This window comes from Bacillus sp. FSL K6-2865, assembly GCF_040311405.1.
Classification (GTDB): domain Bacteria; phylum Bacillota; class Bacilli; order Bacillales; family Bacillaceae; genus Bacillus; species Bacillus velezensis.
The window spans coordinates 2,663,656-2,894,341 of record NZ_CP152036.1; the positions used below are offsets into that span (position 1 = coordinate 2,663,656).

The 230,686-nt window shown below is 45.8% G+C and carries 223 protein-coding genes, 2 tRNA genes, 1 other RNA gene, 14 pseudogenes, 1 riboswitch and 6 other annotated features (2 of these 247 running past the window's edge); of the genes and pseudogenes, 36 read left to right on the plus strand and 204 right to left on the minus strand.

What is annotated here, in order from left to right; translation table 11 throughout:
- The 16 genes from glyQ to rpsU form a co-directional block, all read right to left on the minus strand.
- A protein-coding gene (glyQ, locus tag NYE42_RS13035; protein ID WP_003152984.1) for a glycine--tRNA ligase subunit alpha crosses the window boundary here: on the minus strand, nucleotides 1-818 show its 5' portion. The gene continues 70 nt to the left of window position 1, outside the view; 818 of the gene's 888 nt are visible here — the first part of the coding sequence; the start codon lies at nucleotides 816-818; its stop codon lies off the left edge, out of view.
- A 301-nt stretch (nucleotides 819-1,119) separates the two neighbouring features.
- On the minus strand, nucleotides 1,120-1,887 hold the full coding sequence (recO, locus tag NYE42_RS13040; protein WP_007408287.1) for a DNA repair protein RecO: 768 nt from the start codon (nucleotides 1,885-1,887) through the stop codon (nucleotides 1,120-1,122).
- 36 nt (nucleotides 1,888-1,923) lie between these two features.
- Entirely contained in the window at nucleotides 1,924-2,067 is a 144-nt protein-coding gene (locus tag NYE42_RS13045; protein ID WP_007408286.1) for a YqzL family protein, read from the minus strand.
- A 155-nt stretch (nucleotides 2,068-2,222) separates the two neighbouring features.
- Nucleotides 2,223-3,128 (minus strand): GTPase Era, encoded by a 906-nt coding sequence (gene era, locus NYE42_RS13050; RefSeq protein WP_007408285.1) that lies wholly within the window; start codon nucleotides 3,126-3,128, stop codon nucleotides 2,223-2,225.
- Nucleotides 3,109-3,519, minus strand: coding sequence for a cytidine deaminase (locus NYE42_RS13055; protein WP_003152976.1), 411 nt, complete (start codon nucleotides 3,517-3,519; stop codon nucleotides 3,109-3,111). Before NYE42_RS13055 ends, era begins: the two co-directional genes overlap by 20 nt.
- Nucleotides 3,520-3,642: 123 nt before the next feature.
- Complete coding sequence (locus NYE42_RS13060) at nucleotides 3,643-4,017, minus strand: diacylglycerol kinase family protein (protein ID WP_015240233.1); 375 nt, start codon at nucleotides 4,015-4,017, stop codon at nucleotides 3,643-3,645.
- Nucleotides 3,998-4,471: an rRNA maturation RNase YbeY gene (ybeY, locus tag NYE42_RS13065; protein ID WP_012118016.1), complete on the minus strand. Its 474-nt coding sequence runs from the start codon at nucleotides 4,469-4,471 to the stop codon at nucleotides 3,998-4,000. Before ybeY ends, NYE42_RS13060 begins: the two co-directional genes overlap by 20 nt.
- Nucleotides 4,472-6,604, minus strand: coding sequence for an HD family phosphohydrolase (locus NYE42_RS13070; protein ID WP_007408284.1), 2,133 nt, complete (start codon nucleotides 6,602-6,604; stop codon nucleotides 4,472-4,474). It lies immediately after the preceding gene.
- Nucleotides 6,605-6,684: 80 nt separating this feature from the next.
- Nucleotides 6,685-7,644 carry a PhoH family protein gene (locus NYE42_RS13075; RefSeq protein WP_007408283.1) on the minus strand — a complete coding sequence of 320 codons (960 nt, stop codon included), beginning with the start codon at nucleotides 7,642-7,644 and terminating at the stop codon, nucleotides 6,685-6,687.
- A gap of 3 nt (nucleotides 7,645-7,647) precedes the next feature.
- Nucleotides 7,648-8,832, minus strand: coding sequence for a sporulation protein YqfD (gene yqfD, locus NYE42_RS13080; RefSeq protein ID WP_352426506.1), 1,185 nt, complete (start codon nucleotides 8,830-8,832; stop codon nucleotides 7,648-7,650).
- 17 nt (nucleotides 8,833-8,849) lie between these two features.
- Nucleotides 8,850-9,131 (minus strand): sporulation protein YqfC, encoded by a 282-nt coding sequence (gene yqfC, locus NYE42_RS13085; RefSeq protein ID WP_003152966.1) that lies wholly within the window; start codon nucleotides 9,129-9,131, stop codon nucleotides 8,850-8,852.
- A 56-nt stretch (nucleotides 9,132-9,187) separates the two neighbouring features.
- The gene (locus NYE42_RS13090; protein ID WP_015417844.1) at nucleotides 9,188-9,622 is read right to left on the minus strand and encodes a hypothetical protein; all 435 of its coding nucleotides are present in this window, start codon (nucleotides 9,620-9,622) and stop codon (nucleotides 9,188-9,190) included.
- Between the two features lie 27 nt (nucleotides 9,623-9,649).
- Complete coding sequence (gene floA / locus NYE42_RS13095) at nucleotides 9,650-10,642, minus strand: flotillin-like protein FloA (RefSeq protein ID WP_007408280.1); 993 nt, start codon at nucleotides 10,640-10,642, stop codon at nucleotides 9,650-9,652.
- A gap of 24 nt (nucleotides 10,643-10,666) precedes the next feature.
- On the minus strand, nucleotides 10,667-11,983 hold the full coding sequence (locus tag NYE42_RS13100) for a nodulation protein NfeD (protein WP_352426507.1): 1,317 nt from the start codon (nucleotides 11,981-11,983) through the stop codon (nucleotides 10,667-10,669).
- A gap of 122 nt (nucleotides 11,984-12,105) precedes the next feature.
- Nucleotides 12,106-12,552 (minus strand): GatB/YqeY domain-containing protein, encoded by a 447-nt coding sequence (locus tag NYE42_RS13105; protein WP_007408278.1) that lies wholly within the window; start codon nucleotides 12,550-12,552, stop codon nucleotides 12,106-12,108.
- A gap of 14 nt (nucleotides 12,553-12,566) precedes the next feature.
- Nucleotides 12,567-12,740: a 30S ribosomal protein S21 gene (rpsU, locus tag NYE42_RS13110; protein ID WP_003152957.1), complete on the minus strand. Its 174-nt coding sequence runs from the start codon at nucleotides 12,738-12,740 to the stop codon at nucleotides 12,567-12,569.
- A 171-nt stretch (nucleotides 12,741-12,911) separates the two neighbouring features.
- On the opposite strand from rpsU, the gene NYE42_RS13115 reads away from it, so the two are divergent.
- Nucleotides 12,912-13,838 (plus strand): Na/Pi symporter, encoded by a 927-nt coding sequence (locus NYE42_RS13115; protein ID WP_007408277.1) that lies wholly within the window; start codon nucleotides 12,912-12,914, stop codon nucleotides 13,836-13,838.
- A 37-nt stretch (nucleotides 13,839-13,875) separates the two neighbouring features.
- Here NYE42_RS13115 and mtaB read toward each other — a convergent pair whose 3' ends face one another.
- From mtaB to gpr, 12 genes are all read right to left on the minus strand, one after another.
- On the minus strand, nucleotides 13,876-15,231 hold the full coding sequence (gene mtaB, locus NYE42_RS13120; protein ID WP_014305444.1) for a tRNA (N(6)-L-threonylcarbamoyladenosine(37)-C(2))-methylthiotransferase MtaB: 1,356 nt from the start codon (nucleotides 15,229-15,231) through the stop codon (nucleotides 13,876-13,878).
- Complete coding sequence (locus NYE42_RS13125) at nucleotides 15,231-16,001, minus strand: 16S rRNA (uracil(1498)-N(3))-methyltransferase (RefSeq protein ID WP_015417848.1); 771 nt, start codon at nucleotides 15,999-16,001, stop codon at nucleotides 15,231-15,233. The genes mtaB and NYE42_RS13125 overlap by 1 nt, the downstream gene beginning before the upstream one ends.
- Before the next feature lie 22 nt (nucleotides 16,002-16,023).
- Nucleotides 16,024-16,959 (minus strand): 50S ribosomal protein L11 methyltransferase, encoded by a 936-nt coding sequence (gene prmA / locus NYE42_RS13130; protein WP_012118021.1) that lies wholly within the window; start codon nucleotides 16,957-16,959, stop codon nucleotides 16,024-16,026.
- Between the two features lie 23 nt (nucleotides 16,960-16,982).
- Nucleotides 16,983-18,110, minus strand: coding sequence for a molecular chaperone DnaJ (dnaJ, locus tag NYE42_RS13135; protein WP_003152895.1), 1,128 nt, complete (start codon nucleotides 18,108-18,110; stop codon nucleotides 16,983-16,985).
- A 186-nt stretch (nucleotides 18,111-18,296) separates the two neighbouring features.
- On the minus strand, nucleotides 18,297-20,135 hold the full coding sequence (gene dnaK, locus NYE42_RS13140) for a molecular chaperone DnaK (RefSeq protein WP_007408273.1): 1,839 nt from the start codon (nucleotides 20,133-20,135) through the stop codon (nucleotides 18,297-18,299).
- Between the two features lie 24 nt (nucleotides 20,136-20,159).
- Nucleotides 20,160-20,735 carry a nucleotide exchange factor GrpE gene (gene grpE, locus NYE42_RS13145; protein WP_020956094.1) on the minus strand — a complete coding sequence of 192 codons (576 nt, stop codon included), beginning with the start codon at nucleotides 20,733-20,735 and terminating at the stop codon, nucleotides 20,160-20,162.
- A 59-nt stretch (nucleotides 20,736-20,794) separates the two neighbouring features.
- The gene (gene hrcA, locus NYE42_RS13150) at nucleotides 20,795-21,826 is read right to left on the minus strand and encodes a heat-inducible transcriptional repressor HrcA (protein ID WP_003152889.1); all 1,032 of its coding nucleotides are present in this window, start codon (nucleotides 21,824-21,826) and stop codon (nucleotides 20,795-20,797) included.
- 80 nt (nucleotides 21,827-21,906) lie between these two features.
- Nucleotides 21,907-23,046 (minus strand): radical SAM family heme chaperone HemW, encoded by a 1,140-nt coding sequence (hemW, locus tag NYE42_RS13155; RefSeq protein ID WP_015417851.1) that lies wholly within the window; start codon nucleotides 23,044-23,046, stop codon nucleotides 21,907-21,909.
- Between the two features lie 59 nt (nucleotides 23,047-23,105).
- Nucleotides 23,106-24,941 (minus strand): translation elongation factor 4, encoded by a 1,836-nt coding sequence (gene lepA / locus NYE42_RS13160; protein ID WP_014418416.1) that lies wholly within the window; start codon nucleotides 24,939-24,941, stop codon nucleotides 23,106-23,108.
- A gap of 132 nt (nucleotides 24,942-25,073) precedes the next feature.
- Nucleotides 25,074-25,412 (minus strand): YqxA family protein, encoded by a 339-nt coding sequence (locus NYE42_RS13165; RefSeq protein WP_095352939.1) that lies wholly within the window; start codon nucleotides 25,410-25,412, stop codon nucleotides 25,074-25,076.
- 16 nt (nucleotides 25,413-25,428) lie between these two features.
- On the minus strand, nucleotides 25,429-26,622 hold the full coding sequence (locus NYE42_RS13170) for a stage II sporulation protein P (RefSeq protein WP_007612673.1): 1,194 nt from the start codon (nucleotides 26,620-26,622) through the stop codon (nucleotides 25,429-25,431).
- Between the two features lie 67 nt (nucleotides 26,623-26,689).
- Nucleotides 26,690-27,796: a GPR endopeptidase gene (gene gpr / locus NYE42_RS13175; RefSeq protein WP_007408268.1), complete on the minus strand. Its 1,107-nt coding sequence runs from the start codon at nucleotides 27,794-27,796 to the stop codon at nucleotides 26,690-26,692.
- A gap of 202 nt (nucleotides 27,797-27,998) precedes the next feature.
- On the opposite strand from gpr, the gene rpsT reads away from it, so the two are divergent.
- Entirely contained in the window at nucleotides 27,999-28,265 is a 267-nt protein-coding gene (rpsT, locus tag NYE42_RS13180; RefSeq protein ID WP_003152876.1) for a 30S ribosomal protein S20, read from the plus strand.
- Nucleotides 28,266-28,281: 16 nt separating this feature from the next.
- Here the strand turns inward: rpsT and holA are convergent.
- Both holA and NYE42_RS13190 read right to left on the minus strand, forming a co-directional pair.
- A pseudogene (gene holA, locus NYE42_RS13185) lies at nucleotides 28,282-29,323 on the minus strand (DNA polymerase III subunit delta).
- A gap of 39 nt (nucleotides 29,324-29,362) precedes the next feature.
- Nucleotides 29,363-29,514, minus strand: a pseudogene (locus NYE42_RS13190) (hypothetical protein).
- A 40-nt stretch (nucleotides 29,515-29,554) separates the two neighbouring features.
- Between NYE42_RS13190 and NYE42_RS13195 the strand changes: the two are divergent.
- Nucleotides 29,555-29,689 carry a YqzM family protein gene (locus NYE42_RS13195; RefSeq protein WP_003152870.1) on the plus strand — a complete coding sequence of 45 codons (135 nt, stop codon included), beginning with the start codon at nucleotides 29,555-29,557 and terminating at the stop codon, nucleotides 29,687-29,689.
- Nucleotides 29,690-29,707: 18 nt separating this feature from the next.
- Here NYE42_RS13195 and NYE42_RS13200 read toward each other — a convergent pair whose 3' ends face one another.
- The 3 genes from NYE42_RS13200 to NYE42_RS13210 form a co-directional block, all read right to left on the minus strand.
- Complete coding sequence (locus NYE42_RS13200; protein WP_342496992.1) at nucleotides 29,708-32,059, minus strand: DNA internalization-related competence protein ComEC/Rec2; 2,352 nt, start codon at nucleotides 32,057-32,059, stop codon at nucleotides 29,708-29,710.
- A complete protein-coding gene (locus tag NYE42_RS13205) occupies nucleotides 32,060-32,629 on the minus strand; it encodes a ComE operon protein 2 (protein ID WP_007408264.1) in 570 nt (189 codons plus the stop codon).
- A gap of 66 nt (nucleotides 32,630-32,695) precedes the next feature.
- A complete protein-coding gene (locus tag NYE42_RS13210) occupies nucleotides 32,696-33,310 on the minus strand; it encodes a helix-hairpin-helix domain-containing protein (protein WP_020956097.1) in 615 nt (204 codons plus the stop codon).
- A gap of 58 nt (nucleotides 33,311-33,368) precedes the next feature.
- On the opposite strand from NYE42_RS13210, the gene comER reads away from it, so the two are divergent.
- Complete coding sequence (comER, locus tag NYE42_RS13215; protein WP_039254409.1) at nucleotides 33,369-34,190, plus strand: late competence protein ComER; 822 nt, start codon at nucleotides 33,369-33,371, stop codon at nucleotides 34,188-34,190.
- A gap of 68 nt (nucleotides 34,191-34,258) precedes the next feature.
- On the opposite strand, the gene NYE42_RS13220 is transcribed toward comER, so the two are convergent.
- From NYE42_RS13220 to NYE42_RS13255, 8 genes are read right to left on the minus strand one after another with little or no spacing between them, the layout of a single operon-like run.
- The gene (locus tag NYE42_RS13220) at nucleotides 34,259-34,996 is read right to left on the minus strand and encodes a class I SAM-dependent methyltransferase (protein WP_015417856.1); all 738 of its coding nucleotides are present in this window, start codon (nucleotides 34,994-34,996) and stop codon (nucleotides 34,259-34,261) included.
- A complete protein-coding gene (gene rsfS / locus NYE42_RS13225; RefSeq protein WP_007408260.1) occupies nucleotides 34,993-35,349 on the minus strand; it encodes a ribosome silencing factor in 357 nt (118 codons plus the stop codon). The genes NYE42_RS13220 and rsfS overlap by 4 nt, the downstream gene beginning before the upstream one ends.
- A gap of 17 nt (nucleotides 35,350-35,366) precedes the next feature.
- Entirely contained in the window at nucleotides 35,367-35,927 is a 561-nt protein-coding gene (yqeK, locus tag NYE42_RS13230) for a bis(5'-nucleosyl)-tetraphosphatase (symmetrical) YqeK (protein WP_014418422.1), read from the minus strand.
- The gene (locus NYE42_RS13235; RefSeq protein WP_007408258.1) at nucleotides 35,917-36,486 is read right to left on the minus strand and encodes a nicotinate-nucleotide adenylyltransferase; all 570 of its coding nucleotides are present in this window, start codon (nucleotides 36,484-36,486) and stop codon (nucleotides 35,917-35,919) included. Before NYE42_RS13235 ends, yqeK begins: the two co-directional genes overlap by 11 nt.
- Nucleotides 36,487-36,496: 10 nt before the next feature.
- On the minus strand, nucleotides 36,497-36,787 hold the full coding sequence (gene yhbY, locus NYE42_RS13240) for a ribosome assembly RNA-binding protein YhbY (RefSeq protein ID WP_003152858.1): 291 nt from the start codon (nucleotides 36,785-36,787) through the stop codon (nucleotides 36,497-36,499).
- A complete protein-coding gene (aroE, locus tag NYE42_RS13245; protein WP_352426508.1) occupies nucleotides 36,781-37,623 on the minus strand; it encodes a shikimate dehydrogenase in 843 nt (280 codons plus the stop codon). Before aroE ends, yhbY begins: the two co-directional genes overlap by 7 nt.
- Before the next feature lie 19 nt (nucleotides 37,624-37,642).
- A complete protein-coding gene (gene yqeH, locus NYE42_RS13250) occupies nucleotides 37,643-38,743 on the minus strand; it encodes a ribosome biogenesis GTPase YqeH (RefSeq protein ID WP_033574151.1) in 1,101 nt (366 codons plus the stop codon).
- Nucleotides 38,744-38,745: 2 nt separating this feature from the next.
- Nucleotides 38,746-39,264 carry a YqeG family HAD IIIA-type phosphatase gene (locus NYE42_RS13255; RefSeq protein WP_007408254.1) on the minus strand — a complete coding sequence of 173 codons (519 nt, stop codon included), beginning with the start codon at nucleotides 39,262-39,264 and terminating at the stop codon, nucleotides 38,746-38,748.
- A gap of 357 nt (nucleotides 39,265-39,621) precedes the next feature.
- Here NYE42_RS13255 and NYE42_RS13260 point away from each other — a divergent pair, with 357 nt between their 5' ends.
- The gene (locus tag NYE42_RS13260; RefSeq protein ID WP_003152850.1) at nucleotides 39,622-39,762 is read left to right on the plus strand and encodes a sporulation histidine kinase inhibitor Sda; all 141 of its coding nucleotides are present in this window, start codon (nucleotides 39,622-39,624) and stop codon (nucleotides 39,760-39,762) included.
- Nucleotides 39,763-39,894: 132 nt separating this feature from the next.
- Here NYE42_RS13260 and NYE42_RS13265 read toward each other — a convergent pair whose 3' ends face one another.
- The 3 genes from NYE42_RS13265 to NYE42_RS13275 all read right to left on the minus strand — a co-directional run bounded on the left by NYE42_RS13265 (nucleotide 39,895) and on the right by NYE42_RS13275 (nucleotide 41,639).
- Nucleotides 39,895-40,029, minus strand: coding sequence for a hypothetical protein (locus tag NYE42_RS13265; protein WP_003152848.1), 135 nt, complete (start codon nucleotides 40,027-40,029; stop codon nucleotides 39,895-39,897).
- A gap of 74 nt (nucleotides 40,030-40,103) precedes the next feature.
- Entirely contained in the window at nucleotides 40,104-40,835 is a 732-nt protein-coding gene (locus tag NYE42_RS13270; RefSeq protein ID WP_007408253.1) for an SGNH/GDSL hydrolase family protein, read from the minus strand.
- A gap of 69 nt (nucleotides 40,836-40,904) precedes the next feature.
- Complete coding sequence (locus NYE42_RS13275; protein ID WP_007612700.1) at nucleotides 40,905-41,639, minus strand: polysaccharide deacetylase family protein; 735 nt, start codon at nucleotides 41,637-41,639, stop codon at nucleotides 40,905-40,907.
- 235 nt (nucleotides 41,640-41,874) lie between these two features.
- On the opposite strand from NYE42_RS13275, the gene NYE42_RS13280 reads away from it, so the two are divergent.
- Complete coding sequence (locus NYE42_RS13280; RefSeq protein WP_007408251.1) at nucleotides 41,875-42,501, plus strand: TVP38/TMEM64 family protein; 627 nt, start codon at nucleotides 41,875-41,877, stop codon at nucleotides 42,499-42,501.
- Nucleotides 42,502-42,516: 15 nt separating this feature from the next.
- On the opposite strand, the gene NYE42_RS13285 is transcribed toward NYE42_RS13280, so the two are convergent.
- Together NYE42_RS13285 and NYE42_RS13290 are read right to left on the minus strand one after the other, a co-directional pair.
- Nucleotides 42,517-42,882, minus strand: a complete 366-nt coding sequence (locus NYE42_RS13285; protein ID WP_251257461.1) for a GNAT family N-acetyltransferase — start codon at nucleotides 42,880-42,882, stop codon at nucleotides 42,517-42,519.
- Between the two features lie 71 nt (nucleotides 42,883-42,953).
- Nucleotides 42,954-44,210, minus strand: a complete 1,257-nt coding sequence (locus tag NYE42_RS13290) for an MFS transporter (protein ID WP_144663965.1) — start codon at nucleotides 44,208-44,210, stop codon at nucleotides 42,954-42,956.
- A gap of 46 nt (nucleotides 44,211-44,256) precedes the next feature.
- Nucleotides 44,257-44,488: a binding site (T-box leader), on the minus strand.
- Between the two features lie 180 nt (nucleotides 44,489-44,668).
- On the opposite strand from NYE42_RS13290, the gene sigK reads away from it, so the two are divergent.
- Complete coding sequence (gene sigK / locus NYE42_RS13295) at nucleotides 44,669-45,391, plus strand: RNA polymerase sporulation sigma factor SigK (protein ID WP_007408248.1); 723 nt, start codon at nucleotides 44,669-44,671, stop codon at nucleotides 45,389-45,391.
- A 49-nt stretch (nucleotides 45,392-45,440) separates the two neighbouring features.
- On the opposite strand, the pseudogene NYE42_RS13300 reads toward sigK, so the two are convergent.
- The 3 genes and pseudogenes from NYE42_RS13300 to NYE42_RS13310 form a co-directional block, all read right to left on the minus strand.
- A pseudogene (locus NYE42_RS13300) lies at nucleotides 45,441-45,636 on the minus strand (DUF2634 domain-containing protein); the annotation flags it as partial.
- Nucleotides 45,637-45,736: 100 nt separating this feature from the next.
- Nucleotides 45,737-46,435 (minus strand): amino acid racemase, encoded by a 699-nt coding sequence (locus NYE42_RS13305; RefSeq protein WP_020955347.1) that lies wholly within the window; start codon nucleotides 46,433-46,435, stop codon nucleotides 45,737-45,739.
- 95 nt (nucleotides 46,436-46,530) lie between these two features.
- A pseudogene (locus NYE42_RS13310) lies at nucleotides 46,531-46,797 on the minus strand (phage portal protein); the annotation flags it as partial.
- Between the two features lie 152 nt (nucleotides 46,798-46,949).
- Here NYE42_RS13310 and NYE42_RS13315 point away from each other — a divergent pair.
- Nucleotides 46,950-47,126 (plus strand): annotated as a pseudogene (locus tag NYE42_RS13315) (MerR family transcriptional regulator); the annotation flags it as partial.
- Between the two features lie 229 nt (nucleotides 47,127-47,355).
- On the opposite strand, the pseudogene NYE42_RS13320 reads toward NYE42_RS13315, so the two are convergent.
- The 7 genes and pseudogenes from NYE42_RS13320 to NYE42_RS13350 form a co-directional block, all read right to left on the minus strand.
- Nucleotides 47,356-47,466, minus strand: a pseudogene (locus NYE42_RS13320) (phage terminase small subunit-related protein); the annotation flags it as partial.
- A 138-nt stretch (nucleotides 47,467-47,604) separates the two neighbouring features.
- On the minus strand, nucleotides 47,605-48,600 hold the full coding sequence (locus NYE42_RS13325) for a tyrosine-type recombinase/integrase (protein WP_168985065.1): 996 nt from the start codon (nucleotides 48,598-48,600) through the stop codon (nucleotides 47,605-47,607).
- 611 nt (nucleotides 48,601-49,211) lie between these two features.
- Nucleotides 49,212-49,643 (minus strand): annotated as a pseudogene (locus tag NYE42_RS13330) (sigma-70 family RNA polymerase sigma factor).
- A gap of 138 nt (nucleotides 49,644-49,781) precedes the next feature.
- Nucleotides 49,782-50,435, minus strand: coding sequence for a hypothetical protein (locus NYE42_RS13335; RefSeq protein WP_352426509.1), 654 nt, complete (start codon nucleotides 50,433-50,435; stop codon nucleotides 49,782-49,784).
- 29 nt (nucleotides 50,436-50,464) lie between these two features.
- Nucleotides 50,465-50,693 (minus strand): annotated as a pseudogene (locus tag NYE42_RS13340) (XtrA/YqaO family protein).
- Nucleotides 50,694-50,775: 82 nt separating this feature from the next.
- Nucleotides 50,776-50,931, minus strand: a pseudogene (locus NYE42_RS13345) (RusA family crossover junction endodeoxyribonuclease); the annotation flags it as partial.
- Nucleotides 50,904-51,437 (minus strand): annotated as a pseudogene (locus tag NYE42_RS13350) (recombinase RecT); the annotation flags it as partial. The pseudogenes NYE42_RS13350 and NYE42_RS13345, both read right to left, overlap by 28 nt.
- Nucleotides 51,438-51,549: 112 nt before the next feature.
- Between NYE42_RS13350 and NYE42_RS13355 the strand changes: the two are divergent.
- The 6 genes and pseudogenes from NYE42_RS13355 to NYE42_RS13380 all read left to right on the plus strand — a co-directional run bounded on the left by NYE42_RS13355 (nucleotide 51,550) and on the right by NYE42_RS13380 (nucleotide 57,612).
- Complete coding sequence (locus tag NYE42_RS13355) at nucleotides 51,550-52,392, plus strand: sialate O-acetylesterase (protein ID WP_352426510.1); 843 nt, start codon at nucleotides 51,550-51,552, stop codon at nucleotides 52,390-52,392.
- Nucleotides 52,389-52,916 carry a PadR family transcriptional regulator gene (locus NYE42_RS13360; RefSeq protein ID WP_352426511.1) on the plus strand — a complete coding sequence of 176 codons (528 nt, stop codon included), beginning with the start codon at nucleotides 52,389-52,391 and terminating at the stop codon, nucleotides 52,914-52,916. The genes NYE42_RS13355 and NYE42_RS13360 overlap by 4 nt, the downstream gene beginning before the upstream one ends.
- 356 nt (nucleotides 52,917-53,272) lie before the next feature.
- The gene (locus NYE42_RS13365) at nucleotides 53,273-54,847 is read left to right on the plus strand and encodes an HNH endonuclease (RefSeq protein ID WP_352427014.1); all 1,575 of its coding nucleotides are present in this window, start codon (nucleotides 53,273-53,275) and stop codon (nucleotides 54,845-54,847) included.
- An 11-nt stretch (nucleotides 54,848-54,858) separates the two neighbouring features.
- Nucleotides 54,859-55,314 (plus strand): SMI1/KNR4 family protein, encoded by a 456-nt coding sequence (locus NYE42_RS13370; RefSeq protein ID WP_352426512.1) that lies wholly within the window; start codon nucleotides 54,859-54,861, stop codon nucleotides 55,312-55,314.
- 1,073 nt (nucleotides 55,315-56,387) lie between these two features.
- A pseudogene (locus tag NYE42_RS13375) lies at nucleotides 56,388-56,504 on the plus strand (sigma factor-like helix-turn-helix DNA-binding protein); the annotation flags it as partial.
- Nucleotides 56,505-56,739: 235 nt separating this feature from the next.
- Nucleotides 56,740-57,612, plus strand: a complete 873-nt coding sequence (locus tag NYE42_RS13380; protein ID WP_144663961.1) for an AraC family transcriptional regulator — start codon at nucleotides 56,740-56,742, stop codon at nucleotides 57,610-57,612.
- A 211-nt stretch (nucleotides 57,613-57,823) separates the two neighbouring features.
- On the opposite strand, the pseudogene NYE42_RS13385 reads toward NYE42_RS13380, so the two are convergent.
- The 9 genes and pseudogenes from NYE42_RS13385 to NYE42_RS13425 all read right to left on the minus strand — a co-directional run.
- A pseudogene (locus NYE42_RS13385) lies at nucleotides 57,824-58,452 on the minus strand (isocitrate/isopropylmalate family dehydrogenase); the annotation flags it as partial.
- 254 nt (nucleotides 58,453-58,706) lie between these two features.
- Nucleotides 58,707-59,243: an AAA family ATPase gene (locus NYE42_RS13390; protein WP_352426513.1), complete on the minus strand. Its 537-nt coding sequence runs from the start codon at nucleotides 59,241-59,243 to the stop codon at nucleotides 58,707-58,709.
- A 163-nt stretch (nucleotides 59,244-59,406) separates the two neighbouring features.
- The gene (locus NYE42_RS13395) at nucleotides 59,407-59,625 is read right to left on the minus strand and encodes a hypothetical protein (RefSeq protein ID WP_031378922.1); all 219 of its coding nucleotides are present in this window, start codon (nucleotides 59,623-59,625) and stop codon (nucleotides 59,407-59,409) included.
- 98 nt (nucleotides 59,626-59,723) lie between these two features.
- Nucleotides 59,724-60,361: pseudogene (locus tag NYE42_RS13400) on the minus strand (MFS transporter); the annotation flags it as partial.
- Nucleotides 60,362-60,475: 114 nt separating this feature from the next.
- Nucleotides 60,476-60,997: a streptothricin N-acetyltransferase SatA gene (satA, locus tag NYE42_RS13405; RefSeq protein WP_080130358.1), complete on the minus strand. Its 522-nt coding sequence runs from the start codon at nucleotides 60,995-60,997 to the stop codon at nucleotides 60,476-60,478.
- Nucleotides 60,998-61,147: 150 nt separating this feature from the next.
- Nucleotides 61,148-61,648 (minus strand): DinB family protein, encoded by a 501-nt coding sequence (locus tag NYE42_RS13410; RefSeq protein WP_012118046.1) that lies wholly within the window; start codon nucleotides 61,646-61,648, stop codon nucleotides 61,148-61,150.
- A 217-nt stretch (nucleotides 61,649-61,865) separates the two neighbouring features.
- Nucleotides 61,866-62,144 (minus strand): DUF2651 family protein, encoded by a 279-nt coding sequence (locus NYE42_RS13415; protein WP_338422547.1) that lies wholly within the window; start codon nucleotides 62,142-62,144, stop codon nucleotides 61,866-61,868.
- 231 nt (nucleotides 62,145-62,375) lie between these two features.
- Nucleotides 62,376-63,179 (minus strand): HAD-IIB family hydrolase, encoded by an 804-nt coding sequence (locus NYE42_RS13420; protein WP_352426514.1) that lies wholly within the window; start codon nucleotides 63,177-63,179, stop codon nucleotides 62,376-62,378.
- Nucleotides 63,180-63,211: 32 nt separating this feature from the next.
- Entirely contained in the window at nucleotides 63,212-64,024 is an 813-nt protein-coding gene (locus NYE42_RS13425; RefSeq protein ID WP_061582049.1) for a Cof-type HAD-IIB family hydrolase, read from the minus strand.
- 236 nt (nucleotides 64,025-64,260) lie between these two features.
- Between NYE42_RS13425 and NYE42_RS13430 the strand changes: the two genes are divergently transcribed.
- A complete protein-coding gene (locus NYE42_RS13430) occupies nucleotides 64,261-64,986 on the plus strand; it encodes a MurR/RpiR family transcriptional regulator (RefSeq protein ID WP_015417885.1) in 726 nt (241 codons plus the stop codon).
- Nucleotides 64,987-65,070: 84 nt separating this feature from the next.
- On the opposite strand, the gene manA is transcribed toward NYE42_RS13430, so the two are convergent.
- The 6 genes from manA to NYE42_RS13460 form a co-directional block, all read right to left on the minus strand.
- Nucleotides 65,071-66,018 (minus strand): mannose-6-phosphate isomerase, class I, encoded by a 948-nt coding sequence (manA, locus tag NYE42_RS13435; RefSeq protein ID WP_352426515.1) that lies wholly within the window; start codon nucleotides 66,016-66,018, stop codon nucleotides 65,071-65,073.
- Between the two features lie 14 nt (nucleotides 66,019-66,032).
- The gene (locus NYE42_RS13440; protein WP_352426516.1) at nucleotides 66,033-67,991 is read right to left on the minus strand and encodes a fructose-specific PTS transporter subunit EIIC; all 1,959 of its coding nucleotides are present in this window, start codon (nucleotides 67,989-67,991) and stop codon (nucleotides 66,033-66,035) included.
- 152 nt (nucleotides 67,992-68,143) lie between these two features.
- Nucleotides 68,144-70,096, minus strand: a complete 1,953-nt coding sequence (locus NYE42_RS13445; RefSeq protein WP_144663954.1) for a BglG family transcription antiterminator — start codon at nucleotides 70,094-70,096, stop codon at nucleotides 68,144-68,146.
- A 229-nt stretch (nucleotides 70,097-70,325) separates the two neighbouring features.
- The gene (locus tag NYE42_RS13450; RefSeq protein WP_342497000.1) at nucleotides 70,326-71,243 is read right to left on the minus strand and encodes an MBL fold metallo-hydrolase; all 918 of its coding nucleotides are present in this window, start codon (nucleotides 71,241-71,243) and stop codon (nucleotides 70,326-70,328) included.
- A gap of 44 nt (nucleotides 71,244-71,287) precedes the next feature.
- On the minus strand, nucleotides 71,288-71,770 hold the full coding sequence (gene ybaK / locus NYE42_RS13455; protein ID WP_060674684.1) for a Cys-tRNA(Pro) deacylase: 483 nt from the start codon (nucleotides 71,768-71,770) through the stop codon (nucleotides 71,288-71,290).
- A 67-nt stretch (nucleotides 71,771-71,837) separates the two neighbouring features.
- On the minus strand, nucleotides 71,838-72,722 hold the full coding sequence (locus NYE42_RS13460) for a LysR family transcriptional regulator (RefSeq protein WP_015240269.1): 885 nt from the start codon (nucleotides 72,720-72,722) through the stop codon (nucleotides 71,838-71,840).
- A 124-nt stretch (nucleotides 72,723-72,846) separates the two neighbouring features.
- On the opposite strand from NYE42_RS13460, the gene NYE42_RS13465 reads away from it, so the two are divergent.
- A complete protein-coding gene (locus NYE42_RS13465; RefSeq protein ID WP_332275838.1) occupies nucleotides 72,847-74,055 on the plus strand; it encodes an MFS transporter in 1,209 nt (402 codons plus the stop codon).
- Nucleotides 74,056-74,204: 149 nt separating this feature from the next.
- On the opposite strand, the gene NYE42_RS13470 is transcribed toward NYE42_RS13465, so the two are convergent.
- The 7 genes from NYE42_RS13470 to NYE42_RS13500 all read right to left on the minus strand — a co-directional run bounded on the left by NYE42_RS13470 (nucleotide 74,205) and on the right by NYE42_RS13500 (nucleotide 81,174).
- Complete coding sequence (locus NYE42_RS13470; protein ID WP_241457570.1) at nucleotides 74,205-77,366, minus strand: bifunctional cytochrome P450/NADPH--P450 reductase; 3,162 nt, start codon at nucleotides 77,364-77,366, stop codon at nucleotides 74,205-74,207.
- Nucleotides 77,367-77,393: 27 nt separating this feature from the next.
- Nucleotides 77,394-77,960 carry a TetR/AcrR family transcriptional regulator gene (locus NYE42_RS13475; RefSeq protein WP_014418456.1) on the minus strand — a complete coding sequence of 189 codons (567 nt, stop codon included), beginning with the start codon at nucleotides 77,958-77,960 and terminating at the stop codon, nucleotides 77,394-77,396.
- A 209-nt stretch (nucleotides 77,961-78,169) separates the two neighbouring features.
- Nucleotides 78,170-78,709 (minus strand): methyltransferase domain-containing protein, encoded by a 540-nt coding sequence (locus tag NYE42_RS13480; protein ID WP_007408228.1) that lies wholly within the window; start codon nucleotides 78,707-78,709, stop codon nucleotides 78,170-78,172.
- A 172-nt stretch (nucleotides 78,710-78,881) separates the two neighbouring features.
- Complete coding sequence (locus NYE42_RS13485) at nucleotides 78,882-79,037, minus strand: hypothetical protein (RefSeq protein ID WP_007408227.1); 156 nt, start codon at nucleotides 79,035-79,037, stop codon at nucleotides 78,882-78,884.
- A 172-nt stretch (nucleotides 79,038-79,209) separates the two neighbouring features.
- Nucleotides 79,210-79,350: a YrzI family small protein gene (locus NYE42_RS13490; protein WP_003152787.1), complete on the minus strand. Its 141-nt coding sequence runs from the start codon at nucleotides 79,348-79,350 to the stop codon at nucleotides 79,210-79,212.
- Nucleotides 79,351-79,738: 388 nt separating this feature from the next.
- Complete coding sequence (locus tag NYE42_RS13495; protein WP_007408225.1) at nucleotides 79,739-80,539, minus strand: formate/nitrite transporter family protein; 801 nt, start codon at nucleotides 80,537-80,539, stop codon at nucleotides 79,739-79,741.
- 266 nt (nucleotides 80,540-80,805) lie between these two features.
- A complete protein-coding gene (locus NYE42_RS13500; RefSeq protein WP_007408224.1) occupies nucleotides 80,806-81,174 on the minus strand; it encodes a DUF2294 domain-containing protein in 369 nt (122 codons plus the stop codon).
- Between the two features lie 305 nt (nucleotides 81,175-81,479).
- Here NYE42_RS13500 and fdhF point away from each other — a divergent pair, with 305 nt between their 5' ends.
- A complete protein-coding gene (gene fdhF / locus NYE42_RS13505; protein ID WP_199022055.1) occupies nucleotides 81,480-84,422 on the plus strand; it encodes a formate dehydrogenase subunit alpha in 2,943 nt (980 codons plus the stop codon).
- Between the two features lie 17 nt (nucleotides 84,423-84,439).
- Nucleotides 84,440-84,931, plus strand: a complete 492-nt coding sequence (locus NYE42_RS13510) for a DUF1641 domain-containing protein (RefSeq protein WP_003152780.1) — start codon at nucleotides 84,440-84,442, stop codon at nucleotides 84,929-84,931.
- Nucleotides 84,932-84,970: 39 nt separating this feature from the next.
- On the opposite strand, the gene NYE42_RS13515 is transcribed toward NYE42_RS13510, so the two are convergent.
- The 5 genes from NYE42_RS13515 to NYE42_RS13535 all read right to left on the minus strand — a co-directional run bounded on the left by NYE42_RS13515 (nucleotide 84,971) and on the right by NYE42_RS13535 (nucleotide 88,757).
- Nucleotides 84,971-85,201 (minus strand): YrhC family protein, encoded by a 231-nt coding sequence (locus NYE42_RS13515; protein WP_352426517.1) that lies wholly within the window; start codon nucleotides 85,199-85,201, stop codon nucleotides 84,971-84,973.
- Nucleotides 85,202-85,284: 83 nt separating this feature from the next.
- Complete coding sequence (locus NYE42_RS13520; RefSeq protein WP_007612766.1) at nucleotides 85,285-86,427, minus strand: bifunctional cystathionine gamma-lyase/homocysteine desulfhydrase; 1,143 nt, start codon at nucleotides 86,425-86,427, stop codon at nucleotides 85,285-85,287.
- Between the two features lies 1 nt (nucleotide 86,428).
- Nucleotides 86,429-87,352: an O-acetylserine dependent cystathionine beta-synthase gene (locus NYE42_RS13525; RefSeq protein WP_144663947.1), complete on the minus strand. Its 924-nt coding sequence runs from the start codon at nucleotides 87,350-87,352 to the stop codon at nucleotides 86,429-86,431.
- Between the two features lie 47 nt (nucleotides 87,353-87,399).
- The gene (gene mtnN / locus NYE42_RS13530; protein WP_003152774.1) at nucleotides 87,400-88,095 is read right to left on the minus strand and encodes a 5'-methylthioadenosine/S-adenosylhomocysteine nucleosidase; all 696 of its coding nucleotides are present in this window, start codon (nucleotides 88,093-88,095) and stop codon (nucleotides 87,400-87,402) included.
- Between the two features lie 20 nt (nucleotides 88,096-88,115).
- Nucleotides 88,116-88,757 (minus strand): class I SAM-dependent methyltransferase, encoded by a 642-nt coding sequence (locus NYE42_RS13535; RefSeq protein ID WP_012118064.1) that lies wholly within the window; start codon nucleotides 88,755-88,757, stop codon nucleotides 88,116-88,118.
- Nucleotides 88,758-88,940: 183 nt separating this feature from the next.
- Here NYE42_RS13535 and NYE42_RS13540 point away from each other — a divergent pair, with 183 nt between their 5' ends.
- Nucleotides 88,941-89,144: a YrzA family protein gene (locus tag NYE42_RS13540; protein ID WP_003152771.1), complete on the plus strand. Its 204-nt coding sequence runs from the start codon at nucleotides 88,941-88,943 to the stop codon at nucleotides 89,142-89,144.
- Nucleotides 89,145-89,183: 39 nt separating this feature from the next.
- On the opposite strand, the gene NYE42_RS13545 is transcribed toward NYE42_RS13540, so the two are convergent.
- The 13 genes from NYE42_RS13545 to NYE42_RS13605 all read right to left on the minus strand — a co-directional run bounded on the left by NYE42_RS13545 (nucleotide 89,184) and on the right by NYE42_RS13605 (nucleotide 102,468).
- Entirely contained in the window at nucleotides 89,184-89,900 is a 717-nt protein-coding gene (locus NYE42_RS13545) for a YrrS family protein (RefSeq protein ID WP_007408217.1), read from the minus strand.
- Between the two features lie 63 nt (nucleotides 89,901-89,963).
- Nucleotides 89,964-91,718 (minus strand): penicillin-binding protein 2, encoded by a 1,755-nt coding sequence (locus NYE42_RS13550; protein WP_352426518.1) that lies wholly within the window; start codon nucleotides 91,716-91,718, stop codon nucleotides 89,964-89,966.
- A gap of 52 nt (nucleotides 91,719-91,770) precedes the next feature.
- Entirely contained in the window at nucleotides 91,771-92,244 is a 474-nt protein-coding gene (gene greA / locus NYE42_RS13555; protein ID WP_003152766.1) for a transcription elongation factor GreA, read from the minus strand.
- 253 nt (nucleotides 92,245-92,497) lie between these two features.
- Nucleotides 92,498-93,133, minus strand: coding sequence for a uridine kinase (gene udk / locus NYE42_RS13560; protein WP_003152763.1), 636 nt, complete (start codon nucleotides 93,131-93,133; stop codon nucleotides 92,498-92,500).
- A 6-nt stretch (nucleotides 93,134-93,139) separates the two neighbouring features.
- Nucleotides 93,140-94,408 carry a U32 family peptidase gene (locus NYE42_RS13565; RefSeq protein ID WP_241457580.1) on the minus strand — a complete coding sequence of 423 codons (1,269 nt, stop codon included), beginning with the start codon at nucleotides 94,406-94,408 and terminating at the stop codon, nucleotides 93,140-93,142.
- Nucleotides 94,409-94,425: 17 nt separating this feature from the next.
- Complete coding sequence (locus NYE42_RS13570; RefSeq protein WP_007408214.1) at nucleotides 94,426-95,355, minus strand: peptidase U32 family protein; 930 nt, start codon at nucleotides 95,353-95,355, stop codon at nucleotides 94,426-94,428.
- A gap of 6 nt (nucleotides 95,356-95,361) precedes the next feature.
- A complete protein-coding gene (locus NYE42_RS13575; protein WP_064107176.1) occupies nucleotides 95,362-96,015 on the minus strand; it encodes an O-methyltransferase in 654 nt (217 codons plus the stop codon).
- Between the two features lie 151 nt (nucleotides 96,016-96,166).
- Nucleotides 96,167-97,258: an endolytic transglycosylase MltG gene (mltG, locus tag NYE42_RS13580; RefSeq protein WP_053573165.1), complete on the minus strand. Its 1,092-nt coding sequence runs from the start codon at nucleotides 97,256-97,258 to the stop codon at nucleotides 96,167-96,169.
- A 110-nt stretch (nucleotides 97,259-97,368) separates the two neighbouring features.
- Complete coding sequence (locus NYE42_RS13585) at nucleotides 97,369-97,650, minus strand: DUF1292 domain-containing protein (RefSeq protein WP_003152751.1); 282 nt, start codon at nucleotides 97,648-97,650, stop codon at nucleotides 97,369-97,371.
- 12 nt (nucleotides 97,651-97,662) lie between these two features.
- On the minus strand, nucleotides 97,663-98,079 hold the full coding sequence (gene ruvX, locus NYE42_RS13590) for a Holliday junction resolvase RuvX (RefSeq protein ID WP_003152750.1): 417 nt from the start codon (nucleotides 98,077-98,079) through the stop codon (nucleotides 97,663-97,665).
- A gap of 8 nt (nucleotides 98,080-98,087) precedes the next feature.
- Nucleotides 98,088-98,354, minus strand: coding sequence for an IreB family regulatory phosphoprotein (locus tag NYE42_RS13595; protein WP_003152749.1), 267 nt, complete (start codon nucleotides 98,352-98,354; stop codon nucleotides 98,088-98,090).
- An 84-nt stretch (nucleotides 98,355-98,438) separates the two neighbouring features.
- Nucleotides 98,439-101,075: an alanine--tRNA ligase gene (gene alaS, locus NYE42_RS13600; RefSeq protein ID WP_007408211.1), complete on the minus strand. Its 2,637-nt coding sequence runs from the start codon at nucleotides 101,073-101,075 to the stop codon at nucleotides 98,439-98,441.
- An 80-nt stretch (nucleotides 101,076-101,155) separates the two neighbouring features.
- Nucleotides 101,156-101,363: a binding site (T-box leader), on the minus strand.
- A gap of 43 nt (nucleotides 101,364-101,406) precedes the next feature.
- Entirely contained in the window at nucleotides 101,407-102,468 is a 1,062-nt protein-coding gene (locus NYE42_RS13605; protein WP_007408210.1) for an AI-2E family transporter, read from the minus strand.
- 218 nt (nucleotides 102,469-102,686) lie between these two features.
- Here NYE42_RS13605 and NYE42_RS13610 point away from each other — a divergent pair, with 218 nt between their 5' ends.
- From NYE42_RS13610 to NYE42_RS13625, 4 genes are read left to right on the plus strand one after another with little or no spacing between them, the layout of a single operon-like run.
- The gene (locus tag NYE42_RS13610; RefSeq protein WP_007408209.1) at nucleotides 102,687-103,415 is read left to right on the plus strand and encodes an amino acid ABC transporter ATP-binding protein; all 729 of its coding nucleotides are present in this window, start codon (nucleotides 102,687-102,689) and stop codon (nucleotides 103,413-103,415) included.
- A 20-nt stretch (nucleotides 103,416-103,435) separates the two neighbouring features.
- Entirely contained in the window at nucleotides 103,436-104,263 is an 828-nt protein-coding gene (locus NYE42_RS13615) for a transporter substrate-binding domain-containing protein (protein ID WP_199022058.1), read from the plus strand.
- A gap of 56 nt (nucleotides 104,264-104,319) precedes the next feature.
- Complete coding sequence (locus NYE42_RS13620; protein WP_199022059.1) at nucleotides 104,320-104,970, plus strand: amino acid ABC transporter permease; 651 nt, start codon at nucleotides 104,320-104,322, stop codon at nucleotides 104,968-104,970.
- 18 nt (nucleotides 104,971-104,988) lie between these two features.
- Nucleotides 104,989-105,645: an amino acid ABC transporter permease gene (locus NYE42_RS13625; RefSeq protein ID WP_015417903.1), complete on the plus strand. Its 657-nt coding sequence runs from the start codon at nucleotides 104,989-104,991 to the stop codon at nucleotides 105,643-105,645.
- 35 nt (nucleotides 105,646-105,680) lie between these two features.
- Here NYE42_RS13625 and NYE42_RS13630 read toward each other — a convergent pair whose 3' ends face one another.
- The 8 genes from NYE42_RS13630 to cymR all read right to left on the minus strand — a co-directional run bounded on the left by NYE42_RS13630 (nucleotide 105,681) and on the right by cymR (nucleotide 112,446).
- On the minus strand, nucleotides 105,681-105,812 hold the full coding sequence (locus NYE42_RS13630) for a YrzQ family protein (protein ID WP_003152741.1): 132 nt from the start codon (nucleotides 105,810-105,812) through the stop codon (nucleotides 105,681-105,683).
- A 21-nt stretch (nucleotides 105,813-105,833) separates the two neighbouring features.
- A complete protein-coding gene (locus NYE42_RS13635; protein ID WP_352426519.1) occupies nucleotides 105,834-106,025 on the minus strand; it encodes a hypothetical protein in 192 nt (63 codons plus the stop codon).
- 12 nt (nucleotides 106,026-106,037) lie between these two features.
- Nucleotides 106,038-106,496, minus strand: coding sequence for a PRC-barrel domain-containing protein (locus NYE42_RS13640; RefSeq protein ID WP_072589404.1), 459 nt, complete (start codon nucleotides 106,494-106,496; stop codon nucleotides 106,038-106,040).
- 118 nt (nucleotides 106,497-106,614) lie between these two features.
- On the minus strand, nucleotides 106,615-108,993 hold the full coding sequence (locus NYE42_RS13645) for an ATP-dependent RecD-like DNA helicase (RefSeq protein WP_095352925.1): 2,379 nt from the start codon (nucleotides 108,991-108,993) through the stop codon (nucleotides 106,615-106,617).
- Nucleotides 108,994-109,011: 18 nt separating this feature from the next.
- Nucleotides 109,012-109,662: a tetratricopeptide repeat protein gene (locus NYE42_RS13650; protein WP_007408203.1), complete on the minus strand. Its 651-nt coding sequence runs from the start codon at nucleotides 109,660-109,662 to the stop codon at nucleotides 109,012-109,014.
- Between the two features lie 57 nt (nucleotides 109,663-109,719).
- Nucleotides 109,720-110,835, minus strand: coding sequence for a tRNA 2-thiouridine(34) synthase MnmA (gene mnmA, locus NYE42_RS13655; RefSeq protein ID WP_335390309.1), 1,116 nt, complete (start codon nucleotides 110,833-110,835; stop codon nucleotides 109,720-109,722).
- Between the two features lie 36 nt (nucleotides 110,836-110,871).
- Nucleotides 110,872-112,011 (minus strand): cysteine desulfurase family protein, encoded by a 1,140-nt coding sequence (locus tag NYE42_RS13660; RefSeq protein WP_352426520.1) that lies wholly within the window; start codon nucleotides 112,009-112,011, stop codon nucleotides 110,872-110,874.
- Nucleotides 112,012-112,029: 18 nt separating this feature from the next.
- Nucleotides 112,030-112,446, minus strand: a complete 417-nt coding sequence (gene cymR, locus NYE42_RS13665) for a cysteine metabolism transcriptional regulator CymR (RefSeq protein ID WP_003152730.1) — start codon at nucleotides 112,444-112,446, stop codon at nucleotides 112,030-112,032.
- A gap of 194 nt (nucleotides 112,447-112,640) precedes the next feature.
- On the opposite strand from cymR, the gene NYE42_RS13670 reads away from it, so the two are divergent.
- Nucleotides 112,641-113,909 carry a replication-associated recombination protein A gene (locus NYE42_RS13670; protein WP_003152729.1) on the plus strand — a complete coding sequence of 423 codons (1,269 nt, stop codon included), beginning with the start codon at nucleotides 112,641-112,643 and terminating at the stop codon, nucleotides 113,907-113,909.
- A gap of 115 nt (nucleotides 113,910-114,024) precedes the next feature.
- Here NYE42_RS13670 and NYE42_RS13675 read toward each other — a convergent pair whose 3' ends face one another.
- The 5 genes from NYE42_RS13675 to NYE42_RS13695 all read right to left on the minus strand — a co-directional run bounded on the left by NYE42_RS13675 (nucleotide 114,025) and on the right by NYE42_RS13695 (nucleotide 118,709).
- Nucleotides 114,025-114,789: a tRNA threonylcarbamoyladenosine dehydratase gene (locus NYE42_RS13675; protein ID WP_012118080.1), complete on the minus strand. Its 765-nt coding sequence runs from the start codon at nucleotides 114,787-114,789 to the stop codon at nucleotides 114,025-114,027.
- A 71-nt stretch (nucleotides 114,790-114,860) separates the two neighbouring features.
- Nucleotides 114,861-115,052: non-coding RNA, 6S RNA (ssrS, locus tag NYE42_RS13680), on the minus strand.
- A gap of 62 nt (nucleotides 115,053-115,114) precedes the next feature.
- Nucleotides 115,115-116,893, minus strand: coding sequence for an aspartate--tRNA ligase (gene aspS / locus NYE42_RS13685; protein WP_007408199.1), 1,779 nt, complete (start codon nucleotides 116,891-116,893; stop codon nucleotides 115,115-115,117).
- A 14-nt stretch (nucleotides 116,894-116,907) separates the two neighbouring features.
- Entirely contained in the window at nucleotides 116,908-118,182 is a 1,275-nt protein-coding gene (hisS, locus tag NYE42_RS13690) for a histidine--tRNA ligase (RefSeq protein WP_012118082.1), read from the minus strand.
- Between the two features lie 63 nt (nucleotides 118,183-118,245).
- Nucleotides 118,246-118,478: a binding site (T-box leader), on the minus strand.
- A 60-nt stretch (nucleotides 118,479-118,538) separates the two neighbouring features.
- Nucleotides 118,539-118,709, minus strand: a complete 171-nt coding sequence (locus NYE42_RS13695; protein WP_003152722.1) for a YrzK family protein — start codon at nucleotides 118,707-118,709, stop codon at nucleotides 118,539-118,541.
- Nucleotides 118,710-118,839: 130 nt separating this feature from the next.
- Here NYE42_RS13695 and NYE42_RS13700 point away from each other — a divergent pair, with 130 nt between their 5' ends.
- Complete coding sequence (locus NYE42_RS13700) at nucleotides 118,840-120,402, plus strand: SH3 domain-containing protein (RefSeq protein ID WP_352426521.1); 1,563 nt, start codon at nucleotides 118,840-118,842, stop codon at nucleotides 120,400-120,402.
- 26 nt (nucleotides 120,403-120,428) lie between these two features.
- Here NYE42_RS13700 and dtd read toward each other — a convergent pair whose 3' ends face one another.
- From dtd to NYE42_RS13740, 8 genes are all read right to left on the minus strand, one after another.
- A complete protein-coding gene (gene dtd, locus NYE42_RS13705; RefSeq protein WP_007408194.1) occupies nucleotides 120,429-120,872 on the minus strand; it encodes a D-aminoacyl-tRNA deacylase in 444 nt (147 codons plus the stop codon).
- 12 nt (nucleotides 120,873-120,884) lie between these two features.
- Nucleotides 120,885-123,089, minus strand: coding sequence for a GTP diphosphokinase (gene relA, locus NYE42_RS13710; protein WP_003152716.1), 2,205 nt, complete (start codon nucleotides 123,087-123,089; stop codon nucleotides 120,885-120,887).
- Between the two features lie 157 nt (nucleotides 123,090-123,246).
- Nucleotides 123,247-123,759: an adenine phosphoribosyltransferase gene (locus NYE42_RS13715; RefSeq protein ID WP_003152714.1), complete on the minus strand. Its 513-nt coding sequence runs from the start codon at nucleotides 123,757-123,759 to the stop codon at nucleotides 123,247-123,249.
- Between the two features lie 5 nt (nucleotides 123,760-123,764).
- Complete coding sequence (gene recJ, locus NYE42_RS13720; RefSeq protein ID WP_015240292.1) at nucleotides 123,765-126,125, minus strand: single-stranded-DNA-specific exonuclease RecJ; 2,361 nt, start codon at nucleotides 126,123-126,125, stop codon at nucleotides 123,765-123,767.
- 55 nt (nucleotides 126,126-126,180) lie between these two features.
- Nucleotides 126,181-126,507 (minus strand): lipopolysaccharide assembly LapA domain-containing protein, encoded by a 327-nt coding sequence (locus NYE42_RS13725; protein ID WP_352426522.1) that lies wholly within the window; start codon nucleotides 126,505-126,507, stop codon nucleotides 126,181-126,183.
- Between the two features lie 63 nt (nucleotides 126,508-126,570).
- A complete protein-coding gene (locus NYE42_RS13730; RefSeq protein ID WP_012118088.1) occupies nucleotides 126,571-127,068 on the minus strand; it encodes a cation:proton antiporter regulatory subunit in 498 nt (165 codons plus the stop codon).
- A gap of 131 nt (nucleotides 127,069-127,199) precedes the next feature.
- Nucleotides 127,200-129,419, minus strand: coding sequence for a protein translocase subunit SecDF (gene secDF, locus NYE42_RS13735; RefSeq protein WP_352426523.1), 2,220 nt, complete (start codon nucleotides 129,417-129,419; stop codon nucleotides 127,200-127,202).
- Between the two features lie 36 nt (nucleotides 129,420-129,455).
- A complete protein-coding gene (locus NYE42_RS13740) occupies nucleotides 129,456-129,752 on the minus strand; it encodes a post-transcriptional regulator (RefSeq protein ID WP_094032215.1) in 297 nt (98 codons plus the stop codon).
- A 115-nt stretch (nucleotides 129,753-129,867) separates the two neighbouring features.
- On the opposite strand from NYE42_RS13740, the gene spoVB reads away from it, so the two are divergent.
- The gene (gene spoVB, locus NYE42_RS13745; protein WP_352426524.1) at nucleotides 129,868-131,424 is read left to right on the plus strand and encodes a stage V sporulation protein B; all 1,557 of its coding nucleotides are present in this window, start codon (nucleotides 129,868-129,870) and stop codon (nucleotides 131,422-131,424) included.
- Between the two features lie 7 nt (nucleotides 131,425-131,431).
- Here the strand turns inward: spoVB and NYE42_RS13750 are convergent, their stop codons facing one another.
- Complete coding sequence (locus tag NYE42_RS13750) at nucleotides 131,432-132,088, minus strand: DUF421 domain-containing protein (RefSeq protein WP_003152699.1); 657 nt, start codon at nucleotides 132,086-132,088, stop codon at nucleotides 131,432-131,434.
- Nucleotides 132,089-132,254: 166 nt separating this feature from the next.
- On the opposite strand from NYE42_RS13750, the gene NYE42_RS13755 reads away from it, so the two are divergent.
- On the plus strand, nucleotides 132,255-132,641 hold the full coding sequence (locus NYE42_RS13755; RefSeq protein WP_003152697.1) for a TIGR04086 family membrane protein: 387 nt from the start codon (nucleotides 132,255-132,257) through the stop codon (nucleotides 132,639-132,641).
- Nucleotides 132,642-132,692: 51 nt separating this feature from the next.
- Here the strand turns inward: NYE42_RS13755 and yajC are convergent, their stop codons facing one another.
- From yajC to nadB, 12 genes are all read right to left on the minus strand, one after another.
- A complete protein-coding gene (gene yajC, locus NYE42_RS13760; protein WP_003152695.1) occupies nucleotides 132,693-132,953 on the minus strand; it encodes a preprotein translocase subunit YajC in 261 nt (86 codons plus the stop codon).
- Between the two features lie 30 nt (nucleotides 132,954-132,983).
- Entirely contained in the window at nucleotides 132,984-134,129 is a 1,146-nt protein-coding gene (gene tgt, locus NYE42_RS13765) for a tRNA guanosine(34) transglycosylase Tgt (RefSeq protein WP_007408186.1), read from the minus strand.
- 27 nt (nucleotides 134,130-134,156) lie between these two features.
- Nucleotides 134,157-135,185, minus strand: a complete 1,029-nt coding sequence (queA, locus tag NYE42_RS13770) for a tRNA preQ1(34) S-adenosylmethionine ribosyltransferase-isomerase QueA (RefSeq protein ID WP_003152692.1) — start codon at nucleotides 135,183-135,185, stop codon at nucleotides 134,157-134,159.
- Between the two features lie 25 nt (nucleotides 135,186-135,210).
- Nucleotides 135,211-135,411: a DUF2905 domain-containing protein gene (locus NYE42_RS13775; RefSeq protein WP_031378914.1), complete on the minus strand. Its 201-nt coding sequence runs from the start codon at nucleotides 135,409-135,411 to the stop codon at nucleotides 135,211-135,213.
- Nucleotides 135,404-136,408 (minus strand): Holliday junction branch migration DNA helicase RuvB, encoded by a 1,005-nt coding sequence (gene ruvB, locus NYE42_RS13780; RefSeq protein ID WP_007408185.1) that lies wholly within the window; start codon nucleotides 136,406-136,408, stop codon nucleotides 135,404-135,406. Before ruvB ends, NYE42_RS13775 begins: the two co-directional genes overlap by 8 nt.
- A gap of 10 nt (nucleotides 136,409-136,418) precedes the next feature.
- The gene (gene ruvA, locus NYE42_RS13785; RefSeq protein WP_003152683.1) at nucleotides 136,419-137,024 is read right to left on the minus strand and encodes a Holliday junction branch migration protein RuvA; all 606 of its coding nucleotides are present in this window, start codon (nucleotides 137,022-137,024) and stop codon (nucleotides 136,419-136,421) included.
- A 134-nt stretch (nucleotides 137,025-137,158) separates the two neighbouring features.
- Nucleotides 137,159-137,668, minus strand: coding sequence for an intercompartmental signaling factor BofC (locus tag NYE42_RS13790; RefSeq protein WP_015417917.1), 510 nt, complete (start codon nucleotides 137,666-137,668; stop codon nucleotides 137,159-137,161).
- Nucleotides 137,669-138,053: 385 nt separating this feature from the next.
- Nucleotides 138,054-138,647, minus strand: coding sequence for a YhcN/YlaJ family sporulation lipoprotein (locus NYE42_RS13795; RefSeq protein ID WP_352426525.1), 594 nt, complete (start codon nucleotides 138,645-138,647; stop codon nucleotides 138,054-138,056).
- A gap of 148 nt (nucleotides 138,648-138,795) precedes the next feature.
- Nucleotides 138,796-139,986, minus strand: a complete 1,191-nt coding sequence (gene safA, locus NYE42_RS13800; RefSeq protein WP_043021679.1) for a SafA/ExsA family spore coat assembly protein — start codon at nucleotides 139,984-139,986, stop codon at nucleotides 138,796-138,798.
- A gap of 127 nt (nucleotides 139,987-140,113) precedes the next feature.
- Nucleotides 140,114-141,217 carry a quinolinate synthase NadA gene (gene nadA / locus NYE42_RS13805; protein WP_352426526.1) on the minus strand — a complete coding sequence of 368 codons (1,104 nt, stop codon included), beginning with the start codon at nucleotides 141,215-141,217 and terminating at the stop codon, nucleotides 140,114-140,116.
- Between the two features lies 1 nt (nucleotide 141,218).
- Nucleotides 141,219-142,067, minus strand: a complete 849-nt coding sequence (gene nadC / locus NYE42_RS13810; RefSeq protein WP_265451140.1) for a carboxylating nicotinate-nucleotide diphosphorylase — start codon at nucleotides 142,065-142,067, stop codon at nucleotides 141,219-141,221.
- Nucleotides 142,049-143,614 (minus strand): L-aspartate oxidase, encoded by a 1,566-nt coding sequence (gene nadB, locus NYE42_RS13815; protein ID WP_352426527.1) that lies wholly within the window; start codon nucleotides 143,612-143,614, stop codon nucleotides 142,049-142,051. The genes nadC and nadB overlap by 19 nt, the downstream gene beginning before the upstream one ends.
- Nucleotides 143,615-143,719: 105 nt before the next feature.
- Between nadB and NYE42_RS13820 the strand changes: the two genes are divergently transcribed.
- Together NYE42_RS13820 and NYE42_RS13825 are read left to right on the plus strand one after the other, a co-directional pair.
- A complete protein-coding gene (locus NYE42_RS13820) occupies nucleotides 143,720-144,871 on the plus strand; it encodes an IscS subfamily cysteine desulfurase (RefSeq protein ID WP_352426528.1) in 1,152 nt (383 codons plus the stop codon).
- Nucleotides 144,868-145,410, plus strand: a complete 543-nt coding sequence (locus tag NYE42_RS13825; RefSeq protein WP_352426529.1) for a transcription repressor NadR — start codon at nucleotides 144,868-144,870, stop codon at nucleotides 145,408-145,410. The genes NYE42_RS13820 and NYE42_RS13825 overlap by 4 nt, the downstream gene beginning before the upstream one ends.
- 26 nt (nucleotides 145,411-145,436) lie before the next feature.
- Here the strand turns inward: NYE42_RS13825 and pheA are convergent, their stop codons facing one another.
- The 20 genes from pheA to NYE42_RS13925 form a co-directional block, all read right to left on the minus strand.
- Nucleotides 145,437-146,294, minus strand: coding sequence for a prephenate dehydratase (gene pheA / locus NYE42_RS13830; RefSeq protein WP_003152668.1), 858 nt, complete (start codon nucleotides 146,292-146,294; stop codon nucleotides 145,437-145,439).
- A 13-nt stretch (nucleotides 146,295-146,307) separates the two neighbouring features.
- Nucleotides 146,308-146,751, minus strand: a complete 444-nt coding sequence (gene thrR / locus NYE42_RS13835; protein WP_007408173.1) for a transcriptional regulator ThrR — start codon at nucleotides 146,749-146,751, stop codon at nucleotides 146,308-146,310.
- 53 nt (nucleotides 146,752-146,804) lie between these two features.
- Nucleotides 146,805-148,091 (minus strand): GTPase ObgE, encoded by a 1,287-nt coding sequence (obgE, locus tag NYE42_RS13840; protein ID WP_007408172.1) that lies wholly within the window; start codon nucleotides 148,089-148,091, stop codon nucleotides 146,805-146,807.
- Nucleotides 148,092-148,122: 31 nt separating this feature from the next.
- The gene (locus NYE42_RS13845; protein WP_015417923.1) at nucleotides 148,123-148,701 is read right to left on the minus strand and encodes a sporulation initiation phosphotransferase B; all 579 of its coding nucleotides are present in this window, start codon (nucleotides 148,699-148,701) and stop codon (nucleotides 148,123-148,125) included.
- 317 nt (nucleotides 148,702-149,018) lie between these two features.
- The gene (gene rpmA, locus NYE42_RS13850; protein WP_003152662.1) at nucleotides 149,019-149,303 is read right to left on the minus strand and encodes a 50S ribosomal protein L27; all 285 of its coding nucleotides are present in this window, start codon (nucleotides 149,301-149,303) and stop codon (nucleotides 149,019-149,021) included.
- Between the two features lie 12 nt (nucleotides 149,304-149,315).
- Complete coding sequence (locus NYE42_RS13855; RefSeq protein WP_259424334.1) at nucleotides 149,316-149,657, minus strand: ribosomal-processing cysteine protease Prp; 342 nt, start codon at nucleotides 149,655-149,657, stop codon at nucleotides 149,316-149,318.
- 2 nt (nucleotides 149,658-149,659) lie between these two features.
- Entirely contained in the window at nucleotides 149,660-149,968 is a 309-nt protein-coding gene (gene rplU / locus NYE42_RS13860) for a 50S ribosomal protein L21 (RefSeq protein ID WP_003152660.1), read from the minus strand.
- Between the two features lie 13 nt (nucleotides 149,969-149,981).
- Nucleotides 149,982-150,055: a sequence feature (ribosomal protein L21 leader region), on the minus strand.
- Between the two features lie 58 nt (nucleotides 150,056-150,113).
- Nucleotides 150,114-150,980: a M50 family metallopeptidase gene (locus NYE42_RS13865; protein WP_007408169.1), complete on the minus strand. Its 867-nt coding sequence runs from the start codon at nucleotides 150,978-150,980 to the stop codon at nucleotides 150,114-150,116.
- Nucleotides 150,973-151,776 carry a M23 family metallopeptidase gene (locus tag NYE42_RS13870; RefSeq protein WP_007408168.1) on the minus strand — a complete coding sequence of 268 codons (804 nt, stop codon included), beginning with the start codon at nucleotides 151,774-151,776 and terminating at the stop codon, nucleotides 150,973-150,975. The genes NYE42_RS13865 and NYE42_RS13870 overlap by 8 nt, the downstream gene beginning before the upstream one ends.
- A 127-nt stretch (nucleotides 151,777-151,903) precedes the next feature.
- Entirely contained in the window at nucleotides 151,904-152,707 is an 804-nt protein-coding gene (gene minD, locus NYE42_RS13875) for a septum site-determining protein MinD (RefSeq protein WP_016938784.1), read from the minus strand.
- A gap of 2 nt (nucleotides 152,708-152,709) precedes the next feature.
- The gene (minC, locus tag NYE42_RS13880; RefSeq protein WP_003152653.1) at nucleotides 152,710-153,390 is read right to left on the minus strand and encodes a septum site-determining protein MinC; all 681 of its coding nucleotides are present in this window, start codon (nucleotides 153,388-153,390) and stop codon (nucleotides 152,710-152,712) included.
- Between the two features lie 53 nt (nucleotides 153,391-153,443).
- On the minus strand, nucleotides 153,444-153,962 hold the full coding sequence (mreD, locus tag NYE42_RS13885; protein ID WP_007408167.1) for a rod shape-determining protein MreD: 519 nt from the start codon (nucleotides 153,960-153,962) through the stop codon (nucleotides 153,444-153,446).
- Nucleotides 153,959-154,822 (minus strand): rod shape-determining protein MreC, encoded by an 864-nt coding sequence (mreC, locus tag NYE42_RS13890; protein WP_007408166.1) that lies wholly within the window; start codon nucleotides 154,820-154,822, stop codon nucleotides 153,959-153,961. Before mreC ends, mreD begins: the two co-directional genes overlap by 4 nt.
- Before the next feature lie 30 nt (nucleotides 154,823-154,852).
- Nucleotides 154,853-155,866 (minus strand): cell shape-determining protein MreB, encoded by a 1,014-nt coding sequence (gene mreB, locus NYE42_RS13895; RefSeq protein WP_003152647.1) that lies wholly within the window; start codon nucleotides 155,864-155,866, stop codon nucleotides 154,853-154,855.
- 91 nt (nucleotides 155,867-155,957) lie between these two features.
- The gene (gene radC / locus NYE42_RS13900) at nucleotides 155,958-156,653 is read right to left on the minus strand and encodes a DNA repair protein RadC (RefSeq protein WP_007408165.1); all 696 of its coding nucleotides are present in this window, start codon (nucleotides 156,651-156,653) and stop codon (nucleotides 155,958-155,960) included.
- A 31-nt stretch (nucleotides 156,654-156,684) separates the two neighbouring features.
- Nucleotides 156,685-157,254, minus strand: a complete 570-nt coding sequence (locus NYE42_RS13905) for a Maf family protein (RefSeq protein WP_225045856.1) — start codon at nucleotides 157,252-157,254, stop codon at nucleotides 156,685-156,687.
- 140 nt (nucleotides 157,255-157,394) lie between these two features.
- Nucleotides 157,395-158,396 carry an SPOR domain-containing protein gene (locus NYE42_RS13910; RefSeq protein WP_352426530.1) on the minus strand — a complete coding sequence of 334 codons (1,002 nt, stop codon included), beginning with the start codon at nucleotides 158,394-158,396 and terminating at the stop codon, nucleotides 157,395-157,397.
- 126 nt (nucleotides 158,397-158,522) lie between these two features.
- On the minus strand, nucleotides 158,523-159,275 hold the full coding sequence (locus NYE42_RS13915) for an A24 family peptidase (protein ID WP_012118107.1): 753 nt from the start codon (nucleotides 159,273-159,275) through the stop codon (nucleotides 158,523-158,525).
- Between the two features lie 139 nt (nucleotides 159,276-159,414).
- Complete coding sequence (locus NYE42_RS13920) at nucleotides 159,415-160,707, minus strand: folylpolyglutamate synthase/dihydrofolate synthase family protein (protein ID WP_095352883.1); 1,293 nt, start codon at nucleotides 160,705-160,707, stop codon at nucleotides 159,415-159,417.
- A gap of 58 nt (nucleotides 160,708-160,765) precedes the next feature.
- The gene (locus NYE42_RS13925; protein WP_020956152.1) at nucleotides 160,766-163,408 is read right to left on the minus strand and encodes a valine--tRNA ligase; all 2,643 of its coding nucleotides are present in this window, start codon (nucleotides 163,406-163,408) and stop codon (nucleotides 160,766-160,768) included.
- Between the two features lie 58 nt (nucleotides 163,409-163,466).
- Nucleotides 163,467-163,688 (minus strand) — a binding site (T-box leader).
- 172 nt (nucleotides 163,689-163,860) lie between these two features.
- Here NYE42_RS13925 and NYE42_RS13930 point away from each other — a divergent pair.
- Entirely contained in the window at nucleotides 163,861-164,052 is a 192-nt protein-coding gene (locus NYE42_RS13930; RefSeq protein WP_003152639.1) for a hypothetical protein, read from the plus strand.
- A gap of 14 nt (nucleotides 164,053-164,066) precedes the next feature.
- On the opposite strand, the gene ysxE is transcribed toward NYE42_RS13930, so the two are convergent.
- The 8 genes from ysxE to hemA form a co-directional block, all read right to left on the minus strand.
- The gene (ysxE, locus tag NYE42_RS13935; protein ID WP_352426531.1) at nucleotides 164,067-165,089 is read right to left on the minus strand and encodes a spore coat protein YsxE; all 1,023 of its coding nucleotides are present in this window, start codon (nucleotides 165,087-165,089) and stop codon (nucleotides 164,067-164,069) included.
- A 33-nt stretch (nucleotides 165,090-165,122) separates the two neighbouring features.
- Nucleotides 165,123-166,886 carry a LysM peptidoglycan-binding domain-containing protein gene (locus tag NYE42_RS13940; RefSeq protein ID WP_352426532.1) on the minus strand — a complete coding sequence of 588 codons (1,764 nt, stop codon included), beginning with the start codon at nucleotides 166,884-166,886 and terminating at the stop codon, nucleotides 165,123-165,125.
- A gap of 132 nt (nucleotides 166,887-167,018) precedes the next feature.
- Nucleotides 167,019-168,308 carry a glutamate-1-semialdehyde 2,1-aminomutase gene (gene hemL, locus NYE42_RS13945; RefSeq protein WP_352426533.1) on the minus strand — a complete coding sequence of 430 codons (1,290 nt, stop codon included), beginning with the start codon at nucleotides 168,306-168,308 and terminating at the stop codon, nucleotides 167,019-167,021.
- 28 nt (nucleotides 168,309-168,336) lie between these two features.
- A complete protein-coding gene (gene hemB / locus NYE42_RS13950; protein WP_144664014.1) occupies nucleotides 168,337-169,311 on the minus strand; it encodes a porphobilinogen synthase in 975 nt (324 codons plus the stop codon).
- Nucleotides 169,312-169,316: 5 nt separating this feature from the next.
- The gene (locus NYE42_RS13955; RefSeq protein WP_342497009.1) at nucleotides 169,317-170,096 is read right to left on the minus strand and encodes a uroporphyrinogen-III synthase; all 780 of its coding nucleotides are present in this window, start codon (nucleotides 170,094-170,096) and stop codon (nucleotides 169,317-169,319) included.
- Nucleotides 170,086-171,027 (minus strand): hydroxymethylbilane synthase, encoded by a 942-nt coding sequence (gene hemC / locus NYE42_RS13960; RefSeq protein WP_342497010.1) that lies wholly within the window; start codon nucleotides 171,025-171,027, stop codon nucleotides 170,086-170,088. The genes NYE42_RS13955 and hemC overlap by 11 nt, the downstream gene beginning before the upstream one ends.
- Nucleotides 171,028-171,061: 34 nt before the next feature.
- A complete protein-coding gene (locus tag NYE42_RS13965) occupies nucleotides 171,062-171,892 on the minus strand; it encodes a cytochrome c biogenesis protein (RefSeq protein ID WP_007408154.1) in 831 nt (276 codons plus the stop codon).
- Nucleotides 171,893-171,899: 7 nt separating this feature from the next.
- Nucleotides 171,900-173,267 (minus strand): glutamyl-tRNA reductase, encoded by a 1,368-nt coding sequence (hemA, locus tag NYE42_RS13970; RefSeq protein WP_060562760.1) that lies wholly within the window; start codon nucleotides 173,265-173,267, stop codon nucleotides 171,900-171,902.
- Between the two features lie 194 nt (nucleotides 173,268-173,461).
- On the opposite strand from hemA, the gene NYE42_RS13975 reads away from it, so the two are divergent.
- The gene (locus NYE42_RS13975; RefSeq protein WP_007612894.1) at nucleotides 173,462-173,953 is read left to right on the plus strand and encodes a hypothetical protein; all 492 of its coding nucleotides are present in this window, start codon (nucleotides 173,462-173,464) and stop codon (nucleotides 173,951-173,953) included.
- A gap of 32 nt (nucleotides 173,954-173,985) precedes the next feature.
- Here NYE42_RS13975 and yihA read toward each other — a convergent pair whose 3' ends face one another.
- The 13 genes from yihA to ilvB all read right to left on the minus strand — a co-directional run bounded on the left by yihA (nucleotide 173,986) and on the right by ilvB (nucleotide 191,082).
- Nucleotides 173,986-174,573: a ribosome biogenesis GTP-binding protein YihA/YsxC gene (gene yihA, locus NYE42_RS13980; RefSeq protein ID WP_003152626.1), complete on the minus strand. Its 588-nt coding sequence runs from the start codon at nucleotides 174,571-174,573 to the stop codon at nucleotides 173,986-173,988.
- Nucleotides 174,570-176,894 (minus strand): endopeptidase La, encoded by a 2,325-nt coding sequence (lon, locus tag NYE42_RS13985; protein ID WP_352426534.1) that lies wholly within the window; start codon nucleotides 176,892-176,894, stop codon nucleotides 174,570-174,572. Before lon ends, yihA begins: the two co-directional genes overlap by 4 nt.
- Nucleotides 176,895-177,093: 199 nt before the next feature.
- Nucleotides 177,094-178,752, minus strand: coding sequence for an ATP-dependent protease LonB (gene lonB, locus NYE42_RS13990; RefSeq protein WP_012118116.1), 1,659 nt, complete (start codon nucleotides 178,750-178,752; stop codon nucleotides 177,094-177,096).
- Between the two features lie 149 nt (nucleotides 178,753-178,901).
- Entirely contained in the window at nucleotides 178,902-180,164 is a 1,263-nt protein-coding gene (gene clpX / locus NYE42_RS13995; RefSeq protein WP_007408149.1) for an ATP-dependent protease ATP-binding subunit ClpX, read from the minus strand.
- Nucleotides 180,165-180,435: 271 nt separating this feature from the next.
- Nucleotides 180,436-181,710 (minus strand): trigger factor, encoded by a 1,275-nt coding sequence (tig, locus tag NYE42_RS14000; RefSeq protein WP_003152618.1) that lies wholly within the window; start codon nucleotides 181,708-181,710, stop codon nucleotides 180,436-180,438.
- Nucleotides 181,711-181,926: 216 nt separating this feature from the next.
- Nucleotides 181,927-182,931 (minus strand): DNA damage checkpoint antagonist DdcA, encoded by a 1,005-nt coding sequence (ddcA, locus tag NYE42_RS14005; RefSeq protein ID WP_060674748.1) that lies wholly within the window; start codon nucleotides 182,929-182,931, stop codon nucleotides 181,927-181,929.
- 116 nt (nucleotides 182,932-183,047) lie between these two features.
- Nucleotides 183,048-183,647: a 3-isopropylmalate dehydratase small subunit gene (leuD, locus tag NYE42_RS14010; RefSeq protein WP_007408146.1), complete on the minus strand. Its 600-nt coding sequence runs from the start codon at nucleotides 183,645-183,647 to the stop codon at nucleotides 183,048-183,050.
- A 15-nt stretch (nucleotides 183,648-183,662) separates the two neighbouring features.
- Entirely contained in the window at nucleotides 183,663-185,081 is a 1,419-nt protein-coding gene (gene leuC, locus NYE42_RS14015; protein ID WP_352426535.1) for a 3-isopropylmalate dehydratase large subunit, read from the minus strand.
- 49 nt (nucleotides 185,082-185,130) lie between these two features.
- Nucleotides 185,131-186,228, minus strand: a complete 1,098-nt coding sequence (leuB, locus tag NYE42_RS14020; protein WP_094032207.1) for a 3-isopropylmalate dehydrogenase — start codon at nucleotides 186,226-186,228, stop codon at nucleotides 185,131-185,133.
- 20 nt (nucleotides 186,229-186,248) lie between these two features.
- On the minus strand, nucleotides 186,249-187,805 hold the full coding sequence (locus tag NYE42_RS14025) for a 2-isopropylmalate synthase (protein WP_094032206.1): 1,557 nt from the start codon (nucleotides 187,803-187,805) through the stop codon (nucleotides 186,249-186,251).
- A complete protein-coding gene (gene ilvC, locus NYE42_RS14030) occupies nucleotides 187,792-188,820 on the minus strand; it encodes a ketol-acid reductoisomerase (protein WP_003152600.1) in 1,029 nt (342 codons plus the stop codon). Before ilvC ends, NYE42_RS14025 begins: the two co-directional genes overlap by 14 nt.
- A 22-nt stretch (nucleotides 188,821-188,842) precedes the next feature.
- Nucleotides 188,843-189,361 carry an acetolactate synthase small subunit gene (ilvN, locus tag NYE42_RS14035; protein ID WP_003152598.1) on the minus strand — a complete coding sequence of 173 codons (519 nt, stop codon included), beginning with the start codon at nucleotides 189,359-189,361 and terminating at the stop codon, nucleotides 188,843-188,845.
- Nucleotides 189,358-191,082 (minus strand): acetolactate synthase large subunit, encoded by a 1,725-nt coding sequence (ilvB, locus tag NYE42_RS14040; RefSeq protein ID WP_032866714.1) that lies wholly within the window; start codon nucleotides 191,080-191,082, stop codon nucleotides 189,358-189,360. Before ilvB ends, ilvN begins: the two co-directional genes overlap by 4 nt.
- A 119-nt stretch (nucleotides 191,083-191,201) precedes the next feature.
- Nucleotides 191,202-191,453: a binding site (T-box leader), on the minus strand.
- Between the two features lie 422 nt (nucleotides 191,454-191,875).
- Between ilvB and NYE42_RS14045 the strand changes: the two genes are divergently transcribed.
- Entirely contained in the window at nucleotides 191,876-192,226 is a 351-nt protein-coding gene (locus NYE42_RS14045) for a hypothetical protein (protein WP_015417942.1), read from the plus strand.
- A gap of 39 nt (nucleotides 192,227-192,265) precedes the next feature.
- On the opposite strand, the gene NYE42_RS14050 is transcribed toward NYE42_RS14045, so the two are convergent.
- A complete protein-coding gene (locus tag NYE42_RS14050) occupies nucleotides 192,266-192,451 on the minus strand; it encodes a hypothetical protein (protein WP_060674750.1) in 186 nt (61 codons plus the stop codon).
- A 312-nt stretch (nucleotides 192,452-192,763) separates the two neighbouring features.
- Between NYE42_RS14050 and NYE42_RS14055 the strand changes: the two genes are divergently transcribed.
- A protein-coding gene (locus NYE42_RS14055; protein ID WP_352426536.1) for an IS3 family transposase occupies nucleotides 192,764-193,914 on the plus strand; the annotation gives its coding sequence in 2 pieces (ribosomal slippage) (nucleotides 192,764-193,037 and nucleotides 193,037-193,914; 1,152 coding nt in all).
- Nucleotides 193,915-194,286: 372 nt separating this feature from the next.
- Here the strand turns inward: NYE42_RS14055 and NYE42_RS14060 are convergent.
- From NYE42_RS14060 to sdhC, 17 genes and pseudogenes are all read right to left on the minus strand, one after another.
- Nucleotides 194,287-194,672: pseudogene (locus NYE42_RS14060) on the minus strand (recombinase family protein); the annotation flags it as partial.
- 271 nt (nucleotides 194,673-194,943) lie between these two features.
- Nucleotides 194,944-196,428 (minus strand): restriction endonuclease subunit S, encoded by a 1,485-nt coding sequence (locus tag NYE42_RS14065; protein ID WP_352426537.1) that lies wholly within the window; start codon nucleotides 196,426-196,428, stop codon nucleotides 194,944-194,946.
- On the minus strand, nucleotides 196,425-197,855 hold the full coding sequence (locus NYE42_RS14070; RefSeq protein ID WP_025853159.1) for an N-6 DNA methylase: 1,431 nt from the start codon (nucleotides 197,853-197,855) through the stop codon (nucleotides 196,425-196,427). Before NYE42_RS14070 ends, NYE42_RS14065 begins: the two co-directional genes overlap by 4 nt.
- 132 nt (nucleotides 197,856-197,987) lie before the next feature.
- Complete coding sequence (hsdR, locus tag NYE42_RS14075) at nucleotides 197,988-201,194, minus strand: type I restriction-modification system endonuclease (protein WP_352426538.1); 3,207 nt, start codon at nucleotides 201,192-201,194, stop codon at nucleotides 197,988-197,990.
- Between the two features lie 648 nt (nucleotides 201,195-201,842).
- A tRNA-Arg gene (locus tag NYE42_RS14080) sits at nucleotides 201,843-201,916 on the minus strand.
- 124 nt (nucleotides 201,917-202,040) lie between these two features.
- Nucleotides 202,041-202,114 (minus strand) — tRNA-Arg (locus NYE42_RS14085).
- Between the two features lie 113 nt (nucleotides 202,115-202,227).
- Nucleotides 202,228-202,737, minus strand: a complete 510-nt coding sequence (locus NYE42_RS14090) for a metallophosphoesterase (protein ID WP_007408135.1) — start codon at nucleotides 202,735-202,737, stop codon at nucleotides 202,228-202,230.
- 15 nt (nucleotides 202,738-202,752) lie between these two features.
- Nucleotides 202,753-203,349 carry an XTP/dITP diphosphatase gene (locus NYE42_RS14095; RefSeq protein ID WP_087920775.1) on the minus strand — a complete coding sequence of 199 codons (597 nt, stop codon included), beginning with the start codon at nucleotides 203,347-203,349 and terminating at the stop codon, nucleotides 202,753-202,755.
- Between the two features lie 11 nt (nucleotides 203,350-203,360).
- Nucleotides 203,361-204,098, minus strand: a complete 738-nt coding sequence (gene rph, locus NYE42_RS14100) for a ribonuclease PH (protein WP_007612934.1) — start codon at nucleotides 204,096-204,098, stop codon at nucleotides 203,361-203,363.
- Between the two features lie 109 nt (nucleotides 204,099-204,207).
- Nucleotides 204,208-205,293, minus strand: coding sequence for a GerMN domain-containing protein (locus NYE42_RS14105; protein WP_003152582.1), 1,086 nt, complete (start codon nucleotides 205,291-205,293; stop codon nucleotides 204,208-204,210).
- 105 nt (nucleotides 205,294-205,398) lie between these two features.
- Nucleotides 205,399-206,217, minus strand: a complete 819-nt coding sequence (racE, locus tag NYE42_RS14110) for a glutamate racemase (RefSeq protein ID WP_122504138.1) — start codon at nucleotides 206,215-206,217, stop codon at nucleotides 205,399-205,401.
- 7 nt (nucleotides 206,218-206,224) lie between these two features.
- Nucleotides 206,225-206,665, minus strand: a complete 441-nt coding sequence (locus NYE42_RS14115) for a MarR family transcriptional regulator (RefSeq protein WP_003152580.1) — start codon at nucleotides 206,663-206,665, stop codon at nucleotides 206,225-206,227.
- A 186-nt stretch (nucleotides 206,666-206,851) separates the two neighbouring features.
- Complete coding sequence (gene gerE, locus NYE42_RS14120; RefSeq protein ID WP_003152579.1) at nucleotides 206,852-207,076, minus strand: spore germination transcription factor GerE; 225 nt, start codon at nucleotides 207,074-207,076, stop codon at nucleotides 206,852-206,854.
- A 120-nt stretch (nucleotides 207,077-207,196) separates the two neighbouring features.
- Nucleotides 207,197-207,634 carry a thioesterase family protein gene (locus tag NYE42_RS14125; protein ID WP_012118126.1) on the minus strand — a complete coding sequence of 146 codons (438 nt, stop codon included), beginning with the start codon at nucleotides 207,632-207,634 and terminating at the stop codon, nucleotides 207,197-207,199.
- A gap of 61 nt (nucleotides 207,635-207,695) precedes the next feature.
- Nucleotides 207,696-208,454, minus strand: a complete 759-nt coding sequence (gene sdhB, locus NYE42_RS14130) for a succinate dehydrogenase iron-sulfur subunit (RefSeq protein WP_003152575.1) — start codon at nucleotides 208,452-208,454, stop codon at nucleotides 207,696-207,698.
- A gap of 2 nt (nucleotides 208,455-208,456) precedes the next feature.
- Entirely contained in the window at nucleotides 208,457-210,217 is a 1,761-nt protein-coding gene (gene sdhA, locus NYE42_RS14135) for a succinate dehydrogenase flavoprotein subunit (protein WP_352426539.1), read from the minus strand.
- A gap of 33 nt (nucleotides 210,218-210,250) precedes the next feature.
- The gene (gene sdhC, locus NYE42_RS14140) at nucleotides 210,251-210,859 is read right to left on the minus strand and encodes a succinate dehydrogenase cytochrome B558 (protein WP_003152571.1); all 609 of its coding nucleotides are present in this window, start codon (nucleotides 210,857-210,859) and stop codon (nucleotides 210,251-210,253) included.
- Between the two features lie 296 nt (nucleotides 210,860-211,155).
- Here sdhC and NYE42_RS14145 point away from each other — a divergent pair, with 296 nt between their 5' ends.
- Complete coding sequence (locus NYE42_RS14145; RefSeq protein WP_007612940.1) at nucleotides 211,156-211,602, plus strand: YslB family protein; 447 nt, start codon at nucleotides 211,156-211,158, stop codon at nucleotides 211,600-211,602.
- Nucleotides 211,603-211,648: 46 nt separating this feature from the next.
- Here NYE42_RS14145 and NYE42_RS14150 read toward each other — a convergent pair whose 3' ends face one another.
- The 9 genes from NYE42_RS14150 to NYE42_RS14190 form a co-directional block, all read right to left on the minus strand.
- Nucleotides 211,649-212,878 carry an aspartate kinase gene (locus NYE42_RS14150; RefSeq protein WP_025285071.1) on the minus strand — a complete coding sequence of 410 codons (1,230 nt, stop codon included), beginning with the start codon at nucleotides 212,876-212,878 and terminating at the stop codon, nucleotides 211,649-211,651.
- 125 nt (nucleotides 212,879-213,003) lie between these two features.
- Nucleotides 213,004-213,183, minus strand: a riboswitch (Lysine riboswitch).
- Between the two features lie 61 nt (nucleotides 213,184-213,244).
- Nucleotides 213,245-215,017 carry an excinuclease ABC subunit UvrC gene (gene uvrC, locus NYE42_RS14155; protein ID WP_352426540.1) on the minus strand — a complete coding sequence of 591 codons (1,773 nt, stop codon included), beginning with the start codon at nucleotides 215,015-215,017 and terminating at the stop codon, nucleotides 213,245-213,247.
- A gap of 142 nt (nucleotides 215,018-215,159) precedes the next feature.
- Nucleotides 215,160-215,474 (minus strand): thioredoxin, encoded by a 315-nt coding sequence (gene trxA / locus NYE42_RS14160; RefSeq protein WP_003152560.1) that lies wholly within the window; start codon nucleotides 215,472-215,474, stop codon nucleotides 215,160-215,162.
- A gap of 152 nt (nucleotides 215,475-215,626) precedes the next feature.
- Nucleotides 215,627-217,117: an alpha-N-arabinofuranosidase gene (locus NYE42_RS14165; protein WP_352426541.1), complete on the minus strand. Its 1,491-nt coding sequence runs from the start codon at nucleotides 217,115-217,117 to the stop codon at nucleotides 215,627-215,629.
- 213 nt (nucleotides 217,118-217,330) lie between these two features.
- Complete coding sequence (locus NYE42_RS14170) at nucleotides 217,331-218,308, minus strand: electron transfer flavoprotein subunit alpha/FixB family protein (protein WP_352426542.1); 978 nt, start codon at nucleotides 218,306-218,308, stop codon at nucleotides 217,331-217,333.
- Between the two features lie 31 nt (nucleotides 218,309-218,339).
- Complete coding sequence (locus NYE42_RS14175; protein WP_352426543.1) at nucleotides 218,340-219,113, minus strand: electron transfer flavoprotein subunit beta/FixA family protein; 774 nt, start codon at nucleotides 219,111-219,113, stop codon at nucleotides 218,340-218,342.
- Nucleotides 219,114-219,126: 13 nt separating this feature from the next.
- Entirely contained in the window at nucleotides 219,127-219,906 is a 780-nt protein-coding gene (locus NYE42_RS14180; protein WP_015417952.1) for an enoyl-CoA hydratase, read from the minus strand.
- Between the two features lie 13 nt (nucleotides 219,907-219,919).
- Nucleotides 219,920-220,504, minus strand: a complete 585-nt coding sequence (locus tag NYE42_RS14185; protein WP_007408119.1) for a TetR/AcrR family transcriptional regulator — start codon at nucleotides 220,502-220,504, stop codon at nucleotides 219,920-219,922.
- An 88-nt stretch (nucleotides 220,505-220,592) separates the two neighbouring features.
- Entirely contained in the window at nucleotides 220,593-222,281 is a 1,689-nt protein-coding gene (locus NYE42_RS14190) for an AMP-binding protein (RefSeq protein WP_352426544.1), read from the minus strand.
- Between the two features lie 105 nt (nucleotides 222,282-222,386).
- Between NYE42_RS14190 and NYE42_RS14195 the strand changes: the two genes are divergently transcribed.
- Nucleotides 222,387-223,061 carry a DUF2711 family protein gene (locus tag NYE42_RS14195; protein ID WP_352426545.1) on the plus strand — a complete coding sequence of 225 codons (675 nt, stop codon included), beginning with the start codon at nucleotides 222,387-222,389 and terminating at the stop codon, nucleotides 223,059-223,061.
- A gap of 138 nt (nucleotides 223,062-223,199) precedes the next feature.
- On the opposite strand, the gene NYE42_RS14200 is transcribed toward NYE42_RS14195, so the two are convergent.
- From NYE42_RS14200 to zapA, 5 genes are all read right to left on the minus strand, one after another.
- Nucleotides 223,200-223,604, minus strand: coding sequence for a DUF350 domain-containing protein (locus NYE42_RS14200; protein WP_003152541.1), 405 nt, complete (start codon nucleotides 223,602-223,604; stop codon nucleotides 223,200-223,202).
- A gap of 16 nt (nucleotides 223,605-223,620) precedes the next feature.
- A complete protein-coding gene (locus NYE42_RS14205; RefSeq protein ID WP_060674766.1) occupies nucleotides 223,621-225,978 on the minus strand; it encodes an endonuclease MutS2 in 2,358 nt (785 codons plus the stop codon).
- 20 nt (nucleotides 225,979-225,998) lie between these two features.
- Nucleotides 225,999-227,711: a DNA polymerase/3'-5' exonuclease PolX gene (gene polX, locus NYE42_RS14210; RefSeq protein WP_007408115.1), complete on the minus strand. Its 1,713-nt coding sequence runs from the start codon at nucleotides 227,709-227,711 to the stop codon at nucleotides 225,999-226,001.
- Nucleotides 227,712-227,816: 105 nt separating this feature from the next.
- A complete protein-coding gene (locus tag NYE42_RS14215) occupies nucleotides 227,817-228,350 on the minus strand; it encodes a CvpA family protein (RefSeq protein WP_003152534.1) in 534 nt (177 codons plus the stop codon).
- A 7-nt stretch (nucleotides 228,351-228,357) separates the two neighbouring features.
- Nucleotides 228,358-228,615, minus strand: a complete 258-nt coding sequence (zapA, locus tag NYE42_RS14220; RefSeq protein ID WP_007408114.1) for a cell division protein ZapA — start codon at nucleotides 228,613-228,615, stop codon at nucleotides 228,358-228,360.
- Nucleotides 228,616-228,748: 133 nt separating this feature from the next.
- Between zapA and rnhC the strand changes: the two genes are divergently transcribed.
- Complete coding sequence (rnhC, locus tag NYE42_RS14225; protein WP_335390340.1) at nucleotides 228,749-229,690, plus strand: ribonuclease HIII; 942 nt, start codon at nucleotides 228,749-228,751, stop codon at nucleotides 229,688-229,690.
- Nucleotides 229,691-229,726: 36 nt separating this feature from the next.
- Here rnhC and pheT read toward each other — a convergent pair whose 3' ends face one another.
- Nucleotides 229,727-230,686, minus strand: partial view of a phenylalanine--tRNA ligase subunit beta gene (gene pheT / locus NYE42_RS14230; RefSeq protein ID WP_352426546.1) — the 3' portion only. It continues 1,455 nt past the right edge of the window; the window shows 960 of its 2,415 coding nt (coding positions 1,456-2,415); the start codon falls outside the window, past its right edge; its stop codon occupies nucleotides 229,727-229,729.

A 230,686-nucleotide genomic window follows, 5' to 3' on the forward strand; every position in this document is an offset into this window, starting at 1 on the left:
TTTGCCACTTTTCTCGCTAAGTTGCGGACACGGCCGATATAACCCGTCCGCTCCGTCACCGAGATCGCGCCTTTTGCATCGAGCAGATTAAATGTGTGAGAGCATTTCAGCACATAATCATAGGCCGGATGCACGAGCCCGTTATCCATTTGTCTGATCGCTTCTTTTTCATAGGTGCTGAACAAATGGAAAAGCATATCCACGTCAGATGTTTCAAAAGTATAAACGGAATGCTCATATTCAGCCATCATAAATAAATCTTTCACAGTAAATCCTGACGTCCATTCAAGATCAAAGACGTTTTCTTTATCCTGAATATATGACGCGAGACGTTCAATGCCATACGTGATCTCAACGGATACCGGTTTACATTCAATTCCGCCCACCTGCTGGAAGTATGTAAACTGAGTAATTTCCATCCCGTCAAGCCATACTTCCCAGCCGAGACCTGCACAGCCTAAAGACGGGTTTTCCCAGTTGTCTTCTACGAAACGGATATCATGTTCAAGCGGGTCAATGCCGAGCGCACGCAATGAATCAAGGTAAAGCTCTTGAATGTTATCAGGCGACGGCTTGATAATGACTTGGAATTGGTGATGCTGATAGAGCCTGTTCGGGTTTTCACCGTACCGTCCGTCCGCAGGCCGTCTGGACGGCTCAACGTAAGCCACTCTCCACGGTTCCGGCCCGATGCTTCGTAAAAATGTATACGGGCTCATTGTGCCTGCGCCTTTCTCCACATCGTACGACTGCATGAGCACACAGCCTTCATTCGACCAGTGCTTCTGCAAGGTTAAAATCATATCTTGAATGTTCATTTCAAGCACCTCCACTTTCTCCATTCTTTTACAAGTGCGGCGGCAACCAAAAAACTCCCGTCTCTATGCTTGCCGGCCGCAAACATAGGGACGAGAGTTCTCCCGCGGTTCCACCCTAGTTGCTGAGGATGTGAATCACTCAGCCTCTTTTTAAAGGGTTGCTCGAGAATGCCTTTCGTTGCGCGCTCATCCTTAGCTTACACTGCCCTAAGGTCGCTTGTATGAGTTGGACGCAAGTACTTCTTTCTGTCACTGCAACATATTTTATAATAAATGATCATATAAAAAGATGGGCAGAATGTCAACTTTTGTTTTCATCCAAAAGGTTCTTCATGCTTTCCATCTGATCTAAAAACCGTTTTGACTTTAAATAAAGTCCTGAATATTCTTCGTAATACAGATCAATGACCCGTTTAATTTCATTTTTGGTTTCCTGTTTTAACGAGACGCTGCCGAGCCTTCCGATATCAAAGTAATAAAAAAGCCTTAGCAGCCTTGCCGTTTGCGGCGAAATCGGAACTCTGTACGGATCCTTTTCAAAGCAGCGGTGGCAGATAAACCCGTTATCTCTTATCGAAAAATGAAACGTCCCTTCCCCGCTTTTGCAGTGGACACAATGATTCAGCTCCGGATACAGCCCCATGACGCCGAGCATTTTCATCTGCACGATGAAGGTGATCACGTCCGGGTCAGTCCCGTCATTCAGCCTCTTAAAGGATTCGAGAATCAATTCGAATAAATAGGGGTTCGGTTTCTTCTCTTCCGTTCCTTTGTCAGTGAGTTCAGCGATAAAAGCGGCATACGCCGTCAAAAATAAATCTTCTCTGATCGTTCTCATGCTGAGAATCATTTCACCCTGCTGGAGCGTGCCGAGTCCTGATGTTCTTTGCATTAAAAATGACCCGTACAAAAACGGCTGGCTGACTGCTGACAGCCGGCTGGCTGACTTCCTGGCGCCCCTTGCCATGACGCCGATTTTGCCGTGTTCCCTCGTCAGCAATGTCACGATTTTATTCGTCTCCCCGTAGTCATTCGTACGGAGCACGATTCCTTCACATTTAGTCAGCATTTCCGCACCTTCCAACAATGGGAGGGGCCAAGAGGTTTACAAAATTGGAAAATCAATTCGGGCTAGCTCATCTTCCGGTTCTTCGGGTCTTTCCAGGTTCTCTTTTTCCAGTTCTTTAAAAAGAAGGTACGTATCAACACTTCCTGTTTGAGAAAATACGTTCCAGGTAAAATTCAACACAAAAAACCCACCTTTCATCATTAAACTAGCTTGCCAATCCAAATTCTTACCCTTATCTTGACCTGATGTCCTCCTTTTCATGTTAAACAAATTTTGCTAATGAATCCCTGCTTCTGTGAGGTAATCTCACACCTCAGGCATGCGCCTTAGATGAATTAATATTCATCCTCTTTGAAGCCGAAATCACGCAGCTGAGACATTTTATTCCGCCAGTCCTTCTGCACCTTCACCCATAATTCCAGGTAAACGCGTGAGCCCAAAAGAGCTTCAATATCAGCCCGCGCTCTTTTGCCGACTTCTTTCAGAAGCGCTCCTTTTTTACCGATGACGATGCCTTTTTGAGAATCCCGCTCGACCACAATGGTGGCGGCGACATGGACGGAGCCGTTTTCCTGCCCTTTAATGGACTCGATAGCGACAGCGATGCTGTGCGGCACTTCTTCCCTTGTCAGATGGAGCACCTTTTCTCTGATCAGTTCAGAAATAATGAACCGCTCGGGATGGTCAGTCACCTGATCGCTCGGATAGAACTGAGGCCCTTCCGGTAAATACGCTTCAATCTGCGCGAGAAGGGTTTCGACGTTGTTCCCTTCCAAAGCTGAGATCGGCACGATTTCCTTAAACGGATAGCGCGTACGGTACTCATCAATTAAAAGAAGCAGCTGGTCAGGGTGGATCTTATCAATTTTGTTTACGATCAGAAAGACCGGTGTAGACGTCTGTCCGAGCTTTTCAATGATAAACTCGTCGCCTTTTCCGTACCCTTCTTCGGCGTTAATCATAAATAACACCAAGTCAACTTCTTTCAGTGTATTCTGCGCCACTTTCATCATAAAGTCGCCAAGCTTGTGCTTTGGTTTGTGAATGCCCGGTGTATCAATAAAAATGGTCTGCGACGTGCCGGTTGTCAGCACCCCTTGGACTTTATTTCTTGTCGTCTGGGGTTTGTCGCTCATGATGGCGATCTTTTGACCGATGACCCTGTTTAAAAAGGTAGACTTTCCTACATTCGGCCTTCCGATGATAGATACAAATCCTGATTTAAAGCTTTCGTTCGTCATGTAAATCCTCCGATGAAAATGCGCCCGGCAATAATTCTTCCGCAGTCATTTCTTTTATTTGTCCTTGTAAGTTGGTCAGAATAACAAGCATATCCTTTGAGCACAGCTCGGAAATTACTTGTCTGCAGGCTCCGCACGGCGAAACCGGTCCCGGAGTATCCGCAGCCACGGCGAGCATCGCAAATTCCGTATCCCCCTCGGAAACAGCTTTGAATATCGCCGTGCGTTCAGCACAGTTGCACATGCTGTATGCCGCATTTTCGATGTTGCAGCCTCTGTACACTTTTCCGTCTTTGGTAAGAAGAGCGGCTCCCACTCTGAAATTTGAATACGGCACATACGCTGTGTCCCGCGCTTTTAATGCTTCTGCAATCAATTCTTGTCTGTTCATGTGTACTTAATTCCTCTCTTACCTTTATCCTGTATGATACCGCTGTCACTTTTATTTTACATAATTATGATTGGTTTTTCACGCCCATTTTTGGCAATGTAAAATAATTGTAAGAATCTTCTGCTAACATATCTTCGGCAAGAAGATGAGTAAACCAATGATACACGATATCACGGCAAAGACGCAAACGGCTCCGGCGGCCGCGTCCTTTGCCGCTTTTGCGAGCGGGTGATACTGATCGGTAACTAAATCCACAACATGCTCTATCGCCGTATTTAAAAGCTCCAAAGCAAGCATTCCTCCGATCAGCATCAAAACAACGGCCCATTCGGCTGTGCTCAGCCCGGTGAGAAAACCGCAAACGATAACGGCGCAGGCCGCGGTAATATGAAATTGAAAATTCCGCTCTGACCGCGCCGTTTTCCAGATTCCCCTCCATGCATGGACAAAGCTCTTCAGGAACCTGCTCCACTCGTTTTTATGATCTCGTGAGTCCATACTCATCCAGCAAATCCTTTTGCTTTGAAAACATTTCTTCCTCTTCTTCTTTTGTCATGTGATCATAGCCAAGCAAATGCAAAAAGCCGTGCACGGCCAGAAAACCGAGCTCTCTCATAAACGAATGGCCGTACTCTTCCGCCTGCTCTTTCGTTCTGTCAGCGCTGATGATAATATCTCCTAAAACAGGCGGCATGTCGGCGCCTACGATTTCAACCTCGTCTTCGCCTTCTTCTTCAAGCGCAAACGAAATGACGTCAGTCGGAGTGTCTTTTCCCCGGTAGTCTCTGTTGATTTCTCTGATTTCCTCATTTGTCACAATCGTGACCGATACTTCAGCCTGGTCCTGAACGCCTTCTTTTTCCGCCGCGAATTGGAGCAGCTTCTCCACTTCTTGGAGCGCATCAGCTGAGACGCTGTTCGTTTCATCAACAATATCTATGAGTAAACTCATTTATTTCACCTTCTTCGTAGCCTCCGGATATTCAATCCGGGAGTGGAAAATTCCTTTTAAAGTCGCACATAGTGTTTTTGCGATCGTATCCAGTTCTCGGAACGTGAGATCACATTCTGAGAATTGTCCGTCCTGAAGCTTATCGGATATAATTCCCCGCACCAGTTTTTCGATCCGCTCGGGATTGGGATTATGCATGGAACGGACAGCGGCTTCAACGCTGTCGGCCACTGAGATAATAGCCGCTTCTTTCGATTGCGGCTTCGGCCCCGGGTAGCGGAACTCTTTCTCTGTAATCTGGTCGCCCTTTTCTTTCGCTTTATAATAAAAGAATTTTAAAAGGGACGTTCCGTGATGCTGCTCCGCGATATCCACAAGCTCTTTCGGAAACTTATAGCTTCTGAGCATATTCGCACCGTCTGTCGTATGTGCGATAATGATATTTTTGCTGAGCTGCGGAGACAGCTTGTCATGCGGATTATCCATATTCATCTGATTTTCAATAAAATATTGCGGACGTTTCGTTTTGCCGAGATCGTGATAATACGCTCCGACCCGTGCTAAAAGACCGTTTGCCCCTACGGCTTCACAAGCCGCTTCCGACAGATTTGCCACCATGACGCTGTGATGATATGTACCGGGTGTTTCCGTTAAAATCTTTCGAAGCAGGGGATGATTCGGATTAGACAGTTCAATCAGCCTCATTGTTGAAAGAATGCCGAATCCCGTCTCAAAAAACGGCATCAGACCGATAATCAAAACGGATGAAGCAAGTCCCGAGACGACCCCCATCAGCATCAGCGTTCCGATTTCAACCGGTGACAGCGCCGTATTTTGTATTAATAAAAGCGACAGCACGATAATCATATTAATAAATGAGACGAACAGTCCCGTCTGCAATATTTTTGATCTCGCATTATGTTTTCCCAAAAACAGAATGCCTGAAATGCTGCTGATTAAATAGTAAATGCCGATGACGTAATTAAATGTTCCCGTCACACCCTGATTAAACATCATACTGCCGCAGATCGCCAGAATGATGCTTCCTAAAATGGCGAGCCTTTCATTGAGCAGCAGCCTGATTAAAATCGCGCCGGCGGCGATCGGCACAAGATAGCCGATATTGGTGTATTCAATCTTCTGAAAGAGACTGACGACTTCCATAATGACGAGAATAAGCGTTGTAATGATAGAAAACAGCAAAAGAGATTTATTTTTCAGCTTAAGCTCCTGCTGCTGTTTCTCAAAATAGTAGACAAGCGTGGCAATAAACAGGCCGATCATCAGAAGGAGACCGCTGATCGGTTTTAACAGGTTGGAATTATTCAAAAGACCCGTCAGTTCAAGCTTCCTGTATACTTCCCGGTCAATCAGATCATTCTCTTCCACGAGAACCTGTCCCTGTTTGATCTGTACCGGCTGGACGCTGTCTGACGCTTCCTGGCGTTTTTCATCGGTCGCTTTCGGATCAAAAACGTAATTCGGGATGACCGCGTATTTTCCGATTTCAGTCGCAGCCGCTAAATATTTTGACGGCACAGAAGCGCTTTTCAGCTCTTTTGCGACCTTATCCTTCGCTTCAGCAAGCTTTTCAGAAGGAATTTCACTGCTCATCACCGTATTCACCGCGGTAATGACGGAATCCCTCACAAATGAGAAATCTTCATTGTTTGCATGGAGAAGCGATTTAATGGCATCTTCCGAGACGGATTCATTGACATCCTGTGTCAGCTTGTTTTTCACCGATTTGACCAGTGATTTTTCCGAAGGTGACTTTTTGTCTTTTTCCGCATCTTTTTTCACTTCGCCGATACTGTCAAAAATGGAAGTGATCAGGTCAAGCCGGTTGTCGGTATAGCCTTTTTTCAGAGTGTATTGATCTTCCACCGCATCTTCGGCCGCCTGTTTTTTCGATTCCGTCGCCTGCTGATCTTCCACTGTGGCGGGCGCGTAAATCGTTTTATCACTGACTGCAAACAAATCCAAATTAAGTGATTCAGGTTTTACATGAATAAAGAGCAAACCAAACATGATCGCTGAAAGCAGCAGGTACAGCAGCACATGGGCTGAGCGGGCATGTCTGAAACTGCGGAACCGTTCCCGGGCGCTTTTGCCCTTTCCCTTCTTTTTCAAAACAAGAACCTCCTCCCTGAAACATCAGGAACACATCATATAAAAATGACCCGATAACGGGAGATCGGGTCATTTTTGCATTACTTTTGCTTATCATAAGCTTCAATAATTTTTGCAACAAGCGGATGCCTGACCACATCTGTCTGGTCAAGTTCAATCACGGAGATGCCGTTTACGTCCTTCAGCATGTCCTTCGCTACTGCAAGTCCCGATGTGACGCCTTTCGGCAGGTCAATTTGGCTTACGTCGCCCGTAATGATCATTTTAGAGCCAAAACCCAATCTCGTCAAAAACATTTTCATTTGAGCGGGAGTGGTATTCTGGGCTTCATCAAGAATCACATACGCGTCGTCAAGCGTCCGCCCTCTCATATAGGCAAGCGGGGCGATTTCGATAACCCCTCTTTCCATAAGACGCTCCGTATGGTCGCTTCCGAGCACATCATGGAGCGCATCATACAGCGGGCGCAGATAAGGATCTACTTTTTCCTTTAAATCTCCGGGCAGAAAACCGAGGCTCTCGCCGGCTTCCACAGCGGGTCTTGTTAAAATGATTTTTTTAATGTGGCCGTTTTTTAAAGCATGCACCGCTTTTACGACCGCCAAATAAGTTTTGCCGGTTCCCGCCGGCCCGATGCCGAACACCATGTCGTTTTTCTTCATCGCCGCCACATATTCTCTTTGGCCGATGGTTTTGACACGGATCGGTTTGCCTTTTGCCGTTTTCGTTATTTCCTCTTCATACATGCTTTCAAAATAGTCCAGTTCATCTTTTTTTGCCATTTTCACGGCATACAGCACATCACGTTCCGAAATCTCGATCCCCTTGCGAATTAAAGTAAGGAGCGAGCCCAATAATCTGTCAGCGATCTCAAATGTTTCATCATTCCCGGAAACGTAAATGGTTTCACCGCGTGTGATGAGGCTAATGCCCAGATCCTTCTCCATTAAATGTAAAAAGGCATCTTGGCTGCCGAACAAAGAAAGTGCTTCGTCCGGGCTTTTCAGTTTGTGATTAATCGCAAGTAAATGTTCTGCCATTCTTTAGTCTCCCTGAACAATAGGTGTGGTTTGAACGATATCTTCTATAACTTGGTAGAGAATAATCAACTTTACTTTACCATTCTCAACGGATTGGTGCAAAACTTTTTCACTTTCCACCTCTCCGCTGCCGTTTAATCGCTTTTCTACATCTTGTCTTCCCATTTTGATACCGGCCTGAACCGCTTCGCCTTTCGTATAAGTCCGCACGGATGTTTCACTTTCTCTTGTCTGTTCTTGAACGTAAGAAACCGGAAGCTTCATCCCCAGAAATTGAAACGGATGCTTTTCTTCCTCTGTTTTCGGATGTTTCAGCGGCTTCTCATTAAATTCAAAGCCCCAAAAAGGCACGCCCCATGATCCGAAAGACAGCTTGTGCTTCGTCCTTACTTTACCCGTATATAGCGTAAATGATGTTTCAAGGGGCACGGTTACTTCTGACTTGTACCATGTTTCTCCGTAAATTTCCGCTTTTGAGGCGACTTTCCGGTCTTCATTTCCGATCAGTCCTGAGACGAGGAGCTGTCCTTTGTCAACATGATCGTTCACAAAAGCCATCGGCTGCCCCTTTTGCACGAACATCCTTTTGATGACCGCCTTCTTTTTGGCAACGATATGGCGGGGGCTTACGTACTTTTCTTTTGTCGGTTCGTTTTTTTCGACCACTTTCATATGAAGGGCTGTCCCGTTCAATTCCACACCGACCCACGTAATATTATCGATGCCGTTTGTTAATGATTTTTGAATTTTTTCCGGCGTCATCATTAAAAATTGCAAACGGCCTTTTTTCACACCGATTTCTTCAAGATGCTTTACCATCTGATGCTCGGTCTCTGGCTCAGCCCCTTTAATATCAATGTCCCAAATCATGTTTGACAAAAGAAACAATATAACAAAAAATATCACAAATCCCGCAGTGAAGCCCAGGTTTAATTTTGATTTGAGAAGCAGAAAGGGAAGACCCTTTCTTTTTGTAAAGCTTGCTTTGCATTCATGTTTTCTGATGACTCTTCTGAAAGCATGTACATCTTGAAGCTGAATCATCAGCAGAACACAGTCTTGCTTTTTTTTCACCGCAAAGATGGCGATTCCGTTTCTCGTGCATTCATTCAGCAGCCGTTCAATCCCTTTTCCTTTGACTTCCACTTGGACTTTACCCGAAAAAAATGACAGCCATTTGTTTTTCACATTATTTCCCCCCGGCTTTATGAATCGACATATCGTACGTGATCTATCGTGCCTTCCAAAAGGATTTCCTCAGGAAGGATTGCCTTAATGACCAAGTTTTTTCCAGATATGATACACTGCCCCTGCTTGAGCATCAGCCTGACTTCTTCTTCACTGAACAGCAGGAGGCCTCTGTGATTCTCTATGTAGATATGAAGTCTGCCGACCATCGTAATACGAGGCAGATCCATCATAACGTCCGGGGGAATTTCCAATGCTCTTGTCAGCCATGCCTTTACACGATTCTTTCTTTGCCCCATAAAAAAAGAACCCCCTTTCATCTCATATGTATGATTTGAAAAGGGGTTCTAACACTTTATTTTTTACCGATGTTCCGCATGGTCCGGTGCGGTTTTTTTGCACGGGGCGGACCCAAAACCTCACTGAATATAATGCCTTGGACCGCAGTTTCTTTATTTATTTTGAGGGCTGATTTCTTCAGAGACGCGTTTCGTGCGCGTGCGGATGTCAGCTTATGTTCAAGCCCGTTAAACATCTGCTCCGTCTCCGCTAGGCGCTTTTCAGCTTCCCTTCTTTTTTGCTCAAAAGGGTTCTCTTCTGAAACGGCAGGCAATTCTTCCGCTTTTGGCTTATGCTCTTTCTGCGGCTGTTTTTGATCCTGCTTTTTTGCCTGATTTCCGGGACGTGTACCCGGCGGACGTTTTTCATCTTTGTTTTTCTTGCCGAATATTGCCGATATAATGCCGATGACGGCGGCAATGACGAGCGGATTTGTCAGAATCTCGTGCATATAGCGGCTCCCTCCTTAATAGAGAGGTTATTGTTGGTCTTCATCTTGCTGGTCATTCGTCAGCTTGCCGATAGAATCCCTCATGTCCGTATCCGCGTCGATATTTTTTATGTTCATATAGTCCATGACGCCGATGTTTCCTTCACGCAACGCTTCTGCCATCGCAAGCGGCACTTCGGCTTCTGCTTCCACGACTTTCGCACGCATTTCTTCTACGCGAGCGCGCATTTCCTGCTCTTGGGCGACCGCCATGGCACGGCGCTCTTCGGCTTTGGCCTGCGCAATGTTTTTGTCTGCTTCTGCCTGATCCGTCTGAAGAATCGCTCCGATGTTTTTGCCGATATCCACGTCGGCGATGTCAATCGAAAGAATTTCAAATGCGGTGCCTGAATCCAGCCCTTTGCCAAGTACAGTCTGCGAAATCATATCAGGGTTTTCAAGCACTTTTTTATGATTGTGTGAAGAACCGATTGTCGAGACAATCCCTTCTCCGACACGGGCGACAACCGTCTCTTCTCCCGCTCCTCCGACAAGGCGCTCAATATTGGCTCTTACCGTGATTCTGGCTTTTGCTTTTACTTCAATTCCGTCCATGGCGACACCCGCGATAAACGGTGTTTCAATGACCTTCGGATTGACGCTCATCTGTACGGCTTCCAATACGTCACGCCCGGCCAGGTCAATGGCTGCGCAGCGTTCAAATGACAGCTCAATATTGGCGCGCTGTGCCGCAATCAGGGCATTGACCACCCTGTCGACATTACCTCCGGCCAGATAATGGCTTTCGAGCTGGTTTGTTGTTGCGGACAGGCCGGCTTTGTGCGCTTTAATTAACGGATTGACAACGCGGCTTGGTATGACGCGCCGCAGCCTCATCCCGACCAAAGTGAAAATGCTGATTCTGACTCCTGCCGCAAGCGCCGAAATCCATAGCATCACCGGTACAAAGGTGAAGAATATGGCTAACACAATAATGGCAGCAGCAACTAATGCTAAAATCGCCAAACTTGACAGTTCCATCTAATTCCTCCTCAAGGTTATCATCTATATTTCTCTCACGACAATGCGTGAGCCTTCCGCTTTCACTACTTTCACCTGTCTGTCTTTTTCAGTGAATGATCCTTCCGAGACGACATCCAGACGTTCATCATCAATAATGACGGTGCCTGACGGTCTGAGGGCTGTAGCGGTAACGCCGACTTTTCCCAACAGCTCCGTCCGGTTCTGATTTGAAACATAACCGCTCTCCGTGCTTGTTGAATCAGTTAATATTAATTTTTTAAAGAATTTCATTCGTTTCCCCAACACCCTTGTTAATATGATAAAGGCTGTAATAGACACAGCAATGGCGATCAAGAGAGAAACCGCCATTACGGTAAAGCTGCCCGCAGCGAGAAAGAGGCTCGCGATGACGCCTGCAATACCGATAAGACCGATTATGCCTCCGGGCAGAAATATCTCTAAAAGGATAAAAACCAAGCCCGCGCAAAATAAGAATACGCTGTCATAGCCGGCGAATCCGGCAGCGATATGCCCGGTGAAAAACAGCAGCATGGCTGTCAGTCCGACGGCACCCGGTATCCCGAGGCCCGGCGAGAACAATTCAATGGTCAAACCAAGCAAAGCAAGCGTTAATAAGACGGGGACAACAAACGGATTTGTCAGCCATCTGCCCAGTTTGCCGACGAAACCTTCTTCTGCATGGTGAACATCCGCTTTGTCAAAACCGAGCTTTGTATATAAAGCATCAAGGTCTGAAACCGTGCCCTCCGAATATCCGACTTCCTTGGCTTTTTCAGCTGTCAGTGTCAGCAGTTTTCCCTTTGGGGCGCCCGCTTCCTTTGCATTAATGGCGGGATCTGCCATGGCCAGGGCGTATTTCGGATTTCGGTTGTTTTTAACCGCTGCGTCCTCCATTTCTGCATGCCACAGTGATTGGGCCTTTTTGTCTGCCGCGTTTCCCTTTCCGTCGATGATGGCTGCGGCACCCATTTTTCCGCCCGGCGCCATATAGATTTCATCTGCCTGGAGCGCTATATACGCTCCGGCAGAAAGCGCCCGTTTATTAACGTAAGCGGTAACAGGCACATCCGCGCGGCCGATGATATCCGCAATATTCAAGGCTGATTGAACGGCGCCTCCCGGTGTATTGATGTCAAGAATAATTTGTGACGCGCCGGACTCTTTCGCTTCTTTGAAAGAACGCGATAAAAACGAGGCGAGCCCCTGTTCGACATTTTTCTCAACCGGGATGACATAAACCGATGGGTGATCAGCTTTCGCGTTCAATTGAACCCCTAATAAAGATAATACAAATAAGCCCAATAGAGCAACAGCAATTCCGGTTTTTTTTCGGAACAAGGCAAATATACCCTCCTTCCCGTTTCGTTCTTCTTTATATACGTAACAAATGTACTTTAGTTTCATTTTTTTATGTATAAAAAAAGACATCTCTCAAGGAAAGATGTCTTTTTTCTTGTCAATTAAGATAATTGACTGCTGACGAGTCTGTTAATTACGCTGCCGTCAGCTTTACCTTTTACTTTAGGCATAATAGCACTCATCACTTTGCCCATGTCCGCTTTGGAGCTCGCACCGACTTCAGCGATGGTTTCATTTACGATTGTCTGCAGCTCTTCTTCAGAAAGCTGCTTCGGTAAATAAACTTCTAAAATGTCCAGCTCTTTTTGAACTTTATCTACTAAATCTAAACGATTAGCGTTTGAAAATTCATGGAGGGAGTCTTTACGTTGCTTAAGTTCACGAGATAGGACAGTAAGTTCCTCATCCTCGGTCAAACTGTCTTTCTTAAGCTTAATTGCTTCGTTTTGAAGTGAAGCTTTCACCATTCGAACGACAGTCAGTTTGTCTTTCTCACGGCTTTTCATATACAGCTTCATATCTTGGTTAAGTCGCTCAAGAAGACTCATAAATCCACCCTCTTTTAGAATTTGCGTTTTCTAGCAGCTTCTGACTTTTTCTTGCGCTTTACGCTAGGTTTTTCATAAAATTCGCGCTTTCTTGCTTCTTGCAAAGTACCTGTCTTTGATACACTGCGTTTGAAGCGACGAAGAGCATCTTCAAGCGATTCGTTTTTTCTAACGACCGTTTTTGACATTCTCTTTCCCTCCCTCCGAATACACCAATCGACTACCTTTAAAAAGATACATATATAAACATGTACTTTGACATTATAATATAAGCCATCAGTCAGGTCAACTAAGCGAGCTCACTTTTCCGTCATGAATAAGGCTGCTTGTCTATATAATGATGGAAAGGGGTGTTTCGTTTGATGATACTGATTCTCTTTACCGCACTTATCCTGGTTTTTTTACTCGGAATGAGCCTGCTCAGGCAGGGGCTGATCGCATTAACGTATTCAAAAATTGAGAAAAGCCTGCTCTTATTTACCGACCACCCTTTGAAAGCTTTTCTCATAAGCATCGTGTTCACCGGTTTTCTTCAGAGCAGCTCAGCCTTCATGGTCATTGTCATCGGCTTTGTCAGCGCAGGCGCTTTATCTTTTAAACGGACCATTCCGATGATTCTCGGTACGAATGTCGGCTCCACGTTTACGACGGAGTTTTTAGCCATAAAGATGGATGTGCTCATTTGGGTGCTTTTTATCGGAGGCCTTGTGTTTATCCTCCTCCGTAAATATCCGTTCAGGCAGATCGGCATAAGCTTCCTCGGTCTCGGCATCATCTTTTTTTGCATCACATGCTTCAGCCGGCTCGCCGTTCCGCTGACAGAAATGAAGGCGGGGGCGGAGGTTTTGCGGCATGTGAATGATTCGAGCTGGTCCGCTCTTTTTATCGGCATGATATTGACGGCAATCATTCATTCAAGCTCCGTCTGCATCGGCATTTTGATGAGTTTTATGAACGAAGGGGTGATCGGCATTGAACAAGCGGTCAGCGTCGTTCTGGGATCTAATATCGGGACATGCGTCACGGCCGTCATGGCTGCTGTTTCAGGCGGTTATGCCGCCAGACAGACCGCCGGTGCTCACGTTGTGTTTAATATTCTCGGCGTGCTGCTCGTATTTCCCTTCCTGTCCGCATCAGCAGGTTTTACGGAGCGCCTGTCTGATGATCCCGCGCAGATGATTGCGCATTTCAGCCTGTTATTTAACGTAGTCACCGCCTTATTGTTTCTGCCGTTCACACATTTGTTTTACCGGCTGATTGACAGGCTGATTCCTCCGAAACCGTAAAAAAACCGATGCGGGAAGGCACCGGTTTTTTTATCTGTTATGAAGACATGCGCATGTTCCGGGTCATTTCATCCTCAACGACGCGGACGAATTGCCCTTCATTATACGGATAGCCCGCTTTTTGAATTTTGACTTTGACAAGTTTGCCGATTACATCTTCCGTGCCTTTGAAGACGACTTTCATGTAATTGTCCGTATAGCCGACGAACATGCCGTCTTCATCAGACTCTTTAAACGCCTCTTCCGGAATGATTTCCAGAACCTCTCCTTCATAATCGGAGGCGTATTCTTTTGCAAGCTGGTCAGACAGCGCGATCAGCTTATGCACCCGTTCGTTTTTCACGTTCTCGTCAACCTGGTCTTCCATTCTGGCCGCAGGTGTTCCGGTGCGTTTGCTGTAAGGGAATACGTGAAGCTCTGAAAACTTATGTTCTTTAATGAACCGGTATGTTTCCATAAATTCTTCTTCCGTTTCTCCCGGGAAACCGACGATGACATCAGATGTGACGGCAAGACCCGGCAGCGCTTCTTTCAGCTTATTTAAACGGTCCGCGAAAAATTCCATCGTATATTTGCGTCTCATCCGTTTCAGAACGGTGTTTGATCCTGACTGAATCGGGATATGAAGGTGACGGACGATTTTATCAGACGCATCCAGCACTTCAATCACTTCATCAGTGATTTGGCTTGCTTCAATAGATGAAATTCTGATCCGCTTCAGTCCTTCTACACGTGTATCAAGCTCGCGGAGAAGCTTGGCGAAATTATAATCTTTCATATCTTCGCCGTAGCCGCCCGTATGAATCCCCGTCAGGACGATTTCTTTATAGCCGGCATCCACCAGCTGCTGCGCCTGTTTAATGACTTCTTCCGGATCGCGGGAACGAAGCAGGCCGCGCGCCCAAGGGATAATGCAGAACGTACAGAAGTTGTTGCAGCCCTCTTGGATTTTTAACGACGCTCTTGTACGGTCAGTAAAAGCGGGAACATCCAGCTCTTCAAACACGCGTGCTTTCATAATATTGCCGACGCCGTTGATCGGCTGGCGCTCTTCCCTGTACTGCTCAATGTAACCGAGCATTTTTTCACGATCCTGCGTGCCGACGACGATGTCAACACCCGGGATGGCCATAATTTCCGCCGGAGAGGTTTGCGCATAGCACCCTGTTACGCAGATGACGCCGTCAGGATTTTGGCGGATCGCCCGTCTGATGACTTGACGGCTTTTTTTATCTCCCGTGTTTGTTACCGTACATGTATTAATGACATATACATCTGCTGTCTGTTCGAATTCTTTTCGTTCATAACCCGCATCTTTAAACAGCTGCCAGATTGCTTCTGTTTCATAATGGTTGACCTTGCAGCCAAGGGTATGAAAAGCAACAGTTGCCATTACTGATCACCTCTTAATAACTCTGTATGATAGGAAACTGCGCTTAACGCGTAAAGAGGCGCAGTTTCAGTCCGTAAAATTCTCGGTCCGAGGCCGCATAAGACGGCGCCTTTTTCTGAAAGCTGATGAACTTCAGACTCAGTCAGACCGCCTTCAGGGCCGAATACGATTAAAAGAGACGAACCTTGCGGAAGGCTTTTGAGCTCCGCAGCGAAAGCGCCCGTTTCTCCCTGCTTTGATGACTCCTCGTATGCAACGACACATTTATCGACATTCTCCGCCATTTCAAGCAGCTGCCGGAACGTATGAACGGTTTTCACTTCGGGAATTTCATTGCGGTACGATTGCTCCGCCGCTTCCTTCGCGATTTTCGCCCATCTCTCCCGCTTTTTCTTTGCCTTTTTGTCGTCTAGCTTAACGACGGATCTGGCGCCCTGAAAGGGGATGAACATACTAGCCCCCAGCTCGGTCCCTTTTTGGATAATCCATTCAAGCTTATCGCCTTTCGGGAGGCCGCTTGCGATCCTGATCTTCAGCGGCAGTTCACGGTTTTCACCCGTCCACTCAGCAATGCTGCATGATATATGATCTTTAGAAACCTCTTTAAGCAGGCATAACGCTTCATGGCCGTCTTTCGAACAGCAGATAATCCGGCCGCCCGCACTCATTCTCATGACGTTCGCTATATGGTGGACGTCTTCCCCCGTGATTTGAAAATCGGGAGTTTCGTCCATCTCCTGCTTCGTGAGCTCGATAAAATATCGTTGCATACGCTGTGACACCTACTAACTGTTATTTTTTCGCGATGATGCTGACCCAATCTTCCATAGACAGAATTTCTATGATGGTAAAGCCGGCTTTTTCCAACGCTTCTTTTACTTCCTGTTTTTTCTGGCCGATAATGCCTGAAGTAATAAAATGGCCTCCGTCTTTGAGCAGGTCGTACGCCTGTGATGTAAAGCGGAGAATCACTTCCGCCAAAATATTTGCGACAATGACATCATGTTCGCCCGTGATGCCGTCTAACAAATTGTTCTGCTTCACTTCGGCCGTATCACTCACTTTGTTCAATTTTACATTCAGACGCGCGCTTTCAACAGCGACCGGATCAAGGTCATACGCATGAACCGATTCGGCCTCAAGCATGGCGGCCGCGATGCTTAAAATTCCTGAACCGGTGCCGACATCAATGACACGGTCGCCTTTTTGAACGATACGCTCAAGCGCCTGAATGCACAGAACGGTTGTCGGATGCGTTCCCGTACCGAATGCCATACCCGGATCCATTTCGATAATCAGTTCATCTGTATGAACAGGTGTGTACGTTTCCCAAGTGGGAACGATCGTGAACTTTTCAGAAATTTTCACAGGATGATAATACTTTTTCCAAGCTGTCGCCCATTCTTCTTCATTAACTTCAGAAATGGTGATTGTGTTTCTGCCCAAATCAATGTCGTACAAAAGCAGATTATTAATCGTCTCTTTAATGCCGTCCACCGTTTCGCCGAGGAAACTGTTGATCGGCAGATACGCTTTGACAATGACACCCTCATCGGGGTAATCATTGGGGTCGAGCTGGTAGATTTCCCCGTAAACATTCTCACGCTCTTTCATTAAATCAAGCGGATCTTCGATGACAACCCCGCTCGCACCAGCTTCATGCAAAATATTTGAGATGGGTTCGACCGCTTCATGTGTTGTGTGAATGCTGATTTCGGACCATTTCAAAACTACCAACTCCTATCCAATCATTACTCGCCTTTAAATGCGCGTTTTACTTTGTCAAAGAAACTCATTTCTTGTTCATCCGGCAGGTTTCCGCTGACTTCAGCGAACTCGCGGATGATGTCTTTTTGTTTGTCTGTCAGATTCGTCGGTGTGACGACGCGGACGACAATGTGCTGGTCGCCTTGTCCGTAGCCCCGGACGTTCTGAACGCCTTTGCCTCTTAATCTGAATTTCGTGCCTGTTTGTGTGCCGGCAGGTATTTTCAATTTCACTTTTCCGTGAAGCGTCGGCACTTCCACTTCGTCTCCGAGTGCCGCTTGGGCAAACGTTAACGGCATTTCGCAATAAATATCGTCTCCGTCGCGCTCAAAGAACTCGTGGGCGCGCACATGGAATACGACAAACAGATCTCCCGCAGGCCCTCCGTTTACGCCCGGTTCACCTTGGCCCGGAACGCGCAGCTGCTGTCCGTCATCCACACCGGCAGGAATGGTGACATTGATTTTTTTCCGTTTTTTCACTTTGCCCGTGCCGCCGCAGTCAGAACACTTGTTTTTGATGATTTTTCCTGTTCCTTCACAGTGGTGGCAGACTCTTCGGTTAACCACTTTGCCAAACGGCGTGTTCTGTTCGACGTTCAGCTGGCCAGAACCTCCGCAGTGCGAGCACGTATCCGGCTTTGTTCCCGGCTTCGCGCCAGACCCTTTACATGTTTCGCAATTCTCTTCGCGCGGAATTTCAATGATCGTTTCTTTTCCGAAAGCCGCGTCTTCAAATGACAGGGTCATTGTATACTGCAGATCCGCGCCTTGCCGCGGCGCATTCGGGTCACGGCGTCTCGTGCCGCCTCCGAAGATGCTTGAGAAGATGTCATCGAAACCGAAGCCGCCGAAGTCTCCGCCGCCTCCGAAACCGCCGCCGAATCCCTGGTTAGGGTCTGTATGGCCGAATTGGTCATATTGAGCGCGTTTTTGGTCGTCTGAGAGCGCTTCGTACGCTTCTTTTACCTCTTTGAATTTTTCATCTGCTCCGGATTCTTTATTGATATCAGGATGATATTTTTTTGAAAGCTTCCGATAGGCTTTTTTGATTTCATCCTTTGAAGCGCTCTTACTTACCCCAAGCACTTCATAGTAATCACGCTTACTCATCTCGCTTCACTCTCCCGAATTTCTCACATAAATTAGATTGTATCATTTTGAATTATGTTTTTTCAATTCCTTTTATCCCGGGCAAGAAAAAAAGTCAAAGCCAAGAGATGCCTGACTTTGACTTTCTGTCTGTTGAATCAGAATATGCTGTGTGTTCTTCCGCCTATAGTCTGTGCGGGAAAGAACTTATTTTTTCGTTTCGTCGTCTTTTACTTCTTCGTATTCCGCATCGACAACGTTGTCATCCGCTTTTTTGCCTTCAGCGTTTGCTCCGCCTTCAGCCTGCTGCGCTTTCGCCGCTTCTTCGTAAAGCTTCATAGAAAGCTCTTGAACGATTGTTTGAAGCTCATCTTTTTTCGCTTTGATGTCTTCAATTTCGTTTTTCTCGATAGCGGCTTTCAGCGCGTCTTTCGCGTCGTTTGCTTTTTTCACTTGCTCTTCGTCCACTTTGCCTTCCAGATCTTTTAATGTTTTTTCCGTTTGGAACACAAGCTGGTCAGCTTCGTTGCGGACTTCGATTTCTTCTTTTCTCTTCGCATCAGCGTCAGCGTTTTCTTCCGCTTCTTTTACCATGCGTTCGATCTCATCATCAGAAAGACCTGAAGAAGATTTGATTGTAATGTTTTGTTCTTTTCCTGTGCCTAAGTCTTTCGCTCTTACGTTTACGATACCGTTTTTGTCAATATCGAAAGAAACTTCGATTTGCGGTACGCCGCGCGGTGCAGGCGGGATATCAGTAAGCTGGAAGCGGCCGAGCGTTTTGTTGTCGGCAGACATCGGGCGCTCACCTTGAAGCACGTGAATGTCAACAGCCGTTTGGTTGTCAGCTGCAGTTGAGAATACTTGAGACTTGCTCGTCGGAATTGTCGTGTTGCGGTCGATCAGTTTCGTGAACACGCCGCCCATTGTTTCAATACCGAGAGAAAGCGGTGTAACGTCAAGAAGAACAACGTCTTTTACGTCTCCCGTGATGACGCCGCCTTGAATCGCTGCACCCAGTGCTACAACTTCATCAGGGTTTACGCCTTTATGCGCTTCTTTACCCGTTTCTTTTTTGATTGCTTCCTGTACGGCTGGAATACGTGTTGATCCGCCGACAAGGATAACTTTGTCGATTTCGCTCGCAGAAAGATCCGCATCTTGAAGAGCCTGACGGACAGGAGCCATTGTGCGCTCAACAAGGTGAGCGGAAAGCTCTTCGAATTTAGCGCGGGTCAGTGTCAGCTCAAGGTGAAGAGGGCCTGCTTCTCCCGCTGTGATAAATGGTAAAGAAATTTGTGTAGATGAAACGCCGGAAAGATCTTTTTTCGCTTTCTCAGCCGCATCTTTCAAACGCTGAAGCGCCATTTTGTCTTTTGAAAGATCAATGCCGTTTTCTTTTTTGAATTCTGCTACGAGATGATCGATGATGACTTGGTCAAAGTCGTCCCCGCCAAGACGGTTGTCACCGGCAGTTGAACGGACTTCAAACACGCCGTCGCCAAGTTCAAGAACAGATACGTCAAACGTACCGCCGCCAAGGTCGTAAACAAGAATCGTTTGGTCTTCGTCCGTTTTATCAAGTCCGTATGCAAGCGCTGCTGCAGTCGGCTCGTTGATAATACGTTCTACTTCAAGACCGGCGATTTTACCGGCATCTTTTGTCGCTTGGCGCTCCGCATCGTTGAAGTATGCAGGAACCGTGATAACGGCTTTTGAAACTGTTTCGCCGAGGTAGCTTTCAGCATATGCTTTCAGATGCTGAAGGATAATAGCTGACACTTCTTGAGGCGTGTAGTCTTTTCCTTCGATTTCCACTTTATAGTCAGTACCCATATGGCGTTTGACAGACATGATTGTGTTAGGGTTTGTGATGGATTGGCGTTTTGCCACTTCCCCTACTTGGCGCTCGCCGTTTTTAAATGCAACGACTGACGGAGTCGTACGGTTTCCTTCAGCGTTGGCGATAACTGTAGGCTCTCCGCCTTCAAGCACTGCCACACATGAGTTTGTCGTACCCAAGTCAATTCCGATTACTTTACTCACTTTGAATTACCTCCTGCTATGTAGTTATTGATTCACTTTTACCATTGAAGGACGAATGACGCGATCCTTCAGTTTGTAGCCTTTTTGCAGTTCTTCGATAACAATATTGCTGCCGAAGTTTTCATCTTCCACCTGCATGACGGCTTGGTGAAGGTTCGGATCAAATTCCTGGCCGACAGCTTCGATGGCTTGAACGCCTTCTTTTTCAAGTGCGTCCATCAGCTGGCGGCGGACCATTTCCATACCTTGCAGCAAGCTTTTTGTCTGCTCGCTTTCAGCTTCTACCTGTAACGCCCGTTCAAAGTTGTCGAGCGCCGGAAGGATTTCCGTTACGACGTTTTGAGAACGGTATTTCTGAGCAGCTTCCATTTCAAGGCGGCTGCGTCGTTTATAGTTTTCAAAGTCTGCTTGAACACGCAAAAGCTTGTTTTCTTTTTCATCAAGCAAACCCTGCAATTCATCAATTTGGTGCTGAAGGGCTTCTTCCTGACCTGCCGTTTCTTCATGCTGCTCTTGTGAAGCGGCTTGTTCTGCCTGTTCTGTCACTTCTTCTTGTTCTGCTGCTTCAACCTGTTCTGCGGTTTGTTTTTCTTCTGACATTGTGTTCACCTCCCTCAAATGCTGTAAAAAGATGACTGAAAATGATTGCCAAAATTCCCTTATTCATCATACAAACTTGTGAATGCTTTTGACAAGTCCGAAGTCACGTGCTGCAGCAGGCTGACGACTCTTGAATAATTCATGCGCGTCGGCCCGATAATGGCGATTGATCCGATCTGTTTCGTATCAACTGTATAGGTGGCCGTGATTAAACTGCAGTTTTCCATTTCTTCGTAGTCGTTTTCTTTCCCGATTTTGATTGAAATCCCGGCTTTTGATGACTGAAACAGCTTCAGAACATCCTGCTCTTTTTCAATTAAAGATAAGAGCGAGCGGACCCTTTCAATATCATGGAACTCCGGCTGATTCAGCATGTTGATCTTTCCGCCGAAAAACAATTTCTCAACGTGGGCCGCCGGATGGAATGTGGAGCGGAGCGATTCAAGTATGCTGTCATAGTTGGCGATATGCTGCCTTAAATATGTGACAACCTCTTTGAAAATGCGCTCATTCAGTTCGTCCATCGGCACGCCCGCTAATCGATCGTTTAGTATATTGACCAGTTTTTCAATATCGGCCAAATCCACTTTAGCCGGGAAATTGATGGTGCGGTTTTCGACATGCCCCGTGTTCGTGACGAGGATGGCGACCGCCTTATCCGGCTGGATCGGAACGATTTGAATCTGTTTAAGATAGTTCTCGCTCAGCGTCGGCCCGAGGACAATCGATGTGTAGTTTGTCAGGTCGGACAGGATTTGCGCTGATTTTTGGACTGTTTTTTCCAGCTCGAAGATTTTTTCTTTAAATATCGAGTGAATTAAATCCAGATCGGTTTTTGTCAGCTTGACGGGTGACAGCAAATGATCGACATAATACCTGTACCCTTTTTCCGACGGAATCCGTCCTGAGGATGAATGGGTTTTTTCAATAAAGCCCAATTCCTCCAAGTCAGCCATCTCGTTTCTGATCGTTGCAGAGCTGAATGTAATCTCGTCTTTTTTTGAAAGAGTTCTTGATCCTACAGGCTGCGCTGATTGTATAAAATCATTAATAATCACTTGCAGGATCAACAGCTGACGATTTGTTAACATCATCATCACCCCTGTTAGCACTCAAGGTCAGCGAGTGCTAATTCTATATCAAAAGTAACAAACCAAAAGAAAAATGTCAATTATAACTCACCCAAAAAAGCGCCAAAAACCTCATTTCCTAATAATTTGCCCTCATGCGTTAATGCAACCGATTCTTCCGTGTCACAGATCAGGCCTTTTTCGGTTAAATCTTTGAGAACATCGGGAAACAGTTCGTCGACCGAGCGTCCGAATTTATCGAGAAAAGCTTGCTTTTGTACGCCGGACATTTTTCTGAGACCGAGGAACATTTCTTCTTCAATCTGCTCCTCACGTGTCACCTCGTGCGTGTCACGGTAAGGCAGCCCCTTTTCTTCGATGAGCTGCATGTAATGTTTCACAGGCCCGGCGTTGACGGTGCGCGTGCCGCTGATATATCCGTGAGCGCCTGCGCCAAAACCGAAATACTCTTCATTGCTCCAATACGTCAGATTATGCTGGGACTCGTATCCGGGCTTTGCAAAGTTACTGATCTCGTATTGACGGATGCCCGCTTCACTCATCTGCCTCATGACCGTTTCATACATCTCGGCCTCTTGTTCTTGCGCCGGGAGATGCAGGCGGCCTTTTTGCATTAAATTATAAAACACCGTTTTCGGCTCTACGATCAGCGAGTAAACGGAATAGTGCTCCGCATCAAGAGACAAAGCCGTTTTGACGGAATTGTCAAGATCGGCCAGCGTCTGACCCGGCAGGCCGAACATTAAATCGAGACTGATGTTGTCGAAGCCGAGAGCCCTCGCACGTTCAAATGAAGTGAATACGTCCTTTTGTTTATGCACTCTGCCGATTTTTTGTAAAAGCTCATCTTCAAAGGTTTGAACACCGAAGCTCAGCCGGTTGATACCGGCATTTTTCATGATTTTTAATTTTTCCGGGGACAAATCATCCGGATTCGCTTCCGCGGCAAATTCTATGAGTCCGTCAGAAGGCTTCAGCACGCGGTGAATGGAATCCATCAATTTTTCCAGCTGGACGGGTGAGAGCGATGTCGGCGTGCCTCCCCCGATAAAAATCGTGCGGAGATCAGGGCGTCCCGTCCGTTCTATTGTATTTATCATTTCCTTTTCGAGTGAGTTTAAGTACTCATCGACAGGCTGGCTCTGAATAAAATATTTATTGAAATCGCAATAGTGGCAGATATGCTCACAAAACGGAATATGAATATAAGCTGATTTCATTTTGAAACACCTTCTTCTTTACAGAAAGAAGCCGCAGCGCGGGACTGCGGCGGCTTCCGTTATTTTTTCGGGCTGTCATCCATTTTAAGAACGGCCATAAACGCTTCCTGCGGCACTTCTACTGAGCCGACCTGCTTCATCCGGCGTTTTCCTTCTTTTTGTTTTTCAAGAAGCTTCCGTTTCCGCGAGATGTCTCCGCCGTAACATTTAGCCAATACGTTTTTACGCATCGCTTTAATGGTAGAGCGGGCCACGATTTTCTGGCCGATCGCCGCTTGAATCGGTACTTCAAAGTGCTGGCGCGGAATGAGCTCTTTCAGTTTTTCTACAATTACTTTTCCGCGTTCGTACGCGTAATCGCGATGCACGATAAATGAAAGGGCGTCGATTTTTTCTCCGTTCAGCATAATGTCCATCTTGACAAGTTTAGACGGTTTGTAGCCGATCAGTTCGTAATCAAAGGACGCGTACCCTTTCGTGCTTGATTTCAGCTGATCAAAAAATTCATATACGATTTCCGCTAATGGCATGTCATAGACAATGCTGACACGATTTGCGTCTAAATATTGCATGTCGATAAAATTGCCGCGTTTTCCTTGGCAAAGCTCCATCACCGCACCGACATAATCGTTCGGCACCATCATTGTCGCTTTTACATACGGCTCCTCGATTCTTTCGATCTTTTGTGGGTCAGGCATGTTGGACGGGTTGTCAACAACAACCTTTTCGCCGTCTGTCATATACACATCATAGATAACACTCGGTGCCGTTGTGATCAGGTCGATTTTAAACTCACGCTCAATCCGCTCCTGAATGATTTCCATGTGAAGCATACCTAAAAATCCGCAGCGGAAACCGAATCCGAGCGCTTGGGATGTCTCTGCTTCATATTGAAGCGATGAGTCATTCAGTTCAAGCTTCTCAAGAGCTTCCCTTAAATCATTGTATTTGGCCGTATCGATCGGATACAAACCGCAATACACCATCGGGTTCAGCTTGCGATACCCAGGCAATGCTTCGGCAGCCTGATTGGCCGCGCTTGTTATCGTGTCACCGACGCGTGTGTCACCGACATTTTTGATCGCAGCAGTTAAAAAGCCTACATCGCCGACAGTCAGTTCATCTGTCGGAGTTGCTTTCGGCGTGAACACACCGACTTCTGTCACTTCAAACTCTTTTCCGGTTGCCATCATTTTAATTTTCTGGCCCGGTTTGACCGTTCCTTCTACGACTCTGATATACGCGACGACTCCGCGGTACGCGTCATAAAGCGAGTCAAAGATGAGCGCTTTCAGCGGAGCTTCCGGATCTCCCGCGGGAGCCGGCACTTTTTCTACGATCTGTTCTAAAATGTCTTCGATGCCGATGCCCGCTTTCGCTGAAGCGAGGACGGCGTCTGAAGCGTCAAGGCCGATAACGTCCTCAACCTCTTGACGCACACGTTCTGGCTCTGCGCTCGGGAGATCGATTTTATTAATGACAGGAAGAATCTCAAGATCATTATCAAGCGCCAGATAGACGTTCGCCAATGTCTGCGCTTCTATTCCCTGAGCCGCATCAACAACGAGAATCGCGCCTTCACAGGCAGCCAGGCTTCGCGATACTTCATATGTAAAGTCGACGTGTCCGGGCGTGTCGATGAGATGAAATATATATTCTTCTCCGTCTTTTGCTTTGTATTTCAGCTGAACGGAATTTAATTTGATGGTAATTCCCCGTTCGCGTTCAAGGTCCATTGAATCAAGCAATTGTTCTTTCATTTCCCGCTGGGTGATCGCCGATGTTTTTTCTAAAATCCGATCCGCCAAGGTCGATTTGCCGTGGTCTATGTGGGCGATGATGGAGAAATTCCGGATTCTTGACTGCCTCTCTAAACGCTTTTCTTTATCTGTCACAATCTATCACTCCTACTATTAAACGCAAAATACACTAGCTTAGATTATATCAATAGGATTGTAAACATTCAATTAAAACAAGAAAGAGAAAAGCTTCCTTTAAGGAATCATCCGCTTTTCTCTTCATCAATGCTAACGGTTCAGTTTCGAAACCCACTCATACATCGCCTGCGCCGAGTCCGTCACGGTATTTGAAAGGGTTTCTCCGACTTTTGAAAACAGGTTGAAGGTTTCCGCCTGTTCCAGCTGTTTTTGTTTTTCTTCCAGATCTTTCGCCGTAACGGTTTGCCCCAAAATGGAAGCTTCTTTTTCCTGTCCTTCTCCGCCGCCGAGCGTGAATGCTCCTTTTAAGGAAGGGTCTTTGTATCCTTTCATATCAAGCATTCCGCTGTTTGCCTGCTGCATGCCGAACAATACGCCGAAAAACATGACAATGGCGATCAGCAGGCATTTGCCGGTAAAACGGATCATTCGAATCACCTGATTTCTATTGTTTTTTCTTCTCTCCTGATTGCGAGCTGACCTTTTCTGCATCCCAGTACAGTTCGCTGAACACATCGGCCACGGCATCTGATGCGCGCCTCAGTTCTTCAAGATTGTTATCCACGCCCCCGAATTCCAGCAGAAGCGACCGGTCGTTTAAATCTTGGTTGTATACTCCATTATCTCCCGGAGAGCCTTTTGATAAAACACCGACGCTTAAGCCGGGGTATTTTTTCTCCATCAGCTTATGAAGTTCACTTGCGAGTTTATAGTTTTCTTCAAAATTAGCGCTTTTTTTGCCGACGACGATGGCGACTCTGGCATAGCTTTTTCCTTTGATGTCGGCTGTCGTATTTTTCTTGCGGCGGGAATCCCGGTGAATGTCTATGGTATATTGCAGGTTTTTATTTTTGGCGAGCGCGCTTTTTACGACCGGCCTTGATTCGTCGTAGCTTCGCGCATAATTTAAACCGTCTTTGTTCAGGCGGGCCTGAATGTCGGTTTTATCTACGGTCGCTCCTACACCTTGCGCTTCAAGCGCTTTTCCGAACATATCTCCGACAAGCGTGACATTGGCCTTCGAATGGCGGGCGTTATCCGGATTTGTTTCCCCCTTTAACAGAGGAAGATAGGATTCGGTATTATGAGTGTGGTAAATAAAAACGACTTTTTTGCTGCCTGTTGAATGTTTCGGCGGCGCCGTTTCTTCTTTTTTCGTTTTGTTTTCAATTTCTGCCAGGTTCACTTCTTTTTCTTTTTCCATCACCTTTGACGGCGGCGGAGATTCAGCCGGCATATTCGTATAATCCGTCCCCTGCCCCGCCAGAAGGATCTCCGTATCATATTGGGCAAATCCCGGCAGCTCACGTCCCAAGAAACTCCGCGGGTCTTCCATATTAATGCTTGTCGCCAGTTTTAAGGACAGCCGGGACAGCTGAAAAGAGTCTTTTTCAGGAAGCTCTGAGGCGAAATAATGATTTTCCATGCCGAGGAGGTGTGCAAACGCGTCACCCGGAAGTTCTCCGGCAATTCCGTGAAGAGAATCCGAAGAAAGCCTCAGTTCAGGGCGAAGCGATGTGAGCACACCCGATAATACGAAAATAACGATAAGGCTTGTCATAAACAAAAACATGCCCTTGAGCGCATTTCCACCGTTTACTGCAACGACAATTTGACGGTTTCTGCGTTTTTTTCTCATGATTTGAATCCCTCCAGCGCTTGTCTAGTAATTACTCTATGAACAAGCTAGAGGAGGTAGAACCATTTTAATGATTATAAGAACCTTTGTTATCTTGTGACACTTTTTCATGAAGGGCGGTGTTTAACCCGTTTGCAAGTACGTTCGCCATATCATCAATAAAGGTGTCAATCTCCTTCGGCGTGACCATCAGATTATGGCCGAGCGGAGAAAGCACTTCGTGAATCAGCTGGCGTTTTTCGTTTTCGTCCAGCGTGCCGACAATACCGAGAAAGGATTGGCGTTCTTTTTCTCCGGGAAGGTCTTCGTCTGTCAGCACCTTCTTTTTGCCGAAGTTCATTCCGGCGGGCACCAGAGATCTTGACGGGCTGTCATCTTTCATCTCTCTTCCGAAATGTTTTAATATATAATCCACCGTATCGCTTGCGATCGTAACCGCATCAACGACAGTCGGTACCCCGATTGCGATGACGGGAATGCCGAGCGTTTCCTTGCTTAATTCTTTTCTCTTATTGCCGACGCCTGATCCCGGGTGAATGCCCGTATCAGAAAATTGGATGGTCGTGTTCACCCTTTCAACGGCTCTGGCCGCAAGAGCGTCTACCGCGATCACAAAATCCGGCTTTGATTCTTTGATCACACCTTGAATAATATCGCTCGTTTCAATTCCCGTTAATCCCATCACACCGGGAGCAAGCGCGCTGACCGGCCTGTACCCTTCTTGCACGTTTTCCGGCTGAAGCCTGAACAGATGCCTTGTCACAAGAAGGTTTTCGGTCACGAGAGGGCCGAGCGCATCCGGCGTCACATTCCAGTTGCCCAGACCGACGATCAAACAGCTTGCATCCTTTGGAATCTTTAATGCCGACAGATAGGCGGAAAATTCCTCGGCAAACACTTCCGTTACTTTTTCCTGCATGTCAGAGTCGTGTTCCCGAACCCCTTGAGCCTCGATCGTGACATAGCGTCCCTGCTTTTTCCCCGATAGCTCGGCGCCTTCTTTGGTAATATCGACGGTTCTGACTTTAATGCCGCCCTTGTCGCGTTCTTTTTCAATAAACCCGTTTATTTCTTTTTTCTGACCGGCTTGTCCGTCTTTTACCGCCTGTTTCGTTTCTACCGCTAAATCCGTCCGTATCAGAAATTGATTGACATCCAGTTCGTTGTTTTTCACAGGGAAGACCTCCTTCAATCATCGTGGTACATAGTGTGGCCATTTACAAAACGAATCATGCGAATTTACCCATCAACGAAAAATACTTTACATTTATATTGCAATCTAAAGTTCTGTTTGATAGAATACAATTTGTTCTATTGTGAAGAAGATTTAACCTTAAGACACTGTGCTACAGGTTGTATCTTAGGAGGTGAAACACATGCCAAACATTAAATCAGCGATTAAACGTACAAAAACAAACAACGAACGCCGCGCTCATAACGCGACAATCAAATCTGCTATGCGTACTGCAATCAAACAAGTTGAAGCTTCTGTTGCTAACAACGAAGCGGATAAAGCGAAAACTGCTCTTTCTGAAGCAGCGAAACGCATTGATAAAGCAGTGAAAACAGGTCTTGTACACAAAAATGCCGCAGCTCGATACAAATCTAGACTTGCGAAACAAGTGAACGGACTTTCTGCATAATACAAAAACGATCCCTTTAAAGGGGATCGTTTTTTTCATTCAGTCCGGAGAAGCTCAAGGAGAAAGAGCTCCAGCAAGAGCTGCTTGTCCTTTTTCCCCGTTTTCATTTCATAATCCATCACTGCGAGTCTTTCTATAATACGCCGCAGCTCTTCTTCAGAAAAAAGCGTCGCCTGATCCATCGCCAGTTTTACCCGGAAGGGGTGCACCTTTAAGTTGGAAGCGATTTGCTTTTGGCCGTATCCTTGTCCCGCAAAATACTTTGTCTGCATAATCAGACGGAATTGGTTGGCGATCAGCGCCATAATTTTGATCGGTTCTTCGTTTTGTTTTAAAAGATCATAAAATATTTGAAGACTTTCCGTCCGTTTTCGGTTCACGATTTTGTTGATCAGCTCAAAAATATTCTGCTCCAAACTTCTTGCGACGAGCTCCCGGACATCTTCAAGTGTGATCTCATGTCTGTCACCGGTGTAGGCAGAGAGTTTTTGTATTTCCTGATATATGGATGACAGATGGCCGTTTGCAAGCAGAACCAAATGCTCGGCAGCTTCTGTATCGATCATTTTATTTTCGGATTTCGCCAGATTAATCGTAAAATCAGTTGTCTCCTTTGCATTCAGCTCCTTAGCTTCAATCATAAGGGCTTTTTGCTTCAGCGCTTTCGTCAGCTTTTTCCGTTCGTCCAGTTTCTCATACGGAGCCACAATCACAAAGACCGTGTAAGGTGCAGGCTCCTTCAGATAAGTCTCCAGAGCGGCTGTATTATGCTCTATTTTTTCTTTCTTTTTTTCCCCTGTTAAAAAAGACGGATTTTTTACGATGACCAGCCGCTTCTCTCCCATAAACGGAAACGTTTCCGCATCGGTTACGGCCTGGTCAAGCGGATCCTCTTCAAGATCAAAAACAGACAGGTTAAAATCCTTAGTCTCCTCATCAACGACAGCTTGTCTAATCCGGCTGACAGTTTCTTGGAGCAGATACGTTTCTTTTCCGTATAAGCAATAAACGGAGCGGACATCCCCTTTTTTCAGGGCTTTCCAAACATCAAATACCATGATCGTATGACTTCCTCTCTTTCTTGATCCCCTTCTATCCTAAATTGAGTTTGGCAAATAGTAAAGAGGAAGCTTTAAGGACAGCTTCCTCATTTATAATAAACGCCTGATTCACAAGCTCCCGGGTCTGCTTGTAAAAAGGCGATAATCACAAGAACAGAAAACGTTACCATCACTTCTAGATTTTTCAAAACAATTCCAGTATACTTAGGGAAGTCAGGAGGGATGAAATTGAATGATTTTGAAAAAAACGTTCAAAGCAAACGAAATGATGCTGTTGACTCAGCTGTCGGTTTTGTCGTGTCCTTCGGATTTTTCGCCTTTTTGTTCGTGATGGCAACAGCCATCCATCTTATCGGCTCTTAGCCGCATTCCGGGCTGCTGTCAATCGGCAGTCTTTTTTACTTCTTGCGCCCTGGTTTCTTCTATATCATATGGAGGGAAGACGGAAAACGTTCCGGCGCCTTTTTTAAATCTGTATTGAATCGTTCCGCTGATATCGGTGCGAAGCACATTGACAGAGTACGCCTTCAAACGATCCAGCACTTCTTCATGCGGATGATGGTATCGATTCTCTTTTCCTGCTGAAATCAGCGCTGCTTCCGGCTGAAGCTGCTTCAAAAAGGCTTCACTCGTTGAGCTTTTGCTGCCGTGATGACCCGCCTTCAATATATCAGCCTTCAGATTCGGATACGTTTTCAGGACTTCCGTTTCGCCGTCCGATTCTAAATCTCCCGTCAAAAGCCAGCTCACTCCGCCAAAAACCGTCCAAAGCACCAGTGACGAATCATTTTTACTCCTTCCGTCAGACGACTCCGGAGACAGCACCTGAAACTGAAGATCTCCGGCTGTAATGGTGTCGCCCCGCTTTGCTTCGGCAACGGGAATGTTGTTTTCTTTCGCCATATTTAATATGTTCTGATCTTTCGGTTCTTTTACGAATCCTACGGGGACAATTAACCGTTTGACTCTATGATTTTTGATTAACACTCCGGCTTCCCCGATGTGATCTTGATCCGCATGGGTTAAAATCAGTGCATCCAGCTTTTTCACCCCTTTTCCGTTTAAAAACGGAATCAAAACCTTCTCGCCGATAGAATACGGGTGGCGTTTTTCTTTCCATGATTCTCCGGGATAAGCAATCACTCCCCCTGTATCAACCATTACGGTCCCTTTGCGGTGCGGCGCGCTTATAAACAGTGAGTCTCCCTGCCCGATATCAAGCATATCCGCTTCTCCCCATGGACTGAAATACGGACGGCATATTAAATAAGCCAAAACCGCGCAGAAAAAAAGAGCCGATTTCCTGAGTTTTAAAAAACCTCCCTTTTCCAAAGCCGCAAAAAGCGTAAAAACGGAAACCGCAAGCAGAAGAAGGGAAAGAAAGTCAGGCTTTGACACAATCATAGTAAATAAATCAACGGATGCCGCATATGTAATGAAATCATGCACAGGCTTCATCACAAGGTCAAACATACCAAACAAACATTCTCCCATCTGCCTTGAGAGTAAAAGAAGAAGGAAACCGATGACAGAAACCGGAATGACAAATAACGTATAAAAAGGCACCATCACCATATTCATCGGAAAACTGACAAGTGAAATCTGCTGAAAATGATAGAGAAGAAACGGAAGTGAGCTGAGCTCCGCAATGAATGAAGCCATCGCAAGCCCGGCAAGTCTGCTTTCCCCTGCTTTCTTTAAAATGGAGGATGACAGAATTAAAGAGGCGCTTACCGCAAAGGAAAGCTGGAAGCCCGCCTGCCAAAGGAAGTAAGGATTAAACAGCAGAAGCAGCAGATAAGACAGGGACAATGCAGCAGAGGAATGAATGCCGCGTTTAACAAGAGTTCCGGCGATATAAAACCCCAGCATGAGGGATGCGCGCAATACGGATGGGGCGGCACCGCTCAGCAGCGTATACACCGGCAAAAACAGCAGCAGCAAAATTCCCGCCTTTTCTCTTGTCAGCCCGATTCTGATCAGAGCATAAAATAATCCCGCCGTAATAAGACCGACATGCATTCCGGAAATCGCCATTAAATGAACGACTCCCAAATTTTGATACGCACTCAGTATATCGTCCTCTATAGAAAATCTTTCACCTAAGGTCAGCGCTTCAACAATTCCGGCGGAAGATTCAGGCACGTGATTCCGAATGATCGAAATCAAATTTTTTCTGATGTTCAGCAGTTTAAACAGCGGCTGTTTGGATTTTTCACACTGCTCAATGGAAGTCACGGAAAATAACCAGTGAATCTGCTGAGAGTAAAGATATTCCTTATAATCAAAACCTCCGGGAACCGTCGCATGTGCAGGCTGTTCCAGAGAGCCTGTAAACGTGCAGCGCATCCCCGGTTCAAGCTGTTCAATGAGTCTTTTTTCCTCAAGAGAACGGATTTTGTACGAAGCCGCCCATTTTTCCTTGTCATGTGTACGGATAACAGCTGACATTTTCGCTCCGTCAACCTTCGGAATATTAGTGATGACGGCCTGTTCAGTATAACTGCCGGCCTGATAGCGCGTTACATTCGCAGCGTCACAAACCGTATAAAGAAAGAAATAAAGACAAAAAGAAACGAGGCAGACGATAACCGGAGCATACTGCTTTGTTTTTACAATAATAAAGAGAAGATACAGAAGAAAAAGGAGCAGAACCCAGAAGACATGAGCGGCGGCAATTCCCGCAGTTGCAGAAACCGCCGCCAGAGGCAGAAGAAGGTATTTATATTTCATTTATACGTAACTGGTAAACAGCTCATTGGCCTGTTCATGAATTTTTTTCAGTTCATCTGCCTTAACCCCCGCATCAGATAATTGCTGAATCAGACCTGCTACAAAAGACAATTTTTCACGGTTTTTCAGATCGATGATCATCTCATCAAGTTCGACCTGCTCCACCTTGACTCCGGCTTGGCTGAACAGCTCTTTTGCATAAGGCTGTGTTTTGTAATCTTCGGCATAATAGACCGTTTTGATGCCTGCCTGGATAATTGATTTGCAGCATTGAATACAAGGATAATGCGTCACATAAATTTCGGCGCCTTCCGTCGGAACACCGAACTTAGAACATTGCAGAATCGCATTCATCTCTGCATGTATGGTCCGCTGGCAATGATTATCTATTAAAAGGCATCCTTCATCAGCGCAATGGACGCCGCCGGCGATTGAGCCGTTGTATCCGCCGGCAATCATACGCTTATCTCTGACTATGGTTGCCCCGACTGACAGTCTCGGACATGTGCTTCTCAGCGCCAGCAAATGGCTTTGCGCCATAAAATATTGATTCCATGAGATTCGTTCCACAAGTGTTCCCTCCAAAAAGTCTTGTTGCTTTTCTAAGTTTACATAGATTTAAGCAGAACCGTCAATTCACTTTACCGTAATGGAAGTTTTTATCCGCTCAAATGACTTCTCTCCAAAGCCTGATACATTCATCAAATCTTCAGCAGTCTGAAACCGTCCTTTTTCTTCTCGGTAAGCGATAATCGCTTCCGCTTTTTTCTGCCCCACCCCGGAAATCGCCTGAAGTTCGTCCAGAGATGCCGTATTGATATTGACAGCTGCATTCTCCTTTTCACCCGCCGCTGTTTTCGGGCGATTCTCCTCTTCGCCTTCACTCGGAATATAAACAATCGTCCCGTCCTGCAGCTGCTCTGCTAAATTAACATTCAATTCATCCGCCTTTTTCTTCAGGCCGCCGGCTTTTTCAATGGCTTGCGTCACTCTGTCTCCCGCTTTCATTTCATACACGCCGGGATTTCGGACCGCGCCTTTCACATCAATCATAATCTTGTCGTCTGCGGTGTCTTTTTTGTCCGCGACGGATGCTGAGGCTGTTTGGCCGAGCACGGACTGCTGTTTGACCGGCTCTTCCTTTTCAGAACGAAACAGCCAAATGCAGATAAAAACCGCCCCTGCTACAAGACAAGCGCCCAGAATTTTCAGGTTCCGCCGCAGCCGCTCCGTCATCATCGCTTTCGTCATATTGCATTGCCTCCCCGCATAAGGTTTAGAGGATTAAGGGAAAAAGGAGGGGAATTCATTGAAAATAGGCTTTATCGGCACCGGAAACATGGGAACGATCCTGATTGAATCGTTTATCGAATCAAACGCTGCCGATCCCTCACATATCACCATCACAAACAGAACAATCGAAAAAGCATTAAAACTAAAAGAACGTTTCAGCGGCATCCATGTCACCGAGGATCAGGAAAAGCTCGTACAGGATAATGAAATAATATTCATTTGTGTAAAACCGCTGGATATATATCCTTTGCTGAAAAAACTCACACCGCATTTACGGAAAGATCACATTTTAATCTCCATTACCAGCCCCGTTCAGACGGATCAGATTGAACATACGGTTCCGTGTCAGACGGCCCGCGTCATTCCGAGCATTACGAACCGCGCCTTGGCCGGCGTCTCGCTTGTTACGTTCGGCAAAAGCTGCAGCGAGGCTGCAAAAGCGGATATTCAAACGCTGTTCACTCATATTTCAAAACCTGTAGAAATCAGCAGCGGCATTACAAGAGCGGCGTCAGACATTGTCAGCTGCGGGCCCGCTTTTATGAGTTATCTCGTTCAACGCTTTATTGACGCGGCAGTGGAAGAAACGGACATCACCAAAGAAGAAGCCGTGATTATGTCGACGGAAATGCTTGTCGGTCTCGGAAAGCTTCTGGAAACAGGGCATTACACACTTCCCGCCTTGCAGGAAAAAGTATGCGTAAAAGGCGGCGTCACCGGAGAAGGACTGAAGGCTCTCGAAAGCGGTGTTCAGGATATGTTCAACCGTGTCTTTCAGCGTACACATAACAAATACGATGAAGATATATCGTTAGTGAAGAAGCAATTTCACGTGTAACTGAGTATGCCATAAAGTGCTTTATCGCGCCAATCGCAAAAAATGCATTTTAAAAACCATCGTTCCGTTTAAACGATGGTTTTTGGTTTGCCTGCCGTAAAGAAAAGACGTTCAGACTCTGTTGAAGGAGGCCGGTCTGTAAAATCGGCCGTCACTTTCTTCAGTTCAAATCCGGTCTCTGCAAGCATTTGTTCATATTCTTCAATGTAAAATGTTTTTTGCTCATGCGTCTCGTCATAACGGTCATAAGATTGTCCGTTCCATACAAAAAAGGACATATCATGGATGACAGAAAGCTCTTCATCGCCGGCAAAGCTTTGCCAGATATAGCTGATCTGCTCATCCTGATCCGCATGGGTGCTGTCCGGAAAAAGCTCCGTCATTTTAAATGGGGAATGGACGTCAAACAGAAGCAGGCCGCCCTCCTTCAAAACTTGAAAAACACTTTTGAAGGTGCTTAAGACATCATTTTTCGTTTTTAAGTAATTTAGGGAATCACAGCAGATGACAACGGCATCAAACTGTTCTTCAAAACCGGAAAGCTCTCTCATATCCTGTTGGAGAAAAAGAATCGGCTTTCCCGTTTTTTTCTGCTGGGCACAGCTCAGCATATCTTCACTCAAATCAATCCCCGTGACTTCGCAGCCTTTTTCAGCAAGCCTGATGGATATTTCTCCGGTTCCGCAGGCAAGATCAAGCACCCTTCCCTTTTCCGGAAGAGACGCTTCGATCCAGCCCGCCCATTCATCATACGGCGCATGTGACATTAACTCGTCATATACGCCGGCGAAGCCTTGGTAAATCATGAGTTCAAGCCGAGTTCAAGCTCTGCGAGCGGCGCGTCGCCCCATAGCTTTTCAAGATTGTAGTAACTTCTTTCATCTTTATGGAAAACGTGGACAATGACGTCGCCGAGATCAACTAAAATCCAGCGGGCCTCATCAAACCCTTCCATCTTTTTGACATCAATGCCGTTTTCTTCTGCCTGATCTTTAATTTCACGCGCAATTGCCTGAACCTGCTTATCAGAATTCCCGTGGCAGATTAAAAAGTAATCCGCTATAAGTGAGATTCCTTCCATGTCCAGCGCTAAAATATCTTCTGCACGTTTATCGTCGCATGCTTTTGCCGCGATTTTTAATACGGAAGCTTGATTCATTCTTTAAATTCCTCCTGTCAATTTTGAGACACCAGCCAATTATAGGTTGCAAACGTCTCCGGAAAGACCGGCTGGTTTTTTTTCATCAGAAATATCATTGTATTTTTCATTGCTTGTATGAGCGCTTCGTTCAGATCTGTTTCCGCCAGACGGCGCACCTCTTCCACTCCGGGGAAATGGCGTCCGGGTTCAATGTAATCCGCAACGTAAATGACTTTGTCTAAAAGGGTCATTCCGGGACGCCCTGACGTGTGATAGCGGATTGCATCCAAGATCTCAGGATCAGTGATCCCCGCTTCTTTCTCAGCCAAATACGCTCCCACAGGGGCATGCCACAGCTCGGCATTGTAATCCAAGAGCTCAGCCGGCATTTTTTCCCGCACGATGATCTGCTTCATTTCTTCTTTCGGCCGGAATTTCGCATAATCATGAAAAATAGCCGCCATTTCCGCTTTTTTCGGGTCTGCTCCGAACCGGCCTGCGAGAATAACCGCCGTATCTGTCACGCCGATTGTGTGGATGTAGCGATGCTCGGTCAGCTGCTCTTTGACGCAGGCAAGTGCTTCCTCACGATTCATATAAATCATTCTCCTCTATATACTGCCTCACTTTATCCGGCATTAAGTATTGCGTCGGCTTTTTTGCTTTGAGACGTTCTCTCAGCATCGTTGACGAAACGTCAAATTCCGGAACGTCGGCAAAAAGCAGCGGGTACGGGGTCTCAATATGATACCCCGGGCGCCGTACTCCGATAAATTGAATGAGCGTGAGAAGTTCGTCCAGTTTGTACCATTTCGGCAGATATTCAATCATATCCGCTCCGATAATAAAGAAAAGCTTGTCGTTCGGGTGCCGCTCCTTCAGTAAACGGACGGTATCATAGGTATAAGAAGGGCCTTTCCGGTCCATTTCCGCAAGCTCAAGCTTAAAGCCGGAATTAGAGCTGATGGCAAGCTTCAGCATCTCCACCCGGTGCCGGCTGTCTGTAAAGTCTTCATTCTGCTTATGCGGAGGGATTTTATTGGGCATAAACCAAATCTCATCGAGCTCCGCCTGATGAAGGACTTCATTAGCCATCAGAAGATGTCCGTTGTGCGGAGGGTCAAATGTGCCCCCGAATATTCCGATTTTCTTCATGTCAACCACCTTACGGAAGCTCGATTTGTTTATTTTCCTTTGATTCCTTATACAATACGATCGTATTTCCGATCGTCTGCACCAATTGTGAGCGGCTGCCTTTCACAAGGGCTTCTGCGACATCATTTTTATCGTCTTCGCAGTTTTGAAGCACGCTGACTTTAATTAGCTCTCTTGCTTCTAAAGCCTCGGCAATCTGTTTCACCATGTTTTCGTTGACTCCGCCTTTTCCCACTTGAAAAATAGGCGTTAAATGATGCGCTTTTGAACGCAAAAACCGTTTTTGTTTTCCTGTTAACATTGTGTTCCTCCTAGTTTTCCTTCAACAATTGCTCTCATTAAGCCGCTGTCAGGCTCTTGTTCCGTCCACAGCTTGAAAGACAGTGCGGCTTGTTCCACAAACATGCCGACACCGTCAAGGGTTGTTAAACCTCTTTTTTCAGCTTCTTTTAAGAACGCCGTTTGAATCGGGTTGTATACGATATCACAAACGATGGCGCCCGTTTTGGCCCGTTCCAATGAGAGCGGCACGGCATCCGTTTTCGGATACATGCCGACAGATGTTGTATGAATAATGACGTCATATTGTTCAAGCTGATTTTCAGCTTCTTTTAAAGTAAGGGCGCGTTTCTGCTGAAAAGAGGGAGCAGCCACAATCAGATTTTCTGCTTTTTCCGGCGTGCGGTTGCAAACGTCAAATTGTTTCGGCTCTCCGCGGACGATCGTCGTAAAAATCGCTCTTGCCGCTCCTCCCGCCCCAATCATAAGGATGGAGAGCTCTGATATCGGTTTGTCCAATACTTTGACTAAGGATTTATAAAACCCATCTCCGTCAGTATTATACCCGATGAGCCTGTCTCCCTCTCTTTTGACGGTATTTACGGCCCCGAGTACTTTCGCGCTTTCATGTATTTCATCCAGATGCTCCATGATCGCGACTTTATGCGGGACTGTGACGTTCACTCCGCAGATGCCAAGCGCCTTGATTCCGTTAACGGCGTCCTTGAGATGATGAGGTTCCACCTGAAACGCAAAATACTGCCCGTTGATGTTCTTATCTAGCAAAGCCGCGTTATGAATATCGGGTGACATTGAATGCCCGATCGGATTTCCGATTACTCCGTACAATTGTTTCATGCTCCCTCTCCCCTTCTCTCTATATTAATGAACGGCGGACAAATACGTGTACGCCTTTCGGAGCGTATGCCGTTATTTTTTTATCTGCTTGCTGCACCGTGACCCAGCCGAGACCGGAAAAAACGATATCCGTCTTTCCTTCTTTAATCGAAAACGTATGGGGTGTAAGCTCCGGAAATTCATCCAAATGATCTTTTCCGGGCGGGGTAAGCAGTTCTCCCGCATGCTTTTCGTATAAGGCATCAGCATTTTCAAGCTTTGTTCTGTGAATCATCAATTCATTCGGCATATAGCAGACAAACGCCGTTTTATCGCCTGATACATAGTCAAACCGGGCAAGCCCGCCGAAATAAAGCGTTTGTTTTTCATTCAGTTGAAAAGTGCGCGGCTTCAGTTCTTTTTTCGGTGTCAGCACCTTTAAGTCACGCTTGTCCACGTAATGCGCCATCTGGTGATGGTTAATGATTCCCGGCGTATCATAAAGCGCAGATCCGTCATCGAGCGGGATTTCAATCGCGTCAAGCGTCGTGCCCGGAAATTGAGAGGTGGTAATAATATTCTCTTCCCCTGAGACCTCTTTAATAATCCGGTTGATAAATGTGGATTTGCCGACATTGGTACAGCCCACCACATACACATCGCGCCCTTCGCGGTAATGTTCAATGGCGTCAATGACTTCTTTCATCCCTTGTCCGCGGGAAGCGCTGATTAAAAAGACATCAAGGGGTTTTAAGCCGTATTCTTTCGCTTCGCGTTTCATCCATTGAACGAGCCGTTCCCGTTTTACGGATTTCGGCAGGATATCGGCCTTATTACCGACAAGAATGATCGGATTACCGCCGACAAAGCGGTTCAGCCCGTTTATCCAGCTTCCGTTAAAATCAAAAATATCAACGACTTTGACAATAAGAGAGTCAGTATCGCCGATTGTGTGCAAGATATTTAAAAAGTCATCATCCGTTAATGAAACATCTTGAATTTCATTGTAATTTTTCAGTCTGAAGCAGCGCTGGCAGATGACATTCTCCTTTGTGAGAGATGCCTTTGGCGCGTATCCGAGACCTTGTTTATCCTCGGTCTGGATCGTTACTCCGCAGCCGATGCAAACAACCTTTTCCATTTCTAATCCTCCCACTGAATATGGCCTTTACGTTTCAAAGAACTCAATATTCTCCGTTCAATCCGGCGGTTAAAGCGCGTCATGACTCCGTCAGAGGAAGCGACAGGCACGACGAGGATCGTATGATACCCGTTTCTGTTTCCGCCGAGAACATCAGTAAGCAGCTGATCGCCGATGACCACACAGTCTTCTTTTTTCAGATCCATGCTGCTGACGGCTCTTTTAAAGGCGCGCCCCATCGGCTTTCTTGCCTTATAAATAAACGGTATGCCAAGCGGCTCCGAGAATAATTTCACTCTTCGTTCATTATTATTGGAGACGATCGTGACTTTAATGCCGTGCTCCTTCATTTCTTCAAACCACTCGATTAATCGAGGTGTCGCACTCGGTCTGTCCCACTCCACAAGCGTGTTGTCAAGGTCTGTAATAATCCCTTTCACATTGCGTTCTTTGAGCTTTTCCGGTGTGATATGAAATATATTTTTCACAAATTCGTCAGGTAAAAAAAACTTTTTTAACAAAACCCGCACCCTTCCTTTTCTTTCTATCATCTATATGTCGAAACCTGTCAGATTTAAAAACAAAGTCGGACTCAGTAAAAAAATTTCGACAAAAATTGGGTTTCTTCACCAGTTGTGGATAAAATTACACACATTATCCACTCTTATTACATCCGGATTTATCCAGATTATAAACAAGATACTAACAAGTTATCCACTTACGAGTGTGGATAACAGAACGATTGTTCTTATTTGTATTTCATGGTAGATTAAAGATAACCTCACCATGATTGAAACGCAACCTTCCATCATATGCTTGCGTCTGATGATTGATTACAATTGTAAGGAGGTGCCACTCCCATTAATTGGGTCCCCGGCATGAGAAAGCTTTCTGATGAATTACTAATAGAATCTTATTTCAAAGCCAATGAAATGAATTTGAGCCGTGAATTTATCGAGTTAATTGAAAACGAAATCAAAAGAAGATCGCTCGGACACATTATTTCCGTTTCTTCTTAAACAGAAAAAAGTTCCCGGGCGAATTTCCTTTTTTTACTCAGATGACTGATATTATATCACTTCGGTTATGCGCATTACTACCACTTTCAACAAAAAACACCCCTAAAATAGAGGTGTTTAAGAGGACGGCTGCTATATATTGAACCAATACAGACCGCCCAGGACGAGAATGACGACGAGCAGCACAACAAAAAATGCGTACCAGTACCCCGCATTCACCCGAGGAGGCGGGCATACAGGATATTGCGGAGGGAAACCGCGGTTCATAGCAATCGCCTCCAAAGAGATGTTTTTCTACAGGCTATGAAGCAGAAGCAAAACGGTTTAGGCAGCTGACGGCGTCAGCGTTCCAAAACCCGCCCATTTTTTATGCCTTCAATTAAGATTCTGGCGCCTTTTGGCGTCATATGATTTCCGGAGGGATCTATCAGTCCGGATTGGATCAGCGCCCGGTCTGTATCTTTGCCGCCGTCCGCGCGTATAAAGTGTTTCCAGTTATCCACCAGCGGCACTTTCAACTCAGCTGCAACCTGCCTCGTAACGCCGTTATAGGAATTATGCCATTTTCTCGCGCCGCCTTTTTCTTTAAAGGCTGAGGCTTTATATCTCGAATAGTAATAGAGATGATGCGTTCCGTTTCCTTCTATAACCGGGATGCACGTCATTAAAATCGGCTTTATGCCGTGATTTCTGCTTTCGTTTATGAAATAAGTCAGGTTTTCTTTAAACCGTTTCTTTGATACCCGCGGCTGATCGCCCGTCAAAATGCCCGCATCATTTGTTCCGAACATGATAAATAAATATTGGGGCTTACGGTCCAGCACGTCGCTTTGAAAGCGCAGGCGCGCATCCTCAGTCGTCTGGCCGCCTATTCCCGCATTTATAACCGTAAGACGGCCGCGTTCCGCTGTTTTTAAAATGTTTACCCACTGCTGCGCCTTCGGATAATCACGATAATCCCAGTTGGAACCGCGCGTATTGCTGTCGCCGAACGCGACAACACTTTTTTCTTTGCCCGCGGCGCATCCTGATAACAGACAGATTATCGTAATAAAAAGAACAGCAAACTTCATTTTCTCTCCCCCCAAACCTTACCTCCTATGGTACACATCTCTTTGGCGGCTTTCAACGCGGCGCTCTCTTTACTGGATATGAAAAGGGCCGGAATCCTGTCCGATCAAATCCGAAACCTTAACAAACGTGTAGCCCTGCTTTTTCAGCTTGGGAATGATTTCTTTCAAAGCCTCAACCGTCTGGCGCCGGTTTCCTCCGCCGTCATGCAGAAGAACGATATCTCCATCTCTGGCATGTGAAACAACGTGCCTGACGATTTTTCCTTTCCCTGGCCTTTTCCAGTCCCTCGGATCTTGGTTCCATGACCACATGATGATATGATAGCCCTCTTTTAAGATGCTTTTGAAAGCCGTATGATTCAGCGACCCTCCCGGCGGGCGGAATAACTTGTCCCCTTCCGGCTGCAGCGATGTGATATGATGCGCGGAGCTGTGAAGCTCTTGTAAAATGTCTTTGCGTTTCAGTCGGTGAAAATAAACATGGTTCATCGTATGGTTGCCGATTTCATGCCCTTCTTCAACGATGCGTTTTGCCGTTATGGGGTATTTGTCTATACGGCTCCCGACACAAAAAAAGGTTGCTTTAACATTGTGCTGTTTCAGCACGTCTAACACAGCCTCCGTATAGACAGGATGGGGGCCGTCATCGAAGGTTAAAGATAGTTTCTTTTTTTCAGACCTTATATCCCAGTACACGTTTCCCGTCTTCTCCATGTCACTTCTTTTTAAAGATTTCGCATCGGCGGACACGGCAGTGAGACTCGTGAGGACGCATATCATGATGATCAGATGAAAGCATCTCAACGTTTACACCTCCAGTAAACACTACTGTTAACGTGTCCCCTTTTATAAAAATCATTCTCTGCATCAAATGATGCACATCACCCGCTTCCCGCTTGTTTTTGTCCAAACCCGGGTGCCAGCCGTTTCTCATCAAACGGCAAATGCTGATAAATCAAATACGCTTATCGGACAGCTTATTTTAATAGAAGGAGATAGATTTGTGCTGTATACTAATTGACAAGAGGTGAACGTGCAGATGATAAAAAAGGGATTCAGTCTTGCCGTCATCATTGCTGTCGTGATGATCGGCTTTTTGCAAAAAGACGTCTGGCTCAGCATGATTCGCGCGGGCGGCATGTACGCCGTGCTTATGAGTATCCTTCTGGTCGCAGCTGACGTATTTTTTCCGATTGTTCCATTCGCCATTATCGCGGCCTTAAACGGAGCGGTTTTCGGGATTGTAAACGGGGTGTGGATTACATTGTCAGGCGCGATGCTCGGAACAATGGCATTGTTTTTTCTCGTCCGGTACGGATTCAGAGACTGGGCCAGAAAAAAGCTGCTGGCTTACCCGGCAGCGGCCCAATATGAAGATTCATTTCATCAGCACGCGTTTACGGCGGTGCTTTTCGGGCGGCTGATTCCGATTATACCGTCGCTTGCCATGAATACCGTCTGCGGGCTGAGTAACATCCGATGGCCAATCTTTTTTTCTGCGTCGGTGCTCGGCAAAATTCCGAACATTGTGATCGTGACGGTCGCAGGCGCTTCATTTACAAGCAACAAACTGCTGTCTTTCGGGATTTACGGAATGTATATGCTCGTCTTAATGGCGGTCATTTATAAGAAGTTTCCCGGCCTTTTAAAAACAACGAAAAAATGAAGCGCGTACCGCTCCCTATTCCGGCGGTACGGCTCCTCTCATTCTGAGAACTTTTCCGTTACATTCTGAACCGATCACTTCCATGTTTTTCTTTCTGTAAAATGACAGAGCCGCTTCATTGCCCGGCGAAACTCTCAGGTGATATTCCGAAACACCGTTCGCTCTGAAAAACTGATTCGCGTATTGATACAGTTTTGTTCCGCACCCCCTTCCCCTCTGCTGCTCAGTCATATAGTAAAGGTGCATATAACCGGTTTTTTGGCTGCGGTAAAATTTGATGGAAGCTTCAAGCTGTCCGATCGGCTGCCCGTTATGAAGAAGCAGCTTAAAATTGTCGGGTGAGTATTTGATTTGGGATGACAGCCACCTGAGATATTCCATCCTTATTAAAATGATCCGCCGTGCCAAAGCTGACGAAAAACGAATCCTCACGAAATGAAACGGCCGTCTCTTTATGTTTGTTTACATTGATCCGCTTGAAATACATCGGGAGTCCTCCTTTTTGAGGCCGCAAATAAGAACGACCATAAAACGGCTGCCAACGCCAGCATAACAGCAGCCCCTGCGATGACGATGCCGCGGACGGAAGAACTGACAGCCGCCGCTCCGAAAACCGCCGTTACCACTATAATGAAGACGGCTTCGACTAATGAATAAAAGCTCCCCACTCTCCCCATGATGTCCACCGGAACATTCTTTTGATAAAACGTCAGAAAGCCTGTATTGGCAAACGCCAGAAAAAAAGCGAGAAGGAAAAATCCGAAAGCAGCCGTCCAAAAAACGTCAGAAAACGCATAAATCATATATCCGGCCGCTGTGAATAAAGAGCCCATTCCCATCAATAAAGAAGCCGGCATTTTTTTATTAAAGAACACATTGACAAGCGCCCCCGCAATAATGCCTGCCCCTGAGACACTGACGAGAAAACCGTAATCGGCATCAGTCAGCTGAAGAACCTCTTTTGCAAAAGCGGCTTCAAGCGAATCAAGCGCGGATGGCATAACGGTCATGACCAGACTGAATAAAAAATAAATGATCATGACGTTTCGCGCCGTGCGGCTGAAGCGATAGACGAGCTTCCAATCTTCTTTGTACACTGCCAAAGAAAGCTTCTGTGCGGGAGAATGTACGTGGGGCTCATTTTCAAGGTTCGGCAGCATCATCGTAATGAAACCGGACAGCACTAAAGCCGCCGCATTCACCCAAATCGCAAAAATCGGCGTGCCGGCGATAAAAAGCAGCCCGGCCGCAGCCGGCCCGAGGAGAAAAGCCCCTGATTCCGACAAAGCCCTTAGTGAATTGAATCGTTTTCTCCTTTCAGCCGGAATAAGCATCGTCACATACGCCATGGAACACGGACGAAACATCGCATTGGCCATTTGAATCAAAAACACGATACAATAAATGGAAAATAAAGACCGTACAGTAAACATCAGCGGCAGAACGGCAATGAATGCAGCCCTGATGAAATCAAGCGACATCATCATATTTCGTTTGTTACACCGGTCGATGATGCTGCCCGCCCACCCATTTGTCATCAAAACAGCCGCAGGCCTGATTAAATAAAGGATGGAAACCGCAAAAGCAGACCCCGTTTCTTTTAAGACAATAAGATTAAGAGACAAAAAATAGATCCATTCACCAATATTTGCTATCCCGATTCCGGTTAACAGAAGCATCGGGTACCGCCAAGACTTCAGGTTTTTCATCTTATCCCTCCCTTAAAAATAAAAAACGCCCTCAAGACAATAAAGTCTTGAGGACGGGAAACAGCCCGCTATGCCACCTCAATTCGGTTTGGTGCCGGCCTAAGCCGGGTACAAAGCTTACTCGGTAACAGGAGTATCCGCCGCATCATCCTCGTGTTTCATGATTCCGATGCGAAGCTAAGAGGTTTGTTTCAACACATCCATTCATACTCCTTCACAGCTCCCGGAGCTCTCTGTCATGAATGATATCTGTCTACTCGTCTCTTCAGCGCTTTTCGTTATATTCTTTTCACCCTTACTTTTTTTAACAATATACAGGCTCAATCAGCAAAAATCAAGAGGCTGTAAGAAATAAAACCTGCCTTTGATTAATTTCCCTGTACAGACACAAACAGCCTGACTGCCACATACAGTTACATATAGGCTTTTGCCTACATAACTTTGTGGAGGTGAGGACGGTGACAGGTGTTTTTGCAGCGCTCGGGTTTATTGTGAAAGAACTTGTGTTTTTAGTATCATACGTGAAAAATAATGCCTTTCCACAACCGCTCTCAAATAATGAGGAGAAAAAATACTTAGACCTTATGGCTGAAGGAGATGAACACGCCCGCAACATGCTGATCGAACATAATCTCCGTTTAGTCGCCCATATTGTGAAAAAATTCGAAAACACGGGAGAGGACGCAGAAGATCTGATCTCCATCGGTACAATCGGGCTGATTAAAGGAATTGAAAGCTACTCAGCCGGAAAAGGCACGAAGCTTGCCACATATGCCGCACGATGTATCGAAAATGAGATTTTAATGCATCTGCGCGCATTGAAAAAAACGAAAAAAGACGTCTCCCTTCATGATCCGATCGGCCAGGATAAAGAAGGGAATGAAATAAGCCTGATCGATGTCCTCAAGTCGGAAAGCGAAGATGTGATCGACACCATTCAGCTCAACATGGAACTTGAAAAGGTCAAAAAATATATCGATATTTTAGACGACCGCGAAAAAGAAGTCATCGTCGGCCGCTTCGGGCTTGATTTAAAAAAAGAAAAAACGCAGCGCGAGATCGCAAAGGAGCTCGGCATTTCAAGGAGTTATGTGTCGCGGATTGAAAAACGCGCATTGATGAAGATGTTTCATGAGTTTTATCGGGCGGAGAAGGAGAAGCGGAAGAAGAAGGGAAAGTGAGCGAAAAGCCGGATCTGACATCCCGGCTTTTCCTATTTTATCTTTTTCAATCATGACTATAAACAGAATATGCGTAGCGCTCAGTATGAAGGGATAAATATACAAACTGTTTAATCGCGTCAAGGCCTGTGATGAATTCATTTGTCATACGGCCATTTTCAAAATCAATTTTGTAGGTTTGGAGGGCTCTATAACTTCGCTGTCATCTTCAATATCATCAATTCAATTTCTGAGGAAAGGGGCATGATAAGATCACTCCTATAACGTTCCTCCATTTATTGATTGAATGAACCATAATAAAAACCGCTCCTAAAGAGCGGTTTTAAAATATAAGAAATAATCATTCTAAGAAGAAATCGAAAGGGATTTATTTACTGCTTTTTGAGCATGGATTAAAGTCGTATCAAATAATGGCACCTCTGAATCCTCTACCTTTACTAATAGTCCAATTTCAGTGCATCCAAGAATGATTCCTTCTGCTCCTCTATCCACCAAATTATTTATGATCTTCTTATAAATGTTTTTGGAAGACTGTTTAATTTCACCCAGACACAGTTCTTGATAAATAATATTATTTATCAATTCTCTTTCATCATCATCAGGAACAATGACATTAATATCATGAGACGCAATACGTGATTTATAAAAATCTTGTTCCATCGTATATTTAGTACCTAGCAATCCTACTGAGCGAATGTCTTGTCTAATAATTTGTTCTGCAGTTGCATCGGCAATATGCAAAATAGGTATAGTGATCATTTCTTGGATATATCCAAGAACTTTATGCATAGTATTTGTACATATTACAATAAAATCTGCACCTGCTTTTTCTAATGATCTTGCAACTTGACCTAAAGCTTCACCTGCTTTATCCCAAGCTCCTATGGATTGATAATGTTCAATTTCCTTAAAATCAACACTGTATAAAAGGCATTTTGCCGAGTGAAGCCCTCCTAACTTCTTTTTTATTTCTTCATTGATAATTCGATAATACTCAGCTGAAGATTCCCAACTCATTCCGCCAATAAGACCAATAGTTTTCATAACCCACCTCGGATGAAATTTTCAAAATATTATAGTTATTCTATAGCATAGATTAGGTCTTTACAATTATTTATTTTTTCAGGATTATTATCATAAATTTTATCGAGAATAAAAAATGATTGCCCGCCCTTTAAGGAGACAACCATCAAATTCCCACCCATTTTCAGTCCTTCATCTTCTCCAGAGCGCCACCGTTTAGGAATAATAATCAAATCAGCAGGTATTATTAATTTGTCATTTCCATTATGCCTTATTTCAATAGATGAAACGGAAATCACTTCAGCCGGCATAATATCCACCGGTGACTCAGAATCAATAAAGTCAGAATATAGAAAAAGAGATGTGACAGTTATGAAAATCATTTTTCTCATTCGTTACTGCATTTTGGTATCAAATGATTTGACTTATAAGTCCTTAACTTGGTCCTCTCTCAAACGATTCAACGCGGGACGCTCTAAAAAGCTCCTCAGAAAATCCTTCACAGGCATACCTCAGTCCCTGCTTTCTATATGCAGAAGATGCGCTCGCCCAGCTCGAAGAAGCCAAACAGCACATTGCCCATTTGGAACAAAAAACCGCCCTATATCAAGCCATTCTGGAGCACCGCTCTTTTGATACAGCCAATCCCGCCAACTGGGAAAAAATACAGCATATGCATAGTGACGTATTTTACTCGCCCACTGTCCGGTAGGTGTGAAAGATATTTATGAGCACATCAATGGCTCTTAAACTCCTAAATTGGAATCCATATTGAGTATGCTAAGTTTGATGACATATTATGAGCGATTAAATTTGTTTATACGGCTATAGGGCTGCAAGTCCTTAATTTTTTTCTTAAGGTTACTTTCTATTAATTAGAAATTGATAGAAGTCGCATCTGTATGCGACTTCTTGTTCGATGTTATTTTCAAGTGTGTCAGTTGTTTCCACGATTTAATGGTGTTCACTGACACTCCGTACTTCTCGGCAAGGTCCTTGCATTTCATACCTTTAAGGTAGTCTTTATGCGCTTGAATGTTCTTTTCTGCCATCTACATCCACCGCTGCCTCCTTTGAATTGAGTTGTTTTGGAAGCTAATTTCTAAAACAACTCAATTCATTACGTTGACTAAATTGCATATTCTGAGTATTAAAAAGTACAAAAAAAGATACCCTTTGAGGTATCTAGTTTATAAAGTACTAAAAGAAGCCATTGACATAAAAATAGAGTTTAAGTGTCTATTGTCCTTATTTAGATCAACAACTTCTTCGAGGCACTGCTCATAAAATTTAGTTCCAATTCCGGTTAACTTCCTTATTACGTGTTCATTCATTTCATGTTTCAACATATTTACCACGGAGTATTTTATTAGACCATTTAAATCACTTCTATCTATACTATTCTTTAAGAAGTTAGCCGTATCAGCTGTAATCTTTTTTAATTGCTCTCCCTCAAATTCAATAAGTAAAAAATCGTTATCTTTTTTAAAAGTAAGTTCATTTGCTAATTTTAAATATTTTTCAAATTGATCTCTGAAATTATTAGGTAAAGGCACAGAATAATCATTTATCTTTAAATTGTTATATTTAAGGTCTAGATTATTTTTTTTCAAGTTGCAAATTATTTCATAGCGTACCCCAGTTAATATTATCAATTTAATGATTATTGCTGATCTAAATTTATTAAAATATCTTTTCTCTTCAAAGGCATTTATATATATATCATCTGAATTTAATGTTTCATCACATTGCTTAATGAGATCATTAACCTCTTCTTCAAGTAATGTATTAAAACCGCTACTGTCTTTTAATATAGAGTTGTTTGAGATAAATTCATTCATTTTATATCTATATGATGAATGATTGCTAGCTGATAAATTTAACTCTCTTTCAAAGTCGAGGTTCTTGATACAATGTTCAGATTGGAGATACATAAAAAATTTTTTTATAACAACACTATACATATAAGCAGTTTCTTTTTTTAAAATTTTTTTCTTGCTCTGTGATCGATTTTCAATATTGAATTTTAAAGAATCAATTATCCTTTCTGTTCTAACACCTTGGAGAAAATCTATAATTGTATCATCAGTGACCTTTAAATGTCTCAGATAATCTTTAAAAGCCTTCAAATGAGTGAAATATGTATAAGGTACACTTTCAAGAAAAGACTCAAATATTTGTTCCATTTTACTCATCTCCCATCTTATTATCGACGAAAAACAATAATAATGGAACCATTTGCAAAATTTGTCGACAAAAAAGCACCCTACAGGATGCTTTATTTTCTGCTCTTGATGTAATCTTCCTTACTGATACCTAAAAGCTCCGCAGAATGCTCATCAGCTGAATGTTCTAAATGGTGCATTTGGTATTTAACGAATTCTTCTGTAAATACCTTTTTGCCGATGAGAATATCAATAAGAGCTTCTATTGTACATTGACGGTTTACCGATCCGCATGCTAACTATTCTAACAAATGTTGTTGATTAACATTAATTGTTCTTGTCATGCTTTCACCTCCTACCTTAATATCGGCAAGAGATTATGACAAAGAACATTGTGCAGAATTTGTCGAACGATTATGCATTACACAGATCCTTTTTTATATTAAAATTATTTCAAGCTTTAGTAAGCTAGGTGGGCGCGGCTCTCACGGTTAATCCGACCAAGTCGAAATCCTTACTCGCCTAGAGGGGGGTGTGGTTATGGAAATCCACATCAAAATTTCCCGAGAGTTTGCAGTCGCTATTTTGATTGCAATCGCTCATGCCTTTCTCCGTTAGGAGAAAGGTTATTTCTAACGCGAATGATTCGCATTTGACGCTACAGGTTTTTTCAGATTCAACAAACGCTCAAAGTAGCAACCTGGGTATAAATGGATGATGAACTCATCTTTCATTTTGCGTACAGTTTCCCTTGAAATGCCAAGGTGAAGGCCAATAGCACGGTAACTCACCCCCTCCCTCATGCAATCATAAATAACTTTGTGTTGCTCTCCTTTGGTTTTTCCGGCGCCTAACTCAACTGCATATACTCGTTCCTCATAGTATTTAAGACGTTTGAAAAGACGCTCTTCTCTCATATCCATTTGTCGCAACTCAGCCTGACTCTTCCCAAGACTTCCTTTTGGCATAGCTGCTTCTAATCCATATTGAGCAACACCCTAATTTTTCATAGGAATTGTTGAACCATAAAGTACCCTTTGCAATCGATGAACATCTTTCACCATCCAGTGATAGCTATTGATTAGATTTTAAATGCCTTTTCGATTCATGAATAGGTCCTCCTTTTCCAAATAAAAACGACACTAAACAAACAGCGTAAATAATACTATAAGTTCAGTGTCCACAGGCTCTCCGTCTTGGGCTTAATCTTTTAAATTTAATAATAAATCATTCAAATCGCAAATAAATTTGTAAACAACTTCGTGAAATTCTTTGCAAAATTCCCTATTTAGTATATGTATTCTGTCACGGTCATCAATTTCAATATAATTGTTTTTTCCAATAATTTGAATTAATTCTTTTTGCTTTGTTTCATCTGGTATCATTGTTATTATTCCTGAATTGTGAATATAACAATTTCTAATCTTAGAATAATCAACTATTTTATTCCAAACATTGTTCGAGAATATTTCTGACTCATTAAATTTCTCATTACTTTTATATCTTAATTTAAAATAACTTTTGGCTTTAAAAATCCCTCTATCATACTTAACTTTGTCTAAAATTGCTTTATCTAAACATCTGCTTATAAGGTGGTACTCTATAAAGCTATATATACTCGTGAATACACTACTTCTCACAATTGAAGGATATGTGCTATTGAAGTCATGATATTCATCAATATAATAATCCCAATAATCTTCTTCAATTTCTGGGCTCAATTCTTTTGCTTCATTTTCATACCGCATTTTTGATTTTTCAAATCTGTCTTCAACATCATCCAAATATTCAATAAACTCATTTAAAGGTGACAAAACCCTTAAATAGAAAGCAACACCTGATTCCTTTAAAAACATACTATCCTCCAGCGTTTTTGTTTATTTTACTACAAAACCACTTTAAAGTGCCTTTTTAATAAACTATCATGCATTTTAAACCCTATCTCATGATCAACCCGCGCAAAGCTACCCTTTACAGTTTGAATCACTGTTTCACGGAGCATCTAAAACATGGGCAGTTCCTTGATTCTCATCTAAAACAATGATCTGAACTTTTCTGGGTCAATTTTCTGCTGAATAGTGAAGTCTTTTTTGAATTTCTCTTGGATTGTACACTCAAAGCGCCCCCCTGTGTTATGATAGAAGGACCAGTTCATATCAAGAACACTGAGGCTAAGCGTTTCGGTGTTTTTTATTTTTAGGCAGAAATCTCTTTTATCTTGATCTCCACTCTCAGCTCTGCGCTATAAAACTTGCTTACTTTCAGATCCACAACCTGACTATCATCTTTGTATATCAGATGATTCAAGGCACCTTTTACACCCTTTACATAGTTTTCAATATCAGGCTTCGTTTTTCCGGTTCGTCTTTGTTAGAAGGCTCGGAATCGATAATTTCTGAACTGTCTGCTTCATTAATAACTGCTTTTTAGAAAGAATCCCCACTTGCTCAAAACTGCTTTTCATACAGGCTTAAGAGCCATCGCATCCCAGTCATTTTTCCATCCAACATCAGACTTACTGAATTTCTTTTTGTGCTTTTCTACTTGTGCCTTTGTCCAGTACACAGTTTTTCGGAAGCCATTTATCAATTCAAAATAAGCTGCATAACCAATTACCGCATCTGATTCTCGTTTTTCAAAATCAATCTCGATCTCCTCAGTCAGCGGATTCCACTTCTGCAATTCGCTTTCATGAATCGGTATGAAATTGATGGACTTATATTGGCCTGTTCGCAAGGCAAGCTGTATGTACCCTTTGTAGCCAAGCTGGAATTGAGCCTTTCCTTATAAGGAACTATCCAGGCATACCCTAAGTTTTTATGTATAGGCAGGTCGAGTGTAGCTGCCACAGGAGCGCTTTTCATACATACTAATAATAAAAATAAAACCTAGTTAAAACTTTACAAGACAATCTGAATTGACTATAGTCTAATTAGACTAAAATATTGATGTAAAGAAGTGAAAAATTAGATGATAAAGTCTTTTTTAATGTTAGGGCAGTCGAATATGGCGGGCCGTGGATTTTTGAATGAAGTAGACCCTATCTATAATGAAAAAATTAAAATGCTGCGCAATGGACAATGGCAGATGATGACAGAGCCGATTAATTACGATCGTCCGGTTTCCGGCGTTGGCCTGGCGGCATCTTTTGCAGATGCATGGTCGAAAGCTCATCCCGATGAAGAAATTGGCTTGATCCCTTGTGCGGAAGGCGGCAGTTCATTGAATGACTGGCATCCGGAAGGCATCCTTTTTCAGCATGCTTTGTCCGAAGCCCGCTTCGCCCTCCGATCCAGTCAAATTTGCGGAATTCTTTGGCATCAAGGTGAGAGTGACAGTTATCGTTCGCTGCATGAAACTTATTACGAGAAATTAATTCTTATCATCGGGACGCTAAGAAACGAGTTGGAATTAGTTGAGGTACCGTTGATTATTGGAGGGCTTGGTGACTTTCTTGGGAAGACTGGTTTTGGACAGCACGCGACTGAATTTCGACAGGTTAATGAACAATTGCTTCGTTTTGCTGATGAACAACAGAATTGTTATTTTGTTACTGCAGCAGGTTTGACTGCGAATCCTGATGGCATTCATTTAGACGCAGCTTCACAACGCAAATTCGGTTACCGCTATTTCGAGGCTTTTTCGAAAAAGCACCATATCCTGAAACCCATTTCGGGAGAGGAGCAATCACTGAAAGTGAATGGTGACTATTCTAAAACAGAACAGATTTACCTTCATAGTATGGATTTGGCTTCGGGTAAAATCACGTACGCGGAATTTGAGGCGCGGATGGCGAAGGTGATGAAACCATGATTCCCTTACTTATCCTTGGCTTGCTCATCCAAAACCCCGGAGCTCACGGCTATGAACTTCTGGCCTTAATGGAAAAACGTCATTACAAGTACATCGTTAACTTCACGAAAGGTTCATTTTATTACAATCTGCAGCAACTTGAAGAAAAGTGTTTGATTGAACAGATTCAGCAGAAACCCTCAACCAGCGCGCGTGAAATCCGTAACTTTAACGTCACAGAATCGGGAAGGGCAGAATTCGAAAAATTAATGATCAAATACGGCACCAAATCGGAATATGTGAACCTGCAATTTTATGGGGCGTTACTCTTTGCCGATGAATTCGACAAAAATAAATTAGTGAATCTGATCCAATCACAAATCGATCAGACTAAAACTCGAATCGAGCTCCTTGATGAATACCTGTCCATCACTCAAGAAATTCCCGGCACAATCAATTACTTTCGCCGCATGAATGAAAATTCCCGTTCACATCACTTGGTTAATTTAGAGTGGTTCGAAAAATTGAAAGCAGAAATAGAGTGAACTATTGCATAATAAAAAATGCAATGTTACATATATCAGAATATTAGTTACCTGCATATAAAACCTGTGTCGCAGATATCGAGTAACACCATTGATACAGGTTTTATACCCCTTCATTTAATTAAACCAGTAATGGGGTTGTCAACACTTGCCCCAAACAAGAGCACGTGAGTCTGCTGCGTGTTCTTCTTTTTCAATCCTTCGTATTAATAAACGCTTTTTACACCTATTTAGTATTCAAGTAAGTCAACTGATTTTTCTCCACCTTCCGCTAAACTGCTGCTTGCTCTGTTGTTTTAGCTTTATCTGAATCTGTTTTGTCTGTAGAAGCAGAATCAGACCCACATGCAGCCAAAATAAAGCTTAGAGATAACGCACCAATGCCTAACCATATATTCCATTTTTCACCAACTGCTATCATGCAGGAGCAGCGCAATGAAATGAGGGATATTCTTAACGAGATAAGCGATATCGTTCATCTTGATGTCTTTTCTACAGAGGATGTCGATCAAAAGCTTGAGTCAGCTGATAAAAAAAGAAGCGACACGATACATAAACTCGGCAAACTTGATCACGATCTAACGAAAGAATACGCAGAAACCGAAGCGAACGAACAGTTCATTCAGGCCGACTTTCAGCAGCTCCAAAACGCCACAGGCAAAGGAAAAGGCGCCACGCCGCTTCACTACAACGCCAAAGCGTACAGAGAAAGTGACATACATAAGAAAAAAGGCGAGATTGCGAGACAATCGGATGCTTATTTAACGATTAAAAAGGAAGAAGCGAAAGAACGTGAAATTAAGGATTTGAAGAAAAAACTCGCTGATGGAGTAACTGATCCGGATGAATACTTAGAGATTGCGAAGAAGATCGGTTACGAGAACCTTGAACCTTCCCAACAGCAATATGTGATGCAGCTTGAACAAGCAAAACAGCTCGAAGAAGTTGGTGAAACCACATGGGAAGTCCTGAAAGGAGTTGGAGTCGGTCTCTACGATGTCGCTAAGGATACTGTGACTGGCGTTAAAGATTTAGCTGTCGGGACTTGGGAGTTTTCCCAGCTCTCCGAGGAACAAAAATTAGCCAAAACAATTTCAGCTGTATTGAAGACACCTTCCTATGCAAAAATCATATGGACAAACATAGCGGATTCATGGAATGATAAAATGGTTAACGGAGATGCATACTCACGATCTCATTATATTACCTATGTGGTCGGGAGCCTTGTTGGACTAAAAGGCGTTGGCTCTGCTGTGAAAGTAACAAGCAAACTTGGTAAAGCCGGTGCTGCCAAAGTAGATAAAGTGATTGAAGCTGGAGAAAAAGCAGCTACTAGACATGTAAACAAAGGGATTACCGTAGGGAAAAACTACATAAATTCTTTATCTAGAAATAAAGATGATCTAGCACTTGTAGGTATAGCACAAGATATTGAGAATACCCATAATGTAAAGAATACGTCTATATTAAAAAAAGCAATACAATCCAAACATGATCAATTTGTTAAAGCTGCACCATACACGTACGAAAACAGTGCGGGCAAAACAACGACCATTAACTTAAGAATGGGTCATTTGAAAAATGATGTCCATCCAGTAACAAAAGTTCCCTATGATAAAGACGGATTTCCAATATTCGAATCAAAACATACACTCACACTTGATAAAGCCGACTTTAAAAAAAGTAGAGACCAGCATTTTGACAAATTAAATAAACAATTATATAAGCAGACTGAAGAAGATCCATCATTGATTAAGAAGCTTGATTTGAACGAAGATGATTTACTTGATCTTCAAGATGGAATAACACCAGAGAAATACACATGGCACCACCATCAAACTCCTAGAAAAATGGAGCTAGTAGATCGAGTCATTCATGCTAAAACTGGTCACACTGGCGGATATAAAATTTGGGGAAAAGATGAGAAATAGGAGGTTAATCAATGCAAAGTATTAAATGGAGAAAACGAAGCACTTTTAAAGAGGCGACAAACAGTCAGATCGAAGAGGTAGAAGAAAAATTAAAAATCAAGTTCCCGACAGTTTACAGAGAGTTCATTAAAGACCATAATGGATGCTCTCCTATAGATAAAAAGGTTGTTTCATTCCAAAATTCTCGAGAATCAATAAACAATTTACTGAGTATAGGAGATCCAACTCGACCAATTGATCTCCTTAGTACACTTGATAATGTTAAAGATCGGTTAGTTGATAAGATCATACCTTTTGCTACAGATGCAGGGGGAAACCTCTTTTGTTTTGATTATAGAATGTCTTCTCAAGAACCCGTAATTGTTTTTTGGGATCATGAGATCGCTAATGAAGATAAGGGAAGTTCCATTAGCTATGTTTGTGATTCATTTACAGACTTAATGGACAAGCTTGAAGAACAACATTAAGTTTTTTGACTATAGTTTTGAAATTTTCGAACATAACACTGAGTGTCCTTGGCATTCAAGGTTCTAAAAATAGCAGAGGAATATTGATTAATGTTTGATAATTCGTTTTTAGAACAGAAGGAGTTTAACTATTGATTGATCTTACAAATACCGGTCTAAGTATTATTGCATCATTGTTAACATCATAACAATAATTATAGGGTTTGCCGCTACCAAAAAAACTCCTACTAAAATAATTCAACGAGGCAATAACAACTCTGTGCATATTGGAAAAAAGAAAATCAATATAATAAACATTTTCATGCCTAGTCAAAATCAAATAGATAAAGTCACCAATGCAAAAAGGGAGCCCGGCTCAGATAACTATTTTATGATTGTTCTTTTTTATATAGCTATCATTATCTTTGGTGCATTTTATACTAGTTACTATTATTGGTTTGTTGCAATTCTGTTGGCTGTCTTTATAATCCGGTTTATTAAGTGTATTCGTTTTTCAATTGCCATAAAGCTTACATCAAACTTGTATTACAAAAGTAAATTCTTCATCAATTTTATCCAGCAAATAATTTTATGTTGCATTCTTCTAAGTCTGCTGTTTTTTTCAGTACCACAGGAATTACAAATAGTTGCTGATCATATAAAAGTAAATTTTGAAGGAGGCACCTCCTTTAAAATTTGGCTTATAGACTTATTTAAATACACATTCAGTATATGGAATACTACTACTTTTTATTTTTTCATTTTTAGAAGCGTAGGGATGCTGATTCTTACTCTTTTTGTATTCTATACAACAGGCAAGAATGCAATACCAATTTATAAACACAAGTCTTTCAACAGAAGAAAAGTGTTGTTTAATGAACTTTCTTCTTATATTTTTGTTATTATTCTTATTTTTTTCTCCCTCTACCCATGGATATTCATAGACCTAAAAAACAGCTTAGAACCTTTGTGGATTGAATGGGCACGCAAATAAAAAATGTCAAATTTATTAGTGTTAAGGCCCCTATAGAGGGTCTTCTCTTATTTTAATAAAGTTTTAAGTTGCTCTTTCAGTCTATAAATACCATCTCGATAAGCTCGGCATTTCAAGGAGTTATGTGTCGCGGATTGAAAAACGCGCATTGATGAAAATGTTCCATGAGTTTTACCGGGCGGAGAAAGAGAAGCGGAAGAAGTCGAAGGGGAAATGAGCGAAAAGCCGGATCTGACATCCCGGCTTTTTTTATTTTCTTTTCAATATAAAACAATGATAACTTTCTTTCATCTTATGCAACCCAAAGCAGTTATGAGGTGTTTTCTTTATCTGTACAAATACAGGTGAATCACTTAATTTATTACATATAAGTTATCCTGCAAAACTGTGCACGAAATGTCGGGTAGATACATTTCGCTCCTGTTATTCTTTTGTGAAAGGAGGTCAAATAAATGGATTCGCTTAAAAGGATGAACAGCGCATTAACGTATATTGAAGAAAACCTCACGAACGATATTGATTTCAAAGAAGCAGCAAGGCTTGCTTTCTGCTCTGAATATCATTTTAAAAGGATGTTTTCCTTCCTTACAGGTATTTCATTATCGGAATATATTCGTCGACGACGTCTTACTCTTGCAGCTTTTGAACTTAAAGACAGCAGCGTAAAGGTGATTGATCTTGCAATAAAATACGGTTATCACTCACCAGATTCTTTTGCACGAGCATTTCAAAATCTGCATGGCATAAGACCATCAGAAGCTAAACATAATGGCCATTCACTTAAAGCTTATCCGCGAATGACCTTCCAGTTATCAATCAAAGGAGGAAATGAAATGAACTATCGCATTGAAGAAAAAGAGGCATTTCGCATCGTCGGCATTAAAAAAAGAGTCCCTATTTTGTTCAAAGGCGTGAATCCTGACATTGCATCGATGTGGGAAAGTTTAGATGAAGCAGCAATCAAACAACTAAAAGAGCTTTCTAATGCAGCGCCTGTAGGACTCATTAGTGCATCCACGAACTTTTCTGACGGCCGGACAGAGGAAAACGGAGAGCTTGATCACTATATTGGCGCAGCCACAACGAAACATTGCCCAAATCATCTATCACAGCTTGAAGTCCCTGCCTCAACGTGGGCTGTATTCGAAGCAGCCGGATCATTTCCGGATGCACTGCAGGAAGTATGGGGGCGGATTTATTCCGAATGGTTTCCATCGTCACATTATGAACAAATTGAAGGCCCAGAAATCCTGTGGAATGAGCATAAAGATGTAACATCGCCATCTTTTAAAAGTGAAATTTGGATACCCATTTCAAAAAAGTAATATATCTTACAATGAAATTAGAGGAATTGAAGGTTTTAAGGAAGGGGTCTCATCCCTTCCTCTTTAAGTTACTAACCCGATCTGCAGCATTATTGATGCCACTAATCTACGAATTGAGTTTTTTAATGAGCAGAGCCGTTCTTACTGAAAATCTAAATTGAGGTGTCCTATTGCGTTTTGATGATCTGCTTCTCACCTCTTATTTTCCGCCTTAACGTCCGATCCTTTCTGCAATTGCTTCTGCAAAGTCGGACGTTGATGATTGACCGCCAAGATCTCCCATTTTGATTCCTGCCTTCACGGTTTCCCGAAGTGAGTTTTCTATTAATTCCGCTGCTTCTTTCAGCTTTTTATCACGATACTGTGTACTGAGCCATTCAAACAACATAGCAGTTGAAAGTATAATACCGATAGGATTCGCAATATTTTCACTGCAATGTCAGGTGCCGAACCGTGAGCAGCCTGGGCCTTGCCTGCTTTCCCATTTGTATTAATTGACAGTGCAAGCCCCAAGCTGCCGACGAACTAAATGTACCGTCATTGCATCGATATGATAATCATCCACTTCAGGGTATTGTTCGCCACTTCTCGGCACGTATTCAAAAAGAGTCCCGAGCCATGTAACCTTCTTACGGCGTTCCATCGCACTTTGAAAGGCTGCATGCGCAATACGTGTAATAGCCTTTTTAGTGAAAACTCCAGTCAATACAGCCACTTCCGGGGTTACCTGCCATACATATTTCGGCCAGCGTAAAAGCCTTCCGTATTTTCACGGTAAATGACCAAATTAGCTTTCCCTGCAATACTTTTCATTCCAGGTATTGTCTTTGCCGGCGGCAATTGCTTTTCACTCAATGGTAACCAGCTTAAACGCTGGCTGGACAGGTTTCAGGGTGTATCTATTCATTGGAGTTCCGTTTCTTGCAACTTAACCAAAAACTTCCTCACGAAGAACAAATCACTTCTCTATTGTGGGATACTGCCGAAAATAAATCACTTCACAACAGAGAAACTGAAAGCGGTATAAAAAAACAGCTCCGTTAAAATGGCCGGAACCGTCTTTGACTTTTGGATTTTGCAGTTATCTCCATCCGTTAGTTTGAATTCAGATAATCCAAGACACGATCAACTCTTTCATTGACTGAGTAATCTCCTTCAATTTTTAACAATGGACAAGATAAATCTGCCATCCAATGTTCGTGTAAAGCTTTGCTTCTAACTTCCATTCCGGCATGATCATATAAAGAAGCCCACTCTAAAAATGTTTTTGATTGTTCATATTTACTGCCGCCGGCTAACACTTCGTTTCCATAACGCTGAAATTCCCTATGCCTTAATCTCTCAAGCCGTATATCTTGCGGAATCCATAAGAAGATGACAAGGTCAAAGTAACTTTTTAGATCATCACCCCAGCCGCACACTGCGCCAGAAAGAATCCATTTCTCATTTATTGTCAAGTCTTTTTCAAGCAACTTTCTTCTTTCAGGAATTTCTCTTTTCTTAGTGAATTTGTCTGTCCAATAGTAATCATCAGTATCAAGATGTGTATGAGGCAAATGCTTTGATAATGCAACACCCAATGTTGAAGTTCCGACTCCGGAGGCTCCCAGTATGTGAATATTTTTTTTCATAGTTCCCCCTCCTTATGAAGCAACGTAACTCCCTGTCCGTCGCACAAGGTTCTTACAATTTTAACACAACTACCCAAAAACCTTTACTCTTTGCCAAGGGAATCCAGATGCGTGTTAAAACTTTACTGCTTACGAACTTCATGGTCATTTTCAAACAGAATGATTAACTTTCTCTCCGGCCTATTTTAATATCCTCATACACTTTCTCAAAAGTCTCGATTGGCAGTGAAAACTTGGTTGTTTTCTCGTTACGATAATTGATCATGATCTCAATTTGATTATTTTTTTGTTCAAACTCAATAAGTGCATTCTCCCATTTATCTCTGATTGAAATGATACAATTTCCATTTTTCTTTTCCTTTTTCTTATAAATGTAATTCACTTTAACTCCCCTTTCATTGATCGACAAAAGGTTTCGGAATAAGGAAGCTCCTCAAAAAAAGGATCAAAACTTTTATCAAGTTTGATCCTTTTCCCTTTTTAGTCATTTCTTTGCGAACGTTTATAGACATTCACGGTTACCAACCAGCTCATAACGATGATTCCTGCAAAAAGAATGAGCATATTACCGTACAAATAAGCGGAATGATCAGCGTTAACAGGCAGCAGTCTTTGATCCAGCAAGCGGATCGATAATAAACCGCCTGCAATCGAAATACCCGTTCCCTCTGATAGAAAGCTGGTAAAATTAAGCAGACTCATTCCGGCGCCGGCTTCCTTTTGTTTCAAACTGCCAGATACCATTGTAGATATAACCGTTTTTGTGAAGGAGAGCCCCCCAAAAACAAAAACGATGATAACGGACATGAGCCATGGTGTCGCATCTATAAAAAAGGCAGCGATTAAAAAGCTGGAAAACATCAATGCAATCCCAATGGTCAGCACATATAAAGAACCTTTCCGATCAACAAGCCATCCTCCAATGTAACCGAAGATGATGACGCTCATCGTTCCGGGAAACATAATCCCGCTTCCAATTGCCGCAGTACTTAATGGTGAACATCTTTCATCATATAAGGAACCATAGACACAAATCCTGCAGCAGTGCCGAATATCAGGCCTCCGCAAAGGACGCCCATCATAAACAAGACATTTTTCCCCAGTGCAGGGTCAACAAAGGATTTTGCACTTCATCCATAACTCCCCCTGCATTGATTGATATACCTTATTATAAATCCTCAAGCAGATGTTTTGAATACTTCGCGACACACACCCGCTAAATGACGAAACATCTAAAATTTACAGTACCAAAAAACCGCAATTTCATTTGCTGTTGAAAAATTGGAATAAAGCATTGTATCGACCGCTCCTATGACAAAGTTATTTTTGGCATAAAAATGACAAGCTGAAACATTAATATCTTGTGTTTCAAGCATAAGACCGCATAAATGATTCTCCTTTGCCCACTCAACCGCTTTATGCAATAAAGCCGTCCCGACACCATTTTTTCTATAATCTTCTGCAACGGCAATGTCTTCAATCAATGCGTATCCATTCCAATTAGAACGAAGCTTGCTCCGGCCGACACAGTCGTTCTCTGCGTAATAAAAAAAGACAACTTTATCCTCTTCTTCAATATAACTGGCATCAATGTCTTCATCGTCATATTTTTTGACATAAGGTTCAGCAAATTTCTCCTCTGTATATGTCCAACCATTGTTTTCAAATGAAGGGATGATTCTCCCTGAAACAACGAAAGGTTCGTTTGGTTTATTGAAGTCTTTCATATTGAATCGAGTCATTTTAGTTATCATCATAATCACCTTTCTGATTTATTTACTTTACATCTTTTGAACTGTTGATTCGTCTGCATGTCATGGATACCGGTTTAATAACTCTAAAAAACAAAAAAGATACCAACATCGATTGGTTCATCTATTCATTCGAGCCCTTACAACAATATCCTATTTCGGAGCTTCCAAACCGAATTTAATCCATTCCTCTTTTGCCGGACCATAAATACCCGGAACAGGTAAACCTGCTTGTCTCATAAGGACAGTCATTTGTCCTCGATGATGGTTTTGATGTTGAATTAAAAACATCAAAAGTGAACCATTTGGCAATTGCTGACCAATAAAGTTGACACACTCTTGAAGTGTATCGTCAGTCCATTGCGTTTTTAAGGCCTGCACAAATGCATTACTGGCTTGATGATAACTCTCAGCAATAAACCGCGCCGATGCAGGGACAGGATAATCTTCGGCCGGAGCGTGAAACGTTAAATCTGTGTTTGAGGTAATGATGTGAATGGCAGCGACAGTATGCCAAGCAATACGGCCTAAAGTCCAATGTTGTGAAGTGATTTCTTGTTTAAGTGATTCATCAGTCAGATGATTCAGCAGTTTTTGTGTCGCATCGGCTTCGAATTCCCAAGATTTCAAAAAATGGTCTAAGGTTTGAAACATAAAAATCCTCCTTATCCTTTTTTGTTTTTCTATGTATCTACAGTTCAATTATAGTGCTCCGTTTAGTTAAAAAAGAACAAAACGATAGACAGACATTTTTAACAGAAAGCCCGATCTGACAACAACAGACAAAATATAAGAACATAACGGATAACTTTATACTTCTTTTTCCTTAATCGACAAAAAAAGGATATCTGTTCAAACAGGATTCTTCTGTCTAATATTTTCTCTTTGCGAAAGCCCATATCGTCTTAGTGATTGAACCGGAGACAAAACAGCTCCCCGTCATCATAGCCACCCAAATGAAAAATGTCGGTTCAGCACCTATTACAATAAACATGAATATCAAGGACAAAATGAAGACAATAACAACCATCATCCATACTTTTTTAAAGATGAAATATCCTAAAATCCCTAACAGAAAAGATGCTGCCGGAAGAAAAATAAGAATGATATACGCGGGGCTCAACAGCGGGCTAATACAAACACCTCCCAATTTATTTAAAAACGAGGAAGTTCCTACTTTTTGTCTGATATGAAGTGATTTTTTTCATCTTGATATTACACCGCTTCATCCATTTTATACATATTATACCAATATAATCGAGTCAAATATAGATATTTATTCATTTTTAACATATTTTAGAAAAATCAGGAGTGAATTAACGTCTGTGGATAGACCGCTTTTTCTATCCCTAGTAAGTCCTGCCGCATTGATTTTAGCCCATCATTGTTTTTGCAGCGCTAATATTCTCAAAATCGTGTGCATGACGCTGCTTTCCTCATTTGATTTGATGACAAAGTGCGCCGCATCTTTTATTTCGTCAATGGCGTTCTTAACCGCAAAGCTGTAGGATGCCGCTTCCATCAATTCTTTGTCATTGCGGCCGTCTCCGAACGCCATTGTTTCATCAGCCGAAACCCCTAATAATCGCTGCAGTTCTTGTACTGTTGTTCCTTTATGTATTCCGATATTTGCTATGTCCATCCAGGTATCCTCTGATGCTACGATATATAATTGGTGAAAAAATTCATGCAGCTTTTCTCTCGTTTCCGGACAGTTGGCGTCGGGATCATGAACCGTAATCTTGATAAAATCATCTTTTATCTCAGTAAAATCAGTTATTTTCGTTACATGTGCATAAGAGGCATTTACATATTTCATTTCACTTTCAGACAGATTTTCTTTTACGATCGCGCCATTTTTTGTGCATGCGATAATGCTATGCCCGCAGCTGATTTTTTCTAAAGCGCCTATAATTGACAGTCCCGCTTCATTGCTGATCAAAGATTCATATACGAACTTGCCGTTCTTTTTTATACGTGTGGCACTGTCTCCTAAAATCCAAAAATCTTTCGCATCTTCTCCGAATAAAGCTTCCACTCTTTCACACTGCTTCCCGGTGCAGAGGGCGAAAGCGACATGCTGTTCCTCCATTACTCGTTTTGTCTTTTCAAATAACGTTCTGTCAAAATCGCCTTGATTATTTAAAAATGTACCGTCTAAATCCGTAATCACTAATTTAATCATCGTTCAGCACCTCCGCAGTTAAAACGTCTTTTTCAGACAAAGGGTTTCTCACATTTTAGAATGGAATCAATCGCATTTAAGACCCCTTCTTCATTGTTTAATTGCGTGATATGCGCCGCAGCCTGTTTAATGCTTTCATGCGCATTATCCATGGCGACCCCGTATTTCACGGCGGACACCATCTCCAGATCATTGCCGCTGTCTCCGAAGGCCGCGCATTCTTCATCATTTATCCCCCATTGTTTCTGGAGAAGCTTAATCCCGCTTGCTTTATGAAGCCCCGGTATGATCAGATCTATGTCACCGTGCCCGCTTGATACAGGCGTAACGAAAGACCCGATTGCGTTTTTCAAATAGCTCAGAAGTGCGGAACAATGTTCGGCGGGAAAGCTGATGGAAAATTTTAAAATGTCATCATCGATGTTTTCAAAATGCGGCACCCTTTTTAACACATAATAATACTTACTGGCATGCAGATATTCATCTTCACCGGCATTTTCATGAATATACGCGCTTTTTTTTCCGCAGACAATGACGTTTTTCACCTCATACTGCTCTAAAGCACGGATCACTGCTTTTATAGTGTCTTCAGACATGTTACCCGCGAATAATTCTTCTCCGGCATTCACGACGAAAGCGCCATTCTCAGAAACGAAAGCGATTTCACTTTTGATTTCCGGAAAGAAGGATGTAAGCTGCGCATATTGGTTTCCGCTTGCTACGGCAAATTTAATTCCCCGCGATTTTAATTCACGATACTGATTCATAAAACGCTCTTTGTTATAGGCCATTTCATCATTCAAAAACGTTCCGTCCATATCAACCGCTATCAGTTTGATACTCATATTGTCCTCCTTTTTTCGGCCGCTTTTGTCAGAGACCCTTGAAGAGATCATGCATAAAGCGTATGAACGAATTATATCCGCAGTTGTTTTGCGCCGTAAATCATTGGCTGACGTCTTGTTTTGAATGACACAAAAAGTGATTTGTCACATAAATATAACACTATGTTTCTTTTAAAAATGTTATGTTACGATTAGATGTACATTCACCATTCTCATAAAAAGGAGAATCCCCCTGCATGTTCACACACGAAATGATTGCTTCATTTAACGAGCTTGAAACTTCTTTATACAACTACATCTCCCAAAACAGCGAGAAAGTCGTCTATATGCGAATCCGTGAATTGGCAAATGAAACCCATGTATCTACGGCTTCTATTTTACGTTTCTGCAAAAAAATAAACTGTGAAGGGTTTTCGGAGTTTAAGGTGAAGCTGAAAATGTATACGGAGGCAAATAAAAAAACGATTTTAAAGAGTCCCCATCATTCCGTTGCCGAGTTTTTTGAAAGAACAGTAAGCGGAGGGATGGAAGAAAAGCTGAAGGAAGCAGCAGCCCTTGCGGCCGATGCAGAAAGCGTTATTTTTATCGGAGTGGGAAGTTCAGGAATTCTCGCCGAATACGGAGCCAGATATTTTTCGTGCTTAGGGAAACTTTCAATGTATATTAAAGATCCTTACTTTCCGGCCCATTCCCATTTCCGTCATAACAGCATCACGATCGCATTATCGGTTTCAGGTGAAGGAGATTCTACGGTGACTCATCTGAATCAGCTGAAACAAGAAGGCAGCCGGGTCATCAGTATTACAAATCATAAACATTCAACCATTGCCAAAATGGCCGATGTGAATATTTCATATTACGTGACGGAAGAATGGGTTGAAAATGCGAATATCACCACCCAAATCCCCGCTATGTACATACTTGAATCAATGGCTCGGGAGATATACAAATTGAGAGAATAAATTCAGGAACGAAAACACTGATACACTGGAGATTTCGCCCTTTTTGTAAAACCCTTCTCTGATGCTAGAGAAGGGTTTTGAAGATCACAGATGAGACACAATACAATTTGCATGGCCTGCCAGTTTATATTCTCCCAAACCGGAAGGCAGGAGAATATGATCTCCTTTTCTAAAGGGATATTCATGACCGCCTGCAATCATTATTCCGTCTCCTTCGATCACGCTGACAAGAAGGAAGGGATGATGCTGGAATAGATTTGCTTCACCTTTTACATCCCACTTTTCGACTGAAAAATAAGGACATTCTATTAAAACAGCTGCCAGCAGATCATCTGTTTGTTTATATTGAACGGTCGGCCGTTCACGGACAGATGGAATGTCTATCACTTCTATACTTTTTTCCAAATGGAGCTCGCGCATCCTGCCGTCCGCATCTTTTCTTCCGTAGTCATACAATCTGTAAGTCGTATCTGAATTTTGCTGCGTCTCTAAAATAAGTGTGCTCTTTCCAATCGCGTGAACAGTGCCGCTTGGGACAAAGAAGAAATCTCCCGGCTTTACCTTAACTCTGTTCAGGAGCCCGTCCCATTCTCCGCGCTCAATCATGGATATCAGTTCTTCTTTTGTTGTTGCGTTGTGGCCGAAAATGATCTCCGCATCTTTTCCACAATCAATGATATACCAGCATTCGGTTTTTCCAAGTTCCCCGTTTTCATGCATTTTGGCAAAGTCATCATTCGGATGCACCTGAACGGACAGGTCTTGGTCCGCATCCAAAATTTTTGTAAGAAGAGGAAAACGATCTCCTTCAAGGTTTCCGAATAAATCTCTGTGATGCTCCCACAATTTACCGAGCGTACATCCTTTATACATGCCGTTTCGAACTGTGCTCTGTCCATTTTGATGAGCGGCGAAGGCCCAGCACTCCCCTGTCCGCTCGGACGGAATATTATAGTGAAAATCACGCAGGGCGGCGCCTCCCCAAATCCTTTCTTTGAAAACCGGATTGAAAAATATCGGTTCAGTAGACATGATCATCCCCCGCTTTATTCGATTTCTTCCAAAAGCTCATACGCCTCTTCTTTTGTCCGAACGGAGAGCAGCCTTTCCCGATAGCTGTCATCCATCAGTTTTCGGGATAACATCTGCAATATTTTCAGATGCTGATTTCCGCCGCTTTCCTTCGGTACGGCAATCATAAAAATCAGTTTTGCATCAGAACCATCAAGGCTGTTCCAGTCAACACCCGAACGCCTTATTCCGAATGCGACACCCGGCGTTTTGACGGTTTCAGACTTTCCGTGCGGAATGGCGATATTCATACCTATCGCCGTGGTTCCCTGCTGTTCCCGGCTCAAAATGGCCTGCTTAAATCCGCTGTCAGACAGCAGCATACCTTTACGGGACATTTTCTCGATCATTTCATCGATAATGTCATCCCTCGTTTCGCCGGATAAATGCGGTTCAATCAAGTCCGTACTGATAATGTCAGTCAGTTTTTTGATTTCGGTCATCCCGGCTTTTCGGCTGTCAGCCTGAGATGGTTCCTTTCTTTCTTTTGCCGCTGCAGCTTCATTTGGTTCGGCAGACGGCAGCACCTCGCCGGGCGCGGGGGATTTCGCCATATCTTTCTTCAGTACATTAACCAACAGAGCGGTGACAAGAGAGCCTGCTGTTACAGCGATAAAAAACATCAGTACATGATCTACTGCTCCAAGTACAGCAACGATGGGGCCGCCGTGTGCCACTCTGTCCCCCACATGGCCGATCATCGCTATCACCGAGCCGGTCATAGAACCCGCCATAATACTCGGGATCACACGAAGGGGGTCTTGGGCCGCAAATGGAATGGCTCCTTCCGTGATACCGAAAAGGCCCATCGTAAATGATGCTTTTCCCATTTCTCTTTCTGCGGCGGCGAATTTTCTTTTTCCTAAAAACGTTGCAATCCCAAGCCCTATCGGCGGTATACAAATGGAAACGGCAATCGGGCCCATAATTTCATAATTTCCTTCTCCGATCATTGCCGATCCGAAAAGAAAGGCCACCTTGTTTACGGGTCCTCCCATATCAAAGGAGATCATCGCTCCTAAAATCAATGCCAGGAGAATTGAGCTCGAACCTTTCATTCCCGCAAGCCAAACCGTTAATGATGCGAAAATATGAGCGACGGGGGCGCCGATCAGAAAGACAAACGCCAAACCGACGATCAGTGAGGCAAACACCGGAATAATAATAATCGGCATAATCGGCTGAATTGCTTTAGGAACTTTACATTTTTTGATTCCAAGCGCCGCATATCCCGCCAAAAATCCCGCAATGATTCCTCCAAGAAATCCTGCGCCGCTTGCACTGTCGTAAAAGCTGCCGGCTGCCGCAATATATCCGCCGATCATTCCGGGGACAAGACCCGGCTTATCAGCGATGCTGAACGCGATGTACCCGGCTAAAATCGGGATCATGAATGAAAAAGAAGCACTGCCGATCTGTTCAATCGTTTTCCAAAAAGACTCGTCCGGAATGACTAACCCCTTTGGTGTTTTTTCTCCTCCAAGCGTCAATGCAACCGCTATTAATAATCCGCCGACGACAATGAAAGGAACCATAAAAGAAACGCCGTTCATTAAATGACGGTAAATCGGGTTTTGTTTTTTGCCCTGCTGACTTGCGGATTCAGCTTTTGAAGCAGATTGATAGACCGGCACTTCACCGCTAAGCGCTTTTTGAATTAATTCTTCCGGTTTGCGGATGCCTTCCTGAACCCCGACAGCCAGCAGCTTTTTTCCCGCGAATCGGTCTTTGTTCACCGAGCGGTCCGCCGCGATAATGATTGCGTCTGCTTCCCCGATTTCCTCTTCGGTCAGCCTATTTTCCACCCCGATTCCGCCCTGGGTTTCCACTTTGATCTCAACGCCTAATCTGCCGGCTGCTTTTTGTAAATTTTCAGCAGCCATATACGTATGGGCAATGCCGTTCGGACATGATGTAATCGCTAACAGTTTCATATAAATCCTCCTTTGCAGTCTGAATTTCAAGATCTTGTCTCAACTTTATACTGAAATCAGCCTGTGATAAGCGCGTTTTTTTACCATAAGTTCCGGAAATAACGGCATTTTTCCCTATAAACAGAAAAAAAGCAGGGAGCCATTCCCTGCTTTTAATAGTTTAAATACGATAAAAACGTCATCACATTTTTTTCTTCCGTCAGTTTTTGAATAAATGCCGGCTGCTCGCTAAGATAGGAAAGCTCACTGAATAATTGCTTTACCTTGTTTTGATCTTCGTGTTTGACGGCAAGCATAAAAACGAGCGACACCTTTTCTGTCCCCCATTCAATCGGCTCTTTTAAGGTGGCGATTGCAATGGCTGATTGTTTGATATATTTAGAGTTCGCGTGAGGGATGGCAATACCCGCCCCGATATTTGTCGCCGACATTTTTTCTCTCATTACTGCATGAATGCCATACTCTTTTTCTACATAACCTTTTTCATACAAAGCCTGCGCCAGCTTTTCAATGACCTGATAACGGTGCTCTGTCTCTTGCTGTAAAAAAACGAGAAACGGAGTCGTGTCGTTCAGCATTTTAAACGTTTTTTGCTCCCGGCGGTGTGATGTATCAAGCTGTTGCATAAATGCGCTGAGCTTCTTTTCATCAGCAGACTCCAAAAGCGGTGATACGACAATATGAGGGATCGTTACATTTCCAAGCCCTATCGTAGAAATGACGAAATCTATATCTTTATGCTTTTTGATATACTCTGTCAGCTCCGCTTTTGCGATACAGTCTTTTACCGTAATGTGATGAAATTTGCGTTCAATTTTAGTCCGCAGCAATTGTGACATGCCAATGCCCATATGGCAGACGATGATCGTCCTTTTAGGGTTATGACTGCTTCGGCGCAGCCGTTCGATCGCTGCCTGAAAATGCAGCGTCAAATAGGCCGCCTCTTCTTCAGGAATATAAAGATCAAATGTTTGATTGATGTCTTCTAAAACGTCAATGATAAGATGAAACAAATAAGGGTACATTTTTTTGATGTCGTGAAGCATGGGGTTTGAAACAGAGAGATCATAGCTCAGCCGCTTCAACACCGGATCGAGATGAATGTTCAATCCGTTGATCAGTTCCCGGTCTTTATGAAAATCCAGCATTTGCAGTTCTGAAACACGATTGATCAAATGCCTGACGACTTTGGAAAGCTCAGAATCTTCAAGATCAAGCTTCTTTTCTTGCTGCGATGGATAGCGGACTTTCCCGCCTATTATATGTAAAGTTAAATAGACGGCTTCTTCCTCAGGAAACCGTATGGCAAATACCGGCTCAAGCCGTTTTAAACAAGCCAGTGTCCATTCATATTCTTTCTTCTTTTTTACCGCGTCCAGCTGTCTTGCAGAAATGGCGACCGGCTGTTTCATTTTGATACGGCGGATAGTCAGCAATGTATGCAGCAGCAAACTTTCAAATGTTTCATCCGTAAAATAGATAGAATGGTTTTTTTGTAATAACTTGATTTCTTTTCTCACAAAGTCCGCTTCATGACTTAAAAACTTACTTTTTATAAATTGGCTTGTAAACTCCGTATTATCAATCAAATCTGAAATTCGCGCCAATGCTTTTCTTTTGTTTTTTTCGTCCCCTTCAATCTTTAAGCCGAGCCGCTGTTTAGAAACCAGTATGAGATCAAATCGCTTCAGCCACTCTTCAACCGCACTTACATCCTTTTTAATGGAAGCTCTGTTTACAAAATGCTGTGCGGCAATTTCTTTTGCGGAAACGGGCTTTGAATTCATTAATAAATCATAAGCGATGTGAAGTATTCTTTCTTCATCGGTCTTGTGCCTGCACGTAAAGTGCTCATTATAAATTTGCCGGCTTAACCGTGACCTTTCCTGTTCAGATATATGTAAATAGACGCCTAATCCCGGTTTGCGGATCAGCTGAGCTTGAGCATGTTCATTCAGGAAATCTTCAATCGTTTTCAAATCATTCCTGATCGTTTTTTCAGAACAGCGGACCCTGTCTGCGAAATCTTGCACAACTAAGTAGTCATCAGGTTCAGATAACAACAGATACAAAATCTTTTTCTGCCTTGAATTCATGTATTTCATCTGTTTTTCTATCCTTCCTGTCCGTTTCTGCTGGAGCAATTGTGATAGGTTAAATATACTACACATACGAAACCGTTTTCATTTTATAATGAAACAAAAGAGTAAAAAGTTTTGTTTTTTACCGCAGATTCCGGAAAAATCATGTTTTATACTAAAGCTGTTCACCTTTGGTTGACAACAAAACACCAACCGTTTTTAAACGATTGGTGTCGGCAGCGAAAACCTGCTGTTACAGCCAAAATGTTTCGCCAAGCGCTAATACTTTCAGGTTTTCAGGAGGTAATGCAAGCCGATACCACTCGCCGTGCAGTCTGCTTAGTGCTTCCGGGCCTGTATCATCAGCAAGCCGGAATGCCCCGTAATGCATGGGAATGAAGCTGTCAGCCTTCAGCTCCAAAAACGCTTTCACGGCGTCTTCCGGATTGATATGTGACACTTGCATAAACCATTCCGGTTCGTATGCTCCGATCGGCATCAGAGCCGCCTTAATACGAAACCTCTCTCCGATTTCTTTAAAGCCTTCAAAATAGCCTGTATCTCCTGCAAAATAGATGGACTCGCCGTTTTTGCTTTCTATGACCCAGCCTCCCCAATGAGAGGTATCGGTATCCCAAAGCGTTCTCCGTGTCCAGTGCTGGGCCGGAACAAATGATATGTTCACCCCCCGCATCTCAAAACGATCCCACCAATTCATTTCATGGACCTTTTTGCGGTCTTTTTTGTTGAACAGCTTTTTCAGTCCCGCAGGCACGTAAAAATCCGGGTTTCCTCTCAGTTTTTTTATACTCGGAAAATCAAGATGGTCATAATGCCCATGTGAGATGAGCACGGCATCAATGTCAGGCAGTTCGCTCAATTCATATCCCGGCTCTGTCAGCCGTTTTTGAAAACCCATCCTCCGCGCCCATACAGGGTCGGTCATTATGTTAAACCCCTGTATTTGGATCAGAAATGAAGAATGGCCGATCCATGTTATGGCGGTTTCCGTCCGATTGACGGCAACATCACGGACATCCCTTGTGACCGCTTTCGGAATGTTCTCGCTTAAGTCTTTACTTTTTTCTCTTCGTTCTTTCATCCATTTCCACATGTCCCTGAATCCATGTTCATTCTTCACGCCATTCAAGTTTTCATATCTTTTTTTCATTATCATTCTCCCTTGACACGTGTTCCATTAGATTCATCGGACATTTATACAATGTCTGTAAATACCGCCCCGCTTGCTTTGGCCAAATCTTGAGGCGCTGCTTTCAGCTGCATTCCGATTTTCCCCGCACTGACAATCATAAACTCCAGTGTTTCAGCGGATCTATCAATAAAAGTCGGAAACCTTTTTTTCATGCCGATCGGAGAGCAGCCGCCGCGCATATAGCCGGTTACTCCCAAAAGGTCCTTCGTGGCAATCATTTCTATTTTCTTCTCACCTGCCGCCTTCGCAGCTTTTTTCAGATTCAGTTCTTTTGCAACGGGAACGACAAAGACGTAATAACGATCAGTTCCTGCAGATGCCACTAAGGTTTTATAAACATATTCGGCAGCGTATCCGATTTTTTGTGAAACGGAAAGACCGTCTGCGGGCTGTCCCCCTTCTGTTTTGTAACCTAATAGCTCATAGGGAATGTTTTGCTGCTCAATGATACGGACAGCATTTGTTTTCACTGTTTTTTTCGCCATGGTTTTCCTCCGTTTTCTGTATTTCTTTCTGCTTTATTTTCAACTTCGATTTTAATAAAATGACCGCTCAGTTGCGTGCTTTGTAATACTCAAGTGCAAACTGTTTAAAACGCTCAGCAGCGGGAGAGAGAGCATGGTTTTTCAGCTGGGCTAACGCTATGGTGCGTTCGCATTGGTAATCTGCAACCGGAAGAAAAACGACCGGAAAGTATGAATGCTCCGCGGTTTTCGGCAGCACTGCAGCCCCCAGACCCGCGGCGGTCAGTCCTAATATGGTTGACACTTCCTCTCCTTCAAATGCGAGATGCGGGTGTATATTCAAATCCCGGCACATCAGATCAAACATATACCTCAGCCCGTATCCCGGTTTAAAACCCACAAAATCCTCGTCCTGCATCTCTTTCATTTGAATGCTTTTATTTCCTGCAAGCGGGTGGTTCTCAGGTAGCACCGCATAAAGAGGCTCTTTCTCCAGCACTGTCCATTGTAAAAGCTCGCTGGGAAGCGGCGGAGAGCTGAGACAGATATCCGCATCTCCCGTTTCCACCATTTTGCGAAGCGTTTCATTTGCGCCTTGATAAAGCCGGAAGGTCACGTTTGGGTATAGCTTTTTAAATTCGGCAATCAGCTGAGGCATTAAGCGCAGCCCGAGTGTATGAAGAAATGATACAGATATTTCGCCGTGCTCCAGGCTCATATTCTTTTTCACTTGTTCAACGCCTTCATTTAAAGCTCTTCTCGCTTGTTTTGCTTTTATTAAGAACTGCTCTCCGTGTCTTGTCAGCCGGACGGCTTTTGTCTCTCTGTAAAATAACGGCGCGCCTAATTCTTCTTCGAGCCTGATAATCGATCGGCTTAATGCCGGCTGAGAAATCATTCTTTCTTTTGCCGCATTTGTGAAATGCTGATGAGCTGCCGCCGCAATGAAGTTGTCAATTTGATGAAGCTCCATTTTCTCCTTCTCCCCTTTCTTCATAACCTACACGCATTAATTCTATAGTTATTATAAATTAGACACATTGAAATGAAAAGCGTACGATACATATATAACCAACAGTGAGAAAAGAGGGACATTCATGACGTTTATTCAGCCTCATACAAAGGCTTACAGAAAGGCCAGCTTGGCTCTGTTTATCAGCGGCTTTGTGACCTTCGCCACGCTTTACACGACACAGCCGCTTCTGCCTTTGTTTTCGGAAGAGTTTCATATTTCCGCTGCGGCTGCCAGCTTAACTTTATCCATCTCAACAGCCGTTTTGGCATTTTCATTATTGGCCGCCGCTTCGTTGTCTGACGGATTCGGCAGAAAAAAATTAATGGTGCTGTCGTTAACAGCTACTTCTGTTTTAGGTCTATTAACAGCGTTCAGTCCGGCTTTTCCCGCGCTTTTGGCGATGAGGGCGCTGCTCGGTATTTTCCTGGCAGGCGTTCCGGCTGTCGCTATGACATATGTAGGCGAGGAGTTTGATCCGAAGGGCCTCGGGAAAATGATGGGCTTGTATATCAGCGGCACAAGCATCGGGGGAATGAGCGGCAGGCTGTTAACGGGGCTTCTGACCGATGTATTCGGCTGGCGGCCGGCGCTTGCCATCATCGGCATTCTTTCTATTGTATTAAGCTATTTGTTTTGGCGTTTTCTTCCGGCTCCGCGCCATTCATCTCAGCGGCATGCGGGCGTAAAAGCGGCATGTAAGGAATACGGAGCGGTCCTGCACCGCAAACGGCTGCTTTTGTTAATATCTCTGGGATTTATATTAATGGGGAGTTTTGTGACATTATATAATTATATCGGCTTTCATTTAATGGCGGCTCCTTATCATTTGTCGCAGACTGTGATCGGTTTTATTTTTATTGTCTATCTCGCGGGAACGTTCAGCTCGGTCTATATGGGGAAAAAAGCAGATCTTTTCGGAAGCGGAAAAATGATTAAGATTGCGATTTTTGTTATGCTTGCCGGCGCAGCGGTGACACTTTTGCCCCAGCTTGCGCTTAAAATCGCGGGGATTGCCGTCTTTACCTTCGGCTTTTTCGGCGCGCATTCGATCGCAAGCGCCTGGGTCGGCCGCGCAGCCGGTGATCATCGTGCGCAAGCCTCTTCATTATATCTGCTTGCATACTATATCGGTTCAAGCGTGGCAGGGTCTTGCGGCGGTTTCTTTTGGACGCATTTTCATTGGATCGGTATCATTTCATTTATTTCGGTTTTGCTATTGCTGTCTTATCCGGTTTTATTTCTGGCGGAATTCAGAAAAAAGGGACATAGCCGCCTGCATGTAAATCAATAAAAACATTAAAGATTTGTGCCTTTTGTCCGATACTAAAGATAAGGCCGGCACGATACTCCCTATAACTATTCCTTTTGATTCAGTAGATTTCAAATATCGTGCCGGCTTTCTTCAATTAAAAAACATTCTTCAGTTGTCTCACTCTTCTGTTACATACCTGCCCAAACATCTTTCGCATATCTTCCTTCCGCCTGCAGCTGTTCAAGCCACTCCAAGGAAACTTTTGAATCGGTGTTATGCACCTTTTCATACGCCTGAAGCAGTACATTTTCGACAGCCGGAGCCATTTTGCTTCCGTCACCGCATATATAGAGATGGCCGCCTTGGTCAAGAAGGGCAATAATTTGTGCAGCCTCGCGAAGCAGGACATCCTGTACATATACTTTACAGTCCTGATCTAACCTGGAATACGCCCGATGCACGGTGACAAGGCCGTTTTTCTCCGCATGGTCGAATTCATCTTTGTACAGATCGTCTTCTTCAGGATGCCTGCAGCCGAAGTATAAATGAGCTTCACCCAGGCTGTTACCGGACATTTTTTCGGCAGCCCGCGCCTGGATAAATCCCCTGAACGGCGCAATTCCTGTGCCTGCTCCGACCATAATGAGAGGCGTTTTGGGATTTTCAGGCAATGCGAAACCCGACTGCGGCGAGCGGATGAAACAGACGGCAGAATCGCCTTTTTGTAATCCGGCTAAATAGTTCGAAGCCACGCCCCGGTATTCCCCACGGCCGCTCCATGCCGGAGCCGTCACAACGCCGACTGTGATACTGAGCTCCCCGCTGGCTGCCTTCGGTGAGCTTGAGATTGAATAATAGCGCGCCTTTAAGGACGGCAGAAGTTCTAAAAAGCGCTCAAACGGCAGTTCACATGCAGGATAATCTTCCAGCAGGTCCAGCATGGTCATTCGTTTTTTCAGCACGTTTTCTTTATATGCCGCATCATCAGAATAAAGATGCTCCAATTCTTTTTGGTGCGGCGGGCACACGGTATGTGCGGCAAGTTCGCGAAGCTGGGCTCTCGTTGCCGGCTCCTGCAGCTCTACATAGGACGCCAAAAGCTCCGGCGCATTAACCGGCCGGTCCATCGGCAGATGAGGCAGCTGCCGGCCCTTGATCTTAAAGTGCTGGTTCGGATCAAGACCGAATCGGCGAATGACACGGCTGATCAGTTCCCCGCTGTTTTGCGGAAGCACCCCGAGATGATCTCCTTCCTGATACGTTTCTGTTTCGGGGAGACGCAGCTCAATATGCCGGACTGAGCGCTTGCTGCTTTCGGTATGAAGCTCTTTGTTCGTAATGACCTCCGCCGCAAATGCTTTGTACGTTTTGGCAATCGGCGTCTCGGCTGCTTCACTTACGTATTCGATTGATAACTGTGATTTGTTTGTCTGTTTTGGAGCGGCCTCTATATGAAAAGCCTTCATGATGTCCTTCCAGAATGAGTCTTCCCAGACTTCCTGACTGTACTCAAAATCATCGGCATTGTCGCCCTCCCCGATAGAGGTCAGCCGTTTTGCCCCTTTTTCTTCAAGCACTTTGTCTATCAGGCGGGGGATCCTTTGGTAAGTGGCGGCCCAGTTGCGGTCTCCGCAGCCGAAGACGGCGTAAGAAACACCCTTTAATTCCTGATCTTCAAGGGTTTCCATCCATTTCACAAAACCCGCCGCATTATCAGGCGGCGCCCCGTTATAAGAAGCCGTAACAATAACGACCGCGCCTTTTACAGGCAGTTTCCCGGCATAATCATCGAGCGGGCCGGTTTCAGTTGAAAATCCTTTGCTTCTTCCGATATCAGCCAGCTCTTCCGCGATTCCTTCCGCAGTCCCTAAATTTGATCCGTAAAGAATGAGAAGCGGCGTTCCGTGGGACGGGATTTCTTTCGTTTCTTCTTTGTGACCGCTTCCTTCAGCTTTTTGGCTTTGTACGGGCTGATGATTGGACACGTCCTTGTTTTTCACACGGATTTTAAAATCACCGGGCTTAATGGTTAGAGCTTCTTTAATCGTAAGCTCATAATCATTATGATCAATCAGTTCAAAGTGTTTCAGGACAAGGCCGAGCACCATTGTCGCTTCCTGCAGGGCAAACTGCATCCCGATGCATGCGCGCTGTCCGTTTCCGAATGGCTTATATGCATCAGCCGGAATTGCCGCGGGATCACTGAACCTTTCCGGGCGGAATGACTCGGCATCTTCTCCCCACGCGCTTTTATCCCGGTGCAGCTGCGGAGTCAGAATCGTCACCGGCTGTCCCTTCTCAATCGGATATTTCCCGCCGAGAACCGTATCTTCTTTCGCGTACAGAGAAAATGCCGGGGCAGTCGGATACAGCCGCAAAGTCTCGTTTAGCACCATGCGGATATATGTCAGCTGCTGAATCTGCTTATATTCAGGGGTCTCTCCCGTCAGCACCCGCTCGGCTTCCTGAACGGCTTTTTTCAATTTATCTTTATTTTTCAGCAGGCAGTATATCGCAAAAGAAAGCAGCCCGCTTGTGGTTTCATGCCCAGCGATCAAAAAGGTAATGATTTGATAACGGATATTTTCATCATCCAGCCTTTCCCCTGTTACAGGGTCTTTCGCTTCAAGCATCAATGCTAAAAGGTCAGACAGATTCTCATCCGGATTTTCCCTCCGCTCAGCGATGATCCGGTCTACAAGCGAATTCATCTCTTCAATATCCTGCTGGAACTGATGTCTCGTTTTGATCATCAGCTTGTCCTGCAGGCTGTGTCTTTGTGATTGGCGCATTGCCTCCTGCAGCGCACGAAGCATACTTGTGATAAAAGGATGCTGTGTGTCGCGGTAAAAGCTGTTAAAGCGGTAATGAAATCCGCACAGGCCGATTGTATCCAGCGTCAGGCGCGTCATATCTTCGGCAACGTCAATTTCTTCATTCGGATTTAATCTGCTCCACTTCTGCACGAGCTGCATGGCAATATCCAGCATCATTGAATGATAGCCTTTCATCGCCTTCTGGCTGAAGCTCGGCAATAAAATCCGATGCGCTTTCTGCCAATTCTTTTCGTGAGTCCAGCTCGTAAATAGTCCGTCACCGCCAAACTCACGGACCTTCAGCAGGGCTTTGCTGAGATTTTTGTCAAATCGCTTTTCATCACAGACTTCTGCCGCGAGCTCGCGGCCTGATACGAAGACCCCGACAGAGCTCGGAAATTCAAAACGAAAGATCGGGCCGTATTCTTCGGCAATTTTCCAAAGCGATTGTGACAGTTTTTCTTTTTCCAAGTGAGGGAGATTTTTCAGAGGTCCGTATGTTTTCGGCTGCGGTATAGCGCTTAGCTGTTTCATATCGATCTTCCTTCCTTCGGCGAATAATTAATGAGTTCTGATGGCATCCCAAGAACATTGTTCCAATTCTTTCAGAAACGGTTTTGTTATTTCGACGCTTCCCGTCCGGACAAGCTGATAGAGTTTGAGATATGCCCCGAGCAGCAGCGCCATCAGCACATTGGACGGCAGATTGCGGAGCACGCCTTCAGACTTGCCGCGCTGAAAAAAGACGTCAAGCATCTGTGTTATTTCATCAAGAAGCTTACGGCTCGTTTCATTCAGAAAGTAGGCGTCCTTATTCGTTTCAAGAAAAAACAATGCATACTCACTTTCCTTCGTAAAATCAATCAGACAATAAAACAGGTGATGAAACCCTTCTCTTACAGATATCCCCTGAAAGTCCGTTTTGACTTTTTTCATAAAACGCTGCGCACTTTCCTGATACAGTACGTTCACAAGTGTCTCTTTACTGTCAAAGTAACGGTAAATTGTGCCGGTTCCGACATCGGCCTGAGCGGCAATCATCGGAATCGTCGTGGCGTCAAATCCTCTATCTGTAAACAAAGTAAGCGACGCTTTCATAATGAGTTCAACCTTGTTTGAAGCTGTCATTTCATCCCCCTTTCTAAATGCGGAATGAATATTCATTCCGTTTGTTCAAAATATTTAAAATGTACGGTCATCTGATTACCATTGTATAAGAAAAAAACTTTTTTTAATATAAAATATATGTGAAATAACCAAAAATAAGGAAATATACCCAATTCCACAAAAAGAGCTGCAGTGACTTAAGCAGCTCTTTTTATTTCCCAAGAAATATTCTATTTAATGGCAGTAATAAAATGGAATGAATCTCTGCTGACAACTGAAATGTCTCTGAAATGCTGATCATAGAGCACCTCAATCACATCCTTTTCACTCATCCGCGAAGGTTTCAAAACCATATAGAAACACCCGTCAATTTGAAGAACGCGGTACACTTCTTTACATGCCGTCCGGTAATCGCTGACTGTTTCAGCAGTATGTAATGAGAAAACTTTATGAAAACTGCGGTCGCGGAAGGGTATGCTTTCCGGCCTCCCCTGCTGAATGTTTCCGAGCCCGGCTTTTATAACCGAACGGTTTGCGCGCTGTGTTTTCCGTATTTTACGTTTCGATGTTTCTATGCTTTTAAGACTGCCCTTTTCAAGCTGTCCGATGATTTGTTTAAACATTGAGCCGTTTCCGGTCCCGATTTCCAAAATGCGGTCGTATTCCTGTATGTCCATCAAGATTTGCTGAATGACTGACTCTGCCGGTTCTGATGCAGCAAAGTATTTCGCGCGCATTCGTTTTAATGCTGAAGATGTATGTTGCAACATTGTATAACACCCGCTTTTCCATTCCTGTGATTTATTATTCAGAAATAATATTACCTCGTATTAGTATGAGGTACTAACTAGACGCACTTCTCTTCATGAACGTTTCGATTTATTTGAAATTTATATTTGTTTTCATAAAAAAAAGACGGAAAACGTAGGTTTTCCGCCTGCTCTAGTACCAATAATACGGTGCTATATATCTTGTCTGCCGGGAAAGCGCCGCCATTCTCTGCCGGCGATACGGGTTGCCGTAGCCGTGCTTAAATGAATGGGGCATTGACGCATACCCGTGCCCGATGGATGGAATTCTGTTCTGACCGCCTTGCATGCTATCACCCGCTTACCAATTTTTCTTTCTTTACCATGGTATGCAGGCCGTCTGCGACGTGACAGCAACATCCTCGCTAAACCTGGTCCTTCTCCATTGTGTAATGATTCAGCAGTTCAATTCTGAACATGATAATCTCCTCCTTCTCCTCCGTTTTGGCCCTTCGTGTCCGTTAGTTCATATAAAAGTGTTTCAGCTGGCGTTCTTTCGCTTCATTATAAAACTCTTCGACCTGCTGTTCTCGTTCATACTCTTCCGCACTTTTAAAACGCTTTGAAATGGTCAGTGTTAAAAAGAAAAGATTAATGGTCATTATCGCTCACCCCCTTTCAATATCCGCACAAGCGAAAATAACCCGCAGCAAAGTTCATATGCGCTGCGGGCAGACTAAATCCGCAGACAAAAGAAGACGTGCTTCTTTCCCTGCGGGGAGCTGCGAATGTCCTGATACTCCGAAATTAACGTGCTTGACGGGCAGAGGTTAAGGAAGGACACGAACTCTTCCACAGGCTGAATCGGTTCAATTGTAGATTTTGATTGCCGTTTAACGTCGTCATGTGATTCAACCTCCCTTTGCTTTTTTCTTACTTTGTAAGTATATCCATCAGCTTCCATTTTGTAAACATTTTTTTCAAGATTTGGACGGAAAATGTGCTGGCATTCCGCTTCAATTGTCCGTGTTTTCCGGCATCTTTCTTACCTCAGGAAACTCTTTTCATCCCTTGCTTTTTCTGATCTTTTTTTGAATATGCAATAAAATAAATGAGGCCGACAAACACTGCCCCGCCGATGACATTCCCGATAAAGGCCGGAATGAGATTGCCAATCAGATCACCCCACGAAAATGAACCTGCAAAAATCGCAGCCGGGATGATAAACATATTGGCTACAACGTGCTGAAAACCAATTGCGACAAACGCCATAATCGGAAACCATATACCCGCGATTTTTCCGGCTCCGTCTTCTGCGCCGAAAGAAAGCCAGACGGCCAAACAGACAAGCCAGTTACAGCCGATCGCCGAAACAATGACTTTTCCAAACGGCATATCCAATTTGCCTTGTGCGACCGCAATTGTTTTTTCCAAGTAAGGTCCTGTTTCGGTTAATCCGACAACATGTCCGAAAAAGTAAGCGACAAACAGTGCGCCGACAAGATTCATCAACGTCACGATCACCCAATTTTTCACCAATGCACCGGCGGATATTCTTCTGGAAAACAGCGCCATGGATACCGACATCATATTTCCCGTAATCAGCTCCGCTCCGGCAAGAACGACGAGCACCAATCCGATGGGAAACACGGACGCCCCGATTAAACTCGACAGGCTTCCCCATTCTTTCGGAAGGTCGCCGATGACACGGATATCAAGCAAATAACCGAGTGCGATAAACGCTCCTCCCAAAAATCCTAATACAATCAGTGCTGAAAGCGGTGAATGCACCTTTTTTACCCCTGATTCGACCGCAAGCTCCGCTATTTCGTCCGGTTTACGAAAAGCCATAATAACCCCTCCATTTATCATTTCAGCCCGCAGTTTCCAAAGACGCCTAACAAAAAAGGCAGCATTCAACTAACCCGTCTGAAAAAACGGGGTTTGAATGCTGCCTAACTTGTATGCATACCCATACAACAATATCAAGCAGAATGAAAATATGCGGTATAGAATATGTACAGATCATGCACACATTCCATAAAAAATCGTCCTTAGGCCACTGCTGGCAGTTCATATCATATCAAATGTGACAATTTCGTGTCAATTGAATATTGTCAGCTTTTGATTTCTTCTTTATGCTCTTCAATTGAGCGGTCAAAGACAAACACCGATACAGCAATATTTTCCTCTATTTTAATATCTGAAAACAGATGTACAAGCTTTGCTCCGATGAGCTCTTCCATTCCGTCAGGCGTTTGTTTTGAATACAGCTCCTGAATTAAGCTGGTTCGCGCCGCATGAACCATTTCTCTTCCTTCAGGCGTGCGTGCGATAAACTGCTCACTTGCGCTTAGATTTCCGTAAAGCGTAGATACCGCCATGTTATCCACAAAAACGGTGTGAATTCGTTCAGGCCCCTTTCCAAATAATTCTTTGCGCAATTTCCGGATAATATCGTTAAATTCATGAATTTTTTTAGACATATTGACCCCTCCGATTTTAGCCTATGAAAGACATTCCCGGTTCCCCTTTGTGACATTTCACTTGGTTAAAGTTTTCCTTTCGTATTGTATTATAATAAATATCACCTTATAATAAAAGCAGTGAAGATGGATTTGTAATAGGAAACGTGTTATGAGTCTATCGTTTTATACAAATAGGATTGGTCTGTTAGTAAGACTTGCTAGTGAACTATTCCGCCATGCGTATTTATACCGTTCTCCGGACAGGAGGCCGGTATCTATGTGCATGGCTTTTTTCGAGTTTAAAAGATGGAGGGGAATTGGAAGTGACAGACGTTCAGTCTATCCGTGTCAAAATTGACGGCACGGAGTATGAAGCACCAGAGGGGTCTAAGATTTTAGATATTTTAAACCAAAACGGAATTGAGATTCCGCAAATATGCCATGTACCGGAAGTGGATCCGATTCAAACATGTGACACCTGTATTGTTGAAGTAAACGGGAAATTGCAGCGCTCTTGTTCCACGGCTGCAGAAAACGGGATGTCCATCTCGCTTACGTCGGGAAGGGTAAAAGAGGCTCAGACAGAGGCCATGGACCGCCTGCTCGAGAATCACCTGCTTTACTGTACGGTATGCGATAACAACAACGGCAACTGCACACTGCATAATACAGCGGAAATGATGGGAATTGAGCATCAGAAATATCCGTATACGCCGAAAGATGATTCAAAGTGCGCGGTTGATATGTCTCACCCGTTTTACCGCTATGATCCGAACCAATGCATCGCCTGCGGCCAATGTGTGGAAGTGTGTCAAAACCTTCAGGTGAATGAGACCCTTTCAATTGATTGGGAGCGCGACCGCCCGCGGGTCATTTGGGATGAAGGCGTCGCCATTAATGAATCTTCCTGCGTCAGCTGCGGCCAGTGTGTCACTGTCTGTCCTTGTAACGCACTGATGGAAAAATCAATGCTCGGCCAAGCCGGATTTATGACAGGAATAAAAGAAGATGTCATGGAACCGATGATTGATTTAGTGAAAAATGTTGAACCCGACTATACAAGCATCTTCGCCGTGTCTGAAGTGGAAGCGGCTATGCGCGATAAACGGACGAAAAAAACAAAAACAGTCTGCACGTTCTGCGGCGTCGGATGCTCTTTTGAAGTATGGACAAAAGGCCGTGACATCCTTAAAATTCAGCCTGTTTCCGATGCTCCGGTTAATGCGATTTCCACTTGTGTGAAAGGGAAATTCGGCTGGGACTTCGTGAATTCGGAAGAACGGATTACAAAACCGCTTATCCGGAAAAACGGCGCATTTGTTGAATCGTCATGGGAAGAAGCTCTTGATCTTGTCGCTTCAAGACTCGGTTCGATCAAGACCGAACATGGAAATGGTTCTGTCGGTTTTATTTCTTCTTCTAAAATTACGAATGAAGACAACTACGTCATTCAAAAATTGGCACGCCAAGTATTTGAAACCAACAACGTGGATAACTGCTCACGCTACTGCCAGTCACCGGCAACGGACGGCTTATTCCGCACCGTCGGTATGGGCGGAGACGCTGGCACAATTAAAGATATCGCAAAAGCGGGCCTCGTGCTCATCGTCGGCGCCAATCCGGCGGAAGGACATCCGGTTCTGGCCACACGCGTGAAACGCGCCCATAAACTGCACGGCCAAAAACTGATTGTTGCCGATCTGCGCAGAAATGAAATGGCTGAACGGTCCGACCTCTTTATCAGCCCAAAACAAGGGACTGACCAGGTCTGGCTCATGGCAGTAACGAAATATATGATTGACCAAGGCTGGCACGATCAAGCGTTTATTGATGAAAATGTCAACTACTTTGATGATTATAAAGAAACGCTGGAAAAATACACATTGGAATATGCGGAGCGCATCACCGGACTTTCTCAGGATACGATCATCCGCATTGCCGAAATGATTCGTGATGCAGACGGCACTTGTGTTCTTTGGGGCATGGGCGTTACCCAGAATACAGGCGGCTCTGATACATCAGCGGCGATTTCCAACCTGCTGCTTGCCACAGGAAACTACCGCCGTCCGGGCGCCGGAGCCTATCCGCTGCGGGGACATAACAACGTTCAAGGCGCTTGCGATATGGGAACTCTTCCAGGCTGGCTTCCGGGGTATCAGCATATTACCGATGATGCGGCACGCGCTAAATTCGAAAAAGCTTACGGTGTTGAAATTGACGGCAAGCCGGGTCTTGATAATATCGAAATGCTCCATGCGATTGAAGAAGGAAACATGAAAGCCATGTATCTCGTCGGTGAAGATATGGCGCTCGTCGATTCAAACGCCAACCATGTTCATAACATTTTATCCAGCCTTGATTTCTTTGTTGTGCAGGATATTTTCCTTTCAAGAACGGCGCAATACGCGGATGTCATCCTGCCTGCGGTTCCATCTCTTGAAAAAGACGGAACATTTACAAACACAGAGCGGCGTGTGCAAAGATTGTATCAGGCGCTTCCGACACTCGGCGATGCAAAACCCGACTGGTGGATTATTCAGGAAGTCGCCAATCGTTTAGGCGCTGATTGGAATTACACGCATCCTAGCGACATTTTCTCAGAAATGGCGAGCCTTTCTCCGCTGTTCGGAAAAGCAAGCTACGACGTTCTTAGCGGCTGGAACAGCTTCTTGTGGGGAAGCTTTACGGGAGAAAGCACTCCGCTTCTTTATGAAGACGGCTTTAACTTCCCGGACAAAAAAGCCCGTTTTGCGCTGAGCGATTGGGTGGAGCCTGCTGTATTCCCTGAAGAATATGACCTGCATATTAACAACGGACGGATGCTTGAACATTTCCACGAAGGAAACATGACAAACAAGTCAAAAGGCATTCAGTCTAAAGTTCCGGATGTATTTGTTGAAGTATCGCCGGAGCTCGCGGCTGAACGCGGAATTTGCGACGGAACAATGATCCGGCTCGTCTCTCCTTTTGGGGCGGTTAAATTGAACGCGCTTGTGACAGACCGAGTCCGCGCAAATGAGCTTTATCTGCCGATGAACTCTACAGATAAAGATTCTGCGATTAATTTCCTGACCGGGCCTGCGTATGATTCACGGACACATACACCTGCCTATAAGCAGACAAAAGTCCGCATGGAAGTGCTTGGTTCCTGTGATACTCCGCCGCTTCCGAAAACGAATCCGCGGAACAAAAAACGTCATCCGCAAAACGGTGTGGAAGCTCAGCGAAAATGGAACCGTCCGGGCTATGTGCACTTAACTGATTAAGGAAAGGAGGAAACATTATGGCAAGCCCAATTACTGAAATTCAAAAAGAAACGAAAACAGAGGAACAGCTGAAAGCTGAAAAACTGGAAGAACTGAAGACGCTTCTCGCAGAAAATGAAGAAGCCGTCGCGAAAACGATGTCCATCATGGCAGAGCTGAATGGCTTGGGCATTTTTGATGCCGCCGGCTATATGCTCCAGGCAAAAGAGGAGATTGCCAAAATCGCACTCGGACAGATTTCCCGGGAACCTGTCACCAATCTCCTGAATACGATGATGGCCGCGGGAGGCGCGCTGTCAAAAGCTGATCCCGAATTTATGGGCAGACTTTTAGAAAGCGCCATGGCCGGGACGGATCAGGCGCAAAGATTTTTAAAAGAGGACAGGAAAGTCAGTATGTTTGAACTGATGAAAGCCGTCGGTGATCCTGATATTAACCGCGCGCTCGGCTTCGGGCTGCAGTTTTTAAAAGGAATGGGAAAAGAATTACGCGAAACCCCGTCTGAATAAGAAACGAAAAAGCCATTGTCAAAAGACAATGGCTTTTTTTTATTCTTCGGCCTCTTCCAGCCTCTTTTTATAAATAAGTGAACGGTCAACGCAGAAATAAGCGCCCGCTAAAAATACACAATCCGTTACAAACATCAGCATTTTCTGGCCCGCAGTCAGCCCTTGTCCGGGAAGAACCGTGCCGATATAAATGAAGGTGCTGACTGCAAGCAGAATAAATGCGTAATGCTTAAAATCTTCTATTAATGATTTCAGTCTTTTCTTCTCCATATAAGGTCACCTGCCAGTTTTATAGTCTACCAACATTATAATACAAGCTGACAGCCGACAGAGAATGTAAATCTATCCATTCTTTATAAAAGTGAATCAAGCGCCTGTTTCACATCCGCCGTTAAATCCTCAGTATCCTCAATACCGACTGAGATCCGCACGAGCCCGTCGGTAATGCCAAGCGCAAGCCGGCGGTCGCGCGGGATCGAAGCGTGCGTCATTCTGGACGGCACGGAGATTAAGCTTTCAACCGCTCCTAAACTTTCCGCGATCGTAAACAGGTTCAATTTTTCTAAAAACGCGTCGACGCGTTCGCTGCTGCCGACATCAAAGGAAATCATTCCGCCGAAACCGGAGCTTTGCGCTTTTGTCAGCTCATGGCCCGGGTGTTTCGCTGATCCCGGATAGTAAAGCGTCTGAACGGCATCATGTGCTTCAAGCAGCTCGGCGATTTTTCCGGCGCTGTGATTGATGGCATCCATTCTGAGTCCCAGTGTTTTAATGCCTCTCATCAAAAGCCATGAATCCTGCGGTCCTAAAACGCCGCCTGTTGAGTTTTGCACATAATGAAGCTTTTCGCCCAGTTCTTTATCAGCCGTGACGACTAAGCCGCCGACGACATCGCTGTGGCCGCCGAGATATTTTGTCGCGCTGTGCAGCACGATGTCAGCGCCGAAGCTGAGCGGCTGCTGGAAATACGGCGTGTAAAACGTATTATCGACGATAAGCAATACGCCCGCTTCTTTTGCGATGTCAGACATCAGTTTGAGGTCAGTCACTTTCAATAGCGGGTTTGTCGGTGTTTCGATATAAATGGCTTTCGTATTCGGGCGAATGGCCTTTTTGACTTTTTCTTCACTGCTCGTATCGACAAAGTCCGCTTCAATGCCGAAGCGGTTCAGCACGCCTGTCATCACCCGGTAAGTGCCGCCGTATACATCATCCGTCAAAATAACATGATCGCCGCTGTCAAACAGCATCATGACGGCAGTAATCGCAGCCATGCCTGAGCCGAACGCATATCCCGCCGCGCCGCCTTCAAGCTCTGCAATTAAGCTTTCAAGCGCCGTCCGCGTCGGATTGGCCGTTCTTGAATATTCATAACCCGTGTGCTCGCCCGCTTTCGGCTGTTGGTACGTGCTTACTTGATAAATCGGTACGGAAACCGCTCCTGTTTTTTCATCTCCCGTAATTCCTCCGTGCACCATCAGCGTTTTTTTCTTCATCTTACTGACCTCCTTGAAAAATGTTTTTGCTTATATATCGATCGCTGCCGTCAGGGAAAATGGTGACGATATTTGATCCGGCGGGCGCTTTTTTCGCTTCTTCAAGCGCTGCATAAAGAGCCGCCCCTGAAGAGCTTCCAATTAAGAGGCCTTCTTTCTCGGCCGCTTCTCTGACAAGCGAAAACGCCGTATCGTCCTCCACCGTGTAAATGGCGTCAAAATGGTTCTCGTCCATATAATCCGGGATAAACTCCATGCCGATGCCTTCCGTTTTATGGGCATACGGCTCTCCTCCGTTCAGGATCGAGCCTTCCGGTTCAACGATCACCGTTTTGACGGCAGGATTTTTCTCCTTTAAATAAGCTGCCGTACCGGCAAAGGTGCCGCCGGAACCCGCTCCTGCGACAAAAGCGTGGATATCCCCGCCGAGCGCGTTCCATATTTCAGGTCCGATCGTTTTGTAGTAAGTCAATGGATTTACTCGGTTTTTAAATTGCAGAACGGCATAAGAATTATTAATCTCTCTCTCCAGTTCAAGCGCTTTTCGGATGGCTCCCTGCATGCCTTCTTCTCTCGGCGTATGCACGATGTCCGCTCCGAGAGCTTTCATAATTTGCTGCTTTTCTCTGCTGAAATGCTCCGGGACGCAAAAAACGGCGCGAAGCTGATGCTTTCTGGCGCACAGAGCGAGTCCGATCCCGGTGTTTCCGGCAGTCGCCTCAATGATAACGCCGCCCGGTTTCACCTTTCCCGTGCGAAGCGCATCTTCAATGAGCATCCCGCCCAGCCTGTCTTTAATGCTTCCGCCCGGATTCATCATCTCAAGCTTAGCATAAACCGCTGTTCCCTCCGGTAGATCAAAATGCTTGAGACGGAGCAGCGGTGTATTTCCGATCAGTTCTGTAATATCTGTTATCACGTTCAATATATGTCCTCCTCCTGGAAAAGCGGAGGAGAACGAGAATCCCCCGCTTAGTGAATTCGTTTGATGACATTCAGGACAAGCTCAGTTGAATGAACGGCAGCCTGTTCTAAAAATTTATCAAATGAAACGTCAGATTCTTTTCCGGCAATATCAGATAAAGCTCTGATGACAACAAAAGGCGTTTTGAACTGGTGGCACACCTGTGCGACAGCCGCAGCTTCCATTTCAACCGCGTACAAATCCGCAAATTTGGCGCGTACGTCTTCAACCCGCTTCGGATCGTTCATAAAAGAATCTCCCGTTGCGATTGTGCCTTTGGCGACTTGAATGCCGTTCAGTTCAGAAACCGCTTCCTCAGTAATGCTGATCAGCTTTTCATCAGCTTTGTATGCTGCCGGAAGACCCGGCACCTGTCCGTATTCATAGTCAAACGCCGTCACATCCACGTCATGATGGCGGACATCTGTTGAGATGACGACGTCGCCTACATTCAATGTATGATGAAAACCGCCCGCTGAGCCTGTGTTAATCACATAATCAGGTTTGAAACGGTCAAGCAGAAGCGTCGTGCTGATCGCCGCGTTGACTTTCCCGATACCTGATTTCAGCAAGATGACTTCGACGCCTTCATAGCTGCCAGTTGTAAACTCACAGTGAGCGATCATCTCTTGTTTTGCGTCTTTCAGTTTGCTTCTTAAAATCGTAACTTCCTCTTCCATTGCTCCGATGACTGCCAGTTTCATTTATACACAATCCCTTCGATTTACCGTTTAATCGCCTCCATTATCCAGACAAAGTCATTTTGCTGCGTAAACCGCGCGGCAAATCCCTCTTCTGAAAAGATGTTTTTCATTGTCCCGAGTGTCGGATAATGTTCCGTCTTTAAATCATCCGCTAATTGATGATAGCCGTTTCGGATTGCTTTTTTAATGGCTTCATCATAAGCTTCATGATCTTTAAAGACGGTATCGGCAAACACTATTTTATCATGCTTCTGAAGGATTGCGCCATACTGCTTTACAGCCGTTCGCTTTTCTTCATCGGTTAAATGATGAAAGGCGTACGAGCTGACGATGGTATCTATTTGAAAAGGCGGAGCGGGAAACTCCAGAAAATCTCCGTCACTGAACACGGCTTTGTCAGAAAGCTTGTCAGCCGCCAGTTTTCTCATTGACGGAGACGGTTCTACACCAAACACCTTTTTGTTCGCAGCGGCTAATTTCGCCGTTAAATTCCCCGTTCCCGGTCCGAACTCTAAAACGTTTGAACCTGAAAGTGCGACAATGCTGTCAAGAATGTTGTCATATCCTTTAAAAACAGCGGCATATTGTTTGTCAGCCCCGTGCACTGTGGCATCATAAGTCGCTGCCCAATCTTCAAATAAAGGAATAAATTCACGGCCCATATTTTTCACTCTCCATATTTTATAATTCCTATGAGTATAGTATGGATTAATCGTGGAACAGTTCCTATCCTATCACAAAAAAGAATGGAAGTGTACTAAAATACTTTGGGATTATTGCGCAATTACGGCAGAAAGGCTTATACTTTCATTGACTCAGAAGAAAAATCAGGAGGATCTGTACTGATGAATTTTCAATTGGATTTAATCAAAGATAAAGTAGAATTTTTCGAAGCGGCATCTTTGCAGGAGCTTGAAAAGAAAATAAACGTTCAGATTGAAAACAACCAGGCGATTATGCTTCGCGTCCGTTCCGTATCCCATCAGGTGACGGCCGTTGACGGCAGAATCCTTTACAGCGCGTCGGTGCATTTTTCAGCTGACGTATGACAGAAAAAAGCAGCTGAATAATCAGCTGCTTTTTTGCGGTTATTTTAAGGTTTCTACTTTTGTCGGCTTCCAGCCTTTTTTGTCTTTCCAAGTGATGGTGACCTGATACTTTTTGCCGTTCGTTTTGTCTAAAACTTTCCCCTTCGCATCTTGCGGGCTTCCATTGTTTCCGAGCCACAGCACTGTCATATGATCTTTTGACACGCCTGTTGCGTAAGAGATGGCGTCAAGCATTTCGGACCAGTCTTCAGAGCTTGAGTCATACGTCGCCGTATGTTCTCCCGTCTGCTTTGTGCCGACCGCTTTCCATTTTGGGTTAACAATTGTTTTCTCGACATCGCTTGATGAGCCGCCCTCTGTTATTTTTGCGCCTTTAAAAGGATCGCTTGAATCAGAGTCTTTTTTGCTGCTGTCATCACTTTTCGATGAATCATCGTCTTTTTTGCTGTCAGAGTCTGAAGATGAATCAGATGTGTCCTTATCCTGTTTATCTTTTTTGTCATCGTCTGATGCCGTATCTTTTTTGCTGTCTTTTATGTCTTCATCGGATGTCTGCTTCGTCTTGCCTGATGCAGGTGTTTCCTGCTTCTGGCTCGTGTCCGCTTTTTCGCTCACGTCGCTCGACGGACTGTTAATGAAGAGGCTGACGGCAACGACGACAATAAGAATAGATACGATAGCAATTAAAATGTTAAGCACCATATTTGCTTTTCTGCGCTTATCACGGTTTTCAAAACGAGATTGTTTATTGCTCAATCATTCTGCACTCCTTTATCCCTCTTGCTCAGCATATATTTTAACATGGGCTGAGCGGTTGTTCTATGTCTGATTTATTTCATTTTCATGTACCTTTTTAACAATATCATAAAACACTGTATTTGTCAGAGCCTTATCCCCCGGCGTGTCCATGTGCAGCACCACGAGAGCATATTTCGGCTTGTCCGCGGGAAAGTATCCCGCAAACCATTTGTGGTAAAGCGTCTGTTTTTCTTTTGTAAACATTCCCGTCTGGGCCGTTCCCGATTTGCCTGCTATCTCATACGGCAGATCCTGAAACCTTCGGCCGGTTCCTTTCGGTGAGGTGACGACTTCTCTGAGAATTTTTTGAAGCTGCTGCGCCGTATATTTGTCGATGTTTTCCCCTTTTAACGGCTGATCTTTGAATAACGCCATCGTCGTTTTGTTTTTGTATTCAATTTTGTCCGCGATTTTGACTTGTTTTTTTTCACCGCCGCGCGCGATCGCCGCCATCATATTGGCGACTTCAAGAGGCGTGACTTTCACGTTTTTTTGCCCGATCGCCGTCTGTGCGACGGCTTTTTTTACGGTTTTGTCTTTGTCATCTCCCCAAATGACCCCGCTTTTTTCATTATACAGCTGCCTGAATCCGTCTTCCCGGTACAGCTTGCCTTCCCAGCCCGCCCGCTGGGTGAGACCAAGTTTTTCCGCCATGTTTTCAATAACGGAATCATCTTTTTTGATCAATTTTTCCGCAAGGCTTGTAAACGTATAATTGCAGCTTTGGGCAAAGCTTTCTCCAAAACTGAGCGTGCCTTTGTCATCCCCCGGCTCTCCGTACAGGTTGAGATTGCAGTTAAAGGATGTGCCCGGCTTCACTTCGTTTTGTTCTATTGCGGCTGCGGCGATCACCGTTTTAAATACTGATCCCGGATAAGTCGGCGTCAGCATGTAATTTTGCAGTGTCTGCTGCTTTGACATGTCGGCGTCAGGCTTTGATACCATTCCGAGCACACTGCTTTTTTCAATGTCTAAAAGGACGGCTCCCCCCTTTTTTAACCCGCGGTCTTTCAATACATCTTCCATTGCTTTTTGAATATTACGGTCGATGGAGGTTTTGACTTGCAGCGGATAAAACGCGTTTGCTTCAGCCGTATATTTGACGTCCATTCCGAATAAAGGGTTTCCCCTTCCGTCGACATGATACAAAAGTTTTGTGTCCTGATCCGCCAGTAAAAACTCATCAAACGTCCGCTCCATCCCGCTTGTCCCGATCTTTGCCGTGATCGGCAGTTCCTTCCTGCCGGGGTATTTCTTTTTCAAAAGCTCAGGGTCCTGGTTTGTCGCGCCCAACAGATGAGCGGCTATGTTTGTTTCTTTGCTGTCTTTCATATATACGCCGTAAATGCCGGGATATTTCAAAGAATTGATATTTGACACGGATTGTTTCGTCAAATGTTTTATTTTTCTGCTGTTCAGGACCACCGGTTTTTTCGCTTCCGTGAGCAGCTGCCTGAGCTCCCCCTGTTTCATTCCGAGAATGTCTGATACCCGGTCAACCGGCCAATCCTGCGTCACGAGAAAGGGAAACAGTATGACGGCAGGCTGCTTTTTTCCGGTCAGTTCTTTGCCGTTCCGATCAAGAAAAGAGCCGCGTCCATCTGAAATAAGGACTTCTTCCGTCCGCTGCTTGACGCTTTCCTGAATCAGATTAATATTGGATTTTGAAAAAGATTCTGTAAAAAACAACTGAATTTCAGCCAGCCTCGCAAGCAGAAAGAAAAACACAAGCAGAAAACAAATCACGGCCGTTTTCAGCCTTTTTGATACGATCATAAAAAACACCTCATCCACATTTTGGACGAGGTGTTTCATTGTTAAACGGATCTTATGAAATTTTCACAATTTTCACGAGCATTTCTCCGCCCGGCGTCTGAACTGTCACTTCTTCGTCCACTTTTCTGCCGAGCAGGCTTTTGGCGATTGGCGAGTCGTTTGAAATTTTCCCTTCAAACGGATCGGCTTCAGCGCTTCCGACAATCGTGTAAGATTCTTCTTCACCGTCCGGCAATTCGATGAATGATACGGTTTTTCCCAAACCGACTACATTTGAACCGCCGTCGTCCTCGATGATTTTCGCATTGCGGATCATGTTTTCAAGCGTCGTGATGCGCCCTTCCACAAATGCCTGTTCTTCTTTTGCAGAATCATACTCAGAGTTCTCTGACAGATCTCCGAAGCTTCTTGCGATTTTAATTCGTTCTACTACTTCTTTACGTTTAACCGTTTTCAATTGCTCTAATTCTTGTTCTAGTTTTTGTTTTCCTTCGTGAGTCATCGGAAAAACTTTTTCTTGTGCCATGTTCCTTCACTCCTTGGTGGTTGTCCCTCAACAATAACGTGTGATTATGTATGAGAGCATAAACGAAAAAATCAAGAATGAGAACACAGGGCAGTCCTCGTTCTTCTCTCCCATATAGGTACTGTTTATCTTAAACTGAATGTGTGTTTTCTGCAAATGTTTCGGTTTATAAACAGGGAAAGAAGGGAACTGTCTCATTCCCTTCCAGCCTATACATAATATGGTCTGAGTTATTTATGTCTATGCTATGGTATTACAAAATTGCATTTTGTTCAAGGATCGTTTGAATCTTCGTGACCATCAGATCAATTGCGACGTGGTTTTGTCCGCCTTCCGGAATAATGATGTCCGCGTAGCGTTTCGTCGGTTCAACAAACTGATTGTGCATCGGTCTGACGACGGACACATACTGCTCAATGACAGAATCGATTGAACGGCCTCTTTCGTTAATATCTCTCATAATCCGTCTGATGATACGGAGATCCGCGTCCGTGTCGACATAAAGTTTCATATCCATGAGGTCGCGAAGTCTTTTATCTTCGAGAACGAGAATGCCTTCCAGAATAATGACATCCTTCGGCTCAACCGGAATGGTTTCCTCAGAACGCGTATGCAGTTTATAATCATAAATCGGCTTTTCTATCGGCCGGTAATTCAAAAGCTCTTGAATATGCTCGATTAAATAGTCATTATCAAATGCGAGCGGGTGATCATAGTTTGTGTTCAGCCTTTCTTCAAACGGAAGATGGCTTTGGTCTTTATAATAAAGGTCTTGCTGGATCATTAAAATCGAGTGTCCTTTAAACTGTTCATAGATGGAACGGGTGACGCTTGTTTTTCCTGATCCGGAACCTCCTGCGATGCCTATAACTACAGGACTCTTACCCATTGGTGATTACTTCCCCTTTCTCATCATGTTGCTCGGATAAATCTTTTTGTCTACTTTAAATGTAACGATTTGCAGGGGATGGCGGGCAGCATCAAGCTCGTTTCCGTCTTCGTCCCAAATAGTGCCGACTGTGAATGTGAAATTGTCGATTTCAGGACCGAAAAATTCCACTTCGTCACCTTGTTTAAAGAAATTGCGCTGCTGGAGCGTCACCATTTGAGTTTCCTCGTTATACGCGAGCACGAGACCGGCAAAATCAAATGTTGTTTTCTTTCCGTGTTCGCCGAACATCTGCTCTTCATACCCGGGCGTGCCTTCAAAGAAAGCAGGCGCGGTATCCCGGTTTGCACATTTGTCCAGCTCATCCAGCCATTCTTTTTGAATGACAAAGTTTTCAGGATCAGCGCAGTATGCGTCGATGACTTTGCGATACACGCTGACAACCGTCGCAACGTAATGAATCGATTTCATCCGGCCTTCAATTTTCAGGCTGTCGATGCCCATCTCGATCATTTGCGGAATGGATTCAATCAATTTTAAATCTTTCGGGCTCATCGCAAACGGAGCGTCTTCTTCGTCATAGAGCGCGACCGCGTTTGCACCGTCTGTCTGATACAGGTCATAATCCCAGCGGCAGGACTGACAGCAGCCGCCGCGGTTGGAATCCCGGGCCGTCATGTGATTGCTCAGCACGCATCGGCCTGAATAAGCGATACACATGGCACCGTGGATAAAGGTTTCAATTTCAATATCCACCTTTTCCTTCATTTCTTTAATTTCCAGTCCGCTCGTTTCACGGGCAAGCACCACGCGGTCAAGCCCTTCTTCTTTCCAGAACTGCACCGCTTTCCAGTTGGAAAGGGACTGCTGTGTACTGAGGTGAATTTCTACGTCCGGGGCCACTCTCCGGCATGTTTCAATAATCAGCGGATCAGCGACGATAATTCCGGCAACTTTTGCGTCTCCCAACGCTTTTAAGTATTCTTCCAGACCGTCCATATTTTCATTATGGGCGAAAATGTTTGTTGTCACATATATTTTTGCCCCGTATTTTTTGGCAAATTCTACGCCCTCTGCGATTTCTTCTATTGAGAAGTTATCCGCATTTGAGCGGAGTCCGTATTCCTGTCCTCCGATAAAAACCGCGTCCGCTCCGTAATGAACGGCAATTTTTAATTTTTCAAGGTTTCCTGCCGGAGCAAGGAGTTCAGGTTTTTTCGTAATGACGCGTTTTCCGTTTACGACTTTGGAAATGGTTTGATTTACGGCTGTCATCCGTTGCACCCTCCTTTTTAATAGACCGTTTCTTTAAAGAAGAATCCTGTGTCGATGCTTCTGTTCACAGGCTGAATGCTTTCAATCCGCTCTATCCAGCTCTCTTTTTTCTCTTCGTATGTCTCCCGGCTTTCGAAGCACAGATCGATTGCTTCTCTGTACATGCGGGTCACTTCAGTTAAGTATTCAGGAGACTTCAAAACTCCGTCGATTTTGAAAGAATCGATGCCGGCGTCCATCAGGTCCTCTAATTCATCAATCATGCACACATCGTTCGGGCTCATGATGTGCGTGCCGTTTTCATCTTCAAAAATCGGATATTTATTGCCCCGTTCTTTGTCATGCAGAAACATCCCCGCTTCTTTTTTCTTCTGTTCGATGTCCATGACTTTACCCTGGTATTCAAAGTAATGGCCCACTAAAGAACGCTTCGATTGGAACATGCACGTCATGCCGTGGATTTGAATTTCAATTTCCACTTCGGCGTTTTCTTTTATGTCAATGATGCTGTCCATATTTAATTCCTTAGCCAGCACTGCCCGCCGTGCGCCTTTGCGTCCCCAGTAATTGCAGGAGTAGTAGTTGGTTCCCGTTGTTTCCGTGCTCCAGTGCAGTTTAAGCTCGGGAGCCGCTTCACGCGCCGCCATTAAAACGGCCGGATCACCGAAAACAGCCGCATCAACGCCGGCCTCCTGCAAAAAGGCAAGATAGCCGTTCAGCTCGTCCACTTTTTCGTTGTGAAAAATAGCATTGACGGCGGCGTACACTTTCGCGCCTTCCTGATGAGCTGTCTTTACGGCTTCTTTTATATCTTCTCTTGAAAATTCACCGGCCAGTCTCAGGCCGTATCTCTGTTCTCCGACTAACAGGGCCGTTGCGCCCGCTTGAATGAGCGGAAGAATATCCTGTACAGAAGTCGGAGTCACCAAAAGTTCAGGTTTTTTCATGATCCTTCACCTCTTCTTTTTACTGATGGCGATGCCGTCTCCGACCGGCAGTATGACCGTTTGATAGTCAGGCCGGCCCATCAGCCATTGGTTATATTGATCAATTTTTTCAACAAGCTTCCGTCTTCTTTTCGGCTCAATGTCCGAGTGATTTTGTGCCACCAGTCCTTTAAACAGAACATTGTCCGTAAAAATGACTCCATCCGGCGCAAGCATCGGTTCATAGAGCTCAAAAAAGTTCGTGTACTGGCCTTTGGCCGCGTCGATAAAAATGGCATCATAAGGAGCCGTGACACGGACAGACTCAGAAAGTTCCAGCGCATCCCCGTGCATTACGTGAATCCGGTTTTCCATTTCGAAGTCTTTTATATTGTTCACAGCTTCTTCATAGCGTTTGTCGTCCCGTTCAATCGTGTAAATATTCGCACCCGGAAGCTCAAGCGCCATCCGTATGGCGGAATATCCGATTGCCGCGCCGATTTCCAAAATGTTTTTCGCCTGTTGAATCGACAGCATTTGAAGCAGCACTTCAATGCCCGCTTCTTCCATAATCGGAACATGGTGCTCTTTTGCATAGGCTTCAAGCTTTTTCACTTTATCAGGCCGAGGCTTCAGCATCGCGTTTATATACTCGTTTATTTGTTCATACCGATCATTCACGGCAAACAGCCTCCGTTCTAAAAAGGAGTGCCCCTGACGAATCCGCGGGGACACTCTCTTAAGACACTTCTTTATCCATAAGTAAACAACCCGATATATTTTATCATAAAACCTTTCAGAATGGAATAAAAGGAGAGCTTTTGCCCTCCTTTTATTCGCTGTCTTTTTTGGAAATATACTTTTCCTTCGCTTTATTATGGTCTTTTAATGTTTTGGTGAAAACGACCTCGCCGTTTGATTTTGCAAGGAAATAGAGATAATCCGTTTTGTCAGGGCGGAGAGCCGCTTCCCATGATGAATCACCGGCATTTGCAATCGGTCCCGGCGGCAGCCCCTTATGTTTATACGTATTAAACGGAGAATCAATTTTCAGGTCTTTGTAGTAGACCCGGCTTTTATGCTTACCGGCCGCATATAATACCGTCGGGTCAGTCTGCAGCGGCATTTTTTCTTCGAGCCTGTTGTAAAAAACGCTGGCGATTTTGTGACGGTCAGCTTTGGCGGTGGCTTCTTCTTCAATTAGCGATGCCATTGTCAGCGCGTTATGAACGGAAAGTTTCTTTTTTTCCAGTTCAGATTTATACGTTTCGATACGGGCGTTTGTTTCCTGAACCATTGCCGTCAAAATCGTGTCAAGCGATGCATCCGGATCATTAAACGGATATGTGGCCGGATACAGATAGCCTTCTAGCGGATGCTTGAGCTTCTTGTTTGAAAGCGCGTCCGTTATCGTATCAGGAAACTGTTTCTTCAGTTTGCCGATGAATGTTTTGTCATCCAGTTTCGCCATGATCTCTTCTTTAGAATATGATGTTTCTTTTGCGATCGCCTCTGCAATCTGCGTAAGCTGTTTTCCTTCAGGAACGGAGATCTGAAAAGCATATCCCGTTGATCCCGCGGTCAGTTTTTTGATAATCGCATCCGCATCCATTCCTTTATTCAGGTGGTAAAATCCCGCCTGAAACCCGGAAGCGCCTTTATACTTCACATACAGCTGAAATGCTTTTTTGCTTTTGATGACATGCTGATCCTCAAGAATTTCAGCGATTGCCGAAACGGAAGAACCGCTCGGAATATTAATATTGACTGCCGTTTTGCTGCCTTTGTCAACCGGAGACAGCAGAGATTTTCCATAGAAAAAAGCACCGCAAATGATGATAAGCAGAGCGATCACGGAGGACAGTATTATCGTCGTTTTTTTGTTTTTACGCGGAAATGAATGTTTAGTCTGATTGATATTCATACAAGTATTTTCCTCCCAACAGCTCTTATACTACATGATTCATGTGCATTCGGCAATTTATTACAAAAAAAAGCCGAAGCGCATATGCGCTCCGGCTTTTTCCGTTCATTTTATTCTTCGTCTTCTTCCGCTAAAAACGTGTTCAGCGTTTCTTCGATCATTTCCCACTCTTCATCGGTTTCAATCGGCATCAATTCGCCGTCTTCACCGTTTTCGTTCGGTTCGAAGCTTGAAGCGTGAATTTCGATTTCATCATCGTCTTGAGCATCAATCGGATAATAAAGTACGTAAGATTTGTTGAATGTGTCGTTTTCAAATGTGAACAGCACTTCGCAAAGCTGTTCGTTGCCTTGATCATCGACAATTGTAATGTGTTTTTCGCCGTGTTCCATTTTTTTCACCTCTTAGTTTAAACTGTCCAGATATCCTTGAAGGATCATGACAGCCGCCATTTTATCAATGACTTTTTTTCGTTTTTGCCTGCTGACGTCAGCCGCGATCAGCATTTTTTCAGCCGCCATCGTCGTCAGACGCTCGTCCCACAGCACAACAGGGACATTGTACGCTGTTTCAAGCAGTTTCGCAAATGTTTGGCTGGCTTCGCCTCTCGGACCGATCGTCCCGTTCATGTTTTTCGGAAAACCGAGCACGATCTTCTCTACATTATAGTCTTTCATCAGCTCGGATAAACGGTCCAGACCGTAATCTCCTTCAGCCTCGTTTATTTTTATCGTCTCAATGCCTTGAGCGGTCCAGCCCATTTCATCGCTTAAAGCTACGCCGAGTGTTTTCGTTCCAAGATCAAGTCCCAATATTCTCATGAATGTATTTACGCCTCTTTATGCTGTTCTAGATAGGATTTTACCAATTCCTCGATTAATTCGTCACGTTCCAGTTTGCGAATTAAGTTCCGGGCGTCGCGATGCCTAGGAATGTATGCAGGATCTCCAGACAGCAAGTATCCGACAATCTGGTTGATAGGATTGTACCCCTTTTCCTGAAGCGCATCATATACCGTAATCAGCACTTCTTCGACGTTTGTTTCAGCAGAATCATCGGAGAAATTAAATTTCATCGTTTTATCAAACGAGCTCACCGTTTTGCACCTCTTTCCCAAATTCGCAGGCAAAGTTCAGCCTGAGGTCCTCATCTTATCATCATTCTACACTAGTTGAAAGGATTATAAAACGGATTTTATCCAATCTTCCGCAGATGCGAGCGCCTCTTCCAATTTTTCAGGCTGCTTTCCGCCGGCCTGCGCCATGTCCGGACGGCCTCCGCCTCCGCCTCCGCAGACTTCAGCCGCTTGTTTGACCATTTTGCCGGCATGAAGGCCTTTTTCGATCAGGTCTTTCGTCACGCCTGCTGAAAGGTTGACTTTCTCATTTTGCACGGCGCCGAGAATGATGACCGCAGAACCGAGCTTCGCTTTCAGATCATCCACCATAGTGCGAAGGTGGTTCATGTCTTTCGCATTTACTTTTTCAGCCAGCACTTTTACGCCGCCGATGTCTTTTACTTTAGACAGAATGGCTCCGGCTTCCACATTGCCAAGTTTGCTGAGCAATGATTCATTTTCTCTTTGCGCTTCCTTCAGCTCCGCTTGAAGAGACTGAATTCGCTTCGGTACGTCTTTTACGTTTGATTTCAGCTCGTCCGCAGCGTGCTGCAGAAGGCTGAGCTGGCTGTTCATTTCCTGATAAGCGCCTTTTCCTGTTACGGCTTCAATTCTTCGCGTCCCTGCGCCGATCCCTGATTCGGATACGATTTTAAACAGGCCGATTTCAGCCGTATTCGTAACATGGCATCCGCCGCAAAGCTCAAGGCTGTAATCTCCGACTTGTACGACGCGGACGATATCGCCGTATTTCTCGCCGAACAGGGCCATCGCGCCCATTTCTTTCGCTTCATTGATCGGTTTCAAATCAATCGCTACCGGAATGCTCTCCCAGATTTTTTCGTTGACGATTCCTTCAATGCGTTCAAGTTCTTCTTTCGTCACTTGACCGAAATGAGAGAAGTCAAAACGCAGACGGTTTTCGGTAACGAGTGAACCCGCTTGGTTGACATGTGTGCCGAGAACGTCTTTCAGCGCCTGGTGCAGAAGGTGGGTAGCCGTATGGTTTTTCACCACGCCGCTTCTCATTTGATCTTCAACTTCAGCCGTCACGCTTGCGCCTTTTTGAATCGTGCCGCTAGCCACCGTGCCTTCGTGTACATGCTGACCGTTCGGAGCTTTTTTCACGTCTTTAATGGTTACGACAGCCTGCTCGCTTCTCAGCACTCCTCTGTCACCGATCTGTCCGCCGCTTTCAGCATAGAAAGGCGTTTTGTCAAGAAGGATTTGGACGGTATCCCCTTCATGCGCCTCACTGATTAATTGCCCGTCATGAAGAAGCTCGATCACCTTCGCTTCAGCTTTTACGGCACTGTAGCCGACAAATGTGCTTTCTGCGGTAATGTCGCGCAATGCGCCGCCCTGAACCTGCATGCTTCCTACATCTTGGCGCGCATTTCTCGCCCGTTCACGCTGTTTTTCCATTTCGGCTTCAAAGCCTTTATGGTCAACCGTCATTTGCTCATCTTCCGCGTATTCCTCCGTCAATTCAACCGGGAATCCGTACGTATCGTACAGTTTGAATACGTCTTTTCCGGAGATGATGCCGCTGCCTTTTTCCTTCTCTTTCTTTATCACGTCGGATAAAATGGCCAGACCTTCGTTTAATGTTTCGTGGAAGCGCTCTTCCTCCGTTTTGATGACTTTGGCGATAAACTCTTGCTTTTCTTTCACCTCCGGATAGAAAGCGTCCATAATTCCTGCAACAGTCGGCACCAGTTCGTACATAAACGGACGGCTGATACCGATGGTTTTCGCGTATCGCACTGCCCGGCGCAAAAGGCGTCTCAGTACATACCCGCGCCCTTCATTTGACGGCAGAGCTCCGTCGCTTACCGCAAATGCGACCGTTCTGATATGATCGGCGATCACTTTAAAGGCCGTATCCTTCACTGCGTCCTTTCCGTAAGCATCTCCGGAAATGCGCTCTGTTGCTTCAATAATCGGCATAAACAAATCAGTGTCAAAGTTTGTCGGGACATCCTGAATCACGGAGACCATCCGTTCAAGCCCCATGCCCGTATCAATGTTTTTCTTCGGAAGCGGTGTGTACGTGCCGTCCGGGTTGTGGTTGAACTCTGAGAATACCAGGTTCCATACTTCAAGATAACGATCATTTTCGCCGCCCGGATACAATTCAGAATCTGACGGGTCATTGCCGTATTTCTCGCCGCGGTCATAGAAAATTTCCGTATTCGGTCCGCTCGGGCCTTCGCCGATATCCCAGAAGTTCCCTTCCAGACGGATGATTCTTTCTTCCGGAACGCCGATTTTTTCCGCCCATAGCGTATAAGCTTCTTCATCCTCAGGGTGAACCGTTACAGACAGCAGCTCCGGATCAAAGCCGATCCACTTTTCGCTCGTTAAAAACTCCCATGCCCACGTGATCGCTTCTTCTTTAAAATAATCACCGATGGAAAAGTTTCCGAGCATCTCAAAGAACGTGTGGTGGCGCGCCGTTTTCCCCACATTTTCAATATCATTTGTTCGAATTGATTTTTGCGCGTTTACAATTCTCGGATTCTCCGGCACAACGCGGCCGTCAAAGTATTTTTTCAGCGTCGCAACGCCGCTGTTGATCCATAATAAAGACGGATCTTCATGCGGAACCAATGAGGCGCTCGGTTCAACGGCATGGCCTTTTTCTTTAAAGAAATCTAAAAACATTTGACGCACTTCAGCAGAAGTTAAGTGTTTCATCTATATTCCTCCTTATCACTACCCGAAATTCTCTTTTGCGACAGCAAAAAAGCTCTCTCCCTATGCAAACCATGCGTTCACACAGGGACGAGAGCTGTCTCGCGGTACCACCCTGATTACAGGCCGAAAAAGGCCTGTCACCTTTCATCCCGTAACGCAGGACTGCGGCAGCCTTTAACTGCACTCAGGATTAGCTTCGGCCGATCTTCTGCTGAAGCTCCTTTCAGCGTATCGGAGCTTCTCTCTTAAACAGGGCTTCGGCGTACTCATATCCGTCACTCGAGATTCGTATGTATTCTACTCGAAATTATAGACAAGCAGAACCCGAATGTCAATGTTCCGTCCTGATCCGCAAAAAGTGTATGGCCGTCACTTTTAAAACGGCTGCCGCCGGAACAGCGAGAATCATGCCGGGAATGCCCGCGAGCTCTCCTCCGGCAAGGAGCGCCAGCATGATCACGACGGGATGCATTCTGAGACTGCGCCCGACAATAAGCGGGCTCAAAATGTTTCCTTCTATAAATTGAAGAATAAAAATCGTGACGATTACGATGATCACAGCTTTAGCAGAAATCGCCAGCGCAAGGAGCAGCGCCGGTACAGCGCCGATAAACGGACCGAAATACGGGATGACATTCGTAATCCCGATGGCAAGGCCCAAAATCAGCGGGTAAGGAAGCCCGAACAGCCAAAATGAAACGCCGGCTATTAGCCCGAGCAAAAAACAAACGAGAAGCTGACCGCGGATGTAATCACCGAGAGAGTCGTCCACATCCCGCAGAAATTCACTCCCCCTTTTTCTCCAGGACTTCGGCGTCAAATACCAGACTGTCTTTTTCATGACGTCTATATCCTTCACCATATAGAACACGAGAAAAGGAATCGTCGCCGCGATCAGGATATAATCAAGCACGAAACGGATGCTTCTGATCGTGCTTTCAATCGTGCCGGCAAGAAACGTTTCTGTCTGCTGAATCATTTTGTCCATTCGATGGTGCATGCCGTCAGGCCAATGATCCGTGTGATTATGCAGATGCTTCAGCATGCTGTTGTAGTTTTTGGCAAGACCGGGAATGCTCTCAGACAGATCCTGCAGCTGTTCAATTAAAACAGGAACCCCTTTATAAACCCCCCAGCCGATTCCGCCGAAAAACAGGCAATAAATCAGAAGCAGGCTTAAAGTTCTAGGCATCCCTTTTCTATGAAGCCATTCAGTAATCGGAAGTAAAAGATAAGCAATAAATACTGCGATGAATATAGGAATAAAGAGAGATTTTATAACAAGCCAAATGGGAGACCATAACATATCGAGCATGCAAAAGACATACACTGTTAACAAAACGAGCAGACATACAGCCGTCCACATTAAGAGCTGCAGCGGTTTTTGAAGCATGACGTTTCACCTCTTGCTTTATCTTTTGACAGAAAGCCGGAATTATTCCCGTTTCATAAACTCCGCCTTATGACGCAGACCTCTTGACGGAAACAATTATCAGAAATTACAAAATAATCTAAATAATATTCATAAAAATCTGCATAACTATCGTAATGTGTTAAAGGGTTTTAAAACTGTCCAGTCAATATGACTCATGTTTTTTAAGGAGGATGGCCATGATTTCATTTCAGGATGTAAATAAGCACTACGGACATTTCCACGTGCTGAAAAACATTAATCTGCACATTAAAAAAGGGGAAGTCGTCGTTATCATCGGACCTTCAGGATCGGGAAAAAGCACGCTTCTCCGCTGCATTAATCAGCTGGAAACAGTTGATGGAGGCGCCTTAACGGTAAACGGCGTCTCCATCCATGACAAGAAAACGGATATAAATAAGGTCCGCCGCAATATCGGCATGGTGTTTCAGCATTTTCATCTGTACCCGCACAAAACCGTTCTGCAAAACATCATGCTCGCACCGATCAAAGTGCTAAAGCAATCAAAAGAAGAAGCAAAAGAAACGGCCTTATACTATTTGAAAAAAGTCGGTATACCGGAAAAAGCGGACGCTTATCCTTCACAGCTTTCCGGCGGCCAGCAGCAGCGTGTCGCCATCGCCAGGGGGCTTGCGATGAAGCCCGAAATTATGCTGTTTGATGAACCCACATCTGCGCTTGATCCGGAAATGATCGGGGAAGTGCTGGATGTCATGAAAACACTCGCAAAGGAAGGCATGACCATGGCAGTCGTCACACATGAAATGGGATTCGCAAAAGAAGTGGCGGACCGCATCGTGTTTATCGACGGCGGAGCCATCTTAGAAGAAGCTGCACCGGCTGAATTTTACGAAAGCCCCCGTGAAGAGAGGGCGCGTTTATTCTTAAGCCGTATTTTAAATCACTGAAAAGAAACGGAGGAGCGCTTATGTCACGCGTAACAAAATGGCTGTCATTCGGATTGATATCACTGCTGGCCGTCTTTATGCTGGCCGCCTGCGGAGGGAAAGAAACGTCCGGAGATTCAAAAGGAACGGGAAAAGACACGTTAGCCTCTATTAAAGACAGAGACAAAATCATCTTCGGCGTCAAAACCGACACGAGGTTATTCGGGCTGAAAAACCCAAGCTCCGGTGATATTGAAGGCTTCGATATTGATATCTCAAAACAGCTCGCAAAAGATATTCTGGGGGATGAGAAGAAAGCGGAATTTAAAGAAGTAACGTCAAAAACGAGAATTCCGATGCTGCAAAACGGCGATATCGACGCCATCACCGCCACGATGACGATAACGGATGAGCGGAAAAAAGAAGTTGATTTCTCAGATGTTTATTTTGAAGCCGGGCAATCCCTGCTCGTCAAAAAAGGAAGCAGCATCAAAAGCACCAAAGACCTGGGAAAAGGCTCAAAAGTATTGGCGGTAAAAGGCTCTACTTCCTCACAAAACATCAGAGAAAAAGCGCCTGACGCCTCAGTGCTGGAATTTGAAAATTACGCCGAAGCGTTCACTGCGCTTAAAGCGGGACAGGGAGATGCGCTCACAACCGATAATGCGATTTTATACGGCATGGCAGATGAAAATAAACAATATCAGCTGACAGGCGAAACCTTCACCGATGAACCTTACGGAATCGCCGTCAAAAAAGGCCAATCCGGACTCATCAAGGAAATCAACGCCTCTTTGAAAAAAATGAAAGCCGACGGCAGGTACGAAAAAATCTATAAAAAATGGATTAAAGAAGAACCGGCAAAATAGAAAGGACCGCGGGATGAGCAGGCATGCTCATCCCCGTTTTATAAGGAGTGACATAGATGAACTTTTCAATTTTAACGGAAAACTTCGATATGTATATGGACGGTTTCCTGCACACATTGCTTGCGAGCTTTATCGCGCTGGCAGGCAGCTTTGCGCTGGGCGTTCTGATCGCAGTCATGAGAATCACGGCTTTCAAACCTCTTCAATGGATCGGCACTGCGTATGTGGAATTTATCCGGAACATCCCGCTTCTCCTCATCACATTCGTTTTTTATTTCGGACTTCCGAACGCCGGGCTGAGACTGGACGGCTTTCAGGCGGGAACGATTGCGCTGACGATATACACGTCCGCCTTTATCGCAGAAGCCATCAGAGCCGGAATTCAGACTGTCTCAAAAGGGCAGATGGAAGCGGCCAGATCGTCAGGCTTCACATACAGTCAGGCGATGAGATATATCATTCTTCCTCAGGCCGTAAAAATCGTGATTCCGCCGCTCGGAAACCAATTTCTCAACCTTGTCAAAAACTCATCAATACTCGGAGTGGTGGCGGGACTCGATTTGATGTATCAGGCGGATCTCGTTTCCTCAAGCACTCTTGTCGTGTTTGATGTCTATATTTTCGTCGCGCTTTTTTATTTGATAGTAACGATCCCGCTCAGCATCGGGGTTCACTATTTGGAAAGACATCTCGGAAAGAGTTATTAGAGAAGGAGAGTGGAAAACATGGATTTTAGCGGCGCCTATACACCTGACCATCTGCTGTTTTTATGGGATGGCTTTTTGGTCACACTTTATGTTGCGCTGATCTCCATTGTCCTGAGTTTTATTTTCGGGCTTGCCGCCGGCACTTTGCGCTATGCGAAAATTCCTATCGTCTCGGGCATTATAGCGGCCATTGTGGAAACCATCCGCAACCTGCCGCTGTTATTAATCATTTTCTTTACGTTTTTTGCCCTTCCGGAAATCGGGATCAAACTGGAAATTACCGCGGCCGCCATTACGGCGCTGACGATTTTTGAATCGGCCATGCTGTCAGAAATCATCAGAAGCGGTTTGCAATCCGTTGACAAAGGACAGATTGAAGCGGCGCGTTCTTCAGGACTGACGTACACGCAGACTCTTTTTCTCGTCGTCATGCCGCAGGCGCTCAGGCGTATGGTTCCTCCGATTGTGAGCCAGTTTATTTCTTTATTAAAGGATACGTCACTTGCGGTCGTCATCGCTCTGCCCGAACTGATTCATAACGCGCAGATCTTAAACGGACAAAGCGCTGACGGAGGGTATTTTTTCCCGATCTTTCTGCTGGCGGCCCTGATGTATTTCGCGGTCAATTACAGCCTGTCTCTCGCAGCCAGACGGCTGGAAGCGAGACAAACGTAAAAAGGATACTTCCGGAGAAGTATCCTTTTTTCTGCTTAAAACATTTTCATGACTCGTCTTCTCATCCGTTTCATACCTTTTTTATTCAGCATATCGGATTGAGAAGCCATACGATACATAACGGCTCCAGCTCCTAAAGCCAACAGAGAGGTCATTGTTCTGCCCATCGCGCGTATCTCCTTTCAACTTTAAAAATTGATACTGCGTTCGTCTTCAGAAAACAAATCATCAAGACTGCTTAATGTGCCGTCTTCCTCTACTTGATGTGTCGCAATTTTGCCTTTGACCACCGTCAGCTCAATGAAGCAGCCCCAGCAATAGTATTGGTTTACGCCGATTTTGCCGATATCTTTACTTTTGCAGTTCGGACATACAAGCACAGACTACACCTCTTATCCGTTCAGGACGATGCCTTCTTTCCCCGCTTCAATAAGCGTATCGGCGGCGCGGCGCACTTGGCGTCTGCCAGCCAGATCTGAAAAGAAGCCGTCCGAGAGTTCATATGCTACGATTATGCCCCTGTCCAAACAAAAGTATACATCTTCCAGCAAACCGAACATTTCACCATCAGGCGATTTCACCGGCTGCATTTTAATCTGTTCAAAGGTGAAACAGCTCTTCGGCAAAGGCTGCAAATAAGCATGACCGGCAGCTACGGCTTCTTGATCCATCTCTTTTATATCACTTGCCTCTAAAAAAAGATGGCGGTTGTGAAACAGGCGTTTCTGCTCCAGCACGAAACCGAGAAACCGGCCGTCCAGAGAGAAACATACATCCGATATCATCCCGAGACTGCGCCCGGTGTTTTCGTCATATACTGTTCGTCCTTCAGCTGCATGGCATGTTCTCAAAATGTGATCAACCACCTTTTGTTGAACACGTATAGGTTTTGCCAAGAAGCCGGGCAGCATACTTTGAAATGACTTCCACAGGCGAAAACCCGGCGCATGTTTATACTCCGGGTTTTATTTACGCTTTTTCTTCCATAAAGTCAAACGGCGTGATGCCTTCCATTCCGATGTTCGCATCATATACACTGAACGGCAGCTCTTTTTGCAGGGCGGCCAGTTCTGCATCCATCTCTTCAGTCTGCTCTGTGAGCCTGTTTCTAAGCGACGTCTGTCTGACGGTTGCATCATTGTTTTTGACGCCCCATTCAAGCGCTTCTTCTTCTCCGCAAAGAATCAGAAATTTTTTCGCCCTTGTTATGGCGGTATAAAGCAGATTTCTCCTGAGCATTCGATAGTAGCCTTTGACGACAGGCAGGACGACAATCGGGAATTCGCTCCCCTGCGACTTATGAATGGAACAGCAGTACGCGTGGGTAAACTGGCTGAAATCCTTTTTCGTAAAGGTGATTTCATTGCCGTCAAACGAGACGACGACCATGTCTTCTTTTTCCGTATTTTCTTTGGCATAAAAAATGGATACGATTTCGCCGATATCGCCGTTAAACACATTGTTTTCCGGCTGGTTGACAAGCTGTAATATTTTATCGCCCGTCCTGTAGACGACATCACCGAATTTCAGCTCCCGCCTTTTTTCTTTCGGCGGATTCATGATGTCTTGAAGAAGCATATTCAGCTCGTTAATTCCCGCTTTTCCCCTGTACATCGGGGCCAGCACTTGAATATCCCTGGAGGTATACCCCTTTTTTAACGCGTTCGAAACGACCTGATCCACGACTTCTTTAATCTGTGAAGAATTACAGCGGATAAATGAGCGGTCCTTTGTCGGCGCGGTCAGCCCCTTTGGAAGCAGTCCTTTTTTCATATCATGCGCAAGTTCCACAATGGATGATCCTTCAGCCTGACGGTAAATATCTGTCAGGCGCACGGTCGGCAGCACCTCAGAAGCCAAAAGGTCTCTGAGCACCTGTCCCGGTCCTACTGAAGGAAGCTGGTCTTCATCACCGACGACAATGAGCTGAATGTGCTTAGGAAGCGCCTTAAACAAATGGCTGGCGAGCCAGATATCGAGCATACTCGCTTCGTCTATAATGATCAGTTTCCCTTCTATCGGCTGATCTTCATTGTAGGTAAAGCCTTCAGCGCCATTCCAGCCGAGCAGCCTGTGTATCGTAACAGCCGGCAGACCCGTAGATTCGCTCATCCGTTTTGCGGCTCTTCCCGTCGGCGCGGCAAGCAGCACCGGGAACGTCTCGTCTTTTTTATAATCACCGGGGTCAAGCGATACTCCGTGCAGTTCACTGTATAATTCCACGATTCCTTTAATAACGGTCGTTTTCCCCGTCCCAGGTCCTCCGGTCAGTAAAAGCATCGGTGAAGACAGCGCTTTTTGAATGGCATCCTTTTGGCTTGGCGCGTATTGAACATTCATCCGTTCTTCCAGTTCACCGAGTGCAAGCAGAAATTCCGATTCAGGAAATTGATCGGCATACTCCGTTTGAGCCGCAATGTCGAGCACGCGTTTTGCGACATTTTGTTCGGCGTAAAACAAGGACGGAAAATAGCAGCGTTCTCCTTCTATGACGATATCCTTACTCTCCCCGAGGGCGATGATGCCGTCAGCCGCATCCATTTCCGTGACGCGGCCGCCTTCAGCTGACTGATTCAGGAGCGTTTGCGTATTGATTATCAGCTGCTTTGTTTCTATGTACGTATGGCCCTCTGAAAGACAGGTTGATTCAATTGTATATAAGATAGCCGCTTTGATCCGCTCCGGGTGGTTTCCTGACAGACCCATTTTTCCGCCCAGCTCGTCAGCTTTCACAAAGCCGATGCCTTCAACGTCTTTTACAAGCTGATAAGGATTTTCCTGAATTTTCTCCAGTGTTTCCGTTTCGTAGGCCTGATATATTTTCATGGATAGCTGGGGCCCGAAACCGTATTGGTTCAGAGAGATCATAATCTGCTCAAGCCCCTGATGCCGCTGCAGCTCTCCGGCAAGCTTATCCGCTTTCTTTTTTGACATTTTCGGCACATCGTAAAGCACCGATGCATCCGTCAGAATTTTATTGAGCGCGCCGTCTCCGAGCTTTTTGACGATTTCTTCCGCCGTTTTTTTTCCGATTCCTTCAAACAGATCACTTGATAAATAGTGAATGATCCCTTCTTTTGTGGTCGGAATTTCTTTTTTAAAGTGTTCAGCCTGAAATTGCAGACCGAACTTAGGATGCGTGGCGGTTTTTCCGTAAAACGTGTAGGTCTCATCTTCTTGCAGCAGAGGGAAGTAGCCCGTTACGGATACGACCTTGTCTTCGATCGCCTCAGACGTTTCTGCAACCTTGACTTTCAGCACTGTATACAGGTTGGTGTCATTATGATAAATGACCGTATGAATGACGCCTTTTACATACGGCTGTTCTTCGATGTTCAGCTGATCCACGAGCCTTCCCTCCTTTTGTTATGACTGGGTGATAAGCTGTTTCGCATGAAGCGCAAGCATATGATCAGGCTGTATGCCGATTGCGCCTTCCAGCATCTCAAGCGCCTTTTCACGATTTTCTTTGTACGCGTAAGCGACTCCGGCATTATAAAATGCGTCCGCGTGGCTTGGGTCCTGCTCGATCACCGTCTCAAACTGCGCCAGAGCTTCATCCAGCATTTCTTCATTTGCGAGGCACATTCCGAACTGGAAGCGTGCTTCCGTGTCATTTTCGTTTAATTCAACGGCACGCTGCAAATATGGCAGTGCAAGCTTCGGCCGCTCTAATTTAACGAGAACGGTCCCCAGCATATAAAACAAATCTCCGTTTTCCATTCCGGAGCGAAGCGCTTTTTCAAACATATCCTTCGCTTCGGAAAACGATTCTTTCATCACATATACGTTTCCCGCACCGTAATAAGCGGCTGCCGCCGAATTGTCCAATTCAAGCGCTCTGTTATAGAATGCAAGCGCCCGTTCGAGTTCGTTCACAGAAGAAAGCAGATTTGCGAAGTTGATATACGGCACCGGATCTTGGCCGTTTTCCTCAATCGCTTTCGTAAAAGCCTCTGCCGCTTTTTCAAAATCGCCCTCCTGCATGGCGTCAATCCCGATTTTATTATAATCCATTTTTAACTTCCTTTCGCTAAAAAACCCCAACATGCGAGTTGAGGTTTTTTACATGTGTTATACGTACCACAGTTTTGTTCCGTCTTTATAAACGTCATCTATCGTTCCGCCGCCGAGGCACTCTTCTCCGTCATAAAAAACGACGGCTTGTCCCGGCGTAACGGCGCGTACCTGCCCGTCAAAAATGACTTCCGCTTCATCATCACCCGTCATTTTCACCGTTACTTTGTGATCTTCCTGACGGTAGCGGAATTTCGCCGTGCATGTCATTTCGCCGCCGTCCATCAGACCGGAAAGCGTCCAGCTGACATTTGTCGCCGTGATCTTATCAGAATACAGAAGCGGATTATGGAATCCTTGATCAACATACAGAATGTTTTTTTCAAGATCTTTACCGACGGCGAACCACGGCTCGCCGCTTCCGCCGATTCCAAGACCGTGGCGCTGTCCGATTGTATAATACATCAGACCGTCATGACGCCCTTTTACTTCTCCGTCCATTGTCATCATATCGCCCGGCTGAGCGGGGAGATATTGGCTGAGAAACGTTTTGAAGTTGCGTTCGCCGATAAAGCAGATTCCCGTGCTGTCTTTTTTCGCAGCTGTCGCAAGTTCCGCTTCTTTGGCGATTTCCCGCACGCGGCTTTTTTGCAGATCACCGATCGGGAACATGACTTTGCTGAGCTGTTCCTGATTGAGCTGATTCAGAAAATAAGTCTGGTCCTTGTTTTCATCCAGACCGCGGAGCATGCGCACTGTACCTGCGCTTCTGTCCACGCGGGCGTAATGGCCCGTCGCAAGATAATCCGCGCCGAGTGACAGAGCATGATCCAAGAAAGCCTTAAACTTAATTTCTTTATTGCACATGACATCCGGATTGGGGGTTCTTCCGGCTTTATATTCATCAAGGAAATATTGAAATACCTTTTCCCAATATTGCTTCTCAAAATTGACGGCATAATACGGAATTCCGATTTGGTTGCAGACCCGGATGACGTCTTCATAATCTTCCGTCGCCGTGCAAAAACCATTTTCGTCCGTATCATCCCAGTTTTTCATAAAGATTCCGATTACATCGTAGCCCTGCTCCTTCAGCAGAAGGGCCGCCACGGAAGAGTCCACGCCGCCGGACATGCCGACTACGACTCTTGTATCCTCCGGCCGTTTTTCCATTTGCATTCACTCCATTAAAAACGTAAGTCCGCCGTTTTAAGCAAGCCGTTTAACGACGGCGGCAAGCTTTTCGGCGGCTGTTTCGATTTGTTCCGCCGTATTGCCGAGGCCGAAGCTGAGGCGGATTGACGAAGTCAGCCTGCCGCTCTCACTTCCGAACATGGCCGTAAGCACATGGGACGGAAGAACGGATCCTGCCGTACAAGCAGATCCGCTGGAGACGGCAATGCCTTCCATGTCAAGATTGACCAGTAGCGCTTCCACCGGCACGCCGGGAAAGTAAAGGTTTAAAATATGAGGCAGGCATTTCTCGGCATCTCCGTTCACCTCCGCTGTGACGCCGGATTTTTCCAGCGTGCTCATGATAATGTTCTTAAACTCCTTATACTTCGCTGTTTTCTCTTCCCTCTCACGGTTTGAAAGGACGACCGCTTCTTTTAAGCCGGCGATGCCCGGTACATTTTCCGTCCCCGCGCGGCGCTTTCGTTCCTGCTCTCCCCCGAGAAGAATCGGTGACAGCTTCACCTCTTGATTTACATATAAAAAGCCTGTCCCTTTAGGCCCGTTAAGCTTGTGACCGGAAACAGACAGCATGTCAATTCTGCTTTTTTTCACGTCAATCGGCATATAACCGAATGCCTGGACGGCATCTGTGTGAAAATAGGCCTGATGCCCGCTTAACAGCTCTCCGATTTCGTCAATCGGCTGAATGGTACCGACTTCGTTATTGCCATACATGACGGTAACAAGGATTGTATCATCACGGAGCGCTTCTTTCACCTGATTTGCACTGATCCGTCCTGAAGGGCCGGGGATGAGGTATGTCACCTCAAAGCCGTCTTCTTCCAGCTTTTCGCAGGCGTGCAATACAGCATGATGCTCAACAGCAGTCGTAATGATATGCTTTCCTTCATTCTTCCGGGCGGCAGCCGCTCCGAAAATCGCTAAATTATCAGCCTCCGTGCCGCCGCTTGTGAAAATAATTTCCTGTTCTTTCGCACTGATTTCGCGCGCGATGTCCGCTCTCGCTTCATCGACCCATTTCCGGGATTCTCTCCCGAATGAATGAATGCTTGACGGGTTGCCGAAACTGCCGAAGAAATGGGGCTTCATTTCTTCGAGCACACGCTCATCCATCGGGGAAGTCGCGGCATGATCTAAATAAATCCGTTCCATTGTCTGTACACCTCTGGTTTAAATATAGAACATATAAGCTTCCTGCTCGCCGTCCGTGTAGCTCGCAAGGTCTTCTAACGTCGTGCTGTCCAGCACGTCTTTTACAGCGTCGCGGATGCGGATCCATAACTCCCGCTTGGCAGGCTCTTCATCCTCAAGCACTTCTACCGGGCTGATCGGCCCTTCCAGCACTCTGATAATATCTCCGGCCGTTATCTCTTCAGGCTGGCCCCCGAGCACGTACCCCCCGTAAGCGCCTCTGATGCTTTTTACGAGTCCCGCGTTTCTGAGCGGTGATACAAGCTGTTCCAAGTAATGCTCAGAAAGGCTGTTTGTTTGGGCGATGCTTTTGAGCGACGTCGGACCGTCTCCGTGCTTTTTCGCCAATTCAATCATAATGGTGAGCCCGTATCTTCCCTTTGTTGATATTTTCAATATGAACACCCCAGTCAATTCTAATTGTTAATTTATACAAGTAAATGGATATGAATAATCTGTTTAGTATCTTATAGACCAACTGTTATTATAACATAACTTATCCTAATTTTCATTGAAACACGGGGCCCGCCGCAATTCGCTTTTCTAATCGTCCGTTTTCCGTTACCCTGTATATGTAAGGAGAGATGTTCATGAAACCACTGGCGTATCGGATGCGGCCTGCCAATATCGAAGACATTATCGGCCAGGAACATTTGGTCAAAGAAGATAAAATCATCGGCAGAATGGTGCGTGCAAAGCACTTATCATCCATGATCCTGTACGGACCGCCGGGCATCGGAAAAACGTCCATCGCCACAGCGATCGCAGGATCGACAAGCATCGCATTCAGGAAATTGAATGCCGTCATTCATAATAAAAAAGACATGGAGATTGTCGTACAGGAAGCGAAAATGTCAGGCCAGGTCATTTTAATCCTTGACGAAGTGCACAGGCTTGATAAGGGAAAGCAGGATTTTCTGCTGCCCTATTTAGAAAACGGCATGATTATTTTAATCGGCGCAACGACCGCCAACCCCTATCATGCCATTAACCCGGCCATCAGAAGCCGGACCCAGATATTTGAGCTCGAACCGTTAACACCCGATCTGATCAAGCAGGCATTGAAAAGAGCGCTCACAGATGAACACCGGGGACTCGGTTCCTACAGCGTTTCGGTGGACGACGACGCGATGGATCATTTCGCACAAGGGTGCGGAGGAGACGTCCGCTCCGCTTTGAACGCACTGGAGCTTGCCGTGCTCTCCACAAAGGAATCAAGCGACGGCACGATCCGGATTACACGGGAGACGGCGGAAGAATGTCTGCAGAAAAAAAGCTATACTCATGATAAAAACGGCGATGCGCATTATGACGTCTTATCCGCCTTCCAAAAATCAATCCGAGGCTCGGACGCAAACGCCGCCCTTCATTATCTGGCCCGTCTGATCGAAGCAGGAGACCTTGAAAGCATATCAAGAAGGCTTCTCGTGATCGCCTATGAAGATATCGGCCTCGCAAGCCCGCAGGCAGGCCCCCGGGTGCTGAGCGCGATTCAGACCGCAGAACGGATCGGCTTTCCGGAAGCGAGAATTCCGCTGGCCAATGCGGTAATCGAATTATGCCTCTCGCCAAAATCAAACTCCGCCATCTCAGCCGTTGATGAGGCGCTCAAAGACATCAGGACGGGTAAAATCGGCGATGTGCCGAAACATTTAAAAGACGCCCACTATAAAGGGGCCCAAGAGCTCGGACGCGGGATCGGCTATCAATATCCTCACGATTTCGAGAACGGATGGGTCGAACAGCAATATTTGCCCGATCCGTTAAAAAACAAGCAATACTATAAACCGAAACAAACGGGGAAATTTGAAGCCGCCATAAAGCAAGTGTATGAAAAACTGATGAAGCAGAAAAAATAACCGGACAAGGACACCCTATGTGTTCTTGTCTTTTTTGATACCGGCCAAGATCTTTCGTGTAAACGGCGAATTCAAATAAAAAAACAGCCTTTCCTGAAGAAGGCTGTTTTTCTTTTTATTTATCTTTAACCCGTTTAATGTCGATGTCCTTTAAGAGCTCCATGACAACATGTCCGCCCATAATCAGACCGGCCACTGACGGAACCCAGGCGTTGGAAGACGGCGGCATTTGCGCTTTGCGGATTTTCGCTTCATCATTCCCGACTTCTTTTCTGACGTCTTCACGGATGACGATCGGGCTTTCATCAGAAAAAATGACCTGTACGCCTTTTTTAATGCCCTCTTTACGAAGCCTTGTGCGGACAACTTTGGCAATCGGATCGGTATGGGTTTTTGAAATATCAGCAATCTGAAAGCGTGTCGGGTCTGTTTTATTCGCCGCTCCCATGCTTGAAATCAGCGGAACATTCCGTTTCAGACATTCTTTCATCAGATGAATTTTATAATGAATTGTATCCGACGCGTCAATGACGTAATCGAGCGGATACTCAAAGAACTGCTCATACGTCTCTTCCGTATAAAACATTTTTAAGGCGACGACGTCACAATCCGGATTAATATCCGCGATCCGCGCTTTCATCAAGTCTGTTTTCGGCTGTCCCACCGTCGACAAGAGCGCATGCAGCTGGCGGTTTACGTTTGTAATGTCAACATCATCTTTATCGACAAGCACGATCCGCCCCACTCCGGACCTCGCCAATGCTTCGGCTGCGAATGAACCGACTCCGCCGACGCCGAGAACGGCCACCGTGCTGTTTTTTAACGTGTCCAGCCCTTCTTTTCCAATCGCTAGCTCATTTCTGGAAAACTGATGTAACAAGAACCTCACTCCACATTCTGGTTTTATAAACTCGGCTTGTCAAAAAGCCGCTGGTTTTAGCGCACAAAAAATAAAGTCCCAATTGTGCCGTTGCAGCTTTCCTTCGTTTTGAACCCGCTCTCAGCAGGTGGGTGCCCTTTTTTAAATCTTGTAAGTCCTCTTAACGAATGAAAAGAGGCATGTACGCCATTTAAAAATGCGGGCTCCCAAATCAAAAAAATGTTCGGTCAAAACTAGGTGTACAACTAACACATCAGGACTTTATTTAACTTGTCAAAATCATATCACAGCAGATTTTAATTTTCAAGAAACAAACTGCTGATCTTTACTGTTTCACTTTTCTTTTGACAGAAAGGTGAAGTTCTTCAAGCTGGGCGTCGCTCACTTCGCCGGGCGCTTCCGTAAGAAGGCAGCTTGCGCTTGCCGTTTTCGGGAAAGCGATCGTATCTCTTAAGTTTGTGCGGCCTGCAAGAAGCATAACCAACCGGTCTAAGCCGAGCGCGATTCCGCCGTGCGGAGGGGCGCCGTATTCAAAGGCTTCAAGAAGGTATCCGAACTCCTCCTCCGCTTCTTCTTTTGTAAAGCCGAGAAGCCCGAACATTTTTTCCTGAACGTCTTTTTCAAAAATACGGATTGAGCCTCCGCCGAGTTCATAGCCGTTTAAGACAAGGTCGTAAGCCTGCGCTTTCATATCTTCAGGCGCCGTTTCAATCAGGTCAAGATCTTCACGGACAGGCATTGTAAACGGATGGTGAGCCGCATAGAAACGGCCTTCCTCCTCGTCATGCTCCAGTAACGGCCAGTCCACAACCCACAGGAAGTTGAAGAGGCTTTCGTCAATCAGGCCGCGTTCTTTGCCGAGCTTTAAGCGAAGCGCGCCGAGGGATTGGGCCACAACCTCAAACTTATCAGCGCCGAACAGGAGCAGATCGCCTTCAGAAGCATCAAGCGCTTCAGCCAGTTTTGCCTGCTTCTCTTCATCAAAGAATTTCGCAATCGGGCCTTTTACGCCGTCGGCTTCAACTTTCACCCAGGCGAGACCTTTCGCGCCGTAATTTCCGGCAAAAACGCCGAGCGCATCGATATCTTTTCTGGAATAGTCGCCGGCAGCGCCTTTGACATTGATCGCTTTTACAACGCCGCCGTTTGCCACGGCTGATGAGAACACCTTAAATTCAGTATCTTTCACTATGTCTGACACGTCCGTCAGCAGCATGCCGAAGCGGGTGTCAGGCTTGTCGGAACCGTAGCTGTTCATCGCTTCTTCATATGTCATTCGCGGAAGCGGAAGCGGTACTTCAACACCTTTTGTTTCAAGCATGACTTTCGCCATCATCTCTTCCGCCAGAGCCATGATGTCCTCTTGACTCATAAAGGACATTTCGATATCAATCTGCGTAAATTCCGGCTGGCGGTCGGCACGCAAGTCTTCATCGCGGAAGCAGCGGGCCACTTGATAATACCGTTCAAAGCCCGACACCATCAGAAGCTGTTTAAAAATCTGCGGCGATTGCGGAAGGGCGTAAAATTCTCCTTCATGCACCCGGCTCGGCACTAAGTAATCACGGGCGCCTTCGGGAGAGCTTTTTGTTAAAATCGGTGTTTCAATATCAAGAAATCCGTTTTCATCCAAGAAATGGCGGATGGATTTTGTGACTTGGTGGCGCATTTGCAATGTTTGAAACATCGCCGGGCGGCGCAAATCCAAATAGCGGTGTTTTAACCGGACGTCTTCAGAAACGTCAGCCGCCTGGTCACTGATCGGAAACGGAGGCGTTTTCGCCGTACTGAGCACCGTCACCGCTTCAGCTTTGATTTCAATTTTACCGGTTTTCAGGTTGGGATTCACCGTGCCTTCTTCACGGGCAGAAACCGTGCCTTCGATATCAAGCACATATTCGTTTCTGATTGCTTCCGCTGCGGCAAGGGCTTCCTTCGATACGTCAGGGTTGAACACAACTTGCACAATACCCGAGCGGTCGCGCAAATCAATGAAAATCAAGCCGCCGAGATCGCGCCGCTTCTGCACCCACCCTTTCAGTTTGACGGTTTCGCCAATCGCTTTTTCAGTTATCTCGCCACAATAATATGTTCTTCCAAACATAGCGTTCCTCTCCTTCACTGCTTTTGATCTGCCTTTAACACTTGTATCAGCTCGTCTAACACCACTTCACGCTGCTCTCCTGTTTCCGCATCTTTTACATTGATTTTATTTTGGGCAAGCTCATCTTCCCCTAAAATCGCAATAAAACGTGCGCCGAGACGGTCAGCTGTTTTAAATTGGCCCTTCATCTTTTTATTTTCATAATCGATTTCACTTGAGATGCCCGCTTCTCTCAGTTTGTACACGAGGGAAACGGAATAATCCTTCGCTTTTTCTCCGAGCGTCACGATGTAGCAGTCAATCCCCTGATTGACGGGAAGCTCTGTTTTCTCAGCGTCAATGGCTGCCAGCAGACGTTCGATGCTCATCGCAAATCCGATACCCGGCGCTTCAGGTCCGCCGATCTGTTCAACAAGCCCGTCATAGCGGCCCCCGCCGGCAAGGGTTGTAATCGCTCCGAATCCTTCGGCATTGCTCATAATTTCAAAAGCGGTATGGTTATAATAATCAAGCCCTCTGACAAGGTTCGGATCTATTTCGAACGGGATGCCGAGATCGTTTAAGTATTGTTTTACTTTCTCAAAATAAGCGGCTGATTCTTCATTTAAGTAATCAAGAATGGACGGAGCCGTTTTCATCAGTTCATGCTCTCTGTCTTTCTTGCAGTCAAGAATTCTGAGCGGGTTTGTGTGCAGACGCGACTGGCAGTCTGAGCAAAACTCTCCGATGCGCGGTTCAAAATGTTTGACGAGCGCTTCCCGGTAGGATTTGCGGCTGTCCTGGTCACCAAGGCTGTTCAGCACAAGCTTGACATGTTTCAAACCGGCTTTACGGTAAATACTCATCGCAAGCGCAATGACTTCTGCATCCACGGCCGGATCTTTGGAGCCGATCGCTTCAATTCCGAATTGATAGAATTGGCGGAAACGCCCCGTCTGCGGACGTTCGTAACGGAACATCGGTCCGACATAATAAAGCTTCGTCGGCTGCACCGGGTTCGCAAATAATTTATTTTCATTGAACGCGCGGACTGCGGCGGCTGTTCCTTCCGGCCGAAGCGTCAGGCTTCTCCCTTTACGGTCTTCAAACGTGTACATTTCTTTCTGCACGATATCTGTAGACTCACCGACGCCTCTTGCGAACAATTCCGTATGTTCGAAGATCGGCGTGCGGATTTCTTTATATTGATAAGTGCGGCACGTCTCCCTCATAATTTGTTCGACGAACTGCCATCTGTCTGATTCACCCGGCAGTATGTCCTGTGTGCCTCTTGGAATGTGATATGCCATGTTACAGGCCTCCTTAATGTCTTTCTTCAAATAAAAAAACTCCCGCTCCTACTATACATGTATAGTAGGGACGAGAGTTATACCCGTGGTGCCACCCTAGTTGGAATGCCGAAGCATCCCCGCTCTGACCTTTAACGCAGGTTCACGTCCGCTGCCTAATGACTTGCAAAAGCGTTCAGCAGGGAACCTCCGGAGTGTTGTTTCGAGAAAGATGCAGTGCGGATCCGCTTTCAGCCCGGGGCGGTTCCTCTCTTCTCCATGCATTCTGACCTACTCTTCTCCATTATCGGTTCAAAATCGTTATCATGACTTATGTACATCAATTTCTATTATAATAATGGGATTGCACTCCCCTGTCAAGTTTTATTCCGTCTGTTTTTCCTTGCGACCGCTTCTTTCGATAAGAGACCGAACTCCGTCGCCGTCTCTTCAAGAAAACCCGCCTTTTCTCTATCGCTCTGATCACTGAAGTGCAGATTTCCTTCCGCATCGTGCAGCGCGCGTCCCATTTTTGGTTGATATTTCATGATTTGCACACCTTTTCGCTGTATTTATGACTAGTATAAACAAACCATTTTATTTTTATTTAACATTCAGCAAGGAAAATACGATATTATACAAGAATGTATTTTAGTTAGTTCAGAAAGGAGGACAGCCATGAAGAAGAGAACTCTTGCTCTTATTTTATGCGGCGTCATCATCACAGCGCTTCTTCCGTCATTCCACACCGCAATCGCCGCAGAGGGAGAAGCGGTCATCGCGACAGACAAGATCAATGTCAGAGGCGGTCCCGGCCTGAGCTATGGAATTAAGGCTGAAGTAAAAAAAGGGGAAAGATACCCGATCGCTAAAGAAGAGGGAGACTGGGTGCAGCTTCAGCTGAGCCCCGGTAAAACCGGATGGGTCGTTTCCTGGCTGATATCAAAAACAGCCGGGGGAGCAGACCATTCATCCGCAACAAGCGCAACGGTCACTTCCACCGATCCTGACCTCCGCATCAGAAAAGGCCCGGGGACATCATATGAAGTCATCGGCAAACTTCCGCAAGGCGCACATGCATCCGTGCTGGACAAGAACAGCGGATGGGTGAACATTTCTTATCAAGGCACAACCGGATGGGTTGCTTCCGAATACGTCACCGCGGACAGCGGCGGATCGGATACGAAAGCAACTTTGGCCCGAAGCGGGTCAAAAAACGGGACTGTCGGCGTTTCTTCATTGAATGTCAGAAGTGCAGCATCACATGATTCAGCGATTATGACTAAATTATCACGCGGAACAAAGGTTTCCATCTTAAGTGAAGACCACGGCTGGCTGAAAATTGAAGCAAACGGGCAAAAAGGCTGGGCAGCAAGCCACTACATCATAAAGGATTCTGACTCATCGGACAGCGCATCCGGCTCGGGAGACGGTTCTGCGGGCTCAGGCTCCTCGAAAAAAGCGTATATTGTTTACGGCGGCACCAACTTAAGGAGCTCGGCCTCAACTTCCGCTTCTATCGTAAAAAGAGCAGATAAAGGCGCAGCCTACCCGATTGTCGGCTCAAGCGGCAAATGGTATGAAGTCCGGCTTGAAAACGGACAAACCGCATATGTGGCAAACTGGGTCGTACAAACGTCAAAAAGCGGTGAGGAAACAGGTGAAGCACCTTCTCCCGACACGTCAGGCGGCAGCGGCTCACTTAAAAACAAGACGATCGTCGTTGATCCCGGACACGGAGGAAAAGACAGCGGAACGATCGGCTACTCCGGAAAGTTTGAAAAAAACGTAACCATTAAAACCGCTAAGCTGCTGGCCCAAAAATTGCGGGCGGCCGGTGCAAACGTGTATATCACCAGACAGGATGATACTTTTATCAGCCTGCAGGCCAGGGTTTCAACCTCTCATTACCGGAATGCGGATGCCTTTATCAGCATTCACTATGACAGCTATGCCGATACGTCAACACGGGGAAGCACAGCTTATTATTACAGTCCGTCTAAGGATCGCCAGCTTGCCTCAGACGTCCATTCTGAAGTAGTGAAGCGTTCCTCTATCCCGGATCGCGGCGTTCTGTTTGGCGATTATTACGTCCTGAGGGAAAATAAACGGCCTGCCATGCTGTATGAGCTCGGCTATCTCAGTCAACCGCAAGAAGAAACAATCATACATAGCGGCTCTTATCAGGAAAAAGTGACAGACGGAATTGAAAGCGGATTGGAACATTATTTTCAATCATAAAAAAAAGCTGCCGAACGGCAGCTTTTTTATTGTTTAGAATCCATAATCAATGTAATCGGCCCGGAATTCGTCAGCTGAACATCCATCATGGCTCCGAATATTCCGGTTTCCACTTTGACTCCCTTTTCCCGAAGGAGTTCGTTCCACTTTTCATAAAGGAGCACAGCCTGATCCGGTTTAGCCGCATTCATAAAATTCGGGCGTCTCCCTTTCTTCGTTTCGCCGTAAAGCGTAAACTGGGAAACGGATAAAATCTCCCCGCCCGTATCCAAAAGCGATAAATTCATCTTGCCGCTTTCATCATCAAAAATCCGGAGATTCACGATTTTATCCGCCAAGTAAGCGGCATCTTCTTCTGTATCTTCATGAGTGATGCCGACAAGCGCCATAATGCCGGGTCCGATCCGGCCGGCAACAGCGCCGTCAACCGTCACACTTGCTTCTGTTACACGCTGAACAACTAATTTCATAGCAAGCTCCTTTTAGTTCATTACCCGGCGGACTGAATAGATGTCTCTGATCTGCTTAATCCGCTCGACCACTTTGTGCAGATGATTGATGTTTTGAATAAAAATCGCCATATGAATCGTAGCGACTTTATTGCGGTCGGATTTGCCGGAGACAGAGGAGATGTTGGTTTTCGTTTCATTTACGGCTTGGAGCACCTCATTTAAAAGCCCGAGACGGTCATACCCCAAAATCTCAATCTCAACGTTATATTCTTTGCGTCTTTGAACCTGTGATTCATGCTCCCATTCAACGGGGATCAGACGTTCCTGCGCTTCATTCGTTTTGACGTTCGGACAGTCATCCCGGTGAACGGATACACCGCGCCCTTTTGTAATAAAACCGACAATATGGTCGCCAGGTACCGGGTTGCAGCATTTCGACAAGCGGACGAGAAGGTTGTCAATGCCTTTTACGCGCACACCCGCTTCCCGTTTTCTCCCTTGCGGATAATGTTTCGGCTCGGAAGTGACTTCCTGAACGATTTTTTCCTGCTCTTCCTGGTCACGCAGCTTCCGTTCTTTTTCGGTGAGCCTGTTGGCCACCTGAAGAGCGGTAATGCCGTTATACCCGACCGCCGCGTACATATCCTCTTCATTTGAGAAATTGAACTTGTCGGCAACTTTTTGAAGATTTTCGAGTGTTAAAACATCTTTCACTTCAAAATCAAGATTTTTAATTTCTTTCTCGACAAGCTCACGGCCTTTTTCGACGTTTTCTTCACGGCGCTGTTTCTTAAAGAATTGGCGGATTTTGTGTTTCGCCTGAGACGTCTGCGCCAGTTTAACCCAGTCTTGACTCGGACCGTATGAATGCTTGGACGTCAGAATCTCGACGATGTCGCCCGTCCGGAGCTTATGGTCAAGCGTCACCATTTTTCCGTTCACTTTCGCCCCGATTGTTTTGTTGCCGATCTCCGAGTGGATCCTGTAGGAAAAATCAATCGGCACAGAGCCTGACGGCAGTTCAATGACATCGCCTTTTGGCGTAAATACGTATACCATGTCAGAAAACAGATCGATTTTCAGCGATTCCATAAATTCTTCCGCATCGGTAGACTCGTTTTGGAATTCCAGAATTTCACGGAACCAGGACAGTTTTTTCTCAAATGTCGCTTCTTCGTTTGCAGCCTTGCCTTCTTTATATGCCCAGTGTGCGGCCACCCCGTATTCAGCGATCTCATGCATCTCAAATGTTCTGATCTGCACTTCCAGCGGATCGCCTTTAGGCCCGATTACGGTCGTATGCAGTGACTGATACATATTCGGCTTAGGCATTGCAATATAATCTTTGAATCTGCCCGGCATCGGCTTCCAGCACGTATGAATAATGCCGAGTACGGCGTAGCAGTCTTTAATGCTTCCGACAAGAATACGGACGGCGAGCAGATCATATATTTCATTGAACTGTTTATTTTGCAGCGCCATCTTGCGGTAAATGCTGTAGATGTGCTTCGGACGTCCTGAGAAGTCCGCTTTGATATTTACTTCTTCGACCCGTTTTTTCACTTCATTGACAACCTCTTCGACATAAAGTTCGCGTTCCGCGCGCTTTTTCTTCATGAGGTTGACGATTCTGTAATATTGCTGAGGATTCAAATAACGGAGAGCGGTGTCTTCCAGCTCCCATTTGATTTTAGAAATCCCGAGCCGATGGGCCAGCGGAGCGAAAATTTCCAGCGTCTCATTTGAAATTCTCCGCTGCTTTTCCTGCGGAAGATGCTTTAACGTCCGCATATTGTGAAGGCGATCCGCCAGCTTGATCAATATGACTCTGATATCCTGAGCCATAGCGACAAACATTTTTCGATGGTTTTCCGCCTGCTGCTCCTCTTGAGATTTATACTTAATTTTACCGAGCTTCGTCACGCCGTCGACAAGCATCGCCACTTCTTCAGAAAATGCTTCCTTCAGGTCGTCGAGGGTGACATCCGTGTCCTCTACCACGTCATGCAGAAATCCGCCCGCAATCGTGGAAGGGTCCATTTCCAGATCGACGAGGATCCCCGCCACCTGAATCGGATGAATGATGTACGGCTCACCTGATTTGCGGTACTGTTCGCGATGCGCGTTTTGCGCATACAGGTAAGCTTTCTCAACAAACGCAATCTGCTCCTCCGGCAGATAAGTGCGCGCTTTATCTATTACTTGCTCGGCAGTCAATACTTGTTCGTTCGCCATGGAATCACCTTTTTTAAATGTAAACTGTATTAGTTTATTATCAAGAAAAAAACGAGAGATGTAAAGGGCAGAAGTTCAAAACACCTAAAGAATCTGTCAGGATGATGAAATAATAGGAAAAAAGCACCCTGACACGAGTGCTTTTTTCCATATGCGGTTAATATTTCATTAATGTTAAAATATCGTAATCGTCAAGCTTGTCTCTGCCGTCAAGGTAAGAAAGCTCGATTAAGAACGCAATACCGGCTACGACGCCGCCCAGTTCTTCGACTAGCTTAATCGTTGCTTCGATCGTGCCGCCTGTTGCAAGCAAGTCATCAGTAATCAGCACGCGCTGTCCCGGCAGAATCGCATCTTTATGAATCGTCAGTACGTCTTTTCCGTACTCCAAACCGTAATCGACTTTAATGACCTCACGCGGAAGTTTTCCTTCTTTCCGAACCGGCGCAAAGCCCACTCCGAGAGCGTATGCAACCGGACAGCCGATAATAAAGCCGCGCGCTTCAGGCCCGACAACTAAATCAATTTCTTTTTCTTTTGCATATTCAACAATTTGGTCAGTGGCGTAACGATATACGTCGCCTTTGTCCATCAATGTCGTAATATCTTTAAATTGTACGCCTTCTTTCGGGTAATCGGGCACAATTGTTACGTATTTTTTAAGATCCATCTGTTCTATGTCCTCCTCGTACTTTCATAAGCTTCTGAACCTTGGTTCATCAGCTTATTCAGCCATTCCTTCAGCTCATGGGCTGCGGAATAATTGAGCTTCTGGTCTAATTCCATCAGCTGCTGTTTTACCTGATAGGTTTGCGAATCTGCCAGGTCGCGTTTTTTCGCGCCGCTCACGACAGACAGCACACCATCTTCTATTTTAACAAAACCGAGATCAAAAAACACCTTTGTCATGAAATTGATTGTGTCAATTGACCATCCTCTGTGTCTCGCAAGCTCTGAACCATGCTTGCCGAAGTCAAAAGCGCCCCTTTTCAAGAGAAATGCGTAAAACCACTTGAAATCATTCCGCGATGGAAATGAGGACAGGAAATGTTCTTCATGATTGATAAAAACAAAATAAATCCGTTCCGGCTTCTTTCCGTCAAGCAAATGCTGCAGGCGATCCGCTGACGGCGGCACATCCAGAAAAACGGCATATTTTCCGTCAAGCTGGAGAGCTTCCGCCTCGGATTCCGATGTGATCCCGGCCAGCTCGCCCGACAGCTCTTTTGCACGGAGCTTCTGAGCGGTTTTTTCGTTAAAGCTGATGAGCACCCGTTTTTCCTTCGGCAGCGCGGTGACCGTGTCTTCCCACGTCCGCTTGCCCCTGATATCAAAAAGCTGCCATTCCGGCACCGCAGCGTCTTTAATCATCAGCTGGGGCTTCTTTCTGTTGTTCCATTCATTAATGGACATCTCGCCGACAATGGAAATCGTTGATCCGGGGACAATTCCGGCTTCAAGCTCTCCTTTGTTAAAGCCGACGCAGTCAAGGACGGCGGAATCACTTTTCACCGTCATTTTCACGTGGTTTTTATTCGCTCCGATCAGGCGCACATCATCAAGTACGGCATTTTTCACCATCACATGCGGTTTAGGGTTAAGCATGCCGAACGGCGACAGCATATTCAATTCTGTAATGCTTTCAACGGTTATGTCTTCAACGCCGCAGACAAGATCAACCTCCTGAACGGGAATAAAATCCTCTTCCGTAAGGGTTTCTTCAGCCATTTGATTCAGCCTGTCCCTTAATTCCGCCACATCTTCAGCCTTCAACGTCATTCCTGCCGCCATCGGATGCCCGCCGAAATGAGGAAGAATGTCTCTGCACTGTGAAAGGCTCGTAAACAGGTTGAAGCCTCTGATGCTTCGCGCCGACCCTTTAGCGATTCCCTGCTCCTCATCTATCCCAAGCACAACAGCGGGACGGTAAAAACGTTCAGCCAGCTTCGATGCGACAATACCGACGACTCCCGGATTCCAGCCGGCTTTTGCCACTACAATGGCAGACGGGTTTCCGCCTTGCTGCTGAACCATTTCAACAGCCTCTTCGGTCATGGTTTTCACCATTTTCTGCCGCTCTTTATTCAGCCGGTCAATATCCGAAGCCAGTTCCTCCGCTTCAAACTGATCTTCGGTCATCAGCAGATGGACGGCGGGATCGGCCTGTTCTATTCTTCCGACGGCATTGAGCCTCGGCGCGACCTGAAATCCGATCGTTTCCTCATCAGCTTGTCCGATATCTCCGCCGGAAAGCTTAATCAGAGCTTTGAGGCCCGGCCGATTTGTCGTCCTAAGCCTTTCGATTCCGAGTGACGCAATTAATCTGTTTTCATCATGAAGAGGCACCAGATCTGCAACCGTACCGATTGCCGCCAAGTCCAGCATAGCTTCCGGCAAAGAACCCGTAAGCGCGTGGGCAAGCTTAAACGCCACACCGACGCCGGCCAATTCTTTAAACGGATAGCCGCATCCCGGCTGCTTCGGGTGGATGATCGCAAATACGTCAGGAAGCTCGGGTCCCGGCTCATGGTGGTCGGTAATAATGACGTCTAAGCCCAGCTCTTTTGCGACTTCAGCTTCATGGACGGCGGCGATTCCCGTATCCACTGTAATGATCAGCGAAAATCCCCGCTCTTTTATGGAGCGGAAAGCTTGTTCATTCGGGCCGTAGCCTTCTGTGAAACGGTCGGGAATATAAAAGTCAACGTCCGCCGACAGCTGTCTGAGTGCCGTCAGCATCACCGACGTGCTTGTAACGCCGTCTGCATCGTAATCTCCGTAAATCATAATCGGTTCCCCTTGAGAAACCGCCAGTTTTATCCGATCAACTGCTTCCCGCATTCCCTTTAATTCATACGGGTCATAAAAGTCTGCATCCTTTGTATGTAAAAACAGCCTTGCGCTTTCGGCAGTATCAAAACCTCTTTTTACAAGCAGTGATGCCACAAGAGGTGTTATGTCCAATTGTTCTGTGAGTGATTTGACTTTTTCCTGATCCGGCTGCTGGATTTCCCAGCGCATTTTTGACGCTAACATAAATTCACCCCTCAACCACCCTATTATACTAGAGCGGACTGAGGGGTTTCAAATGTTATTCTGATCCTTTTTTCTCTTCAAGCATTTCTTCCGGCGGCGCGGCTGTTTTTTGGCCGTCCGAATCAGCCGTCAATTCAGCCTCGGATCTGTTTTCTTTCCGCAGCATTTTAATTTCGCGCTTCAGCTTCATCACTTGAAAGATACCGGCTGAAAACACGATCAGCGCTCCCATTAACACAGAGCCTAAAATGACTAAAATCAGCGGCCATTCAGCGGTTCCGAACAGATAATCAACCTCAACCGCCCGCACGTTAATGACAGCAAAGATGGCGACAATCAAAGTAAATAGTAAAGCGAATATAATAGTCCATTGTTTATTCATGCGTCTGCCCCCAATTGTTCATTCTTATCTTTTCCCCCATTTTCCCGGGAGTAAACCCCGGTCTCAGGAAATCCGGGCCGTTAACTGCTCGCGGACCAGCTTTTTCAGTCCGCTCCTTTCTCCCGATATGACGAGGGTGTCCCCTTCTTCAATTACGGTATCAATGCCGGGGCTCAGCTGTTTTTGCCGGTTTTTCTTTACGATCGCAATAATCTGGACGTTGTAATGTTTCTTGATCTCCAAATCTCCGATTGTACGGCTGACAGCCGGTGCATGAGATTCGGCTTTAAACCACTCAATGACGAGGTCATCAAGCGCAACTTCCACAGATTCCAGCGCTTTCGGCTTATACGTCATCCCGCCTAAAATAGCGGAAATCTGCCTCGCCTCTTCGTCGTTAAATTCAACGGATGCCAGGCATTCGTCATGATCATTCTCATCGAAGTAATAGAGCTCTTTTCTGCCGTCATCATGAAGAATAATACTGATTTTATCGTGATTTTTCGTAATGACTTCTACTTTCTGGCCGATGCCCGGAAGCTCCGACTCACGAACGTTCATAAGAACCCTCCTACATGTTTTTACAATGATGATTGATTATGTAAGCGTATGTCATTATAGCAAATGCAGGTTTTAAGTTCAATGCGGCCTAAAAAAACAGGCTGCCTTCTGCAAGACAGCCTGTTCCCACTTTACTCTTCGATTGATTTTTTCCCTTTAAATTCTTTACCTTTCCATACAAGCCACAGCTGCGCGGCGATGTAAAGAGAGGAATAAACGCCCGTCAATAAACCGACCAATAAAGCGACGGAGAAGTTTGTAATTGACGATGAGCCCAAAATGAGCAGCACGACGACAACAATCACAACGGTCAAGACCGTATTGATCGAACGTGTAAAGGTTTGCTGCAAGCTCAGATTCACGATATGTTCCAGATCGGCAAATGACTTCGGCTTACGTTTTTTCATCTGCTCACGTATCCGGTCAAATGTAACGATCGTATCATTTATCGAGTAACCGATAATGGTGAGAATAGCGGCGATAAAGGTGACATCGACCTCCAGCCTTGTAATGCTGAAAAACGCGACGATAAAGAAAGCGTCATACAGCAGGGATACAATTGCGGCGATTGCCATTCTGTACTCGAAACGGATTGACACGTAAATAATGATGCCGATTGATGCAATGGCGACAGCATATAAAGCATTACGGGCCAGTTCTTTTCCGACTGTCGGCGATACCGTGCTGACGTTCGGTTCAGATCCGTATTTGTCCTTAAAGTACGTTTTGATTTCAGCGATTTTTTCTTTAGATGGCTCTCCGACAAACCGGGCCGCGGCAACATGGTTCTCTTTACCCGAGAGCACGATGTTTTCCGGATCCATGCCGAGAGAGTCAAAATCTTTTTCAACCTGCTGCGCCGTCAATGCATGATTGCTCTGCACGTCAATCCGCGCACCGCTTGCAAAATCGATTCCCAGGTTGAGCTTAAAGACCAGTAAGATGATAATTCCCGCAATGGTTACAGCGCTTGAGAAAATAAAGAAATATTTTCGCTTGCTCGTGAAATCCCATTTTTGGAATGCCGTATGCGGTTCAGTATTTTCATCCGTTTTTTGAATGTCCATAATGTGTTTTTTCTTGACGCCGAACCAGCCTTTTTTCCGGTCAAGCCATCTGCTTTCCACGAGAAGGGAGAGCAGGAATCTTGAAAGGAAGACAGCTGTAATAAAGCTTGTCAGAATTGACAGAATCAGCATCGTCGCAAACCCTTTTACAGAGCTTGCCCCGAAAATAAAGAGCACGACCGCTGCGATGATCGTTGTAATGTTCGCATCGAAAATCGTCGCGAATGACCGTCTGTTCCCTGAACGGAAAGCTGAGCGGACGGATTTGCCGAGTTTCAGTTCTTCTTTTATCCGTTCATAGGTGATGATGTTGGCGTCAACCGCCATCCCGACACCCAAAATGAGCGCCGCAATACCCGGAAGCGTCAGCACCGCCTGCATCCAGTCAAACACTTGAAGCGTAATATATACGTATACAGAAAGCGTAATTACCGCTATGAGTCCAGGCAGTCTGTAATAAAGCAGCATAAATAAGAAAACAATTGCAATACCGATGATGCCGGCCTCTACCGTATCATGCAAAGCCTGCTGTCCGAATTGCGCCCCTACTGAAGTAGAGTATTTTTCGGTCAGTTTCACAGGCAGCGCGCCCGCGTTTAAAATATTGGCCAAGTCCTTCGCTTTTTGAACGGTGAACTGACCTTCAATCGTGACATCCTTCGTGTTTAATTCCTGGCTCACATTCGGAGCGGATACATATTTCGGATGTTTTTTGCCGACTTCTTTTTTAAATGAATCGCCTTTTTGGTAATCAAGCCAGATCACAAGCTGATTATTAGGCGCCATTTTCTTGACTTTTTTCGTCACTTCTCCGAACTTATCCGCATCCTTCAGCTTAACGCTGACAATCGGTTCGTTCGTCGTCGGATCAAAGGTTTGCTTCGCGCCGTTTTCCACGAGATCAGAGCCGTTTAACAGCTCTTTATCATTCGTATCCCTGAACGAGAGCTGCGCTTCCGTTGACAGAATTTCGCGCGCCCTGTTCTGATTCGTGACGCCCGCCAGCTGTACGCGGATGCGGTTATTTCCTTCAATCTGAATATTCGGCTCGCTTACGCCGAGAACGTTAGCCCGGCGGTTCAGCGCCTGCACCGTGCTGACGAGCACGTCTTTTGTGATTTTATCGCCTTTTTTGACGGGCTGCACATCGTACAGAACTTCAAACCCGCCGCGTAAATCCAATCCTAACGTAATATTATTGGCAGCCGGTTTTGTAAAATACCCCAGCCCTGTGCCGATCAATAATACGATCAGGAAAAACGCAATCAAGCGTCCTTTTTTCATTATGTATTTCCTCCTTAAACCTATGCCGTCAAATCATTATCTCAGCAGTTCATCCAAAGCTTGCTGACCCTCATCGCTTTCCAGCCAATTAGACGACTTAAAAGCTTCAACGGTTGCATAGTTCATAAAATCGCCAATTTTTACTGATAAAATATGACCGGCCAATTCATGCAGCGGCAGTTCCTTTTTCTGTTTCCACTTTTTATGTATTAAGTATGACCATAAACTCTCGTGCTCAACATCATCGTATCCGAGGATTTTGAACTCTTCAAGTTTACTGTACAAGAAAGGCCGCAAATGATCTTTGTACATTTCGGCGGGATGTTTCTCCACTGGGCGCTCGCTCCTTTTTCCATTTTTCTCGAAGACTTGTCATGCTCGGACGACATCGGCGCATATCTTTATTGTATATGATTCCAGGTAGTTTGAGAAGGCAGGGGTTTATAAAATGGCAAAACAGACTTTTTTAAGGGGCACTCTTATTCTCATCGCAGCCGGGATGATTACGAGAATGCTCGGCTTTGTCAACCGGGTGGTTATCGCCCGGTTTATCGGTGAAGAAGGGGTCGGTTTATACATGATGGCTGCCCCGACATTTTTCTTGGCCACCACTTTGACTCAATTCGGCCTCCCCGTTGCCATCAGCAAACTTGTCGCTGAAGCAAGCGCGCGGGGAGACCGGCAGAAAATGAAACATATTTTAGTGATGTCGCTTACCGTCACCGGGATATTAAGTCTCATCTTCACGCCGCTGTTTTTATGCTTTGCGCCGATTATGTCCGAAACGATGCTGACGGATCAGCGCACGGTTTACCCGCTTCTGGCGATTACGCCCGTCGTGCCGATTATCGCGATCTCCAGCGTGCTGCGCGGTTACTTTCAGGGAAGGCAGAATATGAACCCGCTGGCGTTTTCCCAAGTGCTTGAGCAGATCGTGCGGATTTCACTTGTCGCAGTCTGCACGACGGTGTTTCTGCCGTACGGGATTGAATATGCCGCAGCAGGAGCCATGATTTCGTCTGTCATCGGGGAGCTTGCCTCTCTTATTTATTTATTCATTTGTTTTAAAGCAAATAAAACAATCAGAATCAGAAAACAATTTTTCAAGTCAATCGCAAATGGAAAAGAAACCTTCCGCCAGCTGATGAGCGTGTCGCTCCCAACAACCGGAAGCCGCTTCATCGGAAATTTATCTTGGTTTTTTGAACCTATTGTCGTCGCGCAAAGCCTTGCGATTGCAGGAGTGGCCACCGCTGCCGCCACCAGCCAGTACGGGGAGCTGACCGGATTTGCCATGACGGTTTTGACGCTGCCCAGCTTTATAACCTATTCTCTGTCAACGGCGCTTGTTCCTGCGATCAGTGAAGGAATGGAGCAAAAAAAGCTGCAAGTTGTCGAATACCGTCTGGAACAGGCGATGCGGCTGTGTCTTTTAAGCGGAGGCATTTCGGTGGTTATTTTATTCTCTTTCGCTGATGAACTGATGTCCGTCATGTACGGATCAACTAATGCGGCGGTATTTGTTAAAGTGATGGCGCCGTTTTTTCTGCTTTACTATTTTCAGGGGCCCCTTCAGGCGGTGCTGCAGGCTCTCAATTTAGCCGGGGCCGCCATGATGAACAGTTTTATCGGCGCCGCTGTCAAAACTGGCCTAATTTTTGTTTTGGCGACCAGGCCTTCCTTGGGCATCATGGGCGCCGCACTTGCGATTGTAACGGGGATGGTTCTTGTCACCCTGCTGCATGCGGCCACCGTAAGCAAGGTGCTTCCGATCAGCATTAAAATAAAAGAATACGTGCTCTGTTTTGCCGTCATATTCATTTGCGGCTATGTCAGCCGCATCATCAAGCACGCCGTTCATTTTTCAGGGTCAGAGGCTGTTAATCTCACAGGCTGGATTGCAATGACCGCGATTTTGTACATTGCGCTTCTTCTGTTATTCAGGCTGATTAAAAGGGAAGAGCTGATCCGGATTCCGCTCATCGGCAAGTTCGTGACGCGGTGAAACCGATTCATGGCTCCCCTTTTTCATCTTTAAGATCAATAAAAAAAGCGCCGTCCGTAAACGTGCAGAATGATATAACCGAAAGATCGCGATATCCTCTTTTTGCTAAATTTTTTTCGAGCCAGTGTTTATCTTTCCCGATTCTGTCCAGATGCTCGTTCTGAATGACCCCGTCAACGATAAGCGATGTTTCCATCTGCTTATCCTTATTGTTTTTCTTTTTGACGATCGACAGTTTGCCTGAAGACTCCAGAATGGCGTATGACACGTCAGAGATTCTATCGATGTTATTCTCCCTCAGCTGCATAAGAAGATCGTCAAAATTGTAGCGCTGCGATCTCATCGCCCGTTCATCAATTTTTCCCTGTTTGATAATAATGGTGGGTTTTCCGTCAAGCAGCTGCCGTATTTTTTGGCTTTTGAGCGAAATAAAAGCAAGGCTTACTTGAATAATCATTAAAACGACAATCGGCACAATCGTATGCAAAAGCTTATCTTTTACATTTTCAATTGCCAATACGGCAATCTCGGCAATCATAATGGAGACGACAAGGTCTAAAATGCTCAGTTCTCCGATTTCCCGTTTTCCCATCAGTCTGAAAATCACAAGAATGATAAAATAAAGCACAATCGTACGAAACGTAATAATGAAAATATCTTCCATATCGCACCTCCAACGGTCATAGCATTTGCCATCGGCTCTGAATTATGTAAGAAACGGGCTGAACATCATGCATTTACGTCTAATTCGAACATTAAGAGAATACATTTAGAAAAAGACGGGCTCCGGCTTGTCATATATCAGGCCGCAGAGCGGAGAGGAGATAAAAATGGAAGAAACGAAACAAGTGGGAAGAGGCGTCTTGTACGGCTTAGTGGCTATTTTTGCGGTGATGCTTCTTACGAGTTTGGCGATTTCGCTTTTACTGACGGTTACCTCAATGGAAGAGTCATCTTTCAGCTGGCTGATCACCGCGCTTTCCTTTCTTTCTTTATTTGCGGGCGGTTTTATATCGGGCGGCAAAGCGAAGGAAAAAGGCTGGATGATCGGAGCGTTAACCGCCGTCTGTTTTTCATTAATCATCTTGCTGTTTCAATATTTAGGGTTCGGAAAAACGTTTACATCCGGTCAGCTTTTGTTTCATCTCGGCTTTTTGGGAGTCAGCATGCTGGGCGGCATTTTCGGAGTGAATTTGAAAGGAAGCAGATCAGCGTAATAAAAAAAGAGCGGATTCTCCGCTCTTTTTTTGTATGTATGAGCTTCGCTGTTATTCAGCGGAAGCTTCTCTGATTGCGCGGCGGTCAAATGTTAAACGGGTGTTATCACCTGTTTTAATGACGACCTTGCTTTCATCAATTGAATCAACAGTGCCGTGCAATCCTCCGATTGTCACCACTGAATCCCCTTTTTTCAGCTCTTCCTGCATCTGGCGTACGGCCTTCTGCTGCTTTTGCTGCGGACGGATGAGCAGGAAATAAAGCACTGCAAACATTAAAATAATAGGAACGATTGTGCCTAAAGTACCCATCTGTTTCCCTCCTTTCAAGAATGGTTTTATTTAGAAGCTTTTCGCATTTGGCTTATTATAGCCGTAACGCTCAAAGAACTCTTCTCGGAAATCACCAAGACGATCCTCCCGGATGGCTTGTCTGACCTGCTCCATTAAGTGTAACAGAAAATGAAGGTTATGGTAAGTTGTTAATCGAATTCCAAACGTTTCATTACAGCGGATCAAATGTCTGATGTAAGCGCGGGAGTAATTTTTGCATGTATGGCAGCTGCACTCTTCGTCAATCGGACGGAAATCACGCTCATATTTGGCGTTTTTCATATTCAGACGCCCTTCATTCGTAAACACCGTGCCGTTTCGGGCAATCCGGGTCGGCAGTACGCAGTCAAACATATCCACGCCGCGGATGGCGCCGTCAATTAAGGCATCCGGTGAACCCACACCCATTAAATATCTCGGCTTGTCCTTCGGTAAAAGCGGAGTTGTAAACTCAAGCACTCGGTTCATGACGTGCTTCGGCTCGCCGACAGATAACCCGCCTATGGCATAACCCGGAAAATCAAGCGAAACCAAGTCTTTTGCACTTTGTGTCCGCAGGTCTTCGTATTCTCCGCCCTGTACGATTCCGAACAGCCCCTGCTCATCTGAGCGCCCGTGCGCCTCCAGGCAGCGTTCCGCCCAGCGGCTGGTCCGTTCCACAGAGCGTTTCATGTAATCATACTCTGCCGGATACGGCGGACACTCATCAAACGCCATCATGATATCAGAGCCGAGGGCGTTTTGAATTTCCATCGCTTTTTCCGGAGATAAAAACAGCTTGTCTCCGTTTAAGTGATTGCGGAAATGAACGCCTTCTTCTTCTATATTACGAAACTTGCTCAATGAAAAGACCTGAAAACCGCCGGAATCCGTTAAAATCGCGCGGTCCCAGTTCATAAACTTATGAAGCCCGCCCGCTTCTTTTACAATGTCGTGTCCCGGGCGGAGCCATAAATGGTACGTATTGCTTAAAATAATGCCCGCATCCATAGATTTCAGCTCGTCCGGAGACATCGTCTTTACCGTAGCAAGCGTGCCGACCGGCATAAATACAGGCGTCTCAAAGGAGCCGTGGGGCGTATGGACTCTGCCCAGGCGCGCTCCCGTTTGTTTGCATTCCTTTATAAATTCATAACGTATCGGTTGTTCAGCCACTTTGTATGAGGCCTCCTGTCATTCAAATTAGATAATCAGCATGGCGTCGCCAAAGCTGAAGAAACGATATTCCTCTTCTACCGCATGACGGTAGGCGGAAAGAACATGCTCTCTGCCGGCAAGCGCAGAAACGAGCATGATAAGGGAAGATTTCGGCAGATGAAAATTGGTGATCATGCCGTCAATCGCCTTAAATTCATATCCCGGATAAATGAAGATGGACGTCCAGCCGCTTGAAGCGGTAAATACGCCGTCATGCTCGCCGGCAATGGTTTCCAGGGTGCGCGTGGATGTCGTCCCGACCGACACAATGCGCCCTCCCGCCTTTCTGACCTCGTTTAAAGAGGCGGCGGTTTCTTCCGTCATTTCATAAAATTCCGCGTGCATGTTATGCTCTTCCACATCATCCGCACTGACCGGGCGGAATGTGCCGAGTCCCACATGAAGTGTGATAAATTCAATCCGCACACCTTTTTGCTTCAGCTCGTCCAGAATCTCTTCCGTAAAATGAAGTCCGGCCGTCGGAGCTGCGGCAGATCCGATTTCTTTTGAAAAGACGGTCTGATACCGTTCTTTATCATCAAGCTGCTCTTTAATATAAGGAGGCAGCGGCATTTCACCGAGTGATTCAAGCACTTCGTAAAAAATCCCGTCATACCGGAATTCTATTTTTCTGCCTCCGTGATCAAGCTCCTCCGTGCAGACCGCTGTCAGCCGGCCGTCGCCAAATGTCAGGACCGTTCCTTTTTTTACACGTTTCGCCGGCTTTACGAGCGTTTCCCATGTATCATTTTCTTCCTGTTTTAATAACAGAAGCTCCACTTTCGCTCCCGTATCTTCTTTTGTGCCGAATAATCTTGCAGGCAGCACACGGGTATTGTTCAAGACGAGGCAATCCCCTTCATTAAAAAAGCTTACAATCTCTTTAAATGAACTGTCCGTCAGCCCGCCCGTCTGTTTGTCGAGCACCATCAGCCGCGATGCGTCACGCTCTTTCAGCGGCACTTGGGCTATGAGGCGTTCAGGCAGTTCAAAATCAAATAAATCGACTTTCATCATTTCACCTTAATTCTGTCTATTGTTATTTCATTCTGCCGAAAAAATTAAGCAGAATGGATAGTATCACACTGATCACAATACAAGTGACAACGGGAAAGAAAAATGTAACATTTCCCTTCTTAACGAAAATATCTCCGGGCAGCCTTCCGACAAAGTGCCAGACTGCGCCGGCAATAAGCAAAACGGCACCGAAAACCATGAGAACCTTCGGAAAGTCAGTCACGGGCGGGCGCCTCCAATCGAAAATGTTCATACACAGCCGGAGTCACGACCCGTCCCCTCGGCGTCCTCTGAAGAAATCCGATCTGCAGCAGATACGGTTCGTACACATCCTCTATTGTATGCGGTTCTTCGCCGATTGTCGCGGAAATCGTATCAAGGCCAACGGGACCGCCGCTGAATTTTTCGATCATGCCCATCAGCAGCTTATGGTCGATATGGTCAAGGCCGAGCGCATCGACTTGAAGACGTTCGAGCGCATCGTGAGCGATTTCTTCCGTGATGCGGCTGTCGCCGAGCACCTGGGCAAAATCTCTCACCCTTCTGAGAAGCCGGTTTGCAACCCGCGGCGTTCCCCTTGACCGTCTGGCGATTTCCAGAGCCGGTGCTTTTTCGATATCCACTTCAAAAACGTCAGCAGTTCTTGACACGATATCTGTCAGCTCTTCCTGCGTATAGTATTCAAGGCGCGACAGCACCCCGAACCGGTCTCTGAGCGGTGCGGTCAATAATCCGACCCTTGTCGTCGCTCCTACAAGCGTAAAAGGGGGAAGGTCGAGACGGACGGAGCGGGCGGACGGGCCTTTTCCAATGACGATATCAAGGCAGAAATCCTCCATCGCCGGGTACAGCACTTCCTCAATTGAGCGGTTCAGCCTGTGAATTTCGTCTATAAACAGCACATCCCCTGGTTCGAGCGCCGTCAAAATGGCTGCCAAATCTCCCGGTCTTTCGATGGCGGGACCTGACGTCGTCCGCATCTCCACACCCATCTCATTGGCCACGATAGACGCAAGCGTTGTTTTCCCGAGACCCGGAGGCCCGTATAAAAGAACGTGGTCCAGCGTTTCCTGCCTCATTTTCGCCGCATCGATAAACACGCGCAGATTTTCTTTCACCTTCTTTTGGCCGATATACTGGGCGAGATTCTGCGGCCTGAGGCTTTGCTCGATTATTGATTCATGGCTGTCTGCTTCACTTGAAACGAGCCGTTCATCCATGAACATCACCTTACTTTAATAATTTTTGCAATGCTTTTTTCACATATTGATCTGTTGAAAGCGCCGTTTCCTCTTTTAAGTGTGGAAGCACTTTTTTAATTTCTTTTTCGGCGTAGCCGAGAACCCGGAGCGCTTCAAGCGCCTCGTCAAGCGCCGTTTCAGCCTCTTGTTTTTCAATGCGCGCTTCATGATTGAACAGGTTGTCAATCATTTCAGGCACGACGTCGGCCAGTTTGCCTTTCAAATCAAGAATAATCTGCCGCGCCGTTTTTTTGCCCACACCCGGAAATTTCACCAAAAAGGCTTCATCTTCCTGTTCGATCGCTTCGATGACGGCTCCGGGATCACCGGAACCGAGGATGGCGAGCGCCCCTTTCGGCCCGATGCCGGTGACGTTCAGCAGCTTTGTAAAAAGCGCTTTTTCTTCCCGGGTTGAAAAACCGTACAAAGAAAAGGCATCTTCTTTTATATGATGATACGTAAAAATGGTCTCTTGATTGCTTACCTTATAAATAAACGGATTCGGAGTGAAGACCTGATAGCCGATTCCGCCGTTTTCAATCACGATGTATTGGGGAGATACATAATCAATCGTCCCCTTCACGAATTCAATCACACCTATTCACCTCTTTGACTGCTTATCATTGTAACACAAAAACAGCCAAAGTCTTATAGAAAAGTTAACGTATGTTCGCTCTGACACCTTCCATTCAGAAAAAAAAGACATGTGTCACATGTCTTGCGTCAAAGTCAGCCGCTGTAAGTCTTAATATGATCGATCACGCTCTCAAACTCCGCTTTTGTCCTGTACGGTATGCCGTGTTCCAAGTGCTTTTGCAATCGGCTTTCCAGCCTTTCTATATCAATCTGGAAGAAAGACTGAATCGGCTCGGCCAGCGATCCGGGACGGCCGTGAAAAGTGGAGATGACGCCTCCGTCCGTGACGCCGATATAACCGTTAACCTTACTGAGCGGAGAAATGTCATCAACATGCTTACGGAAAAGGACGAAGCCTTTTTTCTGCTCAACGAGCGTCCAGCCGGCATATGAGGCCCAAAAATCCTCCATCGCCAAAACGGTTTCATCCGTATGTTCGATGCCGACATCACCGTCCAGATAGACCTTTTCCAGCTGGACGTGCACCCGAAGCGGCCCGTAATGCTCGACCTCAGCCCCGTATGCGCCTTTTCCTCCGCAAATCAGGACTGCAGCCGATAAGACAAGCATAAACAATAGACGAGCACCGCAAATTCGTTTCACCAATAACACCTCTTTATTCAATCAAACTCTTGATGCTAGTTTGACCAAAGATTCCGGTGCTTAATCGTTTTCTTTCATTTGTCTGTTTCAGCCGAAAAAAAGCAGCTCTCTAAATGAGGGCTGCTGCGATGATTATGCCCGGCCGGCTGAAATCAGTTTCATTTGTTCGGGCGTCAGTTTGAGCCGGTATCCCCTTACGGTCAGATACACAGTTTTTGCTCCGCGGCTTTTGTCATGCTCCGTTTTTTTCATTCCGGCCCCTCCGTTACGTTTTATTACTTTTATGTTAACACCGCAATATAAAGAGCGTTTTAAGAATATGTAAAGAAATGATGAAGCTTTATCCATAAAAATACTGCCGGATGAAATCATCCGGCAGTCCCGTTTAACGGCTGTTTCTGTTCATGTCTTGCAGCTTTGTAAAAGTAGCGTTGTCGGTAAACACTTGAATTGTACGGCCGTCCGCGAATTTTTTGGCCGCATGTTTGACATGTTTATCATCATTCTTCGTAAAAGGATGATTTGTTCTGACGGCAATGACGACTCTCGTGTCAGTCACGATGACCTGACTATCCTGTACGCCTTTTACTTTTTTCACGCGGTTTGCAACTTTTGCCGCCAACCTGATGTTTTGGGCGTTGTCATACCCATTATAAGACATTGCTGCCGGCGGCGTATTGACATTTCGGCCGTTATATGTGCCGTCCGTCGTTAACGGAACCCCGTCATTAGGCGCGTACTGATCGGACACGTTTGTCGTATTATGACGGCCGTTTCGGTTTTCCATCATTTCAGAAACGGGTCCTTGATGATCCATTCCATACTGGCCTCTGCCGTTACCATTATCATTCGAATAATATCCGACCGGACGTGTTGACTGGTTGTAGCGTCCGTCATTCATGGCATTATTTGCTCCGCATGCCGTTAAGCTTGCCGTCACGGCTAAAACGCCCGCGATCGTCATCAGTTTTTTACCCAATGGAAAAACCCCCCGTGGATTCATCGCTGTTTTGAGCGTTTTCCGCTCATGTTTAGGATGCGCGGCGGGCGGCGGGTTTAAGCTTGTCAGTTATGTCCATTCCTCAGTTGGACATAAAAAAAGGAACGACATACATCGTCCCGAAACATTAATCTTCTTCTTCCTCCGGCCGTCCGAATACTTGATTTGGACTCGGCTGATTCGGCGCGGCATTAGGATTTGCTCCGCCGTAAGGCATAAAATATCCGGCGTTTGCACCCATATTCGGATACGGCTGCACAGGCATATTTGCGTGATGGTGATGTGAACCGTGGTGATGGTGGTGGTGATGATGTGAATCATGGCAGCCGCAATCATCATCCTTATATTTTCCATCATGATGAGGCGCGTTTGCGTAATGTGACGAATATCCGCCGTAATACGGCATTTGACCGTACGGAGCACCGCCGAAACCAGATGCAGAACCATCATAATGCTCTGCATTTTCATGGGCCTGGTTTTCATATTCACCGTAACCCGCATGCGGCCCAAATCCCGGATGATGGAATCCGTACGGTAACGGCATCGGCATGACCGGAAAGCCTCCAAAACCTCCTCCAAAACCGCCGAAACCTCCGCCTACCGGGAAGCACGGATGGCATAGTCCCGAACCCGGCAGCATCGGTGTCACCGGAACCGGACAAGGACAAGGCATGCACGGCATCGGATAATGCATAAAAGACGGTTCAACGGCCGGCATATTCGGAAACGGGACATTCGGAATGTTTGGCATGTTCGGCAGATGATAAGCGGCGTTTTCTTCTTCCATCTTTCCGGCTTCAGGCGCCTTTGGCATATTCGGGTAATTCGCGTTTTCCATGTTGATCATTTCCTCCTGTTGTGGAATGTTATTGTCATGCTCTTTTTCTTTCGGCTCGACAAAATGTGTCACCGGTTCCTCCGGCTTAGGAGGCGACCACGGCTGAAACAGCTGATTGGACGGGTAATATTGGTTCATATCAGCTTCCGGCAGCACATTTTCATGCTTTTCAGGGATTGGCGGCACATACGGAATTGACGGCTTTGGTTCTTCCGGTATGGTGTCTTCAATGTCCACAACTGATTTCGGTTTTTCTTTGGCATATGGATGCTCATGCTTATGCGCAGACGTTCCGAAGCCGGCCTTAGGTTCTTTTCTGACCGGAACGGCTTCTGAAGGCACCTTTATCTTCATTCCAGGCATAATTAAGTCTGGATTGCTAAGCTGATGATTCAGTTTTTTTAACTCTTCAAGATCAACTCCGTATTTTTCAGCTATTTTCCAGAGCGAATCGCCTTTTTGAACGATATGAATTTTCAACGTTTTCCCCTCCTATGCACAAAACGTGAACGGTACATTTGTCATTACAATACGTTTCTTCACACTATATGCCGATGGACTGGGCATGATGATAAAAAATTTTGGGAAGGAGGGAAATTTTTTATAATTACGTATGACTCAGCATTCTGTTCAAAGCACGAAGCGCTTCTGTCCGAACCGCTTCCGGAACTTTAATGACACCCTTCGGCTCGCCTTTTTCAAGCTGCTCAAGCGACCACAATAAATGCGGCAGGTCGATTCTGTTCATTGTCAGACACGGACACATATCGGGATTCAATGATTCAATCTGTTTATCCGGATGCGATTGAATGAGGCGCTGAACAAGATTCATTTCCGTGCCGATCGCCCATTTGCTTCCCGGTTCAGCCTGTTCGATCGTATCAATAATGTATTTGGTAGACCCGCTGTCGTCACTGAGCGAGACCACTTCCCGCGAACATTCCGGATGAACGATAATGCGGATGCCGGAATCCCGCTGCCGCAGCTGAGAAATATTTTTCGCTGTAAACTTTTCGTGTACGGAGCAATGCCCTTTCCAAAGGATAACCTTAATGTTTTCCGGATGGTCAGTAAGCAATCGGTTCTGCACCGGGTCCCATACAGCCATTTCTGTCAGCGGAATGCCGAGGTCATAGGCCGTATTTCTGCCTAAATGCTGATCCGGCAAAAATAAAATCCTCTCTTTTTGTTTAAAAGCCCATTTCAGCACACTCCGGGCATTTGAAGAGGTGACGGTCGCTCCCCCGTGCCGTCCGACGAATGCTTTAATTTCCGCCGTCGAGTTAACATATGTTAACGGAATGATGGTGTTACCGTACAGTTCTTGAAGCTCTTGCCATGCTTTGTCCGTCTGCTGAATATCTGCCATATCAGCCATTGAGCATCCGGCGCGCATGTCGGGCAAAATGACGGTTTGGTTATCATCAGTCAGCATATCAGCGGTTTCCGCCATAAAATGCACGCCGCAAAACACAATATATTCCGCCTCTTTATTTTTTTCTGCCACTTGAGCAAGCTGCAGGGAGTCACCTGCCGTATCGGCGAATTGTATTACTTCGTCTTTTTGATAGTGATGTCCCGGAATGAACAGGCGCTTTCCGAAAGCCCGTTTAATGGCGGCGACCCGCTTTTCCATTTCTCCTGTGCTCATGTCTTTATAATGGCTCGGCATCATTTCGGCTGATGCAGTTAGCACGTCAAAAATAGACATCTTAAAAATCCCCCTGTTCCGCAGCCTCAACATCCATGCTGATGTCGGCGCTTTTTACTGAATGAGTCAGAAATCCGAGTGAAATATATTGGACGCCCGTTCCTTTATAAGCGGGCAATGTGCCGAGCGTTATGCCTCCGGATGCTTCCGTTTTGATATGGCCCGGTGTCATGCCTGCAAAACGCCGGACGGACTCAGGCGGACAGTTGTCAAACATAATAACGTCTGCACCCGCTTCTATTGCCTCGAGCAGCTGCTGTTCGGATTCGATTTCGACTTCCACCGCAAGCATCTGCCCCGCCGTTTTTCTTGCCCGCTCCACGGCCGCCCTTATCGATCCGCAGGCGGCAATATGATTATCTTTTATCATGATGCCGTCATATAAGCCGAAGCGATGATTAAAGCCGCCTCCGACCCGAACGGCGTATTTTTCCAGCATTCTGAGCCCGGGTGTCGTTTTTCTCGTATCACAAAGCTTGATGGACGGATCATCAAGACGCCTTTTGGCCTCATCCGTCATTGTCGCAATGCCTGACATTCTTTGTATGAGATTCAGAATGACCCGCTCCCCCGTAAGAAGAGCCGCCGCCTGGCCTTCCATTTCAGCGAGCACGTCTCCTTTTTTCATCCGTTCTCCGTCTTTTTTCAGGGAGCGGATGCGGATATCATCGTGTAAAAGCTTCCACCCTTCAAAGATAACGGCTTCTCCGGCAAACACGCCGTCTGTTTTTGCGATGATTCGCGCTTTACATTGCTGATCTGAAAAAATCGCTTGTGACGTCGCATCACCCGTTCCGATATCTTCCTGAAAAAAATGAGTCAGCATTTGTTTCAGCTGCAGAATGTCCATAGTTCCCCAATCCTTTCGTTTTTTCTGATAGCTGTTCCAGATGTTGAATGAATGATTTGTTTTCCGTGCCACTCTTTCTCCGTCCCGGGAAAATCAGCGCGAAAATGAGCGCCCCTGCTTTCTTCCCGAATAAGGGCTGAGGTCACAACAAGTTGCGCAGTCTTCCATAGGCAGGATAGCTCGGCTTGTTCTATTGTGATATCCTTCACATTTATATGACGCACAGATACGTTGTTAAGCCAGGATGCCAGCGCCTGCAGGTTTTCTTTTTCCCTGACGATGCCCGCTCCGGTTGTCATTTTGGCTTGGAGCACATGAAGCGTTGTGTCCGGCACTTGTAAGATGACGTCAGATTTCTTCGGGGTTTTTTTATATCTTCCGTTTAACGGCGTTTGAATGATATGTTCAGCACATCGTTTCCCGCTTGCCAGCGCTTCCAGCAGTGAGTTGCTCGCAAGGCGGTTCGCCCCGTGCAATCCTGTGCAGGAGGTCTCGCCTATGGCGTACAAATCAGGCACGGACGTTTTCCCCCAGGTATCGGCTTTTACTCCGCCCATTAAAAAATGCATTCCGGGTGCTACGGGAATCCCGCTTTCAAGATCAACACCGGCTGTTTGACAAATACCTGTTATGGTCGGAAAACGTTTCTTAAAATCGGCTATTCGGCTGCAATTTATAAAAACAGGATTTTCTTTCATCGTTTCTTCATAAATCGCCCGTGAAACCACATCCCGGGGCGCCAAATCTTCAAGCGCGTGTCTGCCAGCCATGATCCTGCGCCCGAAGCGATCCGCTAAATATCCGCCTTCTCCTCTCACTGCTTCAGAAATCAGGCCGTACACAGTCCCGTTTTTCACAAGGAGGGTCGGGTGGAACTGGGTGAACTCCATATCCGTGATCTCAGCTCCCGCGCGGAAGGCAAGAGCGATGCCGTCTCCCGTTATGGCGGAATCATTTGTGTGATATTGGTACAGACTGCCGCAGCCGCCTGATGCAAGCACTACACAATCCGCTCTTCTGTAAGAAACAGTCCCTGAAGCATCCTTTACGGCAACACCTGCGCATCGTCCGTGTTCAATCAGCAGATCAACAACCGTCTCGTGTTCAATGATCCGTATGCCGTCCCTCAGCTGCTGAACCAGAAACTCAACCAACATCCGTCCGGTCGCATCTCCCCCGGCGTGCAGAATTCTCCTTTTGGAATGAGCGCCTTCCCTGCCGAGACAAAACGTTCCGTCCGACTTCGTATCAAAAGGGAAATGGCCTTCTATCAGCCTGTTTATCATGCTCTGCCCGCTTTGCAGCAAATGCCGCACGGCTGTCACGTCATTGTGTCCGCATCCCGCATACAGTGTATCGTTCACATGGGATTCTATCGAGTCATCTTTTGCGTATGAAACAGCAATCCCGCCTTGAGCATAATGCGAATTGCTGTTCGTTACGTTTCTTTTTGTGATGACGGTCACTTGGTATGACGGAGGAAATGAGGAAGCACAGGCAAGGGCCGCCGTCCCCGAACCAATGACGATAATTGTTTTTTCAGACATACATCACCCTCCTGTTATGTTTACACCTGTCTTGACACCTATATTTACACAACGATAAAATAAACTCAAGCTTTTTTTAACATAAACGGATAGGAGACGGGCTGTATGATTTATCTTGATTACGCGGCGGGAGCGCCTTTAAGCAAAGAAGCCGCGAAAGTCTTTCAGCATCTCAGCACAGAGGTATACGGCAATGCAAGCAGCCTTCATGACGCCGGAGGAAGAGCGGTGGACGTGCTGGAATATTGCAGACATTCTGCAGGCAAATTGATCGGCGGAGCGGCAGACGGCATTTACTTTACAAGCGGCGGAACGGAAGCGAACATCCTGGCCGTCCAATCATTGCTGCACGGCCTGCCCGATCACAAAAAACATTTTATTACGACCGCAATGGAACACCATTCGATCCATAATGCCGCGGCGTTTTTAGCTGACCGTGGAATTGATGTCACCATCATATATCCCGACGAAAACGGCCTTATAACCGAGGACATACTGGCGGCTCATATCCGTCCTGACACGGGGCTCGTTTCCATACAGCACGCCAATTCAGAAACCGGCCTCATCCAGCCTGTGAATCGTCTGGCCGCTTTTCTTCACCAGAGAAACATTTTGCTGCATTGCGATTGTGTTCAAAGTTTCGGCAAACTGCCGATTGATGCGGATCAGGAGGGAATCGACGCCCTTTCCGTCTCCGGTCATAAAGTATACGGCCCGAAAGGCACCGGGGCTGTTTACATTCGGCCCGGTGTCAGCTGGAACCCGGTTTATCCGCATACCGTGCATGAAAACGGGTTCAGGCCCGGTACGGTGAATGTGCCGGCCATCGGCGCTTTTACCGCTGCTGCGGAGTATGCAGTAAAACATATGGAGGAACACCGTGAGCATGCTGACAGGCTGAGGAATTATTTGTATGACCAAATTCGGCGTCAAGGCCTCCCCATTTCATTTTCAGAGGAAGAAATCGGCGGTGAATGCCTGCCCCACATTGTCGGGTGTTTTTTTCACTCCTTTGAAGGACAATATATTATGTTAGAATGTAATCGTAACGATATTTGCATCTCAACCGGGAGCGCATGTTCCGCCGGCAGCCACGGCCCTTCTTCAGCTATGAAGGCGCTGGGAAAAACCGAACGGGAAGCGCGGCAGTTTTTCCGGATCTCATTCGGAAACGAAACAACATGTGAACAGCTCGATATGCTGATACATACATTTACGGCGCTATGGGAGCAAAAGAAAGGAGAATCAGCAATTTGACAGAAGGAACGAAGCTTACTGGGGAGAAAAGACGCGACATGCTGCTTCATTGGCTGAAAGAAGCCGGCTCGCCATTAACAGGAGGCGAATTGGCCAAAAAAGCAAATGTCTCAAGACAGGTGATCGTGCAGGACATATCGCTTTTGAAAGCAAAAAACGAGCCGATTATCGCGACGAGCCAAGGCTACTTATACATCAGCATGAATGCCGGCGGCGAAAAAAATGCCGAACGGATTGTCGCCTGTCTGCACGGACCGGAGCGGACGGAAGAAGAGCTTGAACTCATTGTCGATGAAGGCGTCACCATAAAGGACGTCATTATTGAACACCCCGTATACGGCGATTTAACCGCCGCCATAAGAGTCAGTACACGGAAAGAAGTCAAACAATTCATGGAGCACATTAACTCGACAAATGCCGCTTACCTTTCACAGCTGACCGAAGGCGTGCACCTTCATACGTTAAGCGCCCCGACAAAAGAGCGGATTGACCAAGTCTGCCAAGCGCTGGACGACGCGGGTATTTTAATAAAAGATTAAAAAAAAAGCCCCCTGAAGGGCTTTTTTTATATCGAGTAGGATTGATATGTTCCCAGAAGCTTGACCCGGCAGCCGAGGGCTTCCATCTCTTGAACGGCACCGGGAATGAGAACCTGATCCATCGCCTGTTCAATATCAATAATAAAGAAATAGTTGCCGAGACCCGTTTTTGTCGGGCGCGATTCGATCTTTGATAAATTCAGGTTTCTCCATGAAAAAGCGGACAGCACCCTGTGCAGCGCACCTGATTGGTCATCTTGGGGAAGCGTTACCATCATCGTCGTTTTCGGCCGTGAAGACAGTTTCGCATTCACTTCGAATGAGACGTCTTTTTCAGGCGAAAGAATGACAAATCTCGTGTGGTTGTCCTGATAATCCTGAATATCCCGCTTCACGATGCTCAATCCGTATGTAGCGGCGGCCATTTCATTTGCAATCACGCCGATCGGAAGGTCCGAATGCTCACTGACATACTTGGCAGCCGCACCTGTTGACTTCGCATACTCATAAGGAACGGACGAAAAATGCCGGTGAAGAAATTTGTGGCATTGCGCAATCGCATGGGAATGAGAATAAATTTTCTCAAGCTTTTTCCACTCATTTTCTCTCGAAGGGTGAACGAGCAGATGCTGGTGAATCGGCAGCGTCATTTCCCCCACGATCGCAAGAGGCTGCTCATGAATCAAATAGTCAATCGTTAAGTTAACCGAGCCTTCCAGCGCGTTTTCCAAAGGAACAAATGCAAGATCAACTTCTCCCGCAACCGCCGCATCCATGCATGCCGGTATTGTTTGATAAGGTGCTTGTGTCACGCTGTTTTGAAAGCAGGAACTGACTGCTAGATGTGTAAATGTGGCTTCTGGCCCTAAATAACCGACTTTCATGTCTCTTCTCTCCTTACGCGCCTGACCCTAAGATCTCAACTTTTTCTATAAAATCAAATTTTCTCAGTTTATTCATTAACGTATGAATGTTTTCTTCCATTGCGGACGTACTGATTGAGAGCGTGACATTCGCCCTGCCCTGAAGCGGAATCGTCTGGTGAATGGAAAGCACGTTGCTTCCTGAGTCAGCCACCGCCTGCAATAGCTGGGATAACGCGCCTGACCGATCCTCCAAATGAAAGAAAAGTGTGATTATTTGTTCTTTAACCATCGTGTAAAAAGGGAAAACCGCGTCTCGGTATTTGTAAAAAGCGCTTCTGCTTAAATCAACTTTCTGCACGGCATCTGCAACCGATTCAGCCTTTTTTCTGTCGAGCAGCTTTTTGACTTCAAGGGTTTTCCGCATCGCATCAGGCAGAACGTCTTCACGCACTAAATAAAATGTCTCTTCTTTCACCTGCACCCCTCCCTTTTACATCAGAGAGCCTGCATTGCAAGCTCTCCGTTTTTTTAATCAATAAATTCAAATTCAAATTCCAGAAGTCGGATGATATCGCCGTCTTTAGCACCGCGTTCTCTGAGCGCTTCATCAACGCCCATACCGCGCATCTGTCTTGCAAAACGCTTGACGGATTCGTCACGGGAGAAATCAGTCATTTTAAAGAGACGTTCCAGGCTGTCACCTGAAAGCACAAACGCGCCGTCCGGATCACGGGTAATGTTAAATGGAATTTCTTCATCTTCCATCGTGTACATTACGCGGTTTTCCGCCAGTTCTTCTTCATCATACAGCGGGAATTCAGGCGTTGTTTCCAGCTGGTTGGCGACTTCAAACAGAAGATCGCGGAGCCCTTCTCTCGTCACAGCGCTGATCGGAAAGACAGGGTGATCATCCTGAAGCTTTTCTTTAAACGCTTTAAGATTTTCAGCCGCTTCGGGCATGTCCATTTTATTCGCAACGATAATTTGCGGACGCTCCGTCAGCCGCAGATTATATTCACTGAGCTCCTGATTAATGGTGACATAATCCTCATACGGATCACGGCCTTCCATCGCTGACATGTCAATGACGTGAACGATGACGCGCGTCCGTTCGATATGGCGGAGAAATTGGTGGCCTAAGCCGACTCCTTCGTGCGCTCCTTCAATCAGGCCGGGCAGATCCGCCATGACGAAGCTTCTTCCGTCATCCGTTTCCACCATGCCCAGATTCGGAACAAGCGTTGTAAAATGATAATCGGCGATTTTCGGCTTTGCCGATGAAACGACAGACAGAAGCGTAGATTTTCCGACGCTCGGGAAGCCGACGAGGCCTACGTCTGCAAGCACTTTCAGTTCAAGCACGATATAGCGCTCTTTTCCGGGCTCTCCGTGCTCTGACAGCTGCGGTGCCGGGTTGGCCGGTGTCGCAAAGCGGGTATTTCCGCGTCCGCCGCGTCCGCCTTTTGCGATGACGGCGCGCTGCCCGTGCTCTGTCAGATCGGCAATGACCTGTTTTGTATCGTCATCCGTTACGACTGTGCCGGGCGGAACTTTAACAACCATATCGTCCGCATTTCTGCCGTGCTGGTTTTTAGACATGCCGTGCTCGCCGCGTATCGCTTTGAAATGCCGCTGGTACCGGAAGTCCATGAGCGTGCGCAGTCCTTCATCAACCTCAAAAACGACGTCGCCTCCATTACCTCCGTCACCGCCGGCAGGCCCGCCTTTCGGCACATATTTTTCACGGCGGAACGCAACCATTCCGTTACCGCCGTCGCCGCCTTTTACATATACTTTCACCTGATCTACAAACATAATATCCTCCGTTCTAAACCGTAAAAAACCGCTAGTTCATTCCAATTTCGGCCACACATTCATGGCCGGTCAGCTCAAATTGCATGACATCAAAGTCCTCATGCCGGGATTTGCGAAATTCATCAAACACATCTGCATTTGCAATCGTTCCATGAAAATCGAGATATACAATAAGCTGTCTGTCAGGGTGATCCGTCTGCAGCGATACGGTCAGATGATTTTCACTTTCATTGTTTACCGCCAGACCGAACAGATGAAACAGTTTTCTCATCAGGTTCGACAGCTTTTGATCATATGCCGATAAATCTTTAATTTCTCCGAGCACTTCGTATTCGAGCCTCATATAACGGGACTTCCAATTAAATGTAAGAAAGTCAAACGCCAAGTGCGGGGTTTTCAGGTTTGAGAGCTTTGATTCGTGCTTTGCATCTATGACCATTTCGTCAATAATTTCAACGACCCTGTCATACTTCTGCAAACTTAAGTTTCCTTTTATCAGCTGCAGCTTATTCATCCAATCATGACGGAAATGGCCCATTAAGTGGATCAGCTCATTGATCAGAGCCGCATCGCTTACAGGTTCTTCTTGTTTCTTCGATACATCCTTCATTTTCGCACTCCCAATCGTTTAATTTCTTTTTAGGAGTCTTGATAAGTGTGTACTATGAATTATAACAGAGAAGGCTTTGTTAAAAAAACACTTGTTTTTCCTGGTTCATCATGTTCCTTTTTCGGATCGCATACAATGCGGATGCCAGGCAGAAACATTTTTGGTATCACTGCTTGGGGAACATATCCAGTGGGTATGGGAAGCTGATGTCCTCATTCAAGGCGGGGTTCACTCACGCATCCTCTGCTTTTCATTCTTGATGTTACTCCGCTTACTGCAAAAAAAACTCCAGTCAACGACCGGAGTTTTTTGTGTCATTATTGAGCTACAGGATATACGCTCACTTTTTTGCGGTCACGGCCGAAACGTTCGAATTTAACAGTTCCGTCGATTTTAGCAAAAAGAGTGTCATCTCCTCCGCGGCCCACGTTTTCACCTGGGTAGATTTTCGTTCCGCGTTGACGGTAAAGGATAGATCCGCCTGTTACGAATTGACCGTCTGCACGTTTAGCGCCTAAACGTTTAGATTCAGAGTCACGTCCGTTCTTTGTAGAACCTACACCTTTTTTAGAAGCGAAAAACTGAAGATCTAATCTAAGCATGTAACTCACCTCCTATATTTGGTTTGCAGTCAACCGTAAGTGTTCACTGTAATCCCGCTCGATCGTTTCAAGAGAAACAATCATGCCTTCAATCAGCAACTGCGCTTTTTCCAAAGCTTCCTGATCAGCGGCTTCAGGGAATTCAAAGTAGAAATAACCCCCGTCCTCGCCTATATCAAGAATCGGTTCGAGAGGAGCCAGCGCGATAACCGCATTGACCGCTCCGAAAACGACAGCCGTGACCCCGGCGCATACGAGATCTCGTCCATGTTCAGCAAAATCGGCATGTCCCGTCATTTCAAAGGACAATATGCCCCCGTCATTCCGGGATCTTCGAATTGTTGCCTCAATCATGCTTACGCGTTGATTTTTTCGATTGTCAATTTAGTATAAGGCTGACGATGACCTTGTTTTTTATGAACATTTTTCTTTGGCTTGTAACGGAAAACAGTGATTTTTTTCGCACGGCCTTGTTTTTCAACTTTAGCTGTAACTGTCGCGCCTGCAACTGTTGGGTTGCCGACTTTCACGCTGTCTCCGCCAACAAACAATACGTCTTCAAACGTCACTGTTTCACCTGCTTCAGCAGCAAGTTTTTCGATGTAAACAGTTTGACCTTCTTCAACTTTGATTTGTTTTCCGCCTGTTTTAATGATTGCGTACATTCTCTGCACCTCCTATTAGACTAAGACTCGCCAGCAACAGGGGGCTTTAAAGCTCTTATCACCTGTCCCGAGCGGTTGTAGCATTGGTGCTACATCCATAACATTAAAAAATATATCAGAACCAAAAGGATATGTCAATCTATTTCTAGTAAGGCAGCAGCAGGTCTTCCATAGAGGAATCTGTCCGTTTATCGGCAAAATACGCATGAAGCACTTCATTTTCATCGAGCTGGCTGAGCTTTTCTCCGGCTTTTTCAACGATAATGGGGTGCTTGCATCCCCGTTTGAATTCGGCCATGACATGCTTTACTTTGGCATCGGCCGCGACCGTCAAAGGATGTAGCATGGCGACATCGCGGTTTTTGCCGTAGTATCTCTCCAAAAGAAACCTCAGCTGAATATAATGCCGCTTCCGGTATTCATCCCATAAAGAAGCGGCGAGAAAGACGAACAGCACCCATGCGCTGACCTGAAGGGGGACGGCCAGCACAATCCAGCAGCAGAGCAAAAGCGCGGAAACGGCTGATGTCTGCAGGCTGAGGAGATGCGCTTTTTGAAAAGCCATTTGTTTAGAGAAGTATAAAAACACGAACTTTCCGCCGTCAAGCGGCCAGATCGGCAAAAGATTGATGAAAAGAATGGAGAGATTATAAAAGGTAAACATCTCAAATGTCTGCTCACTTGCAAAGCCTGACATGAAAAAGAGCCAGGCTGCCGCCTGAAGCCACACATGCTGAAGCGGGCCCGCTAGGATGACCGCAAATTCCTCTTTAAGCGGCCGGTTTCCGTGCTCCTCCACCTCAACCGTCCCGCCGAAAGGGAGCAGAAAGATGCGTTTAATGCGCCACGAAAAAAACACAGCCAGAGCAGCATGCCCCAGCTCATGAACGGATACGACCAGCAAAAGACACAGCAGCGCTTTGATGTGCCCCGTCATAAGACCAAGCCCCATGATAATCCAAAGAAAAGGATGGACATGAATTTTAAAAAGGAGGATGAGCCATTTATTCATCAAATGTGATCACCTGGATCGGATCTATGAATTTATCGCCATCCTGGATCGCGAAATAGTACTGGCCTTTACTTTTATCGTTAAGCTTGATCGAACCGATCTTTTTCCCTTTATCGACAAAGTCGTACAATGAAACATTAACATCTTTTAGCCGGCCGTAAATGCTGCTGGTATTGTCGGCGTGCTGCACCTTCACCGTCAGTCCTGTTTTTTTATCTTTGCTCACTTCCATAATGTAGCCTTCTTTTACGCTGTCAATGGCTTCGCTGGCGGTTTCGACGACGACGCCTTCTCCGTTATTTTGAAAGTCCTGCTGGATTTTCCCCGCGGCAGGAACGGCCATATCCTGACTGACCGCCACCTGACCGTCCTTCTTTTTCGTTCCCGGGGTAAGAAAAGCGAGCGGGTTTCCGAAGGAAGATACGAACCAATTGCTTACGGCAGCAAACTGAAATTCTTTTTGAAAGGTTTGTGCGATCGCCGGTTTGATCTGACTCAGCGGCTGTTTGTCAGTTTTATAGGCAATAGCAGAGATCAGTACGAGACAGGCGGCCAGCAGGCATTTTAAAATAATAGAATGAGCGCTGATCAATGGGTGCCGTCCGTTAAATTCGGGCGGGTGTTCCGTTTGATATTCGTAGTCCGGTAGAAGCTTGTGCTTTTCCTGCTCCTTGACCGTCTGCCACGCGGGAAAATTCTGCGTTTGGGCGTTTTGAACGAAAGTCCGTTTTGATTCAGGCCGCTGTTTTCTTCTTTTGGCCAGTCTTTTTCTAATTTCATCAGCTCTGTGACTCATCGCCATCATCCTTTGCAATCGTTGGGTTTGTACATCCTATGTCTTGTCCATTGCAAATATGCGCTCTTGAAAAACAAAAAAGACCTGATAAGCTGGGCTTCATCAGATCTTTGTATTCTGGTATATATTATGAACGCACGCCGAAAAATGACTTGATTTTCGCCATCATCCCTTTTTGCTGCTCTTCAAGCACCTGCAAAGGAACGGATTCTCCTAAAATGCGCCGGGCGATATTGCGGTACGCAATGCTGGCGCGGTTTTTGGAATTCATGGCAATCGGTTCGCCGATATTTGAAGCCCTGATCACTTCATCATCGTCAGCAACGATTCCGAGGAGATCAATAGAGAGATGATGAACAACTTCATCCACATCCATCGTGTCACCGTTTTTCATCAGGTGATTTCTGATGCGGTTCACGATAAGGCGCGGCGGTTCGATATCTTCCTGCTCCAAAAGTCCGATAATGCGGTCAGCGTCCCGCACCGCTGATATTTCCGGCGTCGTCACAACAATCGCCTTATCAGCTCCGGAGACGGCATTTTTATAGCCTTGTTCAATTCCGGCCGGACAATCAATAATGACATAATCAAATTCCTGCTTAAGCTCCTGCACAAGCGATTTGATCTGCTCAGGGACAACAGCCGTCTTGTCGCTTGTCTGGGCAGCCGGCATTAAATGAAGCAGATCATCAAAACGTTTGTCTTTGACAAGCGCCTGATGCGTCTTGCATCTGCCTTCAATTACATCTACTAAGTCGTAAATAATTCTGTTTTCAAGACCCATTACGACATCAAGGTTGCGCAGTCCGATATCTGTGTCTACCAAACAGACGCGCTTCCCTAAAATGGCTAAGGCGGTACCGAGGTTTGCAGATGTTGTTGTTTTACCTACTCCGCCTTTTCCCGAAGTTATTACGATAGCCTCACCCAATTTCACATTCCTCCCTCAAGCCTTGTTAGATCAGGTCTTAAATGAGCCAATTGCTGAAGGCGTTCAATGACCATATTTCCGTCAGTATCTAAATAAGCACATTCCATGTCGTTCCCTTTTTGAATGTGGTCTGGGGAGCGATTTAACACGTGATTGATCCTCAATTGTGTCGGCATCATTTCTGATGCGGCGATCACAGCCCGGTTATTTCCGTTATAACCCGCGTGGGCAATCCCTTTTAATGAACCGAGAACAAATATATTTCCTCCGGCTCTGATCGTACCGCCGGGATTCACATCTCCGATTAAAAGCAAATCTCCCGTCACGTGAAGCACCTGGCCCGAACGGACGATTTTGGAAACAGAAACAATTTCCTGCTCCTCTTTCATCCGCTGCGCTTCTTCTTTGGCAATGACTTCACTGTCAATTGAATGCACGACTAAATCTTTCTTTGACGCGATCAGATCAGTCAGCTGCTCTGCCTGTTCCTGATACAGATACCGATGCCCGAGTTTAATATGAACACTGATTTTTTGGCCTTTGCCATCAGTATATTGTTCAATCGACAGCATGTTTTGAAGACCATCGAGAAGCTCATCAAAAGAACACGCATCATCCAGATGCAATGTTAAGCCGTTTTTTGTTCCTTTTATTGTTACATATTGCTGCTTTTTGGTCTTCATCAATGTTCACCTCAACAACATACTCTTTTCGTCAAAAAAAGATAAAATCCTTTTTACTCATCTCTTAATTCTTTCTTCAGACTTATATAAAACAGCCTGAAGGGCAGGACTAATATAACGGCTCCCGCAATATTCAGCAAAGCGGTCGGCAAGAACCGCTGAATGACAAAATCGTTAAACGTCATAGTGCCGCTGCGGATTAACGTCTGAATGCCGTAGACGTAAAATTCAAGCACACATACGCTCAGCACTGCAACCAGAATGACCATCAGGGCGTTTGTCTGCAGCACTTTAAACGCTTTGGCCGCCAGATAGCATAAACCGGCAAAACCAAACATATAAACGCCTAAAACACCCGTATAATTGATGTCATAAAGAAATCCGAAAATCAAACCGTAGATCACCGCATGCTTTTGGTTGATATAAGCGGACATAAAAATCAGCGCAAGCAAAAGAAAATGCGGAACGACCTGCTGCTCGACGGAAACGAAAGGAAAACGCACCAGATCCGTATAGATGCTTTCCGCACAAAAGACCAAAATCATAATCAAAGGGAGAAGGAAACGTTTCACGATCCTTCCTCCCCTGTTGCTACGCTTCGGTTCACGACGATGACATGGTCAAGATCGTACAGGTCGGCAGCCGGTTTCACGTAAGCGATTTTCGTCAGGCCGTAAGCATCTGATTCTACATCGGTCACTTCCCCGACCGTCAGCCCTTGAGGAAATACACCGCCCGTTCCGGATGTCTCCACGAGGTCGCCTTTTTTCACTTCACGTTTTTCATCCGGCTCAAGGATGGTCATTTTCAGAGTCTGTTTCTTTTTATCATACCCTTCAATTAAACCGTAGCCTTTGCTTCCCTTTTTGCCGGAGATTTTGGTGGCCACTCTGTTATTGCGGTCAACATCGCTCAGCAGCTGAACGGCGGATGTGAAACTGTTGAGTCCGCTGCTTTTGATCTTCCCGACCAGCGCACCCTTTTCGTTCGTGACAGCCATGTCTTTGGCCACTTTCTGCTTCGTTCCCTTATTGATCATGATCTGCTTGTACCATTGATCAGGGTTTCTGGCGATAACGGTCGCTAAAATCGGATCATAGTCGGAAATTGATTTGACATGTCCGAGTTCATCACGCAGCTTCTTGTTTTCATCTTTGAGTTCTTGGAGCTTCGCTTCATATTGTGTCTGTCCGTCCAGCTTTTGTCTTAAGCGTTCGTTTTCCTTGTACGTGTTTTTCAGGTCTTTTATGTCCCCGAAGAACCCTGCAAAATATTCGGCAGGCGTGTGAAAAATGTTTTGAAATACTCCCGTCGTATCACCGATCAGCTTTTCAGGCCAGGTGGTATTACGGCCGTTCTTCAGCGAGAATCCAATCATAGCCACCAATATGATAATACACAGAAGTAATAGCATTAACCGTTTGTTCGGCATCGTGATACACCTCTTCTATTTAACTCCTGATTATCTTGTTTTTCCTTTGAAAAGATGGATGTGCTCCAGTGCTTTTCCAGTGCCGATCGCAACACAATCCAGCGGATCTTCAGCGATAAGAACAGGCATTTTCGTTTCGTCGCTGATGACTTTGTCGAGATTGCGGAGCAGGGCGCCTCCCCCTGTTAATACAATACCTCTGTCCATAATATCAGCGGCCAGCTCAGGCGGTGTTTTTTCAAGCGTGCTCTTCACCGCGTCAACGATTGAGAGAACTGTATCACGCAGTGCATTTGCAATTTCCGTTCCCGTGATTTCGATCGTTTTCGGCAGACCTGTCAGAAGATCGCGGCCGCGGATTTCCATTGACGCATTTTCTTCACCGGTTTCTGCTGAACCGATTTCCATTTTAATAGCTTCCGCCGTACGGTCACCGATCATCAGATTATATGTTTTTCTGATATAGCTGATGATTGAGTCGTCCATTTCGTCACCGGCTACGCGGATTGACTGAGACGTGACAATGCCGCCTAAAGAAATGATCGCCACTTCAGTTGTTCCGCCGCCGATATCAACGACCATGCTGCCCGTCGGCTCCCATACCGGAAGATTCGCGCCGATTGCTGCTGCAAACGGTTCTTCAATCGGATAAGCGTCACGTGCGCCCGCTTGTCTTGTCGCGTCGATGACCGCCCGTTCTTCAACGGCCGTAATACCTGACGGCACACACACCATAACGTAAGGCTTTCTCGCAAACAATCCTTTATTTTTCACAGCCTGATTAATGTAGTATTTCATCATTGTCGCAGTTGTTTCATAGTCAGCGATAACGCCGTCTTTCATCGGACGGAGCGCAACCACGTTGCCCGGAGTTCTTCCGATCATGTTTTTCGCATCGTTACCGACCGCAACGATTGACTTCGTATCCGTTTGCAGAGCAACGACAGACGGCTCTCTCACTACGATTCCTTTACCCTTAACAAACACAAGCGTATTCGCGGTTCCCAAATCTATACCAAGGTCTCTTGTACCAATTCCGAACATATGTATGTATCTTCCTTTCTTAAAGCAAAAATACCCTAAAGGGAAAAACTCATAAAATCTATTATATCTTAAATCAACGAAAAAAAAAGTGTTACAAATATCCTTTTTCCTTTAAACTCACAAATTTTTTGTCACCAATGACCAAATGATCCAGCAGCTCGATGCCGATTAAATTTCCGCACTCAAAAAGCCGCCTGGTTACCTCTATATCTTCCCTGCTCGGTGTAGGATCTCCTGAAGGATGATTGTGAACGCAAATGAAGGACGCGGCGGATCGTTTGAAAGCTTCTTTAAACACCTCCCGCGGGTGGACAATAGATGAATTCAGACTTCCGATAAAAACGGTGCGTTTATGAATGACTTGATTTTTGGTATTTAAATATAAACAGACAAAATGCTCCTGGGATAAAAAGCGCATATCCTCCATCACATACTTCGCCCCGTCTTCCGGAGAGCGGATGACGCAATGCTCCCCGGCGGATGTCTTATGAATGCGGCTCCCCAGCTCAATTGCGGCAAGAATCTGAACGGCTTTCACCGTGCCGATTCCCGGAATGCTGGAAAGCTCCTGGGCAGAGGCGCCTTTTAACAGTCGCAGCCCGTCAAACGTCCGCAGCAGCCGGTGAGCGAGGTTCATGACGGACTCATGTTTCGTTCCCGTCCGCAGCAGGATGGCGAGCAATTCATTGTTAGAGAGATGTTCGGCTCCGAAGTGCAGAAGCCGCTCTCTCGGTTTTTCTTTTTCGGGGAAATCTCTTAATTTTAACGGCAGATCACGGATGATCAACCCCTCCTTGTTCCCCTTCCCGGTTTGAACATCAAGCTTTTATATTAAATTCTTTCAAGGCTCTCATTGTTTTAGCGACAGGAAGCCCGACGACAGAATAAAAATCACCGTCTATTTTTTTCACTAAAAGCGCGCCTTTTCCTTGGATGCCGTATGCACCTGCTTTATCCATCGGTTCTTTTGTTTCAATGTAGAGCTGTATGTTGTCTTCACTGAGCGGCCAAAACGTCACTTCCGTCGTGTCACAGAACGTTTCTTTCCGGTCATGCGTCTGAATGCTGACCGCCGTAATGACTTGATGGCTTCGGCCGGAAAGCCTCCGCAGCATGTGTGCCGCTTCTTCCCTGTCACGCGGTTTGCCGAGGCATTCGCCGTCTATGCACACCATCGTGTCAGCCCCGATAACGACTGCATCGGGATTTTCGGCCAATACAGCTCCGGCTTTTTGCTCGGCCAAACATTGGACGTTTTCTTCCGGCGAAAGGTTTCGATTTAATTTTTCTTCTGTGCGGCTTGCAATAATGCTGTAAGGAATCTGAAGAAGATTAAGGAGTTCTTTTCTTCGCGGAGATTGTGATGCGAGTATTAAGCGTTTTGTCATGATTGTCATCCTTTCAGGGTTTGCTTAAGAAAAAAAGATACTTGTCTATCCTACCAAATCAAACGGGCAACCACAATTTCAGAAAAATAACTTTTTGATGACAAAATAAAAAATCCCGCCGGATGACGGGAAATGAGATACTATTTTACAACACTTAAAAGCTCTTTTTGGGCTTTCCAGCCGGATTCCGAACCCGGCGTTTCCAGTTCTTTCAGCGCTTGAAGCACGGCCTCTTTCTGCTTTTTGTCAGCGGCGTCTGCACCGTCTGCCGCTTTTGCCGCTTCAGCCACTTCCGTTTTTGAAAGATCTTTGCCGGTAATCGCTTTGGCGGAGAGCTCAGATGCTTGTTTAAAAGAGTCTTCCAGTCCTGAATCGACCGCAAAGCTGAGCTCTTTTCCGCCCCAAGCCTCAAAATCATGGTCTATCAGTGTCTGACCCAATTGCTGTGATAGGCTTTTTTCCGCTGCAAGCCCGGCGATCACGTATGTGTATCCGTCTTCTTTAGCCAGAGAGACGGCCGAGTATCCTTTTTCAGTCAGCTGGTCAACAAGGGTTTGCGCTCCTTTTTCTGATGAAAATTTTCCGGCCTGCACCGCATATGTTTTATAGTTTCCCTCTGAAGATTCCGCATCTCCTGTGCCGGCTGTTTCAGATTTGTCTTTAGAAACATCTCCCGCTTTCGCCGTCTGCCCTTGTGAACCTTTGTCAGCTGATGCCGGAGCGGAGGCTTCTTTACTTCCCGACATATTTAAGGCGACAAGGCCGAGCCCGGTGCCTAAAACAGCCGCAACGGCAATTGTCGTGACCGCTTTTTTAACTGGAGAAGACGGCTGCTTTTTTTTCGGAAAATGAGGGCCGTTTTTTTTCTTCTGGTATGGCGGAACGACTTTCGGGTCATCTTCAAATACCTCAGAATTCTTCTCATGATCCCAATTGAAATCTTCTTCTTTCGGATCTTCATGGGATGCGGCGGTCTCCTGCTCCGCCTTTTTTGTTTCTTCCCAATTTGAAAATGTGACGGTTTTCTCCCCGCCTGCTTTCACATCTTCTTGTCCATACATCGTTTCTTCTTGTCCGTTAATGGTTACTTTAAGGGCATTGTTTTTTGCGTTGCTGTGCTTTTTGCTCTTCCTTTTTTTCAACGTCTCTTCCCCCTTGCATTCGTCTTGGCCGTACCTTGAACTGATCATGGTTCACACTTTAGCATAGGCGAAAAAAAAAAGAACAAGACTTTTGTCGTCTTGTCCAAAAAACGTTCGCCAAATTTTTCAAGCCCCGCCTGAAGCGAGCTTGATGTAAAACGAAAACAGCTCTTCACCGTATAAATAACTCAAAGCGCTCCCGGCTGAGATGGCCGGCGCAAACGGAAATGGCTGCTTTTTACCAAGCCTGCCCCGGGCTGCGGCGCACATACCGTATACGGCTCCGATCATAACGGAAAGAAAGAATGCAATGAGCACGAGCTTCACGCCGAGCGTCAGGCCGATCACCCCAAACAGTTTCACATCACCTGCGCCGATGCCTCCTTTACTGACAAACATGATAAAAACAAGCAGAAAAAATCCGCAAACGGCTCCGGCAAACCCTGCATACCATGAATCCAGCGGAGAAAACATACGGCCGGCGATGAAAAGCGGAAGAAAAAACAGCAGAACCTTGTCAGGAATCAGCATATATTGCAGATCCGTCATAGTAACAATCATGAGCAGAGACAGAAATAACAGCGCGACTAACAGTTCTTTTGAGAAACCGAAATGAATGCCTGCAGCCGTGAATAAACACGCCGTCCAGCATTCCGCCGCCGGATACATAACCGACAGCTTCGCACGGCAGTTTCTGCATCTGCCTCTTTGCAGAATATAGGAAACGACGGGCACAAGCTCCCCCCAAGAGAGCGGCAACCGGCAAAACGAACAGGCTGAACGCGGCGAAATAACCGAAATTCGCAGCGGGATACGGCACGCTGCTGTATAAAAAAAAGAACCGAAAATCAAGCCGAGAAAAAACAGAATCAAAAGCACTCAGACCACACCTTTACTATCAATCTGGCTCAGATTATAGCAAAGAAAAACACCATGACTGAAATGGCTGAAAATATATTTTCAGCATAAAAACACCCGGCAAAACCGTAAAATGGTCTGCCGGGCATCCGAGGGGCTGTCAGATAAGCCGCTTTCTCATTTCTGAAATAAAATATAAGGAGCCGGTAATGATGATGACATCATCCGCCCCGTCTTTTTGTTCTATCCATTCTTTCACACTGTCCGGGTTCTCATCGAAGCTCTTATCCGCTAGACTGCTTGCGTTATAAAGGGCTTCGGCGCTTGAAGCACGCGGAAAGTCAAATGATACAAAGTGAATGGAGTCTGCTTCGGCTTCAAGCTTTTTAATCATTTCCTGATACGGTTTGTCTTTTAATGCGCTGAATACGACATGGACGTTTTTACCGGCAAAGCGCTGCCGGATCGTTTCTGTCAGCGTTTCAACGCCCTCTTCGTTATGCGCGCCGTCCGCAAACACTAAAGGGCGGCTTTGAAGACGTTCAAACCGGCCCGGCCACGATGCTTTTTTCAGGCCGTTTCGCATCGCTTCTTCAGAAATGGCTGCGGCTTCCAGGCGATTCAGCCATTCAGCGGCCAATATCGCCAATGCCGCATTCTGCCTTTGGTGAATGCCGATCAGCGACGTTTGAATGTTTTCATAGCATTTCGTTTCCGTTTCCAGCGAAAAGCTTTCACCGGACGGAAGCGCCGCTTCATTAAACAGTCTGCACGTTTTATATAGTGACTGATACGGAGCCTGCTTTTTTTCGGCTTCCGCTTCAATGACGCCGAGTGCTTCCGGCTGATTGACGCCCGTAATGACCGGAATGGAATTTTTAATGATACCGGCTTTCTGCCCGGCGATCTCCTCGATGGTATTTCCTAAAATCGCCATATGGTCATGTCCGATACTTGTAATGACCGACAGGAGCGGATTCACAATATTGGTTGAATCAAATGTGCCGCCGAGCCCCGCTTCAAAAATGACAAAATCGATATCAGCCCGCTTCGCAAAATATAAAAATGCACACGCTGTAATGATTTCAAATTCTGTCACCGTTCCGGCATCGGTCTTATCAAGCTCATCGACTATCGGTTTTATGTCATTAACGAGCGTTCTCCATTCCTCATCAGAAATCGGCGTGCCGTTGACGCTGATACGCTCATTAAACGTAATAATGTAAGGCGATGTGAACGTGCCGACCGTATAACCGGCTTCTTGAAGCACGGAACGGATAAAAGCGACGGTCGATCCTTTGCCGTTTGTGCCCGCCACATGAATGGCGCGAATGTTCTTTTCCGGGTGTTCCAGTTTTTCCATCAGCTTTTCCATACGGAGAAGGCCCGGCTTAACGCCGAACTTGAGTCTGCCGTGAATCCAGCTGATCGCTTCTTTGTACGTATTAAACAATGAAATCCCCTCTTTTATACGACAAGGCGGTTTCTTAGGAAACCGCCCCGCTGTTTTATCAGCCTTTCAGCTCTGCAATCCGCTGCCGGACAGCTTCGCGTTTTGCCGTGTAGTCTTTCTCTTTTCCGCGTTCTTCTTCAATGACATGCTCAGGAGCTTTTTTAATGAATCCTTCGTTGCCGAGTTTTTTCTGAACGCGTTCGACCTCTTTTGTCAGCTTGTCGAATTCTTTTTGCAGACGGGCGATCTCCTCATCAATGTTTATCAGCCCTTCAAGCGGCAGAATGACTTCCGCTCCGGTGACGACCGCTGTCATCGCTTTGTCTGCCGCAGTGATATCCGTCCCGATTTTCAGCGTGCTCGGATTCGTAAAGCGTTCAACGTAAGAACGGTTCTTCTCAAGGCGGCCGGCAATGTCTTCGGTAGCTGTTTTAATGTAAAGCTCAACCTGCTTGCTCATCGGCGTGTTGACTTCGCTCCGGATATTGCGGACAGAACGGATTAATTCAACGAGCAGTTTCATATCCGCCGCTGCCTCTTTATCCGTATGTTCCGGCACCGGAACCGGCCAAGAGCTGATCGTGATTGACTCGCCTTCATGAGGAAGGTGCTGCCAGATTTCTTCCGTTAAGAATGGCATAAACGGGTGAAGAAGACGCATCGTCTGGTCAAGCACGTATGCCAGAACAGAACGGGTTGTTTTCTTCGCCGCTTCATCTTCCCCGTACAGCGGAAGCTTTGCCATTTCGATATACCAGTCGCACACATCGTCCCAGATAAAGTTGTACAGGTGGCGTCCGACTTCGCCGAATTCATAACGATCCGCAAGCTGGGTTACGTCTTCTATCGTTTCATTCAGTCTTGTGAGGATCCACTTATCAGCAACTGATTTTTCACCGGACAGATCAAGCTCGTCATACGTCATGCCGTCCATGTTCATTAATGCAAAACGGGAGGCGTTCCAAATTTTATTTGCGAAATTCCATGTGGATTCCACTTTTTCATAGCTGAAACGGAGATCCTGTCCCGGTGAACTTCCGGTTGCCAGGAAATAGCGCAGGGAATCCGCTCCGTACTTGTCGATGACATCCATCGGGTCCACGCCGTTCCCAAGGGATTTACTCATTTTTCTGCCCTGCTCGTCACGGATTAAGCCGTGAATCAGCACGTCTTTGAACGGACGCTCGCCGGTAAACTCAAGACCTTGGAAAATCATCCGGGATACCCAGAAGAAAATGATGTCATATCCCGTTACAAGAACATCGGTTGAGTAATACCGCTTAAAGTCTTCAGCGTTTTCATCAGGCCAGCCCATTGTAGAAAACGGCCAAAGCGCGGAGCTGAACCATGTATCAAGCACGTCTGAATCCTGTTCCCAATTTTCACTGTCCTCAGGCGCCTCAAGGCCGACGTACACTTCTTTTGTTTCTTTATGATACCAAGCCGGGATGCGGTGGCCCCACCACAGCTGACGGGAAATACACCAATCACGGATATTTTCCATCCAGTGCAGGTACGTTTTCTCGAACCGGTCAGGAACGAAGTGAACTTTCTCTTCTTTTGACTGAAGGTCAACCGCAGCATCGGCCAGCGGCTGCATTTTGACAAACCATTGTGTGGACAGGTACGGCTCAACAACGGCGCCGCTTCTCTCACTATGTCCGACAGAATGCATATGGTCTTCGATTTTAAAGAGAACACCGGATTCCTGAAGATCTTTGACGAGTTTTTTGCGGCATTCAAACCGGTCCATGCCGTTATATTGCAGCGCTTTTTCATTCATTGTTCCGTCTTCATTCATGACGAGAATCCGCTCTAAATTGTGGCGGTTTCCGAGTTCAAAGTCATTCGGGTCATGGGCAGGCGTGATTTTAACGGCGCCTGATCCGAATTCCATATCAACATAATCATCGCCGACGATCGGAATTTCGCGGTTTGTAATCGGCAGAATCACCGTTTTGCCGATTAAGTGCTTGTAGCGCTCATCTTCAGGATGAACCGCGACAGCCGTGTCGCCAAGCATCGTTTCCGGACGGGTGGTCGCGATTTCAATTGAGCCTGAACCGTCTGCTAACGGATAGCGCAAATGATAAAACGCGCCCTGTACGTCTTTGTAAATTACTTCAATATCGGATAAAGCCGTTTTTGTGGCAGGGTCCCAGTTGATGATATATTCGCCTCTGTAAATCAAGCCTTTTTTGTACAGCTTGACGAATACTTCCCGCACTGCTTTGTTCAGCCCTTCATCAAGAGTGAAACGTTCGCGCGAATAATCGAGTCCGAGTCCCATCTTGGCCCATTGGCTGCGGATGAAATCAGCATACTCTTCCTTCCACTTCCACGTTTCTTCTAAAAACTTTTCACGGCCGAGATCATAACGGCTTGTGCCCTGTTCGCGGAGTTTCGCTTCGACTTTTGCCTGAGTGGCGATGCCGGCGTGATCCATGCCCGGAAGCCAGAGCACGTCATAGCCCTGCATGCGTTTCATACGCGTAACGATATCTTGCAGCGTCGTATCCCACGCATGTCCGAGGTGCAGCCTGCCCGTCACGTTCGGCGGCGGAATGACGACAGAATACGGCTGTTTCGTTTGATCGCCGCCCGCTTCAAAATATTTTCCTTTCAGCCAAAAATCATAGCGGCCTTTTTCAATCGCAGACGGATCATATTTTGTCGGCATTGTTTGTTCGTTTGTATCCATGATAACCCTCCAGCATGTTTAGAAATGGCTGAGCAACTAAAAAAGAGCCTTCATCCTGATAAAGGACGAAAAGCTCTTTCGCGGTACCACCTTTTTTCATGAACAGATTTGTTCATGCACTTAAACGGATAACGGGTGCGGCCCGAATTTCTCTACTGTATGTTCAAGAAATTATGCTCCCGGGCGACCTTCCAATGAGACGGCATAAGAAGCCTTTCAGCACAGTAGCTTCTCTCTCTTCATGCGTCTTTCTTGTACTCTTCCCGTTCAAAGCAGGTGTATTTATATCAGCTCATGATCTTATTTATTATGTTCTTTATTATAGTAAAAGTGTTTTTGATTCGTCAATCATCTTTTCCAAAAACCGCTGCCGTCATACATAAATGGGCATGCACCCCGCCCTTTCCCTTACATACGATACATAGAAAGGCGAATGTGAGGAGGAATTGCCCGTGAGAAAAAAATTCAATTCTTATTCGCTCCCCCAGTGGGCCAGACAGGTCCGCCTTGTATCCGTGCAAGTCATTATCCCGATTACGATCTTTCAGGGGATCAGGACGATTTTCTTTCCGACGACTTTTGATGTCCTGCTGCTTGCCATCCTGCTGTTTTTAGCGTGCGCCCTGCATTTGGAATGGATATAAAAAAACGAGTCCCGTTATGAAGAGGACTCGTTTTCCGCTTTTATTTTTTTCTCCCGCTCAATCTGATGAACCTTCATGAGAAAAGGCTCAACATTTTTCATCTGCCAAAACGCTCTTAATAATTGCGTGCACTCTTCTTTTTCAGAGCCCCTTTGGCCGGTCTGATACCGTTTCAGCACTTTGTACATGGCGGACGGATAAGCCATATAGCTGAGAAACAGGCTGATTTCCGCTTCACGGAGCGGGAATGATTTGTGATACGTATAAAACCAGTCCAGACACTCCGGGCATGCTTTCGGATAGCTTCTGAACATTCTGGAGTAAAAGCCGAGCAGGTCGTTTTGCGGAGGGCCCAGCGCAGCTTTCTCGAAATTCGTGAAAAAGCCCGATCCCGCATCATTATACAGAAAGTGGCGGCTCGATAAGCTGCCGTGGTTGATCACCGCTCTCGTCTTGTCATGATCCTTTGCCGCGTCAAACCATTCTTCCAGACGTTCCAGAGCGAAATTGACGGCGGAAACCGTTTCTGTAAGATACGTAACAGCCTGCAGTTCAAAAGGTGAAAGATACCACTCTTTTTCCGCCCGGTCTGCGAAATGTTCATAGACAAGCTTATCATTTTCCCAATCTCTTTTCGTTGCTTCATAAAAGCCGCTGATATCTTCAGTCCGGATTTGGATGTCCCGCACAGTCGCGGAGTGGAGCTTCGCGACCTCTTTAAAAAGGTAAACATGTTTTTGGTCCCGTTCCTCTTCCTGATCGTACTGAAGCCAAGGCATTAAATAATAAGAATTCTCCGTCTGTGTTCCCGCAAAAAAATCGCCGGCATACGTGCGGCAGATCGGCACAAATGATCTGTAGCCTTTCTCCTCAATCTCAATCATAAGATCCGTAAATTCACTGCTGCGGGCCGGCTTGAGCTGTTTCAAAGCAAAAATGCCGTAGTTTGAGTAGACCTTCCAAACATGCGGGCTGACAGGCTCAATATACTCAGCCGCCAGCCCGTATTCCTGAAGCACTGATTGGACTGCTTCCATTCCATTCACCACATTTTTACGGCCTCTTTGTGCTTACGCATGGCTGTTATTATATTCAGGTATATACAGAAGCTGACCTTCTTCAAGCTCGTCATCAAACGATAAAGCATTCGTTCTGATGAGCTGCTGGGATGTTATGTCATATCGTTCACACACCCGGTCGATAGTATCTTGCTGCTGTACGATACAAATTTTCATTCTTGAAAACTTTTCTTCTTCCCTTGTAAATAATTTTGTCAAGTAATGAGAGTTGTCATTTTCCTTCTGCTCGGTTCCCGGTGCCGCTTCTTCATTCTTTCTTTCAGACTTAAGCGGCTCAGGCGGTTCAGCTTGCGCCGGCTCCTCAGGCGGCAGTTTGGAAAACTGAAAAGACAAATCGAGAGGCTTCCCGGTTTCCTCCTCCGGCGGCGCCATCTTCCTTACCTCAATTTCGAACCCTACTTCATCCTGAGCCTCTTCTTCAAGCAGCTTAGGAGCGCTGTAAAACTCCTCTTCCTGCCGTTCCGGAACGAACTCGCGATAAACGGGCGCCTGCTCTTCTTGAAAAACCGCAGGCTCATCTTCATCTTCTGCCGTCTCATGATCACTCTGACGGAGAAGCGGCTCGGCCTCTGGCTGCTCTTCTTTTTGAAGGAAGGGCTGTTCCGCAATTTTTGGCTTTTCTGAATGCGGAGTCAGAGTGAACGCAGGGAAAACCGGTTCGGTATCATCTTTTGGCTCTTCCTGCACTTCTGCTGAATCATCCTCAAATACAGGTTCATTCCTCACAGCCGACATGATTGCAGGCTCCTCAGCTTCTTCCGGCTCTTCTTCGTGTTGGAAGGAAACGGGAGGAGGAGGCTCAGTAAAGGAAGCAGGTTTCGGCACCTCTACCTGCTCCCTCAGAATCGGGGCAGTCTCCTGCTCTTCTTCTTCCCGCTCCCTCAAAATCGGGGCTGCTTCCTGCTCCTCTTCTTCTTCCCGCTCCCTCAAAATCGGGGCTGCTTCCTGCTCTTCTTCTTCCTGCTCCCTCAAAATCGGGGCAGTTTCTTCCTCTTCTTCTTTATGCTCTCTCAGAATCGGGGCTGCTTCCTGCTCTTCTTCTTCCTGCTCTCTCAGAATCGGGGCTGCTTCCTGCTCTTCTTCTTCCCGCTCCCTCAGAATCGGGGCTGCTTCCTGCTCTTCTTCCTCCTGCCTGAGTAAAGGCGGGGTTTCTTCCTCGTTCTTCTCGGTTTCTTGTGCTGCTTCTTTTGATACAGTCAAAGGTAATTCAGGCTCATGGCGTATCATTAATTCTGGTTCGTTTTCGTCCTCCGAATGATGTCCGGCAAGATTGACCATTTCTTCTCTGGCAAATTCAGGCGCCACGTACAAAGGGATCTCCGGCTCTTTTGGCTCGGATTCCTCAAGCAGCCCTTCAATTGCCAAATCAGCCTGAATGGTTAAGATCCTTGAATCCGTCAGCTGATAATCAAAGGCATCGATAAATACGAAAACATCATTGAGGTGGCTCACTTTATTTTTCGGAATCGTGATGTCCACCGGGAAACAATGAATGAGCTCGGCCGTGCCATCCTCCCTCGCCCTCACTTCCTCTACATGCCTCAGCTCCCTATCAAGCTCTTCAAAATGACTGCTGTGATCTATGTTGTACTCGCCAGTAAGTTCTAATGATCCTTTAATTGAGACATAATCATTTACTTCCTGCACCCTGATGTCAGGGTCTAATGAAATCGAAAGTAATTCAGAAACTTCCTGTCCTTTTTGGAAACAGATTGATTCTTCAACAGAAAATTGCAATCGGTGATTATGCGGCAAGTTCATATCCTCCTTTCATCTAATCCATACAATTAGATGTCACTAAAGGTGTATGCCGCAATCCGGAAAAATATGATAATGGAGGCATTGAAAAAAGCCGATACAAGTCTTGCTTGCATCGGCTTTTCGGTATCAGCGGCTGATCGCCTGGAACACTTTCTCAGCGGCTTGAATGGTATTTTCAATATCCTCCATTGTATGCGCAGTGGAGAGAAACAATCCTTCAAATTGAGACGGCGGCAGAAATACGCCTGCGTCGGCCATCCCTTTATAATACTTGGCGAACAGCTTTAAATCAGAAGATTTGGCTGCTTCATAGTTAATGACAGGCTCATTGGTGAAAAAGAAGCCGATCATTGAACCCGCCCGGTTAAACGTGTGCGGAATGCCATGTGCTGCAGCTGCTTTTGAAATGCCTTCTTCAAGCATATCGCCTTTTTTCACAAATTCTTGGTAAGATTCAGGTGTGAGCTGCTGTAACGTCTCAAGTCCCGCTGTCATGGCAAGCGGATTTCCTGACAATGTTCCAGCCTGATAGATCGGACCGCTCGGCGCGATTCGTTCCATAATGTCAGCTTTTCCGCCATACGCACCGACAGGAAGACCGCCGCCTATGACTTTGCCGAGACACGTTAAGTCAGGCGTCACGCCGAAATACCCTTGCGCACAGTTATAATCCACGCGAAAACCGGTCATGACCTCATCAAAAATGAGCAGCGCGCCATACTGTTCCGTCATGTCGCGAAGTCCTTGTAAAAAGCCTTCCTGCGGCGGAACAACGCCCATATTGCCTGCTACCGGTTCAACAATGACCCCGGCAATATCTTCACCGTACTCCCGGAATGCGAGTGCAACGCTTTCCAAGTCGTTGTATGGAACGGTAATCGTATTCATTGCTATTCCTTCCGGCACGCCCGGGCTGTCCGGAAGGCCGAGTGTCGCCACTCCGGATCCCGCTTTGATCAGCAGCGAATCACCATGGCCGTGGTAACAGCCTTCGAATTTCAAAATTTTGTTGCGGCCGGTATATCCTCTTGCAAGACGCAGGGCGCTCATTGTCGCCTCTGTGCCGGAGCTGACCATCCGCACGATTTCAACAGACGGCACACGGTCAATGACCAATTTGGCCAGTTCGTTTTCCACTTCAGTAGATGCCCCGAAACTTGTCCCGTTCTCGGCTACTTTTTTCAGGCTTTCAACGACCCGGTCGTTCGTGTGACCCAAAATCAGCGGCCCCCAGCTCAGGACGTAGTCGATATATTCATTGCCGTCAACATCAAATATTTTCGATCCTTTTCCGCGCTGCATAAAGATCGGATCCATATCAACTGATTTAAACGCGCGCACCGGGCTATTCACTCCGCCCGGCATCAGTTTCTGCGCTTCTTTAAAAGCGGCTTTTGATTTTTCATAGCTTCTCATCTGCCTCAGCTCCCGTCAAATGAAATCGTTACTCAGCAAGCCATTTTGCTGCGTCTTTTGCATGATACGTCATAATCAGATCGGCTCCTGCACGTTTCATGCTCGTTAAAATTTCCAGCACCATTTCTCTTTCTTTAATCCAGCCGTTTTGGGCTGCCGCTTTCACCATGGAATACTCCCCGCTCACATTATATGCGACCAGCGGCAGGTGATGGCGGTTTTTCACATCACGCATAATATCTAAGTATGACATAGACGGTTTGACGATTAAAAAGTCAGCGCCTTCTGCCGCGTCTGATTCAGCCTCACGGAGCGCTTCCAAGCGGTTGGCCGGATCCATCTGATATGTTTTTCGGTCTCCGAACTGCGGCGTGCTGTCAGCCGCGTCGCGGAACGGACCGTAAAATTCACTTGAATATTTCACGGCATAAGACATGATCGGAATATTCGTGAATCCTTCTTTGTCGAGCGCTTCCCTGATCACTGTGACAAAACCGTCCATCATATTTGAAGGAGCGATGATGTCAGCGCCGGCTTTGGCCTGGCTGACGGCTGTCTGAGCCAGCAGTTCAAGCGACTCGTCATTGAGGATTTCTCCGTCTTTCACGACGCCGCAATGGCCGTGATCCGTGTATTCACAGAGACACGTATCAGCGATTACGATCATTTCAGGATAATGCTTTTTAATTTCAGCAATCCCTTTCTGCACAATGCCGTGATCGTGAAAAGCCTGGGTTCCGCAGGCGTCTTTTTCTTCCGGCACGCCGAAAACGATGACCGACTTAATGCCGAGCGATATCAGCTCAGCCATTTCATCCTTTAACAAATCAAGTGATACATGATAAACCCCCGGCATGGAAGGAACTTCTTTTTTTCCTTCGAGCCCTTCAACGACAAATAACGGGTAAATAAAATCTGAGGGGTGAAGACGTGTTTCTTTTACTAAATCTCTCATCGCAGCGTTCGCGCGCAAACGGCGGTGTCTGTTAAATGTTTGATTCATCATTATCAATCCTTTCCCGACATACTGCACATGACGTCCAGCATGCCTTCAATCGTATAAGTGTCAGGCACATGGGATGAGATCCCGTATTCCAAGAGCGCTTTCTCTGTCAAAGGGCCGATGCTGATATAGCTCGCACCGCTGTTTTCCCACGCTTTTTCTCCGTCTCCGACCGCGTGCATAAACGTATGCACCGCCGATGAGCTGGTAAACGTAATAAAATCAAAATGAGAGCGGGATGCAGCCCGTCTCAGCTCGTCCATGCCTTTTTCATCCTGAATGGTATTGTATAACACCCATTCCCTTATTTGATAGCCAAGCGGCTCAAGCTCCGCTTTTATGACATCGCGTGATAAATTGCCCTTTATCACTGAAATGGGTTCGGCAGCTGATGCGTGCCGTTTTAAAGTATCAGCCAGACATTCCGCCACATACTCGTCAGGCATCGCATCCGTCCGGGCTCCCCGCTCTTTCAGGGCGCGCGCAGTCTTTTCACCGACGGCTGCGATTTTTTTCCGTCCCGAAAGCGCAAGACCGTGACGATCAAGATAGGAAAAAAAGAACTGGACACCGTTTACGCTTGTAAACACAAGCCATCCCGGCTCAGAAAGGTCTTCCCGCAGACTGTCCGCACATTCATCCGGGAGCGCTTCCTGAAAAGCGATCAGCGAAGCGGAAACAGCCGTTCCGCCGAGCGCCTCCACTTTTTTTCGGAACGGTGCGGCCTGTCTTTTGTTCCGGGTGACAAGCACGGTCTTTCCTTGTAAAGGAAGGTCATTTGCCATCCTGATCGAGCTCCTGTTTCACGCTGTCGATTAGTGCTTTGGCTCCTTTTTCAGACATCATCGCCGCACAGCGTTTTCCAATTTCTTCCGGATCATGTCCCGCCGCTGTTTCTTTATAAATCGTCTTTCCGTCCGGAGACGCGACAAGACCGACCAATTCAACCTCATCCCGGTCATTGACGTACGCATACCCGGCTATCGGCACTTGGCAGCCGCCTTCCATCGCGTGTAAGAAAGCCCGTTCGGCTGCCACCGTGCGCTGCGTATACTCATCGGTAAATTGCGCAAACAGCTTCAAAAGCTCCTCATCCGACTCTCTGCATTCAATGGCAAGAGCGCCTTGGCCGACCGCAGGCAGACAGCGGTCCGGTTCGAGAAATTCAGATACGACATCATCTTTCCAGCCCATTCTCGAAAGTCCCGCAGCCGCTAAAATAATAGCATCGTAATCTTCCGTTTCAAGCTTTTGAAGTCTCGTATCGATATTGCCTCTGATCCACTTAATTGTAAGATCAGGGCGTTCAGCAAGAATCTGGGCGCTTCTTCTTAAACTGCTGGTGCCGATGATGCCTCCTTCTTTTATGTCGTCCAGCTTTTGATGCCCCTTTGAAATCAGCGCATCACGCGGATCCTCACGTTTCGGTATGCATCCTATGACAAGACCCTCAGGCAAAACGGCGGGCATGTCTTTCATGCTGTGAACCGCCATATCAATCTCCTGATGCAGCAGCGCCTGTTCAATCTCTTTGACAAACAAACCTTTGCCGCCCACTTTTGACAGTGTAACATCAAGGATGCGGTCACCTTTTGTGACAATCTCCCGGATTTCAAAGTTATAGGAAGGGTTCAATTCCTTCAATTTGTTAATCACCCATTTTGTCTGGGTCATAGCCAGTTTGCTCCGTCTGGAACCTACCTTAATCGTTCTCATTTTCTTTCCTCCCGAATCTGTTTGGGCGCGTGCGTTAACTGAACCAATGGAATTGCGACAGGCTTCCGAGCAGGAAGTAATTAATCATCAGCACGAGAAAACATGCTGAATTCCATAACGCCGCCACTTTTCCCTGCAGTTCCTTAATCATTCTGATATATAAGTAGTAGCTGTATAAAAGCAGCACAATAAACGAACCGAGCACTTTTGAATCAAACCAGTACAGCGTTTCCAGCGACACATACGCCCAGATCACGCCTAATATCAGGCTCAACAGCAGCATCGGAACCCCGATGACATTTAAAACGTAAGCCATATAATCAAGTTTTGACAAATCTTCAATTCTCAACAGCCATTTTCCCCACTTTTTCTTCTTTAATAAAGAATATTGAAACTGATAAAGAAGCGAAAAGACAAAAGAAAGGGAAAAAGCGCCGTAAGACAGAATCGCCATTGTAATATGAATGACCAAAAGCTCTGAGACCAGCTGGCCGGAAAAAGCGGCCGAATGCTGATCCGTCGGTGAAAACGTATGGATCGCAATCATCGAGAAACCGATGACATTCGTGAAAAACACGATAAAATCAACACGCAGAATCTGCGTGACCACAAGTGAGAGCGTGACAAGCACCCACGCATAAAAGTAAAGGGCCTCTGTAATATTCAAGACCGGAAATCTGCCCGTCTGCCACATGAAATAAGAAAGATAGACGGTTTGCAGAGTCCAGACAATAGAAAGCAACCAGAAGGCCATTTTCCCAGCCTTCCGGTTGTGTTGAAGAAAATCTATAAAGTAAAAAAGGACGCTTACTGCATAAATAACAATTGTCGCTTCATTAAGTCTTGCCATTGCTGTATCAATCATACAGCCCTCACTCACTTACAAGCGGACGTAAGCCCGTTTTTGCTTCTGCCTTTTGAAACGAATGAACCGTCTGACGGTTATCCAGACTTTTGTCCAGCTGGCGGCCGGCCTCTTCCTCAATATCGAAAATCTGCATAAACAGCTTCAGCTTTTCATCTGAATCCGCTTCGGCCGCAAGCTCTTTCGCCTTCAGAATCGGGTCGCGCAGCATTTGGTTAATGATGCTTTTCGTATGTTTGCTGAGAAGTTTTTTCTCTCTTACCGTAAGATGAGGCAGCTTGCGCTCAATGCTCTGCATCGTATCGGACTGGATGGACAGCGCCTTTTCACGCAGCGCCGAAATGACCGGCACGACGCCGAGCGTATTAAGCCACTGCTTAAACTCAACAATTGCCGCTTCAATAAACAGCTCGACTTTTTCAGCGGTTTCACGGCGTTCTTGTAAGTTGGCTTCAACGATTCCTTCAAGGTCATCAATATCATACAGAAAAACACCTTCAAGATCGTTCAGCGCCGGATCGAGGTCTCGCGGCACAGCGATATCCACCATAAATAACGGGCGGCCTTTCCGCTGTCTGCCCGCTCTCTCCATCATTTCTTTAGACACGACGAAATCACTTGCGCCTGTCGAACTGATTAAAATATCAGCTTCAGCAAGTGCATGTTCAAGCTGGTTTAAGCTGCGCGCTTCTCCGGAGAAACGGTCAGCGAGCGCTTTTGCCTTCAAAAACGTTCTGTTGATGACCGTTACTTTGCCGATGCCCTGACCGTGCAGGTTTTCTGCGGCGAGCTCGCCCATTTTTCCCGCACCGAGAATCAAAATGTGCTTATTTGACAATGAGCCGAAGATTTTTTTCGCGAGTTCAACGGCGGCGTAACTGACGGAAACGGCATTGGCGCCGATATCGGTTTCAGCATGCGTGCGTTTGCCGACGGTCACCGCCTGTTTAAACAGCTCATTGAAAATGGTGCCGATCGTCTTTTCTGCCTGCGCCGTTTTAAAGCTTGAGCGGACCTGGCCGAGTATTTGCGTTTCTCCGATGACCATGGAATCCAAGCCGCACACCACACGGAATAAATGCTCGATCGCCGCGTCGCTCTCATAAAATTTCAGAAACGGAGACAGCTCTTCTTTCGGCAGCGAGAACCATTCGGATAAAAATGTTTTTATATAATAACGGCCGGTATGAAGCTGGTCGACCACCGCATATATTTCGGTGCGGTTGCAGGTTGACACGATAATGTTTTCAAGAACGCTTTTTTCTTCTTTTAAACGAAGCATCGCTTCTGCAAGCTCATCCGGCTGAAAACTTATTTTTTCGCGTATTTCAATAGGGGCGGATTTATAATCTACTCCCACAACAAGAATATGCATCGCTTTCATGCACCCCCGTACATCGCAATTTATTTATAATCATTCTAACATAGAATTTATTATTTATAATAATTATAACATAGTTTCTTCGGGAAAATGTGAACAGATTTCAAAAATGTTATGCTATAGTATAAAAAGCTCGTTTCCACTGTAATCATCATACTAAAAATCCTTTACTGCGGGTAGGTGACAGGATGAAAAAAACATCAATTTTATTACCGGGACTTCTGCTTGCCGCTTCATTATTCGCATGGCTTCAGAGCGGACAGGTTCACCTGTTTGAGAATCAGGGAGAATGGCCGGTGCTCCTTATGCTTTTGGGCGCCGTGCTCTTGTATCAGGGCAAAAAGGAAGCGGCCGGGCCTCACGTCCTGATCGGCATGCTTCTTTTCGGCATAGGTTTACACTTTTTCGCCAAACCTGAGCTCTCATGGTGGCCGGGAGATTTTGAAATGATTCTCTTCGTCTTCGGATTCTCCTTATTTGCGGCAGCCAGAAAAGAATATGTATACGAAGCGGTTGCCATGATTGGTTTTTCCCTCTTTTTATACTTCTTTAAACAAATTACGGCGTGGCTGGAGTCCGTCCATATTCCGACGGAACACTTCAAAACATACTGGCCGTATGTTTTCATCGGAATCAGCCTTTTATTATTGTTTATCAAGCGGAACAAAACTATACGATAAAACCCAAAACGCACTGCGTTTTGGGTTTTTCATTACCGGCTGATCATTTTTTTAATGGCTCCCCATGCTTCATCTTTGCCTTTTTTCGTTTCAGAGGAAAATAAAATCAGCTCATCTTCAGGATCCATATCAAGCGTCTGTTTGACAACCTTTAAGTGCTTGTCCCATTTTCCTTTTGGAATCTTATCCGCTTTTGTCGCGATAACGATGACGGGAATGCCGTAATACTTCAGGAATTCGTACATGTTCACGTCTTCAGCAGACGGCGCGTGCCTGAGGTCGACAATCTGCACGCAGGCTTTCAGCTCTTCGCGGGTCGTCATATAGGTTTCAATCATTCTCCCCCATGCTTCCCGCTCGCTTTTGGAAACTTTCGCAAATCCGTACCCGGGAACGTCGACAAAATGCAATTCATCATTGATGATGTAAAAGTTTAGGGTCTGTGTTTTCCCCGGTTTTGATGACGTTCTGGCCAAGTTTTTCCGATTGATTAATGAATTGATAAAAGATGATTTTCCTACATTTGATCTTCCCGCCAGCGCGATTTCCGGAAGCCCCCCATCAGGGTACTGTTCGGGTTTGACCGCGCTGATCACGATTTCTGACTTTGTGACTTTCATTTCTTCTCTCCTACTAAGGCATGTTCCAAAACGTCATCCAGGTGAGAAACGAATATAAACTTCAGTCCTTCTCTGACGCTTTCTGGAATATCCTCTATATCTTTTTCGTTATCTTTAGGCGCAATAATAGTGGTCAGGCCCGCTCTGTGCGCGCCGAGCGCCTTTTCTTTCAGTCCGCCGATCGGAAGCACGCGGCCCCGCAGCGTGATTTCTCCCGTCATACCGACTTCGCGTTTTACCGCACGGTCGGTTAATGCTGAAACGAGCGCCGTGGCCATCGTAATTCCGGCAGAAGGGCCGTCTTTCGGCACCGCTCCTTCAGGGACATGGATATGAATGTCATACTTCTCATGGAATTTCGGGTCGATTCCGAACTGTTCCGCTTTCGAGCGGACATAACTGAAAGCGGCCTGCGCTGATTCCCGCATGACATCTCCAAGCTTCCCGGTCAGAATCAGCTTTCCTTTTCCCGGTGACAATGACACTTCGATTGACAGCGTATCTCCGCCGACCGTCGTATACGCGAGCCCCGTGACAACCCCGATTTGATCTTCGGTTTCCGCCTGTCCGTATCTGAATATCCGTTTTCCGAGATAGTCGGCCAGATTTTTCTCTGTAACGGTAATGCGTTTTCTCTCCTCAGACACAATGGCTTTTGCAGCCTTTCGGCAAATGGCGGCAATCTGGCGTTCAAGCGTTCTCACGCCGGCTTCCCTCGTGTAGTAGCGGATGATGTCCGTAATCGCCTGATCCCGAATCTGCAGGTTGCTCTTTGTGAGCCCGTGCTCTTTAATTTGTTTCGGAAGCAGGTGGTCTTTCACGATCTCCACCTTTTCGTTTTCAGTGTAGCCTGACAGGCTGATAATCTCCATTCTGTCTCTGAGAGGGCCCGGGATGGAAGCAAGGTTATTCGCAGTCGCGATAAACAGCACTTTCGATAAATCGAACGTCTCTTCAATATAGTGGTCGCTGAATGTGCTGTTTTGTTCCGGATCCAGCACCTCAAGCATCGCCGAAGACGGATCGCCTCTGAAATCGGACGACATTTTATCGATCTCATCCAGGAGAAAGACCGGATTTTGTTTGCCGGCTTTTTTCATTCCCTGTATAATCCGGCCCGGCATCGCACCGACGTATGTACGCCGGTGCCCGCGGATTTCAGATTCATCGCGCACTCCGCCCAGTGAAATTCTCACAAAACGGCGTCCCATGCTCGTACTGATTGATTTTGCAAGAGATGTTTTACCGACTCCCGGAGGTCCGGCCAGACAAAGAATCGGCCCTTTCAGCGTTTTCGTCAGCTGTTTCACGGCCAAATACTCCAAAATCCGCTCTTTCACTTTGTCTAAGCCGTGGTGCTCTTTATCTAAGATTTCCCCGGCTTTTTTAATATCAAGTTTATCTTCTGTTTCATCCGACCACGGAAGGGCGATGAGCCAGTCAATATAGTTGCGGATAACAGAGCTTTCCGCTGAGCTTGACGGCACTTTTTCGTAACGGCTTAATTCCTTAAGCGCCGTTTCTTTGACACGCTCAGGCATGCCTGCTTCTTCTATCTTTTCCGTGAGCGACTGAACTTCGCCGGTTTTTCCTTCTTTGTCGCCAAGCTCCTTCTGAATGGCTTTCATCTGTTCACGCAAGTAGTATTCCTTTTGAGTGCGTTCCATCGAACGTTTGACGCGCTGACCGATTTTTTTCTCAATCTCCAGCACTTCTTTTTCATTATGAATGAAACGGATGACCTTATTCAGACGTTCTTTAATATCCGCCGTTTCTAAAATGTCCTGCTTGTCCTTTAATTTCAGCGGGAGATGAGAAGCAACGATATCCGCCATTCTGCCGGGTTCTTCAATATCAGTCACAGCCGCATACGTTTCTGCGGAGATTTTTTTAGAAATTTTTATGTACTGGTCAAAATGGTCCAGCAGCGTCCGCATAAGCGCTTCGTCTTCCACGTCTTTTGAATCATCTTCATGCATCAGCTGTATATCGACCGAAGTATAATCTTCGAGCTCGGTGTATTCAAGGATCTGCGCCCGCTGAATTCCTTCTACAAGCACTCTGATCGTACCGTTGGGCAGCTTCAGCATCTGTTTAATTTTTGTATAAGTGCCGACGGCGAAAATATCCTCTTCACCCGGTTCGTCTATCGAAATATCCTGCTGAGTGGCTAAAAAAATCATATGATCATGCATCATTGCCTGTTCAAGAGCCTGAACCGACTTGTCACGGCCTACATCTAAATGTAAAACCATTGTCGGGTATACCAATAAGCCTCTTAAAGGGAGGAGCGGGATGCTGCGTTTTGTATCTTCTGCCATGTGACTGACACCTCCGTGACTTTAGTATGAACCATTATAATACAACTTTTTCATCGTTGTACAATTCCGGGATCGGGCTTTAATCGGCTTATCCGCCTGCCCTGTATATAAAACAGTCTCTTCGTAGTATACCCTTTCTTTCTGTTCTGAAAAAGGAAAAGATGTCCTCCATAAAAAAACCCCATTATAAAAATGGGGTTTATACGGATTCTTTATTCATTTGGATATCAAACGGTTTTTGTTCTGAAGGAGGGTCAACCAATATGACGTCAAGCACTTCCTGGAACGTTTTTACCGCTTTAATGGTGATTCCGTCTATTCGTTTCAGAATGGACTGCTGATTTTCATATGGGATAATGACCGTTTTTGCTCCGGCCTGTTTTGCGGCTTTAATTTTCGGAATGACGCCGCCGATCGGTTTGACAAGCCCCGTCAGGCTGATTTCTCCCGTCATCGCCACCGTATGGTCGATCGGGATGCGGTGAATCGCGGAAAAAATCCCCGCGGCCATCGCGATACCTGCTGAAGGTCCGTCAATCGGGCCTCCGCCCGGAAAATTGACGTGAATGTCATAGTCTGAAGGTTTGATGCCCATTGTGCGCAGAACCGTCAGAACATTTTCCACAGATCCCTTCGCCATGCTTTTGCGGCGGATCGACTTCGATTGGCTGCCGATGCTTTCTTCCTCTGCAATTCCCGTGATATTCAGGCTTCCTTTGTCCTGCGCAGGTGTGACATTCACTTCGATTTCCAGCAATGCGCCGCTGTTCGGCCCGTAGACGGCAAGTCCGTTCACGATGCCGACTTGCGGTTCATCGGCGATTTTCTGCTCATTTTTAGGTGTAAGCTGACTGGAATGAACAACCCATTCTATATCTTCTGTCGTAATTTCTTTTCTGTCCTCAGTCACCGCCATGCCGGCGGCGATCTGGATCATATTGACGGCTTCACGTCCGTTTCTCGTATATGTGGTCAGCACACTGAGAGCTTCGTCAGAAATCTCTTTCTGAATTTTGTCGGCTGCTTTTTTCGCAACGATTTTAAGTTCATCCTTTTCCAGCTCGCGGAAAAATACTTCAAGACAGCGCGAACGGATGGCCGGCGGAATTTCATTCGGCATTCTCGTTGTCGCTCCGATCAAACGGAAATCTGCCGGAAGCCCATTTTGAAAAATATCATGAATGTGATTCGGTATTTGCGTATTTTCTTCACTGTAATACGCACTGTCTAAAAATACTTTTCGATCTTCAAGCACCTTCAGCATTTTATTCATCTGAATCGGATGAAGCTCGCCGATTTCATCAATAAACAATACCCCGCCGTGAGCATGGGTCACAGCCCCCTGTTTCGGCTGCGGAATGCCTGCCTGGCCCATCGCTCCCGCTCCCTGATAAATCGGATCATGCACTGAACCGATAAGCGGATCGGCAATCCCCCGTTCATCAAACCGCGCGGTCGTCGCATCAAGTTCAACAAAAACAGCCTGCTTTTGAAACGGTGACTGTTTATGTTTTTTCGCTTCTTCCAATACCAGCCGCGCCGCAGCCGTTTTTCCGACTCCCGGAGGACCGTAAATAATGACGTGCTGCGGGTTCGGTCCGCAAAGCGCTGCTTTTAACGCTTTAATTCCGTCTTCCTGGCCGACAATGTCCTGAAAGCTTTTCGGCCGCACCTTTTCTGATAAAGGTTCTGATAAACTGATGGCGCGCATTTTGCGCAGCTGTTCCATTTCTTTTTTTGATTCTTTATCTATCGTCACTTTTTGTGTACGCTGGTTTTTGAGCAGATTCCAAAAATATAATCCGATGACTATCCCGAAAAACAGCTGTACAAATAATGCGATCCCTGTCCAACTCATGCTGGTCCCTCCTGAAAAAACGATTTATGTATCCAATTCATTCCTCTGTCCGCTAGTATCTCCCAGCAAAGCCCGGAATAAACATTTTCAGAAGGGTCAGGACAAGAAAAAAACCTCCTGATCAATTCGGGTCAGGAGGTTTTGTCATGTTATGCTGATGTTTTATCTTGGCCGACAACTGTGCCGTCTTTTAATACAAGACGCGGTGCTTCACCGTCTGCGACTGTCGCTCCGGTAATGACACATTTTTCAATATCATCGCGGGACGGCAGATCAAACATGACGTCAAGCATGATGCCTTCAATGATAGAACGCAGGCCGCGTGCGCCTGTTTTACGCTCGATCGCTTTTTTCGCAATTTCAGATAATGCCTCGTCTTCAAATTCAAGCTCGACATCATCAAGTTCTAACATTTTCTTGTATTGTTTGACGAGTGCGTTTTTCGGTTTAGTCAGAATTTCAACCAGTGCCGTTTCGTCAAGCTGCTCAAGGCTTGCAATGACAGGAAGACGGCCGATGAATTCAGGAATCAGACCGAAACGGAGCAAGTCTTCCGGAAGAACTTTAGAAAGCAGTTCTTCTTTTTCCAGGTCTGCCGCTTTATTATCAGAGCCGAAGCCGATGACTTTTTGTCCGAGACGGCGTTTGATGATTTGTTCGATGCCGTCAAATGCACCGCCGCAAATGAACAGGATGTTCGTCGTATCGATCTGGATGAATTCCTGATGAGGATGTTTGCGTCCTCCTTGAGGCGGCACGCTTGCAACCGTTCCTTCAAGAATTTTCAGCAGCGCCTGCTGAACGCCTTCGCCTGATACGTCACGTGTAATGGACGGGTTTTCAGATTTTCGCGCTACTTTATCGATTTCATCGATATAAATAATACCTTTTTCTGCTTTTTCCACATCATAGTCTGCTGCCTGAATCAGCTTGAGGAGGATGTTTTCTACGTCCTCACCGACATATCCGGCTTCAGTCAGAGATGTAGCGTCCGCGATCGCAAACGGCACGTTCAGAATACGCGCAAGCGTCTGGGCAAGAAGTGTTTTCCCGCTTCCAGTCGGTCCGATTAAAGAAATATTACTTTTAGAAAGCTCGACATCATCCACTTTACTGTTGGAGTTGATGCGTTTGTAATGGTTGTATACCGCAACCGCAAGTGATTTCTTCGCCTGATCCTGTCCGATGACATATTCATTCAGAATCTCACGGATTTCCTGCGGCTTCGGAACGTCTTTAAATTCGACTTCTTCTTCCGTACCAAGCTCTTCCTCTACGATTTCTGTACAGAGCTCAATACATTCATCGCATATATATACGCCCGGTCCTGCAACCAGCTTACGAACCTGATCTTGCGTTTTTCCGCAGAACGAGCATTTCAATTGTCCTTTTTCCTCGTTGAATTTAAACATTCTTTCACCCCTTAATCTTGTCTCACTTTTTCTTTTACCTGAAGGGCAAAAGAAAACGGTTCTTGCTACGATCGAGTATGTATTGCATTTTACCATACTTTCCAGTAAGACGGTAACAATGTGTTTCGCACTTGCACATTCTATATGTATGACGAAAAACAGCCCGGCAATGACTATCTTGCCCCAAGAAAAAGAGTTATATCATAATTGTACAAAACAAGGCACGAATTAATCGCGCCCTGTTTTATTATGTCTATTATTATGAACCATATTAACGGTTTTCTACAAGAAAATCAATTGCTTTTCGAACTTTTAAATCTTCTTTCATCGCGTCAGTTGAACCGATTGCCTGCTTAATGTTTTCAACCGGCATGTTGTAAGCTTCAGCCATTTTAGTCAGCTCAGCTTCAACTTCTTCGTCCGTTACTTCAAGGTTTTCTGCTTGAGCGATCGCTTCAAGAGTCAGGTTTGATTTTACGCGTTTTGCGGCATCTTCTTTCATTTGCTCTTTTAACGCGTTTTCGTCTTGGCCTGAGAATTGAGTGTAAAGCTCAAGGTTCATGCCTTGCATTTGCAGACGCTGTTCGAATTCTTTCAGCATGCGGTCAAGCTCAGTGTCGATCATCGCTTGAGGAACATCAGCTTCAGCGTTTTCAGATGCTTTCAGAACAAGCTCTTCACGCAATTTAGCGTCAGCTTCGTTTTCTTTTGCTTCTTCAAGGCGTTTTTTTGTTTTCTCAGTTAATTCAGCAAGCGTTTCAACTTCTTCGTCAATGTCTTTTGCGAATTCGTCGTTAAGCTCAGGAAGCTCTTTCGCTTTGATTTCATGAATTTTCACTTTGAAAACAGCTGGTTTTCCGGCAAGCTCTTCAGCGTGGTACTCTTCAGGGAATGTTACTTCAACATCCTTTTCAGCGCCTGCTTCAAGGCCTGTTAACTGCTCTTCGAAGCCCGGGATGAATGAACCTGATCCTACTTCAAGTGAGTAGTTCTCAGCTTTTCCGCCTTCAAACGCTTCGCCGTCAACGAAACCTTCGAAGTCAAGAACGACTGTATCGCCGTTTTCAACAGCGCCTTCTTCTTTCACGACAAGCTCAGCCTGACGCTCTTGAAGAGCTTTAAGTTCGTTTTGTACATCTTCGTCAGTAACGGCAGTGTCATCTTTTTCGATTCCTAAGCCTTTGTAATCGCCAAGTTTCACTTCCGGTTTTACAGTCACTTTTGCAGTGAAAATCAAGCTTTCGCCTTTTTCGATTTTTTCAACATCGATTTCAGGGCGGTCTACAGGCTCAATGCCGGCTTCTTCAACCGCTTTAGGGTATTCTACAGGAAGTAAAATATCTAAAGCATCCTGGTAAAGAGCTTCAACGCCGAAACGCTGTTCGAATAAACCACGGGGAACTTTCCCTTTGCGGAATCCAGGAATAGAAACCTGTTTTACTACTTTTTTAAATGCATCATCAAGAGCTGTTTTGAACGTATCCGCATCAACTTCAACCGTTAATACGCCTTCGTTGCCTTCTTGTTTTTCCCATTTTACAGACATGTGTTTCCCTCCAAAAATCTATTCAGGTTGTGTCGGTCTTCCATTCTAAAGCAATCCGCGGCTTTGTCAAAGAAAAAACCGCTTTGAATCAGAATCATTATGTAATGAACTGGCAGCCTGTCCAACCGTAATTCTCATTTCAGTTAAACCGCTATACATAAATACAACCACTATATTATAACATAACGCCTACCGCTTTCAACTATATGGTGTGATTTACAAATAAGAAATTTCTTCAATATCCTTAATCATCGTGCAGGCTTCTTCGAGTTCGCGGCTGTCAAACTCGTACATCATATGAAGTTCCTCCTGCTCAATGTCAATGCCGTGCATCTCGTAACCGACCTTATGAAGCGCCGCCGCCCATAAATCTGCGTTCAAAAACTTCGGCATAAAAGGGTGCAGAACGTACAGATGCCTTCTCCACAGCTCTTCGACGGCAGCGTATAATGTAGGGTTTTCATTGCCGAGCGTTTCATCAAGCACCCGGAGAACGCGATGCAAAATCGGAGCCGCATCAGGCTGAACCGTTTCACTCGGAACCGCGGTCATTGAATCGCCGAATTTTGTAATATGGACCGGCTTGCTGTAGTCATGGTCCGCCATCAGCGTCAAAATCATCGTCTTGATAAGAGGATGAGCGCCCGGATCTTGAAGAATCGTTTTTAAGAGACCCGTGTATTTTGCAATATTGCGGTCTTTGAGAGAATGAATCAGATTCATTTGTTCAGCGGGGCTGTTCAGCACTTTTTCCGCATCAAGAATGTCCTCGTATTCCTCCTCCCACGCTTCATCCTGCTGGTCGGGATCGGTCATTTTGCGGCTGAATTCGAGCAGCCGGTAGAATTGCTCCGCACTTTCTGCGGGCAGCTGGTTTTCTTCCAGCACAGCTTCAATTGTGCTTTTGACTTCTTCATATTGTTTCAGCTGAATTAAAATGGTCATGTACACTTGCAGTACGGTGAAATAATGGCCGTACCCTTCATTCAGCATTTTCTCGCAAACTTGTTTTGCTTCTTCCAATTCCCCGAGTTCCAGAAAACAAATCGCCATGCCTAAATGTACGTCGGACTCGGTATCGCCGTGGCTTACCGCCTCTGAGAACAGTTCGAGGGCCTCCTGATACTGTTTATCCTTCATGGCGGCCATCCCTTTATCAACCAAGCGTTCTTTCAGACGGGGGAAAGGAATGATATCAGCTTTTTTCTTGTCATGCGTCATACTTTATTTCCTTTCAGGCGCTATTTTTTTCAAGTGTATCAACACGCGTCAGGAAACACAAGAAAGGATGGTGCGCACGGTAAAAAAAGCCGCCGGACAGATCCGGTCGGCTTTTTTCAGGCTTGAAGCCAAGAACTTCTTTTCGATTCAAACTGCTGAATGTCGTCCTCCAGCAGAAGCGTTAATGAAATTTCATCATAGCCGTTTATCAGCATTTCCTTCCAGTGAGGATCGACTTCAAATGAAATCTCTTTTCCTTCACTGTCGTGAATGAGCTGGTTTTCCAAGTCAACCGTCATGTTAAGAGACTGATTTTCATATTGACCGGCGAGTTTTTTCCACTGATCATACGGCATACGGATGGGAAGCATACCGTTTTTAAAACAGTTTTGATGAAAAATATCGGCAAATGACGGAGCAATGATGATTTTGAAGCCGTAATCATCCAGCGCCCAAGGAGCGTGCTCACGGGATGATCCGCAGCCGAAATTCTCTCCGGCAATTAATATGGACGCGCCTTCATAGACTTTGCGATTTAATTCAAATTCAGGATCAGGCTCACCGTTCTCAAGGTATCTCCAATCAAAAAACGCGAATCTGCCGTATCCTGTTCTTTCAATTCTTTTCAAAAACTGTTTCGGAATAATCTGGTCCGTATCGACGTTGATCCGGTTTAAGACGGCCGCTTTTCCCGTATGCGTTTTTAAAGGTTCCATCTTTTCGCGCACTCCTTACACAACTGTTTTTTCTTGATAAAACTTTCTTACATCGACGAAATGCCCGTGAATGGCCGCCATTGCCGCCATCGCCGGACTGACAAGGTGTGTTCTCGCGCCTTTTCCCTGTCTGCCTTCGAAGTTGCGGTTGGAAGTGGAAGCGCATCGTTCCCCTTCAGGCACGACATCATTGTTCATACTGAGGCACATGCTGCAGCCTGATTCTCTCCATTCAAAGCCGGCCTCGAGAAACACGCGGTGCAGCCCTTCTTCTTCGGCCTGCTGTTTCACGCTTTGAGAACCCGGCACCACAATCGCTCTGACGCTGTCGGCGACTTTTCGGCCTTTGATCATATCCGCAGCCTGGCGAAGATCGGTCATCCGCGAATTTGTACAGGAGCCAATAAACACATGCTCGACTTTAATATCTTCAATTTTTTGATTCGGTGAGATTCCCATGTATTCGTACGCGCGGATGGCTTCTTTTTTACCGTCTTCAGAATCAATCGTTTCCGGCTCCGGTATTTGGGCATCGACCGGAAGAACCATGCCGGGATTGACGCCCCATGTTACCATTGGAGAAATCTCGCTGCCGTCTAACACGATGGAATGATCGTATACGGCGCCCGGATCGGTTTTTAACGCTTTCCATTCTGCGGCGGCTTTTTCAAATTCCTCGCCTTTTGGCGCGTATTTACGGTTTTTACAATATTCAATCGTCGTGTCATCCGGAGCGATCAGTCCCGCCCGTGCTCCCGCTTCTATTGACATATTGCAGACCGTCATGCGTTCGTCCATAGACATGTTTCTGAATACTTCCCCGGTGTATTCAATGACATATCCGGTACCGAATTTCACCCCGTATTTTCCGATGACCGACAAGATGACATCCTTCGCGGTCACTCCTTTTTGGAGCGTTCCGTCAACGCGGATTTCAAGCGTTTTCGGCCGCTGCTGCCACAATGTCTGAGTGGAAAGAACATGTTCCACCTCACTTGTGCCTATACCGAAGGCAAGCGCCCCGAATGCGCCGTGAGTCGATGTATGGCTGTCTCCGCAAACGATCGTTTTCCCCGGTAGTGTCAGACCAAGCTCAGGTCCGACTACGTGAACGATTCCCTGGTCTGCGCTGTGAAGATCCGCAAGACGGACGCCAAACTCCTCGCAATTCCGTTCAAGCGCGGTTACTTGGCGCTTTGCGACTTCATCTTTAATGTCAAAACGGTTGACGGTCGGAATATTGTGGTCCATCGTTGCGAATGTATTCTGCGGCCGTCTGACCTTTCTTCCCTTCTGCCTTAACCCTTCGAACGCCTGAGGAGACGTCACCTCATGAATGAGGTGCAGATCAATATAGAGAAGGTCGGGTTTTCCTTCACCGCTTTTTACAACATGCCGATCCCAAATCTTTTCGATGATTGTTCGAGGCATCATCTTTGTTTCCTCCCTCTACCTATGAACTAAGACCGCTTTCTTTAAAGCGTCACACTATAGATTTTGTATTCGAGCCGGCTAATGCGGCTTTTACTTTTTCAGTAATGTCATGCGTTCCGGCATATTGGCCGTCCCGGGCGATATCACGTGTACGGCTGCCGTCTGCAAGCACCTTTGCGACCGCTTTTTCCACCGCCTGCGCTTCGTTTTCAAGCCCGAAAGATGTTCTCAAAAGCATCGCCGCTGATAAAATCGCCGCAAACGGATTGGCCATCCCTTTACCGGCGATGTCAGGCGCAGATCCATGCACGGGTTCAAACAAGTGAAGACCTGAACTTGATAAGCTGGCTGACGGCAGCATGCCGAGCGAGCCTGTCAGCATGGAGGCTTCATCGCTTAAAATATCGCCGAACATATTCTCAGTTACGACGACGTCAAACTGGCTCGGAGCGTAGATGAGCTGCATCGCGGCATTATCGACAAGCATATGTTCAAGCGTCACATCAGGAAATTCTTTTGCGATTTCATCCGCTGTTTCCCGCCAAAGCCTGCTTGATGAAAGCACATTCGCCTTATCAACGGACGTCACTTTTCCTTTTCTGCCGGCAGCCATCTTAAAAGCTTCTCTGACAACGCGTGCGATTTCTTCTTTCTTATAAAAAAGGGTATCGACCGCTTCCTTTTCTCCCGTTTCATTGACATACTGTCTGCTCGGTTCTCCGAAGTAGAGGCCGCCCGTCAGTTCCCTGACGATTACAAAGTCGACGCCGCTGATATATTCTTTTTTCAGCGGAGACGCCTCAGACAGGCTTTCAAATACGGTCACGGGACGCAGATTGGCAAACAGGCCGAGTTTTTTTCTGATGCCGAGCAGGCCTTTTTCCGGTCTGAGCTCCGGAGGATTTTGGTCCCATTTCGGCCCGCCGACTGCCCCGAGCAGGATGGCGTCGGATCTTTCACAAAGAGCCACCGTCTCCTCAGGAAGGGGGTTTTGATGGGCGTCAATAGCCGCTCCCCCGATCAGCCCGTTTTCAAATTCAAATTCATGTCCGAATTGTTCGGCAACGCTTTTCAATACATCTGCCGCTGATTCCGCCACTTCCGGTCCGATTCCGTCACCGGGCAGCAAAGCAATACGTTTTTTCAAATCAAACGTTCTCCTTTCTATTACGAGCCGACCGCAGTCTGTCTCTTTAATCCGTCTAAATTGCAATCCAGCACCAGCTGCCGGTTCACGGCGTTCAGATAAGCTTTAGCAGAAGCTTCCAGAACATCCTGCGCGATTCCCCGCCCTGATGTTTCTTTTCCGTTCACGGTCACTCTGACAAAAACTTGAGCCAGCGCGTCTTCGCCTTTCCGGTTGGATTGGATGCGGTAGTCTGTCAGTTCAATATTTTTATCGATGCAGCGCCCGAGCGTATTATAAACGGCTTCTACACTGCCCGCCCCCGTTGCCGCCTCTTGAATCAGCTGTTCGTTTTCCTGATTTTTTAAAGAGACTGTTGCAGTCGGCACCTGAGACGTCCCGTAATGCACTTGCAGAGACAAAAATTCATAGCCGATTTTTTTGTCTGTCACTTTTTCTTCTAAAATAAGAGAAATCAAGTCATCATCGGTGATTTCTTTTTTCTTTTCGGTCAGTTCTTTAAACATCGTAAAAAATTTATTGATTTCCTCACTATCAAACTGGAATCCAAGCGCATTCAGGCGGTCTTTGAACGCATGGCGTCCGGAATGCTTTCCGAGTACGAGCGCATCAGCAGTCACGCCGACAAGTTCCGGTGAAATGATTTCATATGTTGATTTTTCTTTCAGGAAACCGTCTTGGTGAATGCCGGACTCATGTGCGAAAGCGTTATCTCCGACGATTGCTTTATTGCGGGGAACGGCCATGCCCGTCAGTTTGCTGACAAGATCACTCGTCCGCTTCAATTCATGAAGATTGAGGGGTGAATCGGCTTGATGCGCGTCATTTCTGACATGAAGCGCAACGGCGATTTCCTCTAGCGCGGCGTTCCCGGCTCTTTCTCCTATGCCGTTAATGGCGCATTCAATTTGATCAGCGCCGTTCTCAATTGCCGAAAGCGAGTTGGCAACCGCCATTCCGAGATCATCGTGGCAATGGGCTGAGAGCTTTACCCGGTTGATATTCGGAACGTGTTCCTTCATATATTTAAAGATGTTTCCGTATTCAGCCGGCGTCAGGTAACCTACAGTGTCCGGCAGGTTGATGACGCTCGCGCCGGCATCAATCACTTCTTCAACGATTTCAGCCAGAAACGGAAGTTCGGTGCGGCATGCGTCTTCTGCTGACCATTGAACGATCGGAAAGCGTTCTTTTGCATACTTCACCATTTCAACCGCTTTTTCCTTAACCTCTTCCCGCGTCATTTTCAGCTTATGCTTCAGATGAATGTCAGAGGTGGCGATAAAGATGTGAATCCGCGGGCTGGCCCCGTCTTTCAGCGCTTCCCAGGCTGCGTCGATGTCACCTTTGACAGATCGGGCAAGCCCTGTTACCGAACAATTTTTAATCGTTCTTGCGATTTCCTGCACAGCTAAAAAATCACCTCGGGATGAAGCGGGAAATCCCGCTTCAATAATGTCCACCCCGAGTCTTTCAAGCTGCTTGGCTATCGCCAGTTTCTCCCGGGAATTGAGGTTGACCCCGGGGGATTGTTCACCGTCACGAAGGGTCGTGTCGAAAACATTAATTTTGCGCAACGGAGACCACCGCTTCCTTCTTTTTGCCTTGTTTGACAAACGGCATCATTTCACGAAGCTGTCTGCCGACCTTTTCAATCTGATGCTCGTTTTCACTTGCATTGATCGCATTGAAGCGAGGACGGTTCACTTGGTTTTCCACGATCCATTCTTTCGCGAATGTACCGTTTTGAATATCCGTTAATACTTGTTTCATCGATTCTTTTACCTTCGCATCGACTACGCGCGGCCCTGAGACAAAATCTCCCCATTGAGCCGTATCAGAGATAGAGTATCTCATGCCCGCCAAGCCTTCTTCATACATCAAGTCTACGATCAGCTTCAGTTCGTGCAGACACTCGAAGTATGCGAGTTCAGGCTGGTATCCGGCTTCTGTCAGCGTTTCAAAACCCGCTTTGACAAGTGCCGTTAAACCTCCGCACAGAACAGCCTGCTCACCGAACAAATCCGTTTCCGTTTCTTCCTTAAATGTTGTTTCAAGAACGCCCGCACGCGCTCCGCCGATTCCTTTTGCATAAGCAAGAGCCGTATCTTTCGCTTCGCCTGATACATCCTGGTAGATGGCAAACAATGCCGGTACGCCCGCGCCTTGTTCATATGTTCTTCTGACAAGGTGTCCCGGTCCTTTAGGGGCGACAAGGAATACATCCACATCAGCAGGAGGCACGATCTGATGGAAATGGACGTTAAATCCGTGTGCGAATACCAATGACTTGCCCGCCGTCAATTCATCTTTGATTTCAGCTTCATATACTTTTTGCTGCTGTTCATCCGGAAGAAGAACCATAATGATATCTGCCTGGGCAGCCGCTTCTCTTACCGAAAAGACTTTATGACCGTCTTCTTGAGCCTGTGTAAATGATTTTCCTTGTCTGACGCCGACAATGACATCAATTCCGCTTTCTTTTAAGTTCAGCGCATGTGCGTGACCTTGTGAACCGTAACCGATAATCGCTACTTTTTTACCTGCCAATACGTTCTCTTTGATATCACCGTTATAATATACTTTTACCATTTTAATCTCTCCCTTTTTTGTGTTATACAATTGAAATTGTTTTATTGGATGACGCCTTCTGCTGGGTTCCCCTCGCAAAAGCCGTTGTGCCCGTTCTCGCGATTTCTTTAATGCCGTAAGGTTTGAGCAGCTCTATGAGCGCTTCGATTTTATTAGATTCGCCGGTAACCTGAACGACGATGCTGTCTCTTGAGACATCAACGACGGAAGCTCTGAACGGCTCAATGATTCCATTGATTTCCGTTCTGGCCGACGGTGCGGAAACAACTTTGATTAATGCCAGCTCACGCTGTACAATCGATTGGTTTGTAATATCCGTCACTTTCAGGACGTCAATTTGTTTGTTAAGCTGCTTTGTCAGCTGCTCTACGTCATTTTCGCCTTCCACATGGACGACAAATGTAATCCTTGAAACACCGCTTGTTTCCGTGTGGCCTACAGTGATGCTTTCGATATTATAGTGTCTTTTTGTAAACAGGCCGGTGATCCGGTTTAATACTCCCGAGCGGTTGACCACCGTTAATGTGATTATGCGTTTCAAGGTTTCACCCCCACCATTTCATGAAGTCCTTTACCCGGCGCAATCATCGGGAATACTTTCTCGCTTTTGGCGACCCGGACGTCAATAACGGCCGGTTCTTTTGATGAAAGCGCCTTTTTAAGCTCTTCTTCCGCCTCTTCCTCCGATGAAATCCGGACGCCTTTAATGCCGTAGGCTTCTGACAATTTGACAAAGTCAGGCTGCGCCGAGAATTTGGATTCAGAATAGCGCTCTTCATAGAAGATTTCCTGCCACTGTCTGACCATGCCCAGACATTCGTTGTTCAAGATAACCACTTTGACAGGAAGATTCAGCTGCCGGATGACATCTAATTCCTGAAGGGTCATCTGAAAACCGCCGTCTCCGAGGATGGCAACGACCGTGGCGTTACGATCGGCCAGCTGAGCTCCGATAGCCGCCGGAAGGCCGAAGCCCATTGTGCCGAGCCCCCCCGAGGTTACCCACTTATCAGCCTTTCGGAAAGGATAAAACTGAGCCGCCCACATCTGGTGCTGGCCGACATCCGTCGCCACAATCGCCTCACCGTTTGTGAATTGGTGAATATACTCAATCAGCTTTTGGGGTTTCAAGCCCTCTTCTCTGTTGTCTGTATACCAAAGCGGATATTCTTCTTTCCATTCTGAAAGCTGCTGTTTCCATTCCTCTGTCTGTCCCTGTTTTCCGTTTTGCTTCAATAATTCCTGAAGGACGATTTTACTGTCGCCGACCACCGGAATCTGCGTTTCGATAATTTTTCCGATTTCAGCAGGATCAATATCGATATGCGCCACTTTGGCCGATTTTGCAAAATGCTTCAGATTTCCGGTCACGCGATCATCGAACCGCGCTCCGATGCTGATCAACAAGTCACAGTGGTAAAGCGCCATATTCGCTGTGTATGTGCCGTGCATCCCAGCCATTCCCAGAAAAAGAGGATGGTCTGCCGGGAAACCGCCCAGACCGAGGAGCGTGTGCGCTACCGGAATTTGCTGCTGTTCGGCATAATTTTTTAAATCTTCTGAAGCTTTACCATGCAAAACACCCGCTCCGGCTAAAATAACCGGCTTTTTCGCACTGCTGACAGCTTCCACGAGCTTTCGGATCTGCAGATAGTTAGGCTCTTTTACAGGCTGATAACCCGGAAGGCTGATCTCGTGATCATATCTGAACTCTCCTTCAAATGCTGCGACATCCTTCGGTATATCAATTAATACCGGACCCGGTCTTCCCGTCGTGGCGATATGGAACGCCTCTTTAATCACACGGGGGAGATCTTCCGGACGGCGGACTTGGTAGCTGTGTTTCGTAATCGGCATCGTAATTCCTAAAATGTCGGCTTCCTGGAAAGCGTCGCTGCCGATGACCGAAGTGGCCACCTGACCGGTAAACACTACGAGCGGCAATGAATCTATCATCGCATCCGCAAGACCGGTAACTAAATTTGTCGCTCCGGGTCCTGAGGTAGCAATCACAACCCCCGGCTTTCCGGAGACTCTCGCATACCCTTCTGCCGCATGAATCGCGCCTTGCTCGTGGCGGGGCAGGATGTGAACCAATCCTGATTGATACAGTTTATCGTAAATCGGAAGGACGGCTCCCCCCGGATAGCCGAAGATCATCTCGACATTTTCTTTCTTTAATGATTCAATCAGCATCAGAGCCCCGTTCATTGTTTTTGTACATTCGGCAGACAAAGAATCCGCCTGTACATTTGTGCCCATTTTCAGTTCCTCCTTTTCAATGTTCCCTTCTAAAATCCAATTCATAAAACGCAGCGCCGGCTGACGCAAATAAAAAAGCCTTCCCACCCACATTCAGCCAAGCATTTCATGCGATAGCCAAAAGGGGCGAAAAGGCTTTGCTTTCCGCGGTACCACCCTTGTTTACGGTCATATGCAGACCGTCTCATGGATAATGATTATCCGTTTTGATAACGAGTAAACATTGTGTTCACTCGGCCGAGTCCTACTCTTTACATTTCAGACCGGCACTCTGAGGGGAGTTCACTTTGATTTGTTTTACCGGCTCTCAGCGTTACCGGCTCTCTGTGAAAAACTTCAGCAAAGCTACTTATCCTCTTCTGCGCTTTTTATTATGGCAGCTCTTTTATTGAAAAAGAACCTTCATTTGTTTGTTTTTTCAGTGTTTTATGATTTTTCTTTTTAGTGTGAATCATTTATTTATTTTTGTTTGAACTCATATTACGCCCGTTTGCAGGCAGTGTCAACAGCATTTTTATAATTATTAGACAATTTAGATTAATCAATCTACTTTGTATACGCTTTCATTACTGGTACAAAGGGATCTGTAAATATTAAAAGTTTTTATCATTTTTTTATTAATCTCTCAAGATTACATGAAATTTTTCCGTTCATATACGAATATGTCACATTTTATTACACGATTTTTCTCTGTCCTTCCGGCATGCTTGTCAGATATTCCGTTCGATTGAACAGGCTCTTTATACAGACATACGCATACACTGTTCTTATCTCGTAAGAAATGAGTGATGTCATGAATAAGATGTTATCAGGCATGCAAGGCCTGCCTCCTGGATTTCCGCCTTTACCGGTCTTACCGCCGCAGTCTTATTATCCTCCGGCCCCGATGCATACAGCACCATATCAAGGCGGCCCTTCTTTTCAGCAGGGATTCCCGTCATCCGGATACGGACAGCAGACCCCGCAAAGCACGCTGTCATTCGCCGGGCAGCAATTCGTCCCATACCCTTATACAACCGGGTACTACGGCCAATCCTTCAGTGACGTCGGCGGAAGCCTCGGCGCCGGGGCGCATCCCGGCGCGCTCGGGGGCGGTTTCAGCGGCCATGCCGGGGGCTTCAGCGCTCCGAGCGGATTCAGATGATACTAAAACCGGCCTCCCACGGCCGGTTTCTTTTCATATTCACAAAGTATAACGGTCATTCCATTGATTCATTTCCTGCTCCGTATAGTAATCAGCCCTTGAAACCTCAACAATGATTAAACCGCATTGAGTGATTAAAAATTGCTTCAGTTCCTCAAACAGCTCGTCTTTTCCGCAAAAGATCGTTTCTATTTTGTGATTTTTATATGCAAATGCGTACTTCAAAGCTAATTCCTCCTGCTGTCTTTCTATCATTCATTGACAAAATGTATGATAGAAATTAGATAATTTATCACTCAAGGGCGCCTTAAGTATCTTTATACATATATTTATTACGGTAAATATTACATTAAGTTTCATTTATATTAAAATTACTTTACAATTTTCATCAAATACGGAACTTTTGTTTCGTACAATAAAATACAAAAAAACCTCAAGCCCATGGGACTGACCCCATAATATGAGACAAATAAAAACACCTTCAAGTTTGAATACGGATGATTGTTATCCGAAATTAGACTTGGAGGTGTTTTTTCTATGGGGACAAGAGTGAGTTATCCGGTTGAAGTCAAACAGAAGGCTGTAGAAATGAGATTGGCGGGCGTGCCTGTGAAGGAGATCATGCAGGAATTGAATATAAAGAATAAGACGCAGGTGCAGACATGGGTCAGGTGGTATAAAGCTGGGGACACACATCGATTCGAACAACCTGTCGGAAAGCAATATTCTTATGGAAAAGGTCCAGAGTATTCTTCCGAATTAGAGAAACTGCAGGCAGAAAATCGTTATCTGAGACAACAGAATGAAGTGTTAAAAAAGTACAACGAATTGGAAAGGAAGCTGATAGCGAAACGCCAGTCGAGCTTGTAGAAGCATTGCGCGGCACAATGACCATACAGGATATCTGTATTCATTTAGGTATCTCACGAGCATCTTATTATCGTTGGAAGAAGAATCTGATGAAAGATAACCCTAAATACCATTTAGAAAAACAAATCGGCACGTTGTGCCGAGAACACAAGTATCGATATGGCTATCGGAAAATCACAGCCATATTAAAAAAGGGAATGCGTATTAATCATAAAACGGTTCAGCGCATTATGCAGAAAAATCAGTGGCAATGCCGGGTTAAGGTGAAAAAGCGCAAGAAGAATGGGCAGCCATATGCCGTGGCCGAGAATATATTAGATCGGAACTTTCAGTCTGATCGCCCTCTGGAAAAGCTAGTAACGGATATCACATATTTGCCTTATGGGCAGAAACAATTGTATCTTTCCAGTATATTGGATTTATACAATGGAGAAGTGATTGCTTTTACGATTGGCGATAGACAGGACACAGACTTTGTCTTACACACACTTGATCAGCTGCCCGCACTGCCAGAGAACTGTGTGTTACATAGTGACCAAGGTTCTGTTTATACATCTTATGAGTATCAGAAAGCTGTTAAAACAAAAGGCATTACCATGAGCATGTCCCGCAAAGGGACGCCCGCTGATAATGCCTCCATCGAATCGTTTCATTCCTCACTAAAGTCTGAAACGTTCTACCTCGACAGGTTGGAAAGCACTACGACGACCATCGTAGAACAAACTGTCGAAACCTATATACACTATTATAACAACATTCGTATTCAAACGAAACTAAACAACCAGCCGCCGGTCACATACCGACAGCTGGCTGCTTAAAGGTGTTTTGATCCCTGTCTCAAAAACGGGGGTCAGTCCCTCAGGGCTTGAGGTTTTTATACGTCCCAGGAGAGATTCGAACTCCCGACCGACGGCTTAGAAGGCCGTTGCTCTATCCGGCCTTCACCCTTTACATATCGCTATCGTTACGTTCATGTATAACGGTCACTTTCCGAACTTTGACCGATTGACTTAATTTCTATTATATTTGCTTATACTGTACAGTTCAAGCATTCATATAGTAGAAAAAAACCCTATTGAAGAGGTAATACAGTTGTACTTAAATCTGCTATGTTAAAAGGTATAGATATTTATTTAAAGAAGTGGTTTCATGAGAGATAACAAAGAATGCTGTCCCTATTGCGATGCTGATGCAACCCACGATAATACCTGTAACACCAAGTCAGCCACGAAAGAACCGATGGAGTCATTGTATTTCCGTGTATCCAACAATGGCATATTAACTACAACAATATGTGCTTTGATGTTCTGTGTGATATCTTTCCACTCGTTTAAAATCATCTCTTTGTTACGACCTAGCCTATCTAATGGATGGATGGATGTATGTATAACGTATCTCCTTTACGCAAACACAATTTCAAAGCTTGGTATTAAGGTCTATTGAAGTCTTTCCCGCTTTGCTTATCGATATGAATATCACGCTCATCAATTCCAGGAGCATACACACTATTCAGTTGTCGTGCTTCATTTTGGTCTTTGCTGCTTACTCTAACGTATCCAAATTCTTTGTTGTCCATAATTGATTCCACCTTGAGGCAGCGGTATCTTTTCTTTGATATCACTTATAAGTCTCCACCTCTGCTATCGATACCATTATCGAACTTGAATAGGGTTTCACTGCAATTCTTATTACTTTATCATGCTAAATCATATTGATAATGTGGGTCGTGTCTGAAATTTACCGATTGCCAGTTTGTGAATGAGAGTGGTTCTGTATCAAACCAATACCCAACTTGGCATGTATGCAACCGTAAAAGACATCCAACTAACTTGGATGCCCTCTTACAACTATTTCACTTGCTCTTGTAGCACTTCTTTTAGTAATTCAATCGCATTTTCCTCAGTTGGGTCATTTGTTCCTAATTCACCTCGGAATGCTTTAGAAAGGATAGATTGCTTAAGTTCGTCTAAATTCTTTTCATCAGACACTAGGCTTAACGCAATTTCTTCTCTTTTAATCATTTCCTCTAATTTATTTACTATTTCAGCTTGTTCTTCAAGTGGAGGAATTGGCATAATTAAATTTCTACTTTGAGAAACAGATATATTACTTTGACCTACAACACCTCTGGTTTCATTGATTACATCTCTTAACGTTTCATCATATTGTAGACAGTAATAAAGGTATTTTGGTAATACATATTTTATTGGTCTAAAACGGACAATAGCTTGATTCATGTTCATTTCATAATATTCTTCTGGAATTATGGCTATTTTTTTTAATGGTGGACCAACTATATTCATAATTACATCATTGGCTTTCAAAATTGATTTCTTTAACTTTGATTTATGAACCTCTTTGGGAATATATTGAGGCTTATACGAAAAGGAAACTTTATTATTTACAATGTTATAAACTTTTAAAAATGGAATTTCTCCTTCTTCAGAAATATCTTTTGAAGGTGTACCTCCACAATTTATGTTATAACAAAACATATTTGCCTTTAAATACAACCATTCATTATTATCTATACATACTTCTGTATTGAGTTCATCAAACATCTCTGTTATTTCTGATATTTCTTTCTTAGTTTCAGCAATGTAAAACCTTTCTTGTTTTATCAACTCAATCCTTTCTAATGCCGACTCGATAGATGAATTTTCTTCTCTCCACTTCCTAGTCAACTCTCCACGAAACGCCTTATCCAAAATAGCCGCTCGACGAAGTTCAAACGTTTCCTTCGCTTCCTCAATCAACTGCTTTGCTTCTTCAATTTTACTTAAAAGACGCTCCACTTTCTCAGCAATCCGTTTTTGTTCATTTAATGGCGGCAAGGGCATTTTAAAATAAGATAAATCATTTTTATTAAAACCCGACTGTGCAGAACGAGATATACCCATTAAAGGAATTTGAAAGTGTTCAGATTTCAATAGCCAAAATAAAAATTTCTTATCAACTTTTCCCTTTGGATAAACGACTTTTGCCAAAGCGACATTATAAGCACCACTTAGTCCTGTTAATATCCTTCCAATTGATGCACCATATCTTGCTATTAGAATATCTTCTTCTTTCATTTTTCTTAGCTTTTGAGTATTCGGAATATATGTCTTATATTTATCAGAAGAAAAGTCCCTAATTTGAACTAACCTAACGTATCCTTCTCTCTCTTCATCAACAAATTGGCTTTTTGGGGGCTGAGTGCCACCTTGTACATCAAATATGGAAGTGAATTTGAAATATACCCAGTTCTCAGGAACTTCATAAGTCTGCTCTTCCTTTGGAACTACAGCTTCTTCTAATAGCTCTTCAATGGTCTTTTTATTTTTGCTCACTGTTTGACCACCTCATCCTCTTCAACAGCACGTAACTCCTCAACTACTTCATTTAATAAATCCATTGCCTGTTGAAGTTTCACAATCGCTTCTTCTGCTGATGCAATTGGGTCTGGCAAGTTGTCGTATGAAGATAATGATTCATCTGCAATTAATCCAATATCTAAACTATCATCTTTTTTTGCGATATCTTCTCGTGTAAACACATTCCAACGCTCATCTTCTATCTTAGAACGGTCTTCAGCTACATATGCCTTCATGAAGTTTTCAAAATGAGCCATTGTTAGCTGATTACGTTTGCCAAATGAAGTCATATTTGTCCGAAGATCATATACCCATACATCCTTCGTGTTATCTTGGTCTGTTGTTCCCCTTGTAAAGAATAAGACATTCGTTTTTACACCTTGCGCATAAAAAATTCCTGTTGGTAAGCGTAAAATCGTGTGTAAGTTACATTTGTTCATCAAGTCACGACGAATTTGTGAGCCAATCCCGCTTTCAAACAAGACATTATCGGGCAAGATAACCGCTGCTCTTGCATTTCCATCATCTTTTAATGCGTTATAAATCAACTGCAAGAAATTCAACTGTTTGTTCGATGTTTCAAACGTTAAATCGTCACGGGATACCCGTTCCCCGCCTTTTTTTGTACCGAACGGCGGGTTTGTTAAAATAACATCAAAGTTCTTCATCCATTTCCCGTTACCCGATAAAGTATCGCCTTGTTCCAAACGTCCTTCGATATTATGAAGCAACGCATTCATGAGTGCCAGACGATGCGTATCTTTAACAAGTTCCATACCTACAAAGGCTTCTTTCTTTTGGAACTCAGCTTCTTGTGGTTCTATATCGAAGTAGTCATCTGTTTGATTCTTTAAATATTGGTCTGCAGCAATCATGAAACCGAATGTTCCAGCTGCAGGGTCAGCGCATCGCTCACCGATTTTCGGGTCGATTAATTGAACCATCACATCAATTAATACACGAGGTGTGAAGTATTGCCCCGCTCCTGATTTCTTTTCACTTGCATTCTTCTCTAATAGACCCTCATAAAGATTGCCTAGCCCTTCTTCTTTTGCATTGTACCAATCAAGGGCATCAATAGATTTAATAATCTTCTCTAAGTTTTTCGGCTCAGCAATACTTGTAGAAGCATCACTGTATATTAGACGCAGCCGCTCATTTTCACTGCTTCCTAATTCAAGTAACAATCGCTGATAAAATGTCTTTAATTCCAAACCTTCTTTATCTAACAAATCATCCCATCGATTCCCTTCTGGAATCACACCTTCTGTTTCCTGCTCCTTCATCATTTTGAGGAATAATAAGTAGGTTAACTCTGTTACATATTGCTGATAGGTAATCCCATCATCACGTAACACATTACATAAATTCCATAGTTTTTGAACGATTTCTTGGTTGTTCATTTTTCAGCCTCCTGCTAACTCCGAGTATATTTTAATGTTGGATTCTCATTCAAACCTCATTAAAGTGAAAATCAAGGATAAAGTAACTTATCTATTATAACTTAAAAAGTGCCCCTATGAAGAGGCACATTATTAACTAATATAAAGGTTCTCATTTATAGTGGTAACAACCGTATCAATATAGTCACCGAACTCCCGCTTCAGCAATTTATAGCCGCCCGGAGTTTTAAATGGTTCTTCCGAGAATGCCTCTTCTGCAGTCGGTGCTAATACAGGCACTTTAAGTAATTGCTTTTCTATTCTCTCTAACCATTTCTTCTGTCTTGGAGTCCAATCATGCAGTGAATACACTTTTTGCATCGCCTGTTTAATACGTGCTTCATGGGCAACTAGCGCTTCACCTAATGCAGCTTGGCGAATAAAGCTAATAATGTCTGCTGCAATGTCTTCATTTTTTGTCTGCTTCCAAGCTGTCTGCAAATGCGATTGCTTAAAGCCTTTCGTTTCTAGAATGGTAATAAGTTCTCGTAAATCCTGCCTTGTTAAATCTTTCGGTCGTGTGCAAATAAGATGAAGAGCGGGAATTTCATTAATATTTTCTTGGATAAAACGAACGAAACCTTCTAAATAATCTTCTGGTCTCTTGTTTCCTTCACCATATCCCCGAACCACATCTGTTACTTCATCCTCTTTGTTGGAGATATATCGTTTCTCGCCTTTTACCCGATAGGCTTCCATATATTCAAATAACATGTTGTGCTGTTTTGCTTCTTGTGGCGTATACGTTTGAATTTCTTTCGCCCACTCATCCACATTTTTTCCATTCGACAATTCTTCAAACTTTTGTTTTCCTTCTTCATTCAGCCTTTGCTTGCGACGCTGAATTTTCGCTGCCAATTGGTCACGATAAAACGAAGCTTCATCTTCTGCAGTAGCATTGGCAAGTGATTCATATAGTTCACCGATACTGTAATTTTGTTTCTTTACAACAGGTTTCATCTCCGTATAGTTTTGCAATTTATCGTAGATGCCCACTGCATCGTAAATGTTAAAGTGTGTTTTTCCAATGTCGGGACAAAGACGGGTTGCACGTCCAAGCATTTGGTCATAAAGAATACGAGACTGTATACGCCGTAAGAATACTAGATTTGTTATTGGAGGAACGTCAATGCCTGTGGTGAGTAAATCAACCGTTACAACGACATTTGGCAGCCGCTCGTTCTTAAACCTTTTAATGGCATCTAATGGCTTATAGATATAGCCAGTAATTTTCATAATAGCATCATCTTCAATTTCATCGCCACGTTCTTTAAAGGCTTCCTTTAATAATCGAACAACCAAATCTGCGTGTTGGTCAGTGGCTGCAAAGATAAGAGTTTTCTCTTTTCCTGTCGGATCAATGTATTCAACCAGTTTGTTTAGAACCGCCCGATTAAAAGGTTCAGTAATTACCCGTTTATTAAACTGCTCAACCTCAAAATGAATGGTATCTTCCATTTTTTCTAGTTGAATCTCGCCTTTATCAACATCATACACTTCAACTTCTTCGTCTTTTTCAAGAGTAATGCCGACTTGTGAAAGTTCTGTCTTAAACAGATATGGTGGTTCATGGTCAACTAAGTAGCCATCCAGAACCGCTTCACTATAAGAATACTTAAAAATAGGCATACCAAAAATCTCTGTTGTATGAAGAGCTGGTGTTGCAGTAAGTCCTAAACATGCCGCATCAAAATAATCAATTACACGTCGATATTGGCTAATATAATCATTTTGGTCACGGAATTTCAATTCTTCCTCTGACATTTCTTTGTCACTTGTATAGCCACGATGTGCTTCATCTACAATGATGAAATCATACTGCCCGACACTTGGAAGCTTTTCGTTATCGCTATAGAAAAGTCTTCTAACCATTCCCTGCACCGTCGCAATTTGCACCTTCGTTTCAACTTCTGGAGACATGTCTTCTAAAGACTTCACATCGTATATATCAGCAAATGAGTAGCCTTCAATTTTTGTATCCTTAAGTGCATCCTCTGTCTGTTTTCCTAACGAATTACGGTCTACAAGGAAAAGAATACGACGACATTTTTTGGACTTAATTAAGCGATACATGAGGGCGATAGCTGTACGAGTTTTCCCAGTTCCAGTTGCCATTGCAATAAGCATTCTTCGTTGCCCTTCTTTTAATCCCTCTTCAGCGGAAAGTACCGCTCTTTGCTGATAATGACGCAAACCAAACTTCGTAATATCCTCTTCTTCTAACCGTTTATTCGCATCCTTATCATCTTGACTAAGAAGAAGCTGCAAGTCGTCAGGTGAATGCCAGCCTTCTAATGGACGAGCATGTTCTAACGGTTTACGTGAATCCCAAAACCAGATGCCCGACTCTTCTTGAAGTTGTTTCAAGTATGGTCGGCCGTTCGTTGCGTATAAGAACGGCACCTTATATTCACCTGTTGTAGGTGTGATGACTTCATCTTCGACTTGTACCACATTTTTTGCATACACTTTTGTTTGACTTTCTAATGCGCCAGGAATCGTTTTCTTTTTTGCCTTAGCTTCAATAAAGCCAACAAGCTTTAAGCCAATAAACAACGCATAGTCAATCCTGCCGCCATTGACCTTCCATTCAGCAATTGCCATGTTTCGATTTTTCTCTGGCAGCGTTCCGTTCTTTTGATGATTTAGTACAGTTGTGTCTACTTCCCATCCAACAGCACGTAGTTTTCCATCAATAATCGTACGCGTTTCGGCTTCAGTTAATTGCTGTCGACGTATAAAGTTTTTGGATATTTTTTTACGCTCGATTTTTACCTCTTCTTGTTCCACTTCCGCCTGTCGACGAATTGCCTCTAATTCTTCTTCAAGCTTTTTGACTTTCTCCTCATATTCTCGCTGAAGTGTTTCTGTACTCTGTTCTACTTGTTCTTGAAGTTCTGTATACTCTGGTGCTTGAAAATCCCAATCACCATATACCTCCATGAACCAAATGGACAAGCGGAACGTTAATTGCAACAAAGCCTTTGCTTCTTCTACTTTTCCATAATCCGCTTCATGCATCGCTACATTCCCTTTGCGACGAAGAGCCTCTAATATATCAATTAATTCAGGCTCAAGTAACCTTTCCCGACGCAAAGTGTTAATGCGATCCACTTGCGTTGTACCATATGCCTCTTTAATATTTTCAGCGGCAAGAATAAATTTAGTTAGTGTTTCAGCGAACAATCGCAGTTTCATTACTGTTGTATGGGGGTCATGATATACATTTCTCTCAGCTGTCTCTCCCAAGTTAGCAAGTACATCCCATTTCCCTTGAAAAAATGAAAAGTTGCCACTCATTGTTATCACCGTTTTCCTAAAAGGTTGTTTGTGTCTATTATACTATAATCATGCAAAAATTAGGAATAATATGTATCGCTCTTTTTTCTACTCTGCTCCTTAGTTTAGGTTCATTCTTTAACCAAGTGAATAAAAGACGGGTTTTATTAGTTATTGTTTAAATATCGGAGCTGCGACATCAGATTTGATCGATAAAAAGAAGAGCCTCAATTAAGAGACTCCTACAAAGTTTGTGCCTTTTAGGTTATATAAATCGAATAATTGCCGCATCCGCTCCATATATAGATTCTGTAAGTGTAACCTCTTAACTCCCAAGTCATAGCCAGCAAAGATATCTTCAAGTTCTTGCTGCGTGTAGAAGAGTCTAATAAATACTTCCTCTCCTCAGTGGCAAATCCAATCTTCTGTTCCTTGTATTCCTGAAGCCTTTGCTTGTGACGTTTCTCAGCCTTTTTCATGATATTTACCTTGCGTTTTAGCACATAGTCAGCTTCATTTTCATTTTCTTTTGGTCACAACAAAAAACCTCCTATACCGAAAGTGATATAAGCCAATAACAGGTGTAATTTCTTACGTGACCGTTATACTGACCGTTTCACTAAACGATATAAGAGGTTGATTTGACGGGCTTTACACCCGATTTCTTAGCGTCCCAGGAGAGATTCGAACTCCCGACCGACGGCTTAGAAGGCCGTTGCTCTATCCGGCTGAGCTACTGGGACATGAAAAACAAATTGTTCTGCTGATCATTTTACCATGATATCAGCGAATTGACAATATAGTCATCCGATAAAAAAGGCCAGCGGCATCAGTTTTCACTCTGATGTCACCAGCTCTTTTTCTGTACGTCCCAGGAGAGATTCGAACTCCCGACCGACGGCTTAGAAGGCCGTTGCTCTATCCAGCTGAGCTACTGGGACAGCTTTTGCTTTATGTATCAGCGACAAGATTAATTATATACAGGTTCAAATCATAAGTCAATATTTTTTTAAAAACTTTTGATGGGGAAGAACGAAATCTCCCCCATCACTTGTTAAAAACTGATTGTATTCCCAAAGTCCTTCAATTCCCGACCCGTTTCGTCGTAAAATGTCACGGCGCCTTCTCTTTCTGTAAGAGTAAGAATGGCATAGCTTTTCACATTGCGGACTCTCGGAAGACGGATGCTGCCCGGATTAATCAAAAGCTTGCCCCGAAGCTCTTCACTCCCGGCAATATGTGAATGGCCGAAGCAGACGATATCCGCCCCAAGCTCTTCCGCCCGGTAAAAAACAGTTAAAAGTGACTGTTTAATGCCGTGAAGATGCCCGTGAACGGCCAGAATTTTCTTTGAACCTGCGTCCAGAAGAAGTTCATCCTGAAACCCGCCGCCAAAGTCGCAATTGCCTTTTACCGTGTGAAACGGCGTAAGCGCCGGATGTGCGGCGTCAAGCTCTGAATCACCGCAATGAATCATCAGATCCGCTTCGTCTTCGTGCCGCTTTGCAATCGTCTCCAGCTCGTCTTCAAGGCCGTGACTGTCACTTATTATCAGCACTTTCATTGCATACGCTCCCCCTTATGAATCAAGCAGCTTTGACAGTTTCTTGAGCGCCTCAGCCCTGTGGCTGATTTTGTTTTTCTCAGCGCTTGTCAGCTGGGCCATGGTTTTATCTTTATCTTTTACAATAAAAATGGGATCATAGCCGAACCCGTTATCCCCCTCGGGTCCTTCCGCAATATACCCTTCAACATGACCTTCGACCGTTTTTGTTTCCTGCCCCGGCATGCTGACGGCAAGGGCGCAGCGGAAACGGGCCGTGCGCTGCTCTTTTTCGATGCCTTTTAATTCTGACAGCACCTTGTCCATATTCGCCTTATCATCTTTTGCTTCTCCGGCATAACGGGCTGAATAAACGCCCGGTCTGCCTCCAAGGTTGTCCACCGATAAACCGGAGTCGTCTGCAATGACCATTTTGTTTACGGCTTTTGCCACGGCTTCCGCTTTTAAGATGGCGTTTTCTTCAAAGGTATGTCCGGTTTCCTCAATTTCTTCCGTAAATCCGATTTCCGCCAAAGAAGAGACGCTGTAGCCTTTCGGTTCGAGTATTTCCTTGAATTCTTTCACTTTTCCCTGATTGTGTGTCGCAATAATGGCTTCTTTCACGGTGATCAGGCCTCTCTTTCTTATTTCAGTTCAGGCAATGTTTCTCCCAGCACTTCTTTTTGCTTTTGAATAAGCGTCTGGATTCCTTTTTCGGCAAGGCTTAACAGTCCGTTTAAATCTTCACGGGAGAATGTGGCTTCTTCGCCCGTCCCTTGAAGCTCTACAAAACGTCCGCTTCCCGTCATGATGATATTCATGTCGACTTCAGCCGCCGAATCCTCTTCATAATTCAGATCCAAAAGAAGGCCTTCTTCTTTATCCATCCCGACAGAAATGGCCGCGAGATAATCTGTCACAGGAGAGGTTTTGATAACGCCGCTTTTTACGAGTTTGCCGATCGCAATGGCCATTGCCAAGAAGGCGCCGGTAATGGAAGCCGTTCTTGTTCCGCCGTCAGCTTGAATGACGTCACAGTCGATCCAGATCGTCCGTTCGCCGAGCTTCTCCAAATCAACGACGGCCCGGAGCGCGCGCCCGATCAGCCGCTGAATTTCCATCGTTCTGCCGGAGACCTTTCCTTTTGAAGATTCTCTTATCGTTCTTTGATTCGTCGCGCGGGGAAGCATGCTGTATTCCGCTGTGATCCAGCCTTTTCCTCCGCCGCGTAAAAATGGCGGCACCCGGTCTTCCACAGATGCATTACAGATGACCTTCGTATTTCCCGCTGTAATTAAAACAGAGCCTTCCGGGTGAGTGATAAAATCCAAATCAAATGTGATAGGGCGCAACTCATCGTGCTGTCTTCCGTCGTGTCTCATATTTTACCTCCGATTATATGTACATAAACCTTTTGTTCCGGATTGCGAATAAAGAAAGAGGCAGCCGGAACGCTAACCTCTTTTTTACTAGTATATCAAAAATCGCAAATTAAAAACTACCCGTATTCACTTGTGCCGGCCTCGAAACAGGTTTTGAAAGGGATTCTCCTTTTTCATTCACCAGTTCTGATTTTCCGTTTACTTTTATAGAAACACTTTTAATCGACGGCTGTTCGGTTAACGTGAGAACGATGCTGTCCAGTACGCCCGATGACACCATTTTTGTTTTTTCGTCGGCGCTTCCGTAAATAGAGCTGTTAAAGTCCAGTGTAACCTGGCCGTCTTTCACTTTCGGCTTGCTGAGAAGCTTAACATCGTTATTAAAGTCCGTCAAAAGCCCGCTTGCTTTGCCCGGTCCGTCGGTGAGCTGTTCAACGGCAGCGGTGATGTCATTTGTTTCCGAATTGTCAATCCGCTTTGTGACAGGCACGTAGTATTCGCTCGTCTCTGTTTCCGCCAGATAATATACAGTCAGCGGATGGGTGTCTGTCAGATCATTCACTCCGGCCGTTTCAATATTAATCCCGTCTTTTCTGCTTAAATCGCCCGTAATCGGCGTGCCGCCCACAGGCATTTCTTTCAGTTCGTGCCCGTTGATTCTGATTTTGACTTTATCTATTGAGCTGAATTGGGTAAGCGTCCATGTAATCGATTGCAGGATTTTTTGTTCGTCTTCTTTTTTATAGTTTTTAAATTCCTTCGAAAAATCAGCGACGGCAGTGCCGTCTTTTTTAATATCGACATTTACCGTCGTATCCGCAGGGAGCACCGCTCTGAAGCCGTTCGGCAGGATTTCTGACACAGGCCCCCCCTGAACCAAATACTCAAGGGCCTGCTTTGCGGTTCCCTCACTGTTCGGAAGAGGCAGTGTCTGTGCTGCGACATAGCCGTTTTTATCAATCAGATACAGCTCTCTCATGACTGTATTGGCCGGCTGGTCGGCTTTAGAAGTGCCGTTTTTCTCTGACTGCTTTGGTTTTGCCTGAATTCCCGCTTCATCCTTTACATATGAAATGTCTTGAGGCGGGTCAATTTCCCCGGCTGTTTTATCGGATTGAAACAAACCGCATCCAGATAACACAAAAGCCGAAGTAAGACATGTTGCAGCAATGACTGCAGGTCCTTTTTTCAGCATACTTTTCCCTCCTAAGGCTGTTTGTACTATGATGTATACGAGCCCTGTCCGGGAAATAGACCGGGAAGCGCAAAAAAACCCGCCGTAAACAGCGGGTTTTTTGATTTATTTTCTGACCGGCTCTTGAAGGGAGATGCACTCGACATGGCCGATTTCGTGGCCGAACCAGTCTTCGGCAATTTTTGCGAAGCCGTTCCGCTCTCCCGTTGTAAGAAATTGATGCTCCGGTGCATGTTTCGATTGGTTTAACAAACCTTTATAAGACAAGATGGTGCTCACTTCTCTCGCCGTCTCGTCTCCGGAGGAAATGATTTTCACATGCTCTCCCATATAGTTCTGAATCGGATCTTTTAAAATCGGATAATGCGTACATCCTAAAATCAAGGTGTCAATTGATGTACCTTTTAAAGGCTCAAGCGATGCTTCAACCGCTTCCTCCGCTGATTCCTGAAGAAACCGTCCGCTTTCCACAAACGGCACGAGCAGCGGACAAGCCGTGTTCTCAACTTGAAGTTCTGTGTTTAACCCGAGCAGCGCCTGCTCATACGCTCTGCTTTTAATGGTATTGACCGTGCCGATGACGCCAATATGCTGGTTTTTCGTGACCTTTATCGCCGTTCTCGCACCCGGCTGAATGACGCCGACAACCGGAATATCCGTTTTGCGCTGAATATCCTCCAAGGCAATGGCCGTGGCCGTATTGCAGGCGATCACGAGCATTTTGATATGGTGGTTTTCCAGCAGGTAATCGGTCATTTCCCACGTGTATTGAAGAACTTCTTCTTCAGGACGCGGGCCGTACGGGCAGCGTTTTGTATCTCCCACATAGATGATATTTTCCTTCGGTAGCTGTCTCATGATTTCCTTAGCAACGGTTAACCCGCCAACCCCGGAATCAATGACTCCTATCGGCTGTTCCAACAAAATCGCCTCATTTTCTTTTCATTTCATGCTGCAGTTTCAATAATGATTTTTCGAAAGCGGCTGTTTCTTCTTCGGAAAATGTCGCAAACATATCCCGCAAATAAGCCTGTCTTTTCAAAATCACTTCTTGGATAATGCGCTCTCCTTCAGCGAGAAGATGAATTCTGACGACCCGTCTGTCGGCCGGGTCTTTCACCCGCTCGACAAGCTTATTTTTTTCCATGCGGTCTATCAGATCCGTCGTCGTGCTGCAAGCCAAATACATTTTGCCTGATAATTCGCCTATTGTCATATCCCCCAATTCATAAAGCCATTGAAGCCCCACGAATTGCGGCGGTGTAATTGCATATTGGTTAAGGATTTCTCTTCCTTTTTGTTTAATGATCGCAGCGATATGGCGGAGTGATTTTTCGATATCCGCAACATGCTCTACAGATTTTGATGTCATTTGTCCATCCCTCACTCAAGGATCTTTCTGGGCTATGCGCTCCGTGTCTATTTTCCTTCTTTTTTTAAGAAAATGCAAGACTGACAGAGAAAAAGGAAAAACCGGGATTTTCACCGCATGCCCATCAGCCCGGGCGCCAACGCAAATAACCGGCTCCTTCTCGAAAAGAAGGAAAACCGGCAAGAATCAGAGCTCTAGCTCACCCATTCTAAGAAGCTCGACAACAGCTTGCGAACGCCCTTTCACACCTAACTTCTGCATGGCATTTGAAATGTGATTCCGTACAGTTTTTTCACTGATAAATAGCTCGCTTGCAATTTCCTTTGTTGTCTTGTCTTGAACGAGCAATTCGAATACTTCTCTTTCTCTTTTGGTCAGCAGCGGCTTTGATTGAAAATCTTTCTCCTTCAAGTATTGTAACCCTCCTTGCTAAGGTGAGAGCGAATCTGAAACGAATGGGTTTATATAGTCAAGATATCATATGTAAAGGGCGCTTCGGAGGTGACGTCTCTTAGAGAAATAGTTATCCGTTCAGGCGAGCAGAATGCCTTTCTCCCGCTCCGTCCAGCTGACCGCTTTGCCGCTTTTCTTTGACACTTGAACCATAACGACGGAACCTGTAAAGCACGGCAGACCCGACTCATTTTCTCCAAGATAATGAAGGGTGACGGACGCATTTCCGGCAGCGCTTGCTTTCACATAAATCCGCAGATTTTCATACGGCATCACCTGACGCATATAGTCGCACTGCTGGCTTGCGACGACCGTCATCGTTTCCGAGTTTTGCGCCGTTATGCCTCGCTGTTTAAAATAAGCGATCCGCGCTTCTTCAAAATATATGAAAGGGGTTACATTATTCATATGGCCGAACATATCCGTTTCTGAAAAACGAACCGATACTTCAGTAAAGAAAGAAAACGACTGTCTCCATTCTTCAAACGGGATATCAATATATTGCGGTTGTTTCATCACCTTCAGCTCCTTATAAAAAAACCTCTCCCGTGCGCGGAAGAGGCTCTTTTTCTCTTTCTTATACTCTGTCGCTTCCGAAGAAATTACGGAACGCTTGTAAATTGGTATCTCTGTTCAAAGCAGCGATTGAAGTCGTAAGCGGAATGCCTTTCGGGCAGGATTGAACACAGTTTTGTGAATTCCCGCAATCTCCGAGGCCGCCGTCTGTCATTAACGCTTCTAAACGTTCTGCTTTGTTCATCGCGCCCGTCGGATGGGCGTTAAACAGACGCACTTGCGACATCGGGGCAGGCCCCATGAATTTCGACTTGCTGTTGACGTTCGGGCAGGCTTCGAGGCAGACGCCGCATGTCATGCATTTAGACAATTCATATGCCCACTGGCGGCGTTTTTCCGGCATTCTCGGCCCAGGCCCCAAATCATAAGTTCCATCAATCGGCACCCATGCTTTCACTTTTTTCAGTGAATCAAACATTCTGCTGCGGTCAACCTGAAGGTCACGGACAACCGGGAATGTTTTCATCGGTTTCAGACGGATCGGCTGTTCCAGCTTATCAATCAGCGCCGTACATGACTGGCGCGGTCTCCCGTTGATGACCATGGAGCAGGCGCCGCATACTTCTTCAAGACAGTTCATGTCCCATGCGACCGGAGTGGTTTTCTCTCCTTTTGCATTCACGGGATTTCTGCGGATTTCCATCAGGGCGGAAATCACGTTCAGGTTCGGGCGGTAATTGATTTCGAATTCTTCATCGTATGGCGCGCTTTCGGGCGTATCCTGACGTGTAATGATAAACCGTATCTTTTTCTCACTCATGATTATTTCGCCACCTTCTTCTTCGAGTAGTCGCGTTTACGGGGCGCAATCAGTGATACATCGACATCCTGATATTCAAATTCCGGAGCTTCAAACGGACCGGCATGTTTAGCCATCGTCGTTTTGAGCCACTCATCGTCATTTCTTTCAGGGAAATCCGGTTTATAGTGCGCTCCCCGGCTTTCGTTTCGGTTATATGCGCCGAGCGTGATGACTCTGGCAAGCTGAAGCATATTGGAGAACTGGCGGGTGAACATCGCCCCTTGGTTGCTCCATTTTGTCGTATCGTTGATATTGATTTTCTTAAAGCGTTCCATCAGCTCTTGGATTTTGTCATCCGTTTTCAAAAGCTTGTCGTTGTGGCGGACCACCGTGACGTTGGCCGTCATCCATTCTCCGAGCTCACGGTGAAGCATGTAGGCATTTTCGTCGCCGTCCATCTTCATAATATCGGCCCATTTTTCTTCTTCTTTTTTCACATAGGAATCAAATAATGAAGAAGACAGGTCTTCCGCTGAAGTTTCAAGTCCGGAAACATATTTCACCGCATTCGGTCCGGCCACCATTCCTCCGTAGATGGCGGAAAGCAGAGAGTTCGCCCCTAAACGGTTTCCTCCGTGCATTGAATAATCACATTCACCCGCTGCGAACAGTCCGCGGATGCTTGTCATCTGATCATAATCAACCCACAGTCCGCCCATTGAATAGTGAACGGCAGGGAAAATTTTCATCGGAAGCTTGCGCGGGTCATCCCCCATGAATTTTTCATAGATTTCGATAATGCCGCCAAGCTTAACGTCAAGCTCTTTCGGATCTTTGTGCGACAGATCGAGATACACCATGTTTTCACCGTTGATGCCGAGTTTCTGATTCACGCACACGTCAAAGATTTCACGTGTCGCAATATCCCGCGGCACGAGGTTTCCGTAAGCCGGATATTTTTCCTCAAGGAAGTACCAAGGTTTTCCGTCTTTATACGTCCAGACTCTTCCGCCCTCGCCGCGCGCCGATTCACTCATCAGACGCAGTTTATCGTCCCCCGGGATTGCTGTCGGGTGAATTTGGATAAATTCGCCGTTTGCATAATAAGCGCCCTGCTGATAAACGATTGATGCGGCAGACCCCGTGTTGATCATGCTGTTTGTTGATTTGCCGAATACGATTCCGGGACCTCCCGTCGCCATAATAACGGCGTCAGAACGGAATGACTCGATTTGCATATTGGTCAGATTTTGGGCTACGATACCGCGGCACGTGCGCTCATCGTCAAGAACGGCGCCGAGGAATTCCCAGCCTTCATATTTTGTGACGAGACCCGCCACTTCATATCTGCGCACCTGCTCGTCCAGTGCGTAAAGAAGCTGCTGACCCGTCGTCGCTCCCGCGTAAGCGGTTCTGTGATGCTGTGTACCCCCGAAACGGCGGAAGTCCAAGAGCCCTTCCGGCGTTCTGTTAAACATAACCCCCATGCGGTCCAATAAGTGGATAATGGACGGCGCCGCTTCACACATCGCTTTTACAGGAGGCTGGTTTGCCAAAAAGTCGCCTCCGTATACCGTGTCATCAAAATGCTCAAACGGAGAGTCTCCTTCCCCTTTTGTGTTGACAGCTCCGTTTATCCCGCCCTGCGCGCAGACCGAGTGAGAGCGTTTGACCGGAACGATGGAAAACAATTTAACGGCCGTGCCTGATTCCGCTGCTTTAATTGTCGCCATGAGGCCGGCAAGACCCCCGCCGACTACGATAATGCTTGATTGACTCATGATAGCCCCTCTCCCTCTAGTAATCTAGTTCTCTTACACAAACGCAAAAATCGCTTTTAAACCTACGTATGAAAGCGCTAAAAATATAATCAGCGTCACGTAAGTCGAAATTCTTTGAGAACGCGGCGTGACCGTGATCCCCCATGTGACCGCAAAAGACCATAAGCCGTTTGAAAAGTGAAAAATGACCGATAAAACGCCTACAATGTAAAAACCGAGCATAAACGGCGAGCTCAGAATATTCGCCATCATATCGAAGTTGACTTCAGCGCCCATCTGCGCGGCAATCCGCGTCTGCCATACATGCCAGCTGACGAAAATAAGGGTGAGAATACCAGTGACACGCTGAAGCACAAACATCCAGTTTCTGAAATAACTGTAGTGGCCAGCGTTGTTTTTCGCAGTAAATGCTATGTACACACCGTAAACCGCATGATAAATTAAAGGTAAGAAAATAATAAAAATTTCTAACGCATACCTGAACGGCAGACTGTCCATAAAGCCGGCCGCCTTGTTAAACGCATCCGCTCCCCTTGCGGCAAATTGGTTGACGACTAAATGCTGGATCAAAAAGATGCCGACCGGAATAACACCGAGCAAGGAATGCAATCTTCGAAAATAAAACTCTCTGTTCCCAGACATTACTTTACCCCCTGTTTGATTTAAGTGCGAAATGTACTAAAATCTCTGCCCCCACTTCGTTTCAATTGTAAGCACTTTATTAAAATTTATTGACAATTTCATTTTACTCCTACCTCAAAAGGGCGTCAAGAAAACGTGTACATAAATTATAATTTTCGGAATTGATTATCTGGAGGGAAAATTTTATTTTCCTGCGATATCTTTCTCACATTTTTTCGCGTGTTTTATAGGATCATCCTGTAATCCTCCCCCCTGTTTAAGCTATAATAAACGAAGGAGAGAGGGGAATACATAATATGAAGAATAATTATGAAGCAGCTTTAGAACCTTTAACTGAACTCGACGTCAGCGCATACGGCTACGAACTAATCCGGGAAATCGTGCTTCCGGATATCCTCGGCCCGGAGCATTCATCGATGATGTATTGGGCGGGAAAACGCCTCGCCCGCAAATTTCCTCTTCAATCGTGGGAAGAAATCCCCGCCTTTTTTGAAAAAGCCGGCTGGGGAACTTTAACAAACGCAGGATCGAAAAAACAAGAACTGGAATTTGAACTGGAAGGACCGCTCGTATCCAGCAGGCTCAAACATCAGAAAGAGCCTTGTTTTCAGCTTGAAGCCGGTTTTATAGCCGAACAGATTCAATTGATGAACGATCAGATTGCAGAATCTTATGAACAGGTAAAAAAGAGAGCGGATAAAGTCGTCCTGACTGTAAAATGGGATATGAAGGACCCTGTATAATTGAAAAAAGGCGGTGACTCCAAGTCCCGCCTTTTTGCCTGCCCGTTTATACGGCAGACGGCTGTTTAGAAAGCTCAAACGCATCATGAAGCGCTTCGACCGCTTTCACCATATCATTTTCGCTGACAACCGCTGATACTTTTATTTCAGATGTGCTTACCATTTTGACTTGTACATTTTTTTCCGCCAGTACGGCAAACATGTCCGCGGCGACGCCGGGATTCGAAACCATGCCCGACCCGACAATGGAGACTTTCGCCAGTTTTCTTTCGGTTTCAATTTTTTCATAGTCAAGCGCGTTTTTATATTCTTCAAGCACGGCGACCGTTTGCGCGGCATCTTCCGTTTTCACTGAGAAAGAAATATCCGCTTCCCCATCGTCCGACTGTGTCTGAATAATAATGTCAACGTTGATGTTTCGTTTTGCCAGCGCGGTGAAGATTGTTGAAAGTGTTGTCAATCCGCTTGCAAGGCCCGTAACGGACACCCTCGTGATCTGGTCTTCAAATGCAATTCCTCTGACGATTAAATTCTGCTCCATTGATGATTCCTCCTCAATTAATGTTCCCGCTTCATGTTCCGTACTTGACCGCACTTCTAAAGGCACTTGGTAGTTTTTCGCGAACTCAACCGCCCGCGGGTGAAGAACACCCGCTCCTAGATTTGCAAGCTCCAGCATTTCATCATAAGAAATTCCCGCCAGTTTTCTCGCTGACCGGACATACCGCGGATCTGTCGTAAATACGCCCGGAACATCTGTATAAATGTCGCATTTATCCGCTTCCAGCGCTGCGGCAAGAGCGACCGCCGTCGTATCGGAACCGCCCCGTCCGAGCGTCGTGATGCCTCCGTCTTCCGTTACGCCCTGAAAACCGGCAACGACTGTAATCCTGCCTTCTGCAAGCTGCGAACGAATCGCCGTGATATCAATATCCGTAATTCTCGCATTGCCGTGAACGGCTTCCGTGCGGACACCCGCCTGCCAGCCCGTATAAGAGACGGCGTCATATCCTTTTTCCTGAAGCGCCATGGCCAAAAGCGAAATCGTGACCTGCTCTCCCGTAGACAAAAGCATATCCATCTCGCGTCTGCTTGGTTCAGATGTGATTTCAGCCGCGAGGTTAACGAGCGCGTCGGTTGATTTTCCCATTGCCGAAACGACGACTACGACGTCATGGCCTTTTTGCTTTTCAGCAATGGCGCGATTTGCGGCATTTTGAATTTTTTCGGCAGAGCCGACGGAAGTGCCTCCGAATTTTTGTACGATAAGACCCATACTAGACCACCCTTTACATTTTGGTTCGTGCGGGTGAGGAGAAAAGAGCGTTTTGTCCACAATAAAAAAAGCAATGAGAGGAATAGCTCTCATTGCTTTTTCATATCATTACGATTGATTATGAACAACGAGATAGCCCTCCAAGAAAATGAATTCTTGACAGCCTTACATTTATTTAATGCAAGGCCAGCAAATCACACCGATGGGATGTGATACACTTCGGCGACGCTCCCCTTTCAGCCTTTTTCGCAGAATCCATCATTCTCCAAAGGCTTACTAATGAAGTTCGCACCTCTATCTTCACCATATAACACGATCTTATGAAATTAGTTCACATTCTAGCAGATTTTTCAGAAAAGCACAATACTATTTTTTTAATTTTTCAAACAGCAGCTGGGCCGCCGCGGCCGGCACACCCGCTTTTTTGATATCGTCAAGGCTTGCTTCCTTCATCTTTTTGACAGATCCGAAATGTTTTAAGAGCATTTTTTTGCGTTTTTCACCGATTCCGGGGATATCATCCAGAACGGATTGAAAGGCGCTTTTTCCCCGGATCTGTCTGTGAAAGCTGATCGCAAAACGGTGAACTTCGTCCTGAATACGCTGAAGCAGGTAAAACTCTTGGCTGTTCCGCTCCAGCAACACCGGTTCAAGCGGGTCGCCGATCAAAAGGTTGGATGTTCGGTGTTTATCATCTTTCGCCAATCCCGCTACCGGGACATCAAGACCGAGCTCATTCTCGAGCACGTCGCGCGCCGCGTTAATCTGGCCTTTTCCGCCGTCAATGATGATTAAATCCGGCAGCGGAAGATTTTCGCGAAGCACCCTCGTGTATCTTCTTCTGACGACTTCCCTCATTGAGCCGTAATCATCAGGCCCTGTTACGGTTTTAATTTTATATTTGCGGTATTCCTTTTTATTCGGTTTTCCGTCAATAAAGACAATCATGGCCGATACGGGGTTTGTGCCTTGAATATTGGAGTTGTCAAACGCTTCAATCCGATGCGGCGTGTAAATATTCAGCGCTTCGCCGAGCCGTTCGGCTGCACCGATTGACCGTTCCTCATCCCGCTCGATTAACGAAAATTTTTCCCGCAGGGCGATTTTCGCATTTTTGTGCGCAAGCAAAAGCAGCTCTTTTTTCGGGCCTTTTTTCGGCTGATGCACGGCGGTTTCCAACAGCTCGGTGATCATGTCCCTGTCAACGCTGTCAGGCACCAGAATTTCCTTAGGCAGAAAGTGATTGTTTTTAGAGTAGAACTGGCCGATGAAGGTCAGAAATTCTTCATCCGCTTCCTGATACATCGGAAACATGCTGACGTCACGTTCGATCAGTTTTCCTTGGCGTATGAAAAAGACTTGGACGCACATCCAGCCTTTATCGTAGGCATATGCAAACACATCGCGGTCCAGAAGGTCATTCATGGTCATTTTTTGCTTCTCCATCGTCGATTCGATGTGAGCAAGCTGGTCGCGGAATTCTTTAGCCCGTTCAAATTCAAGCTTTTCCGCCGCCTCTGCCATTTTCGCTTCGAGCTCTTTTTTGATTTCGTTATGCCCTCCCTTTAAAAAACGGGTAATGTCTTCAACAATCTCGCGGTTTGTCTCCTCAGATATATCCTTTACACATGGGGCAAGGCATTGTCCGAGATGATAATAGAGACAGACGCGGTCCGGAAGCTTTGAGCATTTCCTGAGCGGGTAAAGGCGGTCCAGCAGTTTTTTCGTTTCCCGCGCCGCCTGCACATTCGGATACGGGCCGAAATAGCGTCCTTTGTCTTTTTTGACATTCCGGGTGACAATCAGCCGCGGATGGCGTTCATGGGTGATTTTAATAAAGGGGTAGGTTTTATCATCTTTCAGCATGACATTGTATTTCGGATCGTATTTTTTAATCAGATTCATTTCCAAAATAAGCGCTTCAAGATTGGAGGAAGTCACGATATATTCAAAGTCCTCAATCTCCGTCACAAGCCGTTGGGTTTTTGCGTCGTGAGAACCGGTGAAATAAGATCGCACCCTGTTTTTCAAGACTTTCGCTTTCCCCACGTAGATGACTGTTTTTTGACGGTCTTTCATTAAATAACAGCCCGGCTGATCGGGAAGGAGGGCCAGTTTTTCTTTCAGTTGTTTATTCATACGTTACCCTTCCTTACATTCATTTCTCGTGTCCATTCAGTGTATCACGAACATTTGTTTTTCTCCATTCTCAGCTTTTGGAAGATCAAAAAAGGCGATTCCCTTTCAAAGGAATCGCCCTGCCGTAACGGAAGCTTTCGGCTTACAGATGTTTGTTTACAAGCTCTTCAAGAGCTTCTTTCGGTTTGAAACCGACAGATGTTTCAACGACTTCTCCGTCTTTCAATACGAGAAGTGTCGGGATGCTCATGACGCCGTATTTACCGGCAGTTTCTTGGTTTTCATCCACGTCGATTTTGACGATTTTCAGTTTGTCTCCCATTTCTTGATCAAGCTCTTCAAGAACGGGCGCGATCATTTTACAAGGTCCGCACCAAGGAGCCCAGAAATCAGCCAATACGACACCTTCACTTGTTTCAGCTGAGAACGATTGATCAGTTGCTTTTACGATAGCCATTTGTTATTCCTCCAATTGTCAAATGATGATTTTTAGTATAGCATCTCCCATTCGTTCATGCTAATTTAATGCTTATATTATTTTCTCCCGAACCCGCCGGAAATAATCTTTTTTATACAGTGTATTATAACCGGGCGGCAGGCGTTCAAAACTTAAGATGGATTCGCAGGCAGCGTGATTAGTACAACCGCCATCGGAGGAAGCTCCGCCTCAAGTTTTCCGCCCTTTTGAGCAAACCCGGAAAACGGCTTCGGTTTGACGTTTTCCGGACTGCTGAATGTATTGTGGGCATTCATTTTTTCCGCGTGAAGAATCGTTCCCGAAGGCTTCCCTGTCTTTTTCATGCCCCGCAGTTCAATCTTCACATCAGCTTTGTGCAGATGATCGATATTGCAAAGGCTGATATGTATGTCTCCGTTTTGCTGTTTGGACGCTGAAATGCTGACTTGCGGGAGCCGGCCGTCATTCCATTCGTACCCGGCTGCTTTTGTTTCTGTCGCCAAAAGAGAAGCGTCCTGATGCACCTTAAACATATCAAACACATGATACGTCGGCGTCAGCAGCATGTCTTTCCCTTCTGTCAGGATCATTGCCTGAAGCACGTTGACGGTTTGCGCGATATTGGCCATCTGTACGCGGTCTGCGTGCTGATGAAAAATGTGAAAATGCGTGGCTGCGACAAGGGCGTCGCGGATCGTATTCTGCTGATACAGAAAGCCCGGATTCGTGCCTGGCTCAGGATCAAGCCACGTGCCCCATTCATCAATGATCAGCCCGACTCTTTTTTCGGGATCGTACTGATCCATGATGGCGCTGTGCCTTGTGATCAATTCATCCATATGCGCCGCTTTTTTCATCGTGATGAACCATTCATCTTCCGTAAACTCCGTCGCTGATCCTTTCCCCTTCCAGAAATCGCCCGGTATTGTGTAATAATGAAGGCTCAGCCCGTCCATGAGATCAGCGGCTTTTTTCATTAAAGTTTCAGTCCAGCGGTAATCATCGACATTCGCGCCGCCGGCAATTTTATAGATTTCATTACCGCTGTAATTGCGGACATAGGTTTGAAAGTTTCTGTAAAGGTCGGCATAATACTCAGGATGCATGTTTCCGCCGCAGCCCCAGTTCTCATTTCCTATTCCGAAATATGTCAGCTTCCACGGTTTTTCCCGCCCGTTTTCTTTTCTCCAGTCGGACATCGGCGTGCCCGCTTCAAACGTCATGTATTCAATCCAATCAGCCATTTCTTTAACCGTTCCGCTGCCGACGTTTCCGGCGATGTACGGTTCGCAGCCGAGCAGTTCACAAAGCATCATAAACTCGTGCGTGCCGAATTCATTGGAATCAATCGTCCCGCCCCAATGGGTATTCAGCATGGTTTTGCGTTTCCCTACGCCGTTTGCCCAATGGTATTCATCTGCAAAGCATCCGCCCGGCCATCTGAGGACGGGAATCTGAAGCTGTTTGAGGGCGGCGGCGACATCCTTCCTGACCCCGCCGGTATTCGGAATATCGGAATCTTTTCCGACCCAGATGCCCTCATATATGCCTCTTCCCAGGTGTTCCGCGAAATGTCCGTATATGTTTTTATTAATGGTTCCCCGTGTGATATCAGTTTGAATGACTGCCGTATTGTGAGACAAACTTGATCATTCCTTTCCCTTAATAAGAATGAAAGCACTACAGCCGATCTATGTATCTGGGATGTATGCTGAATGGATAAGTTTGTAAGCGCTTTACAAAAGCTTATTATATTGGTTCGTACATGTCAATCTCTTATTTTATCAACCTTTAATTTGTACGAACCAATTAACACAAATTAAAACCCTCTGACAAATAAGCCAGAGGGTTTATGATTATGAATGAATATTGGCATTTTTAAATTCTTGGGTCAGAAGCGGAACCACTTCGAACAAATCGCCGACAATTCCGTAGTCCGCTATTTTAAATATTTCCGCTTCCGGGTCTTTGTTAATGGCAACAATGACCTTACTGTTTGACATGCCCGCCAAGTGCTGAATCGCTCCGGAAATGCCGCAGGCGATATACAAATCCGGCGTGACGACTTTTCCCGTCTGGCCGATTTGAAGAGAATAATCGCAATAGTCCGCGTCACACGCGCCGCGTGAAGCGCCCACCGCTGCTCCGAGCACCTCGGCAAGTTCTTTTAACGGTTCAAATCCATCTTTGCTTTTTACACCGCGGCCGCCTGCTACGATAATTTTCGCTTCTGATAAATCCACGCCGTCCGCCGTTTTTTTGACTACTTCTTCAATGACCGTCCGCAAATCTGCCGGAGGCGCCGCAAGCTCTTCGATATCACCCGTCCGGCTCGCGTCTTTTTCTAATGCCTGAATATTATTCGGACGAATCGTCGCCAAAATGAACGGATCGGTTGAAATTACCTGTTCAAAGGCTTTGCCGGAATAGATCGGTCTTGTAAAAACGTTGTTGTCTCCGGTAACGCTTACATCCGTGCTGTCTGAAATCAGCCCCGTTTCAAACCGGGCCGCAAGCTTAGGTGACAAATCTTTTCCCATAGAAGTGTGGCCGAAAATAACCGCATCAGGCTTTTCATTTTCGATCAGATCCCCGAGAACCGCGGCATATCCGTCCGCCGTATACTGAGAAAGCCCCGGCGAATCGGCCGTAAATACTTTGTCGGCGCCGTACTGAATGAGTTCTGGTGCTGCATCAGCTGCGCCTTTTCCCATCAGCACGCCGATGACATTTCCTCCGCCGGAAATGGTTTTGCCTGCGGCTATGGCTTCAAAGGTGACGTTCCGTAAGGCGCCGTCACGAATTTCTCCGAGTACGATCACTTTTTTTCCCATTCTGACATCCCCCAGTTTCTTTAATATCGGTTTATACGACTTTGGCTTCTTTTCTCAGCAGTGACACAAGCTCTTTCGCCTGCTCAGCGGCTTCTCCTTCGATCAGTCTGCCCGCTTCTTTTTGCGGCGGCAGAAAACGTTCGATCGTTTTAAGCTTCGGTGCGGCATCATCTTCATCAATGTCGAGGTCATCGAGCTCAAGTTCTTCCAGCGGTTTTTTCTTCGCCTTCATAATGCCCGGAAGCGACGGATAGCGCGGCTCGTTTAAGCCTTGCTGTGCCGTGATGACTAAAGGAAGTGAGGTTTTAATGGTTTCGGTATCCCCTTCATTGTCTTTCTCTGCCACAGCTTCATCGCCGCTGATTGTCAGTTTTGTGATCGTTGTGACGCAAGGAATGTTCAGCAGTTCGGCAAGCCTTGGAGCCACTTGGCCTGAACCGCCGTCAATCGCGACATTTCCGCCGAGAATCAGATCATATTCCCGGTCCTTGAAATAATGATATAAGATAGTTGAAATGGAGTATTGGTCAGGATCGCTCAGATCATCTTCAATATTGATTAACACCGCCTGGTCACAGCCCATCGCAAGGGCGGTTCTCAGTTCTTTCTCCGCATCTTCTCCGCCGACGGTTACGGCGGTAACGGTTCCGCCGTGCTCTTCCTTCAGCTGAATGGCTTCTTCAATGGCGTATTCATCATATGGATTAATGATAAATTCGGCCCCGTCCTCCTGAATCTTTCCTGCTTCAATGACGATTTTCTCTTCTGTGTCAAACGTCCGTTTCATCAGTACAAATAGATTCATAATCTTATCCCCTTTATCTTCGCCCACCGAATTGAGGCTTTCTTTTTTCGAGAAATGCCTGAATGCCTTCTTTTGCGTCATCTGATGCAAATGCTTCCCCAAAACGCTTTGCTTCAAGCTTTAAGCCGCCGTCATAAGAATAGATCTTGTTTGAATAAAGGAGCTCAAGCAGATAAGCCATCGACTGCGGGCTTTTTTCCGCAAACTTGCCCGCGAGCGTTTTCGCCTTTTTCAGCAGCTCTTCCTCATGTTCGGCGCCTATCGTGACAAGCCCGAGGCTGAGCGCTTCTTCTCCGGTCACAGGTTCTGAAGTGCCGATCATTTCAAGCGCTTTCGCCGTACCGACGTACCGGGGAAGCCGCTGCGTCCCGGCAAAGCCCGGAATAATGCCGAGATTCAGCTCGGGCAGGCCGAGCTTTGCATCTAATGTAGCGATTCTGATATGGCAGGCCATGGCTAGCTCAAGACCGCCTCCGAGCGCAGCGCCGTGAATCGCTGCGATAACGGGCTTCGGAAACCCTTCAATTCTTTCCATCAGCTGCTGGCCTTTATCCGCCATGGCAGAAGATTGCTCAAGATTTTCAAGCGACGTAAATTCCTTTATATCGGCGCCCGCCGAGAAAAATTTCCCCTCACCGCGAATGATGATGCTTCTGACGCTGTCATCTGTTTCACATCGGTCGAACAGACCGGACAACTCATCTAAAACCGCACCGGACAGCGCGTTGGCCGGCTGATGATTAATGGTGATCACCGCAACAGATTGTTCTACCGCCATCGAAAGGCTGTTCATCCGTCAACCCCCTTTAGTTTTGATGAATTCCTGACACCAACAGCTCCAATACCTTGTCTGACAAATCCGGAAGATCATATTTCTGATCGTTCATCACCCATGTTGTCACTGTTTCATCTATCGTCCCGAATATCATCTGCCGGGCGAGGCGGACGTCGAGATTGTCTTTCCATTCCCCCGACTTGATTCCTTCGGTCAAAATGGTGTCCAGCATGTTTAAATAACCTTTTAAAATATCATTGATTTTCAGGCGCAGCTTGATATTTGACTGTCTGAGCTCAAGCTGGGTCACAATCGCGAGGTGGCGGTCGTTGCCGAGCAGTGTGAAATGCTGCTTAATAACGAGAGCGAGTTTTTCTTTTGCCGTCGTTTTTTCTTTCACTTCTTCTTCCATGCGTTCAATGAACTGGCCCATCTTTTCTTTAAAAAGAGAAATGAGTATATCCTCTTTGTTTTTGAAATATAAATAGATGGTCCCGTCCGCAACGCCGGCCTGCTTGGCGATTTTGGACACCTGTGATTGGTGATAGCCGTTTTCCGCTATGACTTCTACTGCTGCATCAATAATCTGCATATACTTTGGCCGTTTTTGGTTCAATGTCATCGTTCCTTCCTTCGATAAATGAATGACTATTCATTCATAACTTCATGATAAAAAGGAATCCGGATTTTGTCAAGTTTTTCTTTTAAGGCACCTTGTTTTCACGGGAAGCATCTTCCTCTTCGACTAAACGCCTTCTTAATATTTTTCCGACGGCCGTTTTCGGAAGCTCTTTTCTGAATTCGTAAAGCTTCGGGACTTTGTACGGCGCAAGCCGCTCTCTTGCAAACGCATCAAGCTCATCGGCATCGGCATCGGCGCCTTTTTTCAAAACGATAAATGCTTTCACCGTTTCCCCTCTGTAGGAATCAGGGACGCCCGCTACGACGATTTCCTGAACGGCTTCATGCTCATAAAGCGCCTCCTCCACCTCCCGGGGGTAAATGTTGTATCCGCCGGCAATGATGATGTCTTTTTTTCTGTCGGCGATGTAGAAAAATCCTTCCTCATCCATATATCCCATATCTCCGGTAAACAGCCAGCCGTCTCTGATGACACGCGCCGTCTCCTCCTGCTTATTCCAGTATCCCTTCATGACCTGAGGGCCTTTTACGATCAGCTCGCCGTGTTCATACGGTCCCGCAAGCCCGCCTTTTTCTTCTGAATAGATTCCGGCATCGGTATTGGGCCAGGGACAGCCGATGCTGCCGGGTTTATTTTTTCCCCAAATGAAGTTTGAATGGGTAACCGGTGATGCTTCGGATAATCCGTAGCCTTCCACAAGCTTTCCTCCGGTCACTTTTTCAAATTTCTGTTTGACCTCAACCGGCAGCGCCGCTGAACCGCTCGGACAGCTTTCAATGGAGGACAAATCATACTTATTCAGCTCCGGGTGATGCAACAGCCCGATGTAAATTGTCGGCGCCCCGGGAAAAACCGTCGGCTTCAGCCTGTCGATTGTTTTCAGGGTATCCAAAGGATTAAATTTAGGAAGAAGGATCATTTCACATCCCTGCATAATGGAAAAATTGAGCACGGCGGTCAATCCGTACACATGAAAAAAAGGCACGATGCCGAGCACCTTTTCGGCTCCCTTTTTCATTTTGTACATCCAGGCGGCGCACATTTCTGTATTGGCCTGAATGTTCCGATGTGTGAGCATGACGCCTTTCGGATAGCCGGTTGTTCCGCCCGTGTATTGAAGCACGGCGATGTCATGCGCAGGGTCAATATCAAATGACTCTGCCTCCTCCGCTCTTTCGTTTTTTAAAATATCCGCTAATTTGTGAATTTGTTCGCAGCCGTCATAATCAATATGCACCTGTTGTTTTTGCGTGAGCGTATACAGCATATTTTTCGGAAACGGCAAAAAATCTTTTATACTCGTTGTAATAATGCGTTCGACGATTGATAACGTTTTCATTTTTATCACTTTCGGAAACAGCATATCAAGGGTGATGATCACGCGCGGCGCACTGTCTTTCAGCTGATACTCAAGCTCGTGTTCCGTGTAGAGAGGATTGGTCTGAACGACAATGCCGCCGGCAAACAATACACCGTAAAAAGCGATGACCGCCTGCGGACAATTGGGCAGCATAATGGCGGCTCTGTCACCTTTTTTCAGGCCTGTTTTGCGTAAAAAAGCGGCTAGCTTTAACGAATCTGTGAGAACGTCCTGGAATGTGAGTTTTTTTCCGAGAAAATAAATGGCGGTATGGTTCGGGAATTGGGCTGCGGAGTTTGTCAGATTGGATGGCAGGGTTTGATCAGTAAATTCAAGCTCATGCGGAATCTCTTCGGGATATTGAGAAAGCCATGGCTTTTCAGACTGCATAATACCTCTCCCTTCTGTTTTCCTATACGCTATTATTATAGCAGAAGGGTGATTGGAATTGGAAAGCGTTTCATGTGAAATTTCGAGTTTCAGGAGGTGTTGAGCTTGCTGGAAACGCTGCATTTTGAAGAGGGAGTTCCTATCCTGCGCCAGCTGCCGAAGCCGTTTACGTCGGCCGCCTTTTTGCTTCATCCCTTTGTCCGGAAGCCTGATGGGTGGGAAGAGCAAAAGCGCACACGGCCTTATGAACATATTTATCCGAGTGATGAGGAGATCATCGCGATGGGCAGACCCGTTTCCTGGCAATCCGTCACGACCGTTTGCGGATTGCGCTCTGAAAAAGAGACGGCGCTTGCGCTTATGGCTGCTGCCACGGCACTTCGGGATGAATATGCACATCCTGAATCCGCCAGGCTGTTTAATCGGCTTCATCCCGATCTGTACTTGCCGAGCGACGATGTCACTTCACCATTTTTAATTCCGGGACTTTTGGATGTGTTCCGTTCAAAAGGCATAAAGCGCTGCACTTATTATGAGCCGGTCGAAGAGAAAGGCATAATTTCACTCAATCAAACGGCGGCTTCGGATGTATGCGGACTGCTGCGGGCTGACATGATCATTGCCGACGAAAAACGGCGCGCCGCTTTTATGAGCCTATATGATTCTTTTACGACACTCTTTCTCATGGAAGATCAAGACATGCCGTCTGTCATCCGCGCCATGAGTTGGGAAGCCGTCATTTGCTCTGATACGGCCTGCATAAACTGGTATTCTCAATAAAAAAGGCCGCCGATTTTAGTTCGGCAGCCTTTTTTCAGTATTAAGATGTCATGACCAGATAAATAAGTCCGATGAACAGAAAAATTCCCGCTGCCGACAGCAGCACTTTCGCAAGCTTCTCCATTTTTCCCCGTCCCCTTAAATCCCGGCGGCCACCACAAATGACAGGCCGACTGAGATGACAAATGAAATAAAGCCGACAGCTCTGTTATCTTTTTCAATTTCTTTATCAATTTTAAACCGGGGCGTCAGAAATTCAAAGATAAAATAGCTGATTAAAAGCATAATAAATCCGTATACGCCCCAGCCGATCATTTGCAAAAGCGAATTATGCTGGGCGATGCTGTGCTGAAAGACATTTGCGATACCGAGAATTTTCCCTCCGGTCGCCATTGCCACCGCAAGATTGCCTTTTTGGATTTCCACCCAGTTTTTATAGGATGTCACCAATTCAAACACGGTCAGAAAAATGACGAGACACAAGACCGCTACACTGTAATAAGCCGCGATTTCAACAAGCTCATTTTCCCAAAAAGCATTCATGACGTTTACTCCCTTTTTATTTTAGTTCGACAATCGTTACGCCTGATCCTCCTTCTCCCGCTTCCCCGAACCGCGAGCTTTTCACGCTGCGGTGGTTTTTCAGAAGATCCTGCACCCCTTTTCGGAGGGCGCCCGTGCCTTTTCCGTGAATGATGGACACTCTCGGATGGCCGGCAAGCACCGCGTCATCTAAATATTTTTCGACGCGGCTGAGGGCGTTTTCGTAACGCTCTCCCCTGAGGTCAAGTTCAAGGGATACGTGATAATCCTTCCCTTTTACGGCGGTGATTGCTTTTTCTTTTTTCGGTTCAGGAGCCGATTTGAGAAACTCAAGATCTTTTTCCTTCACCTTCATTTTAAGGATGCCGATTTGGACGTTCCATTCTTTCTCGCCGGTTTTCTCAAGCAGCGCCCCTTTTTGTCCGAATGTGAGCACCTTTACTTCGTCGCCCGGCTTGAGCTCGCGTTTTTTCTCTGTTTTTCTTTCCGGCTGCTTTGATTTTTCAAAAGCCGGCATCGCGTCTCCGAGACGTTTTTTGGCGTCAATCAGCTCGTGTTCCTTAAAGGATCTGTGTTCTTGCTTGATGGACCGGAGTTCGCGGATGATCTGTTCGGCTTCTTTTGCGGCGGCTTCCAGTTTTTCCGCAGCTTTCTGCTCGGCTTCTTCCATCATTTTATCTTTTTGGGCGTTCAGCTCAATGATTTGCTGCTGAAGCTCTTTGTGCAGTTTTTCTGCTTCTTTTCTGATTGATTCGGTTTCAGAAAGCTCTTCATCCGCTCTTTTTTTGCTTTTTTCAAGGGATGCGATCATCAGATCGACTTCGTTATGTTCGGCGGTCATTTCTGACTTCGCCTGGCCGATGATATGCTCCGGAAGCCCAAGGCGTCTTGAGATTTCAAATGCGTTGCTTCGGCCCGGCACTCCGATCAGAAGCTTATAGGTAGGCGAAAGCGTTTCAATGTCAAATTCAACGCTGGCATTCATGACGCCTTGTCTGTTATATCCGTATGCTTTCAGTTCCGGATAATGGGTTGTCGCAAGCACTCTGGCGTTTGTCCGGTGAACTTCGTCAAGGATGCTCATGGCAAGCGCCGCTCCTTCCTGCGGATCTGTTCCGGCACCGAGTTCATCAAACAGCACAAGACTGTTTTCAGACACGTCTTTTAAAATATTGACGATATTGACCATGTGGGATGAGAACGTACTCAGACTTTGTTCGATCGACTGTTCATCGCCGATATCGGCAAACACATTGTCAAATACTGCTGCTTCCGATCCCTCATCAGCCGGTATGTGCAATCCTGCCTGCGCCATTATCGTCAGCAGCCCGAGTGTTTTTAACGTAACGGTTTTACCGCCCGTATTCGGTCCCGTGATGACGATCGTTGAATAATCTCCGCCCAGTTCAATATCGTTGGCCACGACTTGATCTTGGGGCAGCAGCGGATGGCGCGCTTTTTTCAGCCGGATAAAACCGTCTCCGTTCATGAGTGGTTTTGTCGCCTTCATCGCTTTTGCGTATCTCGCTTTGGCGAAAATGAAATCCAGTGTCTGCAGCACTTCCACATTTTGAGCGATTTCTTGTGTGTGTTCAGCCGTATGCTCCGTCAGCATCCGGAGAATCCGTTCGATTTCCTGTTTTTCTTTTACTTTCGCCTGCTGAAGCGAGTTGTTCATATCTACGATCGCCTGCGGTTCAATAAACAGTGTCGCACCGGATGAAGATGTATCGTGGACAATTCCGCCGTAGCTTGATCTGTATTCCTGTTTGACCGGGATGACAAAGCGGTCATTCCGAATCGTAACGATGGTGTCAGACAGCATTTTAGAAGCGGAAGATGAACGCAGCATCGATTCAAGCCGGTCTCTGACTCTTGATTCAAGTGTCCTGAGCTGCGTGCGGATTCCCCTTAAAGCGGGGGATGCATGATCAAGCACTTCACCATGGTCATCAATGCAGGAGTTAATCTCCCTTTCCAAATCGCCCAATGTAATCAGTTCTTCTGCATGGGCCTGTATCAGCGGAATGCCGACGCCGTCTTCTGTCATTTGGCTGATAAAATGCTTCATTTGTTTAACGGCATACAGCAGCCCGGACAATTCGGTGAATTCCGCCGGCGTCAGCACACTGCCGATTTCCGCCCGCCGTAAAGCGGATCTTATGTCGGTCAGGCCGCCGAACGGAGCATGGCCTCTCAAGCGCATGACCGCGGATGCTTCTTCGACTTCATCCAGCTGTTTTTGGATGTCTGAGAGATCCGTCAAAGGTTTCAGCTGCAGAAGCTTCTCCCGGCCGAGCGATGAGGCGGCATGTGCGGTAATCTGTTCTTTTACTTTATGAAATTCAAGTGATGATAACACTTTTTGCTGCACGGTTTTGTGATCCTCCTTACTTAATCATTGCGCGTCAGAAATGCTTTGACCTCGTGTAGCGGCCGGGCGTTTAACACATGTTTTGTCTCCGTCCACCCTTTGCGCGCAGCGGTCACGCCCGTTTTCATATCATCGAGCATCTCGATATTATGGGCATCGGTATTAATGACCAAAGTCACACCTTTTTCATTTGCTTTGATCAGATGCTCAGTCCGTAAATCGAGGCGCGCGGGGTTTGCATTCAGTTCAAGCGCCGTATTTGTTTTGGCGGCGAGTTCAATCAGCATGTCGATGTCGACTTCATAGCCGGCCCGTCTGCCGATCAGGCGTCCCGTCGGGTGGGCGATAATGTCCACGTGCTTATTCGTCAGCGCCTGTTCAAGCCGTTTCATAATGACATGCTCCGGCTGGCTGAAGCTTGAATGAATAGATGCGATGACAAGATCCATTTCAGACAGAACACTGTCATCATAATCAAGCGAACCGTCGGGGAGAATGTCCATCTCTACGCCTTTAAAAATATGAAAATTTTCAAATTCAGCATTTAACGCGTCAATTTCTTCCGCCTGTTTTTTGAGCCGTTCGGCCGTTAACCCGTTGGCTACCTTTAAATATTGAGAATGGTCGGTGATCGCCATGTACTGATAGCCTTTTGCCATACACGCTTCTGCCATTTCTCTGATGGAAAAAGCGCCGTCACTCCAGGCTGAGTGCATGTGGAGATCGCCTTTTATCGCTTTATGCTCCACAAGATCCGTTTCTTCCCGGTACGTGTCGACCTCCTGCCCGCTTTCTCTGAGCTCAGGAGGAATAAACGGCAGACCGAAGTGGGCGTAAAACGCTTCTTCGCTCGGGAATGTTTTGACGTCTCCCGTTTCTATGGTTTCTACTCCGTATTCACTGATCCGTTCGCCGCGCTCTTTCGCCAGCTGGCGCATTTTAATGTTGTGATCTTTAGAACCGGTAAAATGATGAAGTGTGGTGGCAAACTGTTCCTCTGTCACAAGCCGGAAATCCACACTCGTCTCATATTCAAAGGTCAGGATGACTGATACTTTTGTATCCCCGCTCGCTATCACGTCTTTTACGTTCGGGAGAGAAAGAAGCTGTTCTCTGACAGCCTCCGGATGATCTGTAGCGATAATGTAATCCAGATCTTTTACAGTCTCCCGCGCTCTTCTGAGACTGCCGGCCCGGGAATATTTCTGAATATCCGTCAGCCGGGCCAAATGTTCTTCAATTACTGAAGCAATGCTGAGCGCATAGCCGATCGGAAACCGTTCCGGCTGTTTTCCGGCTTCTCCGAGAGCCTGGAGGATTTTCTCCTCCGTTTTTTTGCCGAAACCGGCGAGCCCCTGTACTTTTTGCTGCTCGCATGCTTCTTTCAGCGATTCCGCGTCATGAACGCCCAGTTCCTGATACAGCTTGGCGATTTTTTTGCCACCGAGGCCCGGAAGCTTCAAAAGAGGAACCAAGCCTTCCGGAACTTCTTTCTGCAATTGGAGAAGCGTGCCGGACACACCTTCCTGCATATATTCACGAATGACGCCGTAGGTGCCTTTTCCGATTCCGGATAAAGACATCATGTCGTCGATTTCCGACAGGCTGCGGTCATCCTGCTCAAGCGCCGCTGCCGCTTTTCGGAAGGCTGATATTTTAAACGGGTTGTCCCCTTTCAGTTCCATATAGACCGCAATCGTTTCAAGCAGCCTGATGATATCTTTTTTATGCATACTGTTAACCCCCAGTCGTTTCCTGCTTTTCATCATACAAATTTTTCTCCTCCGGCACAACTGACGCAGAGCTTGAAAAAAACTTCTCCGGTCAAGAGAAGTTTTTTATGCCCCGTACTGGGCCCACAGTTCTTGCAGGAGCCCTGACAGATACGGCGTATGATGTGTGATGATATTTGCAAGCGTCGATTGTGCGAGCATATCCTGAAGCGCGCTTACCGGCAGTACGGATGCGACGTATAACAGGATAAACGCAAATAAATAGACTTCCAGAAACCCAAGCACCCCGCCCAGCAGTTTGTTGATCTGTTTAATGACCGGAATGCCGGCGATGATATTAAGCGCCGCTCCGATAATCCGGAGCAGAATCTTTGCGATGATAAACAAAATGACAAACGCGATCGCGTTGTAATAAGCCGTCTCTACGTTTCCTTTAATAAAAGACAGAGCCGCCTGCCCGCCGGAAAAATCAGGCGCGGGTATAAAGCTCAGATGCGGGGCCAGATTTTTGTAAAAAAGCGCCGCAAACGCAATCGAGAGGATGAAACTCGTTAAATATATAAATTGGAGGATAAATCCTCTTTTTAATCCAAGCAATGTGCCCATTAAGAGCAAAACTAAGATGATGATATCTATCATATGGTGTTCATTCCTTTTCTTTAAGCTGCCGCTCCAGTATTTCATATTTTTCTTGCAGTTTCATATAATCATGCACGACATTGACCGCAGTCAATACAGCGAGCTTATTTATATCAAGATATGGATTTTTCTCGTTGATTTCTCTCATTTTATCATCAACCACTCCGGCCACATGGCGCATATGCGCTTTGCTTTCTTCCCCGATAATGGTGAAGTGCTGGCCGTAAATGTTTACTGTCGTTTTGGTTTTTTTGCCGTCAGACAACGTTTCTCCTCCATTCCGCGAGAATCCTAGTTCCTATCATACCACGATTATCGTTTGAATGGAAAGACGAGCCTCGGGCTGTTATGATACACTGGTATATACAGTGAAAAGTGCCAAAAAAGGAGATTATATCGTGTCCCATTCTGTTATAAAAGTATCCGCTTCCGCTATGGAACAAATGAAACAATCCTATGCCGGCTCCCTTACTCCCGCCGTTCCGCAGGGCGCCGTCTTCCAGGCCAAGCCTCCGGGCTGTACCATTACAGCCTACCGCTCGGGCAAGGTTCTCTTTCAAGGAAAAAACGCCGGCACAGAAGCGGCCCGCTGGGGAACGGCTGAGGCGCCGAAAGCAAAGAAAACCGTCAAAAAAGCGGCCGATCCGCTCTACGCTCCCCCGGCGGGCATTGCCTCCATGTCAGTGATCGGCTCTGATGAAGTCGGAACAGGCGATTACTTCGGGCCGATAACGGTTGCCTGCGCCTACGCAGACAAATCAAAGCTCTCTTTAATGAAAGAACTCGGTGTGAAGGATTCGAAGGATTTAAAAGATCCGCAGATTATTGAAATCGCCAAACTGTTAATTAAAACCATCCCTTACAGCTTGCTTGTGTTAAAAAACGAAAAATACAATCAGATGCAGGAAAAAGGCATGAGCCAAGGAAAAATGAAGGCGCTCCTTCATAATCAGGCGATTTCCAATCTGCTGAAAAAAATGAACGGCGTTAAACCGGAAGCGATTCTGATTGACCAATTCGCAGACCCCGGCATCTATTTTAAGCATCTTTCCGGACGGGATATCGTAAAAGAAAAAACGTTTTTCAGCACGAAAGCGGAAAGCATACATCTTTCCGTCGCCGCAGCCTCTATCATTGCGCGATATTCTTTCTTAATTGAAATGGATAAGCTTTCCCGTGAGGCTGGGATGACGATTCCGAAAGGCGCGGGGCCGCATGTCGATGAAGCTGCCGCCAAGCTGATCATCAATAAGGGAGAAGGTGCGCTCAGAACGTTCACCAAACTTCATTTTGCCAATACGCAAAAAGCGAAACGCCTTGTTGAACGGAAGCGGTCATAATAAAAAAGCTTGCAGAGTGATCTGCAAGCTTTTTCTTTATCCTCTTAATACGGCCTGATACGTTTCTTCCAGCGCTTTCAGCACGTTTTCATGAACTTTTGTCACTTCTTCTTCTGTCAATGTTTGTTCAGGGTTAACATATTGGAGCGAGAAGGCGACGGATTTTTTGCCTTCTTCCATATGCTCACCTTCGTACACATCAAACACGGTGACTTCTTTCAGCAGCGCGCCGCCGGCTTCTTTGATCACGGCTTCAAGCTGTCCGCTTGTAACGGTTTTATCTGCCACAAGCGCAATGTCGCGCGTGACGGACGGGTACTTCGGAATCGGCGTATACACGACAGGTTCTGTTTCCTCGGTCAGAAGCGCGTGCAGATCAAGCTCGAACACATACGTTTCTTTGATATCCAGCTCTTTTTCCATTGCCGGATGCACCTGGCCGATAAATCCGGCAAGCGAACCGTTCAACAGAATGTTTGCCGTCCGGCCGGGATGCATGTTTTTGCGTTCTGACTGGACAAATTCAACCCGGTCTGACACATTCAATTGATGCAGCAGGCCTTCAACGATTCCTTTGGCGACGAAGAAATCAACCGGCTTTTTCTCACCCTGCCATAAATTTTTGCGCCACAATCCGGTTACAGCTCCGGCAACCCGTTCTTTTTCAACCGGTTTTGTGTTTTCTTCTTTCGTCAGAAATACAGAACCCGTTTCATATAAAGCAACGGAATCAGTCTGTCTGGCCAGATTGTATGAAACGGCTTCAAGAAGATTCGGCACGAGGCTGTGTCTGAGAATGCTTCTTTCTTCGCTCATCGGCAGAGCAAGCATCGTGTTGAATGATTTTTCGATCGCAAAAGCGGCCGCTTTTTTATCATTCGTTAATGAATAAGTGGTCGCTTGTGAAAGACCCGCTCCTTCAAGGAAACGTCTCACTTTCCGGCGTTTTGCCTGATACGGTGTCAAGCCGCCTGTCGTGCCGGCCGTTTCCGGAAG

Coding starts and splice junctions, on each gene's coding strand:
- recO (WP_007408287.1), bottom strand. CDS start 1,887: ATGCTGACTAAATGTGAAGGAATCGTGCTCCGTACGAATGACTACGGG.
- era (WP_007408285.1), bottom strand. CDS start 3,128: ATGACGAACGAAAGCTTTAAATCAGGATTTGTATCTATCATCGGAAGG.
- NYE42_RS13055 (WP_003152976.1), bottom strand. CDS start 3,519: ATGAACAGACAAGAATTGATTGCAGAAGCATTAAAAGCGCGGGACACA.
- NYE42_RS13060 (WP_015240233.1), bottom strand. CDS start 4,017: ATGGACTCACGAGATCATAAAAACGAGTGGAGCAGGTTCCTGAAGAGC.
- ybeY (WP_012118016.1), bottom strand. CDS start 4,471: ATGAGTTTACTCATAGATATTGTTGATGAAACGAACAGCGTCTCAGCT.
- NYE42_RS13075 (WP_007408283.1), bottom strand. CDS start 7,644: ATGGCAGAACATTTACTTGCGATTAATCACAAACTGAAAAGCCCGGAC.
- yqfC (WP_003152966.1), bottom strand. CDS start 9,131: ATGGGGCAAAGAAAGAATCGTGTAAAGGCATGGCTGACAAGAGCATTG.
- NYE42_RS13090 (WP_015417844.1), bottom strand. CDS start 9,622: ATGCACGAGATTCTGACAAATCCGCTCGTCATTGCCGCCGTCATCGGC.
- floA (WP_007408280.1), bottom strand. CDS start 10,642: ATGGAACTGTCAAGTTTGGCGATTTTAGCATTAGTTGCTGCTGCCATT.
- NYE42_RS13105 (WP_007408278.1), bottom strand. CDS start 12,552: ATGAGTCTTCTTGAGCGACTTAACCAAGATATGAAGCTGTATATGAAA.
- rpsU (WP_003152957.1), bottom strand. CDS start 12,740: ATGTCAAAAACGGTCGTTAGAAAAAACGAATCGCTTGAAGATGCTCTT.
- mtaB (WP_014305444.1), bottom strand. CDS start 15,231: ATGGCAACTGTTGCTTTTCATACCCTTGGCTGCAAGGTCAACCATTAT.
- NYE42_RS13125 (WP_015417848.1), bottom strand. CDS start 16,001: ATGCAACGATATTTTATCGAGCTCACGAAGCAGGAGATGGACGAAACT.
- dnaJ (WP_003152895.1), bottom strand. CDS start 18,110: ATGAGTAAGCGTGATTACTATGAAGTGCTTGGGGTAAGTAAGAGCGCT.
- grpE (WP_020956094.1), bottom strand. CDS start 20,735: ATGTCAGAAGAAAAACAAACCGCAGAACAGGTTGAAGCAGCAGAACAA.
- hrcA (WP_003152889.1), bottom strand. CDS start 21,826: ATGTTAACAAATCGTCAGCTGTTGATCCTGCAAGTGATTATTAATGAT.
- hemW (WP_015417851.1), bottom strand. CDS start 23,046: ATGAAATCAGCTTATATTCATATTCCGTTTTGTGAGCATATCTGCCAC.
- NYE42_RS13165 (WP_095352939.1), bottom strand. CDS start 25,412: ATGATCCGTTTTACCGGCAAATGCCTGCTGATCGCCATTGTCATGTTT.
- NYE42_RS13170 (WP_007612673.1), bottom strand. CDS start 26,622: ATGAGAAAAAAACGCAGAAACCGTCAAATTGTCGTTGCAGTAAACGGT.
- rpsT (WP_003152876.1), top strand. CDS start 27,999: ATGCCAAACATTAAATCAGCGATTAAACGTACAAAAACAAACAACGAA.
- NYE42_RS13200 (WP_342496992.1), bottom strand. CDS start 32,059: ATGAAATATAAATACCTTCTTCTGCCTCTGGCGGCGGTTTCTGCAACT.
- NYE42_RS13210 (WP_020956097.1), bottom strand. CDS start 33,310: ATGACGAAAGCGATGATGACGGAGCGGCTGCGGCGGAACCTGAAAATT.
- NYE42_RS13220 (WP_015417856.1), bottom strand. CDS start 34,996: ATGATTTACCAAGGCTTCGCCGGCGTATATGACGAGTTAATGTCACAT.
- rsfS (WP_007408260.1), bottom strand. CDS start 35,349: ATGAATCAAGCTTCCGTATTAAAAATCGCGGCAAAAGCATGCGACGAT.
- yqeK (WP_014418422.1), bottom strand. CDS start 35,927: ATGAATCGTGAGGAAGCACTTGCCTGCGTCAAAGAGCAGCTGACCGAG.
- NYE42_RS13235 (WP_007408258.1), bottom strand. CDS start 36,486: ATGAAGAAAATCGGAATATTCGGGGGCACATTTGACCCTCCGCACAAC.
- yhbY (WP_003152858.1), bottom strand. CDS start 36,787: ATGTTAACAGGAAAACAAAAACGGTTTTTGCGTTCAAAAGCGCATCAT.
- aroE (WP_352426508.1), bottom strand. CDS start 37,623: ATGAAACAATTGTACGGAGTAATCGGAAATCCGATCGGGCATTCAATG.
- yqeH (WP_033574151.1), bottom strand. CDS start 38,743: ATGGAAAAGGTTGTTTGCATCGGCTGCGGAGTAACGATCCAGACCGAG.
- NYE42_RS13260 (WP_003152850.1), top strand. CDS start 39,622: ATGAGAAAGCTTTCTGATGAATTACTAATAGAATCTTATTTCAAAGCC.
- NYE42_RS13265 (WP_003152848.1), bottom strand. CDS start 40,029: ATGAACCGCGGTTTCCCTCCGCAATATCCTGTATGCCCGCCTCCTCGG.
- NYE42_RS13270 (WP_007408253.1), bottom strand. CDS start 40,835: ATGAAGTTTGCTGTTCTTTTTATTACGATAATCTGTCTGTTATCAGGA.
- NYE42_RS13280 (WP_007408251.1), top strand. CDS start 41,875: ATGATAAAAAAGGGATTCAGTCTTGCCGTCATCATTGCTGTCGTGATG.
- NYE42_RS13285 (WP_251257461.1), bottom strand. CDS start 42,882: ATGGAATATCTCAGGTGGCTGTCATCCCAAATCAAATACTCACCCGAC.
- NYE42_RS13290 (WP_144663965.1), bottom strand. CDS start 44,210: ATGAAAAACCTGAAGTCTTGGCGGTACCCGATGCTTCTGTTAACCGGA.
- NYE42_RS13305 (WP_020955347.1), bottom strand. CDS start 46,435: ATGAAAACTATTGGTCTTATTGGCGGAATGAGTTGGGAATCTTCAGCT.
- NYE42_RS13325 (WP_168985065.1), bottom strand. CDS start 48,600: ATGGAACAAATATTTGAGTCTTTTCTTGAAAGTGTACCTTATACATAT.
- NYE42_RS13335 (WP_352426509.1), bottom strand. CDS start 50,435: ATGTTTTTAAAGGAATCAGGTGTTGCTTTCTATTTAAGGGTTTTGTCA.
- NYE42_RS13355 (WP_352426510.1), top strand. CDS start 51,550: ATGATAAAGTCTTTTTTAATGTTAGGGCAGTCGAATATGGCGGGCCGT.
- NYE42_RS13360 (WP_352426511.1), top strand. CDS start 52,389: ATGATTCCCTTACTTATCCTTGGCTTGCTCATCCAAAACCCCGGAGCT.
- NYE42_RS13370 (WP_352426512.1), top strand. CDS start 54,859: ATGCAAAGTATTAAATGGAGAAAACGAAGCACTTTTAAAGAGGCGACA.
- NYE42_RS13380 (WP_144663961.1), top strand. CDS start 56,740: ATGGATTCGCTTAAAAGGATGAACAGCGCATTAACGTATATTGAAGAA.
- NYE42_RS13390 (WP_352426513.1), bottom strand. CDS start 59,243: ATGAAAAAAAATATTCACATACTGGGAGCCTCCGGAGTCGGAACTTCA.
- satA (WP_080130358.1), bottom strand. CDS start 60,997: ATGATAACTAAAATGACTCGATTCAATATGAAAGACTTCAATAAACCA.
- NYE42_RS13410 (WP_012118046.1), bottom strand. CDS start 61,648: ATGTTTCAAACCTTAGACCATTTTTTGAAATCTTGGGAATTCGAAGCC.
- NYE42_RS13420 (WP_352426514.1), bottom strand. CDS start 63,179: ATGATTAAATTAGTGATTACGGATTTAGACGGTACATTTTTAAATAAT.
- NYE42_RS13425 (WP_061582049.1), bottom strand. CDS start 64,024: ATGAGTATCAAACTGATAGCGGTTGATATGGACGGAACGTTTTTGAAT.
- NYE42_RS13430 (WP_015417885.1), top strand. CDS start 64,261: ATGTTCACACACGAAATGATTGCTTCATTTAACGAGCTTGAAACTTCT.
- manA (WP_352426515.1), bottom strand. CDS start 66,018: ATGTCTACTGAACCGATATTTTTCAATCCGGTTTTCAAAGAAAGGATT.
- NYE42_RS13440 (WP_352426516.1), bottom strand. CDS start 67,991: ATGAAACTGTTAGCGATTACATCATGTCCGAACGGCATTGCCCATACG.
- NYE42_RS13445 (WP_144663954.1), bottom strand. CDS start 70,096: ATGAAATACATGAATTCAAGGCAGAAAAAGATTTTGTATCTGTTGTTA.
- NYE42_RS13450 (WP_342497000.1), bottom strand. CDS start 71,243: ATGAAAAAAAGATATGAAAACTTGAATGGCGTGAAGAATGAACATGGA.
- ybaK (WP_060674684.1), bottom strand. CDS start 71,770: ATGGCGAAAAAAACAGTGAAAACAAATGCTGTCCGTATCATTGAGCAG.
- NYE42_RS13460 (WP_015240269.1), bottom strand. CDS start 72,722: ATGGAGCTTCATCAAATTGACAACTTCATTGCGGCGGCAGCTCATCAG.
- NYE42_RS13465 (WP_332275838.1), top strand. CDS start 72,847: ATGACGTTTATTCAGCCTCATACAAAGGCTTACAGAAAGGCCAGCTTG.
- NYE42_RS13470 (WP_241457570.1), bottom strand. CDS start 77,366: ATGAAACAGCTAAGCGCTATACCGCAGCCGAAAACATACGGACCTCTG.
- NYE42_RS13475 (WP_014418456.1), bottom strand. CDS start 77,960: ATGACAGCTTCAAACAAGGTTGAACTCATTATGAAAGCGTCGCTTACT.
- NYE42_RS13480 (WP_007408228.1), bottom strand. CDS start 78,709: ATGTTGCAACATACATCTTCAGCATTAAAACGAATGCGCGCGAAATAC.
- NYE42_RS13485 (WP_007408227.1), bottom strand. CDS start 79,037: ATGCAAGGCGGTCAGAACAGAATTCCATCCATCGGGCACGGGTATGCG.
- NYE42_RS13490 (WP_003152787.1), bottom strand. CDS start 79,350: ATGACCATTAATCTTTTCTTTTTAACACTGACCATTTCAAAGCGTTTT.
- NYE42_RS13495 (WP_007408225.1), bottom strand. CDS start 80,539: ATGGCTTTTCGTAAACCGGACGAAATAGCGGAGCTTGCGGTCGAATCA.
- NYE42_RS13500 (WP_007408224.1), bottom strand. CDS start 81,174: ATGTCTAAAAAAATTCATGAATTTAACGATATTATCCGGAAATTGCGC.
- NYE42_RS13510 (WP_003152780.1), top strand. CDS start 84,440: ATGGCAAGCCCAATTACTGAAATTCAAAAAGAAACGAAAACAGAGGAA.
- NYE42_RS13515 (WP_352426517.1), bottom strand. CDS start 85,201: ATGGAGAAGAAAAGACTGAAATCATTAATAGAAGATTTTAAGCATTAC.
- NYE42_RS13520 (WP_007612766.1), bottom strand. CDS start 86,427: ATGAAGAAAAAAACGCTGATGGTGCACGGAGGAATTACGGGAGATGAA.
- mtnN (WP_003152774.1), bottom strand. CDS start 88,095: ATGAAACTGGCAGTCATCGGAGCAATGGAAGAGGAAGTTACGATTTTA.
- NYE42_RS13535 (WP_012118064.1), bottom strand. CDS start 88,757: ATGGGCCGTGAATTTATTCCTTTATTTGAAGATTGGGCAGCGACTTAT.
- NYE42_RS13540 (WP_003152771.1), top strand. CDS start 88,941: ATGAATTTTCAATTGGATTTAATCAAAGATAAAGTAGAATTTTTCGAA.
- NYE42_RS13550 (WP_352426518.1), bottom strand. CDS start 91,718: ATGATCGTATCAAAAAGGCTGAAAACGGCCGTGATTTGTTTTCTGCTT.
- greA (WP_003152766.1), bottom strand. CDS start 92,244: ATGGCACAAGAAAAAGTTTTTCCGATGACTCACGAAGGAAAACAAAAA.
- udk (WP_003152763.1), bottom strand. CDS start 93,133: ATGGGTAAGAGTCCTGTAGTTATAGGCATCGCAGGAGGTTCCGGATCA.
- NYE42_RS13565 (WP_241457580.1), bottom strand. CDS start 94,408: ATGACAGCCGTAAATCAAACCATTTCCAAAGTCGTAAACGGAAAACGC.
- NYE42_RS13570 (WP_007408214.1), bottom strand. CDS start 95,355: ATGAAAAAACCTGAACTTTTGGTGACTCCGACTTCTGTACAGGATATT.
- mltG (WP_053573165.1), bottom strand. CDS start 97,258: ATGAATATCAATCAGACTAAACATTCATTTCCGCGTAAAAACAAAAAA.
- NYE42_RS13585 (WP_003152751.1), bottom strand. CDS start 97,650: ATGGAACACGGCGAAAAACACATTACAATTGTCGATGATCAAGGCAAC.
- ruvX (WP_003152750.1), bottom strand. CDS start 98,079: ATGAGAATATTGGGACTTGATCTTGGAACGAAAACACTCGGCGTAGCT.
- alaS (WP_007408211.1), bottom strand. CDS start 101,075: ATGAAACACTTAACTTCTGCTGAAGTGCGTCAAATGTTTTTAGATTTC.
- NYE42_RS13605 (WP_007408210.1), bottom strand. CDS start 102,468: ATGCTTCAAAAACCGCTGCAGCTCTTAATGTGGACGGCTGTATGTCTG.
- NYE42_RS13610 (WP_007408209.1), top strand. CDS start 102,687: ATGATTTCATTTCAGGATGTAAATAAGCACTACGGACATTTCCACGTG.
- NYE42_RS13615 (WP_199022058.1), top strand. CDS start 103,436: ATGTCACGCGTAACAAAATGGCTGTCATTCGGATTGATATCACTGCTG.
- NYE42_RS13620 (WP_199022059.1), top strand. CDS start 104,320: ATGAACTTTTCAATTTTAACGGAAAACTTCGATATGTATATGGACGGT.
- NYE42_RS13625 (WP_015417903.1), top strand. CDS start 104,989: ATGGATTTTAGCGGCGCCTATACACCTGACCATCTGCTGTTTTTATGG.
- NYE42_RS13630 (WP_003152741.1), bottom strand. CDS start 105,812: ATGGGCAGAACAATGACCTCTCTGTTGGCTTTAGGAGCTGGAGCCGTT.
- NYE42_RS13650 (WP_007408203.1), bottom strand. CDS start 109,662: ATGGATTATAATAAAATCGGGATTGACGCCATGCAGGAGGGCGATTTT.
- mnmA (WP_335390309.1), bottom strand. CDS start 110,835: ATGGAAAAACGGCCGGAGGATACAAGAGTCGTAGTCGGCATGTCCGGC.
- NYE42_RS13660 (WP_352426520.1), bottom strand. CDS start 112,011: ATGGAACGGATTTATTTAGATCATGCCGCGACTTCCCCGATGGATGAG.
- NYE42_RS13670 (WP_003152729.1), top strand. CDS start 112,641: ATGAAACCACTGGCGTATCGGATGCGGCCTGCCAATATCGAAGACATT.
- aspS (WP_007408199.1), bottom strand. CDS start 116,893: ATGTTTGGAAGAACATATTATTGTGGCGAGATAACTGAAAAAGCGATT.
- hisS (WP_012118082.1), bottom strand. CDS start 118,182: ATGGCATATCACATTCCAAGAGGCACACAGGACATACTGCCGGGTGAA.
- NYE42_RS13695 (WP_003152722.1), bottom strand. CDS start 118,709: ATGAAATATCAACCAAAAATGGGACGCGCGCTGCACGATGCGGAAGGA.
- NYE42_RS13700 (WP_352426521.1), top strand. CDS start 118,840: ATGAAGAAGAGAACTCTTGCTCTTATTTTATGCGGCGTCATCATCACA.
- dtd (WP_007408194.1), bottom strand. CDS start 120,872: ATGAAATTAGTTGTTCAGCGTGTAACAGAAGCAAGTGTGACGGTTGAC.
- relA (WP_003152716.1), bottom strand. CDS start 123,089: ATGGCGAACGAACAAGTATTGACTGCCGAGCAAGTAATAGATAAAGCG.
- NYE42_RS13715 (WP_003152714.1), bottom strand. CDS start 123,759: ATGGATCTTAAAAAATACGTAACAATTGTGCCCGATTACCCGAAAGAA.
- recJ (WP_015240292.1), bottom strand. CDS start 126,125: ATGTTAGCGTCAAAAATGCGCTGGGAAATCCAGCAGCCGGATCAGGAA.
- NYE42_RS13725 (WP_352426522.1), bottom strand. CDS start 126,507: ATGAATAAACAATGGACTATTATATTCGCTTTACTATTTACTTTGATT.
- NYE42_RS13730 (WP_012118088.1), bottom strand. CDS start 127,068: ATGAACGTTCGTGAGTCGGAGCTTCCGGGCATCGGCCAGAAAGTAGAA.
- secDF (WP_352426523.1), bottom strand. CDS start 129,419: ATGAAAAAAGGACGCTTGATTGCGTTTTTCCTGATCGTATTATTGATC.
- spoVB (WP_352426524.1), top strand. CDS start 129,868: ATGGCAAAACAGACTTTTTTAAGGGGCACTCTTATTCTCATCGCAGCC.
- NYE42_RS13750 (WP_003152699.1), bottom strand. CDS start 132,088: ATGGAAGATATTTTCATTATTACGTTTCGTACGATTGTGCTTTATTTT.
- NYE42_RS13755 (WP_003152697.1), top strand. CDS start 132,255: ATGGAAGAAACGAAACAAGTGGGAAGAGGCGTCTTGTACGGCTTAGTG.
- yajC (WP_003152695.1), bottom strand. CDS start 132,953: ATGGGTACTTTAGGCACAATCGTTCCTATTATTTTAATGTTTGCAGTG.
- queA (WP_003152692.1), bottom strand. CDS start 135,185: ATGAAAGTCGATTTATTTGATTTTGAACTGCCTGAACGCCTCATAGCC.
- ruvB (WP_007408185.1), bottom strand. CDS start 136,408: ATGGATGAACGGCTCGTTTCAAGTGAAGCAGACAGCCATGAATCAATA.
- nadA (WP_352426526.1), bottom strand. CDS start 141,217: ATGTCTATTTTTGACGTGCTAACTGCATCAGCCGAAATGATGCCGAGC.
- nadC (WP_265451140.1), bottom strand. CDS start 142,067: ATGGACATTCTGCAGCTGAAACAAATGCTGACTCATTTTTTTCAGGAA.
- nadB (WP_352426527.1), bottom strand. CDS start 143,614: ATGTCTGAAAAAACAATTATCGTCATTGGTTCGGGGACGGCGGCCCTT.
- NYE42_RS13820 (WP_352426528.1), top strand. CDS start 143,720: ATGATTTATCTTGATTACGCGGCGGGAGCGCCTTTAAGCAAAGAAGCC.
- pheA (WP_003152668.1), bottom strand. CDS start 146,294: ATGAAAGTCGGTTATTTAGGGCCAGAAGCCACATTTACACATCTAGCA.
- obgE (WP_007408172.1), bottom strand. CDS start 148,091: ATGTTTGTAGATCAGGTGAAAGTATATGTAAAAGGCGGCGACGGCGGT.
- NYE42_RS13845 (WP_015417923.1), bottom strand. CDS start 148,701: ATGAAGGATGTATCGAAGAAACAAGAAGAACCTGTAAGCGATGCGGCT.
- rpmA (WP_003152662.1), bottom strand. CDS start 149,303: ATGCTTAGATTAGATCTTCAGTTTTTCGCTTCTAAAAAAGGTGTAGGT.
- NYE42_RS13855 (WP_259424334.1), bottom strand. CDS start 149,657: ATGATTGAGGCAACAATTCGAAGATCCCGGAATGACGGGGGCATATTG.
- rplU (WP_003152660.1), bottom strand. CDS start 149,968: ATGTACGCAATCATTAAAACAGGCGGAAAACAAATCAAAGTTGAAGAA.
- NYE42_RS13865 (WP_007408169.1), bottom strand. CDS start 150,980: ATGAATAAATGGCTCATCCTCCTTTTTAAAATTCATGTCCATCCTTTT.
- NYE42_RS13870 (WP_007408168.1), bottom strand. CDS start 151,776: ATGAGTCACAGAGCTGATGAAATTAGAAAAAGACTGGCCAAAAGAAGA.
- minC (WP_003152653.1), bottom strand. CDS start 153,390: ATGAAGACCAAAAAGCAGCAATATGTAACAATAAAAGGAACAAAAAAC.
- mreC (WP_007408166.1), bottom strand. CDS start 154,822: ATGCCGAACAAACGGTTAATGCTATTACTTCTGTGTATTATCATATTG.
- mreB (WP_003152647.1), bottom strand. CDS start 155,866: ATGTTCGGAATTGGTACAAGAGACCTTGGTATAGATTTGGGAACCGCG.
- NYE42_RS13905 (WP_225045856.1), bottom strand. CDS start 157,254: ATGACAAAACGCTTAATACTCGCATCACAATCTCCGCGAAGAAAAGAA.
- NYE42_RS13925 (WP_020956152.1), bottom strand. CDS start 163,408: ATGGATACAAACGAACAAACAATGCCGACAAAATATGATCCGTCTGCG.
- ysxE (WP_352426531.1), bottom strand. CDS start 165,089: ATGGAAGCAGTCCAATCAGTGCTTCAGGAATACGGGCTGGCGGCTGAG.
- hemL (WP_352426533.1), bottom strand. CDS start 168,308: ATGAGAAGCTATGAAAAATCAAAAGCCGCTTTTAAAGAAGCGCAGAAA.
- hemB (WP_144664014.1), bottom strand. CDS start 169,311: ATGAATCAAACATTTAACAGACACCGCCGTTTGCGCGCGAACGCTGCG.
- NYE42_RS13955 (WP_342497009.1), bottom strand. CDS start 170,096: ATGGCAAATGACCTTCCTTTACAAGGAAAGACCGTGCTTGTCACCCGG.
- hemC (WP_342497010.1), bottom strand. CDS start 171,027: ATGAGAACGATTAAGGTAGGTTCCAGACGGAGCAAACTGGCTATGACC.
- NYE42_RS13965 (WP_007408154.1), bottom strand. CDS start 171,892: ATGATTGATACAGCAATGGCAAGACTTAATGAAGCGACAATTGTTATT.
- hemA (WP_060562760.1), bottom strand. CDS start 173,267: ATGCATATTCTTGTTGTGGGAGTAGATTATAAATCCGCCCCTATTGAA.
- NYE42_RS13975 (WP_007612894.1), top strand. CDS start 173,462: ATGAAAAAAACATCAATTTTATTACCGGGACTTCTGCTTGCCGCTTCA.
- yihA (WP_003152626.1), bottom strand. CDS start 174,573: ATGAAAGTCACAAAGTCAGAAATCGTGATCAGCGCGGTCAAACCCGAA.
- lon (WP_352426534.1), bottom strand. CDS start 176,894: ATGGCAGAAGATACAAAACGCAGCATCCCGCTCCTCCCTTTAAGAGGC.
- lonB (WP_012118116.1), bottom strand. CDS start 178,752: ATGAGTTGGACAGGGATCGCATTATTTGTACAGCTGTTTTTCGGGATA.
- clpX (WP_007408149.1), bottom strand. CDS start 180,164: ATGTTTAAATTCAACGAGGAAAAAGGACAATTGAAATGCTCGTTCTGC.
- tig (WP_003152618.1), bottom strand. CDS start 181,710: ATGTCTGTAAAATGGGAAAAACAAGAAGGCAACGAAGGCGTATTAACG.
- ddcA (WP_060674748.1), bottom strand. CDS start 182,931: ATGACGCATGACAAGAAAAAAGCTGATATCATTCCTTTCCCCCGTCTG.
- leuD (WP_007408146.1), bottom strand. CDS start 183,647: ATGGAACCTTTAAAAACGCATACGGGAAAAGCGGCCGTCTTAAACCGG.
- leuC (WP_352426535.1), bottom strand. CDS start 185,081: ATGATGCCTCGAACAATCATCGAAAAGATTTGGGATCGGCATGTTGTA.
- ilvC (WP_003152600.1), bottom strand. CDS start 188,820: ATGGTAAAAGTATATTATAACGGTGATATCAAAGAGAACGTATTGGCA.
- ilvB (WP_032866714.1), bottom strand. CDS start 191,082: ATGGGCACAAATGTACAGGCGGATTCTTTGTCTGCCGAATGTACAAAA.
- NYE42_RS14045 (WP_015417942.1), top strand. CDS start 191,876: ATGAATAAGATGTTATCAGGCATGCAAGGCCTGCCTCCTGGATTTCCG.
- NYE42_RS14070 (WP_025853159.1), bottom strand. CDS start 197,855: ATGAACAACCAAGAAATCGTTCAAAAACTATGGAATTTATGTAATGTG.
- hsdR (WP_352426538.1), bottom strand. CDS start 201,194: ATGAGTGGCAACTTTTCATTTTTTCAAGGGAAATGGGATGTACTTGCT.
- NYE42_RS14090 (WP_007408135.1), bottom strand. CDS start 202,737: ATGAAAGTGCTGATAATAAGTGACAGTCACGGCCTTGAAGACGAGCTG.
- rph (WP_007612934.1), bottom strand. CDS start 204,098: ATGAGACACGACGGAAGACAGCACGATGAGTTGCGCCCTATCACATTT.
- NYE42_RS14105 (WP_003152582.1), bottom strand. CDS start 205,293: ATGCTGAAAAAAGGACCTGCAGTCATTGCTGCAACATGTCTTACTTCG.
- NYE42_RS14115 (WP_003152580.1), bottom strand. CDS start 206,665: ATGACATCAAAATCTGTAGAGCATGTTGCGGATATCGAAAAATCACTC.
- NYE42_RS14125 (WP_012118126.1), bottom strand. CDS start 207,634: ATGAAACAACCGCAATATATTGATATCCCGTTTGAAGAATGGAGACAG.
- sdhB (WP_003152575.1), bottom strand. CDS start 208,454: ATGAGTGAGAAAAAGATACGGTTTATCATTACACGTCAGGATACGCCC.
- sdhA (WP_352426539.1), bottom strand. CDS start 210,217: ATGAGTCAATCAAGCATTATCGTAGTCGGCGGGGGTCTTGCCGGCCTC.
- sdhC (WP_003152571.1), bottom strand. CDS start 210,859: ATGTCTGGGAACAGAGAGTTTTATTTTCGAAGATTGCATTCCTTGCTC.
- NYE42_RS14145 (WP_007612940.1), top strand. CDS start 211,156: ATGAAGAATAATTATGAAGCAGCTTTAGAACCTTTAACTGAACTCGAC.
- NYE42_RS14150 (WP_025285071.1), bottom strand. CDS start 212,878: ATGGGTCTTATCGTACAAAAATTCGGAGGCACTTCCGTCGGCTCTGCC.
- uvrC (WP_352426540.1), bottom strand. CDS start 215,017: ATGAATAAACAACTGAAAGAAAAACTGGCCCTCCTTCCCGATCAGCCG.
- trxA (WP_003152560.1), bottom strand. CDS start 215,474: ATGGCTATCGTAAAAGCAACTGATCAATCGTTCTCAGCTGAAACAAGT.
- NYE42_RS14170 (WP_352426542.1), bottom strand. CDS start 218,308: ATGGGAAAAAAAGTGATCGTACTCGGAGAAATTCGTGACGGCGCCTTA.
- NYE42_RS14175 (WP_352426543.1), bottom strand. CDS start 219,113: ATGAATCTATTTGTACTGATGAAACGGACGTTTGACACAGAAGAGAAA.
- NYE42_RS14180 (WP_015417952.1), bottom strand. CDS start 219,906: ATGAACAGCCTTTCGATGGCGGTAGAACAATCTGTTGCGGTGATCACC.
- NYE42_RS14190 (WP_352426544.1), bottom strand. CDS start 222,281: ATGCAGTCTGAAAAGCCATGGCTTTCTCAATATCCCGAAGAGATTCCG.
- NYE42_RS14200 (WP_003152541.1), bottom strand. CDS start 223,604: ATGAATGCTTTTTGGGAAAATGAGCTTGTTGAAATCGCGGCTTATTAC.
- polX (WP_007408115.1), bottom strand. CDS start 227,711: ATGCATAAAAAAGATATCATCAGGCTGCTTGAAACGATTGCGGTCTAT.
- NYE42_RS14215 (WP_003152534.1), bottom strand. CDS start 228,350: ATGATAGATATCATCATCTTAGTTTTGCTCTTAATGGGCACATTGCTT.